Source organism: Streptomyces sp. NPDC002144, assembly GCF_053593695.1.
Window position 1 is genome coordinate 1 of sequence record NZ_JBSFDB010000013.1, and the last position, 221,343, is coordinate 221,343.

Genomic DNA, 221,343 nt, shown 5'->3' on the forward strand with positions numbered 1-221,343 from the left:
GTCTCCACGAACAGACCCACCGGCTCGGCCTTGCCGATCGCGTACGCGACCTGCACCTCGCAGCGCGAGGCGAGACCCGCGGCGACGACGTTCTTCGCCACCCAGCGCATCGCGTACGCGGCGGAGCGGTCCACCTTGGACGGGTCCTTGCCGGAGAAGGCGCCGCCGCCGTGGCGGGCGAAGCCGCCGTACGTGTCGATGATGATCTTCCGGCCGGTCAGACCCGCGTCGCCCATCGGGCCGCCGATCTCGAAGCGGCCGGTCGGGTTGACCAGGAGACGGTAGTTCTCCGTGTCGAGCTTGATGCCCTCGTCCAGCAGCGCCTTCAGCTCCGGCTCCACGACGAACTCGCGGACGTCGGGGGCGAGCAGGGAGTCCAGGTCGATGTCGCTCGCGTGCTGCGAGGAGACGACGACTGTGTCGAGGCGGACGGCCTTGTCGCCGTCGTACTCGATGGTGACCTGCGTCTTGCCGTCGGGGCGCAGGTAGGGGATGGTGCCGTTCTTGCGGACCTCGGACAGGCGCTTGGCCAGCCGGTGCGCCAGGAAGATCGGCAGCGGCATCAGGGTGGGCGTCTCGTCGGACGCGTACCCGAACATCAGGCCCTGGTCGCCGGCGCCCTGACGGTCCAGCTCGTCCTCGTCGCCCTCGACCCGGGACTCGTACGCCGTGTCGACGCCCTGGGCGATGTCCGGCGACTGCGCGCCGATCGACACCGAGACACCGCAGGAGGCGCCGTCGAAGCCCTTCTTGGAGGAGTCGTAACCGATCTCGAGGATCTTGTTACGGACGAGGGTCGCGATGTCCGCGTAGGTCTTGGTGGTGACCTCGCCGGCCACGTGCACCAGGCCGGTGGTGATCAGCGTCTCGACGGCGACCCGGGAGGTCGGGTCCTCCTTGAGCAGCGCGTCGAGAATGGTGTCGCTGATCTGGTCAGCGATCTTGTCGGGGTGACCCTCGGTCACGGACTCCGAGGTGAACAGGCGACGGGACACAACGCTCCCTGGGGTTGCAGCGGCTGCTGGCTGATCATGGGCGGACGGGCTCGGGGGCTGCGCCCGGCTCCGTCCGAGAACAGTTTATCGGTCGTACTCGGCCAAGGGCCTCCCTGTCTCGCCTCTCGGGAGGGCCGTGACCTGCGGCACGGGCATTCTGCCCAATGGACCGGCGCCTTGACCAGGGTCGCCACGCCCGTGTGGCAGAGGTTTGAGGGGACCGAGAAGCGAATGAAACATTCACGTGAGGCGCTCCGCCACCAGGTCCCAGACGATTTCGGCCAGATGTTCCTTCGGGCCGTGGGGTACGGGCGTCTCGCTGCCGTCGGCGCCCAGCACCACCGCCTCGTTCTCCTCGGAGCCGAAGGTCTTGCGTTCCCCCACCTCGTTGACGACCAGCAGGTCGCAGCCCTTGCGCGCGAGCTTCGCCCGCCCGTTGGCGAGGACGTCGTCGGTCTCGGCGGCGAAGCCGACGACGAGCTGGCCGGACCGGGCGCGGTCGGCGGAGATCTCCGCGAGAATGTCCGGATTCCGTACGAGGACGATGGGATCGGGGTCGCGGTCGTCCTTCTTCTTGATCTTCCCGGTCGCATAGGTCTCCGGCCGGAAGTCGGCGACCGCGGCGGCCATGACGACCGCGTCGGCCTCCGCCGCGGCCTTCAGCACCGCCTCGCGCAGCTGTAGGGCGGTGCCCACCTGGACGACGTCGACGCCCGCCGGGTCGGGCAGGCCGGTGTTGGCGGCGATCAGGGTGACCCGGGCACCGCGGGCGGCGGCGGTGCGGGCGAGGGCGTAGCCCTGCTTGCCGGAGGAGCGGTTGCCGAGGAAGCGCACGGGGTCGAGCGGCTCGCGGGTGCCGCCGGCGCTGACGACGACGTGCCGGCCGGCGAGGTCGGGCTCCGTCACGCCCCGGGCGAGGACGCGGCGGCAGACCTCGAAGATCTCGGCGGGGTCGGGGAGCCGGCCCTTGCCGGTGTCGACACCGGTGAGACGGCCGACGGCGGGTTCGATGACGACCGCGCCGCGGCGGCGCAGCGTGGCCACGTTCTCCTGGGTGGCCGGGTGCTCCCACATCTCGGTGTGCATCGCGGGTGCGAAGACGACCGGGCAGCGGGCGGTCAGGAGCGTGTTGGTGAGCAGGTCGTCCGCCAGGCCGTGAGCGGCCCTGGCCAGTGTGTCCGCGGTCGCGGGGGCGACGACGACCAGGTCGGCGTGCTGTCCGATACGGACGTGCGGGACCTCGTGGACGTCGTCCCAGACCTCGGTGGAGACGGGGTTGCCGGAGAGGGCGGACCAGGTGGCGGCGCCGACGAAGTGCAGCGCGGAGGCGGTGGGGACGACGCGGACGTCGTGCCCCGACTCGGTGAACCTGCGCAGCAGCTCACAGGCCTTGTAGGCGGCGATGCCGCCGCTGACCCCCAGCACGACCTTGGGCTTGTCCACCGTCTCTCCCCGGCTCGGCAACGTACGGGTCCATGCTGCATCACAGCGGGGGACGACCCCCGCCCCCCCGCAGACCACAGGCCCGACAGTCGCGCTGCCGGGCCTGTGGAAAAGCCAACTGCAATGTGAAAGTACTACTGCGCGGGGCCCTCGACGGCCTCGGACGTCAGCAGACCCGCGTTGATCTCGCGCAGGGCGATCGAGAGCGGCTTCTCGTGCACGTGGGTGTCGACGAGCGGACCGACGTACTCGAGGAGGCCCTCGCCGAGCTGCGAGTAGTACGCGTTGATCTGGCGGGCACGCTTGGCCGCGTAGATCACGAGGCTGTACTTCGAGTCGGTGGCCTCGAGGAGCTCGTCGATCGGCGGGTTGATGATGCCCTCGGGCGCGGAGATGGAAGAGGACACGCTCTACCTTCCGATGGATGGGAAAGAATCAGTGCGGACGATCACACCTGAACGCTCAGGCACGATCACACGACATCCATCAAGGCTAGCAGCTCGCGCGCCACGTCCTCGACGGAGGTGTTGACCAAGGTCATGTCGAACTCCGGCTCGGCCGCCAGTTCGACCTTCGCCGCGTCGAGGCGACGCTCGATCACCTCGGGCGGCTCGGTGCCACGTCCCGTGAGCCTGCGCACGAGCTCCTCCCAGGACGGAGGAGCCAGGAACACCAGCTGAGCGTCAGCCATCGACTCCCGGACCTGCCGGGCCCCCTGGAGGTCGATCTCCAGCAGGACGGGCTCGCCCGCCTCCAGGCGCTCCAGCACGGCCGTACGCGGCGTGCCGTAGCGGTTGCCGGCGAACTCCGCCCACTCCAGCAGCTCACCGTTGGCGATCAGCTTGTCCATCTCCTCGTCGGTGACGAAGAAGTAGTGGACTCCGTGCCGCTCGCCCGGGCGGGGTCTGCGGGTCGTCGCCGACACCGAGAGCCAGACCTCGGGGTGTTCCTTGCGCATATGGGCGACGACCGTGCTCTTGCCGACCCCGGAGGGGCCGGAGAGCACGGTCAGCCGCGGACGTTCACTCATGCAGCGATTATTCCAGCAATCCCGGAGTGCCCGGGACTCCCTATCCGGAGGTTCCGGACCTCAGGAGCCGGTGCTGCCGAACTCACGCTCCAGGGAAGCGATCTGGTTGGAACCGAGACCGCGCACACGGCGGCTCTCGGAGATGCCGAGTCGCTCCATGATCTGCTTGGCGCGGACCTTGCCCACGCCCGGCAGGGACTCGAGCAGCGCGGAGACCTTCATCTTGCCGATGACGTCGTTCTCCTGGCCCTGCTTGATGACCTCGTGCAGGGAGGCGCCGGAGTGCTTGAGTCGATTCTTGACCTCGGCCCGCTCCCGGCGAGCCGCGGCGGCCTTTTCGAGCGCGGCTGCGCGCTGTTCAGGGGTAAGGGGCGGAAGAGCCACGCCTACGTCACCTCGGATGTCGAACTGTCGGATACGGACCGGTGAGGAACCTAGTCGCCCCACACCTGGGGAGCCACGAGCAACACGCTCGCCCGGTGACTCTCGTCGGAGACTAGCGGCCAACTCCGCCAGAGTCAGCGAGAACAGCGGAAAAGTCCTGGTCAGCCTCCGCCAGGCCGGACATTTAGGACATAATGCCCCGGATTTGAGGATGTATTCAGGCTCAAGCGGGCCTCGAGCCACTCATCGGAGGACTCGATCGAGCGGCTCGAACACCTCTGACGGTGGTCAGGAGGCCGTCACAGCGGTCCGGATCTCGTCCGCGAAACGGTCCGAGACGGAACGCAGCGCGGAGACGTCCGGACCGTGCCGCAGCACACCCCGGCTGACGTTCGGGACGACGTTGCGGACGGCCGCCCCGAACACACCGGGAAGATCGGCGGCCGTCGCCCCCTGCGCGCCGACGCCGGGCGCGAGGAGCGGGCCGTTGATGGCCAGGTCGTACGACGACAGGTCGCCCAGCGTTGCGCCGACGACCGCTCCGAAGGACCCCAGGGGCTCCTCCCCGGTGTTCTCGGCCGCCAGATGGCCCAGCATCGTCGCTCCGACGTTCCGGCCATCCGCCCGCACCGCGTGCTGCACCTCACCGCCCTCCGGGTTGGAGGTCAGCGCGAGCACGAACAGCCCCGAGCCGCTCTCGCGCGCGAGGGCGATCGCCGGCGAGAGCGAGCCGTAGCCGAGGTACGGCGAGACGGTCAGCGCGTCCGAGAACAGCGGGGAGTCCTTGTGCAGGAAGGCCTCGCCGTACGCGGCCATGGTGGAGCCGATGTCGCCGCGCTTGGCGTCCATCAGGACGAGTGCGCCGGCCGCCCGGGCCTCCTCCACGGTCCTCTCCAGGACGGCGACGCCCCGGGATCCGAACCGCTCGAAGAACGCGCTCTGCGGCTTGACGACCGCGACCCGGTCGGCGAGCGCCTCCACGACCGTGCGGCTGAACCGCTCCAGGCCCGCCACGTCGTCGTTCAGGCCCCACTCGGTGAGCAGGGAGGCGTGCGGGTCGATGCCGACGCACAGCGGCCCGCGCTCGTCCATGGCGCGGCGCAGCCGGGCGCCGAAGGGCTCGTACGAGGTCATACCGTCTTCCTCACATCGGCGCCGACCGCGTCGGCGAGGGTGGCGTAGGGGCTCGTGCGCAGGCGCGCGGCGAGTCCCTTGTGGACGGCCCGGCTCCAGAAGGGCCCCTGGTAGACGAACGCGCTGTAGCCCTGCACGAGGGTGGCCCCGGCGAGGATGCGCTGCCACGCGTCCTCTGCGTTCTCGATGCCGCCGACGCCCACCAGGGTGATGCGGTCGCCCACGCGCGCGTAGAGGCGGCGCAGTACCTCCAGGGAGCGCGCCTTCAGGGGGGCGCCGGACAGGCCGCCGGTCTCCTTCACGAGACTGGGTTCGGAGGTCAGACCGAGGCCCTCGCGCGCGATGGTGGTGTTGGTGGCGATGATCCCGTCCAGGCCGAGTTCGACGGCCAGGTCGGCGACGGCGTCGACGTCCTCGTCCGCCAGGTCCGGGGCGATCTTCACCAGGAGCGGCACGCGACGGCTGCGCACCACCCGGTCCGCGGCCTCGCGGACGGCGCTCAGCAGGGGCCGCAGCGCCTCGGTGGCCTGCAGGTTGCGCAGGCCGGGCGTGTTCGGCGACGAGACGTTCACGACCAGGTAGTCGGCGTACGGCGCAAGACGCTCGGCCGACTTCACGTAGTCGCCGGCCGCCTCCGCCTCCGGGACGACCTTGGTCTTGCCGATGTTGACGCCCACGACGGTCCTGAAGACCGGCTCACGGGCCGCCAGACGGGCCGCCACGGCCAGCGAGCCCTCGTTGTTGAAGCCCATGCGGTTGATGAGCGCCCGGTCCTTCACGAGCCGGAACAGCCGCTTCTTGGGGTTGCCCGGCTGGGCCTCCCCCGTCACCGTGCCGATCTCGACGTGGTCGAAGCCGAGCATCGACATGCCGTCCACGGCGACGGCGTTCTTGTCGAAGCCGGCGGCGAGCCCGAAGGGGCCGTGCATGCGCAGCCCGAAGGCCTCGGTGCGCAGCTCCTTGTAGCGGGGGGCCAGGGCGGCGGCGACGAAGGTGCGCAGCACGGGAATGCGGACGGCGAGGCGGATCCAGCGGAAGGCCAGGTAATGGGCCTGCTCCGGGTCCATCCGTGTGAAAACCAGACGGAAGAAAAGCTTGTACATCTCAGGCGTGTCCTCGGATGGGTCCTCATACAGAGGGGGACACCGTTTCCGGTGTCCCCCTCGTCGGCTGCTAGTCGCGGGCCGCGGTCAGGTGCTCCGCGTGTTCCTGGAGCGAACGGACGCCCACGTCACCGTGGTTGAGGGCGTCGATGCCCTGGACGGCGGCGGCGAGCGCCTGGACCGTCGTCAGGCACGGGACCGACCGCGCCACGGCCGCCGTACGGATCTCGTAGCCGTCGAGGCGGCCGCCGGTGCCGTACGGGGTGTTGACGATGAGGTCGACCTCGCCGTCGTGGATGAGCTGGACGATGGTCTTCTCACCGTTCGGGCCGGTGCCCTCGAACTGCTTGCGCACGACCGTGGCCTTGATGCCGTTGCGCTTGAGGACCTCCGCCGTGCCCGAGGTGGCGAGCAGCTCGAAGCCGTGCGCCACCAGCTCGCGCGCCGGGAAGATCATCGAGCGCTTGTCGCGGTTGGCCACCGAGATGAACGCGCGGCCCTTGGTGGGCAGCGGGCCGTAGGCGCCGGCCTGCGACTTGGCGTACGCCGTGCCGAAGACCGAGTCGATGCCCATGACCTCACCGGTGGAGCGCATCTCCGGACCGAGGACGGTGTCGACGCCACGCCCCTGGATGTCGCGGAAGCGGGACCACGGCATGACGGCCTCCTTGACGGAGATCGGCGCGTCCAGCGGGAGCTCGCCGCCGTCACCGGAGGCGGGGAGCAGACCCTCCGCCCGCAGCTCGGCGACGGTCGCGCCCAGGGAGATGCGGGCGGCGGCCTTGGCGAGCGGCACCGCGGTCGCCTTGGAGGTGAAGGGGACCGTGCGGGACGCGCGCGGGTTGGCCTCCAGGACGTACAGGATGTCGCCGGCCAGCGCGAACTGGATGTTGATCAGGCCGCGCACGCCGACGCCGCGGGCGATGGCCTCCGTCGAGGCCCGCAGCCGCTTGATGTCGAAGCCGCCCAGCGTGATCGGCGGCAGCGCGCAGGCCGAGTCGCCGGAGTGGATGCCGGCCTCCTCGATGTGCTCCATGACGCCGCCGAGGTAGAGCTCCTCGCCGTCGTACAGCGCGTCGACGTCGATCTCGATGGCGTCGTCGAGGAAGCGGTCGACCAGGACCGGCCGGGAGGGGCTGATCTCGGTCGACTCGGCGATGTAGGTCGCGAGCCGGGTCTCGTCGTAGACGATCTCCATGCCGCGCCCGCCCAGGACGTACGACGGCCGCACGAGGACCGGGTAGCCGATCTCGTCGGCGATGGCCTTGGCCTCGGCGAAGGTGGTGGCGGTGCCGTGCTTGGGGGCCGGCAGGCCCGCCTCGGCGAGCACGCGCCCGAAGGCGCCGCGGTCCTCGGCTGCGTGGATCGCCTCCGGGGACGTGCCGACGATCGGCACGCCGTTGTCCTTGAGGGCCTGCGCGAGGCCGAGCGGGGTCTGGCCGCCCAGTTGGACGACGACACCGGCCACCGGGCCGGCCTGCTGCTCGGCGTGGACGATCTCCAGCACGTCCTCGAGCGTCAGCGGCTCGAAGTACAGGCGGTCGGAGGTGTCGTAGTCCGTGGAGACGGTCTCCGGGTTGCAGTTGACCATCACGGTCTCGTACCCGGCGTCGCTCAGCGCGAAGGAGGCGTGCACACAGGAGTAGTCGAACTCGATGCCCTGGCCGATGCGGTTCGGACCGGAGCCCAGGATGATCACGGCCGGCTTCTCGCGCGGCGCGACCTCCGTCTCCTCGTCGTAGGAGGAGTAGAAGTACGGCGTCTTCGCCGCGAACTCGGCGGCGCAGGTGTCGACCGTCTTGTAGACCGGGCGGATGCGCAGCGCGTGCCGCACCTCGCGCACGACGTCCTCGCGCAGGCCCCGGATCTCACCGATCTGCTGGTCGGAGAAACCGTGCCGCTTGGCCTCGGCCAGCAGGTCGGGTGTGAGCTCCACGGCCTCGGCCAGCTCGTCGGCGATCTCCTTGATCAGGAAGAGCTGGTCGACGAACCAGGGGTCGATCTTCGTGTACTCGAAGACCTCCTCGGGCGTGGCGCCCGCACGGATGGCCTGCATGACGGTGTTGATCCGGCCGTCGGTCGGGCGGACCGCCGCCTGCAGCAGCTGTCCCTTGTCGCCGGGCTCGCCGACGAAGGTGAACTGGCTGCCCTTCTTCTCCAGCGAGCGCAGCGCCTTCTGGAAGGCCTCGGGGAAGTTCCGGCCGATGGCCATGGCCTCGCCGACCGACTTCATGGTGGTGGTCAGCGTGGAGTCGGCCTGCGGGAACTTCTCGAAGGCGAACCGCGGGGCCTTGACGACCACGTAGTCGAGCGTGGGCTCGAAGGAGGCCGGGGTCTCCTGGGTGATGTCGTTCGGGATCTCGTCGAGGGTGTAGCCGACGGCGAGCTTGGCGGCGATCTTGGCGATCGGGAAGCCGGTCGCCTTGGAGGCGAGGGCCGAGGAGCGCGACACGCGCGGGTTCATCTCGATGACGATCACGCGGCCGTCCTCGGGGTTGACCGCGAACTGGATGTTGCAGCCGCCGGTGTCGACGCCGACCTCGCGGATCACGGCGATGCCGATGTCCCGCAGGATCTGGTACTCGCGGTCGGTGAGCGTCATCGCGGGCGCGACGGTGATGGAGTCGCCGGTGTGCACACCCATGGGGTCGAAGTTCTCGATGGAGCAGACGACCACGACGTTGTCGTGCTTGTCGCGCATCAGCTCCAGCTCGTACTCCTTCCAGCCGAGGATGGACTCCTCCAGGAGCACCTCGGTGGTCGGCGAGAGGGTCAGGCCCTGGCCGGCGATGCGGCGCAGCTCCTCCTCGTCGTGCGCGAAGCCGGAGCCGGCGCCGCCCATGGTGAAGGACGGGCGGACGACCACCGGGTAGCCGCCGAGGGTGTCGACGCCCGCGAGGACGTCCTCCATGGAGTGGCAGATGACCGAGCGGGCGGACTCGCCGTGCCCGATCTTCTGGCGGACGGCCTCGACGACCAGCTTGAACTGGTCGCGGTCCTCGCCCTTGTGGATCGCCTCGACGTTGGCGCCGATCAGCTCGACGCCGTACTTGGCCAGGACGCCGTTCTCGTCCAGCGAGATGGCCGTGTTGAGGGCCGTCTGGCCGCCCAGCGTGGGCAGGAGGGCGTCGGGCCGCTCCTTGGCGATGATCTTCTCCACGAACTCCGGGGTGATCGGCTCGACGTAGGTGGCGTCGGCGATCTCCGGGTCGGTCATGATCGTCGCCGGGTTGGAGTTCACCAGGATGACCCGCAGGCCCTCGGACCGCAGGACGCGGCAGGCCTGGGTGCCGGAGTAGTCGAACTCGGCGGCCTGGCCGATGACGATCGGGCCGGAGCCGATGACCAGGACGGACTGGATATCGGTGCGCTTAGGCACGCTGGCCCTCCATCAGGGTTACGAAGCGGTCGAACAGGTACGCGGCGTCGTGCGGGCCGGCGGCCGCTTCGGGGTGGTACTGGACGCTGAAGGCAGGCTGGTCGAGCAGTTGCAGGCCCTCGACCACGTCGTCGTTGAGGCAGACGTGGGAGACCTCGGCGCGCCCGAATTTCGTCTCACTGACCTTGTCGAGCGGCGCGTCCACGGCGAAGCCGTGGTTGTGGGCGGTGACCTCGACCTTGCCGGTCGTACGGTCCTGCACGGGCTGGTTGATGCCGCGGTGGCCGTACTTCAGCTTGTAGGTGCCGAAGCCGAGGGCGCGGCCCAGGATCTGGTTGCCGAAGCAGATGCCGAACAGCGGCGTCCTCCGCTCCAGGACGGCGGTCATCAGCTCGACCGGCCCGTCGGCGGTGGCCGGGTCGCCGGGGCCGTTGGAGAAGAACACTCCGTCGGGATTGACGGCGTAGACCTCGTCGGCGGTGGCCGTGGCGGGCAGGACGTGCACCTCGATGCCGCGCTCGGCCATGCGGTGCGGGGTCATGCCCTTGATGCCGAGGTCGATCGCGGCGACGGTGAACTTCTTCTCGCCGACCGCCGGGACGACGTAGGCCTCCCGGGTGGCGACCTCCTCGTACAGCGAGGCGCCCTTCATGTGGGGCTGGGCCTGCACGCGCGCGAGGAGCTCGTCCTCGGCGGCGATCGCGTCCCCGCTGAAGATCCCGGCGCGCATGGAGCCGCGTTCGCGCAGATGGCGGGTGAGGGCGCGGGTGTCGATGCCGCTGATGCCCACGACGCCCTGCGCGACCAGTTCGTCGTCCAGGGAGCGCTTGGCGCGCCAGTTGGACGGCACGCGCGCGGGGTCGCGGACGACGTAGCCGGAGACCCAGATCCGCTTGGACTCGTCGTCCTCGTCGTTCCAGCCGGTGTTGCCGATCTGCGGGGCGGTGGCGACGACGATCTGACGGTCGTACGACGGGTCGGTGAGAGTCTCCTGGTAGCCGGTCATGCCGGTCGAGAAGACCGCCTCGCCGAAGGTCACCCCCACGGCCCCGTAGGCGCGGCCGCGGAAGGTCCGGCCGTCCTCCAGGACGAGTACGGCGGGAACCCGGGCGGCTCCCCTGGTGGAGGTTGTCATCGTGCGCCTTCCGTCTTGTTGATCATCTGGTTCAGGGTGTCGACCCACTCGGTGTGCTCGGCCGCGTGGTCCGAGCGGAACCCGGAGTCGATCAGCCTCTCGCCGTGCGCCCACGTCACCACGAGCAGCCCGCCCTCGGTCAGCACCTTGCCGGCGATGCCCTTGTCGAGCCGGGCCTCGCGCAGCTGCGCCAGCGGGACGAAGAAGTCGCTCGCGCCGGGGCGTACGACGTCCAGTCCCGCGTCCGTCAGGGTGAGCTCGACCCGGCTGCGGGTGCCGAGGCCGTGGGCCACGATGCGGTCGAGCCACTGACCGGCGGTCGTGGAGCCGTGGTAGCGGCCGCTCATCGTCAGTCTCGCCTCGCCGGGCTCCGCCGGCGACGCGGGCAGTTCGGGGATGTCCCCCTGGAGCGTGCCGCGCCATTTCCAGCCCTCGCGCATCAGCCAGTAGACGAGCGCGACGAAGAGGGCGAGGCCGACCAGCCAGCCGACCCGCGCGGCCCAGTCGGTGACCTCGGCCGACTTCTTCTCGGCGGCGAGTGAGGCGGCGAGCAGGGTTACTGGTGTCACGTGAGCTTCCCGTCGACGAGCGTGGCCTTGCCCCGGAGCCAGGTGTGCGTCACACGGCCCGGCAGCTCACGCCCCTCGTACGGGGTGTTCCGGCTGCGCGAGGCGAAGCCCGCGGGGTCCACCGACCCACGGTATGCCGTGTCGACGAGCGCGAGGTTGGCGGGCTCACCAGCCGAGACGGGACGCCCGTGTCCCTTTGCCCGCCCGATCTGCGCGGGCTTGAAGGACATGCGCTCGGCGACCCCGGCCCAGTCCAGCAGGCCCGTCTCCACCATGGTCTCCTGCACCACTGACAACGCGGTCTCCAGGCCCACCATCCCCATGGCGGCCGCGGCCCACTCGCAGTCCTTGTCCTCGTGCGGGTGCGGGGCGTGGTCGGTGGCGACGATGTCGATCGTGCCGTCGGCGAGCGCCTCGCGCAGGGCCAGCACGTCGCGCTCGGTGCGCAGCGGCGGGTTGACCTTGTAGACCGGGTTGTAGGTGCGCACCAGCTCGTCCGTGAGGAGCAGGTGGTGCGGGGTGACCTCGGCGGTGACGTCGATGCCGCGGGACTTGGCCCAGCGGACGATCTCGACCGAGCCCGCGGTCGACAGGTGGCAGATGTGCACGCGGGAGCCGACGTGCTCGGCGAGCAGGACGTCCCGGGCGATGATCGATTCCTCGGCCACCGCCGGCCAGCCCCCGAGTCCCAGCTCGGCGGAGACGATCCCCTCGTTCATCTGGGCGCCCTCGGTCAGCCGCGGCTCCTGCGCGTGCTGGGCGACGACCCCGCCGAAGGCCTTCACGTACTCCAGGGCGCGCCGCATGATCACCGCGTCGTCGACGCACTTGCCGTCGTCCGAGAAGACGGTGACCCCGGCGGCCGACTCGTGCATGGCGCCCAGCTCGGCGAGCTTCCTGCCCTCCAGGCCGACGGTCACGGCGCCGATGGGCTGTACGTCGCAGTAGCCGTGCTCCTGGCCGAGCCGGTAGACCTGCTCGACGACACCGGCGGTGTCGGCGACCGGGAAGGTGTTGGCCATGGCGAAGACGGCCGTGTAGCCGCCGCTCGCGGCCGCGCGCGTACCGGTCAGCACGGTCTCGGAGTCCTCGCGTCCCGGCTCGCGCAGATGCGTGTGCAGGTCGACGAGGCCGGGCAGCAGCACCTTGCCGTCGGCCTCGACGACCTCCGCCCCCTCGGCCGACAGCCCGCTGCCGACCGCCTCGATGAGGGCGCCGTCGATCAGGACGTCCTGCGCCTCGCCGCCGAGCACCTTCGCGCCACGGATCAGGATCTTGCTCATCTGTCTTACTTCTCCTCGATACGGGCGTGGGTGACGGCGGGCTCGGCGCCGCCGAGCAGCAGGTACAGGACGGCCATCCGGATGGAGACTCCGTTTGCGACCTGCTCGACGACGGTGCAGCGGTCGGAGTCGGCGACCTCGGCGGTGATCTCCATGCCGCGGACCATCGGACCGGGGTGCATCACGATGGCGTGCTCCGGCATCCGCGCCATGCGGTCGCCGTCGAGGCCGTAGCGCCGCGAGTACTCGCGCTCGGTCGGGAAGAAGGCCGCGTTCATACGCTCGCGCTGGACCCGCAGCATCATCACCGCGTCGGACTTGGTGAGCGTGGAGTCGAGGTCGTACGACACCTCGCAGGGCCAGGTCTCCACGCCGACCGGCACCAGGGTGGGCGGGGCGACCAGGGTGACCTCGGCGCCGAGCGTGTGCAGCAGGTCGACGTTGGAGCGGGCGACCCTGCTGTGCAGGACGTCGCCGACGATGGTGATGCGCCGGCCGGCCAGGTCCTGCCCGAGCCCGGCGTCCCGGCCGACGAGCCGGCGGCGCATGGTGAACGCGTCCAGCAGGGCCTGAGTGGGGTGTTGGTGGGTGCCGTCGCCGGCGTTGATGACGGCGGCGTCGATCCAGCCGGAGTTGGCGAGGCGGTAGGGGGCGCCGGATGCGCCGTGCCGGATGACCACGGCGTCGACGCCCATGGCCTCCAGGGTCTGGGCGGTGTCCTTCAGGGACTCGCCCTTGGAGACGCTGGAGCCCTTGGCGGAGAAGTTGATGACGTCGGCCGAGAGGCGCTTCTCGGCGGCTTCGAAGGAGATACGCGTGCGCGTGGAGTCCTCGAAGAAGAGGTTGACGATCGTACGGCCGCGCAGGGTCGGCAGTTTCTTGATCGGCCGGTCCGCGACCCGGGCCATCTCCTCGGCGGTGTCGAGGATCAGGACGGCGTCGTCGCGGGTGAGGTCGGCGGCCGAGATGAGATGACGCTGCATCTGTCAGGCTCCGTAAGGCAATTCGGGATTCTGGAGATTCCGGGCAGACCAGGGCGCGCCGAAAGGAGGCGCGCCAAGCGGCCGCTACTGGGTCTGCTTCGCGCCGAGCAGCACGGTGTCGCGACCGTCCTCCTCGGCGAGCTGGACCTTGACCGTCTCCCGCAGCGACGTGGGGAGGTTCTTGCCGACGTAGTCGGCGCGGATGGGCAGTTCGCGGTGGCCCCGGTCGACCAGGACCGCCAGCTGCACCGCGCGCGGGCGCCCGACGTCGTTCAGGGCGTCGAGGGCGGCTCTGACGGTCCGGCCGGAGAAGAGCACGTCGTCGACGAGGACGACCAGCTTGCCGTCGATGCCGTCACCGGGGATCTCGGTGCGGGCCAGCGCACGCGGCGGATGCATGCGCAGGTCGTCGCGGTACATGGTGATGTCGAGCGAACCGCACGGGATCTTGCGGTCGGTGATCTCCTCGAGCTTGGCGGCGAGCCGCTGGGCGAGGAAGACGCCTCGGGTCGGAATGCCGAGGAGCACCACGTCGTCGGCGCCCTTGGCGCGCTCGACGATCTCGTGGGCGATACGGGTCAGTACCCGCGCGATGTCAGGGCCTTCGAGCACGGGCCGGGCATCGGACGCCGGAATCCCGGACGTGTCCTGCGTGTCCATACGAAACGGACCTCCTTCTCCGCCTCACGGGACGGACCTTAAAGGACGTCGGATTTGCGCCATCAACGGTAGCAGGCCTCCACGACACGCCTGATCACCCCCCTGGCCCAATCGGCCACCGCCACCACGGAAGAGTCGGGGTGGACCATTCGGCTTGACGCAGAAGAATCACGCTGCGTAACCTCACAGTGAGTTACCAGACGCGCGGCCGCGGAACCTCCGCAGCCGCGTCGACACAGTGTCCGGGGAGCTATATGTCCAGCGAATACGCCAAACAGCTCGGGGCCAAGCTCCGGGCCATCCGCACCCAGCAGGGCCTTTCCCTCCACGGTGTCGAGGAGAAGAGCCAGGGACGCTGGAAGGCGGTCGTGGTCGGTTCGTACGAGCGCGGTGACCGCGCGGTGACCGTACAGCGTCTTGCCGAACTGGCGGATTTCTATGGCGTTCCCGTTCAGGAACTGCTCCCGGGCACCACTCCGGGCGGCGCGGCCGAGCCCCCGCCGAAGCTGGTCCTCGACCTGGAGCGGCTGGCCACCGTGCCGGCCGAGAAGGCGGGCCCCCTGCAGCGCTACGCGGCCACGATCCAGTCGCAGCGCGGTGACTACAACGGCAAGGTGCTCTCGATCCGCCAGGACGACCTGCGCACACTCGCCGTCATCTACGACCAGTCGCCCTCGGTCCTCACCGAGCAGCTGATCAGCTGGGGCGTGCTGGACGCCGACGCGCGTCGCGCGGTGGCCTCCCACGAGGAGGGCTGAGCCGCACGGCTCCCCAGCAGAAACGTGCCGCCGGGGTGGCCGGGACTTCATGGTTCCGGCCACCCCGGCGGCTTTCTCAGCCTCTCTGAGGCCGCTTCGGCCCCGGAACGCCAGGGGGCCCGCAGCAGTCACGCTGCGGGCCCCCTGGCGATGCCGTACCCCTGTTACGCCTCTTCGCGGCGCAGCGAGGGCTTGAGCTCCTTGAGCCGGCCCAGCAGGCCGTTGACGAACGCCGGCGACTCGTCCGTGGAGAACTCCTTGGCGAGCTGCACCATCTCGTCGAGGACCACGGCGTCCGGGACCTCGTCGACCCAGATCAGCTCGTAGGCGCCCAGGCGCAGGATGTTGCGGTCCACGACCGGCATGCGGTCCAGCGTCCAGCCGACCGAGTACTGCGCGATCAGCTCGTCGATCCGCTTCGCCTGCTTGGCGTAGCCCTCGACCAGCTGCATCGTGTACTCACTCACCGGCGGCTGCCGGGGGTCGTCCCGGGAGAGCCGGATCCAGTCCGCGAGGACCGTCAGGACGTCGACTCCGCGCTGGTCGCCCTCGAAGAGGATCTGGAAGGCGCGCTTGCGGGCCGTGTTGCGGGCAGCCACGGTTAGCTGTTCACCCGGCCGAGGTAGTCGCTGGTCCGGGTGTCGACCTTGATCTTCTCACCGGTGGTGATGAAGAGCGGGACCTGGATCTGGTGGCCGGTCTCCAGGGTGGCGGGCTTGGTGCCGCCGGTGGAGCGGTCGCCCTGCAGGCCCGGCTCGGTCTCCTGGACGACGAGTTCGACGGCGGCCGGCAGCTCGACGAAGAGCACCTCGCCCTCGTGCTGGGCGACGGTGGCGGTGAAGCCCTCGATGAGGAAGTTGGCGGCGTCGCCGACGGCCTTGCGGTCGACCATCAGCTGGTCGTAGGTCTCCATGTCCATGAAGACGAAGTACTCGCCGTCCATGTACGAGAACTGCATGTCGCGCTTGTCGACAGTGGCCGTCTCGACCTTGACGCCGGCGTTGAAGGTCTTGTCGACGACCTTGCCCGAGAGCACGTTCTTGAGCTTGGTGCGCACGAAGGCCGGGCCCTTGCCGGGCTTGACGTGCTGGAACTCGACGACGGACCAGAGCTGGCCGCCTTCGAGCTTGAGCACAAGGCCGTTCTTGAGGTCGTTCGTGGAAGCCACGGTTGCGGAATCTCCTGGACTGACGTGGACGACCCCGGCGCACGCACATTGCCTATAGTGCGAGCAGCTCCTTGGTCGTGATGGTGAGTAGCTCGGGTCCGCCGTCCGCCTCGGGGCGGACGACGAGCGTGTCATCGATCCGGACGCCGCCCCGGCCCGGGAGGTGGACCCCCGGTTCGACGGTGACCGGCACGCAAGCGTCCAGTTTACCCATGGCCGAAGGGGCCAGCTGCGGGTCCTCGTCGATTTCGAGTCCGACACCGTGGCCGATCAGCGGGGGCAGGCCCTGGGTGTACCCCGCGGAGTCCAGCACCTGCCGAGCCGCCCGGTCCACGTCACGGTGGGCGGCTCCCGGCGCCAGCGCCTCGCGTCCGGCGCGCTGAGCGGCGAAGACGAGGTCGTAGAGCTGGATCTGCCAGTCGGCGGGCGAGGTCCCGATGACGAACGTGCGGCCGATCTCGCAGCGGTAGCCGCGGTAGGTCGCCCCGAGGCAGACGGAGAGGAAGTCGCCCTCCTCGACCCGGCGGTCGGTGGGGCGGTGGGCCCGACGGCCGGCGTTGGGGCCGGTGGCGACGGAGGTGGGGAACGCGGGGCCGTCGGCGCCGTGGTCGACGAGACGGCGTTCCAGTTCGAGGGCGAGGTGGCGTTCGGTGCGGCCGACGAGGATGGACTCCAGGAGTTCACCCAGGGCCTGGTCGGCGATCTCGGCGCCGATGCGGAGGCAGGAGATCTCCTCCTCGTCCTTGACGACCCTGAGCTGCTCGACCGCGCAGCCGATGTCCGCGAGGCGGAGCCTCGGTACGACCGATCGGAGTTCGCGGTGGCGGGCGACGGTGAGGTGGTGTTCCTCCAGGGCGAGGGAGTCGATGCCTTGTGCCTTCGCGAGACCGGCGGCGGCCACCGCAGGATCGCCGGGGCCGGGCAGGGCGTGGAGCCTGAGGTTGTCGTCGGGACGCCCGTCGGTGGAGCGCTCCTCGTAGGGGCGGACCAGGACGTCCTCGCTCCTGCCCAGCAGGAGGACGGCGCCCCGGGGGGCGGGGCCCGCGAGGTAGCGGACGTTGGCGGGGAGGGAGACGATCGCTGCCGCGTTGCCGGCGGCGTTGCACTGCTCCCTTAGCCGGTTTCGGCGGATCGCGTACATCTCTGACATGAGATGAGCGTAGGAGGGGTGGGCGATTTGTGCCGGTTGGGAGGGTGCCGTTCGGGGGACCGGGTGCCGCCGAGAGACGCAGGGCATCCGCTCCTCCCCGGTCTACCAGTTCGGGGGGCTCGCGATCGAGCGGGCCAGGACGTCGTCCAGGACCCGGGCCGTCTGGGGGATGTCCAGCTGGCTGTTGTCGATGATCGGCAGGCCCGAGCCGTACCAGCCCGCCATACGGCCGTGGATGCGGGCCACCTCCTCGTCGGTGAGGCGGCGGTTGCCCGAGCGTTCCGCGTTGCGTTCCAGGACGATCTCGAGGCCGGGCAGAAGGACGACCGGCAGGAGACCGGGACCCACGTGGCGCTTCCAGCCGCCGAGGCCGACCACCGGGCGGTCGGGAAAGACGGCGTCGTCGAGGATGCAGGAGATGCCGTTGGCGAGGAAGTTGCGGGCGGCGAAGCCGCAGGTGCGGCGGGCGAGCCGGTACTGCGCCTCGGAGTGGTCGTTCCATCCGGACTGCGGGTTGGCGAAGCCCGAACGGACCCATTCGCGGACGTCGTCGAGGCTGATGTGGGCCGTGGGGACACGCCGGTGGTCGGCCCAGTACTTGGCGACGCTGGTCTTGCCGGCGCCTGCCGGCCCGATCAGCAGCACGGCGAGCGTCGTGCCGGTGGGGTCGGGGGCCGTCGCCGTGGTGGGCGGGGCGCTGGGTACGGCGACCGGGGCACCGGGGGGCAGCGGAACATGGCCCGTGGTGTCCGGCGGCAGTGGCGCGTGGTGCGGGGCCGGGGGGACCGGGGCCGCGGGTGCTCCGGGGAAGGCCGGGGCGGGGGGTGGCGGAGGAACGGGGGCCGAGCCCTGGTGCGGGCCGGGGTGGCCCGGGTGCTGTGCGGCCGGTGGCCGGCCGGCGGCCGGTCCCTGCCCCGGCTGGTGGGGCGGCGGCAGCGGAGAACCCACTGCGTGCTGCATCCGGTGCCACTCCGTCTCGTCAGGCAAATTGGCGCTGGCAGCGGGGTGGCACCCCGCTCCCTACCGAACGGTACCGTCCCCGGCCGCCGTTTGGTGAACGGCCGGGGACGGTGTGAAGTGCCCTTATGGGCAAGGCACATCGGACGGATGGTGCGTGGTGAGACTTACTCGCCCACTTCGCCGTACGCGGCGAGCAGCACGGCCGGGTCGGGTCCCTCCAGGACGGTCGGCTTGGCGAGGCCGTCCAGGACGATGAAGCGCAGGAGGTCGCCGCGGGACTTCTTGTCGACCTTCATCGTCTCCAGCAGCTTGGGCCACTGGTCGTAGCGGTAGTGGAGGGGAAGACCGACGGATTCCAGGATCGTGCGGTGGCGGTCCGCCGTCGCGTCGTCCAACCTGCCCGCCAGTCGGCCGAGTTCGGCGGCGAAGTGCATGCCGACCGCGACCGCGGCACCGTGCCGCCACTTGTAGCGCTCGTTCTTCTCGATGGCGTGGCCGAGCGTGTGGCCGTAGTTGAGGATCTCGCGCAGGCCCGCTTCCTTCAGGTCCGAGGACACCACTTCGGCCTTGACGCGGATCGAGCGCTCGATGAGCTCGGCGGTGTGCGGGCCGGCCGGGGTGCGGGCGGCCTCCGGGTCGGACTCGATGAGCTCCAGGATCACCGGGTCGGCGATGAAGCCCGCCTTGATGATCTCGGCGAGTCCGGAGACGTAGTCGTTGACCGGGAGGGAGTCGAGGGCCGCCAGGTCGCACAGGACACCGGCCGGCGGGTGGAAGGCGCCCACCAGGTTCTTGCCCTCGGCGGTGTTGATGCCGGTCTTGCCGCCGACGGCCGCGTCCACCATCGCCAGCACGGTGGTGGGGACGGCGATCCAGCGCACACCGCGCAGCCAGCTCGCGGCGACGAATCCGGCCAGGTCGGTGGTCGAGCCACCGCCCACGCCGACGATGACGTCGGTGCGGGTGAACCCGGACTGGCCGAGTGCCTTCCAGCAGTAGGCGGCGACCTCGGCGGTCTTGGCCTCCTCCGCGTTGGGCACCTGGATGGCGACGGCCTCGTAGCCCTGCTCGGCCAGATCGGCGCGCAGCGCGTCACCGGTCTCGGCGAGCGCCTCGGGGTGGATCACGGCCACCCGCCTGGCCTTCTCCCCCACCAACCCGGCCAGCTCGCCCAGCAGTTGACGGCCCACCAGAACCTCGTACGGGTCGCTGCCCGCGCTCCCGCCGACCTGGATCCGGGTGACTGCCTCGCTCATGCCTGCTTCAACTCCAAAGCGTCCAGGACGACTTCAGTGACTTCTTCGGGTGTACGGCCGTCGGTGGCCACCACCACGGTGGCGACCTCCTCGTACAGGTGCCGCCGGGCCTCCATCAGCTCGCGCCACTGCTTGCGCGGGTTGACCGCGAGCAGCGGACGGGCCGCGTTCAACCCGGTGCGCTTGACGGCCTCCTCGACGTCCATCGAGAGGTAGACCACCCGCTGCCCGGCCAGCAGCGCGCGGGTGTCCGCGTCCAGGATCGAGCCGCCGCCCAGCGCCAGCACCCCCTCGTGCTCGCCGAGCGCCCGGTGCACGGCCGCCTTCTCGACCGCCCGGAAGACCGGCTCGCCCTCGTCGACGAAGATCTCCGCGACGCTGCGGCCCTGCTCGGCGACGATGTCGTCGTCCGTGTCCCGGTAGCCCACCCCGAGCCGCCCCGCGATCAGCTGCCCGACAGTGGACTTGCCCACGCCCATCGGACCGACCAGGACCAGAAGCGGCCCGCTCACCGGATGGCCAGGTTCTCGAGGTAGGAGCGCACGTTGCGGCGGGTCTCGGCCACGCTGTCACCGCCGAACTTCTCCGCCACCGCGTCCGCCAGCACCAGCGCCACCATCGCCTCAGCCACGATGCCGGCCGCCGGGACGGCCGAGACGTCGGAGCGCTGGTGGTGCGCCTGCGTCGCCTCGCCGGTGGCCACGTCCACCGTCTGCAAAGCCCGCGGCACGGTCGCGATCGGCTTCATCGCCGCCCGCACCCGCAGCAGCTCGCCCGTGGACAGACCGCCCTCGGTGCCGCCGGAACGGCCCGAGACGCGCCGGATGCCCTCCGGCGTGCCCACGATCTCGTCGTGCGCCTTGGAGCCCGGCACCCGCGCCAGCTCGAACCCGTCACCGACCTCGACGCCCTTGATCGCCTGGATGCCCATCAGCGCACCCGCCAGCCGGGCGTCCAGCCTGCGGTCCCAGTGCACGTGCGAGCCCAGGCCCACCGGCACCCCGTAGGCCAGCACCTCCACGACACCGCCCAGGGTGTCGCCGTCCTTGTGGGCCTGGTCGACCTCCGCCACCATCGCCTTGGAGGTGTCCGCGTCCAGGCAGCGCAGCGGGTCGGCGTCCAGCTTCTCCACATCCGCCGGGGTGGGGTAGGTGCCCTGCGGGGCCTTCACCGAGCACAGCTCCACGACATGGCTGACGATCTCGATGCCGGCCGTCTCCTTGAGGTACGAGCGGGCGACCGCGCCCAGCGCCACCCGGGCCGCCGTCTCCCGCGCCGAGGCACGCTCCAGGATCGGGCGGGCCTCGTCGAAGCCGTACTTCTGCATGCCCGCCAGGTCCGCGTGGCCGGGCCGGGGACGGGTCAGCGGGGCGTTGCGGGCAAGACCGGCGAGGATCTCGGGGTCGATGGGGTCGGCCGCCATGACCTGCTCCCACTTGGGCCACTCGGTGTTGCCCACCATGATGGCCACCGGCGAGCCGAGGGTCAGACCGTGGCGCACACCGCCGATGAAGGTGACCTCGTCCTGCTCGAACTTCATGCGCGCACCGCGTCCATAGCCGAGCCGGCGCCGGGCCAGGTGGTCCGCCACCATCTCCGTGGTGATCGGCACACCGGCGGGAAGACCCTCCAGCGTCGCCACGAGTGCGGGACCGTGGGACTCCCCCGCGGTCAGCCAGCGCAACCTGCTCAACGGTGCTCCTCAGTGCTCGCGCCCTCGTACTGCTGCGTACGCGCGTCCTCGCGTACGGCGACGGCGCGACCAGGTGCGCGGATCTGGCCCGCCACCTCCGATCCTCCCACGCCCCGGGGGCGGCTCAGATCCGAGTCCGGCAGACGGACAGATCAGACCGGTCGGGCGGCCTCGCGCATCGCGGCCAGCGGAGAGCGCGGGTCACCGGTGAACTGGCGGAACTGGAAGACGGCCTGGTGCACCAGCAGATCGAGGCCGCTGAGCACCTGCCCGCCACGGTCCCGCCAGGCGGCGGCGAGCGGGGTGGGCCAGGGGTCGTACAGGACGTCGAAGAGCGTGCCGACCCGGTCGGGGAGCGACGCGGCGAGCTGGTCGGTGCCCCCGGCGGGCGTCGTCGAGATCACCAGGGGCGCCTCGAAGGCCCGTACCGCCTCGGCCCAGTCCGCCGGGCGGACCCGCACACCGAGCCTGCTGCCCCACTGCCGCATCTCGTCGGCGCGCCGCTCGCTGCGCACGTACACGGTGACCTCGCCGCCGCACAGCCTGGCCAGGGCCGCGAGGGCCGAGGACGCGGTGGCCCCGGCGCCGAGAATGGCCGCCGACTCCACCTTCTCCACGCCCCGCTCCTCCAGGGCGGCGATCAGGCCCGGGATGTCGGTGTTGTCGCCGACCTTCCGCCCGTCCGGACGGAAGACCACGGTGTTCACGGCCTCCACCGAGGCCGCCGTGTCGGTGATCTCGTCCAGCAGCGGGATGACCGCGCGCTTGAGCGGCATGGTCAGCGACAGCCCGGCCCACTCGGGACCGAGCCCGCCGAGGAAACCGGGCAGTGCCGCCTCGTCGATCTCGAACCTGTCGTACGACCAGTCGTCCAGGCCCAGCGCCCGGTACGCCGCGGTGTGCAGCCGGGGCGACAGCGAGTGGGCGATGGGCGAGCCGAGCACGGCCGCCCGGTGGGGTGTTGCCATCAGTTCTTGGTCCTCGACGAGTTGAACTCCTGGACCAGCCTGTCGTGCTCGGCCAGCGTCTTGGTGAACTTGCTGGTCTTGCCGTCCAGGGAGATGAAGTAGTACCAGCCGTCGTGCGTCGGGTCGAGCGCGCCCTTGATCGCCTCCTCGCCGGGGTTGTCGATCGGGCCGGGCGGCAGTCCCTTGACGTAGTACGTGTTGTACGGGTTGTTGTACTTGCGCAGCTCGGCGATGCTCAGGTCGATCTTGCTCTGGTTCTTGACGTAGTTGTACGTCGAGTCGAACTCCAGCGAGCCGTAGGTCTCGGGGTTGCCGGGCTTGAGGCGGTTGTAGACGACCTCGGCCATCTTGCGGAAGTCGTCGTGGCTCGTGCCCTCGGCCTGTACCAGGCTCGCCACGGTGAGCAGCTGCCAGGGACTGTCGAGACCGAGGCTCTTGGCCTTGGTCCGCAGGCCCAGTTCCTCGTACTTGTCGTTGGCCCGGGTGACCATGTCCTTCAGGACCGCCTCGGGCTTCTGGCCCTTGCTGACCGCGTAGCTGGACGGGTAGAGGAATCCTTCCAGCGGATCCTTGAGGTTGGGGTGGTTCAGCGCCCAGGAGGGCAGGCCGAGCTTCTTGTAGTCCTGCTTGGCGATCTTCGCCGTGGTGCCGTCGGTGACACCGAGACGCGCGTCGATCAGCTTGTAGACGGAGGCGTTGCGCGTGCCCTCGGCGATGATCAGATTGCTGCGGCTCTTCGGGCTGAGCATCAGTTCGACCGCACTGGCGGCCGACATCTGCTTCTCGAGTGTGTAGACGCCGTCCTGGATCTTCTTGCCGTCGGGGTTCGACTGCTGCGCCGAGACGAAGGCGTCGACGCTCTTGACGACGCCCGCCTCCTTCAGCTTCTGCCCGATCACATAGCCGCCGGCACCCTTGGGGATGACGACCGTGACCTGGGCGCCGTCACCCTGGCCCGCGTAGTCCGGCGCCGGGCCGAAACGATTTTGGTAGAACTGCCAGCCGAAATAGCCGACACCGGCGGCACCGCCGCCGAAGACCAGCACGAGGACGAGACAGGCGACGCCGTTACGGCTCTTCTTCTTCGGCTTCTTGCCGCCGCGGCCCTTGCGACCCTCACCCGGGTCGACGTCCTCGTCGTCCTCGTCCGCATCACCGTCGCCGTCACCGGCGAAGAAGGCGTGTTCGCCCTGGTCGGGGCCCGGGTCCCAGTCGGTCTGCGGCGGTTCGGGCTCGGCCTGGCGGCGGCTCGGCGGCTCGGGCGGCGGGTAGGCGTCCTGGGTGCCGTAGTAGTCGGGCTGCTCGCCGCCGTACCCGGCGGACGCCTGCTGGGCGTAGGGGTCCTGCGGGTCCGTGTACTGGACATGCGTATGTGTGCCCTGGCCCCAGGCCTGCTGGTCGTACGACTGCTGCTGTCCCTGACCCGCGTAGTACTGCTGGTCGTACTGGTCGTACTGCTGATACTGCTGCGCCTGACCGTAGGGGGCCTGCTGGCCCTCGCCCCAGCCGCCGTCGTAGTACTGCTGCTGCTGCTGCGGCTGCTCCGGATAATGCTGTGGCTGGCCGCCGTAGGGGGACTGCTGGCCCGCGTGGGCCTGCTGTCCACCCCATCCGTCGTCCCCGTACAACGGGTCCTCCGGATGCCACGGTTCGGAGCCCTGGCCCCGGCCATACTCAGTCATCAAACCCCTAGAGCCGCGAGGCGGGGCGATCACGAGGCCTTCGTCGGGCCCGCTCTCCGTTCCGCCTCTTGCTGTGCACCGGCTGTTCGAATCAGCGGCGCAGTCGCGCGGAACGTTACCGTATCGCGATCAGATGACCACTTCGACGCCCTCGCCGGGTGCTTTACCTGACACCCGTTCGGATTCCAGGGCCTGCTGGAGGATGATCACAGCGGCTGCCTGGTCGATCACCGATCGGCCCTTCTTGGCCTTCACCCCTGAGGCGCGCAGTCCCTGACTGGCCGTCACCGTGGTCATCCGCTCGTCGACCAGACGCACCGGGACGGGCTTGATGCCCTTGGCCAGCTCCTGGGCGAAGGCCCGAACCTTTACCGCGGCCGGTCCCTCGCCCCCCTTGAGGGAGCGCGGGAGTCCGACGACGACCTCGATCGGCTCGTACTCCTCGACCAGCTGACGCAGTCGGCGGTGGGCCGCCGGGACGTCACGGCCGGGGACCGTCTCCACCGGGGTGGCGAGGATCCCGTCGGGGTCGCAGGAGGCGACCCCGATCCGGGCGTCCCCGACGTCGATGGCGAGCCGTCGGCCTCTGCGCATGGTCACTTCGCCGTGTCCGTGACCAGCCGCTCGACCGCGTCGACGGCCTCGCCGATGGCGGCCGGGTTCTGGCCGCCGCCCTGGGCGACGTCCGGCTTGCCGCCACCGCCGCCGCCGAGGGTCTTGGCGGCGGTGCGCACCAGGTCACCGGCCTTCAGACCCCGCTCGCGGGCGGGTTCGTTGGTGGCGATGACCGTGAGCGGCTTGCCGTTGTTCACGGTGAAGAGGGCCACCACGGCGGCCCGTCCGCCCTGGATGCGGCCGCGGACGTCGAGGACCAGCTTGCGCAGGTCGTCGGGGGTCGTACCGTCCGGGACCTGCCCCGTGACGACGGCGATGCCGCGGATGTCCTTGGCGGACCCGGCGAGACCGGCGGCGGCCTGGAGCACCTTCTCGGCGCGGAACTTCTCGATCTCCTTCTCGGCGTCCTTCAGCTTGCCGAGCATGGCGGAGACCTTCTCCGGAAGCTCCTCGGGACGGCCCTTGATCAGCTCCTGGAGCTGGGCGACGACCGTGTGCTCGCGGGCGAGGAAGTTGTAGGCGTCGACGCCGACCAGGGCCTCGATGCGGCGGACACCGGAACCGATCGACGACTCGCCGAGCAGCTTCACCAGGCCCAGCTGGGAGGTGTTGTGGACGTGCGTGCCGCCGCACAGCTCCTTGGAGAAGTCGCCGATGGTCACCACGCGGACCCGCTCGCCGTACTTCTCGCCGAACTCGGCGATGGCGCCCTGCTTCTTGGCCTCGTCGATGCCCATGATGTCGGCGCGGACGTCGAGGTCGCGGGCGAGGACCTCGTTGATCTTCTGCTCGACGTCGGTCATCACGGCCGTCGGGACGGCGGAGGGCGAGCCGAAGTCGAAGCGGAAGCGGCCGGGCTGGTTCTCGGAACCGGCCTGGGCGGCCGTCGGGCCGAGCGCGTCACGCAGCGCCTGGTGGGTGAGGTGGGTGGCCGAGTGGGCGCGGGCGATGGCCGTGCGGCGGCGGGCGTCGATGGAGGCGTGGGCCTTCGCGCCGACCGTGACCTCGCCGACCTGGACGACACCCTTGTGGACGTAGACGCCCGGGACCGGCTTCTGGCAGTCGCGGACCTCGATGACGGCACCGGTGTCGACCTTGATGCGGCCGGTGTCGCCGATCTGGCCGCCGCCCTCGGCGTAGAAGGGGGTGCGGTCGAGGACGATCTCGACCTCGTCGCCCTCGGTGGCGGCCGGGGAGGAGGCGCCGTCCACGAGGATGCCGACGATCGTGGACTCGCCCTCGGTGTCGCTGTAGCCGATGAAGTCGGTCTCGCCGACCTTGTCGGCGATCTCCCGGTAGGCGCCCGCGCCGGCGTGGCCGGTCTTCTTGGCCTGGGCGTCGGCCTTGGCGCGCTCCCGCTGCTCCTTCATCAGGCGGCGGAAGCCGTCCTCGTCCACGGAGAGGCCCTGTTCGGCGGCCATCTCCAGGGTGAGGTCGATCGGGAAGCCCCAGGTGTCGTGGAGCAGGAACGCCTTGTCACCGGCGAGGACGGTGCCACCGGCCTGCTTGGTCTCGGTGACGGCGGTGTCGAGGATGTTGGTGCCGGCCTTCAGCGTCTTGAGGAAGGCGTTCTCCTCGGCGACGGCGACCTTCTCGATGCGCTCGCGGTCGGTGACCAGCTCCGGGTACTGCTGGCCCATCATGCCGATCACGGTGTCGATCAGGTCGAGCACGACCGGGCCGGTGGCGCCCAGCAGGCGCATGTTGCGGATGGCGCGGCGCATGATGCGGCGCAGGACGTAGCCGCGGCCCTCGTTGCCCGGGGTGACGCCGTCGCCGATGAGCATCACGGACGTGCGCATGTGGTCGGTGACCACGCGCAGGGAGACGTCCGAGGCGTGGGCGTCGCCGTATGCGACACCGGTCAGCTCGGTGGCCTTCTTGATGACGGCCATGGAGGTGTCGATCTCGTACATGTTCTGCACGCCCTGCAGAATCATCGCGAGTCGCTCCAGGCCGAGGCCCGTGTCGATGTTCTTGCTGGGGAGCTCGCCGAGGATCTCGAAGTTGTCCTTGCCGATGCCCTCGCCGCGCTCGTACTGCATGAAGACGAGGTTCCAGATCTCCACGTACCGCTCGTCGTTGACGGCGGGGCCGCCCTCGACGCCGAACTCGGGGCCGCGGTCGTAGTTGATCTCGGAACAGGGGCCGCAGGGCCCGGGGACGCCCATGGACCAGTAGTTGTCCTTCATGCCGAGGCGCTGGATGCGCTCCTTCGGCACCCCGACGACCTCGTGCCAGATGCGCTCGGCCTCGTCGTCGTCCTTGTAGACGGTGATCCACAGACGGTCGGGCTCCAGGCCGTAACCGCCCTTGTCCTGGGGCGTGGTGAGCAGCTCCCAGGCGTACTTGATGGCGCCTTCCTTGAAGTAGTCGCCGAAGGAGAAGTTGCCGCACATCTGGAAGAAGGTGCCGTGCCGGGTGGTCTTGCCGACCTCCTCGATGTCCGGCGTGCGCACGCACTTCTGGACGCTGGTGGCGCGGTCGAAGGGCGGCTTGACCTCACCCAGGAAGTAGGGCTTGAAGGGCACCATGCCGGCCGGGACGAGGAGCAGAGTCGGGTCGTCCGCGATGAGCGACGCCGAAGGGACGACGGTGTGCCCGCGCTCCTCGAAGAAGCTCAGCCAGCGGCGGCGAATCTCGGCCGACTCCATCAGTGGTCCTCATTCCGGTTGTACGAGTTGTACGAGTTGTTCGAGTACGTCTGGTACGTCGAACCGTCGACGTACTTCGGGTTGTTGCGGTTCTCGATGGCGGCGTACCGCCGGGGCGCGGGGATCTCGGGGGCCGCGTTGATGCCGAGGGCCTCGCCCAGCTCCTCCTCCCGCCGGGCCATGTTGTCGCGGACGTCCAGCGCGAAGCCGACCGCGCGGTCCTTGATGCGGTGACCGGCCTCGAGCGCCTTGTTGGCCGCGCCGACCGCGAGGTTCTCGGGGGTCAGCTGCTTCAGCTTGCGGTTGACCTTGGTGGTGGCCCACACACCGGCGGCGACGCCCGTGCTGAACCAGAACGTACGGCGGAACATCGCTAGGTCTCAGTCCTTCTTCCGCTTGCCCCGCCGCGACGCCGGCACGGTCCGGCCCACGATCACGGTACGCCGGGACTCCTTGGCGGGCACGTCCTCGCGGCGGGCACCCAGGGCCCGGCGGACGCCGTAGCCGAAGGCGGCGACCTTGACCAGGGGGCCGCCGAAGGTGGAGGCGACGGTGGTGGACAGGGCGGAGGCGTTGGAGGTGACCTCCTGGACGTCGGTGGCGATCGCGTCGACCCGGTCGATCTGGGTCTGCGCGGAGCGCACCGCCGCGGAGGCGTCGGCCAGCAGGGGGACGGCCTGGTCGGTCACGTCCGCCACCAGCTTGGTGGTCGCCCTGAGCGTCTGGGCCAGCCTCGCCAGCGCCACGGCGAGGAAGGAGACCAGGATCGCCCAGAACACGGCCACCAGGATCCCGGCCACCTCACCACCGGACACCACGCGCACCCGCTCCCTGAACTTGCTCTGAACATCGGAACCATTGGAAAAGCAGTGGACCGAGCCTATCGCGCCGGGCGCGGCGCTCCGTACCGGATTCCGACGGGCGCGCTGCCGAGTTGCGCTCGGCGATTGTACGGAATGAACACGACTCAGTACGCTCCGTATTCCATGCGGGATCATCAGTGCGGCGACAGCCCGGTCCTCGGCAATCTGCCCCTGGAACTCGACGCGTTCGTGGGGCGCTCGGCCGAACTCGCCGGGCTCGCGCGGGCGCTCGACTCCGCGCGTCTGGTGACGGTGACCGGTGCCGGCGGAGTCGGCAAGTCGCGGCTGGCGGCCCGGGCCGCGGCGCGGTGCGCGCCGCGCGACGGGGGGTGGCGGGCGGAGCTGGCGCCGGTGCGCGATCCGGAGTTCGTCGACCACGCGGTCGTGGAGGCGCTGGGCCTGACGGATCACACGACACGGCTGCCGCGCGAGACGCTGCTCGCGCATCTCGCCGAGCGCCAACTCCTCCTGGTTCTCGACGGGTTCGAGCATCTGGTGGAGGCGTGTGCCGAGCTGGTGGGCGAGTTGCTGCGCGAGGTGCCGGGGCTCAGGGTCCTCGCGGTGGGGCGCCGGCCGCTGGCCGTGGCGGGAGAGCAGGTGTTCCCGCTGGAGCCGCTCGGCGAGGACGAGGCGGTGGAGCTGCTCACCGAGCGTGCCGCCCTGCACGGCGTGCGGGTCACGGACGATCAGGACGTACGCGCGCTGTGCCGGCGCCTCGACGGCATCCCGCTGGCGGTCGAGCTGGCGGCGGGGCGGCTGCGGGCACTGTCCCCGGGGCGGTTGCTGGAGCGGCTCGACGACGGGTTCCGGCTGCTGACCGGCGCCGGCCGGGACGCACTCCCCCGGCATCGGACGCTGCGGCTGGCGATCGGCTGGAGCCATGAACTGTGCACACCCCGGGAGCGGTTGCTCTGGGCGCGGCTGTCGGTGTTCGCCGGACGCTTCGACCTGGAGGCCGCCGAGTACGTGTGCGCGGGGCACGGTCTGGACGCCGACGACGTCCTCGACGTCCTGACCGAGCTGCTCGCCCAGTCGGTGCTCGCACGCGAGGAGACGCCGGCCGGGGTGCGCTACCGGATGCTCGACACCGTCCGGGCGTACGGCGCCGAGTGGCTGGAGGCGACCGGGGACGCGGCCCGGCTGCGGCGGCGGCACCGGGACTGGTACCTGGGGCTGGCGACCTGGTGCGAGCTGGACTGGTTCTCGCCGCGCCAGGCCGAGGTGGCCGCGCGGGTGGAGGCGGAGCTGCCCAATCTGCGGCGCGCGCTGGAACACTGCCTGAGCGAGCCGGAGGAGGCGCATCTGGGCCAGTACCTCGCGGGCTCGCTGTGGTTCTGCTGGGCGGGCTGCGGTCGGCTGTCGGAGGGCCGGCAATGGCTGGAGCAGGTCGTCCGGCTGGATTCGGGCCACGACCAGTCCCGGCTGAAGGCGCTGTGGGTGCTCGGCTATGTGGCGATCCTGCAGGGCGACACGGTGTCCGCGCTGGCCGCGCTCCAGGAGTGCCGTGAGGAGGCGGAGCGCTCCGGCGACCCCACGGCGGTGGCCTACGCCGAGCACCGCACCGGCTGTCTGGCCCTGGTCACGGACGACATGGCCCGCGCGGAGACGCTGCTGCGCTCGGCGCTCGACCGCTACCACGAGATCGGCGAGCTCAACAGCAACGTGCTGATGGGCCAGGTCGAGCTGGCGATGACCCGCGCCTTCCAGGGCGATCTGCCGGACGCGGTGCGGTTGTGCGAGGACGTGCGCCGGGTGTGCGAGGACCACGGCGAGCGGTGGACCCGCTCCTACGCGCTGTTCGTCCTGGCGTACGCCGCCTGGGCCGACGGTGACCTCGCGCGGGCCCGCGCCCTGCTGACCGAGTGTCTGGGCAGCGCCCACGCCTTCCACGACCTGCTCGGCTCGGTGCTGGCGGTGGAGCTGCTGGCGCTGGTCACGGCGGCGGAGGGCGACGCCGCGGAGGCGGCGGTGCTGCAGGGGGCGGCGGGCCGGATGTGGCGGTCGGTGGGCCTGCCGCTGTTCGGCTCGGCGTACTACAACGCCCCGCACGAGCTGTGCGAGGCGACGGCCCGGGAGCGGCTGGGCGACGAGCGGTACGAGGAGTGCGTACGCGAAGGAGCGCGGCTGGTGCGGGAGGCGGCGGTGTCCCGGGCGCTGGAGCGGCCGCTGGCCACCCTGCCCGCCCCGCGCGGACCGGTGCGGCACACGACGGCGAGCGCGCCGACGCAACAGCCCGCCGCCTCCCGCGCCCACAAGGGCGGGAAGACGGCGGGCTGAGGTGGTGCTACGGCCTGCCGGTGATCAGCGGGCGTAGTACTCGACGACGAGCTGCTCGTCGCAGATGACCGGAACTTCCTTGCGGTTGGGCTCGCGGTCCAGGCGGAACGCCAGGGCCTTGAGGTTCACCTGCAGGTAGCGCGGGGTCTCGCCGTCGGGGGCGAAGCCACCCTCACGGGCGATCTGGAAGAGGGTCTTCTCGCGGCTGCGCTCGCGGACCATCACGACGTCGTCGGGACGGACACGGAACGACGGCTTGTCGACCTTCTGGCCGTTGACCTCGATGTGGCCGTGAACGACCATCTGACGGGCCTGGTAGATCGTGCGGGCGATGCCCGAACGCAGCACCAGGGCGTCGAGACGGCGCTCGAGCTCCACGATCAGGGCCTCACCGGTCTTGCCCTGCACCTTGGAGGCACGCTCGTAGGCACGGACCAGCTGGCGCTCGGAGATGTCGTACTGCGCGCGCAGACGCTGCTTCTCCAGCAGACGGACCTTGTAGTCCGAGTTCTGCTTGCGGCCACGGCCGTGCTCACCCGGCGGGTAGGGGCGGGCCTCGAAGTACTTGACGGCCTTCGGGGTCAGCGCGATACCGAGGGCACGCGACTTCTTGACCTTGGGGCGGGACTGGTTCGCCACTGTCTCTTTCTTCTTTCTGATATTCGGCTTGTCAGGGTTAGGGGAGGTCGCATCCGCAGCCGGGGAATCCCGCCTGGTCCGTTACCGGACCGGGTGGGCAGCCGCTCCCCTGGTCTGGGCACATACGTGCAGCACGCGAGTGGCCCACCGACCGGTCCCGTCCTGCGACGAGTGGTGGTGGGCTGCCCGCGACACCTTCGACGGTGCGCGACGCTCCTGGAACCCGCTGGGGGTTCCGGCCGGCTGTCCCGCTCTGACTGCGCGGGACTCGGCACTCCGAGGAATTCTACAGGGTGCTCAGGACCGCCTCCGACCGAGGTGCTTCCTGGTCCACTCGACGGCGTCCGCGTACCGCGCCTCGGCTCCGTGCCGGGTCGGGGTGTAGTACTCGCGGTCCTTGACGGTGTCCGGGGCGTACTGCTGCTCGGCGATGCCCTCGGGCAGGTCATGGGGATAGACGTACCCCTGCGCGTGCCCGAGCTTGGCGGCGCCCTTGTAGTGCCCGTCGCGCAGGTGCGGCGGCACCTGGCCCGCCAGCCCCTTGCGTACGTCGTCCAGGGCGGCGCCGATCGCGGTGGTCGCGGCGTTGGACTTCGGGGCCAGGGCGAGGGCGATGGTGGCGTGGCTGAGGGTGAGGGCGGCCTCGGGGAAGCCGATCATGGCGACGGCCTGGGCGGCGGCGACCGCGATCGGCAGCGCGTTCGGGTCGGCCAGGCCGATGTCCTCGCTCGCGGAGATCATCAGGCGGCGGGCGATGAACCGGGGGTCCTCGCCCGCCTCGATCATGCGGGCCAGATAGTGCAGGGCGGCGTCGACGTCCGAGCCCCTGATGGACTTGATGAGGGCGCTGGCGACGTCGTAGTGCTGGTCGCCGTCGCGGTCGTACTTGACGGCCGCCCGGTCGACGACCTCCTCCAGGGTCGTCAGCGCGATCTCCGTCTCGCCCTTGTCCAGGGCGGCCCCCGCGGCGGCCTCCAGGGCGGTCAGGGCGCGGCGGGCGTCGCCGCCGGCGATGCGCAGGAGGTAGTCCTCGGTGTCCTCGGGAAGGGTGACGACGTCCTTCAGGCCCCGCTCGTCGCCGAGCGCCCGCTTGAGCAGGCCCCGGATGTCGTCGTCGGTGAGCGGTTCGAGGGTGAGGAGCAGGGAGCGGGACAGCAGCGGGGAGATCACCGAGAAGTACGGGTTCTCGGTGGTGGCCGCGATCAGGGTGACCCAGCGGTTCTCGACCGCGGGGAGCAGGGAGTCCTGCTGGGCCTTGCTGAAGCGGTGGATCTCGTCCAGGAAGAGGACGGTCTCCTTGCCGTATCCGCCGGTGGCGCGGCGGGCGCCGTCGATGACCGCGCGGACCTCCTTGACACCCGCGGTGATCGCCGACAACTCGACGAAGCGCTTGTTGGTCGCCTTGGAGACAACGTAGGCGAGCGTTGTCTTGCCGGTGCCGGGCGGGCCCCAGAGGATCACCGAAGACGGTCCGGCCGGGCCGCCCGCGCCCTCGCCGACCAGGCGGCGCAGGGGTGAGCCGGGCTTGAGCAGGTGCTGCTGGCCCACCACCTCGTCGAGGGTGCGCGGGCGCATCCGTACCGCCAGGGGGCTTCCTGCCGGATCCTTCTCCTGGCGTTCTTCTGCGGCGGCGGTGAACAGGTCGGGCTCCACGCTGAAACCCTAAATCACGGCACTGACAACGCGGCCGGCGATGTCAGCTGGTCCAGAAGTCCCACCAGCGCGTGAGGACCAGCATGCCGATGATGCCGATGTGCAGCACGGGCATGACCCAGGTGAACTCGCCGAAGAAGCTCTTCAGCCAGCGGGGGGTCGGCAGGAAGTCGTTGCGGATGTTGAAGGAGGTCACGTACCAGAACATGGTGATCGTGGCGACCCAGGCCAGCGAGCACCACAGGCACAGCGCGTTGATCCGGTACAGGGACTGGAACTGCAGCCAGGTGCAGAAGCCCACGCCGAAGAGCGTGCCGAAGTTGAAGGTCAGCCAGTACCAGCGGGGGAAGCGGGCGCGGGCCAGCAGGCTCATGCCTACGCAGATGACGATGCCGTAGCAGACCAGGCCGAGCATCGGGTTGGGGAACCCGAAGGCGGCGGCCTGCTTGGACTCCATGACGCTGCCGCAGGAGACGACCGGGTTGAGGCTGCAGCCCGGGGTGAAGGTCTTGCCCTCGACCTTGGCCTCGAGGAGCTTGAACTTGTCGACCGTGATGACCCACGCGGCCAGCAGGCCGGCCGCCCCGGTGATGATCAGCAGCAGGGCGAAGGCGCGGCTGCCGCCGAGCGTGCGCGTCCCGGGGGCCGCGCTGTTCGGCTCGGGCTCGGTGGAGACGTCTTTGACTGTGGTCTTGCTCATCACGTCGATTCCGTCTGCTGGGGAGGGGGACGTTCTTCGGGCAGGGGCCATTGTGCCGCACCGGGGCCCCTGTCCACCGTTCGGTGGACATAAGGAAGTACGCACGGTCGTCCCCGTGCGTTCGGTTCCGGACGATGCTCGACGGCATGACAGCACACGCGTACGAACTCGCGGTGGATGTCCGGGGGCTGCGCAAGCGGTACGGGGACGTCACCGCGCTGGACGGCGTCGATCTCGGCATCCGGCGCGGCGAGGTGTTCGGCCTGCTCGGACCCAATGGCGCGGGCAAGAGCACGACGGTGGAGATCCTCCAGGGCAACCGCTCCCGGGACGGGGGCGAGGTGTCGGTGCTCGGGTCGGATCCGGAGGCCGGCACGCGCGCGTGGAGGTCCCGTGTGGGAATCGTCTGGCAGGACGAATCGGCGCCCGCGGAGTTGACGGTCCGCGAGACCGTACGGCATTTCGCTCTCTACTACCCCAGGCCGCGCGACCCGGAGGAGGTCATCCGCCTGGTGGGTCTGGAGGCGAAGGCGGACAGCCGGATCAAGGCGCTGTCCGGCGGTCAGCGCCGACGGCTGGACGTGGCGCTGGGCGTGATCGGCGACCCCGAACTCCTGCTTCTGGACGAGCCGACGACCGGCTTCGACCCGGCGGCCCGGCGCCAGTTCTGGGACCTGATCAGGCTGCTCGCCGAGGAAGGCACCACCATCCTGCTGACCACGCACTACCTGGAGGAGGCGGAGGCGCTCGCCGACCGGCTCGCGATCGTCTCGCGCGGCCGGGTCGTCGCCGAGGGCGAACCGGCCGCCCTGCGGGGGCGCCACGGCACGGAGGCCACCGTCGAGTGGACCGAGCCGGACGGCGTCACGCGCACCGAGCGCACGCACACCCCGACCCGTACGGTCGCCGAACTGACGCACCGCTTCGACGGCGAGATCCCGGGCCTCAGGGTGACCCGCCCCACGCTGGAGGACGTCTACCTCCGGCTGACCGGACAGGAGGACGCGCGATGACGACGACCACCGTAGGGAGCCGGACCGAGGCGCCCGCGGAGCGGTTGCCCGGGGCGTGGGGTCTGGGCATGCGGCGGGGCGGGCTCGAGATCAGGCAGTTCTTCCGGCAGCGCGACCAGGTGGTGTTCTCCTTCTGCTTCCCGGTCGTCTTCCTGTTCCTGTTCGCGTCGATCTTCCGCGACGGCGTGCCCGGCACCGGGGTCAGCGCCTCGCAGCTGTACGTGCCCGCGATGATGGCCTCCGGCATCATGTCGACGAGTTTCCAGTCGCTGGGCATCTCCATCGCCGTCGAACGGGACGAGAAGGTGCTGCGCCGGCTGAGCGGGACACCGATGCCGCCGTCCGCCTACTTCCTCGGCAAGATCTGGCTGGTGCTGTTCACGGGGGTGGTGGAGACGGCGATCCTGCTGCTCGTCGGCACCACCCTGTACGACGTCGATCTGCCCACCGACGCCTCCCGCTGGTTCGACTTCGCCTGGATCTTCGTGCTGGGGCTGACCGGGTGCGCGCTGCTCGGCATCGCGATCAGCTCGGTGCCCAGGTCGGCGAAGAGCGCCAGCTCGGTGGTCGTCCTGCCGTTCCTGGTGCTGCAGTTCATCTCCGGGGTGTACATCTCCATCGACACCATTCCGAACTGGATGCTGAACATCGGTGCGTTGTTCCCGCTGAAGTGGCTGTGCCAGGGGCTGCGGGGCGTGTTCCTGCCGGACTCCGCGAAGGTCCTGGAACAGGCGGGGAGTTGGGAGTTCGGGAAGGTCGCGCTGGTGCTGGCCGCCTGGTGCGTCGGAGGATTGGTGCTGTGTCTGCTGACGTTCCGCTGGAAGGACCGGCGCACGGGATGACCCTGCCGGGGGCCGCGCCCGAGGCGCACGCCTGGGACCGCTCGATCCGGCTCTGGGATCTGTACTTCGCCCTCGCCTGGGTGGCCACGGTCGCCTTCGTGCTGGGCGCGGCGCAGCAGAGCTGGGCCGCGCGGCTGGTCGCGGTCGGGCTGCTCGTCCCGCTGGTGCCGCTGTACGTGGGGGTGGGCCGGGCGCTGATCCAGGAGGATCCGCCGGAGCTGGGGCGGGCGCTGCGCTATCTGGCCGCGGCGATGGCGCTGTTCCTGCCGTCGGCGATCCTGGTCGACGAGACGCGGCTGGTGGCGTTCGCGCTGATCCCGCAGTGCTTCATGACCCTGCGCATGCGCTGGGCCCTGGTCACCGTGTCCTTCATCAACCTGGCGCCGGTGGTGGGCTGGGCCCTGCTGCGGCGGCCGAGCGGCGAACAGGCCTTCTCCAACTTCCTGTTCTCCGGGATGATGCTGGTCTTCTCGATCGTGATCGGCAGCTGGATCATCCGCATCATCGAACAGAGTGTGGAGCGGGCCGAGTTGATCGCCGAGCTGGACGCCAGCCGGCACGAGGTCTCCCGGCTGTCGGCCGCCCACGGCGCCCTGGCCGAGCGGGAGCGCATGGCCCGGGAGATCCACGACACCCTCGCGCAGGGCTTCACCAGTCTGCTGATGCTGATCCAGGCCGTGGAGGCCGAACTCGACCACGACCTCCCGCAGGCCCGCCGCCACCTCGCCCTGATGGACGAGACCGCCCGGCAGAACCTCGCCGAGGCCCGTGCGCTGGTCGCCGGGACCGCCCCCGCCGACCTCGACGGCGCGTCCCTGCCGGACGCGCTCAGCCGCCTCGCCGCCCGCCACGAGGCGACGCTGGTGGTGACCGGTCCGGTACGGCCGCTGCCGGCCGGCCCCGAGGTCGTCGCGCTGCGCGCCTGCCAGGAGGCCCTCGCCAACGCCCGTAAGCATGCCGGGAGTTCGGTGGTGGTGGGTATCGCGCTGACCTACGCCGACGACACCCTGTCCCTCTCCGTGCGGGACGACGGCAGCGGATTCGACCCCGGCACCCCGTGCGCCGGCTACGGCCTCGCGGGGCTGCGCGCCCGGGCCACCGAGGTCGGCGGCAGCGCACGGATCCGCAGCACACCGGGCGACGGCACGACGGTGACGGTCAGCCTGCCCATCTCGCCCGTGAGGAGCGCTCGATGATCCGGATCGTCCTCGCCGACGACCATCCCGTCGTACGGGAGGGTCTGCGGGCGATGCTCAGCGCCGAGCCGGATCTGGAGGTGGTCGCCGACGCGGCGAACGGGCCGCGGGCGGAGGCGCTGGCCGCCGAACTGCGGCCCGACATCGTCCTGATGGACCTGCGGATGCCCGGCGGCGGGGGCGTCGACTCGATCGTGCGGATGAGCGAGGCGGATCTGCCGTGCCGGGTGATCGTCCTGACGACGTACGAGACGGACCGGGACATCCTGCGCGCGGTCGAGGCGGGCGCGGCGGGCTATCTGCTCAAGGACATGCCGCGCGGCGAACTGGCGGAGGCGATACGGGCGGCGGCTCGCGGCGAGACGGTCCTCGCTCCGTCGGTGGCGGCCCGCCTGGTGGACCGGCTCCGCGCCAGGCCGGAGCGCCCCCGCCTCTCGGAACGGGAGACGTCCGTACTGCGGCTGGTCGCCGAGGGCTGCACGAACGCGGAGATCGGCCGACGCCTGTTCATCGGCGAGTCGACGGTCAAGACCCATCTGCTGCGCATCTTCGGCAAGTTGGACGTCGACGACCGTACAGCCGCCGTCACCAGCGCCATGCGCCACGGCCTCCTCGACCAATGACAGGCACCACCACCAACCGAAGAACACGAAGATCGGACAGCGCCCCGCGCGGCGACAGCCGCACATGAGCACAGCATCGGCGAATCGACGGTCAAGACCCATCTGCTGCGCATCTTCGGCAAGTCGGACGTCGACGACCGTACGGCCGCCGTCACCAGTGCCATGCGGCACGGGCTCCTCGGGCAGTGAGACGCGGGCGCTCCCTGGGCGACCCCAACTGCCGCCTGACGGCGGCGAGTTGGGGGAACGCCGAGGGTGCTGTCCTAGCCGAGCCGTGACTCCAGTTCCGCCACGATCTCGTTCACGCCGATCGCCGTCTGCTCGCCCGACTCCATGTCCTTGAGCTGGACGACACCCTCGGCGAGGTCGCGTTCGCCGGCGACGATCGTGTAGCGGGCGCCGCTGCGGTTGGCGTTCTTCATGGCGCCCTTGAGCCCCTTGGCGCCGTAGGAGAAGTCGGCCGCGATGCCGAGCTTGCGCAGCTCGGTGACCTTGGCGAACAGGATCCGGCGGGCCTCCTCCCCCAGCGGCACCGCGAACACGCTGGTGGTGGAGGGGAGTTCGAGCTCGACGCCCTCGGCCTCCAGCGCCAGGACCGTGCGGTCGACGCCGAGGGCCCAGCCGACGGACGGCAGCGCGGGGCCGCCGATCATCTCCGACAGTCCGTCGTAACGGCCGCCGCCGCCCACCGCGGACTGCGAGCCCAGACCGTCGTGGACGAACTCGAAGGTCGTACGGGTGTAGTAGTCCAGCCCGCGCACCAGCTTCGGGTCGTCCTCGAAGGCCACGCCCGCGGCGGTGATCAGCTCGCGGACCTCCTCGTGGTACGCCTTGCAGGCGTCGCAGAGGTAGTCGCGCAGGAGGGGCGCACCCGTCAGCTGCTTCTGCACCGAGTCCCGCTTGTCGTCCAGGACGCGCAGCGGGTTGATCTCGGCCCGGCGCAGGGTGTCCTCGTCCAGGTCCAGGCCCCGCAGGAAGTCCTGCAGCGCGGCCCGGTACACCGGACGGCACTCCTTGTCGCCCAGGCTGTTGAGCAGGATCCGGAAGTCGCTCAGGCCGAGCGAGCGGTACGCCTGGTCGGCGAGGATGATCAGTTCGGCGTCGAGCGCCGGGTCCTCCGCACCGATCGCCTCGGCGCCGACCTGCGAGAAGTGCCGGTAACGGCCCGCCTGCGGCTGCTCGTAGCGGTAGTAGGAGCCCGAGTACCACAGCTTGACCGGAAGGTTGCCCTGCCGGTGCAGGTTCGCCTCCAGCGCGGCACGCAGCACAGACGCGGTGCCTTCGGGGCGCAGGGCCAGCTTGTCCCCGCCCTTGGTCTCGAAGGCGTACATCTCCTTGGTCACGATGTCGGTGGACTCACCGACACCGCGCGCGAAGAGTTCCACGTTCTCGAAGCCGGGAGTCTCGACGTAGCCGTAGCCGGAGTTGCGCAGTGGAACCGAGATCGCCTCGCGGACCGCCAGGAACTTGGCGGATCGCGGCGGGATCAGGTCGTACGTGCCCTTGGGGGCCTGAAAGGTGCTCACGGAACTCTCTCGTCACATTCCTCGTCGGGGAGCGTCGACATCCGCTCCCGGGCCGGCGGCCACCTGCCGCAGATAGGGGTTGGTGGCACGCTCCTGGCCGATGGTCGTCTGGGGGCCGTGGCCGGACAGCACCACGGTCGAGTCGTCGAGCGGCAGGCACACACGGGCCAGCGAGTCGAGCATCTCGGCCATGTCACCGCCGGGCAGGTCGGTGCGTCCGATGGAGCCGGCGAAGAGCAGATCCCCGGAGAAGAACACGGAAGGGATCTCCGTGGTCTCGGGCATCTGGAAGGTCACCGACCCCTTGGTATGGCCGGGCGCGTGCGCGACGGAGAACTCCAGACCCGCGAGCGCCAGCCTCGCGCCGTCGGTCAGCTCCCTGACGTCGTCCGGCTCCCCCACGGTCAACTCGCCCATCAGCGGCATCCCGATGGAACGGCCGAGCGCTTTCTCCGGGTCCGCCATCATGTAGCGGTCCTCGGGGTGGATCCACGCGGGGACGTCGTGCGCGCCGCACACCGGGACGACCGAGGCCACATGGTCGATGTGGCCATGGGTGAGGACGACGGCGACGGGCTTGAGCCGATGCTTCTTCAGCGCTTCCTCGACGCCTTGGGCGGCCTGGTGGCCGGGGTCGATGATCACGCACTCCTCACCGGCGGCCGGGGCGACGAGATAACAGTTCGTCCCCCAGGCCCCGGCGGGGAACCCGGCAATGAGCACGATCGTCCTTCGTGGTGTCGATTACGGGCGGCTACAGCTGCTGTCAACGAATGGCTACAGCTGTCGTCAGAGCCTACCGGCGCTGCCGAATCCTCAGCGAACCCATATACGGTACGGGTCACACGCAGGCGCTCGGCTCACCAGACGCACGCGTCCCAGTCGGCGTACGAGACGCATGAGGAGAAAACCCCGTGGTCACCCAGGAACAGCGGAAGCGGCAGCTCGCGCGGGAGAAGTTCTTGCGGCAGCAGCAGCGGCGCACGGAGGCGCGGCGCAAGGCGCGCATGCGCAACTCGGTGATCGCGTCGGTGCTCGGCGTGATCCTGATAGGCAGCGTCGCGATCTACACGACCGGGGTCCTGAAGGACGACAAGAAGGCGAACGCCAGCTCGGAGACCACCCCGAGCGCTGCTCCGACCAGCAAGGCCCCGGACCCGTGCGCGAAGCCGGCCGCGGGCTCGGTGAAGAAGCTGAGCTGGAAGAAGGAGCCGGCGACGACCATCGACACGTCGGCGAAGTACACCATGAAGCTCGCCACGACGTGCGGTGACATCGACATCGCGCTGAAGACGTCGGCGGCCCCCCACACCGTGAACTCGTTCGACTTCCTCGCGTCGAAGGGCTTCTTCGACCACACCAAGTGCCACCGGCTCACCACCAACGGCATCTACGTGCTGCAGTGCGGCGACCCGACGGGCAGCGGCAGCGGCGGTCCCGGCTACACGATCCCGGACGAGAACCTCAAGGACAAAAGCCTGAAGGGCGGGGTCTACCCGGCGGGCACGGTCGCGATGGCGAACACCGGCCAGAAGCACACCGGCGGCAGCCAGTTCTTCCTCGTCTACCAGGACAGTCAGCTTCCCCCGAGCTACACGCCTTTCGGTACGATTTCAGCCTCGGGCCTGAAGGTTCTGAAGAAGATCGCGGCCGCCGGCGAGAGCACGGGCCAGGGTGACGGGGCGCCCAACGCGACCGTCGTGATCAACAAGGCAACGGTCACCAAATCCTGATCGCGTCGGGACCGTATTCCGACCCCGAGGTGCGAAATTTCGGTCGCGCGGGATGCGGACAGGCAACCCGCCGGTCGCCTATGTTGGCCGTGACGAAACTGTGGACGATGCCCGGGGGTGCTGAAGCCCTCCGCAGGCATCATGTGGAGGAGGCGCTGTGAGCAGCGACCCGTGGGGCCGCGTCGACGAGACGGGGACCGTGTACGTGCGTACGGCCGACGGCGAGCAGGTCGTCGGTTCCTGGCAGGCAGGCTCCCCCGAGGAGGCGCTGGCCTATTTCGAGCGCAAGTACGAGGGCCTGGTTGTGGAGATCGGCCTCCTCGAGAAGCGAGTGAAGACCACCGACCTGTCCGCGAAGGACGCGCAGACGGCGATCGACCACATCCGTGAGCAGGTCGACGCGCATCACGCGGTCGGCGACCTGGACGCCCTGCGGCAGCGGCTGGACAAGCTGGTCGAGACGGTCGAGGCGCGGCGCGAGGAGCGCAAGCAGCAGCGCGCCAAGCAGTCGGACGAGGCCCGGCACGCCAAGGAGGCGCTGGTCAGCGAGGCGGAGCAGCTGGCGCAGTCCGACCAGTGGCGGGCGGCGGGCGAGCGGCTGCGGGCGCTGGTGGACACCTGGAAGGGTCTGCCGCGGCTGGACCGCAAGTCGGACGACGAGCTGTGGCACCGCTTCTCGCACGCCCGCTCGGCCTTCTCCAAGCGCCGCAAGGCGCACTTCGCGTCGCTGGACGCGCAGCGCGAGGAGGCCCGCAAGGCCAAGGAGCGGCTGGTCTCCGAGGCCGAGGCGCTGTCCGGTTCGACGGACTGGGGTCCGACGGCCGCGCGCTACCGCGAGCTGATGACGGAGTGGAAGGCCGCGGGCCGCGCCCAGCGCGAGCACGAGGACGACCTGTGGAACCGCTTCCGCGGCGCCCAGGACGTGTTCTTCGCCGCCCGCAGCTCGGTCTTCGCGGAGCGGGACGCCGAGCAGTCCGAGAACCTGAAGCTCAAGGAGGAGCTGGCCGAGGAGGCCGAGAAGATCCTCCCGGTGACCGATCTGAAGGCAGCCCGGGCCGCCTTCCGCTCGGTCAACGAGCGCTGGGAGGCCATCGGCCACGTCCCGCGCGACGCGCGCCCCAAGGTCGAGGGCCGGATGCACGCGGTGGAGCGGGCCATCCAGGAGGCCGAGGAGGCCGAGTGGCGCCGCACCAACCCGGAGGCACGCGCGCGCGCCGAGGGGCTGACCGGCCAGCTCCAGGCCGCCGTGGACAAGCTCAAGGGCCAGATCGAGCAGGCGCGCGCCCAGGGCAACACCGCCAAGGCCGACAAGCTCCAGCGCGAGCTGGAGGGCCGCCAGGCCCTGCTGGACCAGGCCCTGAAGGGTCTGCAGGAGTTCGGCGGCTGATCCCCGCCCGACGGCACCGAGAGGGGCCCCGCACCGGCCGGTGCGGGGCCCCTTCGTCGTGTGCCCTGCGGGTTACGACCGGCGGGCCGAGGTCACCCGGTAGACGTCGTAGACGCCCTCGACGCCCCGTACGGCCTTCAGGACGTGCCCCAGGTGCTTCGGGTCGCCCATCTCGAAGGTGAAGCGGGAGGTGGCGACGCGGTCGCGGGAGGTCTGGACGGCCGCGGAGAGGATGTTGACGTGCTGGTCGGACAGGACACGGGTGACGTCCGACAGCAGCCGGGAGCGGTCCAGCGCCTCGACCTGGATGGCGACCAGGAAGACCGAGGACTGGGTGGGCGCCCACTCGACGTCGAGGATGCGCTCCGGCTCCCGGGACAGTGACTCCACGTTCACACAGTCGCTGCGGTGAACCGATACGCCACTACCCCGGGTGACGAAGCCGATGATCGGGTCGCCGGGGACGGGCGTACAACAGCGGGCCAGCTTGACCCACACGTCCTCGACGCCCTTGACGATGACGCCCGGGTCCGCGCTGGAGCGCCGCTTGCGGCGACTGCGGGTCGGCGGGACCGATTCGTCGATCTCCTCGGTGGCCGCCTCCTCGCCGCCGAGCGCGGAGACCAGCTTCTGCACGACGTTCTGCGCGGAGACATGGCCCTCGCCGATCGCCGCGTACAGCGCGGAGATGTCCGGGTAGCGCATCTCGTGCGCGAGGGTGACCAGCGAGTCGCCGGTGAGGATGCGCTGGATCGGCAGGTTCTGCTTGCGCATCGCGCGGACGATGGCGTCCTTGCCCTGCTCGATGGCCTCGTCGCGGCGCTCCTTGGAGAACCAGGCCCGGATCTTGTTGCGGGCGCGCGGCGACTTGACGAAGCCGAGCCAGTCCCGAGACGGTCCGGCGCCGGCCGCCTTGGAGGTGAAGACCTCCACCAGGTCACCGTTGTCGAGGGTCGACTCCAGCGGTACGAGCCTGCCGTTGACCCGCGCTCCTATCGTCCGGTGGCCGACCTCCGTGTGGACCGCGTAGGCGAAGTCCACCGGGGTGGCACCCGCCGGGAGCGCTATGACGTCGCCCTTGGGGGTGAAGACGAAGACCTCGTTGCGGGACAGGTCGAAGCGCAGGGACTCCAGGAACTCGCCCGGGTCCTCGGTCTCCTTCTGCCAGTCGAGCAGCTGGCGCAGCCACGCCATGTCGTTGAGGTGGTCGTCCTTCTTGCCGGCCTTGGGCACGTCGGTACGCACCTTGGAGGCGCCGGCGACGGCCTCCTGCTTGTACTTCCAGTGCGCGGCGATGCCGTACTCGGCGCGGCGGTGCATGTCGAAGGTGCGGATCTGCAGCTCGACCGGCTTGCCGTTGGGGCCGATGACCGTCGTGTGCAGCGACTGGTACATGTTGAACTTGGGCATCGCGATGTAGTCCTTGAACCGGCCGGGGACCGGGTTCCATCGCGCGTGCACGGTGCCGAGGGCGGCATAGCAGTCGCGGACCGTGTCGACGAGGACGCGGATGCCCACCAGATCGTAGATCTCCGCGAAGTCACGGCCGCGGACGATCATCTTCTGGTAGACGCTGTAGTAGTGCTTCGGGCGGCCGGTGACGGTCGCCTTGATGCGGGCCGCGCGCAGGTCCTGCTGGACCTCGTCGGTCACTATGGCCAGGTACTCGTCACGCTTCGGTGCCCGCTCGGCCACCAGCCGTACGATCTCGTCGTACATCTTGGGGTAGAGGATCGCGAAGGCGAGGTCCTCCAGCTCCCACTTGATGGTGTTCATGCCGAGGCGGTGGGCGAGCGGCGCGTAGATCTCGAGGGTCTCGCGCGCCTTCTTCTCCTGCTTCTCGCGCTTGAGGTAGCGCATGGTGCGCATGTTGTGCAGCCGGTCGGCGAGCTTGATGACCAGGACGCGGGGGTCCTTGGCCATGGCCACGACCATCTTGCGCACGGTCTCGGCCTGCGCGGCCTCGCCGAACTTGACCTTGTCCAGCTTGGTGACGCCGTCGACGAGCAGGGCGACCGAGTCGCCGAAGTCGCGGCGCAGCTGGTCGAGGCCGTACTCGGTGTCCTCGACGGTGTCGTGCAGCAGGCCCGCCATCAGGGTGGCCGGATCCATGCCCAGCTCGGCGAGGATCGTGGTCACCGCGAGGGGGTGGGTGATGTACGGGTCGCCGCTCTTGCGCTTCTGGCCGCGGTGCCAGCGCTCGGCGACCTGGTAGGCGTTCTCGATCTGGCGGAGAGTGGCCGTCTCGGTCTTCGGGTCGTTGCTGCGCACTATCCGCAGCAGCGGCTCCAGGACCGGGTTGTACGGGTTGGAGCGCTGGACGCCGAGGCGGGCGAGGCGGGCACGGACGCGGTTGGAGGAGCCGGAGCGGGCGGGCTGGCCGGCGTTGGGGCGGACCGCGGGCGCCTGGGTCTGCTCGGGCGGGGCCGGCTTGGGGCGCGACTGATCGGCCGACTTGTCGACGGGGGCCGACTGGGCGTGCTCGACCGGCCCGGCGCTGTCGTTCGTCGGGTGCGATGTGCTCGGCGCGGGCTTGGCCGCGGCTGCCGAGGCGGACTCGGGCTTGGCGGCGGTCAGGTGCTGGGCCTCGTCTGGCAAGAGGACTCCTCGTGCGCGATCCGGGTCCCCCGGTCAGGCTCCGGAGGACCCATGGTAGCGATCCTGTGTCTCAGGATCGCCTGCAGACCGATGTGAGGCCGGTCTACCCGCGTAACACGAGCCGCCGCCCCTGGATTCCCACGGCCCGCATCGGCATCCGGGAAGCCTTTTCCTAAAAGCCACCAATTGCACAGAGCGGAAAAATCAGGGCCATTTAATGCCGTTGACTCGAACATCTGCCGCCACCTAAGATCCACTTCGACCAAGAAGCGGAAGAATTTGACCTATTCCGCCTCTGAACAAAAAGAAACGGGATGAGCATGAGGATTCTCGGAAAGACTGTGGCGGCTGCGGCTCTGGCAGTGGGCCTGAGTGCGGCTTTCGCGCTTCCCGCCCAAGCGGCGACCGCGGCCCCCGCGTCGACGCACCGGGGCAGCTCGGGGTGCTTCAACTGGTCCTGGGCGGACGGGACCACCACGACCACCATCTACTACCACAACACGTGCAGCACGACGCAGCACCTGTGCGTGTGGTGGAAGGACGGCCAGGAGAACAACCTGCACCGCATCACCGCCGCGGGCGATGCGAAGGGGCACCTCAAGGAGCCCGGCACCATCATCAGCAATGACATCGAGGACTGCTGATTTCGCCATCAGGCGGATTGCATAAATAGCAGGGAACAAAACAATCCAGCCCCGAGTGCGCATTCACGCCGCACTCAGGGCTGGATCGTTTTGCGAAACTTTGCTCAGACGGTGAGCACGGCCTCCAGGGGGGCACCTTCGAGAGCGGGCTCCAGACGAGCCCGGCCGCCCAGGAATCCCAGCTCCATGAGGACGGCGAGACCCGCGACCTCGGCACCCGCCCGGCGGATGAGCTGGAGGGAGGCCTCGGCGGTGCCGCCGGTGGCGAGGACGTCGTCGACGACCATGACCCGGTCGGCCGCGGAGAGGTCCTCCGCGTGCACCTCGATCTCGGCGGAGCCGTACTCCAGCTCGTACGCCTGGCTGAGGGTCGCTCCGGGGAGCTTGCCCGCCTTGCGCACGGGGATGAAGCCGAGTCCGGCCCGCACGGCGACCGGGGCGCCGAGGATGAAGCCGCGGGCCTCCAGGCCGACGATCTTCGTGGCCCCGCTGCTGACCGCGATGGCGGCCAGCGCGTCGGTGAGCACCGTGAACGCCGCGGGGTCCGCCAGGAGCGGCGTGATGTCCTTGAACGTCACGCCCGGTTCCGGGTAGTCCGCCACGTCACGGATACGGCTGAGCAGCAGCTCCTTGACGTCGGTCATCGGCGCTTCCCCGAGGGTCGGCCGCGGCCCCGGTTGCGGGACGCGGGCTGGTTGCGCGGTCCGACGACGGCCGGGGTGGCGTCCTCCGGCTCGTCCTGGCCGAGGCGCGCCCCGGCCAGTTCCTCCTCGGCGGCGGCCTGGGCCCGCTTGGCGAGGACGCGCTTCTTCAGGGCCTTCATCTGCGGCTCGGCCTCCTTGAGGTCGGCGACGAGCGGCGTGGCGATGAAGATCGAGGAGTAGGCACCGGCAGCGAGGCCGACGAACAGCGACAGCGAGATGTCGTTGAGCGTGCCCGCGCCGAGGAAGCCGCCACCGATGAACAGCAGGCCCGCGACCGGCAGCAGCGCGACGACCGTGGTGTTGATCGACCGGACCAGGGTGCCGTTGATCGAGTGGTTGGCGATGTCGCTGTAGGTGAAGCGGGTCTGCTTGGTGATGTCCTTCGTCTGCTCCTTGAGGCTGTCGAAGACGACGACCGTGTCGTAGAGCGAGTAACCGAGGATCGTCAGCAGACCGATGACCGTGCCTGGCGTGACCTCGAAGCCGACCAGGGCGTAGATACCGGTCGTGATGGTGATGTCGTGGATCAGCGCGACCAGGGCCGCGACCGCCATTCGCCACTCGAAGGCGATCGCCAGATAGATCACCACGAGGACCATGAAGATGCCGAGGCCCTCCCAGGCCTTGTTGGCGATCTGTTCACCCCAGCTCGGGCCGACCAGGTCGGCAGCGATGGAGTCGGGAGACATGTTCATGTCCTTGGCCAGCTCGGCCTTGGTCGCGTCCGACTTCGCGGTGTCCATCCCGGCGATCTGGATGCGAAGGCCGCCGGTGCCGAGCTTCTGCACCACCGCGTCGTGGCCTGCGGCCTTGGACGCGTAGGTCTCGGCCTGGGCCACCGAGATGCTGGTCTTCTCGGTGGTGAAGACGGCGCCGCCCCGGAAGTCGATGCCCATGTTCAGGCCGCGCACCGCCAGGCCGACGATGGCCGTGATGGTGATCAGGATCGAGACGCCGTACCAGATCTTGCGCTTGCCGACGAAGTCGTAGCTGATCTCGCCGCGGTGGAGTCGGGCGCCGAGGTTGCCGAGTTTCGACATCGCTCACGCTCCCTTCGGGTCGACAGGACCGGCGACGGGGCCGGAGGGACGGCGGGTGCGGCGCAGGGGCGCCTTGGCGCCCAGGCCCTTCGGGTCGAGCCCCGACCACTTGTGGCCGCCCGAGAAGAACTTGTGGCGGGCCAGGATGGTCATCAACGGCTTGGTGAAGAGGAAGACGACGACCACGTCGAGCACGGTGGTCAGACCGAGCGTGAACGCGAAGCCCTGGACCTTGCCGACGGTCACGATGAACAGCACCGCTGCGGCCAGGAACGAGACGAAGTCGGAGACCAGGATGGTGCGCCGGGCGCGCGGCCAGGCGCGTTCGACGGCGGGGCGCAGGGAGCGGCCTTCGCGGATCTCGTCCCGGATTCGTTCGAAGAACACGATGAACGAGTCCGCGGTGATGCCGATCGCGACGATCGCGCCACAGACGGCCGGGAGGTTCAGCGCGAAGTGGATCGTGGGGCCCAGCAGCGACATGATCACGTAGGTGAGGATCGCGGACACCAGCAGCGAGGGGATCGCGACGACCGACAGACCGCGGTAGAAGGCCAGCAGGTAGATGACCACCAGGCCGAGGCCGATCGCACCCGCGATCAGACCGGCGTGCAACTGCTCACCGCCGAGCGCGGCGGTCACGGTGGTCACGCTCTGCTCCTTGAAGGAGAGCGGGAGCGCGCCGTAGGACAGCATGTTGGCGAGGCCCTGGGCCTCCTGCTGGGTGAAGCTGCCGGTGATCTCCGCGTTGCCGCCGGTCAGTGCCTCCGAGACGCGCGGGTCGGAGACGACGTTGCCGTCGAGGACGATCGCGAACTGGTTCTGCGGGGACTGGTTCTTGGCCAGCTGACCGGTGATGTCGCCGAACTTCTTGGCGCCCTTGGAGGTGAACTCCATGGTGACGGTCCAGCCTGCGGCGGACTGGGTGTTGAAGACGGCCTGGGCCTTCTTGACGTCCGTGCCGTCGACCGCGGCGGGACCAAGGACGTACTTCTGCCACTGGCCGCCGGAGTTCTTGCCGCAGGCGACGGTGGGGTCGGTGGCCTTGGCGCTCTTGCCGGCGGTGGTCTGAGCCGTCTTCTTGGTGCAGTCGAGGGCGGCGTACTGCGCCTGCAGCTTGGCGGCCGCGTCACTGGCGGCGGAGCTGCCGCTCGCCGACGGGGAGGGGCTGGACGACGCCTTCGCGCCGGACGAGCCGGTGGCACTCGGTGTCGAGTCCGCCTTCAGCGCGTCGGTCACGGCGCGCCCCTGCGAGGTGGCGGTCGCGGAGGGGCTCGCGGAGGACGACGAGGTCGCCTTCGGCTTGCCGGTCGCCTTGCCCGAGGGGCTGCTGGAGGCGCTCGGCGACGGGCTGGCCGTGGCGGCGCCGCCGGACACCTCGGTGGCGAGCACCGGGCGGAAGTACAGCTTGGCGGTGGTGCCGACCTGCTGGCGCGCTTCCTCGGAGTTCGTGCCCCTGGGGATGTTGACGATGATGTTGCTCGTGCCCTGGGTCTGGACCTCCGTCTCGGACACGCCCAGACCGTTCACACGGCGGTTCATGATGGCGACCGCGGTGTCCATGTTGGTCTTGTTGATCGCGTTGGGCTGACCCGGCTCGTTCTGCGCCTGAAGCGTGATGCTCGTGCCACCGGCAAGGTCGATACCGAGACGTGGAGTGGTGTTGCCGGAGGCGAACATCGCTCCGGTGAGTCCCACGATGGCGATCAGGATGAGGGCCAGCGAGCGTCCTGGCTTGCTCTGGGCGCTCGCGCTCCGGCCCTTTTTAGGTGCTGCCACCTTCTCGTACTCCCTCTCGGGCCGCCCCGCGCCCGGTCGGCGTGGTGGCGGCCATGACATGGTGTCGGGATCCCCGTGTGCGAGACGCACACGTCCCGGGGCGCGGGAGGTCGGCCACGCGCCCTTGGGACGTGGCTACTTCGACTCGGAGTCGCCGTCGGTCTTCTTCGGCTCCTCGTCCGGCTTCGCCTCGGCGGCGACGGGCTCGTCGGCCGGTTCCTCGGGCGCGTCCTTCTTGCCGAGGTCGACGGACTTGTCGTCGGAGGCGGCGGCAGCTTCGTCGGCGGAGTCGTCGGTCTCGGTGAGGGAGGAGGCGTCGTCCGGGACGACGTCGGAGTCGGACTTGAGGTCGTGCTCGATGCCGTGCACGATGCGGTTGTACTCGTCGTCGCTGAGCACGGAACCGATGGCGTTCTTCGCGAAGAGGAGCTCGACACCGGGACCGGCGTCGAGGAGGACCGTGTCCTCGTTGACCTCCTTGACCGTCGCGTACATTCCCCCGATCGTGCGGACGCCGCTGCCGGGCTGCATCTCGTTGCGCATGTTCGCGGCCTGCTGCTGCTTGCGCTTGGCCGAGCGGGTCATGAGGAACATGGCCCCGATGAGCACGATGAACGGGAGGAGCATGGTGATATTCACGGGACGGAGTTTCCTTCGCACGACCGCGGCGGACGGCGGCCTGATGGATGGGGGTATGTATACCGCCGACAAAGGCGGCATCGGCGGAGTCTAAGCGAGTCCGCGCGCATGGAACAACGCTCAGCATGGCACCTGGGTTCCTGACCCGGCCAATGCCCGCGCCGTCACAATGGCATCACGTCCCGAACAGGTCCTGTTGTCCGTTTCCCGCAGTAGCCGAGCGCGGCGGCGTGAGGCCGAGATGCGCCCACGCGGCGGGCGTGGCGACCCGGCCACGGGGGGTGCGGGCGAGCAGCCCCTCCCGTACGAGGAAGGGCTCGGCCACCTCCTCCACGGTCTCGCGCTCCTCCCCCACCGCGACGGCGAGGGTCGACAGCCCGACCGGGCCGCCGCCGAAGAGCTTGAGCAGAGCCTCCAGCACACCGCGGTCGAGGCGGTCGAGGCCGCGGGCGTCGACCTCGTACACCGCGAGGGCCGCGGCCGCGATGTCCCGGGTGATGATCCCGTCCGCCTTGACCTGTGCGTAGTCCCGCACGCGGCGCAGCAGGCGGTTGGCGATACGGGGCGTGCCGCGGGAACGGCCGGCGATCTCGGCGGCGCCGTCGGCCTGGATCTCCACATCGAGGAGGTTCGCCGAGCGATGGATGACGCGCTCCAGCTCGGCGGGCTCGTAGAACTCCATGTGCGCGGTGAAGCCGAAGCGGTCGCGCAGCGGGGGCGGCAGCAGGCCCGCGCGCGTGGTGGCGCCGACCAGGGTGAAGGGGGGCAGGTCGAGCGGGATGGCGGTGGCGCCGGGGCCCTTGCCGACGATGACGTCGACGCGGAAGTCCTCCATCGCCATGTACAGCATCTCCTCGGCGGGCCGGGACATGCGGTGGATCTCGTCGAGGAAGAGGACCTCGCCCTCCTGGAGGGAGGACAGGATCGCGGCCAGGTCGCCGGCGTGCTGGATGGCGGGGCCGGAGGTGATGCGGATCGGGGCGCCCATCTCGGCCGCGATGATCATCGAGAGAGTGGTCTTGCCGAGGCCGGGAGCGCCGGAGAGCAGCACGTGGTCGGCGGTGGCGCCGCGCGCGCGGGCGGCGCGCAGGACCAGGTCGAGCTGTTCACGGACCTTCTCCTGGCCGATGAACTCGCCCAGGTCCTTGGGGCGCAGGGCGGCCTCGACGGCCTGGTCCTCACGGTCGGCGACAGAGTCCACCAGCCGCTCGGGGGCGGGGGTGTCGGTGGTGTCGTCCCAGTTCATGGAGTGTGCCTCGGGTCTCGTGGGTCTTCCGGCGGGCGCGGTGGTCGGCGGTTCAGCGGGCTCTGTTGAGGGTCTGCAGGGCGGCCTTCAGCAGCTGGCCGACCTGCGGGGTGCCGCCGGCCGCCTCCGCCTGCGGGGTCACGGCGGCCACCGCCTCGTCGGCCTCCCGGGTGGCGTACCCGAGGCCGATGAGGGCGGCGTGCAGCTGGTCGCGCCAGCCCTGGCTGACCGGAGCGCCGATCGCGGGGGCGCCGATGGGCTCGCCGAGCCGGTCCTTGAGCTCCAGCAGCAGCTTCTGGGCGCCCTTCTTGCCGATGCCGGGGACGGCGATCAGTGCCTTCTCGTCCCCGGTGGCGACCGCCCTGCGCAGGGCGTCCGGGCTGTGCACCGCCAGCATCGCCTGGGCCAGGCGCGGGCCGACGCCGCTCGCCGTCTGCAGCAGCTCGAAGATCTGACGCTCGTCGTCGTCCACGAAGCCGTACAGGGTGAGCGAGTCCTCCCGTACGACCAGGGAGGTGGCGAGCTTGGTCTGCTGGCCCATGCGCAGTCCGGACAGGGTGTTGGGCGTGCACTGGACGGCGATGCCGATCCCTCCGACCTCCACCACGGCGGAGTCGGGGGCGAGGGCGGCGACCGGGCCGCTGACGAAGGCGATCATGCGGGGCGGCCTTTCGTTGCTTTGGCTGCGTGCAGGGCGACGGCCTGCTGGAGGCGGTTGTGGGCGGGGGCGCGCCAGATGTGGCAGATGGCGAGCGCGAGGGCGTCCGCCGCGTCGGCCGGTTTCGGGGGCGCGTCGAGCCGGAGCAGCCGCGTCACCATGGCGCCGACCTGGGCCTTGTCGGCGCGTCCGGTGCCGGTGACGGCGGCCTTGACCTCGCTCGGCGTGTGCAGGGCGACGGGGATGCCGCGGCGGGCCGCGCAGAGCATGGCGACGGCGCTGGCCTGGGCGGTGCCCATCACGGTGCGGACGTTGTGCTGGCTGAACACCCGCTCCACGGCGACGAATTCGGGCCGGTGTTCGTCCAGCCAGGCCTCGATGCCCTGCTCGATCGCGACGAGACGGTGCCCCAGTTCGGCGTCCACGGGCGTGCGGACGACACCGACGCCGACCATGGTGAGCGGCCGCCCCGCGACCCCCTCGACGACGCCGACACCGCACCGGGTCAGCCCGGGGTCCACCCCCAGTACGCGCACCGCGCCCTCCCCTCGATCCCTTTCGATCGCCTGTTTGTGCAGGCTATCGGGTGCCACCGACAACGGCCGACATGGCGACGGGCCGACGGGGCGTGTCCCGTCGGCCCGTTGAGCCGTTGCGTCCGCTCAGCTCGCGGCAGCGTTACGCGTCGACCTTCTCCATGACCTCGTCGCTGACGTCGAAGTTGGCGAAGACGTTCTGCACGTCGTCGCTGTCCTCGAGCGCGTCGATCAGCTTGAAGATCTTCTTGGCGCCCTCCTCGTCCAGCTCGACCTGCATGGTCGGGACGAAGTTGGCCTCGGCGGAGTCGTAGTCGATCCCGGCGTCCTGGAGGGCGGTGCGGACCGCGACCAGGTCGGTGGCCTCGCTGAGCACCTCGAAGGACTCGCCCAGGTCGTTGACCTCCTCGGCACCCGCGTCCAGGACGGCGGCGAGGACGTCGTCCTCGGTCAGCTCGCCCTTGGGGACGATCACGACGCCCTTGCGGTTGAACAGGTACGACACCGAGCCCGGGTCGGCCATGGAGCCGCCGTTGCGGGTCATGGCGACGCGGACGTCGGAGGCGGCGCGGTTGCGGTTGTCGGTGAGGCACTCGATGAGCACCGCGACGCCGTTCGGGCCGTAACCCTCGTACATGATCGTCTCGTAGTCGGCGCCACCGGCCTCGAGGCCGCCGCCGCGCTTGATCGCCGAGTCGATGTTCTTGTTCGGGACCGACTGCTTCTTGGCCTTCTGGACGGCGTCGTACAACGTCGGGTTGCCCTCGAGATCGACACCGCCCATCCGCGCCGCGACCTCGATGTTCTTGATCAGCTTCGCGAAGAGCTTGCCGCGCTTGGCATCGATCACGGCCTTCTTGTGCTTCGTCGTGGCCCATTTAGAGTGGCCGGACATCTGCCTGTCTCCTTCGCGTAACCCATCTCTGCAACGAACGCCAGGAATCCTACTAGGACTCCGTCGCCCGGTTCGCGTGCACCATGTCGACGAACAGGCGGTGCACCCGGTGGTCGCCGGTCAGTTCCGGGTGGAACGACGTGGCGAGCGCGTTGCCCTGGCGGACTGCGACGATGTGGCCGTCGTGCTCGGCGAGCACCTCGGTCTCGGCGCCGACGGACTCCACCCAGGGGGCGCGGATGAACACGCCCTCTACAGGATCGCCCTCGACGCCCCGGACGTCGACCGCCGCCTCGAAGGACTCGTTCTGGCGGCCGAAGGCGTTGCGGCGCACGATCATGTCGATGCCGCCGACGGTCTCCTGGCCCGAGCGCGGGTCGAGGATCTTGTCGGCGAGCATGATCATGCCCGCACACGTGCCGTAGACGGGCATTCCGGTCCGCACGCGCGCGCGGAGGGGCTCCATCACGCCGAAGAGGACGGCCAGCTTGGAGATGGTGGTGGACTCGCCGCCGGGGATGACGAGGCCGTCCACCTCGGCGAGTTCCTCGGGGCGCCTGACCGGCCTGGCCACGGCGTCGGCCGCGGCCAGGGCGACGAGGTGCTCCCGTACGTCGCCCTGGAGGGCCAGGACGCCTATGACAGGGGCTTCAGTGCTCATGGGGGTGCTTACCAGCCGCGGTTGGCGTAGCGCTCGGTCTCGGGGAGGGTGTCGCAGTTGATGCCGACCATGGCCTCGCCGAGGTTGCGGGACGCGTCCGCGATGATCTTCGGGTCGTCGTAGAACGTGGTGGCCTTGACGATGGCGGCGGCACGCTTGGCCGGGTCGCCGGACTTGAAGATGCCGGAGCCGACGAAGACGCCCTCGGCACCGAGCTGGCGCATCAGCGCGGCGTCGGCGGGGGTGGCCACGCCACCGGCGGAGAACAGCACCACCGGGAGCTTGCCGAGCTCGGCGACCTCCTTGACCAGCTCGTAGGGGGCACGCAGCTCCTTGGCGGCGGCGTACAGCTCGTTGTTGTCGCAGCCGCGCAGCTTGGCGATCTCGCCCTTGATCTGGCGCAGGTGACGGACGGCCTCGACGACGTTGCCGGTGCCGGCCTCGCCCTTGGAGCGGATCATGGCCGCGCCCTCGGCGATACGGCGCAGGGCCTCGCCCAGGTTGGTGGCACCGCAGACGAAGGGGGTCGTGAAGGCCCACTTGTCGGAGTGGTTGACCTCGTCGGCCGGGGTGAGGACCTCGGACTCGTCGATGTAGTCGACGCCGAGGGACTGCAGGACCTGGGCCTCGACGAAGTGGCCGATGCGGGACTTGGCCATGACCGGGATGGAGACGGCCTCGATGATGCCCTCGATCATGTCCGGGTCGGACATACGGGCCACGCCGCCGTCCTTGCGGATGTCGGCCGGGACCCGCTCCAGGGCCATGACGGCGACGGCGCCCGCGTCCTCGGCGATCTTCGCCTGCTCCGGGGTGACGACGTCCATGATCACGCCGCCCTTGAGCTGCTCGGCCATGCCGCGCTTCACGCGCGCGGTGCCGGTCTCGGGGGCCTGGTTTTCGGAGAGCGAGCTGGACACGGATGACCTCACTGAAGTGAAAGAGGGTTGCTGCAACCACCGAGGAAACGTGATTGGGCCAGTCCACAGCAAGGGCCAATGGGAAGCCGGTGGATCCTTTTGTGCGGGAAGCGGCTATGCCGCCCGGTCGGCGAGGGCCGGCGGCGGTTCGTCGTCCATCTCGAAGGCCATCGGGAAGGGGGCGTGACCGGCCAGCCGGAACCAGCGGACCTTGCGGTGCTCGCGCAGTCTGCGGGCCGCGCCGACCGCGTCGTTGTGGAAGCGCCGGGCCATCGGGACCCGGCGGACGGCCTCGGTGAGTTCGTGAGTGGCCGCGTCGCCGCCGGGGGCCTCGCGGACCGCGTCGACCTGGGCCGGCTCTCCGAAAACCGCCCGCAGCGCCTGGCTGAGCTCGCTCTCGGCGACCTCCCGCTGCTCCTCCTCGGCCTGCCGGGCCGCGTGCGCGGCCTCGTACAGGACGATCGACGCGGCGGGGTCCAGCACGCCGGACGTGGCCAGCTCCTGGGCCACGGACGCCCTGCGCAGCAGTTGCGCGTCGAGGGCGGCCCGGGCGGCGTCGATCCGGGAGTGCAGCCGGTCCAGACGGCCGGCCGTCCAGCTCAGGTACAGCCCGATCGCGAACAGGACGGCAAGAAGCCAGATCAGGGTTACGGTCACGGCCGCACACGTTACCGCCGACCGCACCCGCGCCCGACGGCCACCTCACGACAACGCCGACCCCCGTGAGAAACGCCCGACACCCCCCTAGGCCAGGCCTAGGGCCTGTTGCGAAAGTCCCGCCTGCCCCACGACGCCCGGCACGCTCCCCCAGAGGGGGCACCCCCACTCGCCGCACCGGGCACAAACCCAAGTACGTCCAGTACGAGGGCCTGCACCCGCCACGCCGAGAGCACGCTCCCCCACGCTCGAACCACCTCGCGCGGGGGGACCCCCATGACGCCGCAGGGCCCGCCCTCCGGGCAGACGGCGGGACTCTCGCAACAGGCCCTAGTCCCGTGCCAACCCGAACCGTGCCCGCAGTCCCGGGCCCCGGTCGTCCTCTGCCGCCGCCACGGCCGCCGCGCCCGCTGTCACCGTCTCGTAGACCGAGAGGATGTCCGCGCCGACCGTCGACCAGTCGAAGCGGCGTACGTGGGCGCTGCCGCGTGCGCGCAGTTCGGCGAGGCGGTCCGGGGCCCTGAGGAGCCGTACCGCCGCCCGCGCCAGGGCCTCGGGGTCCCCGTTGGTGAAGAGTTCGCCCGCCGCGCCCTGGTCGAGCACCTGGGCGAAGGCGTCCAGATCCGCGGCGAGGACGGGGGCGCCCGCCGACATCGCCTCGACCAGGATGATCCCGAAGCTCTCGCCGCCGGTGTTGGGGGCGACGTACAGGTCGATGCTGCGCAGGAAACGCGCCTTGTCCTCGTCGCTGATCATCCCGAGGAACTCCACCTGCGAGCGGAACTCGGCGGGCAGCAGCTCCAGCGCCTCCTCCTCGTCCCCGCGCCCGGCGACCAGCAGCCGCGTCTGCGGGCGGGCCGCGAGGATGCCCGGGAGGGCCTTCATCAGCACCGGCAGGCCCTTGCGCGGCTCGTCGATGCGCCCGATGAAACCGATCGTGTCGCCCTGCCACTCGGGCCGGGGTTCGGCCCTGGCGAAGAAGTCGACGTCGACGCCGTTGGGGATGACCACGGCGTCGCCGCCGAGGTGCTCGACGAGCGTGCGGCGGGCGTACTCGCTGACGGCGATCCGCGCGCTGATCTTCTCCAGGGCCGCCTGGAGGATCGCGTACGCGGCGATCATCGCCTTGGAGCGCGGGTTGGAGGTGTGGAAGGTGGCGACCATCGGCCCCTGCGCCGCCCAGCAGGTCAGCAGCCCGAGCGAGGGTGAGGTCGGCTCGTGGATGTGGACCACGTCGAACGCGCCGTCGTGCAGCCAGCGCCGCACCCGCGCGGCGCTGAGGAAGCCGAAGTTCAGCCGGGCGACCGAGCCGTTGTACGGCACCGGGACCGCGCGGCCGGCCGAGACGACGTACGGCGGCAGGGGTGTGTCGTCGTCGGCCGGGGCCAGGACGGAGACCTCGTGGCCCAGGCGGATGAAGTACTCGGCGAGGTCGCGGATGTGGAACTGGACACCACCCGGTACGTCCCAGGAGTACGGGCAGACGATGCCGATCCTCACGACGTGCCCTTCTCGGGAGCCGGAGTTTCCCTCACAGAATTCCTCTCAGAATTCTTCGCGGGATTCTTCGTGGGGTCGAGGTCCTTGAGCCACAAGCGCTGCAGCATGTGCCAGTCCTCCGGATGGTCGGCGATCCCCGTGGCGAAGGCGTCGGCCAGCGCCTGTGCCATGACAGACGTCTTTTCGGCCCGGCTGCCTGACTCGGGGACCCCGATCGGGGGATGGACGCGGCCCTGCATCACGGGCGAGTCGTCGTACCAGAGCGTGACCGGCAGGAGCAGCGCGCCGGTCTGCTGGGCGAGCAGCGCGGGTCCGGCCGGGATCCGGGTGGCCTCGCCGAAGAACTGGACCTCGACACCGGAGGAGGACAGGTCGCGCTCGGCGACCAGGCAGACCAGGCCGCCGTCGCGAAGCCGCCGGGCCAGGGTGCCGAAGGCGGTGCCGCCGCTGTGCGGGAGGACCTCCATGCCGAGGCCCTCGCGGTAGGCGACGAAGCGGTCGTACAGCGTCTCGGGCTTGAGGCGCTCGGCGACCGTGGTGAACGGCGTCCGCAGCTTGGTGGTGACCCAGGCGCCGGCGAGGTCCCAGTTGGCCATGTGGGGCAGCGCGAGGATGACGCCCCGGCCGGCGGCGAGACCGTCGGTCAGATGGTGCAGGTCCTTGGGGTCGAAGCCGCCCTTGATGCGCTCCTTGCTCCACGCGGGCAGCCGGAAGGACTCCATCCAGTAGCGCAGGTACGAGCGCATGCCCGCGCGGGAGAGCTCGGCGAGGCGCTCGGGGCTGGCGTCGGGCACCACGCGCGCGTAGTTGCTCTCCAGCCGCAGCACGCCCTTGCCGCGCCGTTTCCAGGCGAGGTCCGCGATCGTGCGGCCCAGGCGTACGGCGACCGGCTCGGGAAGGTTCTTGACAGTGCTCCAGCCGAGCCCGTAGAGGCCGTCCGTCAGGCGGTCCCGGGCACTCACTTGGCCGCCCCGCTCTCCTGCTCCGCCGTGGCGGCCTCAGCCTCGGCCTCCGCCGACTCACGGCGGACGGTGACCACCCGCTGGACCAGGGTGACCAGGCTGCCGACGGCGACGATCCACAGGGCCACGGGCAGCAGGTACTGGATGCCGGGCACGCCGAACTTGTGCAGGCCCGCCAAACCGGCCGCGACCAGCGAGATCACCAGGCGCTCGGCGCGCTCGACGAGCCCGTTGACGGCGACCGGCAGCCCGATCGACTCGCCGCGCGCCTTGGTGTACGACACCACCTGGCCGCTGGCCAGGCAGAAGATGGAGACCGCGCACAGCACGTTGTCGTCGCCGCTGCCCGCGTACCACAGGGCGAAACCGCCGAAGATCGCGCCGTCGGCGACGCGGTCCAGGGTGGAGTCCAGGAACGCGCCCCAGCGGCTGGAACGGCCCAGCTGGCGGGCCATGTTGCCGTCGACGAGGTCGGAGAACACGAAGAGCGTGATCACGACCGTGCCCCAGAAGAACTCGCCCATGGGGTAGAAGACCAGCGCACCCGCGACCACGCCGGCGGTGCCGAGGAGCGTGACGGCGTCGGGGCTGACGCCCCGCCGGATGAGAAACGCGGCGAACGGTGTGAGGACACGCGTGAAGAATGCACGCGCGTACTTGTTCAGCATGGCCTTCCCGAGGGTCGGTGTGGCCGGCTCGGCCCCTGCTGGCCACCGGCGCGCCCATCGTAGCCACGCGCGCGTGTGTGCGACGGCCGGGCACCCGGTCCCCCTTGTGTCATGGGCCGAGGGCATACGGGTCACGGCGCGATCGCGTCGTTCGTATGGACGCACCGTGACGGGAGTGGAAAGCTCGAAGGACCGCGGGCGTCATCGGAGCCGCCACCGCACGCGGCCCGGCACGCCCGCGCCCACAGTGACCTCACCGTGCACGGGAGGCAAGGCCATGGGCGACAAGGCGAACGCACACCCCGGGGCCGCCGGCAGGGCTACGGCGGCCGACCATCCCGCGTCCGTACGGAATGTGGTGCTGGTCGGCCACTCCGGATCGGGCAAGACGACATTGGTGGAAGCCCTCGCGCTGACCGCGGGGGCGGTGAACCGGGCGGGCCGTGTGGAGGACGGCGGCACCGTCTCGGACTACGACGAGATCGAGCACCGGCAGAACCGTTCGGTGCAGCTCTCCCTGGTGCCGGTCGAATGGGACGGCATCAAGGTCAATCTTCTCGACACCCCCGGATACGCCGACTTCGTCGGTGAACTCAGGGCCGGTCTGCGCGCTGCGGACGCGGCCCTTTTCGTGGTCTCCGCCTCCGACGGCGTGGACGGCTCCACGCGCATGGTGTGGGAGGAGTGCGCGGCCGTCGGGATGCCCCGGGCGATCGTGGTCACGCACCTGGAGGCGGCCCGGGCGGACTTCGAGGAGATGACGCGGGTCTGCGCGGAGGCCTTCGGCGGGGACGACCCCGACGCCGTGCTGCCGCTGTACACCCCGCTGCACGGCCCGCAGGGGCCCGACGGGCACGCGCCCGTGACGGGGCTGGTCGGACTGCTGTCGCAGAAGCTGTTCGACTACTCCACCGGCGAGCGCAAGGAGTCGGAACCGGGCGAGGACCAGCTGCCGGAGATCGAGGAGGCACGCAACCGGCTGATCGAGGGGATCATCTCGGAGAGCGAGGACGAGACCCTCATGGACCGCTATCTGGGCGGCGAGCACATCGACTTCAAGACGCTCGTCGAGGACCTGGAGCGGGCCGTCGCGCGCGGGGTCTTCTTCCCCGTCCTGGCCGCCGCCCCCGCGGCCGAGGGCGCCAGGCAGGGGCTCGGCACGGTCGAGCTGCTGGAGCTGATCACGGGCGGCTTCCCGACGCCGTTCGAGCACCCCACGCCGGGGGTGACCACCATCGACGGCAAGCCGCGGGAGATCAAGGCCTGCGACACGCAGGGGCCGCTGGTCGCCGAGGTCGTCAAGACCGCGTCCGACCCCTATGTCGGCCGGGTCTCCCTGGTCCGTGTCTTCTCCGGCACCCTGCGCCCCGACGAGACGGTGCACGTCTCCGGGCACGGGCTGGCCGACCGCGGGCACGAGGACCACGACGTCGACGAACGCGTCGGCGCGCTGTCCACGCCCTTCGGCAAGCAGCAGCGGCCGGTGACCCACGCCATCGCCGGGGACCTGGTGTGCGTGGCGAAACTGAGCCGCGCGGAGACCGGGGACACGCTCTCGGCCAAGGACGACCCGCTGCTGATGGAGCCGTGGGAGATGCCCGATCCGCTGCTGCCTCTCGCCATCCAGGCGCACAGCAAGGCGGACGAGGACAAGCTCTCGCAGGGCCTGGCCCGGCTGGTCGCCGAGGACCCGACGATGCGGCTCGAACAGAACCAGGACACCCACCAGGTGGTGCTGTGGTGCCTGGGCGAGGCGCACGCGGACGTGGCCCTGGAGCGGCTGCGCAGCCGCTACGGCGTCCAGGTCGACGTCGTACCGCACCGGGTGTCCCTGCGGGAGACCTTCGCCGGCAAGTCGGCGGGACGCGGGCGGCATGTGAAGCAGTCCGGTGGTCACGGGCAGTACGCCATCTGCGAGATCGAGGTGGAGCCGCTGCCGAACGGCTCGGGCGTCGAGTTCGTGGACAAGGTGGTCGGCGGGGCGGTGCCGCGGCAGTTCATCCCGTCGGTCGAGAAGGGGGTGCGGGCCCAGGCCACCAAGGGAGTCGCGGCGGGATATCCGCTGATCGACGTCCGGGTGACGCTGCTCGACGGCAAGGCGCACTCCGTGGACTCCTCGGACGCGGCCTTCCAGACGGCCGGCGCGCTCGCTCTGCGGGAGGCGGCGGCCGACGCGAAGATCCACCTTCTGGAGCCGGTCGCGGAGGTGACGGTCCTGGTCGGCGACGACTACGTGGGCGCCGTCATGAGCGACCTGTCCGGACGGCGGGGCCGGGTGCTGGGCACGGAGCAGACCAGCGGCGGACGCACACTCGTCCGGGCCGAGGTGCCCGAGATCGAGATCGGGCGGTACGCCGTCGACCTGCGCTCCCTCTCGCACGGCACCGCGCGCTTCAACCGCTCCTACGCACGGCACGAACCGATGCCCCCACAGATCGCGGAAAGGATTCGTGAAGAGACCCGCGACGCGTCGTAGTTGACGCGGGCCGAGCCCAAGTCCCGTACGGCGGCGCGCAAGTGGCGTACGACGGCACACGGACGGCTTGCGGCAGCGCACAACCGGCTTTCGCGGAACGCTCCCCTCCGGTGTCGGCGGACGGCTTCGGCCGTCCGCCGACGAATGTCGGTGCCTGCGGATACGCTGGTGACAAGCTGATCAAGTGGTCGCGGGATCAGGCGATCACCGTGATGACCTGATCAACAGGTGTGCGGGGCAAGGAAGTCGGGAAGAGCCGCAGAAGCGACGTCGAGCGGCGATGGGGGGCGGGAATGAGCGATGTGGGCGGCTGGGGAGACATGTTCGGGCCGCAGGTACCGCGCACGGGCTCGGACCAGAAGGCGACCTTCGCGCTGGCCTCGGCGGCGTACCGGGACGACGAGGTCGTCAAGATCCTCGACACGAACAACGAGTGGCACGAGTCGACCGTCAAGCTCCCCCGCAGGTGGGCGACGATCTTCCGGCCGAACCTCGGCGAGGCGTTCTCCCAGGCCGTGGTGTCCCGCATGCTGGGGGCCGGCCGCAAGCCGGTCGTCCAGTCCTTCGGTATCGAGCCGCAGACCGTCGTCGAGCACTGCATGGCGGCGAACAACGTCCGCAGGCAGCGCGACCGGCAGCTGACCGGGGTGGCCCTGCTGTGCGGTGTCCTCTTCCTGCCGGGCCTGCTGATCTGGCTGCTGGTCTTCCAGATACGAACCATGATCGCCCGGCGCGAGGACAAGCGGGCCGGCGCGATGGCCACGACCCTGCTGGTGGCCGTGGGCGCGCTCGCCGTGCTCTTCCTGATCCGTATGCCGTTCACCGGCTTCTGGGCCTGGTACGCCCGGCTGGCGATCATCGCCCCGGTCGTCGGCTGGTTCCTGGCCAAGCAGATCTGCGAGCGCACGGCCAAGGAACTGCGCGCCCACTGGGACAGCCTGCTGTCCGGCAGCACGGTCGGCGCCAAGGTCCCCGAGTCGGTGCCCAGCAGCCCCGGCGACACCCGCGCCGAGCGACTGCGGCAGGCCTTCGGCGAGCTGCGGGACGAGCAGCGGTCCAACGTGGTCTTCTACGCCGGCCCCAAGGGCATCCTCGGCATGGGCACCCGCTGGGGCCACTGGCACCTCGCCGAGGACCTGGTGCCCAACCCCGTGGAGCAGGCGCCGAAGGTCGGCTCGCTCAGCGCGGACCTGTCCAAGCACCTGGTGCCCGAGCCGGAGATCAACCGGTTCCAGAGCTTCGACGTGGTGACCGCCATCCAGCGCGCCCTCGAGCGGCTCGACTCGGGCCCGCTGACCACGGGCGGCTTCCCCAAGCCGAAGGTCGCCCACTGGATCGTCTCGCACATCGGCACGGGCGCGAAGGAACTCTCCCGCCCCAGCGGCACCACGGCGCACCAGGTGAACCTGGAGGAGATACGCAAGATCTGCAACTCCCAGCAGTACGACCAGGGTGACCGGCACTACCTGGGGGTCCAGTGGACGCTCTGGGACGGCAACCTGGTGATCACGATGATGATCACGGTGACCGTGCTGCACAAGACACTGCGCATCGAACTGACGGGGCATGCGCTGGGGCCGGTGCACGGGCTGTTCACGACCAAGCCGGCGGCCAAGGAGAAGGAGGTCGCCAAGCAGGTCAAGTTCTGGGAGACGCGGAAGGTGACGCTTCCGCTGGTCGACAGCGACGAGGTGGTCCGGCTCACCGCCCGGGCGCCGCTGACCTGGTATCCGCCGCTGCTCAACTGGCTCGGCGGCTCCCTCGTGCTGCCGGAGCCCTTCGGACTGCGTCACGCGTGGGCCGCGCAGCCCTGGGGGAACCGCTTCATGACCGACGACGTGCTGCGGACCGCCACGCCCGTGATGCGGGTCGTGCACGAGGCGACCATCGAGTTCCTCAAGGGCCACAACGTGGACACTGAGAAGTTCGACGGGCGGTCCTCCGTGCTCAGCGGGGCGGTCCAGGACCCGACGCCGAAGAAGGACGACGTCTATGACGCGTAGACCTCGATTCGCGGCCTAGGAGTGGCCTAGGAGGGCCAGGCCTCCGCCAGCATCTTCCGCGTGTCCGCCAGCAGCTGCGGCAGCACCCGCGTGTGGCCCACCACCGGCATGAAGTTCGTGTCGCCGCCCCAGCGGGGGACGATGTGCTGGTGGAGGTGGGCCGCGATGCCGGCGCCGGCGACCGTGCCCTGGTTCATGCCGATGTTGAAGCCGTGGGCGCCGGAGGCCGTGCGCAGGGCCGTCATCGCCTGCTTGGTGAGGGCGGCCAGCTCGATCGTCTCCGCGTCCGTGAGGTCCGTGTAGTCGGCGACGTGACGGTAGGGGACGACCATGAGATGGCCGCCGTTGTAGGGGTAGAGGTTGAGCACGGCGTAGACCTGCTCGCCACGGCGGACGACCAGGCCGTCCTCGTCCGACTTGGCCGGGATTGAGCAGAAGGGGCAGCCGTCGTCGGCGCCCGGGCCGGTCGGCTTGTTCTCGCCCTGGATGTAGGCCATCCGGTGGGGCGTCCACAGACGCTGGAAGGCGTCCTGCGTCCCCACTCCCAACTGCTGCTCCGGCTCACTCGTCATGCAGTGCAGCATATGGCGTCGCCCGTTCGCGGCGTGTCGGCGGGGTTCCGGGAAAAGCCCGCCGGGTCAAGCTGGGAGCGTGGACGATGACACTCGTAAGGCCCGTTGGGAGCAAGCCACCGAGCTGCCGCTCGCGTTCGCGTCACTGGCTTTCCTCGCCTCGTACGCGGTCCGCGTCCTGGCGCCCGGTCTGAAGGACGCCCTGCAGGATTTCGCCCTCGCGCTGCTGCTGGCCTCGTGGGTGTTGTTCGTCGTCAACTACGCGGTGGTCTGGCGGCTGAGCGGGCAGGGGCTGAGCTTCGTACGCAAGCACCCGCTGGACGCGGTGGTGGTGCTCCTGCCCCTGCTGCGCCCGCTTCGGGTCGTGAAGGTCTACGAGGCCGTGCAGCGACGGCACGGCAAGCCGCGGCTCGCGCTGCACGCGCGCGTGATCTCGTACTCCGGGATCGCGACGGTCCTGCTCGGATTCGCCGGCGCCCTCGCCGTGTACCAGCAGGAACGCGGGGCGCCGGGCGCGTCCATGAAGTCGTTCGGGGACGCCGTCTGGTGGACCTGCGAGACGCTGTCGACCGTGGGCTACGGCGACATCGTCCCGGTGACGCCGCTGGGCCGCGTGATCGCGGTCGGGATGATGGCGATCGGCCTGGCCCTGCTGGGCGCGGTGACCGGCACCTTCGCCTCCTGGCTGCTGCAGGTCTTCGCCCGGGAGGACGACGAGAGGCCCCCGGGAAGCTGACTCCCGAGGGCCCCGCGTCACGACCGGATCAGACCTGCGCCCGCTCCTCCACGACCTTCACGATCTTCGCGATGGCCTCGTCGAACGGGATGCCGTTCTCCTGCGAGCCGTCGCGGTAGCGGAAGGACACCGAGCCGCCCGCCATGTCCTCGTCGCCCGCGATGACCATGAAGGGCACCTTCTGCTTCTGGGCGTTGCGGATCTTCTTCTGCATACGGTCGGAGGAGGAGTCCACCTCGACCCGCAGACCCTTCTTCTTGGCCTCGGCGGCGAACTTCTCCAGGTACTCGACGTGCGCGTCACCGATCGGGATGCCGATCGCCTGGACCGGGGCCAGCCACGCCGGGAAGGCGCCCGCGTAGTGCTCCAGGAGCACCGCGAAGAACCGCTCGATGGAGCCGAAGAGCGCGCGGTGGATCATGACCGGGCGCTGCTTGGAGCCGTCGGGGCCGGTGTACTCCAGGTCGAAGCGCTCGGGCAGGTTGAAGTCGAGCTGGATCGTCGACATCTGCCAGGTGCGGCCGATGGCGTCCTTGGTCTGCACGGAGATCTTCGGGCCGTAGAAGGCGGCGCCGCCCGGGTCCGGGACCAGGGGCAGGCCCTGCTTCTCGGCGACCTGGCGCAGCGTCTCGGTGGCCTCCTCCCAGACCTCGTCGGAGCCTACGAACTTCTCCGGGTCCTTCGTCGACAGCTCGAGGTAGAAGTCGGTCAGGCCGTAGTCGCGCAGCAGGCCGAGGACGAAGGTGAGCGTCTTGTCGAGCTCCTCCGACATCTGCTCACGGGTGCAGTAGATGTGCGCGTCGTCCTGCGTGAAGCCGCGGGCACGGGTGAGGCCGTGCACGACGCCCGACTTCTCGTACCGGTACACGGTCCCGAACTCGAAGAGACGCAGCGGCAGTTCGCGGTAGGAGCGGCCGCGCGCGTCGAAGATCAGGTTGTGCATCGGGCAGTTCATGGGCTTGAGGTAGTAGTCCACGCCCTCGTCGAGCTGCATGGGCGGGTACATGCCGTCGGCGTACCAGTCCAGGTGCCCGGACGTCTCGAAGAGCTTCCCCTTCGTCGCGTGCGGGGTGTAGACGAACTCGTAGCCCTCCTCCTCGTGCCGGCGGCGCGAGTAGTCCTCCATCACCCGGCGGACGATGCCGCCCTTGGGGTGGAAGACCGCCAGGCCGGAGCCGATCTGCTCCGGGATGGAGAACAGGTCGAGCTCGGAGCCCAGCTTGCGGTGGTCGCGCTTCTCGGCCTCGGCGAGGAAGTCGAGGTACGCCTTCAGCTCGTCCTTGGACGGCCAGGCGGTGCCGTAGATGCGCTGGAGCATGGGGTTCTTCTCGCTGCCGCGCCAGTAGGCGGCCGCGTTGCGCATCAGCTTGAACGCCGGGATCAGCCGGGTGGAGGGCAGGTGGGGGCCTCGGCAGAGGTCCTTCCAGCACAGCTCACCGGTCTTGGCGTCCAGGTTGTCGTAGATCGTCAGCTCGCCGGCGCCGACCTCGACGTCCGCGCCGTCGTCGTGCGACGCCGAGCCCTTGAGGCCGATCAGCTCCAGCTTGTACGGCTCCGACGCCAGCTCCTCACGGGCCGCCTCGTCGGTCACCACACGCCGGGAGAACTTCTGCCCCCGCTTCTGGATCTCCTGCATCTTCTTCTCGATGGCCTTGAGATCCTCGGGCGTGAACGGCTTCTCCACGTCGAAGTCGTAGTAGAAGCCGTCCTTGACCGGCGGGCCGATGCCCAGTTTGGCCTCGGGGAAGATCTCCTGCACGGCCTGCGCCATCACGTGCGCGGTGGAGTGGCGCAGGATGTTCAGGCCGTCCTCGGAGGAGATCTCGACGCCCTCGACGGTCTCGCCGTCGCGCGGCTCGTAGGCGAGGTCCTTGAGTTCGCCACCCACGCGCGCGGCGATGATCGAGCGCTCGCCGGCGAAGAGCTCGGCGGCCGTAGTGCCCGTCGTCACCACGCGCTCTTCCCGCTCGGAATCGCGTTGGATGATCACACGGACGTCTGACACCGGTCTCTCCTGACTGAAGGTGGGTGCGGCGCCATACCAGGAGCGCGCGCAATAGGGGATCGTACCGACCCCGACCCGCCGACCGCGAAACGGTCACCGACAGCAGCGCTCAGTCGCAGTCGTCGCCGCTGCACGCCTCCTCGAAGAAGTCCCCCCTTTCTGCGTGCTCGTGCATCGACTTCATCAGCCGGTCCCGCTCCGCGTCGTCCACCTGCACCGGTACGACCCCGCCGGCGCCGGTCAGCCGCCGGAAGCCGCCCCGGCTCTCCAGCCTGCCGTGCACCCGGACCGGCAGTCCCACGAGGTGGGCGTGGCCGGCGATGCGGTAGTCCTCCTCGTCCAGGGTGATCCGGACGTGCGGTATCTCGGCCCCGGCGATCACCCGCAGCCGTACGCTGCCCTCGCCGCGCGGCCCCGACCTGCGCATCCGCACCACCGTGCCGGTGATCCGGACGGGCACGGACGGCTCCTCGCGCAGGAAGCGGGCGCCGGCCTCGCGCAGCACGGGCAGGTCTCCCGGCGAGAACTCGACGGGCTCGACGCCCGCCACGCAGTCCTCCGGCACCCCGGCGGCGGGCGCCCACTCGACGGCGACCCGGGCGCCCTCGGTGCCGCGTACGAGGGTGATCAGCGCCTCGGTGAGCTCGCGGCTGACGCCCGCCTCCACGGCCCCGTCGAAGGCGTCCATGCCGCCGGTGGCCCGTTGGTAGTCGATGGCCTCGCGGGCGGCGTACAGGGAATGGTGGAGCCGTACGGCGAGCGGTCGCCCGGTGCCGACGGGGACGAAGGCGGTCAGCCGCCCGTCGCCGGCCGCGGGACCGACGAGGACGCTCTCCAGCTGTGCGGCGGCGGCACGGCGGTGCCGTACGCCGTAGTAGCCCGCACGCGCGCGCGTGGCGAGTGCGGCGGCGAGCAGCATCTGGCGGGCGGCGGAGCGCAGCTGCTCCTCGACCGCCCAGGGCGCGGAGTCGGCGGGGCCGGTGGGCACGTCCCGCCACCAGCGGATCTCGTCGCTGGGCACGGCGAGGCCGACGAGCACCTCGCGTGCGGAGGGCGTGCCGGAGCGGGTCAGCGCGACGAGCGCCTCGCCCAGGAGGTCGTCGCTGTCGGGGAAGGCGCGGCTCTCGGGCACGAGCAGGCTCGTGCCGCTGCCGCCGGGACCGGGCGGGGTCCAGCGGCCGTAGCGCCCTGGGGCGCCGCCACGGCGTTGCCAGCCGTGCCGTTGCAGCAGGGCACTCAGCACGGCCGGATCCACCTGGTCGGGCTCGGGGGGCCGGTGCCAGGCCGCGGCGGCGATGTCGTCGGGGTGCGGCCTCACCGGCCGGACTGGCTCCTGAAGGGGGCGGTGCGTCACGGTCTGCCTCCCGTCCCGACCCGCGTCATGATCTCGCACAGCGCTCGGTCGTCGAAGATGCGTGAGGTCGGTATGCGGACGGTGGTCCGTGTGCGGCCGGTGATGGGATGCCCGGCGAGGTTGACCCAGTAGCAGCAGTGCCTGAGGTCGAGCCGGTCGTGGCTGGCTCTGAGCCAGTCGTCCTGGGCGCGCGGGACGAGCATCACGACCAGGATCTTGTGCACCGAGACCGGCGTGCGCGCGAGCTTGCGCAGATGGTCGTTGTCGAGCGTGAAGGAGAAGAAGCGGCCCGGTGGGTTGGGGGCGACCTGGTAGGTGCACTTCAGCTGCACCTTGATGGTCACCTCGTCGTCGACGGTGTGCCCGGGCGAGCCGTGACTGACGTGCCAGTCGATGCCGTTGTCCGGAAAGGGCTGCGACAGCGAGCAGCCGGCCGCCGCGGCGACGGCGTGCAGATAGCCCACCTGCAGTGTCTCCATGCAGGCGGTGGTGGCGAGTGTGCCGCGAAGGGGGCCCGTACGTTCGGGCAGCAGCCCGCCCCGTTCGGGCTGCGCTATCGCCATGACCAAACAGCCTTCCAAGCCAAGTGAATCCCCGCTGCGGGCCGCTGAACTGCAAAGACCCGTACTCCTGTTGTGTCCTTCCGGCGTAGTGCGCAAACAGCCCGGGTATCACCAAACAGGCAGAAGACGGGACGTCAGCTGCCGTGGGTGAACGAGGAGTTGTATAGGCATGACGTGCTGGTACGAGGGGCCCCTGGCCGCCTTCGACACGGAGACCACGGGCGTTGACGTCGAGACCGACCGGATCGTGTCGGCCGCCGTCGTCGTCCAGGACGCCCCGGGCACCCGGCCCCGGGTGACCCGCTGGCTGGTCAACCCGGGTGTGCCGGTGCCGGAGGCGGCGTCGGCGGTGCACGGGCTGACGGACGAACACCTGCAGCGCAACGGCCGCTGGCCGGCGCCGGTGATGTACGAGATAGCGGAGGAGCTGGCCGAACAGGCGGCGATGGCCCGCCCGTTGGTCGTGATGAACGCGCCCTTCGATCTCACGCTCCTGGACCGCGAGCTGCGCCGCCATCGCGCCTCGTCGCTGGACAGCTGGTTCGAGTCCGCCGCGCTGCGGGTCCTCGATCCCCGGGTCCTGGACAAGCATCTGGACCGCTACCGCAAGGGCCGCCGCACCCTGACCGACCTGTGCGCGCACTACGGCGTCTCTCTGGAGGGCGCGCACGACGCGGGCGCGGACGCACTGGCGGCGCTGGACCTCGTACGGGCGCTGGGCCGCCGTTTCGCCACCCGGCTGGAACGGCTCTCCCCCGCCGAGCTGCACACCCTGCAGACGGGCTGGCACGCGGCGCAGGCGCGCGGGCTGCAGGCGTGGTTCGCGCGCAGCGGCACGGACGAAGTGGTGAGCACGGAATGGCCCCTGCGTCCGGAACTGCCGGCGGCGGCTTGACCCTTCCGGATACGCAGATCCGGATATGCAGATCCGGATACGCAGAAAGCCGGTCCGCGCTGGGCGGACCGGCCTTTCCCGGTGGGCGATACTGGGTTCGAACCAGTGACCTCTTCGGTGTGAACGAAGCGCTCTCCCACTGAGCTAATCGCCCGGGAACGCACTGAACCATACAGGTCTCCGCCGGTTTCCTTCAAACCGCTTCCAGGTATGCGAGCAGTCCCCGCCGCCCGGCGCGCATCATCAGCCGGTGGTTGGCGCGGAAGACGGGTCGCCCCGGCACGGCCAGCCACCTCAGCAGCGGCTTGCTCACGTCGACGTCCTGGTCGTACCGGGCGAGCGTGCCGCCGGGGCCCGCGGAGACCGTCCAGCGGGCCCAGCCGTCGAGGTCGCCGCTCATCGAGACCTCCAGCACGCCGGCCACCGGGTCGCGGCGCGTCTCGCGCGCGGTGAACCGCAGGTCGTACGGCAGCACGGACCGGACCACGACGACTCCGCTGCTGTCGTCGAGCCGGGTCACCTCCCGTACCTGGGGCCACCAGCGGGGGTATTCCTCGGCCCGCTCCAGCACCTCGTAGACGGCGGCGGGCGGAAGGGGCAGCGCCCAGAGGCTGCGGAAGCGGTAGTGCGTCCAGTCCATGCGGGGAGTGTGCCCGTACCCAGCGCCTTCTCCGCGCACCCGGTGTCGATCTGAGTACGTCCTGAGTACCCGCGCTCATGTCCTACGACGTGACGCGGACCACACTCCGTGCCATGACGCATGTTCCGCCCCCGGCCGAGGAGTTGCGGCTCCTCGACGCCGAGCTGTGGCGACTCGACGCCCGCCGCGCGCAGTTGCTGACGCGCAGAGCCTGGCTGCTCACGGCCCTCCGGTCACAGGCGCCCACTGCCGCCCCGCCGGCCCGACCCCGCCGGGAGACCACCGCACCCCGGGTCCAGAACGTCCTGCTCCTCCTCGGGGGCGTCCTGCTGAGCATCGCGGCAATGGTGTTCACCCTGGTCAGCTGGGGACACCTGGGCATCACGGGACGCGCGCTGGTCCTCGGCGTGCTCACCCTCGCCGTACTCGCGGCGCCGGTCGCCCTGCTGCGGCGCGGACTGCGGTCGACGGCGGAGTCGATGGCCGGCCTCGGACTGGCCCTGACGGCGCTGGACGCGTACGCGCTGCACGAGACGGTGTTCCCGGGCGCGGACGGTGCCGCGTACGCGGCGTCCGCGACGGCGGCGCTGGCGGCCCTGTGGACGGCGTACGGCTCCCTGCCCACCGCCTCCGACCTGCGTCTCCCGCTCCCGGCGGCGATGACCATGGCCCAACTCCCGTGGTTCCTGGCGGCCGTCGCGGTCTCCACGGACCCTTACGTCATCACGGCGGCCCTCCTGCTGACGGCCGCGTTCGACACGATTGTGGCGCTCCGCGGCACCGCGAAGTCCGTACGTCTCGTCGCCGTTCTCGGCGCCTACGGCACGGGTGCGTGGGGCGCACTGGCGGCCGGCTTGCTCTCCTGGTGCGCAGCCGGCCCGAGCGCCGCCGCCCGTGCGGCGGCGCTCCTCACTCTGGCGGCGGCGATCGCGGTGGGGTCGGCGTGGTGGCGGGCGAAGAGCGGCACCGGGACGCTGGCAGCCGTGGGCACCCTCGCCGGCGGACTCTTCCTGGTCGCCGGCGCCGGCGGGCTGCTCCGGGCGGCGCTGCCTGGTGCGTGGACCGTTCCGGGCTACCTCGTCTGCGGTGTGGCACTGCTGGCCGCACTGCGCTCGGGTCTCTCCGAGCCGGTACGCCGCGGCCTGATCCACGCGTCCGCCGCCGTACAGGCGATCGCCCTCGCGTGCGCGCTGCCGCTGATCGCGGTCGCTCTGCTGGGCCCGCTGGGCTGGGCGGACCGGCCCTGGTCCGGCATGCCGTCGGACGCACGAGCCGCCGTCACCGTGCACACACCCTGGCCGCCGTACCCCGCCCAACTCCTGCTCGCGCCGCTGCTCGTCGCCGCCGTACTGGCCCTGCTGGTCCGCACCGAGTCCTGGCGGCCGGCGGCCCTGAATTCCGCCGCGGTCCTCGCCTGGGCGACGCTCATGGCACTGCCCGCCGCCCTCCAACTGCCTTACGCCGTAGCCCTGTCGGCCCAGACCCTGACCGCTGCGGCAGCGCTGGCGGTGGCCGTCTTCCCGTCGCGTGCGACCTCGGCGTTCCTCCGCCCGGCCGTACTCGCCCTCGTCCTCGCCGTCGGCACCTCCCTCTCGGCCGCCTTCCTCTCCCTCGCCTCCCGGCCCGCCACTCTGACGGTCCTCTCCCTCCTGGCCGCCTTCTTCGCCGCGGCCTCCCTGCGCCCCCGCCTCGCTCCCCTCACCGCCCCGACCGCCCTCGGCTACGCCGCCGCGCTGGTCTGCGCGATCGGCGCGGCGGCGGGATGGCAGCCGCAGTACACCGCGCTGCTGGTCCTGCTCGTCCCCGTGGCCGCGGCTCTGCTCGCCGCGCGCGTCACCGGGCGGGCCACCCTGCCCGTGGAACTGACCGGCGCCGCGACCGCGCTGCTCGCCGTGGGTCTCGCGATCACCGACCCACCCATGCTCGCCCTGGTACTGGCGCTGTGCGCGGTGATCGCGGCCGGCGTTGCCGTGCGCCCCGACCGCCGGCCGGTCGGCCATGCGGCGGCCGTACTGTTCCTGCTGGCCACCTGGGTACGGCTCGCCACCTGGGACGTCGGCACCGTCGAGGCGTACACGATCCCGGCCACCGTCCCGGCTCTGTGCCTCGGCGCCTGGCGCAGGCGGCGCGACCGGCTCACGTCGTCCTGGACGGCGTACGGCCCCGGGCTCGCCGCCACGCTGCTGCCGAGCCTCGCCGCGGCCTGGGACGACCCGCACTGGACGCGCCCGCTGCTCCTGGGCACGGCGGCTCTCGCGGTCACCCTGCTGGGCGCCCGCCACCGCCTCCAGGCCCCCCTGCTCCTGGGCGGTTCGGTCCTGACCCTGGACGCCTTGCACGAACTGGCCCCGTACCTGGCCCAGTTGACCGGCGCCCTCCCCCGCTGGGCCCCCTTCGCCCTGGCCGGCGCGCTGCTCCTCGCTCTGGGTTCCACCTACGAACGCCGGATCCGCGATGTCCGCCGGGTCCGGGACGTCTTGACGAACATGCACTGAAGCGCCCCTCGAGGGGGCTACGGCATCCTGTCCCCCAGCAACGCCAGATTCTCAATCGCCGCCAGCCCGTACAGAGCCGTGTCATTGGACGAAACCCACGCGGCCTCACTACCCCCAACCAACGCCACCGGTCCGCTCAACGGCTCCGTCTTCCAGGGCGACGCCTCCGTGTACCCGTCGGAGTTGTAGAACTTCGCCCACGCCCGCTTGGCCAGCGCAGCGTCCCCGGTCTGGACGGCCGCGTACGCGTCCAGCCGCGAGTGCCCCTGGAAGAGCAGCAGCGTGCCGAAATCGGAGCCGTACCGCGCCTTCTGCTCGGCCTTGGTGGCGTTGAAGTACCGGCAGTAGTCGACGTACGCCTGGTTGAACTTCGGCATGTCGACCAGGTCGATCAGTTCCGCGCACAGCTCGTTGAGCCCGAATACGGCCGAGAGGTGGGACACGGACACCACCGGCGAGCTCGCCACGGCGAACTCGCCGGTGTCGAGGTCGTAGAGCCCGCTGCCCTGGACGAAGCCGTTGGGCTGGGCGGCGATGCCCTCCATCGTGGACAGGACCCGCGCCTTGGCCTTCTCCCACTTGGGCCCCTTGCGCTCCCACTCGGTCAGCCAGGCCGACACCAGCCCGCTCCAGTCCGTGCCGAAGCCGATCGACAGTGCGTGCCGGTCGGGCGTGTAGGGATCCGTCCGCACCTTGCGCTGCGGGTCGAGGACGAGGAACGTCTCGTCGGAGTCGACATTGGCGTGCATGAGGTCGCCGACCCGCTCGTCCGCGGTGAGGAAGTAGTAGTAGCGCCGGTACGTCGTGTTGGCGATGCGCTGCTGCTTGGCGCTGTCGGCGTAGTGCTGCACACCGTGCCGTGTGCCGAGGCCCGCCCACTGGCCGATGTGGTAGACGTCGACCTCGCCGGTGTGCCGGGTGAGCGCCTCGGCGAAGCGGAAGATGTCGGACCGGCCGGAGCGGATGTACGCGAACCACAGCCAGATGTCCGGCGACAGCTCGGAGTTGTCCCAGGCGTAGCCACCGACGTCGTAGCGCCACTGATGGCGCACGGTGTCATAGGTGTGCATGAAGTCGCCGTAGTCCCAGAAGCCGTACCAACGGCGTTGCTCCACCTGGTCCTTGTAGTAGGTGAAGACGAAGTCCAGGTGGTCCTCGATCTTCGCCTTGGCCGGGGTGGAGCGGTCGGGCTCGGAGTACAGCCCCGGTCCGAAGACCCTGGCCTTGATCAGCTGCTTGGGCGGGGCGGCCAGCTGCGGCAGCACCCGTACGGCGGCGACCTGTCGGGCGAGCGTCTCCGCGCTGGGCGTCGAGTCGTTGGCCCAGAACAGCAGTTCCGAGGTGCGGGCGATGCCGCAGGGGGTGCCGAACTCGGGTTCGTAGTCCTCGTAGGTGATGTTGAGACCTTCGAGCTGCTTGGCGTACGTGTCCTGGCCCATGCCGTCGTGGTAGAAGCGCAGGTCCATGGGCTGGGCCTCGGGCGACCAGAGCCAGAGGGTGACCTCGGCCGCGTCGGTGTGGGCGTCGCGGATGTCGAGCTGGGCCGGGTACTTCTCCCAGAAGTCCCGCAGGCCGAAGGAGAATCCGCCGCTCACCCCGCCCACGTACCCGAACCCGGAGGCCCGTCTGCCGCCGCCGGCGCCGATCCAGCCGTACCCCTTCTTGGTGCGCTTGCGCAGTGTGAAGCCGTCGGCGGACAGCTGGGAGAGGGTGTAGTCACCCCACTCGGGGATGTACTGCAGCCGGGTCGTCACCCGCTGGTCCCAGGTGGACGGATCGGGCAGCTTCTGCCCGGCGTACTGTGCCGCCTGCACCGCGGCGCCGGGGTCGCGGCGCAGTCCGGTGATGCCCTTCACGGCCTCCCGCAGCAGGCCGGTGCCCTCGCCGCCGATGCGGATGTGGCGGTCGTAGGACTCGTCCCGCATCGGCACGCTGAAGCGCACACCGAGTCCGCGGATGAAGTCGCCGCTCGCCCTGCCGGGTTCCTGGGTGCCGTCGTAGGTGATGGTGTGCACCATGCGGAAGGAGTCGGCCCCGGCGTAGAAGTACAGCCGGATGGAGAAGGGCAGCCAACTCCGGTTGCCCTTGCGGTGCTTGCCGTCGATGCGGACAACGGCGCGGACCGGCCCGTCCTGCTCCACCGTCACCTCGCCGATCGCCCCGTCGAAGCGCTCGGTTCTGACCGTGCCCTGGTCCTCGTCCTCGATCTCGGGCTGCCGGACGAGGACGAGCCGCCCGTTCCTGGCGATCTCGGTGGATCCGCGGGTGACGGACCTGATGATCGTCGACCCGTTCTTGCCGATCTTCACGGCGATGACGCCGGTGGACACGTCGATCGTGCCGCTGCTCTTGTCGACGGTGACCTTCTTGTCGGGGACGGCCGCGTCACCGGGGGTGAGCGTCAGCTTGCCCGAGCCCGAACTGACGGCGTGGGCGGTCCACTTGAGCGAGCCGTCCGGCCAGTAGGCGATCGGCCACGACTGCACCGGTACGGCCTTGCCGTCGGCGTCGGTGAGCGCGAAGCCCTGGCCGGGCTGATGGGCACCCTTGGGCCAGGGGACGCCGACGGTGGTGCCGGGTGCGGCGCCCAGGCCGCCGTCCTCCAGCCAGCCCAGGGTCAAGGGACCGTCGTCGGCGGCATCGGCGGTGGGGGCGGCCTCGGCGTCCCGGGCTCCTAGCGCCCAGCTGAACTGCGCGGCGGCTCCGGCGACGGCGGCCGCCTTGAGGAGGGATCTGCGGGGGATGGGGGACATGAGAGTTCAGCCTTTCCTTTTCGGAGGTTGCTTCCGAGCGCATGATCAGGGGCATGACAGGTGGCAGGTACAGTGGCATGTCACATTCCACTGACCTCGCGTCCGACGGCGGTGGCCGCCGGATTCCCGGCGGCCGCACCCTCATCGCCCCCGTTGCCGCTCCTCCACGGCGACGGCGGCCGCCGCGACGGCTCCCAGCACGGGAATGGCCAGCGGCGCTATGAACCAGGCGGACAGCGCGACGAGTGCCAAGCCGCCGACGATCAGGAAGGACCCGGCCGGATCGAGGACGGTACGGCGCCCGGCGCTCGGGAGCAGCACCCGCCACCGCTCCCCCGGCGTCCACACCGCCGCCGCGCGCAGCCCGGCCACGGCGGCCCCGATGAGCGCGAACAGCCCGACGGCCCCGACGAGCGGCCCACCGGGCAGCCCGGCCCGCCCGGCCTGGACGTCCACCCAGACCAGCGCCACGGCGACCCAGCCGCCGAGCCCGACGACCCACCCGCGCCGCACGGCCGTACGGAAGTCGCCGGCGAACTCCCGCCAGCCGCCGCCCTGATGAGCCGTCCGTCGGCGCAGATGCCGCGCTCCCGCGGCGAAGGCCGCGGGGTAGGTGACCACGCCGGCCGACGCGACCGCGATCCACACCCCGGTCAGCAGACACTCGGCGAACACGGCGAACCGCTCGGCGAGCGGCGCGGTGGTATGTGACATAGCACTGACACCCGCGGATCCCCTACGAGCCTTCCCCCGAACCTGAACCACCACGACCACCTCACCCCTTCAGTCCGGACGTCGCCATGCCGTCGATCAGATAGCGCTGGAAGGCGAGGAAGAACAGAAGGACGGGGAGGAGCGCCACGAGGGACATGGCGATCAGTCCGCCGTAGTTGGCCGCCACGCCGTCGGAGTCGCGGAACATCATCATGCCGAGGGAAACGGTGTACTTGCCGGGCTCGTTGAGGTAGATCAGCGGGCCCATGAAGTCGTTCCAGGCGTTGATGAAGGTGAAGATCGCGCTGGTGATGAGCGCGGGCCGGCACAGCGGCAGCACGATCGACCAGTAGATCCGCAGGTGCCCGCAGCCGTCGATGCGCGCCGCCTCGTCCAGTTCCCTCGGCAGGTTCCGCATGAACTGGACCATCAGGAAGACGAAGAACGCCTCCGTGGCCAGGTACTTGCCGAGCAGCAGCGGCACATAGGTGTTGATCAGCTCCAGCTTCTGGAACATCACGTACTGCGGGATGAGCAGGACGTGGTACGGCAGCAGGAGTGTGCCGATCATCAGGGAGAACAGCAGGTTCCGGCCCGTGAACCTGATCTTCGCGAAGGCGTACGCCGTCAGCGAGCAGGAGATGAGGATGCCGACGACGGCGCCGCCCGCGTAGAACAGGGAGTTCTTGAAGAAGGTCCAGATGGAGATGTCGGCGATGCCGTCGGCGAGGCCCTTGAAGTTCGCCAGGATCGGGTGGCCGGGAAACAGCTGCAGGCTGTTGATGATGTCCTTGCTCGGCTTGAACGAGGCTCCGACGACCCACAGCACGGGGTAGAGGATGACCGCGAGGATCAGCAGGGCGCCGATGTGCCAGGCGAGCGAGCCGGTGCGCCTGCGGTTCATGGGCAGGGGTTTCGTGGCGGTCGGTCTGGTCGTGGTCGCGCTCATCGGGCGTCCTCCTCGTAGTGCACCCATTTCTTCTGCGACCAGAACAGGACGGCGGTCACCAGCGCCACGGCGAGCAGCAGCATCCAGGCCATCGCGGAGGCGAAGCCCATCTGGGCGTTCCTGAAGCCCTGTTGGTAGAGGTAGCAGGTGTAGACGAGCGTGGCGTCGGCCGGGCCGCAGTAGGTGTTGGAGACGACGTAGGCCGAGCCGAAGATCTGGAAGGAGTGGATGGTCTCCAGCAGGACGTTGAAGAACAGCACGGGGGAAATCATCGGGAGCGTGATGCTCCAGAACTTGCGGAAGGCTCCGGCACCGTCGAGTTCCGCGGCCTCGTACAGCTCTCTCGGCACCTGCTTGAGACCGGCCAGGAAGATGACCATGGGCGCGCCGAACTGCCAGACGGTGAGCGCGACCAGGCTGTAGAGGATCCAGTCGGGGTTGCCGACCCAGCCGCCGGCGTGGATGCCGACGGCGGACATCGCACGGTCAACGATGGCGTTGTCGGAGAAGATCGACCGCCAGACGAAGGCGACGGAGACGCTCGCGCCGATGAGCGAGGGGGCGTAGAAGGCGGCTCGGTAGAAGGCCTGTCCGCGTCGGCTCTGGGCGAGCAGCAGGGCGACCCCGAGGGCGAGCAGCAGCTTGAGCGGGGTGCCGACGACGACGTACTTGGCCGTCACCGCGACCGACTTCTGCCACCGGGGGTCGTCGAACATCTTGGTGAAGTTGTCGAGGCCGACCCACTTGGGGGTATTGAAGAGGTTGTAGTCGGTGAAGGCGAAGTAGAGCGAGGCGACCATGGGGCCCGCGGTCAGGAGCAGGAAGCCCGCGATCCACGGGGACATGAAGAGGTAGCCGGCGAGGTTCTCCCGGCGGCCCCGCCGCTTGTCGGCGGCGGGGGCGGCGGAGCGGGCCCGCCGGGTGGCGGGCGGTGAGTCCTTGACGAGCGTCACGGTGCTTTCCCCATCGGTTCCGGTCAGGCTTGGAAGGCGGCCTGGGCCTCGTCGAAGAACTGCTTCACCGCGTCGGAGGTCTTGACCTTGCCCAGGCCGAGGTCTCCGCCGATGCGCAGGAAGGAGGCCTCGATGGTGTCGGCGCCGGAGGGGTGCGGGGTGATCGTGCCGAGGACTCCCGCCTTGGCGGTGTCGGCCTCGTACTGCGCGATCTCCTTGTTGACCGGGTCGGTCGGCTTGAAGGCGTCGTACTGCTCGGTGGCGGCGAGGATGCCCCGGTCGTAGCCCATGATCTTGCCGACCTCGGGGTCGTGGACCATGAAGTCGATGAACTGGGCGACCTCCTTGGGGTGCTGGGTGCGCGAGGACGCGCTCAGCATCAGGGAGGCGAGGTACTGACCGGTGTGCTTGCCGTCCATGGTGGGGATCGGCGCGAGGCCGTACTCGCTGTCGCCCTCGGCCGTGTAGCGGACGGTGAAGTTGTCCCAGGTGAATTCCGAGGCTCCGTGTCCGGCGGAGAGCGAGGACTTGGGACGGTCCTGCGCGACGATCTTCGGGTCGGTGATGATGCCGGCCTTGGTCCGGTTGTAGCCGTCCTGCCACCACTCCGTCAGATCGGCCTTGTCGAAGCCGAGTCCGTCCTTGGTGTAGAAGGCCTTGCCGTTCTGCCGCAGGTACAGGTCGTACAGGTACATGATGCTGAAGTAGCCCGTGTCGCCCGGCACCTTGGTCTTGTCGTGGATGGTCTTCAGGGCCGTGAAGTAGTCGTCCCAGGTCCAGCCCGGGTGCGGCTCCACGCCCGCCTTCTGGAAGACCTTCTTGTCGACGACGAGAGCCATGGTGTTGGAGCCGACGGGGACGCCGAGCTGCTTGCCGTCGACCTCGCCCACCTTCGTGACACCGGCCCGGAAGTTGTCCAGGCGCAGATTCCCGGCGTCGATCTGCGACTTGAGGTCGAGCAGCACGCCTCTCTTGTCGTACTTGCGAAGGAATGTGACGGCGTTTTGGAAAACGTCCGGGGGATTTCCGCCGGAGGCCTGTGTCTGGAACTTCTCCCAGAAAGACACATAGTCCTGGAAGTCCGTCTTCACCTTGATCTTCGGATACTTCTTCTCGAAGAGCCGGATGGTCTGGTTGATCTTCTTGGCCCGTTCGTCGGCCCCCCACCACGAGTAACGGATCGTCACCGTGCCGTCGGCCGAGGTGCCGCTGTTTCCTCCGCACCCCGTCGTCGCTCCCAGTCCGAGCGCGGCCGCCCCCGCCCCGGCCGCCTTCAGGATCGTACGCCTCTCAACATTCCTGCTGGTTCCCACAGTCGGGCCTCCCCGGCATCGTCACCTGTGCATGAATCGTTTCAAGTAAGCGCTTGCTGGCACAAGTTACGGAGGGCCTCGGAGTGCGTCAATGATTCGGACAGGAATTTCTCGGGGGGCCGCCGAACGCCCCGGAGCGACGGGACGGCGGCAGGCGCGGAGGATCGCGGCAACGTCGCAGGTGAGGGAGGCGCGATCGACAGACCGAACGGCACACAGCCGGTGGTGCGCGAAGGCGGTACGGCCGGAACTCGTCCGGCGGATCGGGGAGTTGACCTCCGGACACGACAACGGCCCACCTGCACTGAAGCAGATGGGCCGCCGTCTCCGGGTGGGCGATACTGGGTTCGAACCAGTGACCTCTTCGGTGTGAACGAAGCGCTCTCCCACTGAGCTAATCGCCCGGGCGCAGGAAGAACATTACCCCATGTCAGGGGGTGCACCCGCACCCCCGGCACAGCTCACTGATCCTTGATCTTCCAGGGCATGGCCATTCCGAACTTCCACAGGTACACGCCGACCACGACACCGACGATCACGAGGCCGATCACGGTGAGTCTGATGTTGCGGCGCCGCACCTTCGGGTCGAGGGCCTTCTGGGCCGCCTCCGTGACCTTCCGCTTCGTCCAGCGCAGCACCAGCTGGGCCCAGACGAACTCGGTCGCCCAGACGGCCATGCCGGCGAAGATCACTACCCAGCCGGGCCCGGGCAGCGGCAGCATCACGATGCCGGCCCCGACGATCGCGAGGCCGACGACGAAGACGCCGACCTGCCAGCTCAGATGCAGGGCGCGGCTGCGCTTGATGAAGCCCGGCGCCCTGGAGCCGAGGCCCTGCTCGCCGTCCGGCTTCGGCTCGTCCGCTTGTGTCCCGTCCGATGCCACGGCGACCTCGCCCGACTGGTCACTCCCCGTATTCATACGGCCAAACTTTACCTTACTTTACTGACCGGAAACCAGTCACCGGAATGGCCGTACCGTACGAAGGAGGTCTCGGCCGGAAGAGTTACGTAAAGCCACGCAAAACACTCAGAGGGGTTTACAACGGCACCGTAGGTGGCATGTCGATTTCGCCGACGTGCGAATCCCCGAGCGCACACTGAGCGAAAGGCCCTGGCGCTTATGAACACCACGGTCAGCTGCGAGCTGCACCTGCGCCTCGTTGTGTCGAGCGAGTCCTCCCTGCCTGTCCCCGCAGGCCTGCGGTACGACACGGCCGATCCCTACGCCGTGCACGCCACCTTCCACACCGGAGCCGAGGAGACCGTCGAGTGGGTGTTCGCCCGCGACCTCCTCGCGGAGGGTCTGCACCGGCCCACCGGCACCGGCGACGTCCGAGTCTGGCCGTCGCGCAGTCACGGTCAGGGGGTCGTCTGCATCGCCCTGAGCTCACCGGAGGGCGAAGCGCTGCTGGAAGCCCCGGCGCGGGCTCTGGAGTCCTTCCTGAAGCGGACGGACGCCGCCGTGCCGCCCGGCACGGAACACCGGCATTTCGACCTCGACCAGGAGCTCTCCCACATCCTGGCGGAGAGCTAGGCCGAGGCCGCACCAAGCCGCCCGGCGCCGTCGACTCGGGGAGACGGCTCGGGCCAGGACAACCGCATACGGCACGCGTCGGCGCCGTCCCACGGTGGGACGGCGCCGACGTGCGCGCGGGGCGGCCACGGAAGCCGGACCGCGGGGCGCCGGGGCCGCTCTCCGTCTCCCGGAAACCATTACCATCGGCCAGCATCGGCGGGCGTGTGCCCGACCCCCAGGCCAGGGAGCGAAACGTGCTGATCACCCACGACACCCGGTGCGCCCTCGACACCGTGGTCGATCTGGTGAACACCGCGCCGGAGGACGACACGACGCCGGACGGGCTGCCCGACGTGGCGGCGCTCGAGGACTTCGTGCAGAACCACGAGGTCAGCGATGTCGGCGTGCTGTCGGAGTTCGATCTCTCGGCGGTAAAAAAGATCCGCGGGCGGTTCGGGTCGGTGTTCGCGGCCGCCGACGCCCGGGTCGCCGCGGGACTGATCAACGAGCTGGTCGCGGCCGCGGGCACCACGCCCCGCCTCACCGATCACGACGGCTACGACTGGCACGTGCACTACTTCGCGCCGGGCGCCTCCCTGGCCGATCACCTCGCGGCCGACTGCGGGATGGCGCTGGCCTTCTTCGTGGTGGCCGGCGAGCAGGAGCGGCTGCGGCGCTGCGAGGCCCCCGACTGCCGGCGCGCCTTCGTGGACCTCTCCCGCAACCGGTCGCGGCGCTACTGCGACAGCCGCACCTGCGGGAACCGTCTGCATGTCGCCGCCTACCGGGCGCGCCGCAAGGAGGCGGCGGGCTGACGGGCACGATCGAGGGGCCCGGACGCTGCGGCGATTTCCCGTCGCGCGGTCCCTGCCGGCCCTCCGTGGTCAGGGTTCCGGTCGGCCGCGGTCTGCGGCGCGGACGATCCCCGGCGGTGCTGTCGTCGTGATCCCCGGCGGGTGGCGCCGGGGATCACGGGTACGGCTCAGAGCAGCAGCAGATCGTGCAGCGCAGCCATGAGCAGCAGACACCCGATCACCGCAAGGAAGATCATCAGCGGTGGCTGGGAAAGGGCGAAGAGGCATCCGCGCGGCTTGTCCTTCGGCGGCGCGGTTTCGCCTTGTGTCGTGTCCAGCATCTCGCGGGCGATGATGGCGCAGACTGCGGCTTCCGCGCGATCAACACGCCCGGAATGACCAGGAGTTCGCCGGATCCCGTGATGTCCGGTTCCGGAAGTGACCGGTTCCGTGCACGGCGTTGATCCACTGTGTCGTTTCAGCCGTCATGCGAGGGTCATATGCCGTGCTTCTTCAGGATGGCCTCGATGTCGCTGAAGTCGTCGGTGGATCCGGAGCGGGGTGCGGTCGCGGGCCGGGTGGCCGCCTGGGTCCCCGGCCCCAGGGAGGGCGCCGAGGCCGTCGGGGCGACGGCGTCGCGCCGCGCGGCGGCCTTGGCCTCCTTGCGCTCCTTGCGGGTGCCGCCCCGGCGCCGCTCCACGGCCCGGGTCGTGGAGAACAGCAGCCAGGCGACGCCGAGCACGCCGAAGCCCGCCCAGGCGGTGACGCTGAAGGCGGTGTCCGCGAGCCACTGCACGACCCCGGTCATCACCAGGCCGATGGGCACGAGGGAGTAGGCCGCGATCCGGGCGGCCGAGAGGAAGCGCTTACGGTACGCGGTGACCGCCGCGATGCCGAGGCCGGCCGCGGACACGGCGGAGCAGATTGTCTCGGCGATCATCCGGTCCTCCAGGCAGGGCTCGGTCGGGCAGGGGCACTTCGTCCCTTCCATCCTGCACCGCCCGGCCCCTGCCGGGCCATGCCTCGGGCGGACATCAGGGACATCTCCGGGTCCCCTCCTCCCCAGGTGCCGGTCGGATGCCCACCCCCGGGTGGGCATCAGGGTCGGCGCGTTGTACCGGCACCGTCCGGCTCGATTGGGTCGGCCACGCCCCGACCTGGGAGACTGACCGCATGAGCGACTCCTCCCCCGTGCCCACGCCCGTCCTCGAGGTCTGGTGCGAACTCCAGTGCCCCGACTGCCGCAGCGCCCTGGACGATCTGCGCGCCCTGCGCGCCCGTTACGGCGACCGGCTGGAGCTGCGGCTGCGGCACTTCCCGATGGAGAAGCACAAGCACGCCTTCGCCGCCGCACAGGCCGCCGAGGAGGCGCTGGAGCAGGGCCGGGGCTGGGAGTACGTCGAGGCGGTGCTGGGCCGGTTGGAGGAGCTGGACCGTAAGGGGGAACCCTTCCTGGTCGAGGTCGCCGGTGAACTCGGCCTTGACGCCGAGGAGTTCGACACCGCGCTGATCGACGGCCGGCACATCCTGATCGTCGACGCCGACCAGGCCGAGGGCAAGGCGATCGGCGTGACCGGCACGCCGACGTACGTCATCGGCGGGGAGCGGCTGGACGGCGGCAAGAGCCAGGCGGGACTGCGGGAGCGGATCGAGCGGATCGCGGACCGGCTGCTGGCCGACGGGGCCTGAACGCCGGAGTGGGCCGAGAGCGGGTCCTAGATCAGGTCCTTCTGCAGGTTGTGGGAGGTGGTCTCGTAGCCGAGCGACTCATAGAGCCGCTCGGCCGGGGCGTTGCCGGCGAAGACGTGCAGGCCGATGCTGTACTTCCCGGCGGCGATCGCCTGGATCTCGGCGAGCAGCATGAGCGCACGTCCGTGGCCGCGGCCGCGCCGGCGGGCGTCCGCCTCGACATCGAGCACGTACGCCATCTCCGGCCACAGCCCCACCCACAGCGTCCCGACCGGTACGCCCTCGTGCTCCAACACGCTGATCAAGGTGTTCTCGCTGGCCAGACCGTCGGGCAGGAACTTGGCGTGGCCCTCGACGGCCTTCTTGCGGGCCTCCTCGGCGGACACTCCCCGCTCGACCATGCTGCGGACGTACTGCTCGGCCTGGTACTCGCTCCAGGGGCCGTACTCCGCCTCGGTCATGGGCCGGGCCGAGCTCCCCGTGGGCAGTTCCGGCGGGGTCGGCCCCAGCCGCTTGACCATGTTCCGGCTCCTGCGGACGTACCCGAGGGCCGTGGCGAGGCGCAGGGCTCCCTCCGCCTCGCCGGGGACGGGTGCCTCGACGCGCTTGCAGCCCCAGGCCCGGGCGATCTCCTCCGCGGCCAGCACCGCCACCGTGCCGCGTCCGCGTCGGCGGTCCGGCTCCTCGATGCGCAGCTCGGTCAGCCGGGCCACCGTCGGGCCGAAGCCGGGGTCCGTGGACAGCCGTATCCCGCCCACGGGACGACTGTTCACACAGACCTGGTAGCGGCGCGACTGTGTGCCGTCCGCGTGGCGCTGAAGCGGCTCGGTCGGCCGCAGGGTCGTGGTCATCAGGGGTGTTCTACCCGCCCGGCGGGCCCGCGTCAGCCCGTTTTCCCGGGCCTCACGGGTCCAGGTCGGCGCCGGACCGCTCGTCGAAGATCCGCATGGCCTTGGCCGTCACCGGGCCCGCCGTGCCCGGGAGTTCGCGGTCGTCGACGCGGTGGACCGCCTGGACGTCGCGCAGGCTGGAGGTGAGGAAGACCTCGTCGGCCCGCTCCAGGACGTCCAGCGGCAGATCGCTCTCCCTGGCCCCGGTCCACTCGACCGTCAACGCGCGCGTGATGCCCGCGAGGCAGCCGGAGGCGAGCGGCGGGGTGTGGATCTCGCCGTCGAGGACGACGAAGACGTTCGACCCGGTGCCCTCGCAGAGTTGGCCAACGGTGTTGGCGAACAGGGCCTCGGAGGCGCCGTGTTGGTGGGCGCGGGCGAGCGCGACGACGTTCTCGGCGTACGAGGTCGTCTTCAGGCCGGCCAGGGCGCCGCGTTCGTTGCGGGTCCAGGGGACGGTGATGACGGCCGTGGAATCCGGGCGGCGGGCGGTCTCGCCGAGGGCGACCACGAGGGTCGGGCCGTGCTCGCCGCGGTCGGAGCCGAGGGGGCCGTGGCCGCCGGTGTAGGTGATGCGCAGCCGGCCGAGGGGCAGCGGGTTGGCCTCCAGTACGGCGGCGCAGGCGCGGCGGATCTCGTCGTGGTCGGGGTCGGGCAGACCGAGGCCGCGGGCCGAGCGGGTCAGCCGGTCGAGATGGCGGGTCAGCGCGAACGGCCTGCCGTCCACCGTCTTCACCGTCTCGAAGATGCCGTCGCCCACCGTCAGCCCGTGGTCGAACACGGACACGCGGGCGGACTCGATGTCCCTCAGCCCGCCGTCGAGCCAGATCTTCACGTCAGTCCCTCTCCGCTCACCAGGTCTCTGCCCGACGCTACCTCCAGCAGTCGGGCCGCCTTCAGCTCGGTCTCCCGCCATTCCCCGTCGGGATCGGAACCCCAGGTGATCCCGGCACCGGTCCCGAATCGCAGCACGGCCGTGCCGTCGGAAGCCCGGTCGATCCAGAACGTACGGATCCCGACGGCCAGCTCCCCTCTCCCCCGGTCGGCGTCCACCCAGCCGATGCCTCCGCAGTACGGGCCGCGAGGGGCGGTCTCCAGGGCGTCGATGATCCGCAGGGCGCTGGACTTGGGGGCGCCGGTGACGGAGCCGGGCGGGAAGGCCGCCGTCAGCAGTTCAGGCCAGCCGGCACCGGCGCGCAGCTCGCCGCGGACCGTGGAGACGAGGTGGACCAGGCCCGGGTGCTTCTCCACCGCGCACAGGTCGGGAACGGTGACGCTGCCGGTCGCGCACACACGCCCGATGTCGTTGCGGACCAGGTCCACGATCATCACGTTCTCGGCGTAGTCCTTCTCCAGCAGGTCCGCCTCGGTGCGCCCGGTGCCCTTGATCGGCCCGGACTCGACGATCCGCCCGTCGCGGCGCAGGAACAGTTCGGGCGAGGCGGTCGCGATCTCGACGCCGTACCCGGGCAGCCGAATCGTTCCCGCGTACGGCGCCGGGTTGCCGCGGGCCAGCAGCGCGGTGAGCGCCTCCACGTCGGCGTCCGGTGCGACGGGCGCGGTCAGCACCCGGCAGAGGTTCGCCTGGTAGACCTCGCCGGCCGCGATGTGCTCCCGGATCCGGCGCACACCGGCCGTGTACGCGGCGCGGTCGAGGGAGGACGTCCAGTCACCGGGCCCGGGTCCCCGCCACTGCCCCGGCAGCGGCGCGGGCACCGGCTCCTGTCGTACGTCCCGGAAGCGGGCGCAGGTCAGACGGCCCTCGAAGTCCGCGACGACGGCCCAGAAACCGGTGGAGTCGAGGGCCGCGGGGTCGCTGGTGACGTCGAGGAGGCCGGTGGCGACGCGGGTGCCGAAGCGGGCGAGGGGAGGTAGGTCGAGCACGCCGTCGAGTCTAGGGTGGGTGTCCGAAAGGTGACCTCGGCATGTCCCCGCGGATGCCCAGGCCACGCCCGTGAGCAGGCGCAGCGCAGCACGCTGCGCAAACGCGTTTTTGTACTGGCCCGGGAATCCGCTAGAGTTCAACACGTCGCCGGGCCGCGGGAGCGGAACGAAACGACAAGCGGACGTAGCTCAGTTGGTAGAGCGCAACCTTGCCAAGGTTGAGGTCGCGAGTTCGAGCCTCGTCGTCCGCTCGAAGGATCAAGGGGATCTTCCCGGACCCCCGCACTCCTGGTGGAGTGGCCGAGAGGCGAGGCAACGGCCTGCAAAGCCGTCTACACGGGTTCAAATCCCGTCTCCACCTCCAAGGACGATTAGCTCAGCGGGAGAGCGCTTCCCTGACACGGAAGAGGTCACTGGTTCAATCCCAGTATCGTCCACTGGAGCCTCACGGCTTCGACCCGCGCGATTAGCTCAGCGGGAGAGCGCTTCCCTGACACGGAAGAGGTCACTGGTTCAATCCCAGTATCGCGCACGCAGTACCCGTGATCTTCGGCCTCGGCTTCGGCTCGGCTCTCGATCATGTCCCGAGGACGATTAGCTCAGCGGGAGAGCGCTTCCCTGACACGGAAGAGGTCACTGGTTCAATCCCAGTATCGTCCACACACCGAAGCCCCCGGCCCTGCGGCCGGGGGCTTCTTCGTGCTGTGGCTGTCGACTGGTGGCTGCTGGCTGCGGCTGTCGGCTGGAGAGCAGGTCGGCTCTCAGCTGGAGAACAGCATGTGGCCGAAGCTCTTGTGGCGGTGGTGACCGCCGTGGTGGCCTCCGTAGTGACCGCCTCCGTGGCCGCCGTGCGGGGCGCCCCAGGCGGGCGCGGGCGGGGCCGGGTAGGCCTGCGGGGCGGGCGGGGGCGGCGGCGCGGGCTGGGACCACTGCGACTCCAGGCGGGTCAGCGCCTCCAGCTCGCCGTAGTCGAGAAAGATCCCCCGGCAGCCGCTGCACTGCTCGATCTGGACGCCGTTGCGGTTGTACGTGTGCATCGGCGCATGGCACTTCGGACACTGCATGGTCGGCTCAACTCCTCGCCCGTCGGTCCTGCTTCGCGTTTCCCCAGGACAGACTCCGTCCTGGCGCGCTCGGTTGCACCTTACTTCGCGGAATCGGGGGGCAACTGCGGCGGGACGGAACCCATTCGGGCACATGCGTCGATCACCGACATCTCGATCTCGTCCAGGCGGCGGTCCTCCGTGATCGCCTTGGTGACGGCCCGGGCGGCGGTCTGGACGGTGAGGGCGCGGGCCGGGGTGTCCAGGGCGGGCCAGGGGTCGCCCGAGGCGGGGACGGCCGTGCCGCCTTCCGCACGGTAGGTGTCGAGGAAGCGGGTCCACTCGTCCGGGGGGAGGAGACCGCAGGCGTACCAGGCCGCCGGGCGGGCGAGGTCCCAGGCGGGGACACCGGTGCCGAGGTCGTCGACGTCGATGAGGCGCCAGGGGCCGTCGGGGGCGGGGTGGCGGACGAGCTGGCCGAGGTGGAGGTCGCCGTGGCAGAGGGTGGTGGTGTCCGGCATGGGGGCCTCGGCGCGGGCCCAGGCGGGGAGGGTGTGCCAGGCGCGGAGGATCGGGCGAGCGGCGGGGTGGGGTGCGGTGGCGGTCGCGGTGGCGGTGGCGCTGAGGAGGCGGGCGATGGCGTGGGCCGCCTTGGCGGGGCCGCGCATGGGTGGGACGGGGGTGGGGGGTGGGGTGCGGTGGAGATGGGCGAGGAGGGTGGCGGCGGCTTCCCAGGGGGCGGCGTCCGGGTCGTCCGGGTCCACGGGGGTGCCGTAGGGCCAGAAGGTGACCAGGCGGTTGTGCAGCGCGGTGGGGGTGGGGGTGAGGGGAGGGAGGAAGAGGCCGGGGAGGTGGGCGGCGGTTTTGAGGCGGGGGGTGAGGGTGGTGTGGGGGGTGTTGGGGGCGTGGGCCTTGGCGACGGTGTTCGCGTGGCGGACGACCGTGGTGTCGGGGCGGTCGGCGAGGGTGGTGGTGGGGCAGGGGCAGGTGGGGGTGTGGACCCTGGCCTTGAGTTGGGTGGTGAGGTCGGGGAGCAGGGGGGTGGTCACGGGGTGTGGCTCCCTGGGGCGGGGTGGGTTGCTGGCGGAAGCGTACGGCGGGTGGGGGCGGGGTGGTGCCGTGGCTGGGGTTGGGTCTTCTCGCTCCCGCCGCCCCTACCCGTCCCATCCTCCAGGGGCTGCCGCCCCTTCGACCCCGCTCTCAGGGGGCTCCGCCCCCTGGACCTCAACGGGCTCCCCCCGGGCCCCAACGGGCTCCGCCCCCCTGGACCCCCGCCGGGGCTGCACCCCCTGCACCCCCGCCGGGCCTGCGCCCCCTGAATCCCACCGGGCCTGTGCCCCTGAACCCCACCAGGGCTGCACCCCCTGCACCCCATCGGGGCTGCACCCCCTGAAGCCCGCCGGGCTGGCGCCCCTGGCCCCAGCGGGACTGCACCCCTGGCCCCAACAGGGCTTCCCCGGACCCCAGCGCGCTCCGCTCCCGGACCCCATCGGGGGCTCCGCCCCCCGACCCCGTCGGGGCTTCCCGCCGGACCCCCGGTCGGCCCTTCGGCCTCGGCCTCAAACGCCGGGCGGGCTGAAGACGCACGAACCGGCACTCCGAGACGGGAAAAGCAATGCCGGCGCAGCTCCCCAGCTGCGCCGGCATTTTTGCCGTCCGCCGCACCCCCGTCCCCACGGGGTTTCATGGGTGGATGTCCCCGCCCGGACCGCTCTTCCGGGCCTGGGGTCGCCGCTCAGCGCCCCAGCATCACACCCACGGACGACGCCTGTGTGGCCACTGTCTCCCAGCCGTCGAAGAGGAAGAAGAGCAGGGCCGCCAGGGGGAGGACCATGATCGTCGCCACCAAGGGGTGGCGCCGGCCCGTGCGACGCGGGCGGAGCGTCGTGCGCTCCAGCCTGCGGAACTGTGTCCGCGGTGCCGTCAGAGCCATGGTCCCTCTCCTGACCGTCTCAGTTGTCGTTGGCAGCGGCGGGTGTCTGACCTCGGGGGACGAGTGCTGCACCCGCCGCTTGACCTCAAATCTAGGCTTCCGGCGCTCTTCGCACGTCATGCCCTCGTACCGATTGCCGGGCCTCCCGGAGGATGAGCCGTGCGGTGGTGAGTACTCCCCTGGGTGGAGACGGGGACCTAGGTCTCAGGGTCTTCCCCGAGGGGACGCCCGCTGTGTACCGGCTTTTCCGAGCTGTCCTCCCTGGGTACCGGCTGCTCCACCAGCGCCAGGACCCGGTTGGCCATGAAGCGGGCCGTACGGACCACGGAGCCGTTGCGGGTGACTTCGCTCACTTCCACGACACCGCGCCGTACCGCCGTCTCCACCCTGCGGCCCGCTCTGCTCGCCACCACCTCGTAGGTGCGGGTCGTGTCCCCCGCGTCCACCACTATCTCCACGCGATCACCCTTCACGGGTTCAATCCCCCTTCTGTGATGGATGGTTGGGAGACCGGCGGGTGTGAAGTGCGGTTGGTTCCGGGCCCCCTGACCACCCTTCAAGTCTCCCACCCGGCACTGACAATCGATCGGGACGAGAGGGCGCGGCCTCTGCGCGCGGGCGGCCGTGGAAACGTAAGCTGTGCCACGTCACACGGACCGGGCAGCGGGGATGAACATGGCGATGATGCGCCTGAGGCGCGAGGACCCGCGCGTCGTCGGCTCGTTCAGGCTTCACAGACGGCTGGGCGCGGGTGGGATGGGCGTTGTGTACCTGGGCTCCGACAAGAAGGGGCAGCGGGTCGCACTGAAGGTCATCCGGCCGGACCTGGCGGAGGATCAGGAGTTCCGCTCGCGGTTCGCGCGTGAGGTCTCGGCCGCGCGGCGGATCCGGGGCGGGTGCACGGCCCGGCTGGTCGCCGCCGATCTGGAGGCCGACCGGCCCTGGTTCGCCACCCAGTACGTGCCCGGGCCCTCGTTGCACGACAAGGTCGCCGACGAGGGTTCGCTGAGCGCGGCCGAGGTCGCCGCCATCGGGGCCGCCCTGTCGGAGGGGCTGGTCGCGGTGCACGAGGCCGGCGTGGTGCACCGGGATCTCAAGCCGTCCAACATCCTGCTGTCCCCCAAGGGGCCGCGGATCATCGACTTCGGCATCGCCTGGGCGACCGGGGCGTCGACGCTCACCCATGTCGGCACGGCCGTCGGCTCGCCGGGCTTCCTCGCGCCCGAGCAGGTGCGCGGGGCCACGGTCACGCCGGCCACGGACGTCTTCTCCCTGGGCGCGACCCTGGCGTACGCCGCCATGGCCGACTCGCCCTTCGGACACGGCAGTTCCGAGGTGATGCTGTACCGGGTGGTGCACGAGGAGCCGCAACTGCACGGCGTACCGGACGCTCTGGCTCCGCTGGTGCGGGCCTGTCTGGCGAAGGACCCGGAGGAGCGGCCCAGCACGCTGCAGTTGTCGCTGCGTCTGAAGGAGATCGCCGCGCGAGAGGCGCAGGGGCTCGGTGACGTACGGCCGCCCTCGCCGCATGCCGCGGAGGCGGACCGGCCCACCGGGCGGCTCGCCGACACCTATCCCGACCAGCAGCGACGCCCGCAGGGGACGCCACCGCCGAGGGGTACCTCGTCCTCGTCCCGCGGTTCGGCTCAGGTGCGGGGCGGTGGGGTTCCCTCACGGGGGACCGGTCCAGCGGGTCCGGGCAGCGGATCGCGGGACTCCGGGGCCTCCGGCCCGGGTGGTGCGGCACGGAACGGTGTGGCGCCTTCCCCGCGGTCCGGCTCTCCGCGCTCCGGCGCGCGGCCCACACCGGCCTCGCGGGGCGGCACCCGCTCCGGCAGCGGGAGCCGGACCGCACCGCGCAGTGGTACGGGGCGTCCGGCGCCCAGGACCACGGGGACGGGCCGGCGCCCGGCCAATCCGCGGCTGCTGCGGCAGCGGCTGTTCGTCTTCGTCGTCGTGACGCTGCTGGTCGCGCTCGGCATCGCCGCGGCGCAGGGCTGCCAGGGGCCGGCGCACGGCCTGGGCGGCGGCGGCCGGGGTGTCGTACAGGAGCAGCAGCGTCAGGCCGGGGAGCCGGGGCGCCCATAGGTGCGCCGTCCGGGCACGTTGGCGACGGCAGAGCCAGGCGTCACAGACCCGGCAGGATGCGCTCGAAGAACTCCAGGTCGCCCTCGAAGACGGGGGTCAGGGTCAGGAACTCCTCCGGGGTGACCCAGCGGAAGTCGGCGACCTCGGCCGGGTCGGGGACCACCTCGCCGGTGGGTGCGTCCGCCGTCCACCAGTGGAGGCGGAACACGCCGTCGTCGGTGTCGGACTCCCAGACCTTGGCGAGGGGTACGACGGTGAGGCCGACCTCTTCCCGGATCTCCCGGACGACGGCCTCCCGCTGGGTCTCCCCCGGTTCGACCTTGCCGCTCAACGGCTGCCAGTAGCCGGGGCGGGCGACCGACGCGGCACGGCATATCGCCAGGACGCGGTCGCCGCGGCGCAGGACCGCGACGATCGCCTCGCGCTGCGCCATCAGCCCTGGGGGCGGCCGGTGGCCACCGCGTAGAAGGCGACCGCGGCCGCCGCGCCCACGTTCAGGGAGTCGACGCCGTGGGACATCGGGATGCGGACCCATTCGTCGGCGGCGACCAGGGCCTGGGTGGACAGGCCGTCCCCCTCGGCGCCCAGCATCAGGGCGACGCGGTCCATCTTGTGCGGGGCGGCCTCGTCGAGGGACCTCGCCTTCTCGTCCGGGGTGAGGGCGAGGAGGGTGAAACCGGCCTCGCGGACCGACTCCAGGCCCTTGGGCCAGGTGTCGAGGCGGGCGTAGGGCACGGAGAAGACGGCGCCCATGGAGACCTTGACGCTGCGGCGGTAGAGGGGGTCGGCGCAGTCCGGGGACAGCAGGACCGCGTCCATGCCGAGGGCCGCGGCCGAGCGGAAGATGGCACCGATGTTGGTGTGGTCGTTGACCGACTCCATGACGACGACCCGGCGGGTGGTCTGCAGGAGTTCGGCGGCCGTGGGCAGGGGCTTGCGCTGCATGGAGGCGAGCGCGCCGCGGTGCACGTGGTAGCCGGTGACCTGCTCGGCGAGCTCGGGGCTGACCGCGTACACCGGCGCCGGGAGCTCGTCGATGACGTCCCGCATCACGTCGACCCACTTGGCGGACAGCAGCATCGAGCGCATCTCGTACCCGGCGTCCTTGGCGCGTCTGATGACCTTCTCGCCCTCGGCGATGAACAGGCCCTCGGCCGGTTCTCGTTTGCGGCGCAGTTCCACGTCGGTCAGGCCCGTGTAGTCGCGCAGGCGGGGGTCGTCGGGATTCTCGACGGTGATGAGATCGGCCACAGGGTGATACTGCCTTGTCCTGGGTGTGGTGCCAACGGCTCGGAACGGGTTGTGTTACCCGGGGTTACTCGACCGCTCGCGGGCCCACTCCCACGACCTCGCCGATGACGATGACCGACGGCGCCTTCACCTCGTGCGTACGGACCGCCTCCGCGACCGTCGCGAGGGTCGCGTCCACCCGGCGCTGGGCGGCCGTGGTGCCCTCCTGGACCAGGGCGACCGGGGTCGCCGGGTCCTTGCCGTGCGCGACCAGGGTCTCGGCGATCTTCCCGATCTTGTCGACGCCCATGAGGACCACCAGGGTGCCGGACACCTTCGCCAGGGCCGGCCAGTCGATCAGGGACCGCTCGTCGTCGGGGGCGACATGCCCGCTGACCACGGTGAACGCCTGCGCGAGCCCGCGGTGGGTGACCGAGATGCCGGCCGCGCCCGGCACCGAGATGGAGCTGGAGATGCCGGGGACGACCGTGCAGGGGATGCCGGCCTCGGCGAGCGCCTGGATCTCCTCCATGCCACGGCCGAAGACGAAGGGGTCGCCGCCCTTGAGCCGGACGACCGACCGGCCCTGCTTGGCGTGCTCGATCAGGGCGTTGTTGATGGCCTCCTGGGCCATGAAGCGGCCGTAGGGCAGCTTCGCCGCGTCGATCACCTCGACGTGCGGCGGCAGTTCGGCGAGCAGATCGCGCGGGCCGAGGTGGTCGGCGATGACGACGTCGGCCTCGGCCAGCAGCCGGCGGCCGCGGACGGTGATGAGGTCCGGGTCGCCGGGGCCGCCGCCGACGAGGGCGACGCCGGGTGTGCGGCCGCGGTGGTGCGGGGCGACGAGGGTGCCGTCGCGCAGCCCCTCCACGACCGCGTCGCGGATGGCGGCGGTGCGGCGCGGATCGGGGCTGTGCGTGTCCGTGGTCAGGACGGCGACGGTGACGCCCTCGCTGTGACCGGTGGCCGGCGTCCAGGCCGTCGCGGCCTCGGCGTCGTCGGAGCGCACGCACCACACCCGGTGGCGTTCGGCCTCGGCGGAGGCCCGGGTGTTCGCCTCGCGGTCCCCGGTGGCGATGAGGGCGTACCAGGCGTCCGCGAGGTCGCCCTCCTCGTAGGGGCGCCTCGCCCAGGTGATCTCACCCGCGTCCGCCATCGCCTCGACGGAGGGGGTCGCCTCCGGGGAGACGAGCAGGACGTCCGCGCCGGCCGCGATCAGGGCCGGCAGGCGGCGCTGGGCGACCTGGCCGCCGCCGAGCACGACCACTTTGCGGCCCAAGAGGCGGAGACCTACGGGGTAGGCGGGGTGTTCGGCCATGAGGTGCGGCTCCTCGTCCTGCTGGCAATGCGATGGGCGCTACGGCGCTGGAGCAGCCCTGACGTGCGGATTTCGGTGATGGGGTTCAGCGTACGGCCGGGGTGGGACGCGCGCAGGAGCGCGTACCCCACCCCGGTACGGGAGCTACTTCTCGGTGACGCCCGCGGAGTCGAAGGTCGCCACCTCGTGCATGGCCCGGGCCGTGCTCTGCACCAGCGGCAGGGCCAGCAGGGCGCCCGTGCCCTCGCCGAGCCGGAGGTCGAGGTCGACCAGGGGGCGCAGGCCCAGCTTGTTGAGGGCCGCCACATGGCCGGGCTCGGCACTGCGGTGACCGGCGATGCAGGCCGCGAGGACTTCGGGGGCGATGGCGCGGGCCACCAGGGCGGCGGCGCCGGCGCTGACGCCGTCCAGGATGACCGGCGTGCGCAGGGAGGCGCCGCCGAGCAACAGGCCCACCATAGCCGCGTGTTCGAAGCCGCCGATCGCGGCGAGCACGCCGATGGGGTCGGCCGGGTCCGGCTGGTGGAGTTCGATGGCGCGCCGCACGACCTCGGTCTTGCGGGCCAGCGTCTCGTCGTTGATGCCGGTGCCGCGGCCGGTGACCTCGGCGGGGTCGGTGTCCGTGAACACCGAGATGAGCGCGGCGGACGCGGTGGTGTTCGCGATCCCCATCTCGCCGGTCAGCAGCGCCTTGTTGCCGGCCGCCACCAGGTCACGGGCCGTCTCGATGCCGACCTCGATGGCCTGCCTGGCCTCCTCGCGGGTCATGGCGGGGCCGGTGGTCATGTCGGACGTGCCGGCGCGGACCTTGCGGGGCAGCAGCCCGGGGGTCGCGGGAAGGTCGGCGGCGACACCGACGTCCACGACGCACACCTCGGCGCCGACCTGACCCGCGAAGGCGTTGCAGACCGCTCCGCCGCCGAGGAAGTTGGCCACCATCTGGGCGGTGACCTCCTGCGGCCAGGGGGTGACGCCCTGGGCGTGCACACCGTGGTCGCCGGCGAAGATCGCGACGGCCGCGGGCTCCGGGATCGGCGGGGGGCACTGGCGGGACAGCCCGGACAGCTGGGCGGAGATGATCTCCAGCATGCCGAGCGCGCCGGCCGGCTTGGTCATCCGCTTCTGCCGCTCCCAGGCCTCGCCGAGCGCCTTGGCGTCCAGCGGGCGGATCTGGGCGACGGTCTCGGAGAGCAGGTCGTGCGGCTCCTCACCGGGCAGGGCACGGCGGCCGTACGTCTCCTCGTGCACGACCCAGGACAGCGGACGGCGCTTGGACCAGCCGGCCTGCATCAGCTCGGGCTCGTCCGGGAACTCGTCGACGTACCCGACGCACAGGTAGGCGATGACCTCCAGGTGCTCGGGCAGTCCCAGCGCGCGGACCATCTCGCGCTCGTCGAAGAAGCTGACCCAGCCGACGCCGAGGCCTTCGGCGCGGGCGGCGAGCCAGAGGTTCTCGACGGCGAGGGCGGCGGAGTACGGCGCCATCTGCGGCTGGGTGTGCCGGCCGAGGGTGTGCCGGCCGCCGCGGGTCGGGTCGGCGGTGACGACGATGTTCACCGGGGTGTCGAGGATGGCCTCGATCTTCAGTTCCTTGAACTGCTTCGCCCGCCCCTTGGGGAGCGACTTCGCGTACGCGTCCCGCTGGCGCATGGCCAGTTCGTGCATGCTGCGCCGGGTGTCGGCGGAGCGGATGACGACGAAGTCCCAGGGCTGGGAGTGGCCGACGGACGGGGCCGTGTGCGCGGCCTCCAGGACACGGAGCAGCACCTCGTGCGGGATGGGGTCGCCACGGAAGCCGTTGCGGATGTCGCGGCGCTCGCGCATCACCTTCAGCACGGCCTCGCGCTCGGCGTCGTCGTAGGCGGGCGCGGCCGGGCCGGTGGACTGGCGGACTTCTTCCACTGGGGCCGTGCTCTCTTCCTGGTCGGCGGCCCGGGTGTCCAGGTCGTCCGCGTGCTGTACGAGTTCGGGATCGGCCTCGCGCGGGGCGGGGACCGGCGCGGCCGCCTCCGGCGCGTCCTCCGGGGGGAGGGTGAGCGCGTGGGGCGGGGTCGGCGCGAGGTGGGGCGTGGTCGGGACCGAGCCCTCCACAGGGACGAACTGCCCGAGGGACTGGCCGGTTTGGGGCTCCACCGGGACCCCGGAGGGTGGGGTGGGAACGGCATCGGCCGGGAGCTGCTGGGCGGGGGCGGCCGCGAGGGGCTCCGCCGTGGGGCCGGGCTGCTCCTCGGCGGCCGTTACGGCGGAGTCCGCGGCGTCTGTGACGGCTACGGGCTGGGGCGCGTCCGCCGGGTCCGCCGAGATGGAAGCGTGGTGCTCCGGGGCGTTCGTTACGGGGTCCTGAAGGGCGGCCGCCGGGTCCGGGATCGGGCTGGCGGCCGCTACGACCTGGAGGTCGGTGGGCGTGATCGGCTCTCCGCCCGCGGCGGGCTGTCTGTCCGCGTGCTGGGGCTGCGCGGAGACATCCGTGGACGCCGCGTCCTCGGCCGGCGCCGGAGAACCGTCCGCCGGGTGAGACGTGTGCGGAGCCGCCGGGAAGGGGGTGCTCTCCGGAGCTTCGGGGGTTACGGCGGTGTCGGGGCCCTGCGCCGGTACGGCCGTGTCGGCTGACTGGGCGGGGGCGAGGTCGGCGTAGTGCGCGGCCTGGCCGGCGTCCGGCGCCATGACCTGCGGCGCCTGGATGGCCTCGACCGCGTCGGACACATCGCCGGTCTCGGGTTCGCCGACGCCGCTCACCTGATCGCTTTCGGGCGCGGCGGGCTGGGCTTGTTCGGCCGGCTCGGTTGGCGGAACCTGCACGGCCTCCGGGAGCTGACCGGCGTCCGGGCCGGCCTCAACTCCCGTGGCCGCCACGGTCTGAACAGCAGGCGCTGCCTCGTCGGCCGGCCCGCCGTGCAGGTCGCCTTCGGCGAGGGGAGCCGTCTCCGCCTCCGGGACCGAAGCGGTCGTATCGGCGTGCTCGGCGACGACTTCCGGGGTGGGCTCAGCGCCCGAGCCCTCTCCTCCGACAGCGGCGGAGCCGTCCGCGACCGGGTGCCCGGCTTCCACTACGTCGGCCGTCACGAGCCCGCCGTCCGCGGAGCCGGTGGCCGCCGCGAGATGACCACTCTCCGAGCCGGGCGCGGCAGCGTCGCCGTCGGCGGATGCCACGGCGGTCCCGCCGAACGCGACCTCGCCGTCCTGCCCGGAGGGCACACCATGGGCGAGCGCGGCGCTCAGCGCCGACGGGGCGGCATCACCAAGCGCGGCGCCGTGCCCGGACTCGGCGTCATCGCCAGGCTGAACGACCTGACCGGCCTCCGCGCCATGGCCCGGCGCATCCTCGTTCCCGAGCTCCGCACCGTGCCCGAGCACACCGCTCTGCCCGGGCTCCACACCATGGCCCGGCACACCGTCCTGGTCGGGCTCCGCACTATGGCCCAGCACACCGTCCTGGTCGGGCTCCACGCCATGGCCCAGCACATCGCCCAGTCCAGGCTCTGCACCGTGACCGAGCACACCGGCCTGCCCGGGCTCCTCGGCATGGCCAAGTACACCGGCCTCGCCGGGCTCCGCACCATGACCAAGCACATCGCCCTGCTCGGGCTGCGCGCCATGGCCGAGTTCGCCGGCCTGCGGGCTCAGTCCGCTCTGGTCGTTCGGGCCGCTCCCGGCACCGTGATCGGCGGCGTCGCCCTGCGTGGCCTGGGCCGGGGGCTCGCCGTGCTGGGTCGCGGCGCCATGGGCGTTCGCGGCGTCAGGCGCTGGCCGGCCGATTTCCTCGCCGTGCCGCGCCGCCGCGGCCTGCGTGTTCTCGGCTCCGGCCATGGCCTGGGCGAACTCGCCCTGCGCGGCGTACCCGGCCTCCTGTCCCTGGACGGCACTGGCCTCGGTCGTGATGCGGGCCATCACCGCCTGGGCGGCGCCCAGCGGCTCCGCGGGCTGGCTCGGGGACGGAACAACCGTTTCCGCAGCCGGTGTCCCGGCGGCCACCGCGGGCTGGGGCGGGGCGCCCCAGGGGGCCGCGCCCTGCGGGGGTGCGTCGAGGTATTCGGGGCCGACCGTCGGCGGGCCGGGGTGGCGGACCGGGGCGCCCGCGGGGCCGCGGTCGGCGAGGGAGCGGACCGGGCTGGCGGACGTGTCGGGGGTGGGCGGGCCGAGGTGCAGCGGGCGGCGCGGGGTGATCGGCGGGATCGGCACGGACGGAGCCGCGGGCGCCGGGGCCGGGTCGGGCAGGCGGACGCCGCCGAGGTCGACCGAGCCGCTGTCACGGCCCGCCGTCTCGTGCGGGCCCGGCTCGTGCACGGTCTCGACGACCGGCTCGGGCGCGGGCGGGGCGACCTCGTTGCCCCAGGGGCTCTGCGCGCCCGGCAGCAGCAACAGGTCTTCGTCCTCGGCGGTGGTCTCGGAGAGGTAGGTGTACGCACCGTGCGCGGGAACGCCCGGCTGTTCCACCATGCCTGCGTTCTCCGGCAATCCCTCGCCCGGGACCTGGCCGGTGTCGGTCATGCGTACCCCTCGCCCATCGGTTAGTGCTTCTCGGTCCAGCCACCGGGAACGGCGCACCGACCGCCCCCGCAGTGAAGAACGAGCGTGCGTGCCCAGCGGCACGAACGACCCGCCCGTAAAAGGCGACAAAGCCATTCAGTGGCATTGTCCCGGTCGTCCCGCCGTCGCGACAGCTTGATCCGCGACGGTCCGCTGTGGACTGCGCCACGTTGCGCGTCCTCCGGTTTCGGCGTACCACACCCACCCCAAAAGGGGCGCGTTTTCCGGACATTGGCGAACGAAACGCCGGGCCACCCGGTGCGGTACAACGGTCGGCCAGCCTACCGCGAGCGGTACGACGAGCGGATCACCGGGAGGGAAGAAAACAGGATCACTGGGACGGCGGCGGAATCACTGGGTGCGCTCCGGGAGCGCGCCGCTGAGCAGGAACGCGACGCTCCGCTCCGTCTCCGTCCAGGCCCTGGTGTCGAGTTCGACGGACTGCAGCAGGGCGCACTCGACCCGGTAGCCGTGCTCGGTGAGGTCCCGGCCGATGAGTTCGGCCTCGTCGCGGGTGGCCGCGTGGGTGACGATGCGCTGTGGCCGTCGGTCGGCGACCGCGGAGACGACGGCCGCTCCCCCGCCGCCGACGCGCACGACGTCGGGCTCGGGGAGGTTCTCCAGTACGTGGGGGGCGGTGCCGTGCACGACCTGGAGCTGGAGTCCGAAGGCCCGCGCGTTGGCATCGGTCCGTTCGCAGGCGCGCGGGTCGTGGTCGACGGCGATGACGGCGGCCCCGGCGCGGGCGGCCTCGGTGGCGAACGCACCGCTGCCGCAGCCGATGTCCCACACCAGGTCGCCGACGCGCGGGCCGAGCCGGGCGAGTTGGGCGGCGCGCAGCGGTTCCAGTTCGCCCTCGCCCATGAGACCGCCGTAGGCCTCGGCGGGCAGCGTCCAGCCGCGGGGGGCCGCGGCGGGGTCCCGGCCGGCGATCCAGCCGCCGCCGTCCGCGGTGCCGGCGGTGCCGCCGACGACGATGACGACGTTCGGGTCGCGCCAGGTGTGGTCGGCGGCCTTGTCGGAGGTGACGACGGTGACCTGTTCGCGTTCGGTGCCGAGTTCCTCGCAGATGACGAAGGTGCGGTGCACGCCCTCCATGAGCAGGCCGAGTTCGGCGGGGCCGGCGCCGGGTGAGGTGAGGACGGCGACCTTGGTGTGGGCGCGGCACACGTTCACCGCGCGTCGCAGGGTGCGGCGGTGGGCGACGACCACGTGTGCGTCGTCCCAGGGCATGCCGGCGCGGGCGAACGCGGCGGCGACGGAGGAGACGGCGGGGACGACCTCGACCTCGAGGCCGAACTCGGGTGCGCGCAGGGTCCGTACGACGCCGAAGAAGCCGGGGTCGCCGTCCGCGATGACGACGGCGGTGCCGCGGTGGCGGGCGACGCGGCGGGCGGCGAGGGCGACGCTGCCGAGCCGGATGCGCTCGGCGTGGGGCGGTACCTCGGGCAGCGCCAGATGGTGGGCGGCACCGGCCACCAGGGTCGCGGCGCCCAGGGCGGAGCGTGCGGCGGCGGTCAGCGGCGATCCGTCCCACCCGATCACCGTGACGCGGTCGGCCATAGTCGTCGGTCTCCAGGGGATTTACGCAGGTCGGGCTCCGTGAGGGTACCTCTCGGTGCCCCGAGGGTTCAGTTCCAGTCGGTGAAGGAGGTGAAACCACCGGTGTCGGCCAGTTGTTCGCTGACTCCGGCGAGGTCCTCCGGCAGGAGGCTCCAGACGATGACGTCGGTGCGTACGTCGGCCCACTCGCCGTCGCCGGTCCTGGCACGGGCTATCCAGGCGTTGCGCAGGATGCCCTCGCTGATGCAGCCGATCTTCTGGGCCACTTGCTGGGAGGCGGTGTTGTCGGCGGCGGTGCGCAGCTCCAGGCGCTCGAACTTCTGATCCTGGAAGAGCCACTGGGCGGTGACGAGCGCCGCTTCCGAGGCGTAGCCCTCGCCACGGGCCCAGGGAGCGATGACGTAGGCGATCTCGGTGGAGCGGACGCGCCAGTCCGTGTTCTGGAGGTGCACGATGCCGACGAGGCGTTGGGTGAGGAACTCCGTCACCGCGAAGACGATGCCGCGGCCCTCGGTCCGTTCGGCCGGGGCGAGTTGGGTGGCCCAGCGGCGGGCGTCGGCCTCGGCGTAGGGGTGCGGGGCGGAGGTCCAGGCGATGACCTGCTCGTCGTTCATCATCTCGACCAGCGCGGACGTGTCGTCCTCGTCGAATGGACGCAGCACCAACCGCTCCGTGCTGATGGAGATGTTGGGGAAGGTGCTCGCCATGCGCCGCTCCGTAACCTATGGAAAATGTTCAGGGCCTGCTGAACTGCCCAGCATGCAGCATGGCCCCCCGGAACCGCACCACGGGGTCCACTGCAAGTAAGCGAGTGGACCCCGTGCGTGCCGATACGCCGTATACGTGCCGTCGGCAGAGAACGCCCCGGCTCAGAAGGACGGGATGACCGAGCCCTGGTACTTGTCCTCGATGAACTTCTTCACCTCGGGCGAGGTGAGCAGCTTGGCGAGCTTCTTCACGCGCGGGTCCTTCTCGTTGCCCTTCTTCACCGCGAGGAAGTTGCCGTACGGGCTGTTCTTCGCGGACTCCAGGACGAGCGCGTCCTTGGCGGGCTTGATGCCCGCGGAGATGGCGTAGTTGCCGTTGACGACGGCGACGTCCACGTCGTCCAGGGAGCGCGCGGTCTGGGCCGCCTCGACCTCCTTGAACTTCAGGTTCTTGGGGTTCTTGGCGATGTCCTGCGGGGTCGCCTCGTTGCCGGCGCCGTCCTTGAGCGTGATGAGGCCGTTCGCGGCGAGCAGCTTGAGGGCGCGGGCCTCGTTCACCGCGTCGTTCGGGACGGCGATCGTCGCGCCGCTCTTGAGGGCGTCGGCCTTCTTGATCTTGTGGGAGTAGAGGCCGAGCGGCTCCAGGTGCACCGTGACGACGGGCACGACGTGGGTGCCGCGCTTGGCGTTGAAGTCGTCGAGGTAGGGCTGGTTCTGGAAGTAGTTGGCGTCGACCGAGCCGTCCTCGGTGGCGGTGTTCGGGACGATGTAGTCCTGGAACTCCTTGACCTCCAGGTCGAGTCCAGCCTTCTTCGCCAGGTTGTCCTTCACGTAGTTCAGGATCTCGGCGTGCGGGGTGGGGCTCGCGGCGACGACCAGCGGTCCGCTGTAGTCGGAGGAGCTCGATGCCGAGTCCGAGCCCGAGCCGCAGGCGGTGAGCCCGAAGGTGAGGGCTCCGGCGGCGAGGACGGCGGTGCTGAGCTTTGCGGTGTTACGCACGAAAAGTGCCTTTCCTTTTGGGTACAGCGACCCCGCGGTAGGTGGTGCGGGGAGTCTGGGAGGGGGGCCGAGGGCGCCTACGCGACCTTGCCGACGTCGGCCGCGCCCGGCTCCTCGGCCTTGAGCAGCCGCAGCTTCGGGGCGGGTCCGGAGCGTCCGCCCCGGGAGTGCAGCGAGCGGGCCGCGAAGTCGCCGGCGAACTGGATGACGGAGATGACCACGGCGAGGATCGCCACGGTGATCCACATCAGCTCGGTCTCGAAGCGCTGGTAGCCGTAGCGGATGGCGATGTCGCCGAGTCCGCCGGCGCCGACCGTGCCGGCCATGGCGGAGTAGCCGATGAGGGCGACGATCGTGGTGGTGGTGCTGGCGATCAGCGAGGGCAGGGCCTCCGGTACGAGGACCTTGCGGACGATCGTCCAGGTGTTGCCGCCCATCGACTGCACGGCCTCGACGAGCCCGCCGTCCACTTCGCGGACAGCCGTCTCGACCAGGCGGGCGAAGAAGGGGATGGCGCCGATGGCCAGCGGCACGATGGCGGCCTCGCGGCCGATGGTCGTGCCGGTGATCCAGCGGGTGAAGGTCATCAGCGCGACCATGAGGATGATGAACGGCATGGAGCGGGCGATGTTCACGACCTGCCCGATGACCTTGTTGGCGAGGACGTTCTGCAGCAGTCCGCCCCGGTCGGTGAGGACGAGCAGGATGCCGAGCGGAAGTCCGCCGACGACGGCGATGAGGGTGGACCAGCCGACCATGTAGAGGGTGTCCCAACACGCCTGGGACAGCAGCGGCTGCATCTCGGACCAGGTCACTCGGCACCTTCCTTGACCAGCTGGGGCGCGTCCACGACGTCGATCTGCAGGCCCTTTTCGCGCAGGAAACCGATCGGCACGACGTTGTCCTCGTAGCGGCCGGGCAGTTCGATGCGCATCCGGCCGACCTGGAGGCCGCCGACGGTGTCGATGGCCGCGCCGAGGATCGATATGTCGATGTTGTAGGTGCGCGAGAGCTGGGAGATCACGGGCTGCGTTGCGGCCTCGCCCTGGAAGGTGACGTCGACGACCGTGCGGTCCTCGCCGGTGGCGTCGCCGCCGACCGGGAAGAGCGCGGAGGCGAGCTCGGAGCCGGGGGTGGCGAGCAGTTCGCCGACCGTGCCGGACTCGACGATGCGGCCGTTCTCCATCAGCGCGGCCGAGTCGCAGACCGACTTCACGACGTCCATCTCGTGGGTGATGAGCAGGACGGTGAGGCCGAGCTGCCGGTTGAGGTCGCGCAGCAGTTGGAGGATGGAGCGGGTGGTCTCCGGATCCAGGGCGCTCGTGGCCTCGTCGGACAGCAGCACCTTGGGCTCGCCAGCCAGGGCGCGGGCGATGCCGACGCGCTGCTTCTGGCCGCCGGAGAGCTGGGCGGGGTAGGCGCTCGCCTTGTCGGCGAGGCCGACGAGGTCCAGTAGTTCCAGCGCCTTGCGGGACCGTTCCTTCCCTGACTTGCCGAGGATCTCCAGCGGCAGTTCGACGTTGTCCTGGACGGTGCGCGAGGAGAGCAGGTTGAAGTGCTGGAAGACCATGCCGATACGGCTGCGCGCCCGCCGCAGCTCCTTGCCGGCCCGGGGACCTCGTCCCGCGAGGGCGGTGAGGTCCTGACCGGCGACGGTGACCGTACCGGAGGTGGGGCGTTCCAGCAGGTTGACGCAGCGGATGAGGGAGGACTTGCCGGCGCCGGACTGGCCGATGACGCCGTACACCTCGCCTTCGCGGACATGCAGGTCGACGCCGTCCAGGGCGGTGACCTCACGGCCGCGTGAGCGGTAGACCTTGGTCAGGCCTGAAGTCGTGATCACTGGGGTTTTCCGTCACTGTCGAGTACGCGGGCGTGGGTGTGCCCGGGTACGGGAGGAAAGTCGTGCGCGGGGCGGGTCGGTCACGCGCGTCGCTCAGGACGCGGGGACATGCCGCGGCGGCTCGCTTCGGGGCGCGAGTCTCGGGGTGGTGCGGGGGCCCTCTAGAAGGCGCACATTCGACACATACAACGAGCACCGGGCGTCATGGTCGCCTCGGTCGCAAGCGTGCGGCAGCTCGTCGTGGTCATGCGATCAGTAAAGCAGACGTATGGGAGCGACCAAGAACGCGCTGTCCACATGGCGGACAGTGCTGGACAGGGGTCGGCGGCGACGGACCATTTCCGCCGTAATAAGGTCACGACATGCTCACCGTCCTGACCCTGGTGACCGGGGTCGCCGCGCTGCTGCTCGCCGCCTGGTGCGGCTGGGCCGCCTATCGGGACCAGCCGACCAAGGACTGGCACTTCATCGGCATGGCCGTGGTGTCGCTGCTGGCCGTGGTGCAGCTGGTGGTCGGGATCGTGCTGCTGGCGCGCGGCGAGAAGCCGGAGCAGGGGACGACGATCTTCGTGGCGTATCTGCTGGGCGCCTTCGCGTGCGTGCCGGCGGCGGGCTTCATGTCGCTCGCGGAGCGCACCCGCTGGGGCTCGGTGACGGTGGTCGCCGGCGGTGTGGTGCTGGCCGTGCTCGAGGTGCGGCTCTATGACATCTGGGGAGGCTGAGGTGGCCGTGACGGAGGAGAAGCCGACCAGGACACGGTTGATCAGCGGGCCGGGCATGCTGCTCGTCTGGTTCTACGGCGTGATGGTCGTCGGTGCGGTCTCGCGCTCCGTCTACCAGATCGCGACCGAGTTCGACCGGGCCCCGCTCGCCTACTCGCTGTCCGCCGTCGCCGGGGTCGTCTACGGCTTCATCACGTACACGCTGGTGCGCGGCGGGGAGACGGCCCGCAAGGCGGCGCAGATCTGCTGCGCCGCCGAACTCGCGGGCGTGCTGATCGTCGGCACCTGGACGCTGGTCGACAAGTCGGCCTTCCCGGACGCGACGGTGTGGTCGGACTACGGCATGGGGTACGTCTTCATCCCGGTGCTGCTGCCGATCTCGGCGCTGTACTGGCTGCGCAGGAACCGCGCCGTCACGCCGTAGTGACGTAGGCCTCGGCCGGCTTCTCCAGGACGATCATCGGTACGCCGTCGGCACCCTGGGAGGTGCCGACCGTCTCGTAGCCGACGCGGCGGTACAGGCGGAGGTTGCCCTCGCTGCGGTGACCGGTGTGCAGCCGGAACCGCTTGGCGCCGCGCTCCTCCACCAGGGCCGTCTCGGCGGCGCGCAGCAGCCGCGCGCCGATGCCGTGGCCCTGCAGACGGGGGTGGACGCAGAGCTTGCCGATGGAGGCGGAGCCGTCCTCGGTGACGCGGCCGCGCACCGAACCGACCACCTCCTCGCCGAGGCGCGCGACGAAGACGCAGTCGGAGGCCACCTCCTGGCGGACCGAGTCCAGACTCTGGACGAGCGGGTCGATGCGGTAGTTGCCGTACAGCGCCGCCTCGCTCTGGAAGCACAGGTACTGCAGCCTGAAGATCTGCTCCGCGTCCTGCTCGGTCGCCACCGAGATGGTCACGCTCATGCCCATGTGCGCACGCCTCCCGCTCACCTGATCGCCACGTTGTCCCTCACTCCTATCCCCGCGCTCAGCGGGCCGCAACCTCCGATGTGAGCAAACGGCGAAGACATCCCAGACATCTGGAGCGTTCCGGGCCGAGACTTCCTTGTGAGATACCCAACTCCCCCGCGATTTCCCGGTATGTCAGGTCTTTCGGCGAGAGCAGCGCCTCCAGCAGACGGGGGCAGCGCCCGGGAAGGCGGCGGACCGCGTCCCGCAGGGCCCGCCCGCGGGCGGCGGCGAGGGCGAGGTGCTCGGGGTCACGGCCGGTGTCGTCCACGGGCTCGTCGGCGTACGGCCTTTCGAGACGGTTCGTACGGCGGCTGCGGCGCACCTCGGAGCGGACGGCCCGGCGCAGCCAGCCGTGCGGATCGCGGGGCGGCCCGGCGGAGTCGAGACGCTCCAGCAGCCGCAGCCAGACCGCCTGTTCCAGGTCGGCGGGTTCCGTACCGGAGGCATGTGCCTCGGCCGAGGCCTCGGCGGTGAGCAGGGGGCGCAGGGTGGCGACGAGATCGTGCGTCATATGCGGCACGACGCGGCCGCCCGGGCGATGGGTTGCCCGGGCGGCCGGCTGTTCACCCCAACCGGGGCCGGACGCTCATCCGTTGACGAAGTCGGCGCGGGCCAGCACGCCCGTGTCGGCGTTGTCGGTGAAGACGCCGTCGATGCCGGTGGCGAAGTACGTCTTGAAGGCGCCGAAGGGGTCGCCGTAGCCGTCGGCGGCCGTGCCCTTGCGGAACTCGGCGGGCAGGAAGGGGTTCTCGTTGCGCATCGTGTAGGGGTGCAGGATCAGGCCGACCTTGTGCGCGTCGGAGACCAGGGTGGTCGGCTTGTCGAGGCTGCCGTCCGCCTTCTTGGTGATGATCAGGTCGAGGGTCGGGCCGAGACCCTGCGCGTAGCCCGCGATCTCCCGGAGCCCCTTGGGGGTGATCAGGTCGGCGACGGTGCGCGGGTCACCGGCCTCGACGAAGTCCCAGGGACGGGTGCCCGCCCCGGAGAGCAGGACCACCAGCGGGTTGTCGACCAGTGTGTTCAGCCGCTGGATGCTGCTCGGCTCGAAGGACTGCAGGATGACCGGCGAGTTCCGCTTGTCCTTGCCGTACTTGTGCAGCAGCTTGGCGACCCGCTCCTCCAGGCCGAGCCCCAGCTTGCGGAAGTAGGTGGGGTGCTTGGTCTCGGGATAGATCCAGACCTGCTTGCCGCGCTTGCGGGTCTGCTCGTCCTGCCACTTCAGGACTTCCTCGAAGGTGGGGATCTCCCAGCGGCCGTTGTAGAGCGTGTTGTGCGGGCGGTTGGCCGGGATGCGCTCGATCGCGCGCAGCGTCTTCAGCTCGGCGAGCGTGAAGTCCTCGGTGAACCAGCCGGTGGTGGAGACGCCGTCGAGGACCTTGGTGGTCTTGCGGTCGGCGAACTCGGGGTGGTCGGCGACGTTCGTCGTCCCGCCGATCTCCGGCTCGTGCCGGCACACCAGATGACCGTCCTTGGTGGGCACCAGGTCGCCGGCCTCGACGATGTCGGCGCCCAGGTCGAGGGCGAGGTTGTACGAGCCGAAGGTGTGCTCGGGCCGGTAGCCGCTGGCGCCGCGGTGACCGATGATCGTCGGCTTGGGCAGGCTCCTCAGCCCGCCGCCGGTGTGTCCCGCGCCCGCCGCTCTCGCCGTGCCGGACAGGCCCAGTACGGCTCCGCCCGCGCCCAGCACCGCCGCGCCGAGGAGCGCGCGCCGCCCGGTGCCGCCTGTCTGTTCGTTCTCCTGCGTTCCCATGAGCGCCTCCCCTGGCGTCGGCCCGTCGTCTGTGTCCGGCGCGATGGTAGGTGGGTCGACATGACGCGAGGGAGGCCTGAACCGGAACAGGCGGGTGACTCGGAATGTCGTAAGCCATAAGGGAGGACGCGGCTGAACGGGGCGACTTCCGTCACACGGTTCCGGGCCGGTTACGGGCCGGAAACGCGGTGTCACCGCAGGTGAACCAACGTCAACAGTGCGTAAGACCTCGGTGAACGCCGTGTCCCCGATGTGCACCACGCCTCGGACCGCGAGTATCGTCCTCACCTGCACAGACTCATAAAGAACCGCTTGACACCGGAGGGCCCGTTGTCCCGCTTCGCGCTCATCAAGGCAGTGCTCGGACCGATCATGCGCCTGATGTTCCGCCCACAGGTGGAGGGCGTGGAGCACATCCCGGGCGACGGCCCGGTCATCCTGGCCGGCAACCACCTCACGTTCATCGACTCGATGATCCTTCCGCTCGTCTGCGACCGGCAGGTGTTCTTCATCGGCAAGGACGAGTACGTCACCGGCAAGACCCTCAAGGGACGGCTGATGGCCTGGTTCTTCACCGGAGTCGGCATGATCCCCGTGGACCGGGACGGCGGTCGCGGCGGCGTGGCCGCGTTGATGACCGGGCGGCGCGTGCTGGAGGAGGGCAAGGTCTTCGGGATCTACCCGGAGGGCACGCGGTCCCCGGACGGGCGGCTGTACCGCGGACGTACGGGCATCGCGCGCCTCACCCTGATGACCGGTGCGCCCGTCGTTCCGTTCGCGATGATCGGCACGGACAAGTTGCAGCCGGGGGGTGCGGGTATGCCGCGGCCGGGCAAGGTGACCGTTCGTTTCGGTGAGGCGATGGAGTTCTCGCGCTACGACGGGATGGACCGGGACCGGTATGTGCTGCGGGCCGTGACGGATTCCGTGATGGCCGAGGTCATGCGGTTGTCGGGGCAGGAGTATGTGGACATGTATGCGACGAAGGCGAAGGCCGCGTAAGGGTCGTTGTCGGGTGCGGGTTGGTGGGGGCTGGTCGCACCCACGCGGCGGTAGCCGCACATCGGACACAGCCCCGCGCCCCTTAGGGGGCGCTGTCGAGCCGCTGGTTTCGGAGCATGAACCATGCTGCGATCGCCGTTGCCAGCAGCACGATTGCGCCTGCGCCCGCTGCGAGTGACAGGCCATCCACGAAGGCTTCTCGCGCCGACGACAGCAGTTGCTGAGCACCGGTCGCCGACATGCCCTGTGCCGCTTCCACCGCTCCCCCCAGTGACTCGTGTGCCCCTGACGGTGTGCCCGGCGGGGACGGGAAGTCTCGGTACACGCCCGTCACGATCGTGCCCAGGATCGCGATGCCCAGGGCCGCGCCGAGTTCGTAGGCCGTTTCCGAGACCGCGGAGGCCGCGCCTGCCTGGTCCTTCGGTACGGCGGAGAGGATGACGTCGGCCGTGACCGTGAAGGAGAAGCCGGCGCCGACGCCCACGACGAGCAGGGCCGTGCCGAGCAGGGGGTAGCCGGTCGACTCGGTGATCAGGGTCAGGGCCGCCAGGGCCAGGCCCACCGCCGCGAGGCCGCCGGAGACCACCGCGCGCACCGAGAAGCGGCGAGCCGCCCGGCCCGCGACCAGGCCCGCCGCCACCGCGCCCACCGCGGCGGGGAGTTCGGCCAGGCCCGCCTCGAACGGGCGCCTGCCCTGCACCAGTTGCAGGTACTGGGAGAGGAAGAAGACCAGGCCCGACATGCCGAGGATGGTCAGCAGGTCGGCCAGGACCGCGGCGCTGAAGCCGCGGTTGCGGAACAGGCGCATGTCCAGCAGCGGGGTGGCGAGGGTGAGCTGGCGCCGGACGAACCAGGTCAGGGCCGCCGCGCCGAGGGCGCCCGAGGCGAGGGTCGGCCACGTGAAGCCGTGGGTCGCCGCCTCCTTTACCGCGTAGACGACGCCGATCACGCCGATGAGTGACAGGGCCACGCTGGTCAGGTCCCAGGGACCCGGGCGGGGGTTCCTGGACTCCGGGAGCGTGCGGATGCCGACCAGCACCAGGACCACCATCACGGGCAGGTTGATCAGGAAGACCGAGCCCCACCAGAAGTGCTCGAGCAGGAAACCGCCGACGATCGGGCCGACCGCCGTGCCCGCGGAGGCCGTCGCGCCCCAGATTCCGATCGCGAGGCTGCGCTCGCGCGAGTCGTGGAAGAGGTTGCGGATCAGAGCGAGGGTCGCGGGCATGAGCGTCGCGCCCGCGACGCCGAGCAGGGCGCGGGCCAGGATCATCAACTCGGGTGTCGTGGCATAGGCGTTGAGGACGGATATCGCGCCGAACGCCGTGGCGCCGCCGAGCAGGATCCGCTTGCGGCCGATGCGGTCGCCGAGGCTGCCCATCGAGACGAGCAGACCGGCGATCACGAACGAGTAGACGTCGCCGATCCAGAGGAGCTGGGTGCCCGTGGGCCTCAGGTCCTCGCTGATGTACGGGGTCGCGAGACCGAGGACGGTCGCGTCGACGGCCACCAGCAGCACGGCGAGCACGAGGACGGACAGCGCCAGCCAGCGGCCCGGGCGCTTCACCGCCTCGGTCGTGGTCGCCGGCTGCAGGGTGCTGGTCATGGTTCCTCTCTCCGTAGTGCGCCACCGAGCAGCAGCTCGGTGATCATGAAGGTGAAGTCCTTGCGGGCCACCCGGCCCTCCATCACGGCCCAGCCGCCGGAGGCCAGCAGGCCGTAGAGCGCCTCGGTGAGCCAGGCGGGGGTGAGGTCGATGCGGAAGGCACCGCTTTCCTGCCCGCGCCGGAACAGCGCGGAGATGCGGTCGTCGATGCGGGTCCAGCCGGCGTTCTGCTCCTCCCCCTCGAACAGCTGGTTCTCCGTGTAGAGGAAGGCGAGCAGGGCAGCGGCCGGTTCGATCGCCACGACCATCCGCCGTACGGCGTCGGCCGCCGGGCCCTCGGCCACGCGGGCCGCGTCCAGGGCCGCCTCGCACTCGGCGATCCCAAGCGACTCCAGCGCCCGTACGAGCGCGTCGCGGCCCGCGAAGTGGCGGTGCAGGGTGGCGCGGCTGATCCCCGCCGCCTTCGCGACCTCGTCCATCGTCGCGGTGGACTTGCGGGTCAGCAGGGCCGCGGCGGAGCGCAGGACGTGGTCACGATCGACAGCCATGAGACAAACCTAGCCCATGTGAGACATCTTTGTCTCATACGACGCGTGTGTGACTCACGGGCGTGAGTCGAGAGGGGCTTTTTGTGTCAGTGCCAGGGGAGGCTGCCGCGCTTCGCCCAGTACGCCTGCGGCTCCTCGACGAGGGTGGCGAGGCGGGTCAGCTGGTCCTCGTCGAGGTCGACGACGGCAGCGTGGAGGTTGGAGGCGAGCTGGCCGAGGGTCGCGGCGCCGGAGAGGACGACGCCGGCCCACGGCTGGCGCAGGATCAGGGCGAGGGCGACGGCGTCGCAGCCGAGGGATGTCTCGGCGGCCACCGCTTTGAGGGCGTCCGGTGCGTGCGGTTGCGCGAGGCGGCCGTTGGCCATGCCCTCCTTGACGATCACCGTGAGCCCGGCGTCGTGCGCCTCGGCGAGGGCGGGGGCGGCCGAGGTCTCGAGGGCGTTGTACGTCGACTGGACGGTACGGAAGAGGGGGGCGCCGTCGACCGTCACGTCGAGGGCGGCGCGGATCGCGTCCGCCTGGACCGGGCCGCTGGTGGAGAAGCCGACGGTGAGGCCCTGGGCGGCGGCCTCCGCGAGCTTGGCGTGCAGTTCCTTGTCGGTGAGCGCCGGGCTGTCCGGGGTCACCGAGTGGATCTGGTAGAGGTCGAGGTGGTCGCCGAGGAGGTCGGCGGTCTCGGCGCGCTGGCGCTCGTAGGTCGCGAGGCTGTGGTCCTTGACCTCGTGCTGTTCGGCGTCCGTGGTCCAGTCGGCGGTGTAGGTGTAGCCCCATTTGCTGCCGACGACCACGTCGTTTCGGCCGGGGTTGTCGTTGAGCCAGTCCGCGAGGAACTCCTCGCTGCGGCCGTAGGAGCGGGCCGCGTCGAAGTAGCGGACGCCCTGGGCGTAGGCGGCGTCGAGGAGTTCGTGGGTGCGGGCTCGTAGCGTCTCGACGCTCCGGTTGTCTCCCAGGTCTTCGTCTCGGCCGAGGTTGATGTAGCCGGGGCGACCTACTGCGGCGAGGCCCAGACCGATGTGGCAGGTGGGCGTGGTTGCTGTGGCGAGGCGGGCGAAGGGCATGCCCACAACGTAGCTCGGGATGCCCTTCGCTTCAGGGGGTGGGTTGCGCGGTGCTTTGGCGGGTGCGAGTCCGTCGTGGCTTGTCGCGCCCGCGCGGCGGCAGCCGCACATCCAACACGGCCCCGCGCCCCTAGCTGCGGTCAGCCCACGCGTGCTGAGCAGCGACGTTCGTCTTCACTTCCGCCAGCTGGACCGCCACCGCGCTCGGGGCCGTGCCGCCCCTGCCGTTGCGGGAGGCCAGGGCGCCCGGGACGTTCAGAACCGTCCGAACCTCGGGCGTCAGGTGGGCCGAGATCTTCGCGAACTGGTCGTCCGTCAGGTCGTTCAGTTCCTTGCCCTCGGCCTCGGCGGCCTTGACGCACTCGCCCGCCACCTCGTGCGCCACGCGGAACGGGACGCCCTGCTTGACCAGCCACTCGGCGATGTCGGTGGCGAGGGAGAAGCCGGCCGGGGCCAGTTCCTCCATGCGGTCGCGGTGGACGGTGAGCGTGGCCATCATGCCGGTGAAGGCGGGGAGCAGGACCTCCAGCTGGTCGATGGAGTCGAAGACCGGCTCCTTGTCCTCCTGGAGGTCCCGGTTGTAGGCCAGCGGGAGCGCCTTGAGCGTGGCCATCAGACCCGTCAGGTTGCCGATCAGGCGGCCGCTCTTGCCCCGGGCGAGCTCGGCGATGTCGGGATTCTTCTTCTGCGGCATGATCGACGAGCCCGTGGAGAACGCGTCGTGCAGGGTCACGAAGGAGAACTCCTTCGTGTTCCAGATGATGATCTCCTCGGCGATCCGGGAGATGTTCACGCCGATCATCGCAGTGATGAAGGCGAACTCGGCGACGAAGTCGCGGGAGGCCGTGCCGTCGATGGAGTTGCCGACGCTGCCGTGCTCGAAGCCGAGGTCCTTCGCCACCGCCTCGGGGTCGAGGCCGAGGCTGCTGCCCGCGAGGGCACCGGAGCCGTACGGGGAGACCGCGGTGCGCTCGTCCCACTGGCGCAGCCGCTCGGCGTCCCGGGACAGGGACTGGGCGTGGGCCAGGACGTGGTGGGCGAACAGCACCGGCTGGGCGTGCTGGAGGTGGGTGCGCCCGGGCATCGCCACGTCCGGGTGGGCCTCCGCGAGGCCGATCAGCGCGTCCTGGAGGTCGGCGATCAGACCGCCGATCGTGCGGGCGTGGTCCCGCAGGTACATGCGGAAGAGGGTGGCGACCTGGTCGTTGCGGGAGCGGCCCGCGCGCAGCTTGCCGCCGAGCTCGGGGCCGACGCGCTCCAGCAGACCCCGCTCCAGCGCCGTGTGGCAGTCCTCGTCCGCCATCGTGCCCACGAACGAGCCGTCGGCCACATCGGCCTCCAGCTGGTCGAGGCCGGCGATCATCCGGGTCAGCTCGTCGTCCGTGAGCAGCCCCGCCTTGTGCAGCACGCGCGCGTGGGCACGGGAACCGGCGATGTCGTACGGCGCCAGCCGCCAGTCGAAGTGGACGGACGGGGACAGCTTCGCCAGGGCCTCGGAGGGGCCGTCGGCGAAACGGCCGCCCCAGAGCCGGACGTCACCGCTGTTGCTGCTCACTTGCGTTGCTCCTCGGGGTCGGTCGGGGTCAGCCCAGGCGCTCACTGACATGCATGATTATGCAGAGCTCTGCATGATTCGTCAATTCGAGAGGTCGTCGCGCGCCGATTCTCGAGTTGACTTGAACATGCGTAACCGCTTTCCCGTACCTCTCGCCGAACGCAGGCGCCGCGTTTGTAAACACCAGTCACACACCAGTGACAGAACTGTCACTCCAGACCCCAGTGAGGCATCCGCATGTCCAGGGCTCTTCCGAAGTACAACAAGCGTCGCGTCGCGATCATCGGCGGCGCCGCCGCGGTGGCGCTGTCCGGAGCGGTCATCGCCGGTACCGCCCTCGCCGGGACCCCCTCCAAGAGCAGCAGCGGGAACAACGCCCGGACCCTGGCCGCGTCCCCGGGCACCATCAGCTGCCCGGACGTCGCCTCGAAGCTCCCCGCGATCCCGGCCTCCGCCCAGGCCGAGGTCACCCGGAACCTCACCCTGCTGCAGACCCAGATCGACGAGGCCAACAAGCGCCTGGTCGACACGGTGGGCCAGGGCGGTGCGAACTTCGTGAACAACGCCATCCTGGGCCCGCTCAAGGACAAGCGCGTCGCCACGATCAACCGCATCGCCACGGCCATCGGCCGTACGGCGGCCAAGCCCACCGGCCTGGACTCGCTCGCGCCGTGCGCCCTCAACGCGGCCGGCGGGGGCAAGGCGAACACGGGCAACGCCAACGCGGGCAACAACGCGAACGCGGGCGGCAAGGCCAACAACGGCGGCAACGCCAACGCCGGCGGGGCCGCGAACACCAACGCGGGCGGACAGGCCGGCGCCACGGGCGTGGGGACCATCACCTGCCCGGACGTCGCCTCGAAGCTCCCCGCGATCCCGGCCTCCGCCCAGGCCGAGGTCACCCGGAACCTCACCCTGCTGCAGACCCAGATCGACGAGGCCAACAAGCGTCTGCAGACCACCGTCGGCCAGGGCGGAGCGAACTTCGTGAACAACGCGATCCTCGGCCCGCTGGCGGACAAGCGGAAGTCGACGATCGACCGCATCGCCATCGCGATCGGCCGTACCTCGACCAAGCCGACCGGCCTGGACTCGCTGGCCGCCTGCACGCTCACCAAGTGACGTGACAGGCGCTGTGGCCGCCCCGAGGAGCGCCGGCCGGGGCGGCCGCGGCGGGATCCGGCACCCGGACCCGCAATTCCTTAGACAGGCGAAAGGATCGCGTTCATAATCGTCAGGCGTGGGAAAGACTTATGAGCGCATAGACGGCAGGCTGCGTACGTTCATCGAGGCGCAGCCTCTTTTCTTCACCGCGACCGCCCCGCTCGCCGGCGACGGCACGGTCAACCTATCCCCCAAGGGCCTGACGGGCTCGTTCGCCGTCCTGGACGAACTCACCGTGGCCTACCTGGACTTCGCCGGGTCAAACGCCGAGACCATCGCGCATCTGCGGGAGAACGGGCGGATCACGCTGATGTGGTGCGCGTTCCAGGGACCGCCGAACATCGTGCGGGTGCACGGGCGCGGCGAGCCGGTCTTCCGTGACGACCCGCGGTTCGGTCAACTCCTCACCCATTTCCCGGACATCGACGAGACCCGGCACGGGCTGCGCGCGATCATCGTGGTGCGCGCCGAACTCGTCCGTGACACCTGCGGTTACGCGGTGCCCTTCATGACGTACGACGAGGACCGCGACCTGCACGGCAAGCGGTTCGCGCGCGAGGACGACGCCTCGCTGAACGCCTACTTCACCAAGAAGGAGCACATCGCGACCAGCCTGGATGGCCTACCCGGGCTGCCGTTGCCGCTGCCGCCCTCTACGGTCTGAGCCATGCGAACCTCTGCCGTCGCCGGCGCTCTGGCGTCCGCGTCCCTGCTGGTCCTCGGTGCCGCCGCGCCGAACCCCGTGGCACCGCTTCCCGCGCGCATGGCCGACACCGGGGGCGGTACCCAGCTGATCACCGCCGTGGCCCCGGCGAAGAGTTCGACCACCGGCACCCTCACCTGGTGGGACCGCAGGAACGGGCGGTGGGTGAAGGCCGGTTCCGCCTCCGCCCGGTTCGGGGCGAAGGGGCTGGTCGAGGGGGCCTCACGGAAGCAGAACACCAACACCACGCCCACCGGGCTGTACGACCTTCCCTTCGCCTTCGGGATCAAGGGCGCACCGAGTGGCACCACGTACAAGTACCGGCCAGTGCACGCGAGTTCGTGGTGGTGCGAGGACAACGCGTCGCGCTCCTACAACCGTTGGACCGAGCCGCGTCCGTCCGACTGCCGGGCGTCGGAGTCGGAACGGCTCGGCGCCTACCCGACGCAGTACGCGTACGCCCTCGTCATCGGGTTCAACTACCAGCAGCCGGTGCGGGGACGCGGCGCCGGCATCTTCCTGCACGTCAACGGGCGCGGGGCGACGGCGGGTTGCGTGTCCGTGCCCGGTGACGCGATGCGGGCGATCCTCCGGTGGGCCGCTCCCGGGAAGAAGCCGCACATCGCCATCGGCACGACGAGCGGGAGCACGGCGATCATCCGGTACTGATGCGCACGGTGAACGTCGTCGACCCCGGCCTGCTCACCAGCTCCACGCTCCCGCCGTGCGCCTCGGTCACCGCCGCCACGATCGACAGGCCCAGGCCCGCTCCACCGCCCGAGGCGTCCGCGCGCCGGCGGTGTTCGGCCCGGGTGAAGCGTTCGAAGACGCCGGGCTGGATGTCCTCGGGGACTCCGGGGCCGTCGTCGTGGACGTGCAGGACGGCGGCGGAGTCCTCGCTCTCCAGGGTCACCGTGACCTTCGTGCCCGCGGGAGTGTGCAGCCGCGCGTTGGCCAGGAGGTTGGCCACCACCTGGTGGAGGCGGTGCCTGTCGCCGACGACGGTGACCGGTTCCTCGGGCAGGTCCAGCTCCCAGCGGTGCTCGGGGCCCGACGCCCGGGCGTCGGTGACGGCGTCCAGGACCAGCATGGTGAGATCGACGGGCTGCCGTTCCAGCGGGCGCCCCGCGTCCAGTCGCGCCAGCAGCAGCATCTCGTCGACCATCTCGCCCATCCGGGACGACTCCGCGGCGATGCGTTCCAGGGCGCGGTTGATCTCCGGCGGTACCGGGCCGGGGTGCAGCAGGGCCAGTTCCGCGTGGCCGCGGACCGAGGCGACCGGGGTGCGCAGTTCGTGGCTGGCGTCGGCCGCGAAGCTGCGCAGCCGCTCCTCACTGGCGTGCCGTTTGGTGAGCGCGTCCTCGACATGGCCCAGCATCCGGTTGAAGGCGCCGGCCACCTGACCCACCTCGCTGCGCGGGTCGGACTCCGGTGCCCGGGGCGGCAGGGCCACCTCGCCGCTGGCAAGCGGGAGTTCGCTGACCCGGGTGGCGGTGGCCGCGACCCGGCTGAGCGGGCGCAGCGACCAGCGGACCCAGAAGGCGCCGACCACGCCGGTGACGGTGAGCGCGGCGCCGAAGACGATCCCCGAGACCAGTTCGAGCCGGTGGACCGCGGCCTCCACCGGCTCCAGCGGCAGTCCGGTGAGCAGTACGTCTCCGTCGGCGCCCCGGGAGGAGACGATCCGGTAGGAGTGCAGGGCGGAGAGGCGGACGGTGTGTCCTCGGCCGTCGGCGGGAATCCCGGCGAGCCGCTTCTTGTCCTGCGCGCTCAGCGGGACGTGCTGGATGCCTTCGGAACGGACGACCGCCGCGTCGGTAACCGTCCCGTCGACCAGCCGGGCGCCCAGGGTGCCCGTGGACTGCCGGCGGGTGTCGCCGTGTTCGTCGCCGTCGTGGTCGTCGGGCAGCACCTTGTACTCCAGGCTCACGGCGAACCGGTTCCCGGCCTCGGTCAGCTGCTGGTCCAGCCGGCTGAGGAGGAACCCGTTCAGTTCGAACACCGCGGCCACCCCGACCGCGGCGCAGCTGACCGCGAGCAGCACGACCAGGCCGACGGTGAGCCGGGCCCGCAGAGTGCGGAGCCGGGGCAGGCGTCGCCACGGCACCCTCATGACGCCACCGGCTTGAGCACGTACCCGGCGCCGCGCACCGTGTGGATCATCGGCTCACGGCCGGCGTCCACCTTCTTGCGCAGGTAGGAGATGTACAGCTCGACGACATGCGCGCGGCCGCCGAAGTCGTAGGACCAGACCCGGTCGAGGATCTGCGCCTTGCTGAGGACCCGGCGGGGGTTGCGCATGAGGAAGCGGAGCAGCTCGAACTCGGTGGGCGACAGCTCGATGAGTTCGCCGGCGCGGGTGACCTCGTGGGAGTCCTCGTCCATGACCAGGTCGCCGACCGTGAGATGAGGGCCCTCCTCCAGCTGGCGGGCCATGCCGGCACGGCGCAGCAGGCCCCGTACCCGGGCGACGACCTCCTCCAGGCTGAAGGGTTTGGTCACATAGTCGTCGCCCCCCGCGGTGATGCCGGCGATACGGTCCTCGACCGCGTCCCGGGCGGTCAGGAACAGCACGCAGACGTCCGGTTTCACGGTGTGCAGGGAGCGCAGCACGGCGAAGCCGTCGGTGTCCGGGAGCATCACGTCGAGGACGACCGCGTCCGGCATCAGCTCGCGGGCCTCGGCGAGCGCGGAGGCGCCGTCACCGGCCGCACGGACCTGCCAGCCCTCGTAGCGCAGGGCGCCGGAGAGCACCTCGGCGAGATCGGGGTCGTCGTCGACGACGAGGACGCGCAGGGGGGTGCCGTCGGGGCGGGTGAGGGCGGGACGGCCGGATCTGGTGGTGTTCATCTCCTCCCCAGGATCACCCCTCGCGCCCGCGTCACGCACCGGACGACGCTCTGAGTTTCCTCTGAGTGGGCTCGGTGAGGGGCCTTTCAGAGGGTGCTCAGAGGTTGCGGAGGCACAGTGGCGTCCCGGACAGGTGAGAGGACGTACAGATGACCACCGTGTACGAGCGGAGGGCGGCACCGCGGCTCGCGCCGCCCGCCGGGCGCTCACCCGCGGGCGCCGTGCTCGCGCTGCTGTGGGCCGGTGCGGCCGCCGTGGTCGCGATGTGGTGGGCGGACACCGGTTCGGTGGTCGGCGCCGCGGGCTGGCTGACCGGGGCCGGGCGGATCGCCGGACTGCTGTGCGGGTACGCCTGCGCGGTGCTGGTCGGGCTGATGGCGCGGGTGCCGCTGCTGGAGCGCCGCGTCGGCTCGGACCGGGTGGCCCGCTGGCACGCCATGGCCGGCCGCTACACGGTCTGTCTGCTGGCGGCGCACGTCGTGCTGATCCTGCTCGGGTACGCCGCCCAGGACCGCGCCTCGGTCTGGCACGAGACGGTGACGGTGGTGCTGGACTACCCGGACATGCTGAAGGCCACCGCCGGCACGGTCATCCTGTTCGCCGTCGGCATCACCTCGGCCCGCGCGGTACGCCGCCGTACCAGCTACGAGTTCTGGTACTACGTGCACCTGCTGACCTACGCGGCCGTCTTCCTCGCCTTCTTCCACCAGCTGACCCTGGGCAACGACTTCAACGGCCACCGGATCGCCACGGCCGCCTGGTACGCGCTGTACCTCGGGGTCGCCGCCCTGGTGCTGTGGTTCCGGATCCTCGCACCGGTACGGCTGAACATGCGCCACCGGCTGCGGGTGCAGTCCGTGCACCGGGAGGCACCCGGCGTCCACTCGATCGTCGTGCATGGGAGGCGGCTGGACGAACTGGGCGCACGGCCGGGGCAGTTCTTCCGCTGGCGGTTCCTCGGCGAGGGCTTGGGCTGGACGTCGACGCCGTACTCGCTGTCGGCGCCGCCCCGCCCGGATCTGATGCGGATCACGGTCAAGGCGCTCGGCGACCACAGCGCGGCCGTCTCGCTGCTGCGGCCCGGCACCCGCGTGTGGGCGGAGGGGCCGTACGGCTCGATGACCGAGGACCGGCAGACCTCGCCCAGGTCCCTCCTGATCGCGGCCGGCGTCGGCATCACCCCGCTGCGGGCCCTGTTCGAGACGCTCCCGGGTGAGGTGACGCTGCTGTACCGGGCCCGGACGGCCGAGGACCTGGCCCTGGGCGCGGAGCTGGAGGCCATCGCCCGGTGGCGAGGCGCGAAGGTGCTGTACGCGCTCAACGGACCGGCCGGACGGCGCCCGGACCTGACCGCGCAGTCGCTGCGGGCGACCTTCCCCGACCTGGCCGGCCACGACGTCTACATCTGCGGTCCGCACGGTTTCGCCCGGGACCTGTACGAGGAGCTGCGCGCCGCCGGGGTCCCCGACCGCCGCATCCACCACGAGTCGTTCGAGCTCTGAGACCTGTGAGGCCCAAGAAGTGCACGCGCTGAAGAAGAACCGCCCCCTGCGCCGGATCGTACTGGCGAGCGCCGCCACCGTCTCCGGGATGGTGCTGCTGCTGTCCCTGAAGCCGCACAGCACGCCGACGGCCGCCCTCGCCGTACCGGCGCCCTCCAGCAGTCCGAGCACCTCAAGCGCGGCCGGCAGCTCGGGCGGCTCCGGAGGGTCGGTCTCCACCGGCACGAAGACCGTCACCGGGAGCACGATCCAGACCCGCTGGGGCCCCGTCCAGGTGAAGATCACCCTAAAGAGCGGCAAGCTCACCGACGTGACCGCGGTGCAGTACCCCACGGACAATCCGCGCGACCAGGAGATCAACAGCTACGCCCTCCCCCGGTTGCGCAGCGAGGCCCTCCAGGCCCAGAGCGCGAACATCGACACGGTCTCCGGGGCCACTTACACGAGTGACGGTTACCGCCAGTCACTCCAGTCCGCCCTGGACTCGGCACGCGGCTGAACGCACCGGCGTCACGGCACGTATCTCTGGGCCAAGGGACCACGCCAACCCCCTTGCCCCCGCCCCGGAGGAACAGTGACCACCACGCTCGCAGGCGGCCGCGCCGCCCGCCGCCAGACGATGCGCCGCATCCGCCCGCGCCGCTCCCCGGCGACCGTCCTGCTGCTCGCCGTATGGGCGGGCGCGGTCGGTGTGCTGTGGCTGTGGTGGATGAACACACCGTCCATCGCCGACCAGAACGGCAAGATTCTCAACGCGGGCCGGATCACCGGTCTGCTGGCCGGCTATCTGATGGCACTGGTCGTGCTGCAGATGGCCCGGGTGCCCGCGCTGGAGCGGCGGGTCGGCTCGGACCGCGTGGCCCGCTGGCACGCGATGAGCGGCCGCTACACGCTCTGCCTGGTCTTCGCGCACGTCTTCCTCATCATGTGGGGCTACGCGCTGCAGGCCGGCAAGTCGCTCGGCGACATCGTCCAGCAGACGATCGACTCCATCAACCAGCTGCCGGACATGGGCAAGGCGGCCATCGGCACCGGCCTGTTCGTGCTGATCGGCCTCACCTCGATCGGCCCGGTCCGCCGCCGGCTGCCGTACGACACCTGGTACCACGTGCACCTGCTGACGTACGGGGCCGTGTTCCTGACGTTCTGGCACCAGATCACCACCGGCAACGACTTCGCCGTCGAGCCGACCGCCAAGACCTTCTGGTACGCCCTGTACGGCTCGGTCACCGCGCTGGTGATCTGGTACCGCATCCTCGTCCCGATCCGGCTCAACATGCGGCACCGCATGCGCGTCGAGGCGGTCATCGAGGAGACCCCGGGCATCGTGTCGGTGCTCATCGGCGGGCGGAAGCTGCACCGGATGGGCGCGGAGGCGGGGCAGTTCTTCCGCTGGCGGTTCCTCGCGCCGGGCATGCGGTTCAGCTCCCACCCCTACTCGCTCTCCGCGGCGCCCCGGCCGGACATGCTGCGGATCACCGTCAAGGCGATCGGCGACCACAGCGCCCGGCTGCGCGAGCTGACGCCCGGCACCCGGGTGTGGGCCGAGGGGCCGTACGGCGCCATGACCGCCCAGCGTCGCAGCCGTGGCAAGGTGCTGCTGGTGGCCGGCGGTGTGGGCATCACGCCGATGCGGGCGCTGTTCGAGACGCTGCCGGGCGCGGCCGGCGACATCACCCTGCTCTACCGGGCCAACACCACCCAGGACCTGGCCCTGTGGGACGAGCTCGCCGCCATCGCCGACGACCGCGGCGCCCGGCTGATGTACGCCGTGAACAGCCCGGACGGGGAGCGCCCCGACATCTCGGCGGAACGGCTGCGGCAGAAGCTGCCGGACATCGACAAGCACGACGTGTTCATGTGCGGGCCGGCCGGGTTCGCGCAGTCCGTGTACGAAGCACTGCGCGGCGCGGGAGTGCCCGCCCGCCGCATCCATCACGAGTCGTTCGAGATGTGAGCGACGGGATTCCAGGAGCCCAGGTACCGATGAAGAAGAGTCACCCCATCCGGCGTGTCGTGCTGGCCAGCGCCGCCACCGTCTCGGGTGTCGTGCTGCTGCTCTCGCTGAAGCCGGCCTCCGACCCCAACGCCCAGGCGGCGGGGGCGGCACCGCAGCAGACCGCGGGCGCCCAGGCCTCGCCCCAGGGCGGCACCGGGTCGAGCGGGACGGCGTCCGGCACGATCGACGGCAATGTGGCGCAGACGCAGTACGGCAACGTGCAGGTACGGCTGACCGTCGCCAACGGCAAGATCACCAAGGCCGAGGCGATCCAGGCGCCCAAGGGCGGCACCAGCGACCAGAAGACGGCCCTGTCCATCCCCAAGCTCACCCAGGAGACGGTCACCGCGCAGAGCGCGCAGATCGACGCGGTGTCCGGGGCGACGTACACGAGCAACGGCTACAAGCAGTCGCTGCAGTCCGCGCTCGACAAGATGAAGGCGAGCGCCGGTTCCGCGCAGAGCGGCGGCTCGGGTTCGTCCTCCGGCGCAGCCTCCGGTGCCGCGCAGGCCAAGACGGTGACCGGTGCCGTCGCACAGACCCAGTACGGTCCGGTCCAGGTCCGTATCACCGTCGCGAACGGCAAGATCACCAAGGCGGACGCGGTGCAGGCGCCCAAGGGCGGCCTCAGCGACCAGAAGACGGCCCTCGCGATCCCCAAGCTCAACCAGGAGGCCGTGGCCGCGGGCAACGCGCAGATCGACTCCGTGTCCGGGGCGACGTACACCAGCGGCGGCTACAAGCAGTCGCTGCAGTCCGCGCTGGACCAGGCCGGTGGCTGAGTCGGTGGCGGAATTTGCGGAAGCTCCCGCCGCGGTGCGTCATGCGGAGGAGGTCATGGGGACCGTCTTCTCCTTCGACGTCCGCGGCGGGGAACCCGGTGTCGTACGGGCGGCACTCGAGGAGGCGATCTCCGGGCTGCACCGGGTCAACGCGGTATTCAGCACCTACCGCGAGGACAGCCAGGTCTCCCGGCTCGCCCGCGGTGAGCTGACCCTGGCCGAGTGCGACCCCGAGGTCGCGGAGGTGCTCGACCTGGGCGCCGAGGCCGAGCGGGTGAGCGACGGCTGGTTCAGCCTGCGCTACGAGGGCCGCCTCGACCCCACCGGCATCGTCAAGGGCTGGGCGGCCGAGCACGCGGCACGCAGGCTGCGGGCGGCCGGCGCGACCGGGGTGAGCGTCAACGGCGGCGGCGACGTGCAGATGTTCGGCACGCCGGAACCCCACCGCCCCTGGCGCGTGGGCATCGCCGACCCGCTGCGCCCGGGCGGACTCGCGGCGGTGGTCTCGGCGGCCGGCGCGGACGAACTGGCGGTCGCCACCTCCGGCACGGCCGAACGCGGCGCCCACATCGTCGACCCCCGCACCGGCCGCTCCGCGGTGACGGACCTGGTAGCGGTCACAGTGGTAGCCCCCGCCCTCACCTGGGCGGACTGCTGGGCAACAGCGGCCTTCGCGATGGGTTCCAGGGAAGGCCTGCGCTGGCTGGAGTCGCTGCCGGATGTGGAGGCGCTGCTCATCACGGCCGGGGACGAGGTCAGATGCACAGGTGGCCTCGCATCCCGACTCGGGTAAGCGGAAGCCTTCAGGGGCGCGGGGCTGTGTCGGATATGCGGCTGCCGCCGCGTGAGCGCGACCAGCCCCATGCGCCCCGCAGTCGGCAAAACAACCGCAAGTCCCCCTTCAGTGGCCGTTCTGAGCCAACCGCAGCAAATGCTCGGCCAACGCCTGTCCCCCCGTCGGCTCCCGGCTGATCAACAGCAACGTGTCGTCACCCGCGATCGTCCCCAGAATGTCGTGCAGTTCGGCCTGATCGATGGCCGAGGCGAGGAACTGCGCGGCCCCCGGAGGGGTCCGCAGCACGACGAGGTTCGCCGAAGCCTCCGCAGAGATCAGCAACTCCTGCGAGAGCCGCCGCATCCGCTCCTCCTTCGCCGACTCCCCCAGCGGCGCACGAGGGGTGCGGAAACCCCCCTCGCTCGGCACCGCGTAGATCAGGTCACCGTCGTTGTTGCGGATCTTCACCGCGTTCAGCTCGTCCAGGTCCCGGGAGAGCGTCGCCTGAGTGACCGTCAGCCCGTCATCGGCGAGCAGCTTCGCCAACTGGCTCTGAGACCGCACCGGTTGCCGGTTGAGGATGTCCACGATCCGGCGGTGCCGCGCGGTCCGCGTCTGCGGCACGGCAGGCCCGGCGTGCTGTGCGTCGTCCTGCGCCTGACTCATCGTCGTCCCATTCTCCGGCTCATCCGTCCCCGTCGAGGATGCCGGGCAGCGCCCGAAGGAACGCCGCCACCTCGTCGTCGCCGAGATTCAGCGGCGGCATCAGCCGTACGACGTCGTCAGCGGGCGCGTTCACCAGGAACCCGGCCTCCTGAGCCGTCTGTCGCACCCGGGGCGCGTGCGGCTCGGTGAGCACGATACCCAGGAGCAGGCCCGCGCCCCGGACATGCCCGACCAACGGGTGGCCCAGCGCCTCGATCCCGTCCCGCAACGCCCCGCTCTGCCGCTTGACGTTCTCCAGCAACCCGTCGTTCGCGATCGTGTCGAGCACGGCGAGCCCGGCGGCGCACGCGACCGGGTTGCCGCCGAAGGTCGTCCCGTGGTGCCCCGGCCGCAGCAGCTCGGCGGCCCGGCCGAAGGCAACGGTCGCGCCCAGCGGCAGCCCGCCCCCGAGGCCCTTCGCCAGCGTCACGACGTCCGGCAGGACACCCTCGTGGGCCTGGTACTCGAACCAGTGCCCGGTCCGTCCGATGCCGGTCTGCACCTCGTCCAGGACCAGCAGCGCACCGTTCGCGGCGGTGATCGCGCGGGCGGCCTTGAGGTACCCGGGCGGCGGGACGACGACGCCGATCTCGCCCTGGATCGGCTCCAGGATCACCAGCGCGGTCTCCTCGGTCACCGCCGCGGCCAGGGCCTGCGCGTCGCCGTACGGCACGTGCGTGACCTCGCCGGGCAGCGGCAGGAACGGCTCCCGCTTGCCCTGCTGGCCGGTCATCGCCAGGGCGCCCATGGTGCGGCCGTGGAAGGCGCCCTCGGTGGCGACCACGTGGGTGCGCCCGGTCAGCCGGCCGATCTTGAAGGCTGCCTCGTTGGCCTCGGCCCCGGAGTTGCAGAAGAAGACCCGGCCGTCACGGCCGAAGAGCTGCAGGAGCCGTTCGGCGAGCGTCACGGTCGGCTCGGACATGAAGAAGTTGGAGATGTGCCCGAGGGACGCGATCTGCGTGCTGACGGCCTCGACGACCGCCGGGTGGGCGTGACCGAGCGCGTTGACCGCGATACCGCCGACGAAGTCGAGGTACTCCTTGCCGTCGGCGTCCCACAGCCTGGCGCCCTCGCCGCGCACGAGGGGCAGCAGCGGGGTGCCGTAGTTGTTCATGAGCGAGCCCTGCCAGCGCTCGCTCAGCTCCTGGTTGTGCGTCATACGGCATCCCCCTCTTGTGCGTCTTGTTCGTCTTGTTCGTCTTGTCCGTCGGGCACGACCATCGTGCCGATGCCCTCGTCGGTGAAGATCTCCAGCAGGATCGAGTGCTGGACCCGGCCGTCGATGACCCGGGCGGTGGTGACGCCGTTGCGTACGGCGTGCAGACAGCCCTCCATCTTCGGCACCATCCCGGAGCTCAGCTCCGGCAGCAGCTTCTCCAGCTGGGAAGCGGTGAGGCGGCTGATCACCTCGTCGCTGTTCGGCCAGTCCTCATAGAGGCCCTCGACGTCCGTGAGGACCATGAGCGTCTCCGCCCCAAGCGCAGCAGCGAGTGCCGCAGCCGCCGTATCAGCATTGACGTTGTAGACATGTCCGTCGTCCTGGCTACGGGCGATCGACGAGACGACCGGGATCCGGCCGTCGGCGAGCAGTGCCTCGATCGCGCCCGTGTCGATCTCGGTGATCTCGCCCACCCGCCCGATGTCGACCAACTCGCCGTCGATCTCGGGCTGGTGCTTGGTGGCGGTGATGGTGTGCGCGTCCTCGCCGGTCAGTCCGACGGCGAGCGGCCCGTGCTGGTTGAGCAGGTTGACCAGCTCCCGCTGCACCTGCCCGGCCAGCACCATCCGTACGACGTCCATGGCGTCCTCGGTGGTGACGCGCAGGCCGGCCTTGAACTCGCTGACGATGCCGTGGGTTTCGAGCGCCCGGCTGATCTGCGGGCCGCCGCCGTGCACGACGACGGGCTTGAGGCCGGCGTGGTGCAGGAAGACGACGTCCTGGGCGAACGCGGCCTTCAGGTCCTCGTCGATCATGGCGTTGCCGCCGAACTTGATGACGACCGTCCTGCCGTTGTGCCGGACCAGCCAGGGCAGCGCCTCGATGAGGATCTGGGCCTTGGGGAGCGCGGTGTGCTTACGCGTGGTGCTCATGACGAATAGGCGCTGTTCTCGTGGACGTAGTCGGCGGTGAGGTCGTTGGTCCAGATGGTGGCGGTCTCGGAGCCGGCGGCGAGGTCGGCGACGATGTGCACCTCGCGGTAGCGCATGTCGACCTTCTCGCGGTCCTCTCCCACACCGCCGTTCTTGCAGACCCAGACGCCGTTGATGGCGACGTTCAGCCGGTCCGGCTCGAAGGCGGCCTTGGTGGTGCCGATCGCGGAGAGCACGCGGCCCCAGTTGGGGTCCTCGCCGTGGATGGCGCACTTGAGGAGGTTGTTGCGGGCGATGGAGCGGCCCACCTCGACGGCGTCGTCCTCGCTCGCGGCGTTGACCACCTCGACCTTGATGTCCTTGCTGGCGCCCTCGGCGTCCCGGATCAGCTGCTGTCCGAGGTCGTCGCAGACGGCACGCACGGCCTCGGCGAACTCCTCGTACTCCGGGGTGACTTCGGCGGAGCCGCTGGCCAGCAGCAGCACGGTGTCGTTGGTGGACATGCAGCCGTCGGAGTCGACGCGGTCGAAGGTCGTGCGGGTCGCGGCCCGCAGCGCCGTATCCAGTACTTCGTCGTCGAGTGCCGCGTCCGTGGTGAGGACGACCAGCATGGTGGCGAGGCCGGGGGCGAGCATGCCCGCGCCCTTCGCCATGCCGCCGACCGTCCAGCCGTCCTTCGTCACGACGGACGTCTTGTGGACGGTGTCGGTGGTCTTGATGGCGATGGCGGCCTTCTCGCCGCCGTGCTCGGAGAGTTGGGCGGCGGCCGTCTCGACTCCCGGGAGCAGTTTGTCCATCGGGAGCAGGACGCCGATGAGGCCGGTCGAGCAGACCGCGACCTCGATCGCGCCCCGCCCCAGTACCTCGGCGGCCTTCTCGGCAGTCGCGTGCGCGTCCTGGAAGCCCTTGGGGCCCGTACAGGCGTTGGCGCCACCGGAGTTGAGGACGACGGCGGAGACCTGGCCGCTCTTGAGAACCTGCTCGGACCACAGGACCGGCGCGGCCTTCACACGGTTGGAGGTGAAGACGCCGGCGGCGGCGCGGCGCGGACCGTTGTTGACCACGAGGGCCAGGTCCGGGTTGCCGTTCTTCTTGATCCCGGCGGCGATGCCCGCCGCCGTGAATCCCTTGGCTGCCGTGACGCTCACTGCATCTCCTTGTTCGCTTCTCCGCCCGTGCGGCGCAGAGGTGCGGCTTTCGTCGTTGCCTGCAGCCCGGTGGCTGCACGTGCGTCGCTCACGGTGCGACTCCGATCGTGGAAAGACCCGTCGTCTCGTCGAGCCCGAGGGCGAGGTTCATGCTCTGGACGGCACCGCCCGCGGTGCCCTTGGTCAGGTTGTCGATGGCGCTGATCGCGATGATGCGGCCGGCGGCCTCGTCGTACGCGACCTGCACCTGAACGGCGTTGGAACCGTGGACGGACGCCGTGGCCGGCCACTGGCCCTCGGGCAGCAGGTGGACGAAGGGCTCGTCGGCGTAGGCCTTCTCGTAGGCGGCGCGGACGGATTCCGCCGTCGCTCCGGCGACCGCCTTGGCGCTGCACGTGGCGAGGATGCCGCGGGACATCGGCGCGAGGGTCGGGGTGAAGGAGACGGAGACCCGCTCCCCCGCGGCCGCGCTGAGGTTCTGGACGATCTCCGGGGTGTGCCGGTGGCCGCCGCCGACGCCGTACGGCGACATGGAGCCCATGACCTCACTGCCCAGCAGATGCGGCTTGGGCGTCTTACCCGCGCCGGAGGTGCCGGAGGCGGCGACGATCACGGCCTCGTTCTCGGCGAGGGCGGCGGCGTAGGCCGGGAAGAGGGCCAGCGAGGCGGCCGTCGGGTAGCAACCGGGTACCGCGATGCGCTTGGACCCCGCGAGCGCGGCGCGGGCACCCGGCAGTTCGGGGAGGCCGTAGGGCCAGGTCCCGGCGTGCGCGGAGCCGTAGAACCGCTCCCAGTCGGCCGGGTCCTGCAGCCGGAAGTCGGCGCCCATGTCCACGACCAGGACGTCCGGGCCGAGCTGTTCGGCGACGGCGGCGGACTGGCCGTGGGGCAGGGCGAGGAAGACGACGTCGTGGCCGGCGAGGACGTCGGCGGTGGTCTCCTCGAGCACCCGGCCGGCCAGCGGCAGCAGGTGCGGCTGGAGCGCGCCGAGCGTCTGGCCGGCGTTGGAGTTGCCGGTCAGGGCGCCGATCTCGACCTCGGGGTGCGTGAGCAGCAGACGCAGGAGCTCTCCGCCCGCGTATCCGCTCGCCCCGGCCACCGCCGCACGTACCGCCATGTCATCCTCCTCCTGGATGGCATGACTATACGTTTCGCTGCACGTTTATGCAATCCGCGTGGGCTCCGCCTCCACCAGGGCGTTCTCCGCCTTCGGCAGCATGATCCAGCGCGAGACGACGAAGGTGATCGGGATCGCCGCCATGGAGGCGATCAGCGGGGCGTACCGGCTGCCGAGCCCCAGGAGGTCGACGAGCACGTAGACCCCCACCGTGGTGACCACGAAGTTCGCGGCGTTGGTGAGGGGGAACAGCAGGAATTTCCGCCAGGTGGGCCGCGTCCGGTAGGTGAACCTCGCGTTCAGGAAAAAGGAGCCGACCATGCTGAGCGCGGTCGCCAGAATATGGGCGACAAGATAAGGGAAACGCGGGAGGAACAGCAGGTAAAAACCGTAGTAAGTGCCGGTGTTCACCACGCCTATGACGGCGAAGGTCAGCATCTGCCGAGAGATCACGGAATGAGGTCTTTCGCTCGTTTCACATTGGTCGCCTTCACCAGGAAGTGCGGACGTCCCTTGACCTCGTAGTAGATCCGCCCGGTGTACTCCCCGATCACGCCCAGCATGATCATCTGTACTCCGGCCAGTCCGGTGAGGGCCGTGATGATGGTGACATAGCCGGGCGTCGACACGCCGTTGATGATGGCGGCGCCCACGATCCACGCGGTGTACGCGGCCGCGCACAGCAGCAGGGCGAAGCCGAGGTGCAGGGCGGCGCGCAGCGGACGGTTGTTGAAGGAGATCAGTCCGTCCAGGCCGTAGTTGAGCAGGCTGCGCATGCTCCAGGAGCTGCGGCCGGCCTCGCGGACGGCGTTCTCGTAGTCGAAGGTGGTGCTGGGGAAGCCGACCCAGGCGAACAGGCCCTTGGAGAAGCGGTTGTACTCGGTGAGGTCCACGACCGCGTCCACCACGCGCCGCGACAGCAGCCGGAAGTCGCCCACGCCGTCCTTGAGTTCGACGTCCACGAGGCGGTTCACGAGCCGGTAGTACAGGCGCGCGGTGAGGGTGCGGGTGAAGCGGTCTCCGGTGCGGGTGCGGCGGGCGATGACCTGGTCGTAGCCCTCGGCGTGCAGCTCGATCATGCGCTTGATGAGCTCCGGCGGGTGCTGGAGGTCGGAGTCCATGACGACCACGCAGTCGCCGGAGGCGTGGCGCAGACCGGCGAGCAGGGCCGCCTCCTTGCCGAAGTTACGGCTGAAGGACACGTACCGCACCCGGGCGTCGAGGTCGGCCAGCTTCTCCAGGACCAGGAGCGTGCGGTCGCGGCTGCCGTCGTCGACGTACACGAACTCCATGTCGTGGCCGAGCGGCAGCAGGTCCTCCGCGACCTTCTGGACCGCCTCGTGGAAGCGTTCTATGACGTCTTCCTCGTTGTAGCAGGGCGCGACGATCGATATGAGCATGGGTTTTCCCCCTGAGTGCGGGTCAGAGTGCGCCGGACACGCGCTCGCGCGGCCGGATCGTGGCGGACGAGGAGGGCTCGGGGGTACGCCGTCGGCGGACGGCGGTGAGGACGCCGAGCAGGGCCAGGGTCAGCAGCGAGGCCGCCCCGACGACCGTGCCGAGCCGCAGCCCGGGCGGACGGAAGGTGCAGGTGAGGCTGGTCGATTCGCCGTCGAGCGGGACGGCGATCAGACCGTGGAACTCCTTGGCCGGCTGGGCGTCGCCGCCGCCCGCCGCACAGCGCCAGCCCGCGATGCGGGGCGCCGCGACCACGGCGGTTCCCTTGCTGCCCGCGGGGAGTTCCGCGTGGATCGTGCCGTCGGAGACGGTGACCCGGGTGGCGCCGGTGGCCTTGAGATGGTCGACGGCGGAGCGCAGCCGCCCGGTGTCCAGGCAGCCCACGGCGCCGTCCGGGACGAGACCGGGGCGGTTGGGGGTCAGGGTGATGCGCAGCCGCCCGGACGAGGGGACCTGGCCGAGCGGCTCCATGGCGGCGCGGTTGCGGGGGTGGAGCGAGCGGAAGCGTGCGGTGTCCTCGCCCAGCCGCGCGGTGCCGGAGAAGCGGGGGGCCCAGAGGTAGGCCTGGCCGCCGGCCGGGCAGCGAGCCGTGATCACCGGCTTCTTCGCGGCGTTCCCGGAGCCCACCCGGCCGCCCTGGACCGGCTGCCCGGCGTCGTCCCGCAGGGTGATCGGGGGGACGGTGTAGACGCGGGAGCCCAGCAGCAGCTCCTGGTTGCGGTACGGCGACTCGCCGAAGCCGCCGGCGGCCGCAGCGGAGGGCCGTACCGTCACCAGCGGCGGTACGGCCTCCCGGGAGACGGTCGGTGCGGTGCCGTCCTGCGGGAACCAGTCCTGGTGCGGGTCGGGCGGTGACTGCACCCGGGCGCCGATCGAGAAGATCGCGTCGGTCACGGCGTTGTCGAGGCTCTGCAGGCTGCGGCCGCGGGAGGTCCAGCCGCCGCCGAGAGCGGTGAGCGTGCGGCTGAGGACGTTCGAGGTGAGGCTGCTGTAGTACTGGGCGCCCTGGCCGCCGACCAGCATCGGATCGTTGGCGACGGTCTGCTCGCGGCCCGCGTCGGTGCGGTACGCCGGCCAGTCGTCCGTCTGCGCGATCAGCTCCGACTGCCGCTCCTGCCGCTGACCCCAGGGCGCGTAGTTGTCCATGTGCCGCAGCCGCTGCCGGGAGGCGTCGGCGGAGGTGGCCATGGCCTCCCCGAACTGGCCGCCGAACAGCAGGGCCACCGCGAGGACGGTGAACGCGGTACGGAGTCCGCGCCTGGCGGTCGTGTCGGAGGCGGTGTCCGCGAGCCGCAGCAGCACCAGTCCGCCCAGCGCGCCGACGACGGCGAGTGACAGCACCACCCAGGTGAGGTGCTGCACCAGGGCACTGCGGCTGGCGACGGCGGTGATCAGCGCCAGCAGGCCGGTCGCCGCGCCCAGGGCACGCCAGTCCGGCGGCCCGTACGACAGCGCGTGCCAGGCGGCGACCACCACCAGGCCGCACAGCACGAACGCCTGCCGGTACGGGCTGCCCTGCGGGGTGGCGAAGGCGTGCCAGACCAGATGGGTCGGCTCCCACTGCAGCGACAGCGTCACCACGACGACCAGTGCCGTCCAGGCGACGCGCACCCGCACCGGGACCGCCCGGTGGAAGGGCAGGGCGAGGGCGAGCAGAAGGGCCGCGGTGCCCGCGTAGAGCGCGGGACTGCCGAAGGTGTACGTCGTCGGCAGCAGCCGCGCCAGCAGGTCCTCCGTCGACACGGGCGTGAAGTGCACGACGCGGCCCGGGTAGGCGTGCTTGGTGCCGAAGTAGATGACCGTCACCAGCGGGGCGGCCAGGCCCACGCCCAACGCGACGGTGGCGGCGGCGCGGCCTGCGGCCCGCAGCCGCTGCCTGCGCGAGAGGTCGGACTGCCACAGCCTGAGCAGCAGCACCAGACCGGCGGCGAGGGTGGCCATGTAGGCGGTGTAGAAGTTGGCGATCCACGCCTCCGTCACCACCAGCACGCCGAGCAGCGGCCGCCGGCGCCGCAGCGTCCACTCGCCGACCAGGCAGAACAGCGGCAGCGCGATGAGGCCGTCGAGCCACATCGGGTTGTACGAGGCGACGGCCACGCTCCAGCCGCACAGCCCGTACGAGGCGCCCAGCAGCCCCGCCCCCCACCAGCGCCCGGAGCGCAGGCTCAGCAGCAGCCAGGCCATGGCGGCGCCGGCGGTGGCCGTTTTCAGCACGGTGATCACGTACACCGCGAGGTCGATCTCGTGCCGTGGGAAGACGCCGACGAGCAGGGCGAACGGGCTGCTGAGGTAGGTGCCGAGGTCGGGCAGGAAGCTGGAGCCGAAGCCGGACTGCCAGTTGACGAAGAGGCCGCCGTCGGCCTTGCCGTGCAGCAGGTCCCACAGGTGGGCGTGGAAGGGTACGTACTGGTTGCCGAGGTCGTTGACGTCGCGGGTGCGGGGTCCGAAGGGGTAGCTGCGGGCCGCCGCGTCGGCCGCGCAGAACACGGCGGTGGTGAGGACCGCCGCGAGCAGCGCGGCAGCCCCCCTGGTCCTGAAGCGGCCGCCCGAAACGGCTTTGGACAGGGTCGAGCGGCTCATTCCTTGGTACTCCCCGCGGGTTATCGATTCGACGGCTTAGACGGTCCATGAATGCGATCGGTTGTTCCGTACGCGGAAAGAAATCAAGCCGATTCCGAATGCCCCTCCGGGTTTACGTATGGGTCGGTTAACGGCCGGGAAACAGCAATTTCCCGGCGCGTAATTTAATGATGAATTCGCAGGGAGATGTCCGGCCGAGGGGCTGATGCGAGGAGCGTAGGGTCAGGGGTATGGATGCGCTGATGCCCTATCTCGTCGTGGTCGGCTGCCTGGGGCTCGTCATGGCGTCCTTCGCCGGGTTCGCCCGTCTGATCCACAGGCGTGGCTCCGCCGGCGGCGGGCTGGGCGGGGCACTGGCGGCGTACGAGGAGGCCTTCCGGGCCACCGGCCACGCCTCGCACTACGAACTCCGGGCACAGGCGGAGCGTGGGGATGCCGTCGAATCGCCGGACCGGTTGCGCGGCCGGCGCTGGAAGAAGGGTCGCTGATGCGGGAGTTCTGGCCCGTGGCGGACGTGCTGGGGTATCTGGCGGGGCGGTGGCGGGTGGATCGTGTCGTGCGTGATCTCGCCGGCGGGGACCAGGGGCGCTTCGAAGGGGGTACCGCGTTCAGTCCGCTGGAGGGCGGTGGGCTGCTGTACGTCGAGGCCGGTACGTTCGTCTGGCAGGGGGTCGCGCGGCCCGCCGAGCGGACTCTGCGTTTCCTGCCGGGGAGCGCGCCGGGGACGGCCGATGTCCGCTTCGGTGACGGGCGGCCCTTCCACCACATGGATCTCAGCACCGGCCGGCATGTGGCCGACCACCCCTGCGCGGCCGATCTCTACCGCGGCGAGTTCACCGTTTGGGACGCGGACCACTGGCGGACGGTGTGGCGGGTGGGCGGTCCGGCCAAGGACCTCCTGCTGACGACCGACTACGCCCGGGTCGGCTGAGCCGGCACCCCGTCGAAGCGGAGGTTCCAGCGCCCGGCGTGGCCGGTGACGGTGGTCGTCGACAGGGGGCGGACGTCGATGTTCCAGTACGTGGACGGCGGCGCCTTCAGCGCGTACACCAGGGCGGCCCGGATGACGGACGGCTCGGCCACGGCGACGATCCGCCCGCCGTCGTCGACGGGCCGGGTGTCGAGCCAGTTGCCCACCCGGGAGATGAACTCCACCAGCGACTCGCCTCCGTGCGGGACGGCACGCGGGTCGGCGAGCCAGGCGTCCACCGCCTCCGGCTCGCGGGCCATCGCCTCGCCGAGGGTCAGCCCCCGCCAGCGGCCCATGTCGCAGTCGCGCAGCGCCAGCTGCACCAGGGGGGCGTACCCGAGGGCGTCGCCGGTGGCGCGGCTGCGGGGCGTGGGCGAGCAGTAGCGCAGCTCGGCCGCCGCCAGGGGGATCAGGTCCGGGGCGACGCGCAGCACCTCGTCCCACCCGGCCTGGTCGAGCGGCCGGTCGTCCTCGAAGCGCTCCGCGAGCAGCGGGGAGCTGCGCGCGGCGGCGACGAACGTGACCCGAAGTTGCATGCGGCGATGGTGAGTCGCGAGAGTGCGCAGGTCAAGGGCTGTTGCGCGCGAGTGACCCAGGGTGGCCGAGAACTTACTTCAAGGTCAGGACCTGGCGGACATTTCACTCCAGGACCAGCGCCATCCAGATGCCGGGCCGGGCGAGCGGCTCGAAACCGAGCTTGGCGTAAACGCCGTGCGCGTCGGCCGTGGCGAGCAGGATGCGCCGCAGCCCGAAGGGCAGCAGGTGGTCGCGTACGGCGCCCACCATCGCCGTACCGATGTCCTTGCCGCGCACGGACCGGTCGACGTAGACGTCGCACAGCCAGGCGAAGGTCGCCCGGTCGGTGACGACCCGGGCATAAGCCACCTGATCACCCGAAACCAGGTCATACACTCCGAAGTTGAGCGACGAGGCGACCGCCTGATCGTGCTTCTCACGCGGGCGGCCCTTCGCCCAGTACGCGTCGGTGGACAGCCACCGGTGCACCCGGTCGGCGTCGAGACGGTCGGGGTCGGTGGATATCTCGTAGCCGTCGGGAAGGCTCGGGGCGTCGTTCATGGCGGGATGCTCGCAGGACGCGGCGGCCGGCGTCGAACGGTTATCCCAGCACTTCGTCGCAGGCCGTGCGCAGGCGCCGTACCCCTTCGGTGATCTCCCCCGTCCCCGCGACCGCGGCGAAGCTCAACCGGACGTGGGCGGCCGGGGGTTCGGCGCTGAAGTAGGGGCGGCCGGGGGTGATGGCGACGCCCGCGCGCAGGGCGGCCGAGGTCAGCGCGCCGTCGTCGCTGCCGTCGGGCAGGCGCAGCCAGAGGTGGTAGCCGCCGGAGGGGATGTGCGGCAGGGCGAGTTCGGGCAGGTCGAGGCGGAGGGCCGCGGTCATGGCGTCCCGGCGGGTCTTCAACTGCGCCGAGATCGCGCGGAGATGGCGGGGCCAGGCCGGCGAGCCGACGAGTTCGAGGGCCGCTTCCTGGAGCGGTCGGGGGACGAAGAAGGTGTCGACGACCTGGATGGCGCGCAGGCGTTCGAGGACCGGGCCGCGGGCGGCGAGCGCGCTGACCCGGAAGCTCGGCGAGGTCGCCTTGGTCAGCGAGCCGACGTGGACGACGACTCCGTCGGGGTCGTCGGCGACGAGCGGGCTCGGCAGCGGTCCGGCGTCCTCGTGCACGAGCCGTCGTACGAAGTCGTCCTCCACGACGAAGGCGCCGGCCGCGCGCGCGATGCCCAGCACCTCGGCCCGGCGGCCGGGGGCGAGGACCGCGCCGGTCGGGTTCTGGAACAGGGGCTGGCAGACGAGGACACGGGCGCCGGTCGCGCGGAAGGCGTCGGCGAGGAGGGACGGCCGGACGCCGTCGGGGTCCACGGGGACCGGTACCGGGCGCAGGCCGGCCGACCGGGCGATCGCCAACATGCCCGGGTAGGTGGGTGATTCGACGAGCACCGGCGCTCCCGGCGGGGCGAGGGCGCGCAGGGCCGTCGTCAGCGCGGACTGGCCGCCCGCCGTGATCAGCACCTCCGCCGCGGTGACCCCGCCGCCGAGGCCGCGCGCGAACCACTCGCGCAGTTCCGGCAGTCCCTCCATCGGTGGCCGCCCCCAGGCCCCGGGCCGGCGTCCCGCACGCGCCAGGGCGGCCGCCATCGCCCGCTCCGGCTGCAGGGAGGGATGCAGATAGCCGCCGTTGAACTCGATGACGCCGGGCGGCGGCGCGGCGAGGGACACCACCACGCCGGAGGCGTCCACCGTGCGCGGTACGAGGTCGGCGGCGCCGTCCGCGCTCAGGGCGACCTCCTGCCAGGAGGTGTCTCCGGCGGGAGCGGTGGCGGCGCGCGGCTCGGCGCGGTAGGCGCCGGCGCCGGGCCGGGTGACGACCAGGCCCTCCGCGGCGAGCTGGGCGAGGGCGCGGGAGACGGTCACCGGGCTGACCCGGAACCGCTCGACCAGGGCACGGCTCGACGGGAGCTTTCCACCGGATGGATAGCGGTCGAGTTCCCGCTTCAGCAGATTCGCCAGTTCTCCGACACTGCTACGCTCTTGCATGAGAGCACAGAGTAGCGCTACTGCGGCCACACGGATAGCAGTCGACCCCCCGGTCGCCCTCCCCTCGAAGGCGCCGGGCACCGGGGGAACCCTCCAGGCCGCCCTCGGCGTCACCGCCTTCTCGCTCACCTTCCCGGCCACCGCCTGGGGACTGGAGGGGTTCGGGCCCTGGGCGCTGGTCGCGGTGCGGTGTGTGCTGGCCGCGGTCATCGCGGGCGGGTGTCTGCTGGTCCTGCCGGTGCCGGTGCCGCAGCGGCGGCACTGGGCGGGGCTCGCGGTGGTCGCCGCGGGAGTGGTGGTCGGGTTCCCACTGCTGACCACGCTCGCGCTGCGGACGTCCACCACCGCGCACGCGGCCGTCGTGGTCGGGCTGCTGCCGCTGACGACCGCGCTGCTGTCCGCGCTGCGCATGGGCAGCCGGCCCTCGCGCACCTTCTGGGCGGCGGCGCTCGCGGGCGCCGCCGCGGTCGTCACGTTCACCGTGCAGCAGAGCGGCGGGGCGCTGACGGCCGCCGATCTCTATCTGTTCGCCGCCCTGTTGGTGTGCGCGGCCGGGTACACCGAGGGCGGCCGGCTGGCCCGGGTGATGCCGGGCTGGCAGGTGATCGGCTGGGCTCTGGTGCTGTGTCTGCCGGCCGCCGTGCCGGCCGCGGCGGTTGCCCTGTCGTACGAACCCGCGCACCTGACCGCGCACAGCGTGGCCGGGCTGCTGTGGGTGGCGGCGGGCTCGCAGTTCCTCGGTCTGGTCGTCTGGTACCGGGGCATGGCGGCCATCGGCATCCCCAGGGCGAGCCAGTTGCAGCTTGCCCAGCCCCTGCTCACACTGGTGTGGTCGGTGCTGCTGCTGGGCGAGCACCTGACGGTGGCCGCCCCGCTGACGGCCGCGGCGGTACTGGTGTGCATCGCCGTCACCCAGCGGGCGCGGGGTTGAGGACGTTCGGCCCGCTTCCCAGGAGGCCCCCGCGCCGTAGACTCAAGGCCACGGACCGCTGCTCCCGCAATTGGTGAGGAGGCCCTACAGATGCGTGCAACCGTGGGCGACCAGCTTGTCCAGCACGGCAGGGTGGTAGGCCAGCACGACAAGGTCGGCGAGATCGTCGAGATCCTGGGCCAGGAGGGCAATCCCCCGTACCGCGTCCGCTTCGAGGACGGGCACACGGGCATCTGCTCCCCCGGCCCGGACACCGAGATCCGCCACAGGGAAACACAACGCTGATCCGCCGGTTCAGCGCGGGGGTCTCGCCGGCCGCCGGTAGTGGTCGGCGACCACCCGTGCCATCGCGCCGATCCGGTCCCTCGCCACGTCCCCGGCGGCGAAGAAGGCATGCCCGCGGACCTGTGGGTACTTCGCGGCCAGGGTGAGGTGCCGGGACAGTTCGGCGGGGTCCTGCCAGGCGGCGGGCTGGGCCGGGTCACCGGCCTTGTAGAGCGCCTCGCCGATGTACAGCTGCGTCGGCGTTCCCTTGGCCACCTCCGCCCACCAGGGCACGAGCTTGGCGTAGTCGGCGGCGGCGAAGCCGATGTTCCAGTAGATCTGCGGGCAGATGTAGTCGATCCAGTGCTCGCGCACCCACTTGCGGGTGTCCGCGTGCAGGTCGTCGTACGTCTGCACCCCCGCCCTGGTGTCCGAGCCGCGCGAGTCGGTGGCGCTGTTGCGCCACACGCCGAACGGGCTGATACCGAACCGGGTGCCGGGGCGGGTCCGCCTGATCCTGGCCGCCGTCTCGCGCACCAGCTTGTCGATGTTGTCCCGACGCCAGGCGGCCCGGTCGGAGAAGGCGCCGCCGTAGCGGTCGTAGGCCTCGTCGTCGTCGAAGGTCTGGCCGGCCACCGGGTAGGGGTAGAAGTAGTCGTCGAAGTGGACGGCGTCGACCGGGTACTTCCGCACCGCGTCGAGGATCGCGTCCTCCACGAAGGCCCGCACCTGGGGCAGTCCGGGGTTGTAGTACATCTTCCCGCCGTAGGTCACCACCCAGTCCGGGTGCCTGCGCGCGGGGTGCGAGGCGACCAGCCTCGTCGGATCGGTGTGGTTGGCGATGCGGTACGGGTTGAACCAGGCGTGGAGTTCCAGGCCGCGCGCATGGGCCTCCTTCACCGCCGTGCCCAGCGGGTCCCAGCCCGGGGCCTTGCCCTGGGTGCCGGTGAGGACGTCCGACCAGGGCTCGTAGGGCGAGGGCCACAGCGCGTCGGCCGTCGGGCGGACCTGGAGGATCACGGCGTTGAGGCGGTCCTCGACGGCCCGGTCGAGGATCGCGGTCAGCTCGGCCTTCTGCCGGTCCACGGTCAGGCCCGGCCTGGACGGCCAGTCCCGGTTGGTCACGGTCGCCACCCACACGCCCCGCATCCGACCCGACGCCTTCCGCCGGCCCGAGTCGTCCGAGGTGTCCGAGCCGCCCGCCATCGCCGCACCGGCCGCCATCGCACCGCCCCCCGCCACGAGTGCCGACAGGGCCGTCACCGCGAACGCCCGCCGCGACAGCCGAGTCCTCCGGTGCAGCATTCCCCTACCTCCCGATGCCCAAGTGCGTGTCCGGGCGCGATTCTCGGCCCCGGCCGTGTCCCGCGTCAGACTGCCACGCGGTACCCGAACGATCGATCAACGATCGCCGGAGGTAACGTGCAGGTTTGGAGCAGGGACCGGACCACGGGGAGACCTGCCGGATTCGTAGATCAGCGAAGGGGACGATGTGACCGACATCGAGCGCGTCGGAGTGGTCGGCTGCGGCCAGATGGGAGCGGGCATCGCCGAGGTGTGCGCCCGGGCCGGACTGGATGTGAAGGTCGCCGAGACCACCGGTGAGGCCCTGGAGATCGGCCGGACCCGGCTGTTCAACTCCCTGTCCAAGGCGGCGGAGCGCGGCAAGATCACCGAGGAGGAGCTGGCGACGACCCAGGCGCGGCTCAGCTTCACCACCGACCTCGGCGAGTTCGCCGACCGGGATCTGGTGATCGAGGCCGTCGTGGAGAACGAGCAGGTGAAGACGGAGATCTTCCAGGTCCTCGACCAGGTGGTGACCCGGCCCGACGCGATCCTGGCCTCCAACACCTCCTCCATCCCGCTGGTGAAGCTGGCGGTGGCCACCTCGCGGCCGGACCAGATCGTCGGCATCCACTTCTTCAACCCCGCGCCGGTGCAGAAGCTCGTCGAGCTGATCCCCGCGCTCACCACGTCCGAGGGCACGCTCAGCCGCGCCCAGGTCTTCGCCGAGAAGGTCCTCGGCAAGCACGCGATCCGCGCCCAGGACCGCTCCGGCTTCGTGGTCAACGCGCTGCTCGTGCCGTATCTGCTCTCCGCGATCCGGATGTTCGAGTCGGGCATCGCAGGCCGCGAGGACATCGACAACGGCATGGAGATGGGCTGTGCCCACCCGATGGGCCCGCTGAAGCTGTCCGACCTGATCGGCCTCGACACCATCGTCTCCATCGCCAACTCGATGTACGAGGAGTACAAGGAGCCCCTGTACGCCGCTCCCCCGCTGCTGCAGCGCATGGTCGACGCGGGCCGGCTCGGCCGCAAGACCGGCTCGGGGTTCTACACCTACGGCTGACGACCGCCCGCCCGGTGCACAGTGCCCGCTCCAGGGTGCTGCTCACACAGTGCGACGAACAGGGGCCCGGCACTTTTCGGAGTGCCGGGCCCGCGCCGTTCACACGCCGTGTGCGCACCGGGCCCGCATATGCCGCCCGCACACTCTCCCCTCCTGCCCACCAGGCGAGTTGACTCATCATGCGCATGCAACTGATGAGAGACGAGCAAGGAAAGGAGCGGTTCGTGACCGCCGACCCCGAGCATTTGGTCGTCCAGGGAGAACTCGCAGAGTTACGACGCCGCCTCGACGTGGCGTACGCGCGTGTCGAGGGCGGACTGGCACTGCTCACCCATCGCACCGAGGAGACCTCCAAGGAACTGGACGAGCTGAACACCCGGCTCGTCACCCTGGAACACGCCCGCTGGCCGCTGCCCTCGATCGCGGCCGTCACGGCGGTGGGGGCCCTCGTCGTGGCGGTCTGGCAGGCACTGGGGCGCTGACGTCAGCGCACGGTGTCCTGCCCGAGCCTGAGGTGGTGCAGGAGCAGTAAGGCGGCCGCCATGTTGGCGGCCGGGACCTCACCGCGGGCGACCATGTCCGGCACCACCTTCAGGGAGACCCACTCCCGGCGGTCCGACTCGAAGTCGTCCACCGGGTGTCCGATGTACTCGCCCTCGTCCGACCAGTAGATGTGGTGCCGGGCGTCGGTGAGTCCGTTGGACGGTTCCACCGTCATGAGGTGGTGCAGGGGTCCCGGCCGCCAGCCGGTCTCCTCCTCCAGTTCCCTGGCGGCCGCGCGGGCGATGTCCTCCCCGTCCTCCACGACGCCCGCGGCGAGTTCCCAGCCCCAGCTGTCGGTGATGAAGCGATGGCGCCACAGCAGGAGGACCTCGTTGGCCTCGTTGACCACGGTCGCCACGGCCACCGGCCGCAGCCGTATCAGGAAGTGGTCGAGATGCCGGCCGTCCGGCAGCTCGACATCCGCGAGGTTGACGCTGAACCAGCGGTTTGAGTACACAGTTTGTTCGTTCTGTTTCGTCCACTGCACGGTTCTGCCACCTTCCGTCGAGTAAGTGGCAATATCGCAGCAGGGACTGTGGGATGGCGGTGCTCGGGAACCGGCCTACAGCGGCACGCGCAACGCACCGTCGATGAGTTCGGCGGCCTCGGCGGTGCCCGCGCATCCGTTGCGCACCAGGTGTTCGCGGACCGCCCGGAGTCTGTCGCGCAGCCGCTGCGACTCCATTCCGCGCGCCTGCTCGGCCATCTGCACGGCGGTGGCCACCGCCTTGTCGGCGTTGCCCCGGCGCAGCTCGATCGTGCTGAGCATGGCGAGCCGGTGCACCCGGCCGCGGTCGTGGGCCGGGTTGTCCACGGCGGCCGCCGCGTGCTCCCCCGCCGCCACGAGTTCGCCGAGGCTGAGCAGCGCCTCCGCCACCTGGACGTTGACCAGCCCCGGCTGGACATAGCCGGTCTCGTCGGGTTCGTAGCCCCGCCGGATGCGTTCGGCGGCCTGCTCCGCACGCCGGATGCAGGACAGCGCGCTCGTGCCGTCACCGAGGTGCGCGTACGCCTTGGCCTGCATCGCGTACAGGTCGGAGGCGAGCGCCGGGGTGATGTGCTTGCCGGCGGCCCGCAGCGCGGCCTCCGCGAAGGCCACCGCCTGCCGGTACTCGCGCATGAACAGGGCCTGGTTGACCAGCAGCGCGATCACATAGGCGCCCAGTCCCCGGTCCCCGCTGGCCTTCGCCAGCCGCAGGGCCTGGTGGAAGTAGCGCTGGGCGAGCCCGTGCGCGTCCGAGTCGTACGCGCAGATGCCGGCGATCGCCACCAACCCGCCGGTGGCCCGGTGCAGTTGACGGCCCGTGGCGTCGGTGTAGCTGCCCCGCAGCAGCGGCGCGGCCTCGGCGTTCAGGAAGCCGACGATCCGGGTGCGGGTCGCGATACCGCCCGCCTTGCGGTACATCTGCTCGTAGTGCGTGCGGGCGGCACGCAGCATCTCCAGGTCGCCCGGGGTGACCCGGTGCCGCCCTCCCCGCGAGACGTCGACGTCCTCGGGCGGGTTCTCCCACTCCCACACGGGCATGACCGCGGGCGTGCCGGTCACCGCGGGTGCGCCCAGGATGTGCGGGCGCTGCTGCTCGTCGGAGCGCCACAGCGCGGTGGCCCGCTCGACGAAGCCGGACAGGGAGGTGGCGTGCGGGGTGGAGGGCTCACCGGGGACGCCGAGGCCGATGTCGTCGAGGGTGACCGGGCGGTGCAGCCGGCCGGCGAGCACCTCGCAGATCAGGTCGGGCACCTGCCCCCGGGGCCGCTGTCCCTTCAACCACCGGGCCACAGCCGTGTGTTCGTAGCGCAGGGCGAGACCGCGTGCCCGCCCCGCCTGATTGACGTGTGCCGCCAGCCCCGCGTGCGAGATCCCCGCCTCGTCCAGGATCGCGTCGAGCAGAGTGTTGGGCTGCATGGATGCCCCCCGGGAGCCTCGGTGCGGACAGAGTAGTGCGAGCGGCTTCACACGGGGTGTGAACGGAGTGCAGGAATTCGTAGCGTACGCGCACTGTCGCGGAGAGTTTCCTCCCGGTTGACTGAAATGCCTCGCAAGAGGCCGGCCGGGCCGCCGGCTCCCCCTCGTACAGTGCGGCGGCCCGAATCCATGCCGTCCGCCCGGCTGCCTGCCCGACACTCCGTGGCGGGGCGGACGGCCGCCGGCGGTTTGGCCGTACGACTAAGCAGGGGGTTGTCAGAGGTGCGTTGTCGGCTGCGGGTGCGCCGTGGCTGGTCGCGCCCGCGCGGCGGAGCCGCTGATGTCATCGCCCCGCGCCCCTTGGGGGTGCCGAGGCTGACGTTCGTTCGTCAGTACGAGCAATGCCACGTCGTCCTGGGGAGCCCCCGCCGTGTGGCGGAGCAGTGCAGTGAACGCGGATGCCAGTACTGCCTGGGGAGTCGCCACGGAGTCGTCCCGTAGGCACTGGGCCAAGACCTCGCCCAAAGGAAAGAAGCGGCCGCGGCTGTCGCGTGCGTCCTCCGCGCCGTCCGTGTGGAGGAAGAGGGTTTCACCAGGCAGCAGACGACCGCAGTGTTCCGTGTCCAGTTCGGGCGGGAGGGGGAAGGGCCCGAGCGGAGGGAGGGGATCCGCTCGGGCCAGGGGCTCGACCCGGGGTCCACTGAGCCGATACGGCCACGGGTGACCGCAGTTGAGGACGCTCAGCTCGCCGTCCGGCCGGATCTCCAGGAGCAGTACGGTGACGAACTCCTCGGCGACGGGATGCTCGGGCTCGGCCCCGGCCGAGGGATGCTCGGCACGGGCCCGCTCTCTCAGGTGCCGTGCCAGCGCCCGCTCCAGCCTGCGCAGCACGCCCCCCAGCTCCGGCTCGTCGTGCACGGCCTCCCGGAAGCTGCCGAGGACGGCGGCGGCCGTGGCGATGGCGCCGATCCCGTGCCCGCGCACGTCCCCCATGACGACCCGGACGCCGTGCTCGGTGGCGATGACCTCGTACAGGTCACCGCCGATGGCCGAGCCCCGGTCGGCGGAGAGCTGGGCGGCGGCCACGTTCAGCCCCTCCACCCGCGCCGGCAGCGGCCGTAGCAGCACGCTCTGGGCGGCGCCCGCCACCATGCGCGCCTCCCTCAACTCGCGCAGTAGCGCGTGCCGTACATGGAGGACGAGCCCGGTGCCGACGGCGAAGAAGACGGCGCTGCTCACGATGCGCGCGCCCAGCCCGTTCTGCTGGGCGACCGGGCAGGCCAGCTTGTACGTGACGGCCGCGCCACCCCACGCCAGGGGAAGCCCCAACGCGAGCAAGCGCTTGCGGAAAAGGGAAGCCCCAGCCCTGATGCGAATCATGCCGATGGCCCCCCATACAGGCCCCGAAAGCACAACCGGACCGGCCTCGAAAGGCCGGTCCGATTCTGTCGACCACCTGGCCCGGGAGGACCAGATCGCCCGGGATTGTCACCCGAATGAGTGACCATCCGTCAGGCGCGCGCATTTATGCAGGTGAGGCGCGACTAAGCCCTCAGCACCGCCCCGGTCCGCTCACCCGCGAGCGCGACAGCCGCGTCCCGGGCCGCGGTCGCCTCATCGACGGTCAGGGTCCGGTCCGCCGCCCGGAACCGCAGCGCGTAGGCCAGGGACTTCCGCCCCTCGCCCAACTGCTCCGCGTTCTCGTACACGTCGAACAGCCGGACGGACTCCAACAGCTCGCCCGCGCCGTCCCGCAGCGCGGCCTCCACCTCGGCATGCGGCACGAACTGGTCGACGACGAGGGCGACATCCTGCGTCGCCACCGGGAACGTGGAGATGCGCGGCGCCTGAGGCGTGTCGTTGCCGACCGCCTCCACCGCGTCCAGGTCCAGTTCCATCGCACTGGTGCGGTCGGGCAGCCCGAGGGCCTTCACGACTCGCGGGTGCAGCTCACCGGCGTGGCCCACGACCTTCTCGGCACCGTCGGCGACCACCACCAGCTCGGCGGTCCGCCCCGGGTGCCACGGCCCGTACTGCCCCTTGCGCACGACCAGTTCGGCACCGGCCTCCCGGGCAACCGACCGAGCCGCCTCCACGGCGTCGGCCCAGTCCGCCGGCCGGCCCCTGCCCCACCAGCCGGCCTGCTCCCGCGCACCGGCGAGCACGGCGGCCACGTGCCGCGGCTGCACCGGCAGAGCGGCGTTCAGCTCGGCGATCTCCTCGTCCGTGGGACGCCGGTCCACCGGCAGCGCGGCGGCCACCTTCCGCTCCTCGCGCGGGTGGAACACCAGGCCCGTCTCGAACAGGGCGAGGTCGTGCGAGCCCCGCCCGACGTTGCGCCGCAGCGCGCCGAGCAGACCCGGCAGCAGCGACGTCCGCAGCGCGGGCTCCTCGTCGCTGAGGGGGTTGGTCAGCTTCACGACCCGGCGGTTGGGGTCGTCCGCCTCCAGCAGCAGCTGGTCGAAGACCTGCTCGCTGACGAAGGGGTAGTTCGGCGCCTCGACGTACCCGGCCCCGGCCAGCGCGCGGCCGACCCGGCGGTGCAGTCGCTGGCGGTGGGTCAGACCGCGGCCCGAGGGGAGCTTGGGCAGCGTGGAGGGCAGGTTCTCGTAGCCCTCGAGGCGGATGACCTCCTCGGCGAGGTCGTTGGCCTCGAAGAGGTCGGGCCGCCAGGACGGCACGGTGACGATCAGCTCGTCCTGCCCGTACACGTCGCAGCCGACCTCCTGCAGCCGCCGTACGACGGTCTCGCGGCCGTAGTCGACTCCGGCCACCTTGTCCGGGTGGTCGGCCGGGAGGGTGATGGTGTGCGGGGCGGACGGCGCGGTGATCTCGGTGACGCCTGCCTCGGCGGTGCCGCCGGCGAGCAGCACCAGCAGGTCGACCGTGCGCTGGGCCGCGGCGGCCGAGGCCTGCGGGTCGACGCCCCGCTCGAAGCGGCGGGACGCCTCGGAGGACAGCTTGTGGCGTCGGGCCGTCCGGGCGATCGACACCGCGTTGAAGTGGGCGGCCTCGATCACCACGTCCGTGGTGGCGTTCTGTACGTCGTCGTGGTCGGCGATCTCGGTGTTCGCGCCGCCCATGACGCCCGCGAGGCCGATGGGGCCGCGGTCGTCGGTGATGACCAGGTCCTCGGCGTCCAGCTTGCGCTCCACGCCGTCCAGGGTGACGAGCTTCTCGCCCGGCTCCGCACGGCGCACGCCGATGGTGCCCTGGACCAGCCCCCGGTCGTAGGCGTGCAGGGGCTGGCCGAGCTCCATCATCACGTAGTTGGTGACGTCGACGGCGAGCGAGATCGGGCGCATGCCGACCTTCTGCAGCCGGCGCTGGAGCCAGATCGGCGAGCGGGCCTCGGGGCTGAGACCGATCACCGTGCGGGCGGTGAAGCGGTCGCAGCCGATCGGGTCGGTGACCTGGACGGGGTAGCCGAAGGCGTTCGGGCCGGGCACGTCGATCAGGGCCGGGTCGCGCAGCGGCAGGCCGTAGGCGATGGCGGTCTCGCGGGCGACACCGCGGATGGACAGGCAGTCGCCGCGGTTGGCGGTGACGGCGATGTCCAGGACCTCGTCGACCAGCTCCAGCAGCTCGACGGCGTCCTTGCCGACCTCGGTCTCCGGCGGCAGCACGATGATGCCGTGCGTGCCGTCGTCGCCCATGCCCAGCTCGTCGCTGGAGCAGATCATGCCGTGCGAGGTCCTGCCGTAGGTCTTGCGCGCGGAGATCGAGAAGCCGCCCGGGAGGGTGGCGCCCGGCAGCACGACGACGACCTTGTCGCCGACGGCGAAGTTGCGGGCGCCGCAGACGATCTCCTGCGGCTCGCCGGTGCCGTTGGCCTGCCCGACGTCGACCGTGCAGAAGCGGATCGGCTTCTTGAAGCCCTCCAGCTCCTCGATGGTCAGCACCTGACCGACGACCAGGGGGCCCTTGAGGTCGTGGCCGAGCTGCTCGACCGTCTCGACCTCCAGGCCGGCCGCGATGAGCTTGGCCTGGACGTCACGGCCGGTCTCGGTGGCCGGCAGGTCGACGTACTCCCGCAGCCAGGAAAGCGGGACCCGCATCAGATCTCCATCCCGAACGGCCGAGTGAACCGGACGTCACCCTCGACCATGTCTCGCATGTCCTCGACGTTGTGGCGGAACATCAGCATCCGCTCGATGCCGAACCCGAAGGCGAAGCCGCTGTACTTCTCCGGGTCGACGCCGCAGGCGGTGAGCACCCGCGGGTTGACCATGCCGCAGCCGCCCAGCTCGATCCAGCCCTCGCTGGAGCAGGTGCGGCAGGGCCGGTCGGGGTTGCCGACGGACTCGCCGCGGCAGACGTAGCACACCATGTCCATCTCGGCGGACGGCTCGGTGAAGGGGAAGAAGTTCGGTCGCAGCCGGGTCTTCATGTCCTCGCCGAACAGCGACTGGACCATGTGGTCCAGGGTGCCCTTGAGATCGGCCATGGTCAGGCCCTCGTCGACGGCGAGCAGCTCGACCTGGCGGAAGACCGGGGTGTGCGTGGCGTCCAGCTCGTCGGTGCGGTAGACGACACCGGGGCAGATCACGTAGACCGGCAGCTCACGCTCCAGCAGCGAGCGGATCTGCACGGGCGAGGTGTGGGTGCGCAGCACGACACCGGACTCGGTGCCGCCCTCGGGGCCGGCCACGAAGAAGGTGTCGGCCTCGCCGCGGGCCGGGTGGTCCGGGCCGATGTTCAGGGCGTCGAAGTTGAACCACTCGGCCTCGGCCTGCGGGCCCTCGGCGACCTCGTAGCCCATGGCCACGAAGACGTCCTCGATGCGCTCCGAGAGGGTGGTCAGGGGGTGGCGGGCGCCGGCCGGTACGCGGTCGTACGGCAGCGTGACGTCCACCGACTCCTCGACCAGCACACGCGCGTCCCGCTCAGCCTCCAGTTCGGCCTGGCGGGCGGCGAGCGCCTTGCTCACGGCGCCGCGGGCCTGGCCGACCAGCTTGCCGGCGGCGGCCTTGGCGTGCGGGGGCAGGGCGCCGATCTCGCGGTTGGCGAGGGCCAGCGGGGAGGTGCCCCCGGTGTGGGCGACCTTGGCCTCCTGGAGCGCGTCGAGGGAGTCCGCTGCGCTGAAGGCGGCGAGCGCCTCGTCCCGCATGCGCTCGATCTCTTCCGGTTTCAACGCCTCGACCTCTACAGGGTCGTACGACTTATTGGGTGCCGACATCTCTTCCCGTGCTTCCGGTTGGCTGGCTGAAGGTCCCCGTCACCGACTCACTCAGAGGTCAGAGGGCCGTCCATGGGACACATGGGTGCCAAAGGCCGAGTCTAACGGGGTGGAGGGCCGCTCCCGGACCGAGCGCCCGGGCACTCGGTCCGGGAGCGGCCCTCAGGTATACGAATGCGCCCGTGGGGCGCTCGCCGGCTCTCAGGTGAGGTACGCCGGGGCCGCCACGGGCAAGGTAAATCGGAACTCGGCGCCGCCCTGGGGGCCGCGGCCGACGGTGATGGTGCCGCCGTGGGCCTCGACGATGCCCTTGACGATGTAGAGCCCGAGGCCCGTGCCACCGCGCTTGCTGCCCCGCCAGAAGCGGGTGAAGACGCGGTTCATGGACTCCTCCGGGATGCCGGGCCCCTCGTCGGTCACCGTGACCGACGTGCCGGTGTCCTCGTCCTCGCGGGGGGACTCCGTGGCCGTGACGTCAATGGTGACGGTTCCCTCGCCGTGCCGCACGGCATTTTCCAGCAAGTTGCTCAGCACCTGGTCGATCTTGTCGGGATCGGCCCACAGCGCGGGCAGCGGCTGCTCGATCCGCAGCAGGAACCGGTCGGCGGGCTGCCCGGCGGCGACGTACGCCTGGATGTGCCGGCCCACGGCCGCGCCGATGTCGACCGGCTGGCGCCTGACCTCAAGCCGTCCGCTGTCGATGCGTGATATGTCGAGCAGCTCGGCGATGAGCCGGGTGACCCGGTCGGCGTCGGCGTCGACGGTCTCCAGCATCAGCCGCTTCTGGTCGTCCGTGAAGCGTTCCCACTTGGCCAGCAGCGTGGCGGTGAAGCCCTTGACGGAGGTGAGCGGCGAGCGCAGCTCGTGGGCGACAGTGGCTATCAGCTCCGCGTGGGAGCGCTCGGTACGGCGGCGGGCCTCGGTGTCGCGGAGGGAGACGACGACGCGGCGCACCGGACCGGTGGGCTCGGCGCGCACGTAGCGGGCGGAGACGAGGACCTCACGTCCCCCGGGCAGCAGCAGGTTCCGCTCGGGCTGCCGCTGCCGGATGGCCAGTCCGCCGTAGGGATCGGTCAGCTGCCACCACCGGCGCCCCTCCAGATCCTCTAACGGGAGCGCCTTCTCCAGCCGCTGTCCCAGGGCGTCCTCGGCCGGCGTGGCCGTGATGCGTTCGGCGGCCGCGTTGAAGCAGATCACCCGGCCGTGCTCGTCGGCGATCACCAGGCCGTCGGGCAGCTCGTCCGGGTCGATGCCGAGCCCGGCCGGATCACCGTGCCGGGGCGCGGGCGGGCGGCGCACGTCCCGTGCCCGCAGTGCCCTGTCCGCACCGCCCGTGCCGACACCCATCCCCGAACCCACCTCTCAGACGGCGCAGGTGGCCCCCGAGCTGGTCACCCTACTAGGCCCCGGTGACGGAGCGGCACCCTGTGGAGGCGCGCTGTGCACGGGCCGAGGCATAGAGACATACGGCGGCCGCGGTGGCGAGGTTCAGGCTCTCGGCCTTCCCGTGGATCGGGACGCGCACCACGGCGTCCGCGAGTGCGCGGGTCTCCTCCGGAAGCCCCCATGCCTCGTTCCCGAACACCCATGCGGTGGGCCCGCCCATGGTCCCCTTGTCGAGCTCGTCGTCGAGGTCGTCGGTGCCCGCTCCGTCGGCGGCGAGCACCCGGACACCGGCCCCCTTGAGCCCGGCCACGGCCTCCTCGACGGGCACACCGACGGCGACGGGGAGATGGAAGAGGGACCCGACGGAGGCCCGTACGGCCTTCGGGTTGTACAGATCGACGGACGCGTCGGTCAGTACGACGGCCTCGGCCCCGGCGGCATCGGCGCACCGCAGCACGGTTCCCGCGTTGCCGGGGTCGCGCACGTGCGCGAGGACGGCGACGAGCTTGGGCCGGGCCGCGAGGATCTCCTCGAAGGGCGTGTCGACGAACCGGCAGATCCCGACGAGACCCTGCGGTGTGACGGTCGTCGAGATGTCGGCGATCACGTCATCGGAGGCGAGATGGACGCGGACCCCGGTGTCCCGGGCCTCCCCCACGATGTCGGCGTACCGCTCCGCGGCCTCGACGGTGGCGAACAGCTCCACCAGCCCGTGCCCGGCGGCCTCCCGCACGGCCTGCGGCCCCTCGGCCAGGAACAGCCGCTCCTTGCCCCGGAAGTTCCGCTTGGCGAGCCGCCGGGCGGCGGAGACACGAGGGGAACGGGGAGAGATCAACTCCGGGGTCACAGGGGACATCCAACTCACCTTCGGTACCAGTTCTCCGCCGCAACGGCGATCAACCACGACGGCGCATGTCGGCGGTGCAGAACCCACCCGCACCGCTCAACGCAACGGACCCGCAGGCATAACCCACGGGTCCGTCACTTCGGCTCAGGCCGAGCGCAGCGTCACGCGGCCTTCGGCGCGTTGACGTCGCTCGGCAGCGCCTTCTGGGCGACCTCGACCAGGGCGGCGAACGCGCCCGCGTCGTTGACGGCCAGCTCCGCGAGGATCTTGCGGTCGACCTCGACGTTGGCGGCCTTCAGGCCCTGGATGAAGCGGTTGTACGTGATGCCGTTGGCGCGGGCAGCGGCGTTGATGCGCTGGATCCACAGCTGGCGGAAGTCACCCTTGCGCTTCTTGCGGTCGTTGTAGTTGTAGACCAGCGAGTGGGTGACCTGCTCCTTGGCCTTGCGGTACAGACGCGAACGCTGACCGCGGTAGCCGGAAGCCTGCTCGAGGATCGCCCGGCGCTTCTTGTGGGCGTTGACTGCCCGCTTGACGCGTGCCACTTGTTAACTCCTTGTAGCGGGGCCGTGGTTGGACTCACACGGCCCGGAATCGATGGGGTCCCGGTCCAGACGTACGGCGCGAGGGGATCCGTTGATCACCGCGCCGCGTACGTCACTTGCCGAGAAGCTTCTTGATCTTCGCGGCGTCGCCCGGGGCCATCTCGGCGTTGCCGGTGAGGCGACGCGTCACGCGGGACGACTTGTGCTCGAGCAGGTGGCGCTTGCCGGCGCGCTCACGGAGCACCTTGCCGGAGCCGGTGACCTTGAAGCGCTTGCTGGCACCGCTGTGCGACTTGTTCTTCGGCATAGCGCCGTTCTCTCCTCGTCGGTGGCGCTCCGGTGCCCGGTCACGAAAACCGGGCACGTCGGAACGTCGCTTGTATCGGTTACTGCTGTCCTGGGACTCGCGTCCCCGGGATCACGCCTCGGCGGAAGCCTCGGCAGGCGCCTCGGTGTCCACGACAACGCTCTGGTCGTCCCCGACACTGTCGGTCTCCGCGGCGTTCTGCGAGCGGCCCGGGTGGGCCTTCGCCTCGGCCTTGCGGGCCTCCTGCGCCTGGCGGGCCTCGGCCATCGCCTCGGTCTTCTTCTTGTGCGGACCGAGAACCATGATCATGTTCCGGCCGTCCTGCTTCGGGTTCGACTCCACGAAACCGAGGTCCTGGACGTCCTCCGCGAGCCGCTGCAGCAGTCGGTAGCCCAGTTCGGGCCGGGACTGCTCGCGTCCACGGAACATGATCGTGATCTTGACCTTGTCGCCCTGCTTGAGGAACCGGACGACGTGACCCTTCTTGGTGTCATAGTCGTGCGGGTCGATCTTCGGCCGGAGCTTCATCTCCTTGATGACCGTGTGCGCCTGGTTCTTGCGCGCCTCACGGGCCTTCATGGCCGACTCGTACTTGAACTTCCCGTAGTCCATGAGCTTGCACACGGGCGGACGGGCGTTCGCCGCTACCTCGACGAGGTCGAGGTCGTACTCCTGGGCAAGCTCCAGTGCCTTGGCCAGCGGGACGATGCCCACCTGCTCGCCACTGGGACCGACAAGTCGCACCTCGGGAACGCGAATCCGGTCGTTGATGCGGGGCTCGGCGCTGATGGATCCTCCTCAGTTAGCACCACACGGTTGTCTGGCGGACAGCCGCGTATGTCTCTACTTCTGTTAGACCTAACCGCGCCGAAGCATGAAAAATGCCCCGGCCGATCACAGGCGGGGCCCCGAATACACTGCCGGAGCACCGCCGCGATGCCGCGGGGCGCGCTTTCGGGCGACTCCATCGTCCGTACGGAACGATGGTGGCCGCCTGACCGGGGTGACCCGCCGTCCCGGAGGACGGTCAGGTGGGAGATCGGAGCCTCCACTTGTAGGCCGGGCATGTCTGTCCGGCCGGTCGTCACACAAGGTTAGCAGCTGCCCGGGGGTGGTGCGAACCGGCCTGCACCGGGGCCTATCGTGTGGGGCATGAGTGACACCCCTCCCGAGTCCGCAGAGTCCCCCGAGTCTGCCGCGCCCGACTTCGACGAGATGACCCGCGACATCGCCGAGGTCCCCGCCGTCGAGGTGATCGTGACGGTCGCCGTCAACCTGATGAGCGCCGCCGCGGTGAAGCTCGGCCTGACCGAGGAGGGCGACAAGTACAAGGACCTGGACGAGGCCCGCAAGCTGGTCACCGCCCTGGCCGGGCTGCTGGACGCGAGCACGACCGAGATCAGCTCCTTCCACGCGGCCCCGCTGCGCGACGGCCTGAAGTCCCTGCAGCTGGCCTTCCGCGAGGCGTCGATCGTCCCGGACGAGCCGGGCCAGGGCCCCGGTGAGAAGTACACGGGGCCGATCTACGGCTAGCGCGGGCAGGAAATCTACTGCCCACTTCGTACGTACAAGGGCTCGCCCGGAGGCGTCGCCCCGGCCGGCAGCAGTGCCAGGTCGAGGCCGCGCACCAGGCGGGCCCTCAGTGTCTCGTCGGCGGCGAGCCGCTCGGCCACGGCACGGGCGGCCTCGGCGGGCGCGGCAGACTCGTCGAGTACGAGGGCGAGGGTGCCGTCGGCGCGACCGGGCCCGAGGTGGGCGCGGAGCACGGCGGATTCGGCGGCCACCGCGGCCCGTACCGCCTCCCGCACAGCCGGATCGGCGAGCGGGTCGGCGCTCGTCCGGCCCTCGGCGAGGGCGAGCAGGGCGGGTCCCGTCAGTTCGAAGGGCACCGGCCCTGACAGGTCCAGCACGATCGTGTCGGCCTTCTCGTGCGCGGCGGCCTGCAGCGCCTGGTGCAGGGGTACGGCGACGGGGCGGGCCGCCGGGTCCCAGCGGGCCAGCGACTCGGTGGAGGTGAAGGCCGGCAGGGCGGTCCGGGATCCGGCCTTCAGGGTCGGTACGGCCATGTCGCTGGTCTTCTCGCGGCGCAGCCCGTTCTCGTCCTCCTCGACCTCGCCGAGCACGGCGACCACGGGCACGAGCAGCCGGGCGCCCTTGAGCGCCTCGAGAACCGGCTCCAGGGCGGTGCGGTCCTCGGCCCAGGCGGCGAGCGCGGTGCTCAGCCGGGGGTCGGCGGAGCCGTCGTCGTCGGAGTAGCCGGGGTCGGGAATGTTCTTGTTCGCCACGGTCACCGACCCTATAGGGGGCTTGCTGCTGGGCTTGTGCGGCCCCGGAAACAGCTGGTTCACCGCCTTCACGGCTTTCTCAGAATCCCCTGACACACATCTAACGTCCGTCTAACGGCCCGCACAGTCACCGCCCCGAGCATCGCGGGCATGGAGTCCTCCAGAGCCCGCCGCAGCCGCCGCGCTCGTCCGTCCAGGACGCGTCCTCTGATCTACACCGCCCTCGCCACGGTCGCCGTTGTGGGCGTCACGGCCGCCGGGACGGTGTACGTGAAGGCGCGGGCACACTCCGGTGCGGGCGCCGTATCGTCGGCGTCGCCGACGGACTCCCCGTCGGCGGACGGGGAGGAATCGGTGAAACCGGTGAAACCGGTGACGGAGCCGACGGTGGATCATGACGCGCGGCTGGCCGAGGCGATGAAGTCGGTGACCGTCTCGGGAAGGGCGAAGGTGTCGGCGGCGGTGCTGGACCTGGACTCCGGTGTGAGCGCCGTCTACGGCGCCGGCGCGTTCGACACGGCCAGCATCGTGAAGGTGGACATCCTGGCGACACTCCTGCTGCAGGCGCAGGACGCGGACCGGCGGCTGACGGCGACCGAGAAGTGGTACGCCACGAAGATGATCGAGAACAGCGACAACACGGCCGCCTCCGCCCTGTGGGACGTCATCGGGCAGGCCGGTGGGCTGGACGCGGCGAACAAGACGTTCGGACTGACCGGCACGCAGGGTGGTGAGGGTGCCCTGTGGGGGCTGACGCAGACCACGGCGGCCGACCAACTCACCCTGCTCCACCAGGTGTTCGGTGACCACTCGAAGCTGAGCAAGGCCTCGCGGTCGTACGTGCGGGGGCTGATGACCGAGATCGAGGCCGATCAGCGGTGGGGGGTGTCCGCGGCGGCCGACGGTTCGCGGTGGGCGCTGAAGAACGGCTGGCTGGCACGGAGTACGACCGGGTTGTGGGACATCAACAGCATCGGGCGCGTGACGGTCGGCGGCCACGCGTATCTGGTGGCCGTGCTCTCCAACGGCAACGCGACGCAGGCGAAGGGGATTTCGCTGGTCGAGTCGGCGGCGAAGGCGGCGGTGTCGGTGTTCGCCCGGGACGGCTCCTCGGTGTCCTGAGGCCCGGAGGCGGCCCGCGAGCGCCCTAGAACTCGTAGCGCCTGGGACGTCCGCGCCACAGAACGACCGCCATGACCAGCAGCACCCCGCCGAACGCGCCCGCGAGCGGGGCGGCCCAGTCGCTGGTGGAGCTCTCGGACTTGGCGGTGTCCGGGCCGCTGCCGAAGTACCGCTTGCCGTAGGAGGCGGCCTGCAGGCCCTCCGGTTTGAGGCGGGCGGCGGCCTTGATGGCGGCGGCCGGGTCGACCATGCCGAAGCCGCGGGAGTCGTCCCGGCCTCCGACGGGCGGGTTGCGGGCGGTGTCCTCCAGCAACTGCTTGATCTGCGCGGGGGCCAGTCCGGGGTGGGCGGCCTTGACGAGGGCCACGGCCCCCGAGACGAACGCGGAGGCGGCGCTCGTACCCCAGCCCTCGTAGTACTTGTGGTCCGGGTCGGCGATGACGATGTCGTCGCCCGGGGCGCTGACCGTGGCGTACCAGCGGCGGGTGGAGAAGTCGGCGCGGGTGCCGTAGCGGTCCACGGCGGTGGCGGCGATGACGCCGGGGTAGGCGGCCGGGTAGGAGGTGTGGTCGCCCTTCTTTCCGCCGTTGCCGGCCGAGGCGACGACGCTGACGTTCTTCTTCAGGGCGTACTGGATCGCCTCGTCCTCGGCGGGTTCGGGGTGGGCGGAGGCGGAGTCGTCGCCGAGGGAGAGGTTGATGACGTCGGCGCCGTGGTCGGCGGCCCAGCGGATGCCCTCGGCGAGGGCGTTGCCGCGGGTGGAGCGGGCCTGTGGGCGGGCGGAGTCGCCGTCCTCGAGGATCACCCGGACCGGCAGGATCTTGGCCTCCGGAGCGATGCCCATCACTCCGTCGGAGTCACCGGGTCCATGGCCGTGTCCGGCGATGATCCCCGCCATGGCGGTGCCGTGCCGGGCCCAGTTCCGGTTTCCCCGCTCGGCCCCGAAGCCGATCATGTCCTTGGCGGGCAGGACGTTGCCGACGAGGTCGGGGTGGTCGGCCTCCACACCGGTGTCGAGGACGGCGACGGTGATGCCCCGGCCCTTCGTGGTGCGCCAGGCCTGCTGGGTGTGCATGGCGTCCAGGCCCCACTGCTGGGCGCGGATGCCGTCGGCGTGGGCGGCGGTGGAGGGGACGAGGGCGAGGGAGCCGGCGAGGAGCAGGCTCAGTGCCGCGACCCGGCGGCTGGGGTGTCTCATGAGGGCCGTTCCGTGGGCGGGCTGGTGACGTCCTTGCGCAGGGCGCGTTCGATGCGGTCGGCGATGCCCTGGGCCTCGTGGCCGAGGCCCGCCTGGGCGGGGGCGGTGGTGGCGCCGGACTGCATGGCCTGTGCGGCGGGCTGGGGGGCGTCGACGGTACGGCCGTCGGCCCAGCCGGAGACCGCGTAGACGACGACGGGGGCGTCGGTGAGCACGGAGACGGTCCAGGAGGCGCGTTGCTGGGGGCCGAAGCGGGCGGCGGGGGTGTCCTTGGCGGCGTAGGGGCGGGGCATGAGGTCGGTGCGGTTGCCGAGGCCCTCGCTCTGGAACCGTTTGGCGAGGGCGGTCATGGCGGGGGCGTCCGCCTTGGTGAACAGCAGGCCGACGGTGGTCACGAAGCTCTCGGTGGCGTCGGTGTAGGTGGCGCGCAGCAGCCGCTGGCATCCCACGGGGGCGAGCGCCTTGCCCAGCAGGGGGTCGAAGGCGCCCTTGCAGCCGCTGTCGGGCGCGACGGCTATACGGGTCCAGGTGCGGTCGGCGCCACCGGGGCCGGCGCCGAGCCCCTGCAGGGTGGGCGGGAACAGCTGATCCACCGGCACGCTGTGCCACAGCCCGGCGGCCGCGGAGAACGTCCCTTTCGCCCCCTCACCGCCGTCGTCCCCGACCAGCCAACTCCCGGTGACGGCACCGCCGATGAGTCCGAGTCCCAGCACCAGACAGGCGGCGACGGCGGCGGTACGACCCCGCACCCGCCCCAGCAGCGGCCTGGGCCGGGCCCGCTCGTCATACCCCTCGGGCTCCCCGAACGACACGACGGGCCGACTCCCACCCGGGTTCATGGGTGCACTCCAGGAAAGAGCAGGATCAGGCGCCACGACCCCCCGGCCGCCGTCGGACTGAGCGGGGGCGGGCTGAGCGGGCGCCCCGGACCGACGCACGTGACCGTCATCGAGCGCGCCGAAGCCCTCGAACACGTCGAACGCCTCAAACGCGGAACGGCCGGAGGGGAAACCGGGGTTCGGGCGGTTGGGCGGGGTGTTTGCTGCCGGGTGGGTGAGGGGAGCACCGGGTTCCGGGCGGGTGCTGGGGTCACCGGACCCCGGCCGGGTGAGGGGGGCGCCCGACGCCGGGCGGGTGTTGGGGTCACCGGATTCCGGGCGAGCGAGAGGGTCACCAGATCCCGGGCGGGCAGCGCCGGACGCCGGGCCGGGAAGAGGCTCGCTGGACGGCGGTCGGGCAGCACCGGACCCCGGGCGGGGAAGGCGGTCACCGGATCCCGGGCGGGTGGCACCGGACCCCGGGCCGGTGAGACGGTCACCGGACCCCGGGCGGGCAGCACCGGACCCCGGGCCGGGAAGAGGCTCGCCGGACGCCGGGCCGGGAAGAGGCTCGCCGGACGGCGGGCGGGTGGCACCGGACCCCGGGCGGGGGAGACGGTCAGCGGACCCCGGTCCGGCAGCACCGAACGCCGGGTGGGGAAGAGGGTCGCCGGACGCCGGGCGGGTCCGCGGTTCGTTGGGCACAGGGCCGGCTTGGGGGTCGCCGGGCGCCGGGCGGGTGCGCGAATCGCTGGGCGCGGGGCGGGTCCTGGGGTCGCGGGGCGCCTGGCGCGGGCGCGACTCGCTGGAGACGGAGCGGGATTGCGGATCACTGGACGCCGGACGAGCCGGCGGGGCGCCGGAGGGCCGGCGGGTACGCGAGTCGCCGGACGTCGAGCGGGTCGGCGGGTCGGCGGGCGGCATCGAGGGCATGGCGGGTGTGCTCGCGCGCGGGCCGGAAGGTGAGGCTTCCGCGGCTGCGGGGTTGGTTCGGTTCGCGGGCGCCCCCTGTGTGGGGGGATGGGCGGACAGCGCGCCGGTTGGATCATCTGCGGGCACCCGGCGGGTCGGGTCAGAGGCGGGCTCCGGACCGGTCGGGCGTTCGCTCGGCACCGAGCCGTCGCGCTGATCGCCGGGCAGCCGACGGGCGAACGCATCACCGGGCGCCGATCGAATGGGCGGCACAGGGGGCTTCGGGGGTGTGGCTGGGCGGGAGGCCTGGTCGGCGGATGCTTCCGTGGGCACGGTGGAACCGGGGTGACGGAAGCTTTCGGCCGAGGAGGAGCCTTTCGGTGCCTGCGGGGAGGCGGCCGAGCGGCGGGCCGGATCGGTCGGCGAGGGGTGGCTGGACGGCATCGGAGTCGTGGGGGTGGGGCGGGCGGGCGGTACTCGGCGGGTGAACACGTCGGCATCGACATCCGGCCCCGGGGACACGGTGGAACCAGGCGGCGTGGACAGGTCACGGTCAGCGGGCGCGTCCGACGCCGCAGCGGAACCGGGGCGACGGAAGCCGTCTGTGGGCGGGACCCGGGGAGGTATGTCGCGATCAGGGCCCCTGTCCGACGGCGCCACAGGGCCCGGACGACCCGAACCCTCCGCCGACGGAACCCGACGCGTCGATCCACCGCGCTCAGCTCGCGCGTCCGACGCCGCCACAGAACCCGGACGACCCGAACCCTCCGTCGGCGGAACCCGGTGCGCCGCTACCTCGCGCTCAGCGCGCCCATCCGACGCCGCAGCAGAACCCGAAGGACCCGAGCCCGTCGGTGAAACCCGGGGGGTTGCGTCGCGGTCGGCGGCCCTGTCCGACGGTGCCGCAGGGACCGGGTGGACGGAGCTCTCCGTGGGGGTCGAGGTGGGACGGCGGTTCGCGTTCGGTTGGGGGGGTGCCGATGGGCGTGGGGGTATGGGGGCGGCTGTCGGGCGGGCGTTCGACGGAGGGGTGTCCGGGAAGCGGGCCGAGGCCGGCGGTGGAGGCGGGGTCTCGGAGTCGGCGTCTCGGGGCGTGGGCGCGTGCAGGCGCGGGAAGCGGAACTGGGGCGCGTTGGAAGAACGGGACGAGTCGTTCTTCGGCCTCGCCTCCGTGCTCGCTCGGCGCTGGGCGGCGGGAGCTGTCGGGCGGCCGCCCGGCACTTCGCCCGGACCCGACGCACGCTCGGGACCAGGGCGCCGTACCGAATCCGTGCCCTCGGGGCCGTTGTTCCCCGCCGCGCGCCAGGCGTCATTCCCGCCCGCCGCGGTACTCCCCCCACGCTCGGCCTCGCCGTTCCAGGCACCCGGCGCCGGCGTACGGTCCCCGAAGGTCTCGAAGGGCTCCGCGTTGAGCCAGGGCGACCACACTCCACTGGAACCGGCCGCCGTCGAGCTCCGTTCGCCGGTGCCCGGCGCCCAAGAGCTCCCGCTCCGTCCGCCGGCCGGCGTCCAGACGCCCGTCGCGTTCGTGCCGTTCGGCGAGGACGACCCTCCCTGCGAACCCGAACCCGACCCCGACCGCGAACCCGAACCCGAGCCCTGTTCGGTCGGCTCCCCGTCCCCGTTCCCCCCGTCCCTCCCCACCGTCGGCGGCTGAGCCGGGCGTGGCGGGGTGGTGGGGCGTTGCGGAAAAGAGGCGTGCTGGGCTTCCGTGCTCATGCACCCCCCGTTTCCTGGCGCCCCGGGCCGTCTACTGTTACGCGAACCGTCGTCCTTGCGCTCAACCGCTCGACGCCGGACCCGGCACGAGCGGTCGACCGTCCCGGGCACGCATACATACCCGTACGTCAGGACCGGCATCCCGCGACAGGCGCCCGACCTCCGTACGTGCGCGTCACTCTACGGCTTGCCCCGCTCGGAACGGGAACCAGTCCGCACCCCCGGGGCATCTGCCCGGAACGTCCCCCTACCCTGCGGTAATCCTGTCTGGCAGGCTTCGTTCATGACTGCGCGCGCCGCCGACCGGGCCCGTTACGACCGGGCCACCGCCCACCTCGACGCCCCTGTGGCCATCGTGGACCTGGACGCCTTCGACGCCAACGCGGATGATCTCGTCCGACGGGCGGGAGGCAAGCCGATCCGCGTGGCCAGCAAGTCCGTCCGCTGCCGGGCCCTGCTGGAGCGGGTGCTCGCGAAGGACGGCTTCGCCGGGATCATGTCGTTCACGCTGGCCGAGTCGCTGTGGCTCGTACGGAGCGGCTTCGAGGACGTGCTGCTCGCCTACCCGTCCGCCGACCGCGCCCGCTTCGCCGAACTGGCCTCCGACCCCAAGCTCGCCGCCGCCGTCACCGTCATGATCGACGACCCCGCGCAGCTCCGCTTCATCGACGAGGCCCGTGACGGCGGCCGTGAAGTCATCCGGGTCTGCCTGGAGTTGGACACCTCGCTGAAGCTGCTGGGCGGCCGGGTACGGGTCGGGGCTCGCCGTTCGCCGCTGCACTCACCGGCGCAGGTCGCCGACATGGCCCGCGCGGTGGCCCGGCGCCCCGGCTTCAAGGTCGTCGGGATCATGGCGTACGAGGGGCACATCGCGGGTGTCGGCGACTCCGTGGCGGGGCGGCCGCTGCGCTCACGTGCGGTACGGCTGATGCAGGCCACCGCCCGCCGTGAACTCGCCGAGCGGCGCGGTGAGGTGGTGCGGGCGGTCCGGGCCGTCGTACCCGATCTGGAGTTCGTCAACGGCGGCGGGACCGGCAGTGTGCAGCACACCGCCGCCGAGGACGCCGTCACCGAGATCGGCGCCGGGTCCGGGCTCTACGTGCCCCGCCTGTTCGACAACTACACCTCGTTCAGCGGCCGTCCGGCGGCGCTCTTCGCCCAGCCGGTCGTACGACGCCCGGGAGTCGGCGTCGTGACGGTCCTCGGGGGCGGCTATCCGGCCTCGGGCGCGCCCGGCAAGGACCGGCTTCCGGTGCCGTATCTGCCGGAGGGGCTGCGCTACGACCCCCAGGAAGGGCCCGGCGAGGTGCAGACTCCGCTGCTGGGCTCGCCCGCCGACGATCTGCTGATCGGCGACAAGGTGTGGTTCCGGCATGCCAAGGCCGGTGAGCTGTGCGAGCGTTTCGACGTGCTGCACCTGGTGGAGGGGGACGCGGTCACGGCGACCGTCCCGACCTATCGGGGGGAGGGCCACACCTTCCTCTGATTCCTCTCACCCCCTGGTCGCCGGCCCTACTTCGCGGGGCCGATGCTGCTGCCCACTCCCCCGTCCGTCGCCGCGTCTCCGACCGGGCGGATGCCTCGGGTGATCCGGTCCATGTCGGCGAGCGGCGGTCCGTCCTCGCCCGCGTCGAAGACGAACCGGACGAGCACGGGGGACTCGGTGCCGACGCTGGAGGGGAAGGCGAGGGACTCGACGTACCCGCCGGGTCCCTTGGCGGTCTTCACCCGCCAGCGCACGAAGTACCCGGCGCGGCCCGCCACCGCGATCTGGCCGGAGCCGACCTCCCGGTGGGACTCGATGCCGCCGTAGGGACGCCGGCCGGTGAGGTCGCGGTCGTAGGCGGCGTCGGCCGCGTCGGAGACGTCCCGGCGGGCGAGGGCCCGGGGCGAGGTCTCGTCGGTGCTCGCCGCCGTACGGGAGATGACCAGGCCGTGCCGGCAGACACCGGAGTCACCGGGGCAGTCGTAGGTGCCGTCGGTGGTCATGACGACGTCGTCCTCGCTGACGTACCGCGGCCTGACCCAGCCGTCGGGCAGGGGCAGGGTGATGCCGTTGAGCTGGTCCACGACGACGGGCGGGCCGTCGGCGGCGGGGTGCGAGGGGGACGCGGACGGGGACGGGGTGGAGTCGTCGGTCGTCGGGACGTCCGTGGTGGCGGCGCCGGGTTCGGTCTGCACCTGGGCCGCGGGCTCGTTGCCGCGCAGGTAGACGGCTCCCGTGACGATCGCGGCCACGAGGACGGCGCCCGCCGTGGCGAGCGCGACGAGCCGGGCCCGGCCCGAACCCCCGGCCGGCGGCTGCCCGGGCTGGTTCCAGTGGTCGGTCCAGGCCGTGCCGTCCCACCAGCGCTGCAGATGGGGTGCCGACGGATCGGGGTACCAGCCGGGCGGTGGCGTCATGCTCATCCCGGACACCATAGAACGGCCCCGGGGGCCCGTACACGGTGTCCGGGATCCCGCCCGGACGGGAACCGCCGTCCTGGAGGCAGGCGCCTGTCCTAGAGAGGCGTGACGTACGCTCCCGAGATTCCGCCGTCCACCAGGAAGTCGCTGGCGTTGACGAAGGAGGAGTCGTCGCTGGCCAGGAAGGCCACGGCGGCGGCGATCTCCTCGGCCTCGGCGAACCGGCCGACGGGGATGTGCACGAGGCGGCGCGCGGCCCGCTCGGGGTCCTTGGCGAACAGCTCCTGCAGGAGCGGGGTGTTGACCGGGCCCGGGCAGAGGGCGTTGACGCGGATGCCCTCGCGGGCGAACTGCACGCCCAGCTCGCGGGACATGGCGAGGACGCCGCCCTTGGAGGCCGTGTACGAGATCTGGGAGGTCGCCGCGCCCATCCGGGCCACGAAGGACGCCGTGTTGATGATGGAGCCCTTGCCCTGGCGCCGCATGTAGGGGATGGCGGCCTTGCAGCACAGGTACACGGAGGTCAGGTTGACCTCCTGGACGCGCTTCCAGGCCTCGAGGCCGGTCTCCAGGATGGAGTCGTCGTCGGGCGGGGAGATGCCGGCGTTGTTGAAGGCGACGTCGACGCTGCCGTAGGTGTCGAACGCCGTCTTGAACAGGGCCTCCACCTGGTCGGGGTCGGTGACGTCGACCTTCACGAAGATCCCGCCGGTTTCGTCCGCTGCGGCCTTGCCGCGGGCCTCGTCGACATCGCCGCAGACGACGTTGGCGCCTTCGGAGGCGAGCCGGCGCGCGGTGGCGAGGCCGATGCCGCTGCCGGCTCCGGTGATGACGGCGGTGCGGCCGACGAGCCGACGGCAGATGATGCCGGTGTCCTGAGAGGTCACTGTGCGGGGCCTTCCGTGCTGATGAAGACGTTCTTGGTTTCGGTGAAGGCGGTCAGGGCGTCCGGGCCGAGCTCACGGCCGAGGCCGGACTGCTTGAAGCCGCCGAAGGGGGTCCAGTAGCGCACGCTGGAGTGGGAGTTGACGGACAGGTTGCCGGCCCGCACGCCCTGCGAGACGCGGAGCGCTCGGCCCACGTCCCGCGTCCAGATGGAGCCGGAGAGGCCGTAGGGCGTCTCGTTGGCGAGGCGGATCGCGTCCTGTTCGTCGGTGAAGGGCAGGAGGACGGCGACGGGGCCGAAGATCTCCTCGCGGGCGGCGGCGGAGTCGGGCCGTTCGCCGGTCAGGACGGTCGGCGGGAACCAGAAGCCGGGGCCCTCGGGTGCGGTGCCCCGGAGGGCGGGGGCGTCCTCGGGGACGTAGCCGCGGACCCGGTCCAGCTGACGGCGCGAGATCAGCGGGCCCATCTGCGTCTTCTCGTCGGCCGGGTCGCCCACCACGACAGCGGCCAGCGCGTCGGCGAGAAGGGCGGACACCTCGTCGTACACCTGCTCCTGGACCAGGATGCGGGTGCGGGCGCAGCAGTCCTGGCCGGAGTTGTCGAGGAAGGAGAAGGGGTCGACGGCCGTCTTGAGGTCGGCGTCGGCGAAGACGATGTTGGGGCTCTTGCCGCCGAGTTCGAGGGTGACCCGCTTGAGCAGGGCCGAACCCTTGGCCAGGACCTGCTTGCCCACGGCGGTCGACCCGGTGAAGACGATCTTCGCGACGCCGGGGTGCTCGACGAGCGCGTTGCCCGCGACCGGTCCGTGGCCGGGCAGCACCTGGAACAGGCCTTCGGGCAGGCCCGCCTCCAGGGCGAGTTCGGCCAGGCGCAGGGCGGTCAGCGGGGTCGTCTCGGCCGGCTTGAGGAGGACGGCGTTGCCGGCCGCCAGGGCGGGGGCGGTGCCCCAGGCGGCGATCGGCATGGGGAAGTTCCAGGGCGCGATGACGCCCACGACGCCCAGCGGCTCCAGGATGGTGACGTCCAGGCCGCCCGCCACCGGGATCTGACGTCCCGTCAGGCGTTCGACGCCGCCCGCCGCGTAGTCGAGCAGGTCACGGACGTTGCCCGCCTCCCAGCGGGCGTTGCCGACGGTGTGCCCGGCCTCGCGGACCTCCAACCCAGCGAGTTCCTCCAGGTGTTCGTCGACGGCGACCGCGAACCGGCGCAGCAGCCGCGCCCGGTCGGCGGGCGACAGGGCGGCCCAGCGCGTCTGGGCCGCGGCGGCCCGGGCGACGGCCGCGTCCACGTCGGACGCGGTGGCGGCCGGGACGGTGGCGACGACCTCCTCGGTCGCGGGGTTCAGTACTTCGAGTTCGTGCTCGGCAGACAAGAAGTCCTCACAGGCGTTCGAAGGAGCGGCGCAGCTCCCAGTCGGTGACCGCGGCGTCGAAGGCGGCCAGTTCGACACGGGCCATGTTGCGGTAGTGCGCGACGACCTCGTCGCCGAAGGCGGCCCGGGCGATCGGGCTGTTCTCCCAGAGGTCGGCGGCCTCCCGCAGGGTGCTCGGGACGTGCTCGAACTCCGCCGTGTAGGCGTTGCCCGGGCAGGGCTCGGGCAGCTCCAGCTTCTGCTCGATGCCGTACAGCCCGGCCGCGACCAGCCCGGCGACGGCGAGGTGCGGGTTGACGTCGCCGCCCGGCAGCCGGTTCTCGAAGCGCAGGGAGCGGCCGTGGCCGACGACCCGGAGGGCGCAGGTGCGGTTGTCGTGGCCCCAGGCGACGGCGGTCGGGGCGAAGGAACCGGGCTGGAACCGCTTGTAGGAGTTGATGTTGGGGGCGTACAGGAGGGAGAAGTCGCGCAGGGCGGCCAGCTGCCCGGCCAGGAAGTACCGCATGACGTCGGACATCCCGTCGGGGCCGGCCATGGCGTTGTTGCCGGCCGCGTCCGCCAACGACAGGTGGATGTGGCAGGAATTGCCCTCGCGCTCGTTGTACTTGGCCATGAAGGTGATCGACACGCCCTCCTGGGCGGCGATCTCCTTGGTGCCGGTCTTGTAGATCGCGTGCTGGTCGCAGGTGCGCAGCGCCTCGTCGTAGCGGAAGGCGATCTCGTGCTGACCGGGGTTGCACTCGCCCTTGGCGGACTCGACGGTCAGGCCGGCACCGGCCATCTCGTTGCGGATACGGCGCAGCAGCGGCTCGATCCGCCCGGTGCCGAGGACCGAGTAGTCGATGTTGTACTGGTTCGCCGGTGTGAGCCCCCGGTAGTTGGCGTCCCAGGCCTGCTCGTAGGTGTCCTTGAAGACGATGAACTCCAGCTCGGTGCCGACCTGGGCGGTGTAGCCGAGCTCGGACAGGCGCTCCAGCTGACGGCGCAGGATCTGGCGCGGGGCGGCGACCACGGGTGAGCCGTCGTTCCAGGCGAGGTCGGCGATCAGCATGGCCGTGCCGGCGTTCCAGGGCACGCGGCGCAGGGTGGACAGGTCGGGGTGCATGGCGAAGTCGCCGTAGCCGCGGTCCCAGGAGGACATCGCGTAGCCGTCGACGGTGTTCATCTCGGTGTCCACGGCGAGGAGGTAGTTGCAGCCCTCGGTGCCGTGGTGGAGGACCTCGTCGAGGAAGAAGCGGGCGGCGAACCGCTTGCCCTGGAGGCGCCCTTGCATGTCGGGGAAGGCCAGGACGACAGTGTCGATCTCTCCGCTCGCGACGAGGGCGTGCAGCTCCTCGACGCTGAGCGGGGGTGTGCGGTCTGCCACGGGAGAGCTCCTTCGGCTGCGCGTTTTTCCGACCGGGCCGGGAGCCATAAGGTATTGCCGAGAACCATTGCTTGGGAAGGGGGTGCGGCGGGTGTCGCCGGATCAGGACGGCAGCCTGGAGGACCGGTTGACGCCGGTACTGCGGCCGGTGCGGGCGGGGAACGGCTTCGAGGAGGCACTGGAGCAGATCCTGCAGGTGGTACGGCTGGGCCTGGTGCCGGGCGGCGAGCGGCTGCCCGCCGAGCGGGAGCTGGCGGACCGGCTGGGGATCAGCCGGGTCACCCTGCGCGAGGTGCTGAAGGTGCTGCAGGACCAGGGGCTGGTGGAGTCCCGGCGCGGACGCTACGGCGGCACCTTCGTGCTGCCCCGCGCGGACGCGGGCGGCGAGGACGAGCTGCGGCGGCGGATCTCCGAGGTCGACATCGAGGACGTGCTGCGCTTCCGTGAGGTGCTGGAGGTGGGCGCGGCGGGACTGTGCGCGGCGCACGGGCTGAGCGACGACCAGGCGGACCGGCTGCGCGAGGCGCTGACCCGCACGCACGACGCGCCGCTCGCCGACTACCGCCGCCTGGACACACTGCTGCATCTCACCCTGGCCGAGCTGTGCGGCTCCCCCACGCTCACCGCCCAGTATGCGGCGGTACGGGCCACGGTGAACGACCTGCTGGACTGCATCCCGCTGCTGGTCCGCAACCTGGAGCACTCGCAGCGCCAGCACATCGCCCTGGTGGAGGCGGTCCTGGACGGGGACGCGGACGGGGCGCGGGAGATGATGCGGGAGCACTGCGCGGGAACGGCGGCACTGCTCAGAGGGTTCCTGGCGTGACGAGGGTTCCCGGCCTGACCTTGCCCTCGCGGGGGTGGGTCGGCAAAGGTATGAACGGGATCCATTGCTCCGGGTGGGAGGTCGTATGTCAGCCAGGCCGCTGATCGGCGTCAGCACGTATCTGGAGGCCGGGGCGCGCTGGGGCGTGTGGGAGCTGGAGGCCGCGCTGCTGCCGGTCGGCTACCCGCGCCTCGTGCAGCGGTCGGGCGGACTGGCCGCGATGCTGCCGCCGGACGAGCCGGAGCAGGCGGCGGCGACCGTCGCACGCCTCGACGCGCTGGTGATCGCCGGCGGCCCCGACGTCGATCCGGCCCGCTACGGCGCCGAGCGGGACCCCCGCACCGGCCCGCCGGCCCACGCCCGGGACACCTGGGAACTGGCGCTGATCGACGCCGCCCTGTCCGCGGGCGTCCCCCTGCTGGGCATCTGCCGGGGGATGCAGCTGTTGAACGTGGCCCTGGGCGGCACGCTGGTCCAGCACGTCGAGGGCCACGCCGAGGTCGTCGGCGTCTTCGGCCGGCACACGGTCAAGCCGGTGCCCGGCACCCGGTACGCCGAGGCCGTGCCCGAGGAGACGTCCGTACCGGCCTATCACCACCAGGCCGTCGACCGCCTCGGCACCGGCCTTCTCCCGTCGGCGTACGCGGAGGACGGCACGGTGGAAGCCGTCGAACTGCCCGCCACGGACGGTTGGGTGCTCGGTGTGCAGTGGCACCCGGAGATGGGCGAGGACCCGCGGGTCATGCGGGCCCTGGTGCGAGCCGTCTCCTGAGCCAGGCGAGCCCCGCCTCGCCCTGGGCGCGCTGGAAGGGGCGCAGGGTGGGCAGTCCGGGCGGGGCCGGAAGCAGGGACTGCTCGATGAAGAACCCGGTCAGGGCGGCCAGGGTGGCCGTGGCACCGGCCGGATCCGCCTCCCGGCCCAGCGGATGCGCCCGGAACACCTCCTCCGGGTCGGGGCCGCCCTGGGCGCCGACGCTGGGCAGCAGCGTCAGCAGGTCGAACCACGGGGCGGCGCGCACGGCGTGCGGCCAGTCGACGAAGACGACCTCGCCGTCCGCGGTGAGCAGCATGTTGTCGGCGCGCAGGTCGGCATGGGCGAGGGTGTCCCCGGCGGCGGCCTCGGCCCCGTCCGCGGCGAGACGGGCGAGACGGGGCAGCTCCGCGAGGGTCCGGTCGTCGAGACGCCCGCGCAGCTCGTGTTCCCCCCGGTCGGCCAGCCGCCGCCAGCCGCCGAAGGCGTCGCCGAGCGCCTCGGCCACGGGCGGGGCGGCGACGGGGGACGGCGTGAGGGTACGGCCGAGGCGCTCGACGGCGTCCAGCACCCGCCGCAACTCCGGTTCGCGCCAAGGGACATGGGGCTGGCTGCCGTCGACATCCGCCAGTACGAGGGCGACCCAGGTGCCGTCGTCGTAGGTGCCGAGGAGACGGGGCGCGGGCACGCCGGGAGGGAGGGCGGCGGAGTTACGGGCCTCGGCGCGGTGCATGGCCGGGCTGTCGGGGTTGGCGTCCGCGCTGACGGCCTTCACGAAGGCGCGCCGCCCGTCGGCGGTTCTCAGCCGCGCCGCGACGCCCGGGGAGAAGCCGCCGGGCTGGGTCTCCGCACGGACGACCGGGCCGCCGCCGAGCACGTCGGTGACGGCGGAGCGCACCGGGTGCGGAAGGGCTTCCCAGGGGGTGCGGACGCCGGTGGCGGGCGGGGCTGAGGGGGTCGTCATGCAGGGCATGGTGCAGGCCCGGGACACCGCCGTGCCAAGGGATTTTCACCGGGGTGACGGCGGCGGGAACGACAGAGGCGAGGGGTTCCTGACCTCCTCGCCTGTCTCAACGTATAGCGCACCGGGGGGCTTGCGGCAAGGCCCCCGTCGTGCCGCACAATCACCGGCCGAGGCCACAACCTGCGGAAACGGGGACTTTGATGATCGACGTGATCGTTGCCGGCGCCGGGCCGACCGGGCTGATGCTCGCCGGTGAACTGCGGCTGCACGGCGTACGCGTGGTGGTGCTGGAGAAGGAGCCGGAGCCGACCAAGGTCGTCCGCGCGCTCGGTCTGCATGTGCGCAGCATCGAGGTGATGGACCAGCGCGGTCTGCTGGAGAGGTTCCTCGCGAACGGGAAACAGTACCCGGTGGGCGGCTTCTTCGCCGCCATCGACAAGCCCGCGCCCACCGGGATGGACACCGCGCACGCATACGTCCTCGGCATCCCGCAGCCGGTCGTGGAGCGGCTGCTGACCGAGCACGCCGTCGAGCTCGGCACCGAGATCCGGCGCGGCTGCGAGGTGACCGGGCTGAGCCAGGACGAGGACGGGGTGACGGTCGGCCTGGCCGACGGCACACGGCTGCGCTCGCGCTACCTCGTCGGCTGCGACGGCGGCCGCAGCACGGTGCGCAAACTCCTCGGCGTCGGCTTCCCCGGCGATCCGGCCACGGTCGAGACGCTGCTGGGCGAGATGGAGGTGGCCGCGCCGCCGGAGACCATCACCGCGGTGATGGCCAGGGTTCGCGCGACCCAGAAGCGGTTCGGCATCGGCCCCATGGGCAACGGGGCGTACCGCGTGGTCGTCCCCGCCGAGGGCCTGACCGAGGACCGCGCGGTCCCCCCGACCCTGGAGGAGGTCAAGGAGCGCCTGCGGGCGGTCGCCGGCACCGACTTCGGTGTGCACTCACCGCGCTGGCTCTCCCGCTTCGGCGACGCCACCCGTCAGGCCGAGCGCTATCGGGTCGGACGGGTGCTGCTGGCGGGCGACGCGGCGCACATCCACCCGCCGACGGGTGGGCAGGGGCTCAATCTCGGTATCCAGGACGCGTTCAACCTGGGCTGGAAGCTGGCGGCGGAGGTGGCCGGCTGGGCGCCGGAGGGCCTGCTCGACACCTACGAGACCGAACGGCACCCGGTGGCCACCGACGTCCTCGACAACACCCGCGCGCAGATGGAGCTGATGTCCACCGAACCGGGTCCGCAAGCGGTGCGGCGGCTCTTCTCACGGCTGATGGACTTCGACGAGGTGAACCGCTACCTCACCGAGAAGATCACCGCGATCGAGGTCCGCTACGACTTCGGCGAGGGCGACGACCTGCTGGGCCGCCGTCTGCGGGACGTCCCCCTGAAACGAGGCCGCCTCTACGACCTCTTCCACGCCGGCCGGGGCCTCCTCCTCGACCAGACGGGCAGCCTGTCGACGGCGGGCTGGGACGACTGCGTCGACCACGTCCACGACACGAGCGAGGACCTGACGGCCCCGGCGATCCTGCTCCGCCCCGACGGTCACGTGGCCTGGACCGGCGACGACCAGGAAGACCTGAACAGGCACCTGGCCAGGTGGTTCGGCCCCTCTTCCAACGCGTCCGGCGTCTGACTACCCCCGCGTCAGCGACAGCAGATCCCGCGCCGGCCCCGTGGGCCGATGCCCCGTGGGCCACACCGCCCGCAGGTCCCGGGCCAGCGCGACCCCCTGCACCGGCACCCGCACCAGCCTCCGCATCCCCAGCTCCTCTCCCACGGCCAGCTCACTCAGCACCGCCGGCCCCGCCCCACCCACCGCGGCAGCCTTCACCGCGGTCGTCGACGACAACTCGATCAACGGCCGCGCCAGTCCCCCCAGCGCGGCGTCCAGCACCTGCCGTGTCCCCGACCCCTTCTCCCGGAGGATCAGAGGAGTCTCCGCCAGCTCGGCCGCCCCCACCGCCCGGCCCCGCCGCGCCCACGCGTGCCCCGGCGCCGTCACCACGATCAGCCGGTCGTGCGCGATGACCGCGGAGTCCAGCCCCGCCGGCACGCTCACCCCCTCCACGAATCCCAGATCCGCCTCCCCCGCCAGCAGCCGCTCCGCCACCGCGGCGGAGTTCCCGGCGAGCAGGGACACCGCGGTGTCCGGCCGCTCCGCCCGCAGGGCCAGCAGCCACCCCGGCAGCAAGTACTCCGCGATCGTCATGCTCGCCGCCACCCGCAGCCGCGAGTCCCGCCGGTCGCGCAGGGCCTGCGCCCCCGCGTCGAATGCCTCCGCCGCCTCCACGATCCGCCGCGCCCAGTCCGTCACCAGCGCCCCGGCGTCGGTCAGCCGCGACCCCCGGGGCGACCGGTCCACCAGCGCCACGCCCAGCTGCCGTTCCATCGACCGGATCCGGCTGCTCGCCGCGGGCTGGGTGATCCCCATCTCCCGCGCCGCCCCACCGAGACTCCCGAGCCGCGCCACCGCCAGCAGCAGCTCCAGGGCCCCGAGATCCGGCACCCGATGCGCCAGCGGGCCCCCGCCCCCCGGCCGCTCCTCCACCTCGCTCATAAGACCAGCTTATGCCCTCATAGAGACGGGGTCCCTGGTCCGCGGCGCCTGCCCGCGCCACCGTGGACCCATGGTCACCGCAGCCCAGCCACTCCCCCGGGCCCTCTCGCGTGCCACGGCCGTCCGTCACCTCGGACCGAACTGGTACGCCACCGTCATGGGCACCGCGATCGTCGCGACCGCCGGCGCCGGACTCCCCCTCGACCTCCCCGGTCTGCGGACCGTCTGCGCGGGCGTCTGGGCCCTCTCCCTCGGCCTGCTCGGCACCCTCCTCGTCGCCCGCGCCCTGCACTGGACCCACCACGGCGACCAGGCGCGCGCCCACCTCCTCGACCCCGCCACGGCGCCCTTCTACGGCTGCCTGGCCATGGCCCTGCTGGCCGTCGGCGGCGGTGCCCTGACCGTGGGCCGGGACTGGATCGGCCCACGGGCCGCCCTCGCCCTGGACGCCGTGCTCTTCACCGCCGGTACGGTCACCGGGCTCGCGGCCGCCGTCGTGGTGCCGTACCTCATGGCCGTACGGCACAAGGTGGAGCCTGGGCAGGCCTCGCCCGTGTGGCTGCTGCCCGTCGTGGCGCCGATGGTGTCCGCCGCGCTGGGTCCGATGCTCGTGCCGCATCTGCCGCCCGGGCAGCCGCGGGAGACCCTGCTGCTCGGCTGTCTCGCGATGTTCGGGCTGAGTCTGCTCGCGACCCTGGTGATGCTGCCGCTGGTGTTCGCCCGGCTGGTCACCGGCGGCCCGCTGCCGCTCGCGCTCACGCCCTCCCTGTTCCTGGTGCTGGGCCCCCTCGGGCAGTCCACCACCGCCGTCGGCAGGTTCGCGGACTTCGCACCCGGCGTCGTACCGGCCTCGTTGGACGCGGGGTTCGGGCTCCTCGCCGTGCTGTACGGGGTGCCGGTCATGGGGTTCGCGCTGCTGTGGCTGGTGTTCGCCGGTGCCCAGGTGCTGCGGGCCCGCCGGCAGGGCATGGGGTTCGCGATGACGTGGTGGGCGTTCACCTTCCCGGTCGGCACGTGTGTGACGGGCGCCGAGGCGCTGGCCGGGCGTACCGGGCTGGTCGTGTACGACTGGCTCGCGCTCGGGCTGTACGCCGGGCTCGTGGCCGCCTGGGCGACGGCCGCCGTGCACACCGCGCGCGGTCTGCTCAGCGGCGAGCTGCTCGCAGCGCCTCGCCCAGCGCCCGCGGCGCCTCGGCCAACGACGGCCCGTACCACGTCAGATGCCGTCCGCTGACCAGGGCGCAGGGCACCCCGGGGAAGGCCTCGGGCCCGTCGTCGGCGGTGAAGCGGTAGGGCTCGTCGGGGAGCACGACCAGGTCGGGGGCGGCGGCCCGCAGCTCGTCGAGCGGCACGCGGGGGTAGCGGTCGGGGTGGTCCGCGTAGAGATGGTCGACGCCGAGGCGGGCCAGGACGTCACCGGCGAAGGTGTCCCGGCCCAGCACCATCCAGGGACGGCGCCAGATCGGCACGACGGCCGTCGTACGGGCGTCCGGCACCGGCAGCGACGACCACGTCTCCTCCGCCTCCTCCAGCCATCGCGGCCGGGATCCGGCGCCGCACGCCTGCAGCACCCTCGCCAGTTCCCGGAAGGCCTGCGGCACGTCCCGCACCTCGGTCACCAGGACCTCGACGCCCGCCTCGCGCAGGGCGGTCAGGTCGGGCTCGCGGTTCTCCTCCTCGTTGGCGATCACCAGGTCGGGCGCGAGCGCGAGGATGGGGTCCAGCTTGGGGTTCTTGGTGCCGCCGACGCGGGGTACGTCGAGGTGCGCGGGGTGGGTGCACCAGTCCGTGACGCCGACGAGGGCGCCGGGGACGGACACCGCCACCGCCTCGGTCAGCGAGGGCACGAGCGAGACGACACGGGGCGGCACTAGCGCGACCGGTCCCGGACCGCCTCGATGTGCTCGGCCACCGCGACGACGATCACGCGCGTGTCCGACACGGTCGCCCGCCAGCGGTGCCGCACACCGCCCGTCAGGTACAGGGTGTCGCCGCGGCCGAGCCGGTAGGCCCGCCCCTCGGCCTCGATCTCCACGGCGCCGTCGGCGACATACATCAACTGGTCGTTGCGGTACTGGAATTCGCGGCCGGCGTCATGATCGCCGACGAACTCCGAGGCGTGCATCTGGTGGTGACCGCGCACCAGCGAGCGCACCGCGGGTGCGAGCAGGGGCTCGGCGCCCTCGGCGCGGACGACGTCGACGCTGCACGCCGGGTCGGCCGCCGCGAGGAGCTCCACGGCCGTCGTGCGCAGGGCGTCGGCGACCTTCTCCAGGGACACCCGGCTGGGCCGCGCCCTGTCGTTCTCGATCTGGCTCAGGAAGGGGACGGACAGGCCGCTGCGCTCGGCCACGACGGCGAGGGTGAGCTCGAGCGTGCGACGGCGGCGCCGCACGGCCGCGCCCACGCGCAGGGGCTGCTCTTTGTGGTCGCCCATCGCTCCGGCTCCCTCCTTCGCTCGTCCGCCGGTGTGCCGTACTTCTGATGAGTTCTCTGCACCTTACGCAGGTTCGGCAAACCGTTTCATGCGCCCGTCACACACTGGTAAACAACGCATGCGGTCAATCCGCCAACTCTCGCCAGTAGACCAGTTCCCCGCCTGCACCAGGCGGGGATTCCTTCTTCGGGACGAAGACGCTGGCCAGCAGGGGCGCACAGCCGTCCGGGCCGTGCGCCGGGGCGGGGCGCGCGCCGACGGCTCGCGGGAACGCCCGTCGCGCGGGTGCGACGGCCTCCGCCGCTTTCCGCACGGCATCGAGGTCGCTCCTCTTCTTACAATGCGCGACGGCCCCCCAGTGTTCCCGTTCGTGGCCGGGCGTTCACACCGGGATCACGGCTGTGATCAGGCCTTGCGGGTGGCAGGGCGAAGTTCCTTGACAGAGCGCGCAGTTGGCGATTCAACGGGTGTCGGACGGCTGATTCGACAGCGCTGCCGCGCCCCGGGGGCGGGTCGGCGGGACCGGCCGTGCCGCCTGTGTCTCCCGGCCTCGCGTTCAGGCTTGGGTGAGGACGTAGCGCTATGTGGTTGGCCGGATTCTTTTCGTACCGGGGACCGTGATGGGGAGGCCGGAGGGCGCGTGGCGTCGGCTGCTCGCCGGCGGGTGACTGTCGGTCCCGTGCGGCATGATGCGAGCGTGACCGGACGACTGATGCTTCTCGACACCGCCTCGCTCTACTTCCGCGCCTACTTCGGCGTCCCGGAGTCCGTGAAGGCTCCGGACGGCACGCCGGTGAACGCCGTGCGCGGCCTGCTGGAGTTCATCGACCGCCTGGTCAAGGACCACCGTCCCGACCATCTGGTGGCCTGCATGGACGCCGACTGGCGCCCGCAGTGGCGGGTCGACCTCATCCCCTCCTACAAGGCGCACCGCGTGGCCGAGGAGCACGAGGCGGGCCCGGACGAGGAGGAGGTGCCCGACACGCTGTCGCCGCAGGTGCCCGTCATCGAGGCGGTCCTGGACGCGCTCGGCATCGCGCGGGTGGGCGTGGAGCCGTACGAGGCCGACGACGTCATCGGCACGTTCACGGCGCGGGCGAAGGGCCCCGTCGACATCGTCACCGGCGACCGCGACCTGTACCAGCTCGTCTCCGACGCGCGCGGGGTGCGGGTGCTCTACCCGCTCAAGGGCGTGGGCACGCTGCAGCTGACGGACGAGGCGTGGCTGCGCGAGAAGTATGGGGTGGACGGGCCTGGGTACGCGGATCTGGCGCTGCTGCGCGGCGACCCGAGCGACGGCCTGCCGGGCGTGCCCGGCATCGGCGAGAAGACGGCCGCGAAGCTGCTCGCCGAGTTCGGGGACCTGGCCGGGATCATGGCCGCGGTCGACGATCCCCGGGCCAGACTCACGCCGTCGCAGCGCAAGCGGCTCGACGAGGCACGGCCCTACGTCGCTGTCGCGCCAAAGGTCGTCAAGGTCGCCGACGACGTTCCGCTGCCGGACGTCGACACGGCCCTGCCGCACGCTCCGCGCGACGCGGCGGCACTGCGAGAGCTGGCGGCCCGCTGGGGGCTGGGCGGCTCGTTGCAGCGGCTGCTGACGACCCTGGGCGCGTGAGCGACCTTCTTGTTTTGGTAATGCTCGCCCTCATCGAGGTGTTGCCCAGGGGAGAGATGCTAACTTAGGTAAGCCTAAGCAAGAAGCATGGGAGGCCGTCATGGCAGAACGTCCGGCCCGCAGGCCGCGCAAGCCGCACTCCGCGCAGGTCGTCCGTACGGAACGGCTGACCCCGCACATGCAGCGCGTGGTCCTCGGCGGCGAGGGTCTCGCCGGTTTCGCGGCCGACACCTGCACCGACCACTATGTGAAGCTATTGTTCCCGCCGGCCGAGGGCATCACCTATCCCGAGCCCTTCGACATGGAGCGCATCCGCGAGGAACTGCCGCGCGAGCAGTGGCCGGTGACCCGGACGTACACCGTGCGCGCCTTCGACCCCGAATCCCTCGAGCTGACCCTGGACTTCGTCATCCACGGCGACGAGGGCCTGGCCGGCCCCTGGGCGATGCGGGTCCAGCCGGGCGAGACCGTGCGCTTCATGGGCCCCGGCGGCGCCTACGCCCCCGATCCGAGCGCCGACTGGCATCTGCTGGTCGGCGACGAGAGCGCCCTGCCGGCGATCGCCCGTGCCCTGGAGTCGCTGCCCCGCGGCGTCACCGCCCACGCCTTCGTCGAGGTCTCCGGTCCGGAGGAGGAGCAGAAGATCGACTCCGACGTGGACGTCGTCTGGCTGCACCGCGGTGACCGGCCGGTCGGCGAGCTGCTGTGCGAGACCGTACGGGCGCTGGAGTTCCCCGAGGGCCGGCCGCACGCGTTCGTGCACGGCGAGGCGCACTTCGTGAAGGAGCTGCGTCAACTGCTGCGGGTCGAGCTGCAGATCCCGCGTGAGGACCTGTCGATCTCCGGTTACTGGCGTCTCGGCCACAACGAGGACGGCTGGCAGGCCTCCAAGCGGGAGTGGAACGCGCGCATCGAGGCGGAGCAGGAGGGCGCGGCGCCGGCCGCGTGAGACGTCCGAAGGGGCGGCACCCGTGCAGGGTGCCGCCCCTTCGCCGTGCTCACACCGATCGCTGGTAGGACCGGAACGTCCGGATCGACAGCCACACGGCCACCACGGCGAGTGCCAGCAGTCCCCCGCCGCGACTGAGCACGTCCCTCCAGTCCGGGTGCTCCGACAGGGCGGAACGGCCCGCGACCATGGCCCAGTTGAGCGGGTTGAAGTCGGCGATGTGCCGCATCCAGGCGGGCATCTGCGAGGGCGCCATGAAGGCGCTCGACAGGAACGTCAGCGGAAGCAGCAGGAAGGTGTTGATGCCGATGATCGACTCCCGCTCCCGCACCAGCATGCCGAGCGCGTTGGACAGCGCCCCGAAGATCGTGCCGAGCAGCACGGAGGCGAGAACCAGGATCGCCACCCCGCCCACACCGCCGGGGTAGTCGGCGCCGCCGGCCAGGGCGAGCAGCACGATGACGACCGACTGGAACGCGGTGACCAGGCCGTTGTTGACGACGTTGCCGTTCATCAGCGCGGCCCGGCTGACCGGCGTGGTCAGGAACCGGTTGAGCGTGCCGCGCTGGATCTCCTCCAACGTGCCCATGCCGGCCCACATGTTGGAGCTGAGGGCACTCATGACGACCACACCCGGGACCAGGTAGTCGAGGTAGGTGGTGGTGCCGAAGCCGCCCAGCTCGACGACCTTCTTGAAGAGGCTGCCGAACAGGAACAGCCAGATCACCGGCTGGATCAGCGTGATGATCGCGTAGGCGGGCTGCCTGGTGAACACCATGAGCTGGCGCTGCGTCATGTACCAGGTCTGGGAGAGGGCCGTGCTCATCGGGCACCTCCGGCGAGGGCGAGGCGGTCGGTGGCTTCGGCGTCGGCCTCGGAGTAACGGCGGCCGGCGTAACGGAGATAGACGTCGTCGAGGGAGGGCCGGGCAACGGTGGCGGCGGCGACTCCCACACCGGCCCGCTCCAGGGCGGCGAGCAGGGCGGGTACGGCGGCCGCCCCGTCGTCGGCGCGGACGCTGATGCGGCGGCCGTCGACGAGGACCTCGTGCATGCCGGGCAGTCCGCCCAGGGCGCCGTCGAGGAGCGTGCGGCCGGCTTCTCCGACGGTCTCGCGCAGCTCCAGGTGGACGGCGTCGCCGCGCAGTTCACCCTTCAGGGAGTCCGGGGTGCCCTCGACCACGACCCGGCCGCGGTCGACGATCGCGACCCGCTCGGCGAGCCGGTCGGCCTCGTCCAGGTAGTGCGTGGTGAGCAGGATCGTCAGACCCTCCTCCCCCGCCAGCCGGTCGATCTCGTCCCACATCGCGGTGCGGGCCTCGGGGTCGAGGCCGGTGGTGGGCTCGTCCAGGAAGAGCACCTCGGGCCGGTGCACCAGTCCGAGGGCGACGTCCAGGCGGCGCCGCATACCGCCGGAGTAGCCCTTGACCGGGCGCCGCGCGGCGTCGGTCAGGCTGAAGCGCTCCAGCAGCTCGTCCACCCGCTCGGTGAGGGCGGGGCCCCTCAACCCGTAGAGCCTGCCCTGCAGTTGGAGGTTCTCCCGGCCGGTGGCGACCGGGTCGGAGCCGGAGCCCTGGGCGACCACGCCGATCGCGCGGCGCACCCGGTCGGGGTGGCGCAGCACATCGTGCCCGGCGACGATGGCGGAGCCGGAGTCGGGCCTGGCCAGGGTGGTGAGGATCTTGACGGTGGTGGATTTGCCGGCGCCGTTCGGGCCGAGGAGCCCGAAGACGGTGCCGGGTTCGACGGTGATCTCCATGCCGTTGAGGGCGGTGACCTCGCCGGGGTAGGTCTTGATCAGCTGACGCGCCGCTACCGCGGGCGCACGGGTACTGCTCATGACGACTGCTCTCCTGAGTGAGCGGATGACAACTGATCCGCGTGAGCAGCGCCGGGCTATCCTGGGTGTGCCGCACCTCGATCGCCTGGCCTGCCGCACGGCGGAGTCGGTTCGGGGTTCGCGACCCCGGCGGAGCTGCTGCAACAGCCCTGCCGGGGTCCTTCATGTCTCCTTGCGTTTGGCTATGTGAACTCCGGTGGCAGCTCCCCCGTCTCATGGAAGCGGCGCCACCCGTCGACGCCCGGCAACGAGCCCTTCTCGATCTCCTCCAGGAAACCGCGGACCCATTCCGTCTGCGCCTCGACCATGTGCACCTGGTACTCGACCTCGACGAGGAAGAGCCTGGGGAGCGTCTCGTACAGCTTCGCCAGCGCCGCCCGCCCGCTCACCGCCTCCACCTCGAGGTTCTTCAGCCGCTCCTTGAGGAGCCGCACCACCTCGTCGGGGGGCAGCACCGCGAGGAAGGACAGCGCGGTCTCGAAGATCGGGAACTCCTTGGCCGGGACGGCCAGCAGGTCCGACAGCCACTCCGACGCCTCCTGCCGGCCCGCGTCGGTCAGTCCGTAGACCGTGCGTTCGGGCCGGTTGCCCGCCCGCTCGACGTCGGCGACCTCGACGAAGCCGTGCTTCTCCAGGTTCTGCACGACCGTGTACAGCGAGCCGTACTTGATCTTCGTGGTGGCGTCCTTGCCCTGACTGCGCAGGGTCTGGGCGATCTCGTACGGGTGCATCGGCTTCTGCCAGAGGGTCACCAGCACGGCGAGTGCCAGCGGGTTGCTGAGCTTTCGACGCTGCATCGCCATGCCCATCCACTCGTCCCCTCGTCGCCGAATATCCGTGGACGAACATATCGCGACCGTCGGACAGCCGTCAATACACACGATGTATCGCGTTCGACTGTGCATAGCAAGGGCGTGAGGACTTGGGCCCGCCCCCGACACGACGGCGTGACGCGGGCGAAACAGGCCGTCCCTAATTTCTGTCGCCTGACAGGAATCAACTCGCAGGAACCGCGCCGAAGGCAGGTGCCGCCGTGCCGTCAACCGACCATTCCCTCGCCGAGTTCGGCTATCGCCAGGAACTGCACCGCAGCCTGGGCCGGTACGCCTCCTTCGCGGCCGGGTTCTCCTTCATCTCCGTCCTGACGACGGTCTTCCAGTTCTTCGCCTTCGGGTACGCCTTCGGCGGCCCCGTCTTCTTCTGGGCCTGGCCGGCGGTTCTGGTCGGCCAGCTCCTGGTGGCCGCGTGCTTCGCCGAACTCGCGGCGCGCTACCCCATCTCGGGCGCGATCTACCAGTGGTCCTCACGCCTGTCGAACGTCACCTTCGGCTGGTTCGCCGGCTGGATCATGGTGATCGGGCAGATCGTGGTGGTCGCGGCGGCGGCTCTGGCCCTGCAGATGGTGCTCCCGGCGATCTGGTCGGGCTTCCAGCTCGTCGGCAGCGACCCGGCGGTGACGTCGACGGACGGCGCGGCGAACGCGGCGGTGCTCGGCGTGATCCTGCTGGTGCTGACCACGGTGGTGAACATCGTGGACAACCGCGTGCTGTCCGTGATCAACCGGGTCGGCGTGACCGCCGAGATCATCGGCGCGGTCCTGATCGTCGTCCTGCTGCTCACCCACTCCAAGCGCACCCCCGGCATCACCTTCCACACCGGGAACGCGGCGAGCTCCGGCCTGCTGGGCGCGCTGCTGGTCGGCTCGTTCACGGCGGCGTACGTGATGATCGGCTTCGACAGCGCCGGTGAGATGAGCGAGGAGACGCACAACCCCCGCCGTACCGCGCCCCGTACGATCCTCACCGCGCTCGGCGCGGCGGGTCTGCTGGGCGGTCTGGTCATCCTCGGCGGACTGCTCGCCGCGCCCAGCCTGACCGACGGGCACCTGGGGGTCGACGGCCTCAGCTACGTCCTGACCAGCCGCCTCGGCGACGGCGTCGGCAAGGTGCTGCTCGCCGACGTGGTCGTGGCCATCGCCGTAGCGACCCTGGCCATCCAGACGGCGGCCTGCCGCATGCTCTTCTCCATGGCCCGCGACGGACAGCTCCCCTTCTCCCGTCGCCTGGCGCACGTCAACCCGCGCACCGGGATGCCCAGCGCCCCCGCGGTCGTGGTCGGCGTCCTCGCGGCGGCCCTGCTCCTGCTCAACTTCGCCTCCCCGGACGCCTTCCTGGCCATCGGCACCACCTGCATCGTGATGCTGTACCTGGCGTACGCGATGGTCACCGGCCCGCTGCTGATCCGCCGCCTGCGCGGCGAGTTCAGCTCGCAGGGCACCGACGAGACGGGCGCGAAGCTCTTCTCACTCGGCCGCTGGGGCATCCCGGTAAACGCCCTGGCCCTGCTCTACGGCCTCGCCATGACCGTCAACCTGGCCTGGCCCCGGGCCGCGGTGTACGACCCGGCGGGCGGCCACTGGTACTTCCAGTGGTTCACGGTGTTGTTCCTGCTGGTCACGCTGCTAGTTGGGGGCCTTTACCGGGCACTGAGGGCACAACGAGGGCACACTGCTCCGGAAGGGGTACCGGAGGCAGTGCCTGCAGAATCCGCCTGATCGCCTCCGCAGTCACGTCCTCGACGGCCGCCGCGGTCACTCCGAGTACGGACTCGATGGCGGCGGCCGTGGTGTCCTCGGCGGTCGGCCAGAGACCCGTGTACTTGTCGAGCGTGATGCTCGGCTTCGAGTGGCCGAGGCGGACCTGCACCGTCTTCACGTTCTCGCCCTGCTTGATCAGGCAGGAAGCATAGAAGTCGCGCAAGCCGTGCAGGGTCAGCTTCTCGGGCACACGGACTGCCGAACCTGCGGCCACCAACAGCGCGTTGGCGTCCGTCCGCATCCGCTGCCAAATCCGCGTCCACGTAGACCGACGGATCGGCCGGCCCTTGTCGTCCGTGAAGAGCAGCCGGACCGTTCGCACGACGGGCTTGAGTGGGTCGGTGCGGTCGTCGAGCTTCAAACCCACGACGGGAAACTCCCGCTTGTGCTCCTCGACGGCCGCCAGCGCGGACGGCGCCAACGGCACTTCCCGGTACGACTCAGGAGTCTTCAACGGCCCGATGTACTGGGCGCCGTGATCTGGCGTGACGAGCTGCTGGCTCGCCTCGACGACAGCACGCTCGACGTCGACATGATCCTCGATGCCGAGCAGCTCGCCCTGGCGCAAGCCACTGGACGCGGCGAGCCGCACGAGAGCCTTGTACCGCGCCGGTGCGGCCTCGATGAGCGCTTTCACCGCGTCCGGATGCGGGATGACCAACTTGCTGCGCTTCTCCGGCAGCTGCACGCCCTCGCACGGGCTCACACGGATCGCCCCGTCGAGGACGGCCATCCGCATCACGGTGCTCAGCACCTCGAAATGGCTGCCGATCGTGGAGGGTTCGTACCGCGAGGACTGCGCCTTGACCCAGGCCTGCACGTCGCTGCGTTTGATGCTGGCCACGCCGCGGTTCCCGAACGTCGGGTAGAGGTGGATCCTCAGCGTCCGCTCGACGCGCCCCTCGGTGCGCTCACGGTGGATCGCCGACGTCCTCCACGCTTCCCCCAGCGTCCGGAACGTCTCGCGGCCGGCCGCGCGGTCGATGTAGTGCCCTCGGTCCAGCTCATTCTTGATCTCCGCGGCCCTGGTCTCGGCCTGCGGTTTCTTGACGAAGTTCTCTTTCCGCTGCTTGCCGTCCGGATCCCGATAGCGGACCTGCCAGCGCTTCCCGCAGTTGTGGTCGGCGCTGGCATAGACGGTCTTGGTCTTGGTGCTGTGCTCCTGGCACGGTTCGGCATTCGTGGGCGGCCGGGACAGATGCCACCGGTCGTACACGTCAGCCATCGGCGGGCTCCGCCTCCTCACGAGCACGGAGCATCGCCCGCTCCTGCTCTTCAAGAACGCTGATCTTCCCCGCGATGCTCTGAAGATCTGCTCTGGCCTCGGACAGCTCAGCCTCGGCGCGCTCCTTGGTGCGCTCACACTCATTCACGCGCTGGCTCGCAGCCTTGTAGAGGCTCCGCAACTCTCCCATTTCCACAGTCAGTTGAGCCATGTGGACGTCATCGATGGGAATGGTCAGCAGGTCGTTGAGGGTGATGCCGAAGATACCGGCGAGGGCCGCGGCCTCGTTCACCCGAATCGGGCGGTCCGCGGCCTCTGTCTTGGCGACGGTGGTCTGTCGCCACGAAAAGCCCTCGTCGCTCATACGGGTGGCCAGTTCCTGTTGCGGCCATCCGCGGGCGATACGGAGCGATTTCACGCGCCTACCTACGACGCTCTCGGCCGAACCCAGTGCGTCACTCACCGCGGCATCGGCCACAACCCCTGATCGTGTTTGATCCTGCATGAGGATAGACGTTAGTGCTTGCTGGGGTTGAAAACAACTGGACGTTGCTGTACTCATGTCAGGGATAGCGCTCAATCCCTACGGAGGATTCACGATGAAGCGCAACGTTGCTGTGTCCGCGGCGTCGACCGGGCCTCAGTACCTGACCACGGAAGAGGTCGCCGAGCGGTACCGAGTGGCGCCCGCGACGGTCCGGTACTGGAAGTACACCGGCTACATCCCCGGAGGCATGAGGCGCGGCCGGCGAACGCTCTACCCCGTTGCGGTGCTCGACGCGTGGGACGCAGGGCAGACCGGAGGCGCCGCAGCATGAGCCAGAACGCAGAAACGCCCCGGGGGCTGACCGGGGCGTTTCAGGAAGACTCCGCGGCGGGCGGTTCGTCCGCTGCAACCGTAGCGCAGGGCGACCCGCCACGCGTAGCGGGCAGGCTCGACACGTACCGCTCCCGCTCCTCCAAGTGGCACAGGCAGGTCAAGGTGGACGAGTGCCCCAAGTGCGGGCACCCCCACCTGCACCGCGCACCCCTGCCGCTCGTCCGCTCCGTCCTCAAGACCGGCCCCTGCGGCGCCGTGTACGTCATCGTCCTGAGGCCTCAGGTGGTGGCGGCGTGAGCGATGAAAACCCGGACGTCGAGGCCATCGTGCAGCTCTGGGCGGAGGCGAAGGCGTACTGGACGGCCCGCGCCTTTCCCAAGTACGGCGGTGCCGCTTGGCGTGCCCTGCCCCCCGACGACCCCCGCCGGCTCGCCGCCGCGCTCGAGGCCGCCGAGCTGTGGAGGAAGTACGGCGACGAGGAAGCTCTGCTCGCTTGGTTCCGCGAGGCATCTCGGCCGCGGCCGTCTCTCGCTGATCGGCGCACTCGCGCCGAGCTCGACGCAGCTGCCAAGCCTCAGCCCCCGCACCAGCTGCGCGCCACGCCCGGATGGCCACCCATTCGCATCCCGGGCCAACCCGGCAGGTACCTCGACTGCACCAGGAAGGAGGCGGCATGACCGACGAACGCGAGATGCCGCCACCCACGAACCCCATGGCCGTTGCCCGGGAGCTGGCTCCGGCCTGGCGACACCCTGACACGGGCCTGCCCACCCGGAGGCACTGGCGCGGTACGTGGATGCGCTGGGAAGGCTCGTACTGGCGCGAGATGGACGACCAGGAGGTGAAAGCCAGCCTCTACAAGAAGCTGGAGTACGCCATCTACGTCGCAGGCCTCGACAAGGAAGGCAAGGACGTCATCCGCAACTGGTCGCCAACCAAGCGGAAGATCTCCGATCTCATGGAAGCGATCGCCGCAGTCACGCACTTGCGGCCGTCCGTCGACGCCCCCGAATGGATCTCCCGAGACGGGCTGAGTCGGGACTCTGGACATTCCTATGCGCACGGAAATGAAGGCCCCATCGTGGCATGCACGAACGGGCTGCTACGGGTCCGTGACCGTGAACTCCTGCCGCTCACCCCTGGGTTCTTCAACCTCGTGTCGGTGCCGTTCGACTACGACCCCGAGGCCACTGCTCCCAACTGGGAGCAGTTCCTCAAAGGCATCTGGCCGGACGACCAGGAATCAATCAAGGCTCTGCAGGAGTGGTTCGGCTACGTCCTGTCCGGGCGCACTGACCAGCAGAAAATCGTGCTCGTCGTCGGGCCGACCCGCTCGGGCAAGGGAACGATCGCCCGCATCCTGACGAACCTGGTCGGCAAGGGGAACATGGCCGGTCCGACGCTCGCCGGCCTGGCCACGAACTTCGGTCTGTCGCCGCTGCTCGGCAAGTCCCTCGCGGTCATCTCTGATGCCCGTCTCGCGGGCAAGGACGGGCACCAGGTCGTCGAGCGGCTGCTCACCATCTCTGGTGAGGACACCATCGACGTCGACCGGAAGTTCAAGGACCCGTGGACGGGCAAGATGCCCACCCGCCTCATGATCCTGTCCAACGAGCTGCCGAACTTCGGTGACGCCTCCGGCGTGATCGCACGCCGTTTCATCGTGCTGAACATGACCGTGAGCTGGCTCGGCAAGGAAGACACCGACCTCACCGACAAGCTCGCCGCGGAGATGCCCGGCATCCTCAACTGGGCGCTCGACGGTCTCGCCCGGCTGGAGCGGCAAGGCCACATCACGGAGCCGCCTGGTTCTGCCGACGCGGTCACCACGATGCAGGACACCGCGTCGCCGACGTCCGCGTTCGTCCGTGAGTGCTGCGAGAAGGGGCCCACGCACGAGGTGCTCGTCGACGAGCTGTGGGAGGCATGGAAGGAATGGGCCGAAGACCAGGGCATCCGCCCCGGATCCAAAGCCATGCTCGGCCGCAACCTTCTGTCGGTCGTCCCCCAGGCGAAGCGCACACGCCCCCGAGACGACTCCGGAAAGCAGATTCCGACCTACTCCGGGATCGGCCTCAAAAGCTACGCCCGCAATAGCGAGAGTCCCGACTCAACCCGTCTCAACGGCTACGGGAGCTCCCTGAGTCGGGCTGAGACGGGACTCAGCCCATTGTGGGCGCAACATTCCGAGGCGCCGAAGTGCGCCGGCTGCGGCTTCCCCTTCGAACCGCTGGAAGCAGGGCAGACCACACATCCCGGATGTGATGCCGCATGAGCGCCCGCCATCGCTGCGCCGTGTGCTCTCGACCGCTCACCGGTCAGCGCGGCCGGCGGTGCGTGCGCGGCTGCGGAGCCGTCCTCTGCCGCAGACCCCGCCGGCCGCCCTGCACCGACGTGCACGGCGGGCAGTGCCCCAACCATCAACTGCCCGAGGAGGATGCCGCGTGAGCGCGTGGCGGATCTTCCTGCTGGAAGAGGACTGGCTAAGCCCGCCCCTCGCCGGACGTCGGGGCGCATTCTTCTTCAACAACGGCCCTCACCTGATGCCAGGCCCCTGCGTCGGCGGGCAGCACAACCAACCCATCCAGGGATGCCTGTGCGGTCTGTACTACACGCACAACCTCAACAGCCTCACCAAATACCACCGGGCCATGCCGCCAGCACAACGCGTCATCGCCGACGTCACCCCCATCGGAAACACCTGGCGCGACAGATTCGACAATGCCGCGAGGCGAGCCGAAGCCCTGCACCTCAACCGGATGTGGGTACGCCACGACACCCCGCAGCAGCGCAAAGACGCCCTGCACCAGCGCTACCAAGTACCCGTCCTCAACTGGCGAGACCAGACACCCAAGCCCAGACCCGCAGGCTTCATCAACCTCGTACCGCCCGCACTCCGCCCACCCAAGGAGACAGCGTGACCACCACACTCGACACCACCGTGCCCAGCACCTTCCGCGGCAGGACACCCAAGCCCAGCGACCTGGCAGGCCTGGCCGAGGGAGCAGGCATGGACCTGAGCACGGTCTACTCCCTTGCCTCTCAGGACAACCTCGTCATGGCCGTGCGCAGGTACCAGCAGCGCAAGACCGAGACGAGGACGATGAGCGGGCAGTACGCGCAACGCCTCCTCAACCTGCGGGCCTACGACCCCGGCAACGCCGAGATGACCAACTGGCAGCGTCAGGTTCACCTGCACATGCGGCGCCGCGAGGGATGGTGAGGCAAACCCGCAGGTCAGAGGCATGATCCAGGGAAACCGGTTTTCTTGATCGCGACGCGTCCTGACCCTCCCGCCCTTCAGGAAATTTTCCCCCCGGAGCAAAAAACCTCAGGGGGGAATGATCTTGAAATGGCGGATTTCAACGAATTCGATCTAGGTTCCGCCGACTTCCATCTCCCGGGGCCGAGCCTCGCCGGGGGGCCTGTCGTTTGCGGTGCTTATAGCCTCTCACCTGCGGGTTTTCCCGTCAAGTCGAATGCAGCATCAACTCGCAGCAACCTCAGGAGAGTTCCATGGCCGGCCCCCGGAAGACGACGACTCAGCAGGGCCTCGGCTGGGAGCATCAGCAGGCGCGCGCGAAGGCTCTGAAGGATCTACGGGACGGTGACCCGTGCCCGTTCTGCTACGGGCCGATGTTCCGTGAGCAGAAGCTCGACTACGACCACGTCATCCCGCGCTCTCAGGGCGGCACGGACGGCCCCCGGCGGCTGTCTCACGCGTCCTGCAACAGGCGGGCGGGTGGGCGCCTGGGGGCCGCGCTGACGAACGGCTCACGGCCGCCGCGGTGTTGGTGCGGCAGCAACTGCCTCACTCACGTGCCGGTCGCGCAGATCCGATAGGGCCCAAACCCCACTCTGCTAGTACTTCCCCGCTAGCACGGTTTGGCGTACCGTGATCTCAGCTCCATCTGGCGCGGCCTCTGGCACTGAGGCTTGACGCGGGCGGCCTGGCACTGGCCCCACGGATGTAGAGCGAGACCTGGCACTGGTCGACTCCACGTCAATCAGCATTGCCGCGAAGCCCTGGCACTGGGTACGCCGATGCGCACACCCACCAGGGGTTTCCCATGGCTGTAGACAGCCTGGAGCTCATGCGCCTCAAGGAGCGCCGCCAAGAGCTTCGTTCGCAACGTGTCAGCCTCGTCAACGGCTACGAGCGCCGCGGCCCTGAGTCGCTGCACCCGTCCGATGACGCTTCACTCGACCGGATCGCCCGCGAACTCGCGGACGTCCGAAGCCAGATCAGTGCGCTGGAGAACGCGCCGAACGTGACGCCCGCCCGCCGCTCGGCCGGCGCGGGCATGGAGCGCCGCTCGGCGAGCGCGCCGCAGCCGTCGGGCTGGTCGGTGTCGCACGAGCCGCGGACTTACGAGCAGGGCAACGGCAGCTCGTACATGCAGGATCTGATGCGTTCGACGATCGGCATGGACTCGGACGGGTCGGCCCGGAGGCGCCTACAGCGCCACGCACAGGATGTGCAGGAGGCTGTGGAGCGCCGCGACCTCAGCCGCACGGACGGGGCAGGCGGCTACTTCACGCCCCCGCTCTGGGTCATGTCGCAGTACGTCGAACTGGCCAGGGCCGGCCGCGCCTACGCGAACTTGTGCAGCATGCAGCCGCTGCCCCCGGGCACGGACAGCATCAACATCCCGAAGGTGCTGACGGGTACGGCGACCGCCGTGCAGACCGCGGACAACGGCGCGGTCGCCGAGACCGACATGACGGACACCTACGTGCAGGCTCCGGTGCGCACCATCGCCGGCCAGCAGGACGTGGCCGTGCAGCTCATCGACCAGTCACCCGTCTCGTTCGATCAGGTCATCTTCCGGGATCTCATCGCGGACCACGCGACGAAGACCGACCTACAGGTCATCTCGGGTTCCGGTAGCTCCGGCCAGGTGACGGGTATCCGAGCGACCTCGGGTATCACGACGATCGCCTACACGACGGGTTCGCCGACGGTCGCCGGCCTCTATTCGAAGCTCGCCGATGCCGTGCAGCGGGTCCACACGAACCGGTTCATGCCGCCCACGGCGATCGTGATGCATCCGCGACGCTGGGCGTGGTTCCTCGCGGCCTCGGACTCGACGGGGCGCCCTCTGGTCGTCCCGAACGCGGGCAACCCGCAGAACGCCGTAGCCACCCTCGGAACCGTCGGATCCGAGCAGGTCGTCGGCCAGATGCACGGGCTCCCCGTCGTCACGGATCCGAACCTGCCGACGACCCTCGGCGCGGGCACGAACGAGGACGTCATTCACGTCGTCCGTGCGAGCGACCTGCTGCTGTACGAGTCGGGGATCCGGTCCCGCGTCCTCCCCGACGTCGGCTCCGGGACGCTGACGGTGCGTCTTCAGGTATTCGCGTATCTGGCGTTCACCGCGGCGCGCTATCCGGCGAGTGTGATCGAGCTCGGTTCTACGGGCCTCGCGGCGCCGAGCTTCTAGGCTGCGGGTTCGGGTGTCGGGGATTAGGCGCCCCCGGGCCGCCGAAGTGCCACTCGGTTCCTGCTCGCCGAGTTCGGTAGCCGCACCCGCCCTGCATGGCCGCACTGATGGTCCGCGGCCTGTGCCGGCCGGAGGCTCCTCCACGGCGTCTCCGGCCGGCTCCTCCAGCTGCGGCGGTCACCTTGCCGGTCGGCCGCCGCACTGGGCGGGTGTCAAACGCGTTCAACCATGCGCGCAAGGGCCGTCATGACCCGTCGTTCTCGGCGAGCGGTACCTGCACCCGCCCCACAAACACGAAAGGCCCCCGCCCTCGAGGACCGAGGGGGGGCCTTTGTCGTGCAGGGAGGGAGGCTGCGGAAGGGAGGCCAACACCCCGTTTTCGGGGGTCTGGACGTCTCTCTGATGCTGCCTCCCTTGCCTCCCTGAATGGCCATTTCCGCAGGTCATGTGCAGGGAGGCAGGGTGGGGAGGCGGGTAGGGAGAACTCCCTCAGTCCTCGGCCCCTCCCTCGTCGTCGGGATCGTCCTCGTCGCGGCCGGCGATGGCTTCGAGGACGCGGTCGAGACTGACGTGCATCTTGCCGCCGGTCTTGTAGTCGCCGTGTCCGGCCTCGTCCAGGACGCGCTTGAGATCCCGGAACGACCAGCTGCCGTACTCGACTGGATTGAGGTCCTGCAGGCCGCGCAGCACGTCCTGCGTAAGCATCCGCGGCTCGTGCCCGAGCACCTTGGCGATGTCGTCGAGATGGTCGACGGGGGCGAAGGTGGGCACCTCCCACGTGCCGGCGTCGTTCTTGTACGCCTTCATGGCGCGCTCGACGACCGGGGTGACCTCGTCGATGCCTGCCTCTTTCCGCACGAAGTACGAGCGGATCAGTCCGGGCGTCTTTCCGAAGCCCGCGGCCATGGCAGTGCCGACGTCTTCACCTGCGACGAGGGTCGTCGCGGAGTACCCGTTCTTGTGCATGCCAGTGCCGAGGATCGCATCGTTGCCCTGATGGTCGTTGATGGCGAACGCGACCCGGTGAGAGACGGTCTTGGAGATCCCACGCGGGAGGCTGTTAGCGTCCGCGTCGGGCGTGATCCACAGCAGCGTGATGGCCGTCTTCCGGGCCTTCTTGGTGACCTTCAGCGCCAGTTCCTTGGCTTCCTTGCCGTACTCCTTGTGGGTAAAAAGCTCATGGACCTCGTCGAACACGACGATCCGGGGCCGCATGGACGGGTCGCGTTCCGCCATCTCGCGAGTGACCTTGGTGTCCGTGCCGATGCGTTCCAGTTCCTGCCCGCGACGGGACACCTCGCCGGCCAGGGCGCGCAGCGTGTCCATGGCCGCGACCACATGCTCGTCGTCGTCGCCCTTGACCAGGCTCCGCAGACGCGGCCGCATCGGGTCGTAGTCGGAGTTGTACGCCAGGACGTGCACGTCGATCTCGACCAGCGGGTCGAGCATCGCACCGAGGAGCAGGGCGATGACCAGCGATGACTTGCCGCTGCCCATGATTCCGGCGATGAGGTAGTTCGATGCCATCAGCCGGCCGATGACCTGCTCGCCGCGGGCGTTGAGTGCGACGGGTACACCGCGGAAGAAGTCGGTCGTTCCCTCCTTCAGAAGCGGCCACGGCGGCACTGGCTTGGTGAGGACACCAGGGTCGGCGACCCACAGGTCCAGCACGCCGGCCTGGTCACGCGGCTCCGTCGGCCACACCTCGATGGGCTTGCGCATCAGGTTGTGCGCCAGCGTCGACTTCTTGTCGGCGACCATCTCAACGGGCACGCCTTCGGGCAGCTGCAGTTGCGCATGCCAGCCGTTCCCCGACCGGGTCGACGGCTGCACCCACCGCGGCTTCCATCCCTCCTTGAGGGCCTTATTCAGCGGCGGAAGGTTCAGGTTCTGCAGCGCGCGCATGATGGCGTTCTCATCAGGCACGACGTCCCGCTCGTCACCGTCGACGGGAAGCGCCCACGTAGGCGCGGTGCCCTGGGCACGGCCCACGGACCACACGCCGAGCAGGGCAAGCAGCGGCGCCGAGTACAGCAGCGGCTTCCAGATGACGCCGGCCAGGAACGCCACCCAGCCGACGAACTCGATCGCCGCGTTCAGCGGAGCCAGCACGTCACGGACGTCGTGCCGGTACCAGGCGAGCATGATGCCCAGCACCAGCAGCAGCCCACCCGCGGACACGACCGCGCTGAAGACGGCCTTCGGCAGGTTGATGGCCAGCTGCAGCAGGTCCATGCGCCTCTTGTGCCGGGCGAAGCGGTAGGCGTAGGCCCGCTGTTCCCACTTGGTCACCATCTCTTCGTTGCCGGCCGCCTCGGCGATCCGCATGAAGCGGTGGTGCATGGCGGTGGTGCGGGCCTCCCAGGTACGGCGGGCGAGGACGCGGGTACCGCCCCACACGTAGGAGCCGTGGCGGACGGTGAACCGGTATCCGGGGTTCTGGCGGGTGTCGACGAACACCCGCCGCAGGGAGTCGATACGGATACGGCGGCGGGGGCGTACCTCTTCGGGTGCAGACTCAGGTACAGCCGTACCTGCCTTGTCACCCTTGTCGAGTACGACGGGTACAGGCGTACCCGGCTCCTCGACGTTGGCGGGGGCGTGAAGGTCGGTCATGATGTGATCTCCGGTTGCTCCAAGGGGTGATCGGGTGCACGGGGCGGCCGGTGTACCTGTGCCGGGTACGGCCGCCCCGTGGCGTACTCAGGGCTTCTTGTTCTTGCGGCGCTCCGCCTGCTGCTCGATGCGCCGGACCTTCCGCTGCAGGTCGCTCAGGTCGACCGTGGGGCCGGCGATGCCGCGCTTCGCCATCCGGGCGTGCAGGCCGAGGAGGCGGGCCTTCTCGCCGCCGGTGAAGTCGGACCAACTGAGGTCGTCAGCCATGGGTCAGGCCTCCGTCTTCACGTCGTTGGTCTCGGGCATGGCGGCGGCGATCGCGGCGTGACCGCGGGAGATGTCCGCCCACACGGCGCCGGCCGCGGCGAGCGGGCCGACCTTGTTCGTGTAGTCGGGGTGGATGGCGTACCGTTCGGCGTCCGCTGCGAGCCGTTCGGCCCGGGTGATGGCGTCGTCGGCCAGCTTCAGGTGTTGTTCGCGGTTCATGGGTTCTCCCTGGTCAGTCGATCGGGGTGATTTCGCTGGTCTCGCACAGGACGTCGGCGATCCAGAAGGCATCGACCTTGACGGTCCAGCGGCCCTCGGTGAGCTCGCCGGGGGGCGCCTCATCGACGATCCAGCCGGTCTTGCCGGCGGCGCGCTTGTCGTCGGCGCACGAGACGATCCGGACCTTGCGGCGCTTCGCCATGGGATTCCTTCCGTTGCAGGTCAGCGGTGCTTACGGCCGCTGGATTCGGTACGGATAGAGGGGCGGATCTTGGATGCGGCCCAGCCGGCGGCGAGCAGCACACCGGCCAGGGACAGGCCGACCATGGGGAGGTTCGCGGTGACGGCGCCGATGATCCCCATAAGGGTTCCGCCGACGATGACGACCACGGCGCACACGGCGGCCGTGCACACGACGACCACGGCCAGCACCAGAAACGTGATGATGATGAGCCGTTGCATCTCCGGCGACAGCCCCCGATCCGGCAGCTGCACGACCACCGGAGGCGGCTGCAGCGGCTGCCCGATCGTGAAGTGCACGGGACGACCCTGCGAGTCGTACAGCACGTTCGGAGGCCGATGGTGGGCGGCGACGTCCTCGCCCGGGGCGGCGGCGTACCGACGGTACTTCTCCGGCAGGCCCGGCAGTTCCTCGGTCATCGCGCCCACCTCGACAGACGGCGCGCTCGCAGACCGGCCACCAGGACGGCCTTACCGAGCAGCCACCCCGTGGCCGTAGCCACAGCGGCGAGCAGCGACGGGAACAGCAGCAACACGGCCAGGACAGCACCCAGCAGAAGCCACCTCATGACGACACCCCCTGACCTGCCAGCTTCGGCAGAGCCTCACGGAACGCTTCTTGGATCTGCTTCGCCTTGTCCTGGCCGACGCGGCACTCGGACTTGATGCGGTGAATCGACGGGATCTCTCCGGCAAGCAGTTCGTCCTTGAACTGCTCGGCGGCCCATCCCATCTCCAGCGCCTCCAACGGGTCCTCGGGAGGCGGCTCAGGTACGTACTTGGGCTCAGGCTCCGGGCGGGTATGCAGGGCGCGCTGCAGCTCCCCGGGGCACTCGAAAACGGGCAGCAGGCGGGCGCCTACGGGTACGGCCTCGGGTACGGCAGGTACGGGCTCCGGCAGTGCCGGGTACGCCTCCGGTTCGACGGGTACGCGCTCGACCTCGACCGGCTCGACGTACTCAACGGGGGTACGCACTGACTGCGTCCCCTCGTCGACGCGGAGGGCGTGCACGCGCCACAGGACGAGCGGGGCGATCGCCGAGACGGCGACGACGAGCGGCACGTTCACCGGCAGCAGACCGGCCGTGACGAGATGGCTCGCCGCGTTCACTCCGATCATCGCCACGACCGCGGTGAGCACGTCCTTGTGGGCGCGCATGGCCCGCACCGTGTAGATGTCGAGGGCGCCCGGCACGGCCGCGGCAACCCACTCGTTGAAGCCGACCGCGCGCGCCAACTCGTACTCGGCGGACGCGGTGGCGACCAGGGCCGCCGCGAGGGCGGCCCACTTCAGAACGTCGTTCTTCACTGCCCAACCTCCAGTTGGGACACTCGGACGGCGCGGCAGGCGAGGAGGCAGATGCCTTCGTGGTCGCCGAGCCGTTGCGCGGTGAGCAGGTCGGCGAGAATCGCCGGCATCGAGGGAGTCGGCCGCGGGGACTTCTCGCAGGCCCGTAAGGCCGCGTGCTCCGTCGGCCGCGGAACGTGGACGTAGCGGCTCACGGCTGCTCACCCGCCTGGCGGTAGCCGACGGCCGGCTTCTCGGCGAGACGCGATCGCAGGTAGTCCGCGGACCAACCGGGATCGTCGCCGCGCTGCAGCACTCCCTCGATGGCGATACGGGCGTCAATCACGCGGTCCAGCAGGATCCGGTCGTGCACCTCGGCGTCGCCGACCGTCGCGGGATACGGGAGAGCAATGGCCTCGAACACGGCGGCGAGCAGGGCGCGGTCGTCGCTCACGATTCCGCCCTCCGGATCCGATCGAGCTCGTTGCTCAGCCGGTACAGGCGGCCGACGTACAGACCGAGTTCGGCCGCCACCGCCCGCAGCTGCGCGGGATCCATGGGCGGCAGGTCGCCAAGGGCCGCCACGGGGTACGGCTCCGGCTGCAGCTCGGCGAACGGCGCCCACGAAATGGATGCCTCGAGCAGCTGCTCCGTGCCGAGGTCCGTCTCCACCTCTGCAAAGACCGGCCGGCCGTTGTGGGTGATGTCGACGCGGTGCACGACCGCCTCGGCGTTGTGCCCCATGCACCAACGGGGTTCGGTGATCGTGACCTCACCGTGGTCGAGGGTCTGCAAGGTGACTGTGCCGTCCCCATATCGGGGCTGCTGCATGATTGGCTCCCGCTCATTTCGAGGTCGGTAGGCCCGGTCCATGGCGCGCAGCAGTGCGGCCATCTGATCCGGGTGGTCGCCGCGTTCGATCTGGCCGGCGACTTCCTCGACGAGGGCGTCCAGCTCCAGCGACGAAGTGCCTGCAAGGTGCGCCTCGACGTCGTCGCGGATCTGCTGCACCGACATGTCGTCCGGGTTCTGGCCGATGTTCGTCGACGCGTAGCCGGCCGCCACGACCGCGAACAGCTCGAACCGCGACAGTTGGTAGTCGACGCGGACCTTCACCCACGGCTCAGGCTGGTCGTCGTGCACGTTCTGCGTCTCGCCGGGCCCGTAGACGGGCACCGGGCCCTCGCCGCGCTCGGCGGCGAGGAACGCGGCGGTCACCGGGAAGTGACGCTCAACGAACTTCTTCGCCCGCTGCTCCTCGTTGCTCATGCAGCCCACCCCTTACGGCGGGCCTTCATGGCGAGACGACGAGCGATGCGCGGGGAGTCGAGGTCGGCCGGCGCCTGGCGGCGCTTCGTGTCGACGTTGGCGTTACGGCGCGGCATCAGGCGACACCCCCGCGGGCGGCGCGCTGGCGGTACGCCTCACGCACCTCGACGAGGCGGCGGTGCGTCTGGCGCATCCCCTCGACGCGGGCGGCGAGGGTGTTGATGACCGTCTCCAGGCCGTCCGGGTCGAGGCCGTCGATGAAGTGGTCATCGACGAGCTCGACGACGGCGAACGGCAGGCGCTCGGCGACCTTCCCCGACCAGGGCTCCACCTTGATGACAGTGGACAGGACGCGGAACTCCTCCGGCTGGCCGTTCTCGTTGACCGGGAGAGTCAGGGACTCGTCCCAGAACCAACACCAGATGTCCTCACGGAAGTTGGAGCGGCCCATCTCGCGGGTGTGGTCGATGGTGCACCCGTCCATGCACGTGTACTGCACGGTCTCGCCCGTGCGGCGGTCGATGAACGACCAGCTACGCGGCTTGACGGTGGCGGCTGCGGCCTGCTCGCCGGCCTCGGTGAGCGCGAGGGGAATCGGCGAGTCGGCGAACAGCTGCAGGGGGTTGGTCTTGGCGTTCACAGCGTCACCGCCAGTTCGCTCGTCGGGATGCCGCGCTCGACGAGGTACTGCGTGAAGGCGGCGCGGGGGACGCGGAAGGTGCCGCGGCCGGAGCCGACGCGGTAGGCGTCGAGCCGACCGGACGTGATCTCGCGGTAGACGGTGCTGCTGTCGACGCGCAGGGCGGCGGCGATGTCCTTGACCCGGAGCGGTTCGCCCTCGGGGGCCTGCTTCTGGGCAGGCGCGATACGCTCTTGCTGCATTCGGAGACCCAACTCTCTGATGCGTCGGCCTCGACGGGCCCGGAGCGCCAACTCCGGGACACCCCCGTCGGGGCCTTTGTGTTGTCTGAGGCAGAGCTGAACTTGCGGCTTGTGCAGAAAGTGCCGCTGAAGAAGACGTTATAACGAGTAGGACGACTCTGCAAGGGTGTGACGGGGCGACTACCCAAAGCGGCTATAGAACTGCAGGTCAGCCACGTGCTCTACTTGTCAGGACCAGTAGACGAAAGGGACACAGTGGCTCAGTTCCAAGGCAAGTCGGCCTACGTGCAGATCGCCGACGACATCCGTCAGCGCATCCTCGACGGCGACCTGCAGGCCGGCGACAAGCTGCCGTCCGAGGCGGACCTGATGGCCGAATACGGCGTCTCTCGCATCGTCATCCGCATGGCAGTCGAGGCCCTGCAGAACGAGGGCCTGGTCATCAAGCAGCAGGGGCGCGGAACCTTCGTCCGCGAACAGCGCCCCCTGCGCCGGCGCATCTCCGGCGACCTGTACGGGAAGCGTCCGGTGAGCTCCCCCATGAAGCGCCAGACCGAGGCAGAGGGGCGACGGTCTGAGTGGGAGTATCAGACGCGCGTCACGACAGCCACGAAGGCGGTCGCCGAACGACTCGGCATTGAGCCCGGCGACGAGGTGGTGCGCACTACGTACCGGTTCTTCGCCGACGACGAGCCGGTCATGCTGTCGACGTCCTACGAGCCGCGCGCCCTCACAGCCGGCACGCCCATCGAGCAGCCTGAGGGCGGACCGATCACCGGCGTTGTGCCGCGCATGGACTCGATCGGCCAGCACATCACGGAAGTCACTGAAGACGTGAACGCGCGCGCGCCGCGGCCCTACGAGACTGACCAGCTGCAGATGGCTCCTGGCGTACCCGTCATGGTCATTACCCGGACGTACAAGGTGGAGGAGCGCCCCGTCGAGACGTGCGACATCGTGGTCGCGGCCGACCGGTACACCCTCAACTACACGATCCCGATTCCGCCGCTGAGTGACGAAGCGTGACAGTGCCCCCGCCGTGCCTCAGGGCACAACGGGGGCACAACACTGTCTAACGCACCCAACGTCAGCCAACGCGTACCAACGCTGTTTTGGCTGGTCAGGCGCCTACCAACGGGGTTATCGCAGGTCATCGTGACCATGGCCTCACTGGTACTTCCAGTGGTTCACGGTCCTGTTCCTCGCGGCCACGCTGCTGGCGGGCGCCGCCTACCGGGCGTACCGCAGGACGTCGGAGGCGGGAGGTCCCGTACCGGAGCCGGCGGTTCAGGAAGCGGCCGTCTGAGCCGGGTGCGCGGCACGCTCGCACACCCGTCCACCAGGCGTCTCGCACTCACCCAGGTCGTGTCCGCGAGGCCCGCGCATGTCGTCGCGCAGGCCTCGCGCCCGCCTCGCGAGGCAGTGCCGCGCACCGGGAACCGCCGGCCGGTCAGGCGCTGTCCTCGCGCAGGCGGGCGTGCAGGTGCATGTCGTGCCAGCCGTCCTGGTGGTAGGCGGCACGGCGCTTGGTGCCCTCCAGGGTGAAGCCCGTCTTGGCGGCGACGCGGCAGGAGGCCCGGTTGGCGGTGGCGTGCAGGAGCTCGAGGCGGTGGAAGCCGATCTCGTCGAAGGCCCAACGGGTCAGGGTGTTGGTCGCACGGACGGCGACGCCCTGGCCGCGGGCCGCCGCGGTGGTCCAGTACGCGACCTTGCCCAGTCCCTCGACGAGCCGGATGTCACGCAGCGCCACCCGCCCCATCAGCCGGTCGGTCTCCGCGTCGACCACGGCCCACTGGGCGTTGCGCTCGCCCTGCCACTCCTTCTGCCACTCCCGGATCCACCCGGCGGCCTCCTCCTCGGAGTCACTGCGCCGGATGTGCCACTGATGCATGAGCGGATCCTGGAACGCCTCATGCACGGCCCCCGCGTCCTCCCCCCGCCAGGGCCGCAGCACCAGCCCGTCACCGGTGGAAAGCACAGGCTGCGCCCCCCGAGCGAGGGCCCCCTCGGGCAACACGACATCGGCAGTGAACGGCATGCACGGCATCCTGCCAAGCGGGGGGTGCGGGGCCCAACGGTTTTTCTACGGAGACACCGACGTGAGGTTCGCGGGATGGAGCTGGCCGGTCACGCCGGAGCCCAGGGCGCTGGCCGTGTACGGGGAATAACGGCCGTTGATTCGGCTCCAGTCATAACTGCCGCGTATCCACGTGATCATGGCGCTCGCATAGCGCCGGACCTTGTCGGTCTCATCGCTCGTGAGCCCGAGACGGGTGCAGAACAGAGGAGTCCGTTTCGCTAGCGCGAAAAGTCTGGCGACCGCCGACTGAACGAGGGCGACGGCCATTTCTATGGCCTCCGGCCGGGAGCAGTCGCGTTCTCGTACAAGGCAGTGCACCAGATTCGGATCGCCCCGCGCGTCGTCGTTCTCCAGGGACATCACTTCGTTGATGAGTTTGACCGCGTCGACGGCCGCCTGCCGCATGGATTCCAGATGGCTGCTGTGCCAGATGAGCTGTGGGATCTCGAAGTGTCCCACCCTTTCGGCCAGATCCAGCGACGGCACCAGTCCGAGAGTGCGGTGGCCGATCCTCATCCGGGTGGCGAAGTCCTGCGGAACCCAGGTACGCCGGTCGATTTCCTCGGTGAGATTTCCCGTGAGGTAGTCCACCCAGTTGTGTGCGGCCCGCTGCCGCCATTCCTCGGACATACCGATCCCGGCTCGGCACCAGATGTCCGCGAAAGCCCTCACGAGTGGTGCGTCGTGCCCGCCCGCCTGCGGCACGGGGTCGCGGAGGAGGGCGATGAGCCGGTGGCACACGTCGACGGCTTCCTCGGCCCGGTGGCCCGCAGGGACGTCGAAGAGGTCGTCGAACAGGAAGAACCAGCCCATGGTGTCGAAAGCCAGATCGAGGTCGTCGCCCTCGACGTCCGGGTAGCTGTAGGCGGCCAGGTCCGCCACCGCGGAGAACACATAGCGTTGGGCGGCCTTTTCCCCCAGTACCAGTTCCTGGTGACGCATCCATTGCAGATTACGTTCCCTTGCGGCCGCCAGACCGGAGTTCAGCCGGAAAGGTATGGGCAACTCGATGGTGACGTTCTGGGGCATGAATCTCTCCCAGTTTCTGCTCAAGGTGCTTTTTCTCCGTGGCCAGATCACAACGCTGAATGCGCGGCCGAGGGATGCGCGTCAACCTCATTCGAGTGAGCGCCAAGACGACGGAGGATCCAAGAAGTCGTCCGGAAATCGGACAGGATATCCCGTCATGACCTTCTCCGATCGCGCGCGCCTTGCCGTCGGGTGTGAGGGCGTCGGAAGTGACGTCGACGACCTTGCCCAAGTGCTTGGATGGAGCAGTCTCAGCCTGTTGGCGATTTCGCGGCAGAGTAACAGATGTATCTACCAAGCGGCGAGGACGAGTTGTCACCGCGGGGAACGGGCGCCGGTTCACGCCCCAGCGGTCGGGCGTCAGGTCAGCGGTCGCGCCGGCGCCAGGCCCCTCCCCCGGGCCTTGCCTTCGTACGCTGCTGGACCACACCGTGCCGACAGCGCCCGTCCCACAGTCCGTCTCTGGTCCACGTACATCACCCCACGCGCCCAGTCCACAGAAGGAGCGGGCCGCTCCAAGCCCGCTTGTACGACGTGGCCGAGCCATACAACTGTGCCAGCCGCATGCCGACGCGGGAAGGCGCACGTGTCTACGTGTTGATGCGTACCCGACCTACGGTGTGCGCCCCCGAACAACACCCCACTCAGTACGCGTTACCAAGAGAAGCGCACGTCACACACCTCGCACCCCCGATGCGCCCCCAGGGGTCCGTTTTCACGCAACGGGCCCGCCAGGCTTAGCCGTTGACTCGAATGTCTTCAACTGTTTCGGTTCGCAACTGTTTCGAGTCGCACACATGTTTCTGGCGCAACGAAGTATCCGCGAATCCCGGCCCCGACGGATCACCGAGCCGGTATTTCCGAATCCGCCCAGGTGTTCGTCCGGACGGGGCGCAGCTGGTTTCCGCCCCTCTGATCGCATCGCCGTCCGGTGCCACCTCGTACGCTTGATCATGATGAGACGCCGTACCCCGCCCCCGCCCTCCCCCCTGCCGCAACGCGACGGGGTGGACCCGGTGCGGGTGCGGTTGCCGGCCGAAGGAGCCTGGGCGACCGTACGGGATCATCTCGTGGCGCGACTGGCGGCTGGGGCCGGTGTGATCGACGAGATGCTGGACGCGGGACGGATCGTCGATGCCGCCGGTCGCCCGGTGTCGCGCGCGACGGCGTACCTGCCGGGAATGTACGTGTGGTTCCACCGCGAGCTGCCCGACGAGGAGCGGGTGCCGTTCACGATCGACGTCGTCTACCAGGACGAGCACGTGGTGGTGGCCGACAAGCCGCACTTCCTGGCCACCACCCCACGTGGCAGCCATGTCGCCGAGACGGCCCTGGCGCGGCTGCGGCGGGAGCTGGGTGTGCCGACGCTGGGCGCCGCCCACCGGCTGGACCGGCTGACGGCCGGCTTGGTGCTGTTCACGGTACGGCCCGAGGAGCGCGGCGCGTACCAGTCCCTGTTCCGCGACCGGAGGGTGGGCAAGGAGTACGAGGCGGTGGCGGCGTACGACCCCGGGCTGGACCTGCCGCGCACCGTGCGCAGCAGGATCGTCAAGGAGCGCGGGGTCCTGGCCGCTCGTGAGGTCGAGGGCGAGCCCAACGCCGTCAGCCGGATCGAGTTGCTGGAGCACCGACACGGACTGGCCCGGTACCGGCTGCTGCCGAGTACCGGGCAGACGCACCAACTACGGGTCCACATGAGCGCGTTGGGGGTGCCGATCCTCGGCGATCCCCTCTATCCGGTGGTGGCCGACCCCGTGGCGGCCGGTGACTTCCGGCGCCCGCTCCAACTACTGGCGCGGGTGCTGGAGTTCACCGACCCGATCACGGGACGCGAGCACCGGTTCGTCAGCCCGCGGGTGCTGCCGGCCTGGTCGTCGTACGACGAGTGGGCCGGGTGACCTGCGCAGGCCGGCCGGTCACTCGCCGCGCCACCAGCGCAGGAAACGCTGGAGCATGCTCGGCCGGCGGGCCGGTTCGGGCATGGGGACCGACGTGGGCGCGGGCGGCATGACCGGGGCGGGAGGCTCCGGGACCGTCACCTGGGGCAGGGGTGTGCCGACCTGCCAGTCGCCGGGGCGCTGCCGCGAGGCCAGCGGATGTGCGGGGCGCGCCATGACGTCCTGCTGGGGCTTGGGCGCGAACTTCACCGGCAGTTCCACCAGATGCCGGTTCGAGATGGTCTCCCGCCAACGCAACTCGTCTTCCTCGCAGGCGAGTTGGACGTCCGGCAGCCGCGTCAGCAGCGCGTCGACGCCGACGTCGGCGATGGCGCGGCCGATGTCCTGACCCGGGCACTCGTGGGGGCCGCCGCCGAAGGCGAGGTGGGAGCGGTTGCCCTGCATGTTCGCCGTGAGGTCGGGCCGGACCCGTGGGTCGACGTTGCCGGGCGCGATGCCGAGGATGAGGGCGTCGCCCTTGCGGATGCGCTGCCCGCCCAACTCGGTGTCCTGCTTGGCGACGTAGGGAAGCACCGTGCTGAACGGCGGCTCGTCCCACAGCGACTGCTCGACCGCCTGGGGCACCGTCATCTGGCCGCCGCTGAGTCGGGCGCGGAACCCGGGGTCGGTGAGCACCACCCGCAGTACGTTGGCGAGCAGGTTGGCGGTGGCCTCGTACGACGCGACCAGGATGATGCGCAGGTGCTGGCCGACCTCGTCGTCGGTGAGTCCCGCCGGGTGGTTGATCAGATGGCTGGTGAAGTCGTCCTGGGGATCGGCCCGGCGGCGGGCGGTGAGCCGCATCAGGACGTCCATCAGATAGGCGTTGCTGGCGATCGCGGTCTCGGTGCCCTTGGGCATGTCACGCGCCGCCTGCACGATGCGGTCGTTGTACTCCTCGGGCATGCCGAGGATCTCGCACATCACCATCATCGGCAGATGCTCGGCGAACTGGCTGACCAGGTCTGCCTTGCCCGTCTCGCAGAACTGGTTGACGAGGAGCTGGGTCGCGCGGTTGATGTGGCGGCGGATACCGCGGTGGTCGATGGTCGACATGGCGCCGGTCACGGCACCCCGCAGCCGCTGGTGCTCCTCGCCCTCGGCGTGGACGCAGATGGGCTGCCAGGCGAAGTGCGGCATGAGCGGATGGTCGGGCTTGACCGTGCCGTCCTGCAGGGCGGTCCACAGCCGGGTGTTACGGCAGAACTGCGACGGCGAGCGCACCATGTGCATGTTCTCGGTGTGCCCCAGGACGACCCAGATCGGAACGTCCTCGTGCAGCAGCGTGGGTGCCACCGGGCCGTGCTCGCTGCGCAGCTTCTCGTACAGGGCCCCCAGGTCCTCCGCCTCAGGCCCATAGAGCCGCCGCAGCCCACCCGGCCCGATGCCGTGCGCCGGGCAGCCCGGGGGTGGGGCCGTGGTGGGGGTGTCCGTGCTGGTGGGGAAGGCGGGGTCTGGGGTCACGATGGTCGCTCCGAGAGGGAAGTGATCCGGGGTACGTTCGAGAGGGAAGTGATCCGGGGTACGAGAGGGTGCGGGCTCACGCCGGGGTCTTGGCCATTGCCAGGGCGTGCAGGAAGCGCAGCAGGGTCATCAGGACGTCCCGGCTGGAGGCCCGGCGGCGGGCGTCGCACTCGATGATGGGGATCTCGTCCGGCAGGTCGAGCGCCGTGCGGAGTTCGCCGATGGGGTAACGGGGCGCGTCGGGGAAGGTGTTGACGGCGACGACGAAGGGCACCCCGCGTTCCTCCAGCCGCCCTATGACGTCGAAGCTGACCTCCAGGCGGCGGGTGTCGACCAGCACCACCGCGCCCAGCGCGCCGTCGAACAGGCCGTTCCACAGGAACCAGAAGCGTTCCTGGCCGGGGGTGCCGAAGAGGTACAGCACCAGTTCGTCGGTGATGCTGATGCGGCCGAAGTCCATGGCGACGGTGGTGGCCGTCTTGGTCTCCGAGCCGAAGTTGTCGTCGACGCCGATGCCGGCCTGCGTCATGGTCTCTTCGGTGGTCAGCGGCCTGATCTCGCTGACGGAGCCGACCATGGTCGTCTTGCCGACGCCGAATCCGCCGACGATCACGATCTTGACCGCCGCCGCGGCCGTGTGCGGCAGCTGGTCCTCGGTGCGTGGGCCGGGGATGGTGTCAGAGCCTTTGAAGTCCATGCATCACCGCTTCGAGGAGGGAACGGTCGGCGACGGACTGGCGCACGATCGGTGCGCGCGCCGTCACCAGGCCGGCCGCCAGCATGTCGGTGAGCAGGACCGTCATCACGCTGAACGGCAGGTTGAGATACGCCGAGAGCTCGGCCACGGACAGGGGGGTGGTGCAGAGCCGGAGCAGCGCCGACTGCTCGGGCGTGGCGGACGGCGGGGGGTCGGCGCGCGCCACGATTAACGTGACGAGGTCGAGGTCCGCGTCGCGCTCGCCGTCGCCGTCCGGCCCGGCCACCACGAACAGCCGCTCCGGTTGTCTCGGGGTGCCGGGTGGGGCCGGCGGTGGCGACGGTTGTTCCTTGAAGCGGCGCCGCCGGCGTTGCGGAGGAGTCATACGGTCTGCCCGTTGCGTCGGGGTGGACTGGTCAGATGGGCACCGATACGGGCGACCAGGTCGGACATCCGGTTGCTCATCAGGCCGGGTTCGGCGAACGTGTCGGAGAGCACGGCGAGGTAGGCGTTGGCGCCCGCGGCCATCAGGTAGAAGTAGCCGCCGTTGATCTCGATGAGGACCATCTTCATCTTGCCGTCGCTGTTGGGGATCTCCTGGGCGACCGCGCTCGCCAGGCTCTGCAGGCCGGCGCAGGCCGCGGCGACGCGGTCGGCGGTGTCCGGGTCACCGCCGTAGCGGGCGATGCGCAGTCCGTCGGCGGAGAGCACCACGATCATCTCGATGCCCGGTACGCCGTCGTGCAGGTCCTTGAGCAGCCAGTCGAAGTTGGCGCGCTGCTGGATCACTTGAGGTCTCCCTCGTCATCGGCCTCGGCGCGGGCCGGTCGGGTTCGCGGTTGGAGTGTGAGCGGGTCGGGCTTGTCCTTGAGGCCGTTCCAGAACGCCTCGACCCAGGCGCCGGGTGCGGGCTCGTCCTTGACCGGTTCGGGCTCGGGCTTCGGCGTCGACCAGACGGTCGGCCGGCCCTCCCGTTCGGCCCGTTCGATGGCCTCCTGCTCGGCGATCCGCTGGCTGAGCGGGGTCTTGACGCGGCTGCGGCGCTGCGGCAGCCCGCCCGCGGTCCACTCGGTGACCACGGGGACGTCGTCCTCCATGGAGACCGCGGCCGGGTACTTCGGGCTGGTGGGGCGCCGCTTCTTGGGCGGGCGCTGGGGGCCTTCGAGCGCGTCGTCGGCCTTGGGCGCCGCGGCGGCGCCGATGCCGTGCGCGAGTCCGGGCGCGGGGTCCTCGGTCATCATGTCGCGCGGCACGATGAGGACGGCGCGGACGCCGCCGTAGGCGGAGGAGCGCAGCGAGACCTGCATGTTGTACGCCGTGCACAGACGGCCGACGACGGCGAGGCCGAGGCGCGGGGACTCGCCGAGGTCCTGGAGGTCGGTGCCCTGCTTGGCGCGCTCGAGCATGCCCTCGGCCCGGGCGCGGGCCTCCTCGCTGAGGCTGACGCCGGCGTCCTCGATCTCGATCGCGACCCCGGTCTGCACCTCGCTGGCGGTGACGTGCACCTTGGTCTGCGGCGGCGAGTAACGGGTGGCGTTGTCGAGGAGTTCGGCGGCCGCGTGGATGACCGGCTCGACGGAGACGCCGTTGATGTTGACCTTGGCGATGGAGTCCAGGCTGATCCGGCGGTACTCCAGGATGCGGGACATGGCGCCGCGCAGCACGCTGTACAGGGGGACGGGTTCGGGCCACTGACGGCCGGGACGGCCGCCGCCGAGCACGGAGATGGAGTCGGCGAGACGGCCGATCAGCATGGTGCCGTGGTCGATGCGCAGCAGGTCGTCGAAGACCTCGGGGTTGCGGCCGTGGTCCTCCTCCATCTCGCGGAGCTCGCTGGCCTGCTGGTGCACGATGGCCTGGACGCGCCGGGCGACGCTCACGAAGGAGCGGGCGGCCGAGTCGCGCAGGGCTTCCTCGTGGTCGACGATGTCGACCATCTGCTGGACCAGGGCCGCCTGCGCCGGGGTGAGGTCGCGGTACGACGGGTCGACGTCGCCCAGGCTGCGAATCACCTCTCTGGGTGAAACGCCGATGCGCAGCTGGTGGATCGCGGCGGGCGTGATGTCCCGGCCCAGACGCACCAGTTCGCGGTCGTGCGCGGCCACGCGCTGTTCCAGGTACGCGATGTGACGGGTGCTCTCCTCGCGCAGGGCCCGCAGACCGCGGCCGCGTCGTACCGCTTCGGCCGCCGTCGCGATCACCAGGAGGGTGGCGACGCCGCCGCACCAGCCGACGGCGACCCTGGCGGGCTCGGTCACCGCGGCGACGGCGGCGCCGGTCGCCGCGGCCATCGCTATCGCGGGGAGCAACAAGACGCGCGCGTAGGGAAGTTCTCGGCGCCCGGGCGGGGACTGAACACTCACCATGTAGGCCCTCTGAAACGAATCGACTGGGAGTCGCGCATATGGGGAACAAGCGCACGAATATGGTTCAACTCGGTGCGCTGCGGGCGAGCTTAGTCCGACCGGATCATCGCCGTGTCATATTCAGCAAGCACCTGAAACCGGGCACGGGACCGGAGTACTCTCGGCCCCATTTGCACGCTGAGCCCCCGATCGCACACGGTGCGTGACGGCGTACGGGCGTACGAAGTTCACTCACCGTGGCGGGTGAAGATCCCCCTCCGGGGCGGCCGTTCAGACCCCGGCGATGCGCAACGCGGCGTCCGCCGTCGCCTCAGCGAACACCGACACCGGCCGCTCGGGCTCGGAGCGGTGCACCAGGATCACGCCCTCGATCAACCCGAACAGCAGGTCCGTACGGAGATCGAGCTCGCTCTTGGCGAGCGCGCCGCCGGCCGGGGTGGCGGCGAGCAACTGCCGGTAGGCGTCCTTGAGTTCGGCGCGCACGGCATGGAACCCGGCGAACCGCTCGGTGCGCACCTCGGGCAGCAGATACAGGCCGCCGAGGTTGTGCGGGCCGCCGCACAGCAGCTCGACGTCGGTACGGCACAGGTCCCACAGCCGCTGCTCGGCGGGCCTCGCGTCATCGGCGAGGAGGCGGCGGGCGTACGTCAGCGAGGGCGTGACCGTGGACTCCAGCAGGTCGGCGAGGAGTTCCTCCTTGCCCGAGACGTAGTGGTACATCGAGGCCTGCCGCATGCCCGCGCGCTCGGCCACCGCGCGGGTGGTGGTGGCCGCGTAGCCCTGGGTGGTGAACAACTCGGCCGCCGCCGCGAGCAGTTCGTCGCGCGGCGAGAGCCCGCTGTCCGGCCGCTGCGCGGCCCGGGGCCTGCCGACCCGGCGCCCACCCGTCGTTCCCATGCGTTCGATCCTCGCACACCACCTGGTACGACGGCCCCCGGGGCGATCTTGGTGAGGGCTCGGTAACCGACCGGCAACACGTGGGCAATCCCGGCGACCCGACCGCCTCCTAATTTCTGTCGAGCGACAGAAATGACCGGAGCAGCACTAACCGGAAGAGACGATCCAGGAGCCGGAGGACTCGCGATGGCGACAGCGACCACATACGGAGCCCGCGACCACGCGCGCGCCCAGGAGGGCACCCGTGCCGAGACCATGCCCGTCGTCCCGGCCGCCGACTGGCCGAACCCGCCCTGCGAGGCCGGCCATCTGGTGTGGGCCGAGACGGTGGCGGGCGGCAACTACACGCACCGGGTGCTGGCCCGGGGCACCGAGCTGCGCCTGACCGACCTGCGCGGCGACGCCTGCGCGCATGTGCTGCTGTACGTCGCGGGCCGCCCCTGGGAGCGGCTGAACGTGGCCGACACGGTGAAGGTGCAGTGGAACGCCTACCTCGGCGAGGGCCGGCTGCTGCTGTCCGACCAGGGCCGGGTGCTCGCGTCGGTGATCGCCGACACCTCCCACCGCCACGACGCCCTGTGCGGAACCTCCACCCTCGCCCGCAACACCGACCGCTACGGCGACGGCACCCCGCAGTCCGACTCCCCCGCCGGCCGCGAGCTGTTCAAGCTGGCGGCCGCGAAGAACGGCCTCGAACCCCGCGATCTCCCCCCGTCCCTCTCCTTCTTCCAGGGCGTGGAGATCCGCGACGACGGCACCCTCGACTTCACCGGCTCGACCGGCCCCGGCGGCAGCGTCACCCTGCGCGCCGAGCAGGACCTCACCGTGCTGATCGCCAACGCGCCGCACCCCGCCGACCCCCGGGAGGAGTACGTCAGCACCCCTCTGGAGGTCCTGGCCTGGCGCGCGGCACCGACCGCGCCGGGCGACCCCCTGTGGGAGGCCACTCCCGAGGGCCGCCGCGCCTTCCTGAACACCGCCGAATTCCTCGCCGCGAGGGGGCTCGCATGAGCGCGAACACGACCACCAGCACCAGCACCAGCACCAGCACCAGCACGCCGACCCCCGTACACACGACCGTCGTTCCGGCCCGTGCGGCCTGGTCCTCCGTGATCCGCGCCGGTCAGACGCTGACCATCACCGACCTGCACGGCAACCAGGCCGTCGACTTCCTGGCGTACGACGCCCACGACACCTCGGTCCGCTACAGCGCCCCCGACACCGTCCAGGCGCAGGGCGGCATCTTCCTGACCACGGGCAGCGTGCTCATGAGCAACGAGTACACCCCGCTGATGACGGTGGTCGAGGACGAGGTGGGCCGGCACGACACGGTCGGCGGCGCCTGTTCCAAGGAGTCCAACACGCTCCGCTACGGCCACCACACCTGGTCACAGCACGCGTGCGTGGACAACTTCCTCGCCGAGGGGGCCAAGCACGGCCTCGGCAAACGGGACCTGGTCTCCAACATCAACTGGTACATGAACGTGCCGGTCGAGAAGGACGGCACCCTCGGCATCGTCGACGGCATCTCGGCACCGGGCCTGAAGCTGACCCTGCGCGCCGAACGCGACGTCCTGGTCCTCGTCTCCAACTGCCCCCAGATCAACAACCCCTGCAACGGCTTCGAGCCGACCGCCGTGGAGATGACGATCGCCGGAGCCGTCCGATGACCTTCGACACGCTGCTGGTCGCCAACCGCGGCGAGATCGCGGTCCGGATCATCCGCACCGCCCGCGAACTCGGTCTGCGCACCGTCGCCGTGTACTCCGACCCGGACCGCTCGGCACCCCACGTCCGTCTCGCCGACCAGGCGGTGCGGCTCGGCCCGGCGCCCGCGAAGGACTCCTACCTCGACGCCGACCTGGTGCTGAAGGCGGCCAAGGACAGCGGCGCGGGCGCCATCCACCCCGGCTACGGCTTCCTCTCCGAGGACGCCCTGTTCGCACGGCGGTGCGAGGAGGCCGGGATCGTCTTCGTCGGCCCGACCCCGGAGCAGCTGGAGCTGTTCGGCGCCAAGCACACCGCCCGCGCGGCCGCCGAGGCGGCGGGAGTGCCGCTGGCCCCGGGAACAGGGCTGCTGGGATCGCTGGAGGAGGCGCTGAGCGAGGCGGCCGCCATCGGTTATCCGGTCATGCTCAAGGCGACCGGCGGCGGTGGCGGCATCGGTATGTCGGCATGTCGATCAGCGGACGAACTGACCGACGCCTGGGACCGGGTGCAGCGCGTGGCCGCCGCCTCCTTCTCCTCGGCCGGCGTCTTCCTGGAGCGCCTGGTGGAGCACGCCCGCCATGTCGAGGTGCAGGTCTTCGGCGACGGCGACGGCGGGGTGGTCACCTTCGGCGACCGCGACTGCTCACTCCAGCGCCGCAACCAGAAGGTCCTGGAGGAGGCCCCGGCCCCCGGCCTGCCCCCACACGTCCGCGTGCAACTGACGTCCTCAGCCCGCGACCTGTGCGCCTCCGTCGGCTACCGCTCCGCCGGAACCGTCGAGTTCGTGTACGACGCCACGCGCGAGGAGGCCTACTTCCTCGAGGTCAACACCCGCCTCCAGGTCGAACATCCGGTCACCGAGGAGATCTACGGCGTCGACCTGGTCGCCTGGATGCTGCGCCTGGCCCGCGGCGAACGCGACGTCGTGCGCGAACCCGGCCCGCCCCGCGGCCACGCCGTCGAGGCCCGCCTCTACGCCGAGGACCCCTCGCGCGAACACCGGCCCAGCGCGGGCCTGTTGACCAGGGTCGAGTTCCCTTCGGGGGTACGCGTCGACGGCTGGGTGGAGACCGGTACCGAGGTGACGACGTCGTACGACCCGATGCTCGCCAAGGTGATCGCCTACGGCCCCGATCGCGCCCATGCCCTGCGCCGCCTGGACGAGGCGCTGGCCCGCACCCGCGTCGACGGCATCGAGACCAACCTGGGCCTGGTCCGCGCGGCCCTGGAAGACGAGGGCTTCAAGGCGGCCCGGCACTCGACGGCCACGCTCGCCTCGGTGAGCGACCCGACCCCGCGCATCGAGGTGGTCTCCGCCGGCACCCTCACCACCGTGCAGGACTGGCCGGGCCGCACCGGCTACTGGCAGGTCGGTGTGCCGCCGAGCGGCCCCATGGACGACCGGTCCTTCCGTCTCGGCAACCGCGCGCTGGGCAACGAGGAGGGCGCCCCCGGCCTCGAATGCACCTTGCGGGGACCGTCGTTGCGGTTCACGCACCCGACGACCATCTGCGTGACCGGTGCCCCGGCCCCCGTCACGGTCGACGGCACGCCGGTCGCGCAGTGGGAACCGGTGACCGTGCCCGCGGGCGCCGTACTGGAGGTCGGCGCGCCCGCGCGGCACGGCCTGCGGACCTACGTCCTGTTCGCCGGCGGCCTCGACGTCCCGGCCTTCCTGGGCAGCGCGAGCACCTTCACCCTGGGCCGCTTCGGCGGACACGGCGGCAGGGCGCTCCGGACGGGCGACGTCCTGCACGGAGGGACGGTCACCGAGGGCGCCCCGGTCACCGAACGCCCGGACTTCACGGCCCTCTGGCACATCGGCGCCGTCGAAGGCCCGCACGCGGCACCGGAGTTCTTCACCGAGGACGACATCCGCGACTTCTACGCCGCCGACTGGAAGGTCCACTTCAACTCCGCCCGCACCGGCGTCCGCCTGGTCGGCCCCAAGCCCCGCTGGGCCCGCACCGACGGCGGCGAGGCGGGCCTGCACCCGTCCAACATCCACGACACCCCGTACTCGGTCGGCGCCGTCGACTACACCGGCGACATGCCCGTGCTGCTGGGCCCGGACGGCCCGTCCCTGGGCGGGTTCGTGTGCCCGGCGACCGTGCTGAGCGGCGAGCGCTGGAAGCTCGGCCAACTGCGGCCGGGCGACACGGTGCGCTTCATGCCGGTGAACGTGGACGGCTCGGCCCGCCCGGAGATCGTGGACGGCGGCATCCTCGCCCGCGACGGAGACGTGACGTACCGCCGCAGCGGCGACGACAACCTGCTGGTCGAGTTCGGTCCCATGCAGTTGGACCTGGCCCTGCGCATGCGGGTGCACGCCCTCATGGAGGCGGTGGCCTCCGAAGGCCCCGAGGGCATCACGGACCTCACCCCCGGCATCCGCTCCCTCCAGATCCAGACGGACCCGACCCGCCTGCCCCAACACGAACTCCTCGCCGCCGTACGCGAGATCACGGCCACCCTCCCGCCCACCGACGAACTCGTCGTCCCCTCCCGCACCGTCCACCTCCCCCTCTCCTGGGACGACCCCGCGACCCGCGAGGCGATCGCGCGCTACATGGCCGGCGTCCGCGACGACGCCCCCTGGTGCCCCTGGAACATCGAGTTCATCCGCCGCGTCAACGGCCTCGAGTCGGTGAACGAGGTCTACGACACGGTCTTCGCCGCCGAATACCTCGTACTCGGCCTGGGAGACGTCTACTTGGGCGCCCCCGTGGCCACCCCGCTCGACCCCCGGCACCGCCTGGTGACCACGAAGTACAACCCGGCCCGCACCTGGACCGCCGAGAACTCGGTCGGCATCGGCGGCGCCTACTTGTGCATCTACGGCATGGAGGGCCCCGGCGGCTACCAGTTCGTTGGCCGTACGACCCAGGTGTGGTCGGGATGGCAGCAGCGCGGCGCGTTCGAGCCCGGCTCGCCCTGGCTGCTGCGCTTCTTCGACCGGATCAAGTGGTATCCGGTGGACGCGGACGAACTCCTCGACCTGCGTGCCGACATCACCTCCGGCCGTTTCGTGCCGCGCATCGAGGAGGGCACCTTCTCGCTGGCCGAGTACCAGGCCTTCCTCGCCGACAACGCCGAGTCCATAAGCCAGTTCAGGGACCGGCAGCAGACGGCCTTCGCGGCGGAGCGGGACGCGTGGGAGGCGGCCGGCGAGTTCGCGCGCGCCGAAGCGGCCTCCGCACCCGCGCCCTCCCCTGCCGAGGTGACGGTCCCGGCCGGAGGACGTCTCGTAGAGGCCGAATTCGCCGCCTCCGTCTGGCAGTTGAACGTGCGGCCCGGTGACGAGGTGACGGCCGGACAGCCGCTCCTCGCCCTGGAGGCGATGAAGATGGAGTCCAGGGTGCACGCGCCGATGGCCGGTGTGGTGGCGGAGATCCTGGCCAGGCCCGGCGACCAGGTGGAGGCGGGGACGGCACTGCTGGTCCTGGCCCCGGCCACGAACTGAACGCTCCGGCCGACGAACCGAAAGAGGCACACACCATGTCCGCTCTCTCCCGAGTCCGCGCCGCCTACGCCCGCATCGAGGCCGTGGACCGCCCCGAGATCTGGATCGACCTGCGCCCGCAGGAAGAGGTCGAGGCGGAAGCGCGAGCCATCGACGCACGCACCGCCGCCGGCGCCCGACTCCCGCTCGCCGAGCGCCTGTTCGCCGCCAAGGGCAACATCGACGTGGCGGGCCTGCCCACCACCGCGGGCTGCCCGGCGTACGCCTACCACCCGGAGACCGACGCCCCGGTCGTCGCCCGGCTCCGCGCGGCCGGAGCGATCGTGCTGGGGACGACGAACCTGGACCAGTTCGCGACCGGCCTGGTGGGCACCCGCTCCCCCTACGGCGCCGTACGCAACGCCCACGACCCGTCCCGCATCAGCGGCGGCTCCAGCTCCGGCTCGGCGGTCGCGGTGGCCCTCGGCATCGTGGACCTCGCCCTCGGCACCGACACGGCGGGCTCGGGCCGGGTCCCGGCCGCCTTCAACGGCATCGTCGGCCTCAAGCCGACCCGCGGCCTGGTCCCCACGGAGGGCGTGGTCCCCGCCTGCGCCTCCATCGACTGCGTGACGGTCTTCGCCCGCACCCTCCCGGAGGCCGAACAGGCCCTGTCCTTCATGACCTCCCCACCCGCCCGCGAACTCCCCGCCCTCCCCCAGCGCACCCCCGGCCCCTGGCGCATCGCGGTCCCGGCACCCGGGCAACTCGGCGAACTGGACGAGGGCTGGGCGCAGGCGTACGAGACCGCGGTGGAGCGACTGCGCACCGCGGGCGCCGACGTACGCACCCTGGACCTGACGCCCTTCACCGAGGCCGCCGCGATGCTGTACGAGGGCGCCTTCGTCGCCGAGCGCTACACAGCCGTAGGAAGATTTGTCGACAAGGCGTCAGTCGACGGCGTCGAGGGCCTCGACCCCACGGTCGCCGGCATCATCACCCGCGCCCGGGACATCCCGGCCCACCAGCTCTATGCCGACCTCGACCGCCTGGCCGCCCTCCGCTCCCGTGCCCTCGCCGAACTCTCCGACGCGGACGCCCTGCTCCTGCCCACGACCCCGGGCCACCCGACCCTCACCGAGGTCGTCGCCGACCCCCTCGCCTCCAACGCCCGCCTGGGCCGCTTCACCAACTCGACGAACCTCTTCGATCTGGCCGCGGTCGCCGTCCCCGCAGGCTCGGTGGGCGGCCTCCCCTTCGGCGTGATGCTGATCGGCCCGGCCTTCACGGACGAACGCCTGGCGAGGATCGCCGCGATGCTCCAGCCGGAAACCCGGCTGGCCGTGGTGGGCGCCCACCTGACGGGCCAGCCCCTCAACCCCCAACTCCTGTCCCTGGGCGCCCGCCTGGACCGCACCACCACCACGGCCCCGGTCTACCGCCTGCACGCCCTGCAGACGGACCCACCGAAGCCGGGGCTGGTGCATGTGGGCGAGGGCGGAGCCGAGATCGAGACAGAGGTGTGGCGCCTACCGGCAGAAGGGCTGGGCCAACTGCTGACGACGCTCCCCCGTCCCATGGCGCTGGGAGAGGTGGAATTGGCGGACGGTACCCGAGTTCCCGGCTTCCTCTGCGAGCCGGGAGCACTGGCGAACGCCGAGGACATCACGTCCTACGGAAGCTGGCGGTCCTATCTGAACAGACGGGAACAGCAACGCCCCTAGGGGCGCGGGGCTGTGTTGAATGTGCGGCTACCGCCGCGTGGGCGCGACCAGCCACAACAAACCGCACCCGCCAACGAATCGGTCACCCCACCGACGAGTAGGCCACAACCCCCCGCAGCAACAGATCAACAGCCTTTCGCGCGTTCTTGGCCACGGTCGAGCCCTCGGCAGAGACAGGCGCCGCCGCCGAAATCTGACCCAGCACGTCGATCACCTGCTTGCACCACCGCACGAAGTCCCCCGCCGGCATCTCCGCCTCCCGCAGCACCTCGTCCAGCCCCTTCCCGGAGGCCCACATGTACGCGGCCCAGGCGAAGCCGAGATCCGGCTCCCGCTGCCCGACCCCCTCGGTCTGTGTGATCCGGAAGTCCTCCTCGAGCGCGTCCAGCCGCCCCCAGATACGCACCATCTCGCCGAGCGCGGCCTTGGCCTTGCCCGACGGCAGCTTCGGCGCCATCGCGTCGTCCCCGACCCGCGCCTCGTACACCAGCGCCGAGACGCAGGCGGCGAGCTCCGCGGGACCGAGCCCTTCCCAGACGCCCTCCCGCAGGCACTCGCTGGCCAGCAGGTCCAACTCGCCGTACAGCCGCGCCAGCCGCTTGCCGTGTTCGGTGACCTCGTCACCGCGCAGATAGTCCAGCTCGGTCAGCAGCGCCACGATGCGGTCGAAGGTCCGCGCGATCGTGTTCGTCCGGCCTTCGATGCGCCGCTCCAGCTGCGAGGTGTCCCGCAGCAGCCGGTGGTACCGCTCGGCCCACCGCGCGTGGTCCTCACGATCGCTGCACCCGTGGCAGGGGTGCGCCCTGATGGCGGTGCGCAGGCGTGCGATCTCCCGGTCGTCGGCCGCCTGCGACCGCTTCTTCCGCGCGCGCTCCGGCGGGATGTGCCCGGCCTTGGTGCGCAGCGCGGACGCGAGGTCGCGGCGCGACTGGGGCGAGCGCGGGTTGAACGACTTGGGGATCCGCATCCGCTCCAGCGCCTCGACCGGCACCGGGAAGTCCATCGAGGCCAGTCGCTTGACCTGCCGCTCGGCGGTCAGCACCAGCGGTCGCGGCCCGTCGTGGTGCTCGAAGCCACGGTGTCCGTTGGACCGTCCGGCCGGCAGCCCGGGGTCCAGCACCAGGGCCAGACCGGCGTACTTGCCCGTCGGCACATGGATGACGTCTCCCGGCTTCAGCTTCTCCAGCGCCACCGCGGCCTCGGCGCGCCGCTCCACGGCTCCCTGCCGGGCCAACTCGGTCTCGCGGTCCTTCAGTTCGCGGCGCAGGCGGGCGTACTCCTCGAAGTCGCCGAGGTGGCAGGTCATGGAGGCCTTGTAGCCCTCCAGGCCCTCCTCGTTGCGCTGCACCTGCCGGGAGATCCCGACGACGGACTTGTCGGCCTGGAACTGCGCGAACGACGTCTCCAGCAGTTCGCGGGAGCGGTGCCGCCCGAACTGCTCCACCAGGTTGACCGCCATGTTGTACGACGGCTTGAAGCTGGAGCGCAGCGGATAGGTGCGCGTGCCCGCGAGGCCCGCCAGGTGGTCGGGGCTCATCCCGCGCTGCCACAGCACGACGGCGTGGCCCTCGACGTCGATGCCCCGTCGGCCGGCCCGGCCCGTCAACTGGGTGTACTCGCCGGGCGTGATGTCGGCGTGCTGCTCGCCGTTCCACTTGACGAGCTTCTCCAGCACCACCGAGCGGGCGGGCATGTTGATGCCGAGCGCGAGCGTCTCCGTGGCGAACACGGCCTTCACCAGGCCGCGGACGAACAGCTCCTCGACGACCTCCTTGAACGTCGGCAGCATGCCCGCGTGATGGGCCGCTATGCCCCGCTCCAGGGCCTCCAGCCACTCGTAGTACCCGAGGACGTGCAGATCCTCGGTGGGGATGGACGCGGTGCGCTCCTCGACCAGGGCGCGCACCCTGCCCCGCGCCTCCTCGTCGTTGAGCCGCAGGCCGGCGTACAGGCACTGCTGTACGGCCGCCTCGCAGGCCGCACGGCTGAAGATGAAGGTGATGGCGGGCAGCAGGCCCTCGGCGTCGAGCCGCTCGATGACCTCGGGACGCCCCGGTGTCCACACCCGCGAGCGCTGGCGGCGCTCCCGCTCCCGGTCCGCCTCGCGCATGGCGCGGCCGCGCCTGCGGTCCTGGTACGACGGCCGGCTCGCCTCCATGCGGGCCAGGCGCGTGAGGTCGGGGTTGACGGCCTTCTTGCTGCCCTCGCCCTCCTCGAAGAGGTCGTACATCCGGCGTCCGGCCAGCACGTGCTGGAACAGCGGCACGGGCCGGTGCTCGGAGACGATCACCTCGGTGTCGCCGCGGACGGTGTCCAGCCAGTCGCCGAACTCCTCGGCGTTGGAGACGGTCGCGGAGAGCGAGACCAGCGTCACCGACTCGGGGAGGTGGATGATCACCTCTTCCCACACGGCTCCGCGGAAGCGGTCGGAGAGGTAGTGCACCTCGTCCATGACCACGTAGCCGAGGCCGAGGAGGGTCTGGGAGCCGGCGTACAGCATGTTCCTGAGGACCTCGGTGGTCATCACGACCACCGGCGCCTCGGAGTTGACGCTGTTGTCGCCGGTGAGCAGACCGACCTTGTCCGCTCCGTAGCGGCGGCACAGGTCGGCGTACTTCTGGTTCGACAGCGCCTTGATGGGTGTCGTGTAGAAGCACTTCTTGCCCTGCTGCAGGGCGAGGTGGACGGCGAACTCGCCCACGATCGTCTTGCCGGAGCCGGTGGGCGCGGCGACCAGCACGCCCTTGCCCGCTTCGAGTGCCTGGCAGGCCTCGATCTGGAAGGGGTCCAGGCCGAAGTCGTACATCTCGCGGAAGGAGGCGAGCGCGGTGGCCTGCTCAGCAGCGCGCCTACGGGCAGCCGCGTACCGCTCGGCCGGTGAGAGGTCCTCTGTCATCGTGCTTTCGAGCGTACCGGGCGCCACTGACAACAGGACGATCATTATCCGGAACCTTGGCCGTCAAACACCGAGAGGCGCCCGCGTCCCGGTGGACGGTGGGCACCTCTCGGACCGTGTTCGACGGGCGGGCGCTCAGGTCACGTCGTCGTAGCCGTTGACCCGGTCCGTGGTGGCCTGCTCGGGCAGGGCCCGGCTGGCCGAGACGGTCTCGACCTCGCCGATGTCCTCGGGGGTGAGGTCCAGGTCGGAGGCCTCGTCGTCGGCGGGGCCCATCTCCTCACGACGGCGCTTGCGCTTGTCGTTGAAGATCGAGAACACGACCGCGCCGAAGTACAGCACCCAGATCGGTCCGGCCAGGGCCAGCATCGACAGCGGGTCCGTGCTGGGCGTCGCGACCGCCGCGAAGACCGTGATGCCCAGGATCATGGCCCGCCACCAGCCGAGCATCCGCGTGCCGCTGAGCACCCCGGTGAGGTTGAGCATGATCAGCAGCAGGGGGAGCTCGAAGGAGAGCCCGAAGACGATCACCATGCGCGTGACGAGCTGGAGCAGGTCGTCGAGCGGGAGCAGGTTGCTCACGCCGTGCGGGGTGAAGTCGATGAGTACCTTCGCCGTGGTCGGCAGGACCTTGTACGCGAAGAAGGCGCCGCCGAAGAACAGCGGGACGCCGGTGCCGACGAACGCGTAGGCGTACTTCTTCTCGTGCTTGTGCAGACCGGGCGCGACGAAGGCCCACAGCTGGTACAGCCAGATCGGCGAGGCGAACACCACACCGGCCATCAGGGACACCTGCAGGGCCAGCGTGAAGGGCGCCAGCAGACCGTTGATCGTGATCTGGGCGCACGGGTGAGAGCTGGACTTGGACTTGGCCAGCTGCTCGAAGGTCTCCCCGCACCCGACCGAGTCGAGGACCGGCTTGGTGAGGAAGTTGATGATGTCGTTGTAGAAGAAGGCGGCGACGATCGTGATCACGACGATGGCCAGCATCGCCTTCGCGAGCCGGTTGCGGAGCTCACGAAGGTGGTCCGCAAGGGGCATCCGCCCCTCGGGATCCTTCTCCTGTTTGCGGGCAGACTTGGGCAACCCACGTCCTCATCTCGTGCGGCAGGCCGGAGGTGTCCGGCCCTGCATCAGGCCTTGGTGGAGTCCGTCGGCTCGGTGACCGGGCGCGAGCTGGTCACGTCGCCGGGGGCGGCCTGGATGGTGCGCTGAGCCGGGGGCTGCTCGCCGTTGTTCGGCGGGCCGGCCGGGGTGGCCGTGCTGTTGCCCTCCTCCTTCATCGCCTTCGCCTCGCTCTTGAGGATGCGGGCGGACTTGCCGAGCGAGCGCGCCATGTCGGGAAGCTTCTTCGCGCCGAACAGCAGGACGATGACGACGAGGATGAGAATGATCTCGGGGGCGCCGAGCCTTCCGAACATAAGTCTTTACCTTCTCACCGAGGCGGCTGGGGTGGGGTGCTGTCTGTCCGGCCGGTCGGACACCTGTCCGATCGACCGTGTTGCCAGCGATCGTAACGCTCAGGGGTAAACGTGAGGCAATCCCCGTGCGTACTCCCGGTCCGCGGTCCGGGCCTCGTTCTCCGGGCCGCGACCAGCAGCGTACCCGTCACGGTGGCTCCGGTGACAGGTCGAAGTGACCCAAACCGCCTGCGGCACAGGACTCACAGGGCTCGCGCAGCGGCACTCACAGGGAGTCCACGGCCCGGGCGGTGCTCACCGCCGCCCGCTCCAGGTCCTCGGCGGCCCGGTTGATCCGCCGCGCCGAGTCGCTGACCTGCCTGCCCAGACGCTGTGCCTCCACAAAGACCCGGACGGCGAACACCCCCAGGACGGCGAGACCCAGAAAACCCATGGCTACCGCGAACATCGGCCAGAACATGACGCCGAGACTAGACCTTTCTACGGCGTGTGCAGCCGCAGGGTCCTGACCCCGCCGCCGGTGAGCAGTTCCACGATCCGCTCCCCGGCCGGCTTGCGGACCGCGGCTCCGCAGTCCGGGCAGGTGAAGGAGTAGAACGTGGAGCGGCTGGTGGCGCCGATGGCCAGTCTCAGGGCGTTGGCGGTGAGCTCGAAGCTGCCCCGGCAGTCCGGGCAGCCCGCCTTGAACACCACCGGGGCCACACTTCTCATCCCGACGAAGGCGGCCGCCACCGACATGCCCCGCACACCCGACACCGACGACTCGCTCACAGCCCTTGCTCCCTTGTCCCTGGTCGTTCGCGTCCGGAGCGCCTCGGCCGAAGCCGAGGGGCGACCGTGCCCCACCCTTCGGGCGCTCACCCCCCAGCACCGGCGCCCCTCCGGCTCACTCCCGACTGTCGTGAACCGAGTGCTCCTGATCCGCGCTCTGCGCCTCGACCCCGTCGTACGCCGCCAGTGCCGCCCGGGCCGCGCGGCGGGCGCTGGCGGCGAGGTCGGGCGGGGAGACGATCCGGCCGTCACGGCCCAGCCGCAGGGCCAGCCGCCGCAGCGACGCGGGGTCGGGGGTACGCAGGGTAATACGCAGCCCGCCGTCCGGAAGCTCATCGGCGCTGTCGTGCGGGTAGTACTCGGCGACCCAGCGGCCGCCCGGGCCGACCTCGACGACGACCTCCGGGTCCTCGGCGGCCGGCTGGACCAGCCCCTCGGACAGGTCCCTGAGCTCGATCTCGGGCGGCGCGGACGGCTCGTCCAGGATCTTGATCTCGGCGACCCGGTCGAGCCGGAAGGTGCGGCGCGCCTCGGAGCGGCGGCACCAGGCCTCCACGTAGGTGTGCCCGACGCTGACCAGGCGGATGGGGTCGATCTCCCGCTCGGTGACCTCGTCGCGGGCCGGTGAGTAGTAGCGGATCCACAGCCGCCGGCGCTCGGAGATGGCCCGGTCGACGTCCGCGAAGACCCCGCCCTCGGACTCGAAGGTCACCGACAGACGGGCGCTGGCCCCGGCCGCCTCGCCCGCCGCGGTCTCCACCTTGGCGGTGGCCCGCAGCAGCGCCTGCCGGTCACTCTCGCGCAGGCCCGGCAGCGTGGACACCGCGCGGGCGGCCACGAGCAGCGCGGTCGCCTCGTCGGCGGCGAGACGCAGCGGCTCCGCGGTCTCCTCGCCGAGGGCGGCCGGGTTGTGCCACCAGATGCGCTCGCCGTCGGTGTCGATGTCGAGGAGATCGCCGCCCCGGAAGCTGGTGCCGCACATGGGCAGCACGTCGAGGTCGGAGACCAGCTCGTCCTCGGTGATGCCGAAGGCGCGCGCCACGTCCTCGACCCTGGCCCCGGGGCGCTCCTTCAGGTAGGTCACCAGGGAGAGCATCCGCCGGGTCTGGTCGATGGCGTTGACGGGCCTGACCGGTTTGCCTGCCACTGTCCTGCTCCGCTCCCCCTCAGCCCTTGGCCACGGCCCGCAGCCGGTCCACGACGTCCGCCCGCAGCTCGGCCGGCTCGAGGACCACCACGTCCGGACCGAACTCCACCAGCCAGGCGTCCAGCCCGTGCCCGTACGGAATCTCCAACTCGTCCCACCCGTCGCCGAGTTCCCGCACCGAGGTGGCCTTCGCCCGAAGGGGATACCCGGCGTCCGCACGCAGCCGGATCAGCGCGGAGCGGTCGGCGGTCTCCCCCGCCCAGCCCGCGACGGTCTCGCGGACGGTGACGACATCGGGGATCTCGGCGGTGAACCGCCCGCTGCGGCTGCGGACCTTGCCGGTGATCCGCGACAGCCGGAAGACCCGCTCGGCACCCCGGTCACGGTCGAAACCGGCCAGATACCAGTGGCCGCGCCAGCACTCCAGCGCCCACGGCTCGACGTGCCGGGGTTCGGGATGGGCGGCGTTGGCCTTGCGGTAGTCGAAGACGACCGGCCGGCGGTCCCGGCAGGCCAGCATCAGCGGCTCGAAGGCGGCCTCGTGGACGGGGATGCGCGGCTCCAGTGCGCCGTGGGCCTCGTACGGGTCGACGTCCTCGGGCAGCCCCGCCGCGCGCAGCTTCTGCAGGGCACCGCTGGCCGCGCCGGCGAGCCGGGCCTGCTGCCACACCTTGGCGGCAAGACCCAGGGCGGCCGCCTCCTCGGCGTCGAGCGTGATGGGCGGCAGACGGTTGCTGTCCCGGCGGGCCAGATAGCCGGTCTCGCCGTCGAGGTTCTCCACCGTCTCGATGACCAGGCCGAGTTCCCGCAGGTCGTCCTTGTCCCGCTCGAACATGCGGCTGAAGGCGTCCTCCGAATTGGCCTCCAGATAGGCCTCGATGGACTCGCGCAGCTCACGCTTGCTCAGCGGCCGCCGCGTCCCGAGCAGGCACAGCGCCAGGTTCATCAGCCGCTCGGCCTTGGCAATGGCCATCGACGCCCTTCGCCTCCCTATGGTCCTTTACGACGATGACCGTACCGCCCCGAAGTGGCGTGGCAAAAGCCGAGGGCCCATGCCCGAGCAGGCATGGGCCCCAGGTGATCGGGTCCGGTCGGATCCGACGGTCAGACGGCGACCAGGTCGACCACGAAGATCAGGGTCTCGCCCGGCTTGATCGCCGGGGTCGGGCTCTGGTTGCCGTAGGCGAGGTGCGCCGGGATGGTCAGCTGACGGCGGCCGCCGACCTTCATGCCCTGCACGCCCAGGTCCCAGCCCTTGATGACCCGGCCGCCGCCCAGCGGGAAGCGGAAGGGAGTGCCGCGGTTCCAGCTCGCGTCGAACTCCTCGCCGGTGCTGAAGGCGACGCCCACGTAGTGGACGGTGACGGTCTGGCCCGCCTGCGCCACCGCGCCGTCGCCCTCCCAGATGTCCTTGATCTCGAGGTCCGCCGGGGGCTCGCCGCCCGGGAAGTCGATCTCGGGCTTCTCGATGCTCACGTCTCTAGCTCCTGCTTGTCTGCGGAAAGGCAACACGCACAGTCTTACATCACCGGCGGGTCACATCTTGGCCAGGATGTCGACCGAGAAGACCAGCACCGAGTCCTTCTTCAGGCCGCTGCCCGCCGGCGGGTTGTCGCCGTAGCCCAGCTTGGGCGGGATGACGATCAGGACGCGGCTGCCGACCTTCTTGCCGGTCAGACCCTGCGCCCAGCCCTTGACGACCTGCTGCAGCGAGAACGACGTCAGCGCCTTGCGGCTGTACGTCGAGTCGAACTCCTTGCCGCTGTCCCACACCACGCCCTTGTACTGCACGAGCACGGTGTCCTTCGCGCCGACCACGTCACCGTCGCCCTCGATGACGTACTTCGCCACCAGCCCGGTCGGCGCGGTCGCCTTCGGGATGTCGATCGAGGGGGCCTTGCCGTCGGTGTTGGTGCCGATCTTCGGCAGCTTGGCATCGCTCTGCGGGACGTCGGCGCCCTTGGCGGAGCTGGCCGCGTTGAACGCTCCCTGGATGTCGGCGACGAAGACCAGCGTGTCGGTCCCCTTGATGCCGGCCTGCGCGTTCCCCGTGGTGCCGTAACCCCAGGTCGGGGGCACCGAGAACAGGACGCGGCTGCCGACCTTCTTGCCGGTCAGGGCGTAGCGCCAGCCGTCGATGATGCTGCCCTGGGCGAGCTGGATGAGCAGCGGGGTCTTGCGGTCGTAGGAGTTGTCGAAGACCTTCGCGGTGTCCCAGACCTGGCCGAGGTAGTGGGCCTGGATGTAGTCGTTCTCCGCGACGGTCTTGCCGCTGCCCGCGATGACCGTCTTCACCGCGAGCTGCTTCGAGGGGTCGCCGCTGCCCTTGGCGACGGTCGGCTTCGAGCCGAACGCCGTGCCCGCCGTGATCGCCGGCAGCGGGCCGTCGACGATCTTCGGCGGCGGCGCGGCGGAGGTCGCCTGCGCGGAGGGCGACGCGCTGTCGCTCGCCTTGCTCGAGTCGGACTTCTTGTCGTCGCCGCACCCGGCGAGCGTGACCAGTCCTGCGGGTACGGCGATGAGTAGGGAGCGTCGGCGCACGGTGGGGGCCTCGTATCGATCGATCTTGGTTGATTGGCGTGCGCGCAACTCTACGGCGTGAGAAGGGCGCCGCACGGAAAACGTGCGGCGCCCGTGTTGCGTTCCGGTGTTCACCGGAACGTGGTGCTCACATCCCGGCGATCAGCTTCTCCACCCGGTCGTCCACCGACCGGAAGGGGTCCTTGCACAACACCGTGCGCTGGGCCTGGTCGTTGAGCTTGAGGTGGACCCAGTCGACGGTGAAGTCCCGGCGCTGTTCCTGGGCCCTGCGGATGAAGTCGCCGCGCAGCCGGGCCCGAGTGGTCTGCGGCGGAACGGACTTGCCCTCGAAGATCTTCAAGTCGTTGCAGATACGGGTCGCTTGGCCCTTCTTCTCGAGCAGGTAGTACAGGCCACGACGGCGGTGGATGTCGTGGTAGGCGAGGTCTATCTGCGCGACCCGCGGGTGCGACATGGTCATGTTGTGCTTGGCCCGGTACCGCTCGATGAGCTTGTACTTCATGACCCAGTCGATCTCGGTGCCGATCCGGTCGAGGTCCTCGGCCTCGATCGCGTCCAGCGTGCGGCCCCACAGCTCCAGGACCTGCTCCACGGTGCCCGTGCGGATGCCGCGGCGCTCGCAGAAGTCCACGGCCTTCTCGTAGTACTCCCGCTGCACCTCCAGGGCGGAGGCCTCGCGGCCGCTGGCCAGGCGCACCTTGCGCCGGCCGGTGATGTCGTGGCTGACCTCGCGGATCGCCCGGATCGGGTTCTCCAGGGTCAGGTCGCGCATCACGGTGCCCGCCTCGATCATGCGCAGCACCAGGTCGGTGGCGCCGACCTTGAGCAGCATGGTCGTCTCGGACATGTTCGAGTCGCCCACGATGACGTGCAGCCGGCGGTAGCGCTCGGCGTCCGCGTGCGGTTCGTCGCGAGTGTTGATGATCGGCCTCGAGCGGGTCGTCGCCGAGGAGACGCCCTCCCAGATGTGCTCCGCGCGCTGGCTGACGCAGTAGACGGCCCCGCGCGGGGTCTGCAGCACCTTGCCCGCTCCGCACAGCAGCTGGCGCGTGACCAGGAACGGGATGAGGATGTCCGCCAGCCGGGAGAACTCCCCGTGCCGGGCGACGAGATAGTTCTCGTGGCAGCCGTAGGAGTTGCCGGCCGAGTCGGTGTTGTTCTTGAAGAGGTAGACGTCGCCCGCGATTCCTTCCTCGTGCAGGCGTCGTTCGGCGTCTACCAGGAGTCCTTCCAGAATGCGTTCGCCGGCCTTGTCGTGGGTGACCAGTTCGGTCACGTTGTCACATTCGGGTGTCGCGTATTCCGGATGTGAGCCCACGTCGAGATAGAGGCGGGCGCCGTTTCGCAGAAAGACATTGCTGCTGCGGCCCCATGACACGACACGGCGGAAGAGGTACCGCGCCACCTCGTCGGGAGACAGGCGGCGCTGTCCCCTGAACGTACATGTGACGCCGTACTCGTTCTCCAGCCCGAAAATGCGGCGGTCCATGAGTGAACATTACGCCCGATCCCCTGAACTGAAACGGGGTTCGGCCGCACGGTTTGGATCATTTTCCGATGAAGCCGCAACGACCGCCCGCCCGGCGGGAGCTGCGAGGACCCGCCCGGTGGCCAGCAGAACCAGCAGCGACACACCCCCGGCGACACCGGGCACGGCGAAGCCCCACAGGGCCCCTCCGGCCTCGACGACCGGCCCCGCGAGGCCCGTTCCGACCGAGGCACCGACGGTGAACGTCGTCACCAGCCAGGAGAACGCCTCCGTGACCGTCCCGCTCGGCGCGTGGCGGTCGACCAGGACGAAAGCGCAGGCTATGCAGGGCGCCAGGAACACCCCCGCCAGCACGGTGAGCAGCACCATCGCGAACGCGCCCGGCATGAGCGTCAGCGGCAGATAACACACCGCCAGAAGCGCCACCAGCACCCGCAGTCGCCGGGCCGGCTCACCGGTCCACCGCCGCGCCCCGTACGCGGTGCCGCCGATCAGCGCCCCCAGCCCGAGAGCCGCCATCAGCCAGCCGTACACGGCGTCACCGCCGTGGTCGTCCGCGTACGGCACCGAGGCCACCGTGATGGAGCCCAGCGCCATGCCCACGAACAGCAGCGCGCCCAGCAGGGCCAGCAGTCCCGGCGAGCGCAGGGCGCCGAGCCAGTGCGCCTCGCGCGGTGCCGAGCGCCACGCGCGCGAGGGCGGCGAGACCACCACGGAAAGGGCTCCCAGCACACCGACGGCGTTCAGGATCAGCAGCCCCGCCTCGGCCGACCACAGGGAGACGCAGAGCGTCACCAGCAACGGGCCGACGGTGAACATCACTTCCTGCGCCACCGCGTCCATGGCGTACGCCGTGTGCACCTGCTCCTCCCGGCCCAGCACCGAGGGCCACAGGGCCCGCAGACCGCCCTCCAGGGGCGGTGTCAGCAGCCCGGCGACCGCCACGCACACGTAGGCGAGCGGAAGGGGATGGGTACCCGAGACGGCGAACCCGGCCATGGCGAGGGCCGAGGCGAGCGCGGCGGGCAACTGGACGCGCGGCTGCCCGTGCAGGTCCACGAGCCGCCCCAGGACCGGCTGGCCGACCGCGTTGGCGACGCCGTACACGGCCGCCAGCCCGCCCGCGAGGCCGTACGTGCCGCCCTCCGCGCGCACGAACAGCACGATCGCGATGGCGGCCGTGGCATTGGGCAGCCGGCCCACCAGCGTGCCCACGAGAAGGCGCGCCGCGTGCCTCGCCCTGAGGATCTCCAGGTATCCCGCGGCCATGCCCGCCTCCAAGTGTTACGTATAACCCCGCCTCTCATACGTACCATGTGCGCTGTTCACCCGTCCAGACAGAACGCCCGGACAGCACGTCCAGACAGAAGGAGCGACCCACGGTGGCACGCAGCGGCACGCGCCCGACCAGCCGTGACGTCGCGCAAGCGGCCGGAGTGTCCCAGGCGGCCGTCTCACTCGTCCTCGGCGACAAATGGCGCGGGCGCGTGTCCGAGGCCACCGCGGAACGCGTACGGGAAGCCGCCCGCGAACTCGGGTACCGGCCGAACCTCGCCGCCCGCAACCTGCGCCTCGGCCACACCCGCACCGTCCTCCTGGTCGTCCCGGCCCTCACCACCGAGTTCTTCGCCGGCGTCTACACGGGCGCCGCGCGCGTGGCCGCCGACCACGGCTTCGGCGTCGTCCTCTACCCCTCCCCCGAAGGCATCGGCCCGGCCAGGGACCCCTTCGCCTCCGCCCAGGCAGCCCTCGACGGCGTCATCGCCTCCTCCATGGCCGCCGACGCCCTCAGCGCCATCCGCGGCGACCAACTGCCCCTGGTGATGCTCGACAGCGACCCCGTGGGCAGCCTGGGCGCGGCCACGGTCAACCTCGACATCACCGACGGCGTACGCCAGGTCGCCGAACACCTGCTGAACCTCGGCCACCGGCGCTTCCTGCACCTCGCGGCGGACGTGCCCTCCTGGACCTTCGACGTACGCGCGCGTGAACTCGCCACCCGAATCGCCGCCGTACCCGGCACCTCCCTCCGCACGACCCGCGCACCGATCACCATCGACGACGCCCGCACAGCCGCCGAAACCGCCCTCTCCGCCCCCGGACCCCGGCCCACCGCCCTCGTCTGCGACGACGACAAACTCGCCGCCGGCGCCTACAAGGCAGCCCGACGGCTCGGCCTGCGCATCCCCGACGACCTCTCGGTCACCGGCCTCGACGACCTCGCCCTCGCCACCGCCCTCGACCCCGAACTCACCACCGTCCGCCTCGACGCGGAACTGTTCGGCGAGCACGGCATGCGAGCCCTCCTGGCCGTCCTGGACGGCCGCGAACCCGACGCCGGCGACATCCCCGTCGAACTGGTCGTACGAGGCTCCACAGCGCCGCCCAGCGGCCCCTGAACGCCCTGTGCCCCGGCCGCGTCGACGGCCGGGGCACACAAGGGTGAGAAACGGAGCGGGACGGACTACTCCTCGTCGGAGCCCTCCGTGCTGCTCTCCGCCTCGGTGGACGCCCCGTCCGCCTCCAGCAGCCGGGACAGCTGACGGCCGACGATGCGCTTGAACTTACGGGCCTGCGGACGCGTACGGTCCAGCACCGCCACCTCGAGACGCTCCGCGGGGATCTCCCGCTGCGTGCCGTTCGACTCACGGGACAGGGCCTTCACAGCCAGCTTCAGCCCGTCCGCGAGCGTCATGCCCTCCCGGTGCTCCTGGTCCAGGTAGTTGCTGATCAACTCCGCGTTGCCGCCGACCGCGACCGAGCCGTGCTCGTCCACGATCGAACCGTCGTGCGGCAGCCGGTAGATCTGATCGCCGTCCGGGGTCTCACCGACCTCGGCCACCACCAGCTCCACCTCGTACGGCTTCTCGCCCGCCGAGGAGAAGATCGTGCCCAGCGTCTGGGCATAGACATTGGCCAGACCACGAGCGGTCACATCGTCACGGTCATAGGTGTAACCACGGAGATCGGCATAC

The 221,343-nt window shown here is 70.7% G+C and carries 215 protein-coding genes, 7 tRNA genes and 2 pseudogenes (1 of these 224 only partly in view); 67 read left to right on the forward strand and 157 right to left on the reverse strand.

Annotated features, from left to right (window positions below; all coding sequences use genetic code 11):
* The 13 genes from metK to pyrR all read right to left on the reverse strand — a co-directional run.
* On the reverse strand, nucleotides 1-995 hold a 995-nt coding region (metK, locus tag ACWCQ1_RS20585; protein ID WP_451027070.1), incomplete at its 3' end, for a methionine adenosyltransferase.
* A gap of 240 nt (nucleotides 996-1,235) precedes the next feature.
* On the reverse strand, nucleotides 1,236-2,438 hold the full coding sequence (gene coaBC / locus ACWCQ1_RS20590) for a bifunctional phosphopantothenoylcysteine decarboxylase/phosphopantothenate--cysteine ligase CoaBC (protein WP_358602929.1): 1,203 nt from the start codon (nucleotides 2,436-2,438) through the stop codon (nucleotides 1,236-1,238).
* A 134-nt stretch (nucleotides 2,439-2,572) separates the two neighbouring features.
* A complete protein-coding gene (rpoZ, locus tag ACWCQ1_RS20595) occupies nucleotides 2,573-2,845 on the reverse strand; it encodes a DNA-directed RNA polymerase subunit omega (protein WP_003988945.1) in 273 nt (90 codons plus the stop codon).
* Nucleotides 2,846-2,910: 65 nt separating this feature from the next.
* A complete protein-coding gene (gene gmk, locus ACWCQ1_RS20600) occupies nucleotides 2,911-3,468 on the reverse strand; it encodes a guanylate kinase (RefSeq protein WP_133044851.1) in 558 nt (185 codons plus the stop codon).
* A 60-nt stretch (nucleotides 3,469-3,528) separates the two neighbouring features.
* Nucleotides 3,529-3,852 carry an integration host factor gene (locus ACWCQ1_RS20605; protein ID WP_003977346.1) on the reverse strand — a complete coding sequence of 108 codons (324 nt, stop codon included), beginning with the start codon at nucleotides 3,850-3,852 and terminating at the stop codon, nucleotides 3,529-3,531.
* A 288-nt stretch (nucleotides 3,853-4,140) separates the two neighbouring features.
* The gene (pyrF, locus tag ACWCQ1_RS20610) at nucleotides 4,141-4,986 is read right to left on the reverse strand and encodes an orotidine-5'-phosphate decarboxylase (protein ID WP_358602941.1); all 846 of its coding nucleotides are present in this window, start codon (nucleotides 4,984-4,986) and stop codon (nucleotides 4,141-4,143) included.
* A complete protein-coding gene (locus tag ACWCQ1_RS20615) occupies nucleotides 4,983-6,089 on the reverse strand; it encodes a quinone-dependent dihydroorotate dehydrogenase (RefSeq protein WP_358602944.1) in 1,107 nt (368 codons plus the stop codon). The genes pyrF and ACWCQ1_RS20615 overlap by 4 nt, the downstream gene beginning before the upstream one ends.
* Nucleotides 6,090-6,159: 70 nt before the next feature.
* On the reverse strand, nucleotides 6,160-9,468 hold the full coding sequence (gene carB / locus ACWCQ1_RS20620) for a carbamoyl-phosphate synthase large subunit (protein WP_358602947.1): 3,309 nt from the start codon (nucleotides 9,466-9,468) through the stop codon (nucleotides 6,160-6,162).
* On the reverse strand, nucleotides 9,461-10,603 hold the full coding sequence (carA, locus tag ACWCQ1_RS20625; protein WP_358602950.1) for a glutamine-hydrolyzing carbamoyl-phosphate synthase small subunit: 1,143 nt from the start codon (nucleotides 10,601-10,603) through the stop codon (nucleotides 9,461-9,463). Before carA ends, carB begins: the two co-directional genes overlap by 8 nt.
* Nucleotides 10,600-11,172, reverse strand: coding sequence for a PH-like domain-containing protein (locus ACWCQ1_RS20630; protein WP_133044856.1), 573 nt, complete (start codon nucleotides 11,170-11,172; stop codon nucleotides 10,600-10,602). Before ACWCQ1_RS20630 ends, carA begins: the two co-directional genes overlap by 4 nt.
* A complete protein-coding gene (locus ACWCQ1_RS20635) occupies nucleotides 11,169-12,455 on the reverse strand; it encodes a dihydroorotase (RefSeq protein ID WP_358602953.1) in 1,287 nt (428 codons plus the stop codon). The genes ACWCQ1_RS20630 and ACWCQ1_RS20635 overlap by 4 nt, the downstream gene beginning before the upstream one ends.
* A 5-nt stretch (nucleotides 12,456-12,460) precedes the next feature.
* Nucleotides 12,461-13,438, reverse strand: a complete 978-nt coding sequence (locus ACWCQ1_RS20640) for an aspartate carbamoyltransferase catalytic subunit (RefSeq protein WP_133044858.1) — start codon at nucleotides 13,436-13,438, stop codon at nucleotides 12,461-12,463.
* 84 nt (nucleotides 13,439-13,522) lie between these two features.
* Nucleotides 13,523-14,098, reverse strand: coding sequence for a bifunctional pyr operon transcriptional regulator/uracil phosphoribosyltransferase PyrR (pyrR, locus tag ACWCQ1_RS20645; protein WP_133044859.1), 576 nt, complete (start codon nucleotides 14,096-14,098; stop codon nucleotides 13,523-13,525).
* Nucleotides 14,099-14,352: 254 nt separating this feature from the next.
* Here pyrR and bldD point away from each other — a divergent pair, with 254 nt between their 5' ends.
* Nucleotides 14,353-14,856, forward strand: a complete 504-nt coding sequence (gene bldD, locus ACWCQ1_RS20650) for a transcriptional regulator BldD (protein ID WP_030166512.1) — start codon at nucleotides 14,353-14,355, stop codon at nucleotides 14,854-14,856.
* Nucleotides 14,857-15,020: 164 nt separating this feature from the next.
* Here bldD and nusB read toward each other — a convergent pair whose 3' ends face one another.
* The 13 genes from nusB to ACWCQ1_RS20715 form a co-directional block, all read right to left on the reverse strand.
* Nucleotides 15,021-15,455 (reverse strand): transcription antitermination factor NusB, encoded by a 435-nt coding sequence (gene nusB, locus ACWCQ1_RS20655; protein WP_133044860.1) that lies wholly within the window; start codon nucleotides 15,453-15,455, stop codon nucleotides 15,021-15,023.
* Between the two features lie 2 nt (nucleotides 15,456-15,457).
* A complete protein-coding gene (gene efp, locus ACWCQ1_RS20660) occupies nucleotides 15,458-16,024 on the reverse strand; it encodes an elongation factor P (protein ID WP_020117452.1) in 567 nt (188 codons plus the stop codon).
* Nucleotides 16,025-16,076: 52 nt separating this feature from the next.
* A complete protein-coding gene (locus ACWCQ1_RS20665) occupies nucleotides 16,077-17,174 on the reverse strand; it encodes an aminopeptidase P family protein (RefSeq protein WP_133044861.1) in 1,098 nt (365 codons plus the stop codon).
* Nucleotides 17,175-17,276: 102 nt separating this feature from the next.
* Complete coding sequence (locus ACWCQ1_RS20670) at nucleotides 17,277-18,134, reverse strand: Pro-rich N-terminal domain-containing protein (RefSeq protein ID WP_133044862.1); 858 nt, start codon at nucleotides 18,132-18,134, stop codon at nucleotides 17,277-17,279.
* Nucleotides 18,135-18,298: 164 nt separating this feature from the next.
* Nucleotides 18,299-19,390, reverse strand: coding sequence for a 3-dehydroquinate synthase (aroB, locus tag ACWCQ1_RS20675; RefSeq protein WP_133044863.1), 1,092 nt, complete (start codon nucleotides 19,388-19,390; stop codon nucleotides 18,299-18,301).
* The gene (locus tag ACWCQ1_RS20680; RefSeq protein ID WP_358602960.1) at nucleotides 19,387-19,902 is read right to left on the reverse strand and encodes a shikimate kinase; all 516 of its coding nucleotides are present in this window, start codon (nucleotides 19,900-19,902) and stop codon (nucleotides 19,387-19,389) included. Before ACWCQ1_RS20680 ends, aroB begins: the two co-directional genes overlap by 4 nt.
* Nucleotides 19,899-21,083 (reverse strand): chorismate synthase, encoded by a 1,185-nt coding sequence (gene aroC, locus ACWCQ1_RS20685; protein WP_451027071.1) that lies wholly within the window; start codon nucleotides 21,081-21,083, stop codon nucleotides 19,899-19,901. The genes ACWCQ1_RS20680 and aroC overlap by 4 nt, the downstream gene beginning before the upstream one ends.
* A gap of 152 nt (nucleotides 21,084-21,235) precedes the next feature.
* Nucleotides 21,236-22,051, reverse strand: coding sequence for a shikimate dehydrogenase (locus tag ACWCQ1_RS20690; RefSeq protein WP_358602966.1), 816 nt, complete (start codon nucleotides 22,049-22,051; stop codon nucleotides 21,236-21,238).
* Nucleotides 22,051-23,733, reverse strand: coding sequence for an endolytic transglycosylase MltG (gene mltG, locus ACWCQ1_RS20695; RefSeq protein WP_451027072.1), 1,683 nt, complete (start codon nucleotides 23,731-23,733; stop codon nucleotides 22,051-22,053). The genes ACWCQ1_RS20690 and mltG overlap by 1 nt, the downstream gene beginning before the upstream one ends.
* Before the next feature lie 129 nt (nucleotides 23,734-23,862).
* Entirely contained in the window at nucleotides 23,863-24,327 is a 465-nt protein-coding gene (ruvX, locus tag ACWCQ1_RS20700) for a Holliday junction resolvase RuvX (protein WP_133045038.1), read from the reverse strand.
* A 2-nt stretch (nucleotides 24,328-24,329) separates the two neighbouring features.
* A complete protein-coding gene (gene alaS, locus ACWCQ1_RS20705) occupies nucleotides 24,330-27,002 on the reverse strand; it encodes an alanine--tRNA ligase (RefSeq protein ID WP_133044869.1) in 2,673 nt (890 codons plus the stop codon).
* Entirely contained in the window at nucleotides 27,002-27,373 is a 372-nt protein-coding gene (locus ACWCQ1_RS20710; RefSeq protein ID WP_133044870.1) for a hypothetical protein, read from the reverse strand. The genes alaS and ACWCQ1_RS20710 overlap by 1 nt, the downstream gene beginning before the upstream one ends.
* A gap of 9 nt (nucleotides 27,374-27,382) precedes the next feature.
* Nucleotides 27,383-27,826: a DUF948 domain-containing protein gene (locus ACWCQ1_RS20715; protein WP_133044871.1), complete on the reverse strand. Its 444-nt coding sequence runs from the start codon at nucleotides 27,824-27,826 to the stop codon at nucleotides 27,383-27,385.
* A 162-nt stretch (nucleotides 27,827-27,988) separates the two neighbouring features.
* On the opposite strand from ACWCQ1_RS20715, the gene ACWCQ1_RS20720 reads away from it, so the two are divergent.
* Nucleotides 27,989-30,142 carry an ATP-binding protein gene (locus tag ACWCQ1_RS20720; RefSeq protein WP_451027073.1) on the forward strand — a complete coding sequence of 718 codons (2,154 nt, stop codon included), beginning with the start codon at nucleotides 27,989-27,991 and terminating at the stop codon, nucleotides 30,140-30,142.
* Between the two features lie 24 nt (nucleotides 30,143-30,166).
* Here ACWCQ1_RS20720 and rpsD read toward each other — a convergent pair whose 3' ends face one another.
* The 3 genes from rpsD to ACWCQ1_RS20735 form a co-directional block, all read right to left on the reverse strand.
* Nucleotides 30,167-30,781: a 30S ribosomal protein S4 gene (gene rpsD / locus ACWCQ1_RS20725; RefSeq protein ID WP_208781099.1), complete on the reverse strand. Its 615-nt coding sequence runs from the start codon at nucleotides 30,779-30,781 to the stop codon at nucleotides 30,167-30,169.
* Nucleotides 30,782-31,078: 297 nt separating this feature from the next.
* Nucleotides 31,079-32,434 carry a replication-associated recombination protein A gene (locus ACWCQ1_RS20730; RefSeq protein WP_451027074.1) on the reverse strand — a complete coding sequence of 452 codons (1,356 nt, stop codon included), beginning with the start codon at nucleotides 32,432-32,434 and terminating at the stop codon, nucleotides 31,079-31,081.
* A gap of 43 nt (nucleotides 32,435-32,477) precedes the next feature.
* The gene (locus ACWCQ1_RS20735; protein WP_133044875.1) at nucleotides 32,478-33,134 is read right to left on the reverse strand and encodes a vitamin K epoxide reductase family protein; all 657 of its coding nucleotides are present in this window, start codon (nucleotides 33,132-33,134) and stop codon (nucleotides 32,478-32,480) included.
* Nucleotides 33,135-33,280: 146 nt separating this feature from the next.
* Between ACWCQ1_RS20735 and ACWCQ1_RS20740 the strand changes: the two genes are divergently transcribed.
* The 5 genes and pseudogenes from ACWCQ1_RS20740 to ACWCQ1_RS20760 all read left to right on the forward strand — a co-directional run.
* A complete protein-coding gene (locus tag ACWCQ1_RS20740; RefSeq protein WP_133044876.1) occupies nucleotides 33,281-34,147 on the forward strand; it encodes an ABC transporter ATP-binding protein in 867 nt (288 codons plus the stop codon).
* Nucleotides 34,144-34,989, forward strand: coding sequence for an ABC transporter permease (locus tag ACWCQ1_RS20745; protein WP_133044877.1), 846 nt, complete (start codon nucleotides 34,144-34,146; stop codon nucleotides 34,987-34,989). The genes ACWCQ1_RS20740 and ACWCQ1_RS20745 overlap by 4 nt, the downstream gene beginning before the upstream one ends.
* Complete coding sequence (locus ACWCQ1_RS20750; RefSeq protein ID WP_358603085.1) at nucleotides 34,986-36,185, forward strand: sensor histidine kinase; 1,200 nt, start codon at nucleotides 34,986-34,988, stop codon at nucleotides 36,183-36,185. Before ACWCQ1_RS20745 ends, ACWCQ1_RS20750 begins: the two co-directional genes overlap by 4 nt.
* Nucleotides 36,182-36,808 carry a response regulator transcription factor gene (locus ACWCQ1_RS20755; protein ID WP_358602980.1) on the forward strand — a complete coding sequence of 209 codons (627 nt, stop codon included), beginning with the start codon at nucleotides 36,182-36,184 and terminating at the stop codon, nucleotides 36,806-36,808. Before ACWCQ1_RS20750 ends, ACWCQ1_RS20755 begins: the two co-directional genes overlap by 4 nt.
* Nucleotides 36,809-36,883: 75 nt before the next feature.
* Nucleotides 36,884-36,997, forward strand: a pseudogene (locus ACWCQ1_RS20760) (DNA-binding response regulator); the annotation flags it as partial.
* Between the two features lie 74 nt (nucleotides 36,998-37,071).
* Here the strand turns inward: ACWCQ1_RS20760 and hisS are convergent.
* Nucleotides 37,072-38,334, reverse strand: a complete 1,263-nt coding sequence (gene hisS / locus ACWCQ1_RS20765; RefSeq protein ID WP_358602983.1) for a histidine--tRNA ligase — start codon at nucleotides 38,332-38,334, stop codon at nucleotides 37,072-37,074.
* 12 nt (nucleotides 38,335-38,346) lie between these two features.
* On the reverse strand, nucleotides 38,347-39,057 hold the full coding sequence (locus tag ACWCQ1_RS20770; protein WP_133044880.1) for an MBL fold metallo-hydrolase: 711 nt from the start codon (nucleotides 39,055-39,057) through the stop codon (nucleotides 38,347-38,349).
* A gap of 191 nt (nucleotides 39,058-39,248) precedes the next feature.
* On the opposite strand from ACWCQ1_RS20770, the gene ACWCQ1_RS20775 reads away from it, so the two are divergent.
* A complete protein-coding gene (locus ACWCQ1_RS20775; RefSeq protein ID WP_358602986.1) occupies nucleotides 39,249-40,067 on the forward strand; it encodes a peptidylprolyl isomerase in 819 nt (272 codons plus the stop codon).
* A 157-nt stretch (nucleotides 40,068-40,224) separates the two neighbouring features.
* Nucleotides 40,225-41,454 carry a DUF349 domain-containing protein gene (locus ACWCQ1_RS20780; protein ID WP_133044882.1) on the forward strand — a complete coding sequence of 410 codons (1,230 nt, stop codon included), beginning with the start codon at nucleotides 40,225-40,227 and terminating at the stop codon, nucleotides 41,452-41,454.
* Nucleotides 41,455-41,526: 72 nt separating this feature from the next.
* Here ACWCQ1_RS20780 and ACWCQ1_RS20785 read toward each other — a convergent pair whose 3' ends face one another.
* On the reverse strand, nucleotides 41,527-44,052 hold the full coding sequence (locus ACWCQ1_RS20785; RefSeq protein WP_358602988.1) for a RelA/SpoT family protein: 2,526 nt from the start codon (nucleotides 44,050-44,052) through the stop codon (nucleotides 41,527-41,529).
* A 320-nt stretch (nucleotides 44,053-44,372) separates the two neighbouring features.
* On the opposite strand from ACWCQ1_RS20785, the gene ACWCQ1_RS20790 reads away from it, so the two are divergent.
* Entirely contained in the window at nucleotides 44,373-44,696 is a 324-nt protein-coding gene (locus tag ACWCQ1_RS20790; RefSeq protein WP_133044884.1) for a hypothetical protein, read from the forward strand.
* A gap of 104 nt (nucleotides 44,697-44,800) precedes the next feature.
* Here the strand turns inward: ACWCQ1_RS20790 and ACWCQ1_RS20795 are convergent, their stop codons facing one another.
* The 14 genes and pseudogenes from ACWCQ1_RS20795 to pgsA form a co-directional block, all read right to left on the reverse strand.
* Complete coding sequence (locus ACWCQ1_RS20795) at nucleotides 44,801-45,340, reverse strand: adenine phosphoribosyltransferase (protein ID WP_133044885.1); 540 nt, start codon at nucleotides 45,338-45,340, stop codon at nucleotides 44,801-44,803.
* Nucleotides 45,337-46,440 (reverse strand): protein translocase subunit SecF, encoded by a 1,104-nt coding sequence (secF, locus tag ACWCQ1_RS20800; RefSeq protein WP_133044886.1) that lies wholly within the window; start codon nucleotides 46,438-46,440, stop codon nucleotides 45,337-45,339. The genes ACWCQ1_RS20795 and secF overlap by 4 nt, the downstream gene beginning before the upstream one ends.
* Nucleotides 46,441-46,443: 3 nt before the next feature.
* A complete protein-coding gene (gene secD, locus ACWCQ1_RS20805) occupies nucleotides 46,444-48,219 on the reverse strand; it encodes a protein translocase subunit SecD (RefSeq protein ID WP_133044887.1) in 1,776 nt (591 codons plus the stop codon).
* 135 nt (nucleotides 48,220-48,354) lie between these two features.
* On the reverse strand, nucleotides 48,355-48,846 hold the full coding sequence (gene yajC / locus ACWCQ1_RS20810; RefSeq protein WP_244373546.1) for a preprotein translocase subunit YajC: 492 nt from the start codon (nucleotides 48,844-48,846) through the stop codon (nucleotides 48,355-48,357).
* A gap of 187 nt (nucleotides 48,847-49,033) precedes the next feature.
* Nucleotides 49,034-50,104 (reverse strand): Holliday junction branch migration DNA helicase RuvB, encoded by a 1,071-nt coding sequence (gene ruvB / locus ACWCQ1_RS20815; protein WP_133044889.1) that lies wholly within the window; start codon nucleotides 50,102-50,104, stop codon nucleotides 49,034-49,036.
* A gap of 52 nt (nucleotides 50,105-50,156) precedes the next feature.
* Entirely contained in the window at nucleotides 50,157-50,762 is a 606-nt protein-coding gene (ruvA, locus tag ACWCQ1_RS20820; protein WP_358602997.1) for a Holliday junction branch migration protein RuvA, read from the reverse strand.
* Nucleotides 50,759-51,298, reverse strand: a complete 540-nt coding sequence (gene ruvC / locus ACWCQ1_RS20825; RefSeq protein WP_451027075.1) for a crossover junction endodeoxyribonuclease RuvC — start codon at nucleotides 51,296-51,298, stop codon at nucleotides 50,759-50,761. Before ruvC ends, ruvA begins: the two co-directional genes overlap by 4 nt.
* 142 nt (nucleotides 51,299-51,440) lie before the next feature.
* A complete protein-coding gene (locus tag ACWCQ1_RS20830; RefSeq protein ID WP_133044892.1) occupies nucleotides 51,441-52,193 on the reverse strand; it encodes a YebC/PmpR family DNA-binding transcriptional regulator in 753 nt (250 codons plus the stop codon).
* A gap of 52 nt (nucleotides 52,194-52,245) precedes the next feature.
* A complete protein-coding gene (pdxT, locus tag ACWCQ1_RS20835) occupies nucleotides 52,246-52,854 on the reverse strand; it encodes a pyridoxal 5'-phosphate synthase glutaminase subunit PdxT (protein WP_133044893.1) in 609 nt (202 codons plus the stop codon).
* A gap of 8 nt (nucleotides 52,855-52,862) precedes the next feature.
* Nucleotides 52,863-53,774 (reverse strand): pyridoxal 5'-phosphate synthase lyase subunit PdxS, encoded by a 912-nt coding sequence (gene pdxS, locus ACWCQ1_RS20840; protein ID WP_208781057.1) that lies wholly within the window; start codon nucleotides 53,772-53,774, stop codon nucleotides 52,863-52,865.
* 114 nt (nucleotides 53,775-53,888) lie between these two features.
* A complete protein-coding gene (locus ACWCQ1_RS20845) occupies nucleotides 53,889-54,431 on the reverse strand; it encodes a hypothetical protein (RefSeq protein WP_451027076.1) in 543 nt (180 codons plus the stop codon).
* Between the two features lie 330 nt (nucleotides 54,432-54,761).
* Complete coding sequence (locus ACWCQ1_RS20850) at nucleotides 54,762-55,931, reverse strand: glycosyltransferase family 4 protein (RefSeq protein ID WP_451027077.1); 1,170 nt, start codon at nucleotides 55,929-55,931, stop codon at nucleotides 54,762-54,764.
* A complete protein-coding gene (locus tag ACWCQ1_RS20855) occupies nucleotides 55,928-56,893 on the reverse strand; it encodes a phosphatidylinositol mannoside acyltransferase (protein ID WP_451027078.1) in 966 nt (321 codons plus the stop codon). Before ACWCQ1_RS20855 ends, ACWCQ1_RS20850 begins: the two co-directional genes overlap by 4 nt.
* Nucleotides 56,890-57,619: pseudogene (pgsA, locus tag ACWCQ1_RS20860) on the reverse strand (phosphatidylinositol phosphate synthase). The gene ACWCQ1_RS20855 and the pseudogene pgsA overlap by 4 nt, the downstream one beginning before the upstream one ends.
* Before the next feature lie 219 nt (nucleotides 57,620-57,838).
* Here pgsA and ACWCQ1_RS20865 point away from each other — a divergent pair.
* Nucleotides 57,839-60,037, forward strand: a complete 2,199-nt coding sequence (locus ACWCQ1_RS20865) for an elongation factor G-like protein EF-G2 (protein ID WP_358603008.1) — start codon at nucleotides 57,839-57,841, stop codon at nucleotides 60,035-60,037.
* A 293-nt stretch (nucleotides 60,038-60,330) separates the two neighbouring features.
* Nucleotides 60,331-62,040: a hypothetical protein gene (locus ACWCQ1_RS20870; protein WP_451027079.1), complete on the forward strand. Its 1,710-nt coding sequence runs from the start codon at nucleotides 60,331-60,333 to the stop codon at nucleotides 62,038-62,040.
* A 26-nt stretch (nucleotides 62,041-62,066) separates the two neighbouring features.
* On the opposite strand, the gene ACWCQ1_RS20875 is transcribed toward ACWCQ1_RS20870, so the two are convergent.
* Complete coding sequence (locus tag ACWCQ1_RS20875) at nucleotides 62,067-62,624, reverse strand: HIT family protein (RefSeq protein ID WP_133044901.1); 558 nt, start codon at nucleotides 62,622-62,624, stop codon at nucleotides 62,067-62,069.
* 67 nt (nucleotides 62,625-62,691) lie between these two features.
* Between ACWCQ1_RS20875 and ACWCQ1_RS20880 the strand changes: the two genes are divergently transcribed.
* Nucleotides 62,692-63,348, forward strand: a complete 657-nt coding sequence (locus tag ACWCQ1_RS20880; protein ID WP_358603014.1) for a potassium channel family protein — start codon at nucleotides 62,692-62,694, stop codon at nucleotides 63,346-63,348.
* A gap of 28 nt (nucleotides 63,349-63,376) precedes the next feature.
* Here ACWCQ1_RS20880 and thrS read toward each other — a convergent pair whose 3' ends face one another.
* From thrS to ACWCQ1_RS20895, 3 genes are all read right to left on the reverse strand, one after another.
* Nucleotides 63,377-65,353, reverse strand: coding sequence for a threonine--tRNA ligase (gene thrS, locus ACWCQ1_RS20885; RefSeq protein ID WP_451027080.1), 1,977 nt, complete (start codon nucleotides 65,351-65,353; stop codon nucleotides 63,377-63,379).
* A 109-nt stretch (nucleotides 65,354-65,462) separates the two neighbouring features.
* Nucleotides 65,463-66,707, reverse strand: coding sequence for a hypothetical protein (locus ACWCQ1_RS20890; RefSeq protein ID WP_358603020.1), 1,245 nt, complete (start codon nucleotides 66,705-66,707; stop codon nucleotides 65,463-65,465).
* Nucleotides 66,704-67,270: a DUF4365 domain-containing protein gene (locus ACWCQ1_RS20895; protein ID WP_133044905.1), complete on the reverse strand. Its 567-nt coding sequence runs from the start codon at nucleotides 67,268-67,270 to the stop codon at nucleotides 66,704-66,706. The genes ACWCQ1_RS20890 and ACWCQ1_RS20895 overlap by 4 nt, the downstream gene beginning before the upstream one ends.
* A 169-nt stretch (nucleotides 67,271-67,439) precedes the next feature.
* Between ACWCQ1_RS20895 and ACWCQ1_RS20900 the strand changes: the two genes are divergently transcribed.
* The gene (locus ACWCQ1_RS20900) at nucleotides 67,440-68,165 is read left to right on the forward strand and encodes a 3'-5' exonuclease (RefSeq protein ID WP_358603023.1); all 726 of its coding nucleotides are present in this window, start codon (nucleotides 67,440-67,442) and stop codon (nucleotides 68,163-68,165) included.
* Nucleotides 68,166-68,247: 82 nt separating this feature from the next.
* Here the strand turns inward: ACWCQ1_RS20900 and ACWCQ1_RS20905 are convergent.
* Together ACWCQ1_RS20905 and ACWCQ1_RS20910 are read right to left on the reverse strand one after the other, a co-directional pair.
* Nucleotides 68,248-68,319, reverse strand: a tRNA-Val gene (locus ACWCQ1_RS20905).
* A gap of 39 nt (nucleotides 68,320-68,358) precedes the next feature.
* Complete coding sequence (locus ACWCQ1_RS20910) at nucleotides 68,359-68,805, reverse strand: SRPBCC family protein (RefSeq protein WP_358603026.1); 447 nt, start codon at nucleotides 68,803-68,805, stop codon at nucleotides 68,359-68,361.
* Between the two features lie 77 nt (nucleotides 68,806-68,882).
* Here ACWCQ1_RS20910 and ACWCQ1_RS20915 point away from each other — a divergent pair, with 77 nt between their 5' ends.
* Entirely contained in the window at nucleotides 68,883-71,300 is a 2,418-nt protein-coding gene (locus ACWCQ1_RS20915) for an SCO7613 C-terminal domain-containing membrane protein (RefSeq protein WP_451027081.1), read from the forward strand.
* Nucleotides 71,301-71,317: 17 nt separating this feature from the next.
* Here ACWCQ1_RS20915 and ACWCQ1_RS20920 read toward each other — a convergent pair whose 3' ends face one another.
* The 7 genes from ACWCQ1_RS20920 to ACWCQ1_RS20950 all read right to left on the reverse strand — a co-directional run bounded on the left by ACWCQ1_RS20920 (nucleotide 71,318) and on the right by ACWCQ1_RS20950 (nucleotide 78,902).
* The gene (locus tag ACWCQ1_RS20920) at nucleotides 71,318-74,053 is read right to left on the reverse strand and encodes an exo-rhamnogalacturonan lyase family protein (RefSeq protein ID WP_451027082.1); all 2,736 of its coding nucleotides are present in this window, start codon (nucleotides 74,051-74,053) and stop codon (nucleotides 71,318-71,320) included.
* A gap of 141 nt (nucleotides 74,054-74,194) precedes the next feature.
* Nucleotides 74,195-74,767, reverse strand: a complete 573-nt coding sequence (locus ACWCQ1_RS20925; protein ID WP_358603035.1) for a hypothetical protein — start codon at nucleotides 74,765-74,767, stop codon at nucleotides 74,195-74,197.
* Nucleotides 74,768-74,828: 61 nt separating this feature from the next.
* Nucleotides 74,829-75,716, reverse strand: a complete 888-nt coding sequence (locus ACWCQ1_RS20930) for a carbohydrate ABC transporter permease (protein ID WP_165954886.1) — start codon at nucleotides 75,714-75,716, stop codon at nucleotides 74,829-74,831.
* A complete protein-coding gene (locus ACWCQ1_RS20935; protein WP_451027083.1) occupies nucleotides 75,713-76,669 on the reverse strand; it encodes a carbohydrate ABC transporter permease in 957 nt (318 codons plus the stop codon). Before ACWCQ1_RS20935 ends, ACWCQ1_RS20930 begins: the two co-directional genes overlap by 4 nt.
* A 23-nt stretch (nucleotides 76,670-76,692) precedes the next feature.
* Nucleotides 76,693-77,982: an ABC transporter substrate-binding protein gene (locus tag ACWCQ1_RS20940; protein ID WP_358603041.1), complete on the reverse strand. Its 1,290-nt coding sequence runs from the start codon at nucleotides 77,980-77,982 to the stop codon at nucleotides 76,693-76,695.
* Between the two features lie 332 nt (nucleotides 77,983-78,314).
* Nucleotides 78,315-78,386: transfer RNA gene (locus ACWCQ1_RS20945), tRNA-Val, on the reverse strand.
* A 57-nt stretch (nucleotides 78,387-78,443) separates the two neighbouring features.
* Nucleotides 78,444-78,902 (reverse strand): TIGR02611 family protein, encoded by a 459-nt coding sequence (locus ACWCQ1_RS20950; RefSeq protein ID WP_451027084.1) that lies wholly within the window; start codon nucleotides 78,900-78,902, stop codon nucleotides 78,444-78,446.
* 201 nt (nucleotides 78,903-79,103) lie between these two features.
* On the opposite strand from ACWCQ1_RS20950, the gene ACWCQ1_RS20955 reads away from it, so the two are divergent.
* Nucleotides 79,104-79,517, forward strand: a complete 414-nt coding sequence (locus ACWCQ1_RS20955) for an SsgA family sporulation/cell division regulator (protein WP_004002642.1) — start codon at nucleotides 79,104-79,106, stop codon at nucleotides 79,515-79,517.
* 236 nt (nucleotides 79,518-79,753) lie between these two features.
* Entirely contained in the window at nucleotides 79,754-80,314 is a 561-nt protein-coding gene (locus ACWCQ1_RS20960) for a CGNR zinc finger domain-containing protein (protein WP_133044915.1), read from the forward strand.
* Between the two features lie 167 nt (nucleotides 80,315-80,481).
* Here the strand turns inward: ACWCQ1_RS20960 and ACWCQ1_RS20965 are convergent, their stop codons facing one another.
* Both ACWCQ1_RS20965 and ACWCQ1_RS20970 read right to left on the reverse strand, forming a co-directional pair.
* Nucleotides 80,482-80,634 carry a hypothetical protein gene (locus ACWCQ1_RS20965; protein ID WP_165954887.1) on the reverse strand — a complete coding sequence of 51 codons (153 nt, stop codon included), beginning with the start codon at nucleotides 80,632-80,634 and terminating at the stop codon, nucleotides 80,482-80,484.
* A 155-nt stretch (nucleotides 80,635-80,789) separates the two neighbouring features.
* Nucleotides 80,790-81,233 (reverse strand): hypothetical protein, encoded by a 444-nt coding sequence (locus ACWCQ1_RS20970; protein WP_133044916.1) that lies wholly within the window; start codon nucleotides 81,231-81,233, stop codon nucleotides 80,790-80,792.
* 233 nt (nucleotides 81,234-81,466) lie between these two features.
* Here ACWCQ1_RS20970 and ACWCQ1_RS20975 point away from each other — a divergent pair, with 233 nt between their 5' ends.
* Complete coding sequence (locus tag ACWCQ1_RS20975; RefSeq protein WP_133044917.1) at nucleotides 81,467-81,982, forward strand: DsbA family protein; 516 nt, start codon at nucleotides 81,467-81,469, stop codon at nucleotides 81,980-81,982.
* A 26-nt stretch (nucleotides 81,983-82,008) separates the two neighbouring features.
* Here the strand turns inward: ACWCQ1_RS20975 and ACWCQ1_RS20980 are convergent, their stop codons facing one another.
* From ACWCQ1_RS20980 to ACWCQ1_RS20990, 3 genes are read right to left on the reverse strand one after another with little or no spacing between them, the layout of a single operon-like run.
* Nucleotides 82,009-82,833 (reverse strand): GNAT family N-acetyltransferase, encoded by an 825-nt coding sequence (locus ACWCQ1_RS20980; RefSeq protein ID WP_451027085.1) that lies wholly within the window; start codon nucleotides 82,831-82,833, stop codon nucleotides 82,009-82,011.
* A 52-nt stretch (nucleotides 82,834-82,885) separates the two neighbouring features.
* A complete protein-coding gene (locus ACWCQ1_RS20985) occupies nucleotides 82,886-83,707 on the reverse strand; it encodes an aminotransferase class IV (protein ID WP_133044919.1) in 822 nt (273 codons plus the stop codon).
* Nucleotides 83,704-84,756 (reverse strand): chorismate-binding protein, encoded by a 1,053-nt coding sequence (locus tag ACWCQ1_RS20990; RefSeq protein WP_451027086.1) that lies wholly within the window; start codon nucleotides 84,754-84,756, stop codon nucleotides 83,704-83,706. Before ACWCQ1_RS20990 ends, ACWCQ1_RS20985 begins: the two co-directional genes overlap by 4 nt.
* A gap of 178 nt (nucleotides 84,757-84,934) precedes the next feature.
* On the opposite strand from ACWCQ1_RS20990, the gene ACWCQ1_RS20995 reads away from it, so the two are divergent.
* From ACWCQ1_RS20995 to ACWCQ1_RS21015, 5 genes are all read left to right on the forward strand, one after another.
* A tRNA-Gly gene (locus ACWCQ1_RS20995) sits at nucleotides 84,935-85,007 on the forward strand.
* Nucleotides 85,008-85,046: 39 nt separating this feature from the next.
* Nucleotides 85,047-85,120: transfer RNA gene (locus tag ACWCQ1_RS21000), tRNA-Cys, on the forward strand.
* A 1-nt stretch (nucleotide 85,121) separates the two neighbouring features.
* Nucleotides 85,122-85,193: transfer RNA gene (locus ACWCQ1_RS21005), tRNA-Val, on the forward strand.
* 23 nt (nucleotides 85,194-85,216) lie between these two features.
* Nucleotides 85,217-85,288, forward strand: a tRNA-Val gene (locus ACWCQ1_RS21010).
* Between the two features lie 56 nt (nucleotides 85,289-85,344).
* Nucleotides 85,345-85,416 (forward strand) — tRNA-Val (locus ACWCQ1_RS21015).
* A 101-nt stretch (nucleotides 85,417-85,517) separates the two neighbouring features.
* Here the strand turns inward: ACWCQ1_RS21015 and ACWCQ1_RS21020 are convergent.
* From ACWCQ1_RS21020 to ACWCQ1_RS21035, 4 genes are all read right to left on the reverse strand, one after another.
* The gene (locus ACWCQ1_RS21020; protein ID WP_133044921.1) at nucleotides 85,518-85,820 is read right to left on the reverse strand and encodes a TFIIB-type zinc ribbon-containing protein; all 303 of its coding nucleotides are present in this window, start codon (nucleotides 85,818-85,820) and stop codon (nucleotides 85,518-85,520) included.
* Nucleotides 85,821-85,900: 80 nt separating this feature from the next.
* The gene (locus ACWCQ1_RS21025; RefSeq protein ID WP_451027087.1) at nucleotides 85,901-86,848 is read right to left on the reverse strand and encodes a phosphotransferase family protein; all 948 of its coding nucleotides are present in this window, start codon (nucleotides 86,846-86,848) and stop codon (nucleotides 85,901-85,903) included.
* Nucleotides 86,849-87,534: 686 nt separating this feature from the next.
* The gene (locus ACWCQ1_RS21030; RefSeq protein ID WP_358603066.1) at nucleotides 87,535-87,732 is read right to left on the reverse strand and encodes a hypothetical protein; all 198 of its coding nucleotides are present in this window, start codon (nucleotides 87,730-87,732) and stop codon (nucleotides 87,535-87,537) included.
* Nucleotides 87,733-87,929: 197 nt separating this feature from the next.
* Complete coding sequence (locus ACWCQ1_RS21035; RefSeq protein WP_133044924.1) at nucleotides 87,930-88,205, reverse strand: hypothetical protein; 276 nt, start codon at nucleotides 88,203-88,205, stop codon at nucleotides 87,930-87,932.
* 196 nt (nucleotides 88,206-88,401) lie between these two features.
* Between ACWCQ1_RS21035 and ACWCQ1_RS21040 the strand changes: the two genes are divergently transcribed.
* Nucleotides 88,402-89,820 carry a protein kinase domain-containing protein gene (locus ACWCQ1_RS21040; protein WP_451027144.1) on the forward strand — a complete coding sequence of 473 codons (1,419 nt, stop codon included), beginning with the start codon at nucleotides 88,402-88,404 and terminating at the stop codon, nucleotides 89,818-89,820.
* Between the two features lie 40 nt (nucleotides 89,821-89,860).
* Here the strand turns inward: ACWCQ1_RS21040 and ACWCQ1_RS21045 are convergent, their stop codons facing one another.
* The 9 genes from ACWCQ1_RS21045 to ACWCQ1_RS21085 form a co-directional block, all read right to left on the reverse strand.
* On the reverse strand, nucleotides 89,861-90,253 hold the full coding sequence (locus ACWCQ1_RS21045) for an NUDIX domain-containing protein (protein ID WP_451027088.1): 393 nt from the start codon (nucleotides 90,251-90,253) through the stop codon (nucleotides 89,861-89,863).
* Nucleotides 90,253-91,071: a TrmH family RNA methyltransferase gene (locus ACWCQ1_RS21050; RefSeq protein ID WP_133044926.1), complete on the reverse strand. Its 819-nt coding sequence runs from the start codon at nucleotides 91,069-91,071 to the stop codon at nucleotides 90,253-90,255. The genes ACWCQ1_RS21045 and ACWCQ1_RS21050 overlap by 1 nt, the downstream gene beginning before the upstream one ends.
* A 64-nt stretch (nucleotides 91,072-91,135) precedes the next feature.
* Nucleotides 91,136-92,368, reverse strand: coding sequence for a uroporphyrinogen-III C-methyltransferase (gene cobA, locus ACWCQ1_RS21055; protein WP_133044927.1), 1,233 nt, complete (start codon nucleotides 92,366-92,368; stop codon nucleotides 91,136-91,138).
* A gap of 144 nt (nucleotides 92,369-92,512) precedes the next feature.
* A complete protein-coding gene (cobT, locus tag ACWCQ1_RS21060; RefSeq protein WP_451027089.1) occupies nucleotides 92,513-96,856 on the reverse strand; it encodes a nicotinate-nucleotide--dimethylbenzimidazole phosphoribosyltransferase in 4,344 nt (1,447 codons plus the stop codon).
* Nucleotides 96,857-97,246: 390 nt separating this feature from the next.
* Nucleotides 97,247-98,458 carry a precorrin-6y C5,15-methyltransferase (decarboxylating) subunit CbiE gene (cbiE, locus tag ACWCQ1_RS21065; RefSeq protein ID WP_133044929.1) on the reverse strand — a complete coding sequence of 404 codons (1,212 nt, stop codon included), beginning with the start codon at nucleotides 98,456-98,458 and terminating at the stop codon, nucleotides 97,247-97,249.
* Between the two features lie 68 nt (nucleotides 98,459-98,526).
* Entirely contained in the window at nucleotides 98,527-99,165 is a 639-nt protein-coding gene (locus ACWCQ1_RS21070; protein ID WP_451027090.1) for a GNAT family N-acetyltransferase, read from the reverse strand.
* Between the two features lie 162 nt (nucleotides 99,166-99,327).
* A complete protein-coding gene (locus ACWCQ1_RS21075; RefSeq protein WP_451027091.1) occupies nucleotides 99,328-100,164 on the reverse strand; it encodes a MetQ/NlpA family ABC transporter substrate-binding protein in 837 nt (278 codons plus the stop codon).
* Nucleotides 100,165-100,241: 77 nt separating this feature from the next.
* A complete protein-coding gene (locus tag ACWCQ1_RS21080; RefSeq protein ID WP_133044932.1) occupies nucleotides 100,242-100,979 on the reverse strand; it encodes a methionine ABC transporter permease in 738 nt (245 codons plus the stop codon).
* On the reverse strand, nucleotides 100,976-102,007 hold the full coding sequence (locus ACWCQ1_RS21085) for an ATP-binding cassette domain-containing protein (protein WP_133044933.1): 1,032 nt from the start codon (nucleotides 102,005-102,007) through the stop codon (nucleotides 100,976-100,978). The genes ACWCQ1_RS21080 and ACWCQ1_RS21085 overlap by 4 nt, the downstream gene beginning before the upstream one ends.
* Nucleotides 102,008-102,369: 362 nt before the next feature.
* On the opposite strand from ACWCQ1_RS21085, the gene ACWCQ1_RS21090 reads away from it, so the two are divergent.
* Nucleotides 102,370-102,729: a hypothetical protein gene (locus ACWCQ1_RS21090; protein WP_451027092.1), complete on the forward strand. Its 360-nt coding sequence runs from the start codon at nucleotides 102,370-102,372 to the stop codon at nucleotides 102,727-102,729.
* The gene (locus ACWCQ1_RS21095) at nucleotides 102,710-103,153 is read left to right on the forward strand and encodes a hypothetical protein (RefSeq protein ID WP_356764361.1); all 444 of its coding nucleotides are present in this window, start codon (nucleotides 102,710-102,712) and stop codon (nucleotides 103,151-103,153) included. The genes ACWCQ1_RS21090 and ACWCQ1_RS21095 overlap by 20 nt, the downstream gene beginning before the upstream one ends.
* Here ACWCQ1_RS21095 and ACWCQ1_RS21100 read toward each other — a convergent pair.
* The 3 genes from ACWCQ1_RS21100 to ACWCQ1_RS21110 all read right to left on the reverse strand — a co-directional run bounded on the left by ACWCQ1_RS21100 (nucleotide 103,143) and on the right by ACWCQ1_RS21110 (nucleotide 105,432).
* On the reverse strand, nucleotides 103,143-103,640 hold the full coding sequence (locus tag ACWCQ1_RS21100) for a GNAT family N-acetyltransferase (RefSeq protein WP_133044935.1): 498 nt from the start codon (nucleotides 103,638-103,640) through the stop codon (nucleotides 103,143-103,145). The two genes, ACWCQ1_RS21095 and ACWCQ1_RS21100, sit on opposite strands and share 11 nt — an antisense overlap.
* Before the next feature lie 58 nt (nucleotides 103,641-103,698).
* Nucleotides 103,699-104,193 (reverse strand): RNA polymerase sigma factor, encoded by a 495-nt coding sequence (locus ACWCQ1_RS21105; protein ID WP_133044936.1) that lies wholly within the window; start codon nucleotides 104,191-104,193, stop codon nucleotides 103,699-103,701.
* Nucleotides 104,194-104,268: 75 nt separating this feature from the next.
* Entirely contained in the window at nucleotides 104,269-105,432 is a 1,164-nt protein-coding gene (locus tag ACWCQ1_RS21110) for a glycerophosphodiester phosphodiesterase (protein ID WP_133044937.1), read from the reverse strand.
* Nucleotides 105,433-105,762: 330 nt separating this feature from the next.
* On the opposite strand from ACWCQ1_RS21110, the gene ACWCQ1_RS21115 reads away from it, so the two are divergent.
* Complete coding sequence (locus ACWCQ1_RS21115; protein ID WP_133045042.1) at nucleotides 105,763-106,434, forward strand: lysophospholipid acyltransferase family protein; 672 nt, start codon at nucleotides 105,763-105,765, stop codon at nucleotides 106,432-106,434.
* 82 nt (nucleotides 106,435-106,516) lie between these two features.
* On the opposite strand, the gene ACWCQ1_RS21120 is transcribed toward ACWCQ1_RS21115, so the two are convergent.
* From ACWCQ1_RS21120 to argH, 4 genes are all read right to left on the reverse strand, one after another.
* Entirely contained in the window at nucleotides 106,517-108,040 is a 1,524-nt protein-coding gene (locus ACWCQ1_RS21120) for an MFS transporter (protein WP_451027093.1), read from the reverse strand.
* A complete protein-coding gene (locus tag ACWCQ1_RS21125) occupies nucleotides 108,037-108,588 on the reverse strand; it encodes a TetR/AcrR family transcriptional regulator (protein WP_358607542.1) in 552 nt (183 codons plus the stop codon). Before ACWCQ1_RS21125 ends, ACWCQ1_RS21120 begins: the two co-directional genes overlap by 4 nt.
* A gap of 86 nt (nucleotides 108,589-108,674) precedes the next feature.
* Complete coding sequence (locus ACWCQ1_RS21130; RefSeq protein WP_358607545.1) at nucleotides 108,675-109,646, reverse strand: aldo/keto reductase; 972 nt, start codon at nucleotides 109,644-109,646, stop codon at nucleotides 108,675-108,677.
* Nucleotides 109,647-109,776: 130 nt separating this feature from the next.
* On the reverse strand, nucleotides 109,777-111,201 hold the full coding sequence (argH, locus tag ACWCQ1_RS21135) for an argininosuccinate lyase (RefSeq protein ID WP_451027094.1): 1,425 nt from the start codon (nucleotides 111,199-111,201) through the stop codon (nucleotides 109,777-109,779).
* 237 nt (nucleotides 111,202-111,438) lie between these two features.
* Here argH and ACWCQ1_RS21140 point away from each other — a divergent pair, with 237 nt between their 5' ends.
* The 3 genes from ACWCQ1_RS21140 to ACWCQ1_RS21150 all read left to right on the forward strand — a co-directional run bounded on the left by ACWCQ1_RS21140 (nucleotide 111,439) and on the right by ACWCQ1_RS21150 (nucleotide 113,737).
* Entirely contained in the window at nucleotides 111,439-112,323 is an 885-nt protein-coding gene (locus ACWCQ1_RS21140; RefSeq protein WP_358607548.1) for a hypothetical protein, read from the forward strand.
* Between the two features lie 118 nt (nucleotides 112,324-112,441).
* A complete protein-coding gene (locus ACWCQ1_RS21145; protein WP_133044944.1) occupies nucleotides 112,442-113,029 on the forward strand; it encodes a pyridoxamine 5'-phosphate oxidase family protein in 588 nt (195 codons plus the stop codon).
* A 3-nt stretch (nucleotides 113,030-113,032) separates the two neighbouring features.
* Nucleotides 113,033-113,737, forward strand: coding sequence for a L,D-transpeptidase family protein (locus tag ACWCQ1_RS21150; RefSeq protein WP_358607551.1), 705 nt, complete (start codon nucleotides 113,033-113,035; stop codon nucleotides 113,735-113,737).
* Here the strand turns inward: ACWCQ1_RS21150 and ACWCQ1_RS21155 are convergent.
* Nucleotides 113,724-115,181, reverse strand: a complete 1,458-nt coding sequence (locus tag ACWCQ1_RS21155) for a sensor histidine kinase (RefSeq protein WP_133044946.1) — start codon at nucleotides 115,179-115,181, stop codon at nucleotides 113,724-113,726. The two genes, ACWCQ1_RS21150 and ACWCQ1_RS21155, sit on opposite strands and share 14 nt — an antisense overlap.
* A complete protein-coding gene (locus tag ACWCQ1_RS21160; RefSeq protein ID WP_358607554.1) occupies nucleotides 115,178-115,918 on the reverse strand; it encodes a response regulator transcription factor in 741 nt (246 codons plus the stop codon). The genes ACWCQ1_RS21155 and ACWCQ1_RS21160 overlap by 4 nt, the downstream gene beginning before the upstream one ends.
* Before the next feature lie 149 nt (nucleotides 115,919-116,067).
* Here ACWCQ1_RS21160 and ACWCQ1_RS21165 point away from each other — a divergent pair, with 149 nt between their 5' ends.
* The 5 genes from ACWCQ1_RS21165 to ACWCQ1_RS21185 all read left to right on the forward strand — a co-directional run bounded on the left by ACWCQ1_RS21165 (nucleotide 116,068) and on the right by ACWCQ1_RS21185 (nucleotide 120,994).
* Nucleotides 116,068-117,420 carry a ferredoxin reductase family protein gene (locus tag ACWCQ1_RS21165; protein WP_451027095.1) on the forward strand — a complete coding sequence of 451 codons (1,353 nt, stop codon included), beginning with the start codon at nucleotides 116,068-116,070 and terminating at the stop codon, nucleotides 117,418-117,420.
* Nucleotides 117,421-117,439: 19 nt separating this feature from the next.
* Entirely contained in the window at nucleotides 117,440-117,919 is a 480-nt protein-coding gene (locus tag ACWCQ1_RS21170; protein ID WP_451027096.1) for an FMN-binding protein, read from the forward strand.
* A 75-nt stretch (nucleotides 117,920-117,994) separates the two neighbouring features.
* On the forward strand, nucleotides 117,995-119,377 hold the full coding sequence (locus tag ACWCQ1_RS21175) for a ferredoxin reductase family protein (RefSeq protein WP_165954888.1): 1,383 nt from the start codon (nucleotides 117,995-117,997) through the stop codon (nucleotides 119,375-119,377).
* 29 nt (nucleotides 119,378-119,406) lie between these two features.
* Nucleotides 119,407-120,201, forward strand: coding sequence for an FMN-binding protein (locus tag ACWCQ1_RS21180; RefSeq protein ID WP_207929827.1), 795 nt, complete (start codon nucleotides 119,407-119,409; stop codon nucleotides 120,199-120,201).
* 55 nt (nucleotides 120,202-120,256) lie between these two features.
* Complete coding sequence (locus ACWCQ1_RS21185; protein ID WP_451027097.1) at nucleotides 120,257-120,994, forward strand: FAD:protein FMN transferase; 738 nt, start codon at nucleotides 120,257-120,259, stop codon at nucleotides 120,992-120,994.
* A 108-nt stretch (nucleotides 120,995-121,102) separates the two neighbouring features.
* On the opposite strand, the gene ACWCQ1_RS21190 is transcribed toward ACWCQ1_RS21185, so the two are convergent.
* The 8 genes from ACWCQ1_RS21190 to ACWCQ1_RS21225 all read right to left on the reverse strand — a co-directional run bounded on the left by ACWCQ1_RS21190 (nucleotide 121,103) and on the right by ACWCQ1_RS21225 (nucleotide 130,075).
* Complete coding sequence (locus ACWCQ1_RS21190) at nucleotides 121,103-121,642, reverse strand: arginine repressor (protein WP_208779647.1); 540 nt, start codon at nucleotides 121,640-121,642, stop codon at nucleotides 121,103-121,105.
* 19 nt (nucleotides 121,643-121,661) lie between these two features.
* Nucleotides 121,662-122,840, reverse strand: a complete 1,179-nt coding sequence (locus tag ACWCQ1_RS21195) for an acetylornithine transaminase (protein ID WP_358607570.1) — start codon at nucleotides 122,838-122,840, stop codon at nucleotides 121,662-121,664.
* On the reverse strand, nucleotides 122,837-123,772 hold the full coding sequence (argB, locus tag ACWCQ1_RS21200; protein WP_451027098.1) for an acetylglutamate kinase: 936 nt from the start codon (nucleotides 123,770-123,772) through the stop codon (nucleotides 122,837-122,839). Before argB ends, ACWCQ1_RS21195 begins: the two co-directional genes overlap by 4 nt.
* Nucleotides 123,769-124,920 (reverse strand): bifunctional glutamate N-acetyltransferase/amino-acid acetyltransferase ArgJ, encoded by a 1,152-nt coding sequence (gene argJ / locus ACWCQ1_RS21205; protein WP_451027099.1) that lies wholly within the window; start codon nucleotides 124,918-124,920, stop codon nucleotides 123,769-123,771. The genes argB and argJ overlap by 4 nt, the downstream gene beginning before the upstream one ends.
* An 88-nt stretch (nucleotides 124,921-125,008) precedes the next feature.
* Nucleotides 125,009-126,037, reverse strand: coding sequence for an N-acetyl-gamma-glutamyl-phosphate reductase (gene argC / locus ACWCQ1_RS21210; RefSeq protein ID WP_358607578.1), 1,029 nt, complete (start codon nucleotides 126,035-126,037; stop codon nucleotides 125,009-125,011).
* 45 nt (nucleotides 126,038-126,082) lie between these two features.
* Nucleotides 126,083-126,475 (reverse strand): GtrA family protein, encoded by a 393-nt coding sequence (locus ACWCQ1_RS21215; RefSeq protein ID WP_133044956.1) that lies wholly within the window; start codon nucleotides 126,473-126,475, stop codon nucleotides 126,083-126,085.
* Nucleotides 126,476-126,486: 11 nt separating this feature from the next.
* The gene (locus ACWCQ1_RS21220) at nucleotides 126,487-127,437 is read right to left on the reverse strand and encodes a glycosyltransferase family 2 protein (protein ID WP_358607988.1); all 951 of its coding nucleotides are present in this window, start codon (nucleotides 127,435-127,437) and stop codon (nucleotides 126,487-126,489) included.
* A gap of 22 nt (nucleotides 127,438-127,459) precedes the next feature.
* Complete coding sequence (locus ACWCQ1_RS21225) at nucleotides 127,460-130,075, reverse strand: YfhO family protein (protein ID WP_451027100.1); 2,616 nt, start codon at nucleotides 130,073-130,075, stop codon at nucleotides 127,460-127,462.
* Between the two features lie 230 nt (nucleotides 130,076-130,305).
* Between ACWCQ1_RS21225 and ACWCQ1_RS21230 the strand changes: the two genes are divergently transcribed.
* Nucleotides 130,306-130,563 carry a hypothetical protein gene (locus tag ACWCQ1_RS21230; protein WP_358607982.1) on the forward strand — a complete coding sequence of 86 codons (258 nt, stop codon included), beginning with the start codon at nucleotides 130,306-130,308 and terminating at the stop codon, nucleotides 130,561-130,563.
* Complete coding sequence (locus ACWCQ1_RS21235) at nucleotides 130,563-131,006, forward strand: DUF6314 family protein (RefSeq protein ID WP_451027101.1); 444 nt, start codon at nucleotides 130,563-130,565, stop codon at nucleotides 131,004-131,006. The genes ACWCQ1_RS21230 and ACWCQ1_RS21235 overlap by 1 nt, the downstream gene beginning before the upstream one ends.
* Here ACWCQ1_RS21235 and ACWCQ1_RS21240 read toward each other — a convergent pair.
* The 3 genes from ACWCQ1_RS21240 to ACWCQ1_RS21250 all read right to left on the reverse strand — a co-directional run bounded on the left by ACWCQ1_RS21240 (nucleotide 130,988) and on the right by ACWCQ1_RS21250 (nucleotide 133,599).
* Nucleotides 130,988-131,581: a histidine phosphatase family protein gene (locus tag ACWCQ1_RS21240; RefSeq protein WP_133044961.1), complete on the reverse strand. Its 594-nt coding sequence runs from the start codon at nucleotides 131,579-131,581 to the stop codon at nucleotides 130,988-130,990. The two genes, ACWCQ1_RS21235 and ACWCQ1_RS21240, sit on opposite strands and share 19 nt — an antisense overlap.
* A 103-nt stretch (nucleotides 131,582-131,684) precedes the next feature.
* Nucleotides 131,685-132,122, reverse strand: a complete 438-nt coding sequence (locus tag ACWCQ1_RS21245) for a GNAT family N-acetyltransferase (RefSeq protein ID WP_451027102.1) — start codon at nucleotides 132,120-132,122, stop codon at nucleotides 131,685-131,687.
* 40 nt (nucleotides 132,123-132,162) lie between these two features.
* Nucleotides 132,163-133,599, reverse strand: a complete 1,437-nt coding sequence (locus tag ACWCQ1_RS21250) for an aminotransferase-like domain-containing protein (RefSeq protein WP_358607978.1) — start codon at nucleotides 133,597-133,599, stop codon at nucleotides 132,163-132,165.
* On the opposite strand from ACWCQ1_RS21250, the gene ACWCQ1_RS21255 reads away from it, so the two are divergent.
* Nucleotides 133,598-134,530: a DMT family transporter gene (locus ACWCQ1_RS21255; protein WP_451027103.1), complete on the forward strand. Its 933-nt coding sequence runs from the start codon at nucleotides 133,598-133,600 to the stop codon at nucleotides 134,528-134,530. The two genes, ACWCQ1_RS21250 and ACWCQ1_RS21255, sit on opposite strands and share 2 nt — an antisense overlap.
* Before the next feature lie 90 nt (nucleotides 134,531-134,620).
* The gene (locus tag ACWCQ1_RS21260) at nucleotides 134,621-134,815 is read left to right on the forward strand and encodes a DUF1918 domain-containing protein (protein WP_133044965.1); all 195 of its coding nucleotides are present in this window, start codon (nucleotides 134,621-134,623) and stop codon (nucleotides 134,813-134,815) included.
* Between the two features lie 9 nt (nucleotides 134,816-134,824).
* Here ACWCQ1_RS21260 and ACWCQ1_RS21265 read toward each other — a convergent pair whose 3' ends face one another.
* Nucleotides 134,825-136,099 (reverse strand): glycoside hydrolase family 10 protein, encoded by a 1,275-nt coding sequence (locus ACWCQ1_RS21265; protein ID WP_451027104.1) that lies wholly within the window; start codon nucleotides 136,097-136,099, stop codon nucleotides 134,825-134,827.
* Between the two features lie 187 nt (nucleotides 136,100-136,286).
* Here ACWCQ1_RS21265 and ACWCQ1_RS21270 point away from each other — a divergent pair, with 187 nt between their 5' ends.
* Together ACWCQ1_RS21270 and ACWCQ1_RS21275 are read left to right on the forward strand one after the other, a co-directional pair.
* Complete coding sequence (locus ACWCQ1_RS21270; RefSeq protein ID WP_133044967.1) at nucleotides 136,287-137,147, forward strand: 3-hydroxybutyryl-CoA dehydrogenase; 861 nt, start codon at nucleotides 136,287-136,289, stop codon at nucleotides 137,145-137,147.
* A 224-nt stretch (nucleotides 137,148-137,371) separates the two neighbouring features.
* Entirely contained in the window at nucleotides 137,372-137,629 is a 258-nt protein-coding gene (locus ACWCQ1_RS21275) for a hypothetical protein (RefSeq protein ID WP_133044968.1), read from the forward strand.
* 2 nt (nucleotides 137,630-137,631) lie between these two features.
* On the opposite strand, the gene ACWCQ1_RS21280 is transcribed toward ACWCQ1_RS21275, so the two are convergent.
* The 10 genes from ACWCQ1_RS21280 to infC all read right to left on the reverse strand — a co-directional run bounded on the left by ACWCQ1_RS21280 (nucleotide 137,632) and on the right by infC (nucleotide 148,646).
* Complete coding sequence (locus ACWCQ1_RS21280; RefSeq protein WP_133044969.1) at nucleotides 137,632-138,177, reverse strand: NUDIX hydrolase; 546 nt, start codon at nucleotides 138,175-138,177, stop codon at nucleotides 137,632-137,634.
* A 75-nt stretch (nucleotides 138,178-138,252) separates the two neighbouring features.
* Entirely contained in the window at nucleotides 138,253-139,593 is a 1,341-nt protein-coding gene (locus ACWCQ1_RS21285) for a transcriptional regulator (protein ID WP_133044970.1), read from the reverse strand.
* A gap of 276 nt (nucleotides 139,594-139,869) precedes the next feature.
* Nucleotides 139,870-140,973 carry a PP2C family protein-serine/threonine phosphatase gene (locus tag ACWCQ1_RS21290; RefSeq protein ID WP_358604366.1) on the reverse strand — a complete coding sequence of 368 codons (1,104 nt, stop codon included), beginning with the start codon at nucleotides 140,971-140,973 and terminating at the stop codon, nucleotides 139,870-139,872.
* A 164-nt stretch (nucleotides 140,974-141,137) separates the two neighbouring features.
* On the reverse strand, nucleotides 141,138-143,651 hold the full coding sequence (pheT, locus tag ACWCQ1_RS21295) for a phenylalanine--tRNA ligase subunit beta (RefSeq protein WP_451027105.1): 2,514 nt from the start codon (nucleotides 143,649-143,651) through the stop codon (nucleotides 141,138-141,140).
* Nucleotides 143,651-144,772 carry a phenylalanine--tRNA ligase subunit alpha gene (gene pheS, locus ACWCQ1_RS21300; RefSeq protein WP_133044973.1) on the reverse strand — a complete coding sequence of 374 codons (1,122 nt, stop codon included), beginning with the start codon at nucleotides 144,770-144,772 and terminating at the stop codon, nucleotides 143,651-143,653. Before pheS ends, pheT begins: the two co-directional genes overlap by 1 nt.
* 201 nt (nucleotides 144,773-144,973) lie before the next feature.
* Complete coding sequence (locus ACWCQ1_RS21305; protein WP_133044974.1) at nucleotides 144,974-146,119, reverse strand: sensor histidine kinase; 1,146 nt, start codon at nucleotides 146,117-146,119, stop codon at nucleotides 144,974-144,976.
* Nucleotides 146,120-146,171: 52 nt separating this feature from the next.
* The gene (locus tag ACWCQ1_RS21310) at nucleotides 146,172-147,014 is read right to left on the reverse strand and encodes a TrmH family RNA methyltransferase (RefSeq protein WP_358604359.1); all 843 of its coding nucleotides are present in this window, start codon (nucleotides 147,012-147,014) and stop codon (nucleotides 146,172-146,174) included.
* A gap of 152 nt (nucleotides 147,015-147,166) precedes the next feature.
* Nucleotides 147,167-147,550: a 50S ribosomal protein L20 gene (gene rplT / locus ACWCQ1_RS21315; protein WP_004002577.1), complete on the reverse strand. Its 384-nt coding sequence runs from the start codon at nucleotides 147,548-147,550 to the stop codon at nucleotides 147,167-147,169.
* A gap of 112 nt (nucleotides 147,551-147,662) precedes the next feature.
* Nucleotides 147,663-147,857, reverse strand: a complete 195-nt coding sequence (gene rpmI / locus ACWCQ1_RS21320; RefSeq protein ID WP_004933563.1) for a 50S ribosomal protein L35 — start codon at nucleotides 147,855-147,857, stop codon at nucleotides 147,663-147,665.
* Nucleotides 147,858-147,968: 111 nt separating this feature from the next.
* The gene (gene infC, locus ACWCQ1_RS21325; RefSeq protein ID WP_133044976.1) at nucleotides 147,969-148,646 is read right to left on the reverse strand and encodes a translation initiation factor IF-3; all 678 of its coding nucleotides are present in this window, start codon (nucleotides 148,644-148,646) and stop codon (nucleotides 147,969-147,971) included.
* A gap of 363 nt (nucleotides 148,647-149,009) precedes the next feature.
* On the opposite strand from infC, the gene ACWCQ1_RS21330 reads away from it, so the two are divergent.
* Nucleotides 149,010-149,390 carry a DUF1844 domain-containing protein gene (locus ACWCQ1_RS21330; RefSeq protein WP_358604354.1) on the forward strand — a complete coding sequence of 127 codons (381 nt, stop codon included), beginning with the start codon at nucleotides 149,010-149,012 and terminating at the stop codon, nucleotides 149,388-149,390.
* A 14-nt stretch (nucleotides 149,391-149,404) separates the two neighbouring features.
* Here ACWCQ1_RS21330 and ACWCQ1_RS21335 read toward each other — a convergent pair whose 3' ends face one another.
* Nucleotides 149,405-150,142 carry an SseB family protein gene (locus ACWCQ1_RS21335; protein WP_358604352.1) on the reverse strand — a complete coding sequence of 246 codons (738 nt, stop codon included), beginning with the start codon at nucleotides 150,140-150,142 and terminating at the stop codon, nucleotides 149,405-149,407.
* Nucleotides 150,143-150,292: 150 nt separating this feature from the next.
* Between ACWCQ1_RS21335 and ACWCQ1_RS21340 the strand changes: the two genes are divergently transcribed.
* A complete protein-coding gene (locus ACWCQ1_RS21340; protein ID WP_451027106.1) occupies nucleotides 150,293-151,264 on the forward strand; it encodes a serine hydrolase in 972 nt (323 codons plus the stop codon).
* Nucleotides 151,265-151,289: 25 nt separating this feature from the next.
* On the opposite strand, the gene mycP is transcribed toward ACWCQ1_RS21340, so the two are convergent.
* Both mycP and ACWCQ1_RS21350 read right to left on the reverse strand, forming a co-directional pair.
* Nucleotides 151,290-152,462, reverse strand: coding sequence for a type VII secretion-associated serine protease mycosin (gene mycP / locus ACWCQ1_RS21345; RefSeq protein ID WP_133044980.1), 1,173 nt, complete (start codon nucleotides 152,460-152,462; stop codon nucleotides 151,290-151,292).
* Nucleotides 152,459-153,274 carry a hypothetical protein gene (locus ACWCQ1_RS21350; protein ID WP_358604346.1) on the reverse strand — a complete coding sequence of 272 codons (816 nt, stop codon included), beginning with the start codon at nucleotides 153,272-153,274 and terminating at the stop codon, nucleotides 152,459-152,461. The genes mycP and ACWCQ1_RS21350 overlap by 4 nt, the downstream gene beginning before the upstream one ends.
* Before the next feature lie 2,326 nt (nucleotides 153,275-155,600).
* On the opposite strand from ACWCQ1_RS21350, the gene ACWCQ1_RS21355 reads away from it, so the two are divergent.
* Nucleotides 155,601-155,849 carry a hypothetical protein gene (locus ACWCQ1_RS21355; protein ID WP_451027107.1) on the forward strand — a complete coding sequence of 83 codons (249 nt, stop codon included), beginning with the start codon at nucleotides 155,601-155,603 and terminating at the stop codon, nucleotides 155,847-155,849.
* A 345-nt stretch (nucleotides 155,850-156,194) separates the two neighbouring features.
* Nucleotides 156,195-157,397, forward strand: a complete 1,203-nt coding sequence (locus ACWCQ1_RS21360; protein ID WP_133044983.1) for an amino acid deaminase/aldolase — start codon at nucleotides 156,195-156,197, stop codon at nucleotides 157,395-157,397.
* Nucleotides 157,398-157,423: 26 nt separating this feature from the next.
* Here the strand turns inward: ACWCQ1_RS21360 and ACWCQ1_RS21365 are convergent, their stop codons facing one another.
* The 4 genes from ACWCQ1_RS21365 to ACWCQ1_RS21380 all read right to left on the reverse strand — a co-directional run bounded on the left by ACWCQ1_RS21365 (nucleotide 157,424) and on the right by ACWCQ1_RS21380 (nucleotide 161,940).
* Entirely contained in the window at nucleotides 157,424-158,314 is an 891-nt protein-coding gene (locus ACWCQ1_RS21365) for a DUF2510 domain-containing protein (protein ID WP_358604380.1), read from the reverse strand.
* A 98-nt stretch (nucleotides 158,315-158,412) separates the two neighbouring features.
* A complete protein-coding gene (locus ACWCQ1_RS21370; protein WP_133044984.1) occupies nucleotides 158,413-159,204 on the reverse strand; it encodes a 3-oxoacyl-ACP reductase in 792 nt (263 codons plus the stop codon).
* Nucleotides 159,201-160,574, reverse strand: coding sequence for an aldehyde dehydrogenase family protein (locus tag ACWCQ1_RS21375; RefSeq protein ID WP_358604340.1), 1,374 nt, complete (start codon nucleotides 160,572-160,574; stop codon nucleotides 159,201-159,203). Before ACWCQ1_RS21375 ends, ACWCQ1_RS21370 begins: the two co-directional genes overlap by 4 nt.
* A 7-nt stretch (nucleotides 160,575-160,581) precedes the next feature.
* The gene (locus ACWCQ1_RS21380; protein WP_133044986.1) at nucleotides 160,582-161,940 is read right to left on the reverse strand and encodes a glutamine synthetase family protein; all 1,359 of its coding nucleotides are present in this window, start codon (nucleotides 161,938-161,940) and stop codon (nucleotides 160,582-160,584) included.
* A gap of 91 nt (nucleotides 161,941-162,031) precedes the next feature.
* Between ACWCQ1_RS21380 and ACWCQ1_RS21385 the strand changes: the two genes are divergently transcribed.
* Nucleotides 162,032-162,766 (forward strand): FadR/GntR family transcriptional regulator, encoded by a 735-nt coding sequence (locus ACWCQ1_RS21385; RefSeq protein ID WP_208785066.1) that lies wholly within the window; start codon nucleotides 162,032-162,034, stop codon nucleotides 162,764-162,766.
* Nucleotides 162,767-162,851: 85 nt separating this feature from the next.
* Nucleotides 162,852-163,538, forward strand: a complete 687-nt coding sequence (locus tag ACWCQ1_RS21390) for a gamma-glutamyl-gamma-aminobutyrate hydrolase family protein (protein ID WP_133044988.1) — start codon at nucleotides 162,852-162,854, stop codon at nucleotides 163,536-163,538.
* Here the strand turns inward: ACWCQ1_RS21390 and ACWCQ1_RS21395 are convergent.
* Nucleotides 163,507-164,481, reverse strand: coding sequence for an aminoglycoside phosphotransferase family protein (locus tag ACWCQ1_RS21395; RefSeq protein WP_451027108.1), 975 nt, complete (start codon nucleotides 164,479-164,481; stop codon nucleotides 163,507-163,509). The genes ACWCQ1_RS21390 and ACWCQ1_RS21395 overlap by 32 nt on opposite strands.
* Before the next feature lie 200 nt (nucleotides 164,482-164,681).
* Here ACWCQ1_RS21395 and rox point away from each other — a divergent pair, with 200 nt between their 5' ends.
* The gene (rox, locus tag ACWCQ1_RS21400) at nucleotides 164,682-166,121 is read left to right on the forward strand and encodes a rifampin monooxygenase (RefSeq protein WP_358604332.1); all 1,440 of its coding nucleotides are present in this window, start codon (nucleotides 164,682-164,684) and stop codon (nucleotides 166,119-166,121) included.
* Here the strand turns inward: rox and ACWCQ1_RS21405 are convergent, their stop codons facing one another.
* Nucleotides 166,122-167,045, reverse strand: a complete 924-nt coding sequence (locus ACWCQ1_RS21405; protein ID WP_358604329.1) for a LysR family transcriptional regulator — start codon at nucleotides 167,043-167,045, stop codon at nucleotides 166,122-166,124. It lies immediately after the preceding gene.
* Nucleotides 167,046-167,115: 70 nt separating this feature from the next.
* Between ACWCQ1_RS21405 and ACWCQ1_RS21410 the strand changes: the two genes are divergently transcribed.
* The gene (locus ACWCQ1_RS21410; RefSeq protein WP_358604326.1) at nucleotides 167,116-168,279 is read left to right on the forward strand and encodes a TDT family transporter; all 1,164 of its coding nucleotides are present in this window, start codon (nucleotides 167,116-167,118) and stop codon (nucleotides 168,277-168,279) included.
* Here ACWCQ1_RS21410 and ACWCQ1_RS21415 read toward each other — a convergent pair.
* From ACWCQ1_RS21415 to ACWCQ1_RS21425, 3 genes are all read right to left on the reverse strand, one after another.
* Nucleotides 168,191-168,892, reverse strand: coding sequence for a helical backbone metal receptor (locus ACWCQ1_RS21415; RefSeq protein ID WP_358604323.1), 702 nt, complete (start codon nucleotides 168,890-168,892; stop codon nucleotides 168,191-168,193). The two genes, ACWCQ1_RS21410 and ACWCQ1_RS21415, sit on opposite strands and share 89 nt — an antisense overlap.
* Nucleotides 168,893-168,915: 23 nt before the next feature.
* Nucleotides 168,916-169,482 (reverse strand): helix-turn-helix domain-containing protein, encoded by a 567-nt coding sequence (locus ACWCQ1_RS21420; protein ID WP_133044994.1) that lies wholly within the window; start codon nucleotides 169,480-169,482, stop codon nucleotides 168,916-168,918.
* A gap of 124 nt (nucleotides 169,483-169,606) precedes the next feature.
* Entirely contained in the window at nucleotides 169,607-169,795 is a 189-nt protein-coding gene (locus ACWCQ1_RS21425) for a hypothetical protein (protein ID WP_358604320.1), read from the reverse strand.
* Between the two features lie 399 nt (nucleotides 169,796-170,194).
* Here ACWCQ1_RS21425 and ACWCQ1_RS21430 point away from each other — a divergent pair, with 399 nt between their 5' ends.
* Entirely contained in the window at nucleotides 170,195-171,100 is a 906-nt protein-coding gene (locus tag ACWCQ1_RS21430; RefSeq protein ID WP_133045046.1) for a 5'-3' exonuclease, read from the forward strand.
* A gap of 100 nt (nucleotides 171,101-171,200) precedes the next feature.
* A complete protein-coding gene (locus ACWCQ1_RS21435) occupies nucleotides 171,201-172,049 on the forward strand; it encodes a siderophore-interacting protein (protein ID WP_133044996.1) in 849 nt (282 codons plus the stop codon).
* Between the two features lie 49 nt (nucleotides 172,050-172,098).
* On the opposite strand, the gene ACWCQ1_RS21440 is transcribed toward ACWCQ1_RS21435, so the two are convergent.
* The 3 genes from ACWCQ1_RS21440 to ACWCQ1_RS21450 form a co-directional block, all read right to left on the reverse strand.
* Nucleotides 172,099-172,875 (reverse strand): ABC transporter permease, encoded by a 777-nt coding sequence (locus ACWCQ1_RS21440; protein ID WP_358604317.1) that lies wholly within the window; start codon nucleotides 172,873-172,875, stop codon nucleotides 172,099-172,101.
* On the reverse strand, nucleotides 172,872-173,888 hold the full coding sequence (locus ACWCQ1_RS21445; protein ID WP_133044998.1) for an ATP-binding cassette domain-containing protein: 1,017 nt from the start codon (nucleotides 173,886-173,888) through the stop codon (nucleotides 172,872-172,874). The genes ACWCQ1_RS21440 and ACWCQ1_RS21445 overlap by 4 nt, the downstream gene beginning before the upstream one ends.
* 182 nt (nucleotides 173,889-174,070) lie before the next feature.
* Entirely contained in the window at nucleotides 174,071-174,691 is a 621-nt protein-coding gene (locus tag ACWCQ1_RS21450; RefSeq protein WP_133044999.1) for a PadR family transcriptional regulator, read from the reverse strand.
* A gap of 230 nt (nucleotides 174,692-174,921) precedes the next feature.
* Between ACWCQ1_RS21450 and ACWCQ1_RS21455 the strand changes: the two genes are divergently transcribed.
* On the forward strand, nucleotides 174,922-176,442 hold the full coding sequence (locus ACWCQ1_RS21455; protein ID WP_451027109.1) for an amino acid permease: 1,521 nt from the start codon (nucleotides 174,922-174,924) through the stop codon (nucleotides 176,440-176,442).
* Here the strand turns inward: ACWCQ1_RS21455 and ACWCQ1_RS21460 are convergent.
* Both ACWCQ1_RS21460 and ACWCQ1_RS21465 read right to left on the reverse strand, forming a co-directional pair.
* Nucleotides 176,342-177,709: a tyrosine-type recombinase/integrase gene (locus ACWCQ1_RS21460; RefSeq protein WP_451027110.1), complete on the reverse strand. Its 1,368-nt coding sequence runs from the start codon at nucleotides 177,707-177,709 to the stop codon at nucleotides 176,342-176,344. The genes ACWCQ1_RS21455 and ACWCQ1_RS21460 overlap by 101 nt on opposite strands.
* A complete protein-coding gene (locus ACWCQ1_RS21465) occupies nucleotides 177,702-178,187 on the reverse strand; it encodes a helix-turn-helix domain-containing protein (protein ID WP_451027111.1) in 486 nt (161 codons plus the stop codon). The genes ACWCQ1_RS21460 and ACWCQ1_RS21465 overlap by 8 nt, the downstream gene beginning before the upstream one ends.
* Nucleotides 178,188-178,308: 121 nt before the next feature.
* Here ACWCQ1_RS21465 and ACWCQ1_RS21470 point away from each other — a divergent pair, with 121 nt between their 5' ends.
* From ACWCQ1_RS21470 to ACWCQ1_RS21505, 8 genes are all read left to right on the forward strand, one after another.
* A complete protein-coding gene (locus ACWCQ1_RS21470) occupies nucleotides 178,309-178,527 on the forward strand; it encodes a helix-turn-helix domain-containing protein (protein WP_451027112.1) in 219 nt (72 codons plus the stop codon).
* Nucleotides 178,524-178,826 (forward strand): hypothetical protein, encoded by a 303-nt coding sequence (locus ACWCQ1_RS21475; protein WP_451027113.1) that lies wholly within the window; start codon nucleotides 178,524-178,526, stop codon nucleotides 178,824-178,826. Before ACWCQ1_RS21470 ends, ACWCQ1_RS21475 begins: the two co-directional genes overlap by 4 nt.
* Complete coding sequence (locus ACWCQ1_RS21480) at nucleotides 178,823-179,206, forward strand: hypothetical protein (protein ID WP_451027114.1); 384 nt, start codon at nucleotides 178,823-178,825, stop codon at nucleotides 179,204-179,206. The genes ACWCQ1_RS21475 and ACWCQ1_RS21480 overlap by 4 nt, the downstream gene beginning before the upstream one ends.
* On the forward strand, nucleotides 179,203-180,804 hold the full coding sequence (locus tag ACWCQ1_RS21485; RefSeq protein ID WP_451027115.1) for a DNA primase family protein: 1,602 nt from the start codon (nucleotides 179,203-179,205) through the stop codon (nucleotides 180,802-180,804). The genes ACWCQ1_RS21480 and ACWCQ1_RS21485 overlap by 4 nt, the downstream gene beginning before the upstream one ends.
* Nucleotides 180,805-180,973: 169 nt before the next feature.
* Nucleotides 180,974-181,450, forward strand: coding sequence for a hypothetical protein (locus ACWCQ1_RS21490; protein ID WP_451027116.1), 477 nt, complete (start codon nucleotides 180,974-180,976; stop codon nucleotides 181,448-181,450).
* Nucleotides 181,447-181,752 (forward strand): hypothetical protein, encoded by a 306-nt coding sequence (locus ACWCQ1_RS21495; RefSeq protein ID WP_451027117.1) that lies wholly within the window; start codon nucleotides 181,447-181,449, stop codon nucleotides 181,750-181,752. The genes ACWCQ1_RS21490 and ACWCQ1_RS21495 overlap by 4 nt, the downstream gene beginning before the upstream one ends.
* A 293-nt stretch (nucleotides 181,753-182,045) precedes the next feature.
* A complete protein-coding gene (locus ACWCQ1_RS21500; RefSeq protein WP_451027118.1) occupies nucleotides 182,046-182,372 on the forward strand; it encodes an HNH endonuclease in 327 nt (108 codons plus the stop codon).
* A 227-nt stretch (nucleotides 182,373-182,599) separates the two neighbouring features.
* The gene (locus ACWCQ1_RS21505) at nucleotides 182,600-183,976 is read left to right on the forward strand and encodes a phage major capsid protein (protein ID WP_451027119.1); all 1,377 of its coding nucleotides are present in this window, start codon (nucleotides 182,600-182,602) and stop codon (nucleotides 183,974-183,976) included.
* 489 nt (nucleotides 183,977-184,465) lie between these two features.
* Here ACWCQ1_RS21505 and ACWCQ1_RS21510 read toward each other — a convergent pair whose 3' ends face one another.
* The 12 genes from ACWCQ1_RS21510 to ACWCQ1_RS21565 all read right to left on the reverse strand — a co-directional run bounded on the left by ACWCQ1_RS21510 (nucleotide 184,466) and on the right by ACWCQ1_RS21565 (nucleotide 190,757).
* A complete protein-coding gene (locus tag ACWCQ1_RS21510; protein WP_451027120.1) occupies nucleotides 184,466-186,592 on the reverse strand; it encodes a cell division protein FtsK in 2,127 nt (708 codons plus the stop codon).
* Between the two features lie 87 nt (nucleotides 186,593-186,679).
* Nucleotides 186,680-186,859 (reverse strand): DUF6257 family protein, encoded by a 180-nt coding sequence (locus tag ACWCQ1_RS21515; protein ID WP_451027121.1) that lies wholly within the window; start codon nucleotides 186,857-186,859, stop codon nucleotides 186,680-186,682.
* A 3-nt stretch (nucleotides 186,860-186,862) separates the two neighbouring features.
* Nucleotides 186,863-187,078 (reverse strand): hypothetical protein, encoded by a 216-nt coding sequence (locus tag ACWCQ1_RS21520; protein WP_451027122.1) that lies wholly within the window; start codon nucleotides 187,076-187,078, stop codon nucleotides 186,863-186,865.
* A 13-nt stretch (nucleotides 187,079-187,091) separates the two neighbouring features.
* On the reverse strand, nucleotides 187,092-187,280 hold the full coding sequence (locus tag ACWCQ1_RS21525; RefSeq protein WP_451027123.1) for a hypothetical protein: 189 nt from the start codon (nucleotides 187,278-187,280) through the stop codon (nucleotides 187,092-187,094).
* 20 nt (nucleotides 187,281-187,300) lie between these two features.
* Complete coding sequence (locus tag ACWCQ1_RS21530; protein ID WP_451027124.1) at nucleotides 187,301-187,738, reverse strand: hypothetical protein; 438 nt, start codon at nucleotides 187,736-187,738, stop codon at nucleotides 187,301-187,303.
* Nucleotides 187,735-187,887, reverse strand: a complete 153-nt coding sequence (locus ACWCQ1_RS21535) for a hypothetical protein (protein WP_451027125.1) — start codon at nucleotides 187,885-187,887, stop codon at nucleotides 187,735-187,737. Before ACWCQ1_RS21535 ends, ACWCQ1_RS21530 begins: the two co-directional genes overlap by 4 nt.
* Nucleotides 187,884-188,627, reverse strand: coding sequence for a hypothetical protein (locus ACWCQ1_RS21540; protein WP_451027126.1), 744 nt, complete (start codon nucleotides 188,625-188,627; stop codon nucleotides 187,884-187,886). Before ACWCQ1_RS21540 ends, ACWCQ1_RS21535 begins: the two co-directional genes overlap by 4 nt.
* A complete protein-coding gene (locus tag ACWCQ1_RS21545) occupies nucleotides 188,624-188,821 on the reverse strand; it encodes a hypothetical protein (protein WP_451027127.1) in 198 nt (65 codons plus the stop codon). The genes ACWCQ1_RS21540 and ACWCQ1_RS21545 overlap by 4 nt, the downstream gene beginning before the upstream one ends.
* On the reverse strand, nucleotides 188,818-189,060 hold the full coding sequence (locus tag ACWCQ1_RS21550) for a hypothetical protein (RefSeq protein WP_451027128.1): 243 nt from the start codon (nucleotides 189,058-189,060) through the stop codon (nucleotides 188,818-188,820). Before ACWCQ1_RS21550 ends, ACWCQ1_RS21545 begins: the two co-directional genes overlap by 4 nt.
* Nucleotides 189,057-189,875: a DUF6907 domain-containing protein gene (locus tag ACWCQ1_RS21555; protein ID WP_451027129.1), complete on the reverse strand. Its 819-nt coding sequence runs from the start codon at nucleotides 189,873-189,875 to the stop codon at nucleotides 189,057-189,059. The genes ACWCQ1_RS21550 and ACWCQ1_RS21555 overlap by 4 nt, the downstream gene beginning before the upstream one ends.
* A gap of 115 nt (nucleotides 189,876-189,990) precedes the next feature.
* Nucleotides 189,991-190,515 carry a DUF6907 domain-containing protein gene (locus ACWCQ1_RS21560; RefSeq protein WP_451027130.1) on the reverse strand — a complete coding sequence of 175 codons (525 nt, stop codon included), beginning with the start codon at nucleotides 190,513-190,515 and terminating at the stop codon, nucleotides 189,991-189,993.
* A complete protein-coding gene (locus tag ACWCQ1_RS21565) occupies nucleotides 190,512-190,757 on the reverse strand; it encodes a helix-turn-helix domain-containing protein (RefSeq protein WP_451027131.1) in 246 nt (81 codons plus the stop codon). Before ACWCQ1_RS21565 ends, ACWCQ1_RS21560 begins: the two co-directional genes overlap by 4 nt.
* Nucleotides 190,758-191,012: 255 nt before the next feature.
* Here ACWCQ1_RS21565 and ACWCQ1_RS21570 point away from each other — a divergent pair, with 255 nt between their 5' ends.
* Nucleotides 191,013-191,783 carry a GntR family transcriptional regulator gene (locus ACWCQ1_RS21570; RefSeq protein WP_451027132.1) on the forward strand — a complete coding sequence of 257 codons (771 nt, stop codon included), beginning with the start codon at nucleotides 191,013-191,015 and terminating at the stop codon, nucleotides 191,781-191,783.
* A gap of 424 nt (nucleotides 191,784-192,207) precedes the next feature.
* Here the strand turns inward: ACWCQ1_RS21570 and ACWCQ1_RS21575 are convergent, their stop codons facing one another.
* Together ACWCQ1_RS21575 and ACWCQ1_RS21580 are read right to left on the reverse strand one after the other, a co-directional pair.
* Nucleotides 192,208-192,795 (reverse strand): GNAT family N-acetyltransferase, encoded by a 588-nt coding sequence (locus ACWCQ1_RS21575; RefSeq protein ID WP_358604311.1) that lies wholly within the window; start codon nucleotides 192,793-192,795, stop codon nucleotides 192,208-192,210.
* A gap of 45 nt (nucleotides 192,796-192,840) precedes the next feature.
* Nucleotides 192,841-193,866, reverse strand: a complete 1,026-nt coding sequence (locus ACWCQ1_RS21580) for a terpene synthase family protein (protein ID WP_358604308.1) — start codon at nucleotides 193,864-193,866, stop codon at nucleotides 192,841-192,843.
* A 956-nt stretch (nucleotides 193,867-194,822) separates the two neighbouring features.
* On the opposite strand from ACWCQ1_RS21580, the gene ACWCQ1_RS21585 reads away from it, so the two are divergent.
* Complete coding sequence (locus tag ACWCQ1_RS21585) at nucleotides 194,823-195,764, forward strand: RluA family pseudouridine synthase (RefSeq protein WP_358604377.1); 942 nt, start codon at nucleotides 194,823-194,825, stop codon at nucleotides 195,762-195,764.
* Nucleotides 195,765-195,782: 18 nt separating this feature from the next.
* Here ACWCQ1_RS21585 and ACWCQ1_RS21590 read toward each other — a convergent pair whose 3' ends face one another.
* From ACWCQ1_RS21590 to ACWCQ1_RS21615, 6 genes are all read right to left on the reverse strand, one after another.
* Nucleotides 195,783-197,267 (reverse strand): cytochrome P450, encoded by a 1,485-nt coding sequence (locus ACWCQ1_RS21590; protein ID WP_451027133.1) that lies wholly within the window; start codon nucleotides 197,265-197,267, stop codon nucleotides 195,783-195,785.
* 76 nt (nucleotides 197,268-197,343) lie between these two features.
* Complete coding sequence (locus ACWCQ1_RS21595) at nucleotides 197,344-197,964, reverse strand: GTP-binding protein (protein ID WP_133045004.1); 621 nt, start codon at nucleotides 197,962-197,964, stop codon at nucleotides 197,344-197,346.
* The gene (locus ACWCQ1_RS21600) at nucleotides 197,945-198,349 is read right to left on the reverse strand and encodes a DUF742 domain-containing protein (protein ID WP_133045005.1); all 405 of its coding nucleotides are present in this window, start codon (nucleotides 198,347-198,349) and stop codon (nucleotides 197,945-197,947) included. The genes ACWCQ1_RS21595 and ACWCQ1_RS21600 overlap by 20 nt, the downstream gene beginning before the upstream one ends.
* Nucleotides 198,346-198,753 carry a roadblock/LC7 domain-containing protein gene (locus ACWCQ1_RS21605; RefSeq protein ID WP_133045006.1) on the reverse strand — a complete coding sequence of 136 codons (408 nt, stop codon included), beginning with the start codon at nucleotides 198,751-198,753 and terminating at the stop codon, nucleotides 198,346-198,348. Before ACWCQ1_RS21605 ends, ACWCQ1_RS21600 begins: the two co-directional genes overlap by 4 nt.
* Nucleotides 198,750-200,330, reverse strand: a complete 1,581-nt coding sequence (locus tag ACWCQ1_RS21610) for a sensor histidine kinase (RefSeq protein WP_451027134.1) — start codon at nucleotides 200,328-200,330, stop codon at nucleotides 198,750-198,752. Before ACWCQ1_RS21610 ends, ACWCQ1_RS21605 begins: the two co-directional genes overlap by 4 nt.
* 270 nt (nucleotides 200,331-200,600) lie before the next feature.
* Nucleotides 200,601-201,227, reverse strand: coding sequence for a TetR/AcrR family transcriptional regulator (locus tag ACWCQ1_RS21615; protein ID WP_133045008.1), 627 nt, complete (start codon nucleotides 201,225-201,227; stop codon nucleotides 200,601-200,603).
* A gap of 186 nt (nucleotides 201,228-201,413) precedes the next feature.
* On the opposite strand from ACWCQ1_RS21615, the gene ACWCQ1_RS21620 reads away from it, so the two are divergent.
* Genes ACWCQ1_RS21620 through atzF form a run of 4 tightly spaced genes read left to right on the forward strand, consistent with a single transcriptional unit; the run spans nucleotide 201,414 to nucleotide 208,103 of the window.
* Nucleotides 201,414-202,238, forward strand: coding sequence for an urea amidolyase associated protein UAAP1 (locus tag ACWCQ1_RS21620; RefSeq protein WP_451027135.1), 825 nt, complete (start codon nucleotides 201,414-201,416; stop codon nucleotides 202,236-202,238).
* The gene (locus ACWCQ1_RS21625; protein WP_133045010.1) at nucleotides 202,235-202,897 is read left to right on the forward strand and encodes an urea amidolyase associated protein UAAP2; all 663 of its coding nucleotides are present in this window, start codon (nucleotides 202,235-202,237) and stop codon (nucleotides 202,895-202,897) included. Before ACWCQ1_RS21620 ends, ACWCQ1_RS21625 begins: the two co-directional genes overlap by 4 nt.
* On the forward strand, nucleotides 202,894-206,400 hold the full coding sequence (locus ACWCQ1_RS21630; RefSeq protein ID WP_358604294.1) for a 5-oxoprolinase/urea amidolyase family protein: 3,507 nt from the start codon (nucleotides 202,894-202,896) through the stop codon (nucleotides 206,398-206,400). The genes ACWCQ1_RS21625 and ACWCQ1_RS21630 overlap by 4 nt, the downstream gene beginning before the upstream one ends.
* A 35-nt stretch (nucleotides 206,401-206,435) precedes the next feature.
* Nucleotides 206,436-208,103: an allophanate hydrolase gene (gene atzF, locus ACWCQ1_RS21635; protein WP_451027136.1), complete on the forward strand. Its 1,668-nt coding sequence runs from the start codon at nucleotides 206,436-206,438 to the stop codon at nucleotides 208,101-208,103.
* A gap of 82 nt (nucleotides 208,104-208,185) precedes the next feature.
* Here the strand turns inward: atzF and ACWCQ1_RS21640 are convergent, their stop codons facing one another.
* The 11 genes from ACWCQ1_RS21640 to ACWCQ1_RS21690 all read right to left on the reverse strand — a co-directional run bounded on the left by ACWCQ1_RS21640 (nucleotide 208,186) and on the right by ACWCQ1_RS21690 (nucleotide 219,637).
* Nucleotides 208,186-211,044 (reverse strand): DEAD/DEAH box helicase, encoded by a 2,859-nt coding sequence (locus tag ACWCQ1_RS21640; RefSeq protein WP_451027137.1) that lies wholly within the window; start codon nucleotides 211,042-211,044, stop codon nucleotides 208,186-208,188.
* 90 nt (nucleotides 211,045-211,134) lie between these two features.
* The gene (gene tatC / locus ACWCQ1_RS21645; protein ID WP_133045014.1) at nucleotides 211,135-212,085 is read right to left on the reverse strand and encodes a twin-arginine translocase subunit TatC; all 951 of its coding nucleotides are present in this window, start codon (nucleotides 212,083-212,085) and stop codon (nucleotides 211,135-211,137) included.
* A gap of 47 nt (nucleotides 212,086-212,132) precedes the next feature.
* Nucleotides 212,133-212,420 carry a Sec-independent protein translocase subunit TatA gene (tatA, locus tag ACWCQ1_RS21650; protein WP_133045015.1) on the reverse strand — a complete coding sequence of 96 codons (288 nt, stop codon included), beginning with the start codon at nucleotides 212,418-212,420 and terminating at the stop codon, nucleotides 212,133-212,135.
* A 265-nt stretch (nucleotides 212,421-212,685) separates the two neighbouring features.
* The gene (locus ACWCQ1_RS21655) at nucleotides 212,686-212,880 is read right to left on the reverse strand and encodes a hypothetical protein (RefSeq protein WP_208781302.1); all 195 of its coding nucleotides are present in this window, start codon (nucleotides 212,878-212,880) and stop codon (nucleotides 212,686-212,688) included.
* Between the two features lie 20 nt (nucleotides 212,881-212,900).
* A complete protein-coding gene (locus ACWCQ1_RS21660) occupies nucleotides 212,901-213,191 on the reverse strand; it encodes a hypothetical protein (protein ID WP_451027138.1) in 291 nt (96 codons plus the stop codon).
* Nucleotides 213,192-213,306: 115 nt separating this feature from the next.
* Nucleotides 213,307-214,338, reverse strand: a complete 1,032-nt coding sequence (locus ACWCQ1_RS21665; protein WP_358604282.1) for a helix-turn-helix transcriptional regulator — start codon at nucleotides 214,336-214,338, stop codon at nucleotides 213,307-213,309.
* Between the two features lie 19 nt (nucleotides 214,339-214,357).
* On the reverse strand, nucleotides 214,358-215,311 hold the full coding sequence (locus ACWCQ1_RS21670; protein WP_358604279.1) for a helix-turn-helix transcriptional regulator: 954 nt from the start codon (nucleotides 215,309-215,311) through the stop codon (nucleotides 214,358-214,360).
* Between the two features lie 131 nt (nucleotides 215,312-215,442).
* Nucleotides 215,443-215,814 carry an FKBP-type peptidyl-prolyl cis-trans isomerase gene (locus tag ACWCQ1_RS21675; RefSeq protein WP_030945962.1) on the reverse strand — a complete coding sequence of 124 codons (372 nt, stop codon included), beginning with the start codon at nucleotides 215,812-215,814 and terminating at the stop codon, nucleotides 215,443-215,445.
* Between the two features lie 60 nt (nucleotides 215,815-215,874).
* The gene (locus tag ACWCQ1_RS21680) at nucleotides 215,875-216,879 is read right to left on the reverse strand and encodes an FKBP-type peptidyl-prolyl cis-trans isomerase (protein WP_358604276.1); all 1,005 of its coding nucleotides are present in this window, start codon (nucleotides 216,877-216,879) and stop codon (nucleotides 215,875-215,877) included.
* Between the two features lie 127 nt (nucleotides 216,880-217,006).
* Nucleotides 217,007-218,368 (reverse strand): Pup--protein ligase, encoded by a 1,362-nt coding sequence (gene pafA, locus ACWCQ1_RS21685; RefSeq protein WP_062672158.1) that lies wholly within the window; start codon nucleotides 218,366-218,368, stop codon nucleotides 217,007-217,009.
* 9 nt (nucleotides 218,369-218,377) lie between these two features.
* Complete coding sequence (locus tag ACWCQ1_RS21690) at nucleotides 218,378-219,637, reverse strand: MFS transporter (RefSeq protein WP_358604272.1); 1,260 nt, start codon at nucleotides 219,635-219,637, stop codon at nucleotides 218,378-218,380.
* Nucleotides 219,638-219,750: 113 nt separating this feature from the next.
* On the opposite strand from ACWCQ1_RS21690, the gene ACWCQ1_RS21695 reads away from it, so the two are divergent.
* Nucleotides 219,751-220,767 carry a LacI family DNA-binding transcriptional regulator gene (locus tag ACWCQ1_RS21695; protein ID WP_451027139.1) on the forward strand — a complete coding sequence of 339 codons (1,017 nt, stop codon included), beginning with the start codon at nucleotides 219,751-219,753 and terminating at the stop codon, nucleotides 220,765-220,767.
* Between the two features lie 65 nt (nucleotides 220,768-220,832).
* Here the strand turns inward: ACWCQ1_RS21695 and prcA are convergent, their stop codons facing one another.
* Nucleotides 220,833-221,343, reverse strand: the 3' portion of a protein-coding gene (prcA, locus tag ACWCQ1_RS21700; protein WP_133045023.1) for a proteasome subunit alpha. It continues 239 nt past the right edge of the window; only the last 511 of its 750 coding nucleotides appear in the window; its start codon lies beyond the right edge, outside the window; the stop codon is at nucleotides 220,833-220,835.

What these genes read in the sequence shown, in the direction of transcription:
- ACWCQ1_RS21555 (WP_451027129.1), bottom strand. Translation starts at nt 189,875, where the DNA reads ATGAGCAACGAGGAGCAGCGGGCGAAGAAGTTCGTTGAGCGTCACTTC.
- ACWCQ1_RS21395 (WP_451027108.1), bottom strand. Translation starts at nt 164,481, where the DNA reads ATGACGACCCCCTCAGCCCCGCCCGCCACCGGCGTCCGCACCCCCTGG.
- bldD (WP_030166512.1), top strand. Translation starts at nt 14,353, where the DNA reads ATGTCCAGCGAATACGCCAAACAGCTCGGGGCCAAGCTCCGGGCCATC.
- ACWCQ1_RS21105 (WP_133044936.1), bottom strand. Translation starts at nt 104,193, where the DNA reads ATGACGCACGATCTCGTCGCCACCCTGCGCCCCCTGCTCACCGCCGAG.
- cbiE (WP_133044929.1), bottom strand. Translation starts at nt 98,458, where the DNA reads ATGGCCGACCGCGTCACGGTGATCGGGTGGGACGGATCGCCGCTGACC.
- ACWCQ1_RS21095 (WP_356764361.1), top strand. Translation starts at nt 102,710, where the DNA reads ATGACATCTGGGGAGGCTGAGGTGGCCGTGACGGAGGAGAAGCCGACC.
- mycP (WP_133044980.1), bottom strand. Translation starts at nt 152,462, where the DNA reads ATGAGACACCCCAGCCGCCGGGTCGCGGCACTGAGCCTGCTCCTCGCC.
- ACWCQ1_RS21615 (WP_133045008.1), bottom strand. Translation starts at nt 201,227, where the DNA reads ATGGGAACGACGGGTGGGCGCCGGGTCGGCAGGCCCCGGGCCGCGCAG.
- ACWCQ1_RS21420 (WP_133044994.1), bottom strand. Translation starts at nt 169,482, where the DNA reads ATGGGCGACCACAAAGAGCAGCCCCTGCGCGTGGGCGCGGCCGTGCGG.
- ACWCQ1_RS20915 (WP_451027081.1), top strand. Translation starts at nt 68,883, where the DNA reads ATGTCCTACGACGTGACGCGGACCACACTCCGTGCCATGACGCATGTT.
- ACWCQ1_RS21285 (WP_133044970.1), bottom strand. Translation starts at nt 139,593, where the DNA reads ATGCAGCCCAACACTCTGCTCGACGCGATCCTGGACGAGGCGGGGATC.
- ACWCQ1_RS20635 (WP_358602953.1), bottom strand. Translation starts at nt 12,455, where the DNA reads ATGAGCAAGATCCTGATCCGTGGCGCGAAGGTGCTCGGCGGCGAGGCG.
- ACWCQ1_RS21435 (WP_133044996.1), top strand. Translation starts at nt 171,201, where the DNA reads ATGGCAGAACGTCCGGCCCGCAGGCCGCGCAAGCCGCACTCCGCGCAG.
- ACWCQ1_RS20640 (WP_133044858.1), bottom strand. Translation starts at nt 13,438, where the DNA reads ATGCAGCGTCATCTCATCTCGGCCGCCGACCTCACCCGCGACGACGCC.
- ACWCQ1_RS21585 (WP_358604377.1), top strand. Translation starts at nt 194,823, where the DNA reads ATGAGACGCCGTACCCCGCCCCCGCCCTCCCCCCTGCCGCAACGCGAC.
- ACWCQ1_RS21165 (WP_451027095.1), top strand. Translation starts at nt 116,068, where the DNA reads ATGACCACCGTGTACGAGCGGAGGGCGGCACCGCGGCTCGCGCCGCCC.
- ACWCQ1_RS21020 (WP_133044921.1), bottom strand. Translation starts at nt 85,820, where the DNA reads ATGCAGTGTCCGAAGTGCCATGCGCCGATGCACACGTACAACCGCAAC.
- ruvA (WP_358602997.1), bottom strand. Translation starts at nt 50,762, where the DNA reads ATGATCGCCTTCGTCAGCGGCCCGGTCGCCGCCCTCGCCCCCGACTCC.
- ACWCQ1_RS21530 (WP_451027124.1), bottom strand. Translation starts at nt 187,738, where the DNA reads ATGACCGAGGAACTGCCGGGCCTGCCGGAGAAGTACCGTCGGTACGCC.
- ACWCQ1_RS21195 (WP_358607570.1), bottom strand. Translation starts at nt 122,840, where the DNA reads ATGACGCACAACCAGGAGCTGAGCGAGCGCTGGCAGGGCTCGCTCATG.
- ACWCQ1_RS21520 (WP_451027122.1), bottom strand. Translation starts at nt 187,078, where the DNA reads ATGAACCGCGAACAACACCTGAAGCTGGCCGACGACGCCATCACCCGG.
- pheS (WP_133044973.1), bottom strand. Translation starts at nt 144,772, where the DNA reads ATGTCGGCACCCAATAAGTCGTACGACCCTGTAGAGGTCGAGGCGTTG.
- ACWCQ1_RS21440 (WP_358604317.1), bottom strand. Translation starts at nt 172,875, where the DNA reads ATGAGCACGGCCCTCTCCCAGACCTGGTACATGACGCAGCGCCAGCTC.
- ruvX (WP_133045038.1), bottom strand. Translation starts at nt 24,327, where the DNA reads ATGCGCAGAGGCCGACGGCTCGCCATCGACGTCGGGGACGCCCGGATC.
- ACWCQ1_RS20955 (WP_004002642.1), top strand. Translation starts at nt 79,104, where the DNA reads ATGAACACCACGGTCAGCTGCGAGCTGCACCTGCGCCTCGTTGTGTCG.
- ACWCQ1_RS21265 (WP_451027104.1), bottom strand. Translation starts at nt 136,099, where the DNA reads ATGCTGCACCGGAGGACTCGGCTGTCGCGGCGGGCGTTCGCGGTGACG.
- ACWCQ1_RS21185 (WP_451027097.1), top strand. Translation starts at nt 120,257, where the DNA reads ATGGGGACCGTCTTCTCCTTCGACGTCCGCGGCGGGGAACCCGGTGTC.
- ACWCQ1_RS21150 (WP_358607551.1), top strand. Translation starts at nt 113,033, where the DNA reads ATGCGAACCTCTGCCGTCGCCGGCGCTCTGGCGTCCGCGTCCCTGCTG.
- ACWCQ1_RS21500 (WP_451027118.1), top strand. Translation starts at nt 182,046, where the DNA reads ATGGCCGGCCCCCGGAAGACGACGACTCAGCAGGGCCTCGGCTGGGAG.
- ACWCQ1_RS20950 (WP_451027084.1), bottom strand. Translation starts at nt 78,902, where the DNA reads ATGAATACGGGGAGTGACCAGTCGGGCGAGGTCGCCGTGGCATCGGAC.
- ACWCQ1_RS20710 (WP_133044870.1), bottom strand. Translation starts at nt 27,373, where the DNA reads ATGTTCCGCCGTACGTTCTGGTTCAGCACGGGCGTCGCCGCCGGTGTG.
- ACWCQ1_RS20615 (WP_358602944.1), bottom strand. Translation starts at nt 6,089, where the DNA reads ATGTACAAGCTTTTCTTCCGTCTGGTTTTCACACGGATGGACCCGGAG.
- ACWCQ1_RS20745 (WP_133044877.1), top strand. Translation starts at nt 34,144, where the DNA reads ATGACGACGACCACCGTAGGGAGCCGGACCGAGGCGCCCGCGGAGCGG.
- ACWCQ1_RS21595 (WP_133045004.1), bottom strand. Translation starts at nt 197,964, where the DNA reads ATGGACTTCAAAGGCTCTGACACCATCCCCGGCCCACGCACCGAGGAC.
- ACWCQ1_RS21460 (WP_451027110.1), bottom strand. Translation starts at nt 177,709, where the DNA reads ATGGCTGACGTGTACGACCGGTGGCATCTGTCCCGGCCGCCCACGAAT.
- ACWCQ1_RS21670 (WP_358604279.1), bottom strand. Translation starts at nt 215,311, where the DNA reads ATGGCCATTGCCAAGGCCGAGCGGCTGATGAACCTGGCGCTGTGCCTG.
- ACWCQ1_RS21565 (WP_451027131.1), bottom strand. Translation starts at nt 190,757, where the DNA reads ATGCAGCAAGAGCGTATCGCGCCTGCCCAGAAGCAGGCCCCCGAGGGC.
- tatA (WP_133045015.1), bottom strand. Translation starts at nt 212,420, where the DNA reads ATGTTCGGAAGGCTCGGCGCCCCCGAGATCATTCTCATCCTCGTCGTC.
- ACWCQ1_RS21160 (WP_358607554.1), bottom strand. Translation starts at nt 115,918, where the DNA reads ATGAACACCACCAGATCCGGCCGTCCCGCCCTCACCCGCCCCGACGGC.
- argB (WP_451027098.1), bottom strand. Translation starts at nt 123,772, where the DNA reads ATGAGCACCACGCGTAAGCACACCGCGCTCCCCAAGGCCCAGATCCTC.
- ACWCQ1_RS21240 (WP_133044961.1), bottom strand. Translation starts at nt 131,581, where the DNA reads ATGCAACTTCGGGTCACGTTCGTCGCCGCCGCGCGCAGCTCCCCGCTG.
- ACWCQ1_RS21180 (WP_207929827.1), top strand. Translation starts at nt 119,407, where the DNA reads ATGAAGAAGAGTCACCCCATCCGGCGTGTCGTGCTGGCCAGCGCCGCC.
- pafA (WP_062672158.1), bottom strand. Translation starts at nt 218,368, where the DNA reads ATGGACCGCCGCATTTTCGGGCTGGAGAACGAGTACGGCGTCACATGT.
- ACWCQ1_RS20895 (WP_133044905.1), bottom strand. Translation starts at nt 67,270, where the DNA reads ATGGCGATAGCGCAGCCCGAACGGGGCGGGCTGCTGCCCGAACGTACG.
- ACWCQ1_RS21110 (WP_133044937.1), bottom strand. Translation starts at nt 105,432, where the DNA reads ATGGGAACGCAGGAGAACGAACAGACAGGCGGCACCGGGCGGCGCGCG.
- gmk (WP_133044851.1), bottom strand. Translation starts at nt 3,468, where the DNA reads ATGAGTGAACGTCCGCGGCTGACCGTGCTCTCCGGCCCCTCCGGGGTC.
- ACWCQ1_RS21310 (WP_358604359.1), bottom strand. Translation starts at nt 147,014, where the DNA reads ATGTCCCCTGTGACCCCGGAGTTGATCTCTCCCCGTTCCCCTCGTGTC.
- ACWCQ1_RS21305 (WP_133044974.1), bottom strand. Translation starts at nt 146,119, where the DNA reads ATGGGTGTCGGCACGGGCGGTGCGGACAGGGCACTGCGGGCACGGGAC.
- ACWCQ1_RS21260 (WP_133044965.1), top strand. Translation starts at nt 134,621, where the DNA reads ATGCGTGCAACCGTGGGCGACCAGCTTGTCCAGCACGGCAGGGTGGTA.
- cobT (WP_451027089.1), bottom strand. Translation starts at nt 96,856, where the DNA reads ATGACCGACACCGGCCAGGTCCCGGGCGAGGGATTGCCGGAGAACGCA.
- ACWCQ1_RS21235 (WP_451027101.1), top strand. Translation starts at nt 130,563, where the DNA reads ATGCGGGAGTTCTGGCCCGTGGCGGACGTGCTGGGGTATCTGGCGGGG.
- ACWCQ1_RS20870 (WP_451027079.1), top strand. Translation starts at nt 60,331, where the DNA reads ATGAGCGATGTGGGCGGCTGGGGAGACATGTTCGGGCCGCAGGTACCG.
- pyrF (WP_358602941.1), bottom strand. Translation starts at nt 4,986, where the DNA reads ATGACCTCGTACGAGCCCTTCGGCGCCCGGCTGCGCCGCGCCATGGAC.
- ACWCQ1_RS21245 (WP_451027102.1), bottom strand. Translation starts at nt 132,122, where the DNA reads ATGAACGACGCCCCGAGCCTTCCCGACGGCTACGAGATATCCACCGAC.
- ACWCQ1_RS21620 (WP_451027135.1), top strand. Translation starts at nt 201,414, where the DNA reads ATGGCGACAGCGACCACATACGGAGCCCGCGACCACGCGCGCGCCCAG.
- ACWCQ1_RS20750 (WP_358603085.1), top strand. Translation starts at nt 34,986, where the DNA reads ATGACCCTGCCGGGGGCCGCGCCCGAGGCGCACGCCTGGGACCGCTCG.
- ACWCQ1_RS20865 (WP_358603008.1), top strand. Translation starts at nt 57,839, where the DNA reads ATGGGCGACAAGGCGAACGCACACCCCGGGGCCGCCGGCAGGGCTACG.
- atzF (WP_451027136.1), top strand. Translation starts at nt 206,436, where the DNA reads ATGTCCGCTCTCTCCCGAGTCCGCGCCGCCTACGCCCGCATCGAGGCC.
- ACWCQ1_RS21405 (WP_358604329.1), bottom strand. Translation starts at nt 167,045, where the DNA reads ATGAGCGAGGTGGAGGAGCGGCCGGGGGGCGGGGGCCCGCTGGCGCAT.
- alaS (WP_133044869.1), bottom strand. Translation starts at nt 27,002, where the DNA reads ATGGAGTCGGCCGAGATTCGCCGCCGCTGGCTGAGCTTCTTCGAGGAG.
- secF (WP_133044886.1), bottom strand. Translation starts at nt 46,440, where the DNA reads ATGTCGAAACTCGGCAACCTCGGCGCCCGACTCCACCGCGGCGAGATC.
- ACWCQ1_RS21430 (WP_133045046.1), top strand. Translation starts at nt 170,195, where the DNA reads ATGCTTCTCGACACCGCCTCGCTCTACTTCCGCGCCTACTTCGGCGTC.
- ACWCQ1_RS21690 (WP_358604272.1), bottom strand. Translation starts at nt 219,637, where the DNA reads ATGGCCGCGGGATACCTGGAGATCCTCAGGGCGAGGCACGCGGCGCGC.
- ACWCQ1_RS21140 (WP_358607548.1), top strand. Translation starts at nt 111,439, where the DNA reads ATGTCCAGGGCTCTTCCGAAGTACAACAAGCGTCGCGTCGCGATCATC.
- ACWCQ1_RS21630 (WP_358604294.1), top strand. Translation starts at nt 202,894, where the DNA reads ATGACCTTCGACACGCTGCTGGTCGCCAACCGCGGCGAGATCGCGGTC.
- ACWCQ1_RS21045 (WP_451027088.1), bottom strand. Translation starts at nt 90,253, where the DNA reads ATGGCGCAGCGCGAGGCGATCGTCGCGGTCCTGCGCCGCGGCGACCGC.
- ACWCQ1_RS21220 (WP_358607988.1), bottom strand. Translation starts at nt 127,437, where the DNA reads ATGCTCATATCGATCGTCGCGCCCTGCTACAACGAGGAAGACGTCATA.
- ACWCQ1_RS21250 (WP_358607978.1), bottom strand. Translation starts at nt 133,599, where the DNA reads ATGCAAGAGCGTAGCAGTGTCGGAGAACTGGCGAATCTGCTGAAGCGG.
- ACWCQ1_RS21125 (WP_358607542.1), bottom strand. Translation starts at nt 108,588, where the DNA reads ATGGCTGTCGATCGTGACCACGTCCTGCGCTCCGCCGCGGCCCTGCTG.
- ACWCQ1_RS21505 (WP_451027119.1), top strand. Translation starts at nt 182,600, where the DNA reads ATGGCTGTAGACAGCCTGGAGCTCATGCGCCTCAAGGAGCGCCGCCAA.
- ACWCQ1_RS21100 (WP_133044935.1), bottom strand. Translation starts at nt 103,640, where the DNA reads ATGGGCATGAGCGTGACCATCTCGGTGGCGACCGAGCAGGACGCGGAG.
- ACWCQ1_RS20920 (WP_451027082.1), bottom strand. Translation starts at nt 74,053, where the DNA reads ATGTCCCCCATCCCCCGCAGATCCCTCCTCAAGGCGGCCGCCGTCGCC.
- ACWCQ1_RS21360 (WP_133044983.1), top strand. Translation starts at nt 156,195, where the DNA reads ATGACTGCGCGCGCCGCCGACCGGGCCCGTTACGACCGGGCCACCGCC.
- ACWCQ1_RS21365 (WP_358604380.1), bottom strand. Translation starts at nt 158,314, where the DNA reads ATGACGCCACCGCCCGGCTGGTACCCCGATCCGTCGGCACCCCATCTG.
- ACWCQ1_RS20980 (WP_451027085.1), bottom strand. Translation starts at nt 82,833, where the DNA reads ATGACCACGACCCTGCGGCCGACCGAGCCGCTTCAGCGCCACGCGGAC.
- ACWCQ1_RS21340 (WP_451027106.1), top strand. Translation starts at nt 150,293, where the DNA reads ATGGAGTCCTCCAGAGCCCGCCGCAGCCGCCGCGCTCGTCCGTCCAGG.
- ACWCQ1_RS21610 (WP_451027134.1), bottom strand. Translation starts at nt 200,330, where the DNA reads ATGGTGAGTGTTCAGTCCCCGCCCGGGCGCCGAGAACTTCCCTACGCG.
- ACWCQ1_RS21120 (WP_451027093.1), bottom strand. Translation starts at nt 108,040, where the DNA reads ATGACCAGCACCCTGCAGCCGGCGACCACGACCGAGGCGGTGAAGCGC.
- ACWCQ1_RS21230 (WP_358607982.1), top strand. Translation starts at nt 130,306, where the DNA reads ATGGATGCGCTGATGCCCTATCTCGTCGTGGTCGGCTGCCTGGGGCTC.
- ACWCQ1_RS20790 (WP_133044884.1), top strand. Translation starts at nt 44,373, where the DNA reads ATGAGGATTCTCGGAAAGACTGTGGCGGCTGCGGCTCTGGCAGTGGGC.
- ACWCQ1_RS20720 (WP_451027073.1), top strand. Translation starts at nt 27,989, where the DNA reads ATGCGGGATCATCAGTGCGGCGACAGCCCGGTCCTCGGCAATCTGCCC.
- ACWCQ1_RS21390 (WP_133044988.1), top strand. Translation starts at nt 162,852, where the DNA reads ATGTCAGCCAGGCCGCTGATCGGCGTCAGCACGTATCTGGAGGCCGGG.
- ACWCQ1_RS20795 (WP_133044885.1), bottom strand. Translation starts at nt 45,340, where the DNA reads ATGACCGACGTCAAGGAGCTGCTGCTCAGCCGTATCCGTGACGTGGCG.
- ACWCQ1_RS21255 (WP_451027103.1), top strand. Translation starts at nt 133,598, where the DNA reads ATGAGAGCACAGAGTAGCGCTACTGCGGCCACACGGATAGCAGTCGAC.
- aroB (WP_133044863.1), bottom strand. Translation starts at nt 19,390, where the DNA reads ATGAGCGAGGCAGTCACCCGGATCCAGGTCGGCGGGAGCGCGGGCAGC.
- ACWCQ1_RS20930 (WP_165954886.1), bottom strand. Translation starts at nt 75,716, where the DNA reads ATGAGCGCGACCACGACCAGACCGACCGCCACGAAACCCCTGCCCATG.
- ACWCQ1_RS21485 (WP_451027115.1), top strand. Translation starts at nt 179,203, where the DNA reads ATGACCGACGAACGCGAGATGCCGCCACCCACGAACCCCATGGCCGTT.
- ACWCQ1_RS21510 (WP_451027120.1), bottom strand. Translation starts at nt 186,592, where the DNA reads ATGACCGACCTTCACGCCCCCGCCAACGTCGAGGAGCCGGGTACGCCT.
- ACWCQ1_RS20875 (WP_133044901.1), bottom strand. Translation starts at nt 62,624, where the DNA reads ATGCTGCACTGCATGACGAGTGAGCCGGAGCAGCAGTTGGGAGTGGGG.
- ACWCQ1_RS21030 (WP_358603066.1), bottom strand. Translation starts at nt 87,732, where the DNA reads ATGGCTCTGACGGCACCGCGGACACAGTTCCGCAGGCTGGAGCGCACG.
- ACWCQ1_RS21640 (WP_451027137.1), bottom strand. Translation starts at nt 211,044, where the DNA reads ATGATCGTCCTGTTGTCAGTGGCGCCCGGTACGCTCGAAAGCACGATG.
- ruvB (WP_133044889.1), bottom strand. Translation starts at nt 50,104, where the DNA reads ATGAACTGGGACGACACCACCGACACCCCCGCCCCCGAGCGGCTGGTG.
- ACWCQ1_RS20970 (WP_133044916.1), bottom strand. Translation starts at nt 81,233, where the DNA reads ATGATCGCCGAGACAATCTGCTCCGCCGTGTCCGCGGCCGGCCTCGGC.
- ACWCQ1_RS20925 (WP_358603035.1), bottom strand. Translation starts at nt 74,767, where the DNA reads ATGTCACATACCACCGCGCCGCTCGCCGAGCGGTTCGCCGTGTTCGCC.
- ACWCQ1_RS21475 (WP_451027113.1), top strand. Translation starts at nt 178,524, where the DNA reads ATGAGCCAGAACGCAGAAACGCCCCGGGGGCTGACCGGGGCGTTTCAG.
- ACWCQ1_RS20830 (WP_133044892.1), bottom strand. Translation starts at nt 52,193, where the DNA reads ATGTCCGGCCACTCTAAATGGGCCACGACGAAGCACAAGAAGGCCGTG.
- ACWCQ1_RS21410 (WP_358604326.1), top strand. Translation starts at nt 167,116, where the DNA reads ATGGTCACCGCAGCCCAGCCACTCCCCCGGGCCCTCTCGCGTGCCACG.
- ACWCQ1_RS21625 (WP_133045010.1), top strand. Translation starts at nt 202,235, where the DNA reads ATGAGCGCGAACACGACCACCAGCACCAGCACCAGCACCAGCACCAGC.
- ACWCQ1_RS21330 (WP_358604354.1), top strand. Translation starts at nt 149,010, where the DNA reads ATGAGTGACACCCCTCCCGAGTCCGCAGAGTCCCCCGAGTCTGCCGCG.
- ACWCQ1_RS21525 (WP_451027123.1), bottom strand. Translation starts at nt 187,280, where the DNA reads ATGGCGAAGCGCCGCAAGGTCCGGATCGTCTCGTGCGCCGACGACAAG.
- ACWCQ1_RS20900 (WP_358603023.1), top strand. Translation starts at nt 67,440, where the DNA reads ATGACGTGCTGGTACGAGGGGCCCCTGGCCGCCTTCGACACGGAGACC.
- ACWCQ1_RS20740 (WP_133044876.1), top strand. Translation starts at nt 33,281, where the DNA reads ATGACAGCACACGCGTACGAACTCGCGGTGGATGTCCGGGGGCTGCGC.
- ACWCQ1_RS20735 (WP_133044875.1), bottom strand. Translation starts at nt 33,134, where the DNA reads ATGAGCAAGACCACAGTCAAAGACGTCTCCACCGAGCCCGAGCCGAAC.
- ACWCQ1_RS20690 (WP_358602966.1), bottom strand. Translation starts at nt 22,051, where the DNA reads ATGGCAACACCCCACCGGGCGGCCGTGCTCGGCTCGCCCATCGCCCAC.
- ACWCQ1_RS21040 (WP_451027144.1), top strand. Translation starts at nt 88,402, where the DNA reads ATGAACATGGCGATGATGCGCCTGAGGCGCGAGGACCCGCGCGTCGTC.
- ACWCQ1_RS21580 (WP_358604308.1), bottom strand. Translation starts at nt 193,866, where the DNA reads ATGCCCCAGAACGTCACCATCGAGTTGCCCATACCTTTCCGGCTGAAC.
- pyrR (WP_133044859.1), bottom strand. Translation starts at nt 14,098, where the DNA reads ATGGACACGCAGGACACGTCCGGGATTCCGGCGTCCGATGCCCGGCCC.
- ACWCQ1_RS20670 (WP_133044862.1), bottom strand. Translation starts at nt 18,134, where the DNA reads ATGCAGCACGCAGTGGGTTCTCCGCTGCCGCCGCCCCACCAGCCGGGG.
- yajC (WP_244373546.1), bottom strand. Translation starts at nt 48,846, where the DNA reads ATGCTCCTCCCGTTCATCGTGCTCATCGGGGCCATGTTCCTCATGACC.
- mltG (WP_451027072.1), bottom strand. Translation starts at nt 23,733, where the DNA reads ATGACTGAGTATGGCCGGGGCCAGGGCTCCGAACCGTGGCATCCGGAG.
- ACWCQ1_RS20755 (WP_358602980.1), top strand. Translation starts at nt 36,182, where the DNA reads ATGATCCGGATCGTCCTCGCCGACGACCATCCCGTCGTACGGGAGGGT.
- pheT (WP_451027105.1), bottom strand. Translation starts at nt 143,651, where the DNA reads ATGCGGGTCCCGCTTTCCTGGCTGCGGGAGTACGTCGACCTGCCGGCC.
- ACWCQ1_RS21445 (WP_133044998.1), bottom strand. Translation starts at nt 173,888, where the DNA reads ATGAGCAGTACCCGTGCGCCCGCGGTAGCGGCGCGTCAGCTGATCAAG.
- argC (WP_358607578.1), bottom strand. Translation starts at nt 126,037, where the DNA reads ATGGCGGTACGTGCGGCGGTGGCCGGGGCGAGCGGATACGCGGGCGGA.
- ACWCQ1_RS21290 (WP_358604366.1), bottom strand. Translation starts at nt 140,973, where the DNA reads ATGATTCGCATCAGGGCTGGGGCTTCCCTTTTCCGCAAGCGCTTGCTC.
- ACWCQ1_RS21155 (WP_133044946.1), bottom strand. Translation starts at nt 115,181, where the DNA reads ATGAGGGTGCCGTGGCGACGCCTGCCCCGGCTCCGCACTCTGCGGGCC.
- ACWCQ1_RS20975 (WP_133044917.1), top strand. Translation starts at nt 81,467, where the DNA reads ATGAGCGACTCCTCCCCCGTGCCCACGCCCGTCCTCGAGGTCTGGTGC.
- ACWCQ1_RS21090 (WP_451027092.1), top strand. Translation starts at nt 102,370, where the DNA reads ATGCTCACCGTCCTGACCCTGGTGACCGGGGTCGCCGCGCTGCTGCTC.
- ACWCQ1_RS21190 (WP_208779647.1), bottom strand. Translation starts at nt 121,642, where the DNA reads ATGAGTCAGGCGCAGGACGACGCACAGCACGCCGGGCCTGCCGTGCCG.
- ACWCQ1_RS21600 (WP_133045005.1), bottom strand. Translation starts at nt 198,349, where the DNA reads ATGACTCCTCCGCAACGCCGGCGGCGCCGCTTCAAGGAACAACCGTCG.
- ACWCQ1_RS21070 (WP_451027090.1), bottom strand. Translation starts at nt 99,165, where the DNA reads ATGGCGAGCACCTTCCCCAACATCTCCATCAGCACGGAGCGGTTGGTG.
- ACWCQ1_RS20665 (WP_133044861.1), bottom strand. Translation starts at nt 17,174, where the DNA reads ATGTCAGAGATGTACGCGATCCGCCGAAACCGGCTAAGGGAGCAGTGC.
- carA (WP_358602950.1), bottom strand. Translation starts at nt 10,603, where the DNA reads ATGACAACCTCCACCAGGGGAGCCGCCCGGGTTCCCGCCGTACTCGTC.
- ACWCQ1_RS20965 (WP_165954887.1), bottom strand. Translation starts at nt 80,634, where the DNA reads ATGCTGGACACGACACAAGGCGAAACCGCGCCGCCGAAGGACAAGCCG.
- ACWCQ1_RS21130 (WP_358607545.1), bottom strand. Translation starts at nt 109,646, where the DNA reads ATGCCCTTCGCCCGCCTCGCCACAGCAACCACGCCCACCTGCCACATC.
- cobA (WP_133044927.1), bottom strand. Translation starts at nt 92,368, where the DNA reads ATGGCCGAACACCCCGCCTACCCCGTAGGTCTCCGCCTCTTGGGCCGC.
- ACWCQ1_RS20910 (WP_358603026.1), bottom strand. Translation starts at nt 68,805, where the DNA reads ATGGACTGGACGCACTACCGCTTCCGCAGCCTCTGGGCGCTGCCCCTT.
- ACWCQ1_RS21535 (WP_451027125.1), bottom strand. Translation starts at nt 187,887, where the DNA reads ATGAGGTGGCTTCTGCTGGGTGCTGTCCTGGCCGTGTTGCTGCTGTTC.
- ACWCQ1_RS21575 (WP_358604311.1), bottom strand. Translation starts at nt 192,795, where the DNA reads ATGCCGTTCACTGCCGATGTCGTGTTGCCCGAGGGGGCCCTCGCTCGG.
- ACWCQ1_RS21215 (WP_133044956.1), bottom strand. Translation starts at nt 126,475, where the DNA reads ATGCTGACCTTCGCCGTCATAGGCGTGGTGAACACCGGCACTTACTAC.
- ACWCQ1_RS21225 (WP_451027100.1), bottom strand. Translation starts at nt 130,075, where the DNA reads ATGAGCCGCTCGACCCTGTCCAAAGCCGTTTCGGGCGGCCGCTTCAGG.
- pdxT (WP_133044893.1), bottom strand. Translation starts at nt 52,854, where the DNA reads ATGAGCACTGAAGCCCCTGTCATAGGCGTCCTGGCCCTCCAGGGCGAC.
- rox (WP_358604332.1), top strand. Translation starts at nt 164,682, where the DNA reads ATGATCGACGTGATCGTTGCCGGCGCCGGGCCGACCGGGCTGATGCTC.
- ACWCQ1_RS21515 (WP_451027121.1), bottom strand. Translation starts at nt 186,859, where the DNA reads ATGGCTGACGACCTCAGTTGGTCCGACTTCACCGGCGGCGAGAAGGCC.
- ACWCQ1_RS21450 (WP_133044999.1), bottom strand. Translation starts at nt 174,691, where the DNA reads ATGGCGATGCAGCGTCGAAAGCTCAGCAACCCGCTGGCACTCGCCGTG.
- ACWCQ1_RS21655 (WP_208781302.1), bottom strand. Translation starts at nt 212,880, where the DNA reads ATGTTCTGGCCGATGTTCGCGGTAGCCATGGGTTTTCTGGGTCTCGCC.
- ACWCQ1_RS21470 (WP_451027112.1), top strand. Translation starts at nt 178,309, where the DNA reads ATGAAGCGCAACGTTGCTGTGTCCGCGGCGTCGACCGGGCCTCAGTAC.
- rpmI (WP_004933563.1), bottom strand. Translation starts at nt 147,857, where the DNA reads ATGCCGAAGAACAAGTCGCACAGCGGTGCCAGCAAGCGCTTCAAGGTC.